The sequence below is a fragment of the Pedobacter sp. KLB.chiD genome (genome assembly GCF_047040275.1).
Lineage (GTDB): Bacteria > Bacteroidota > Bacteroidia > Sphingobacteriales > Sphingobacteriaceae > Pedobacter.
The window spans coordinates 691,446-922,131 of the sequence record NZ_CP178207.1; the positions used below are offsets into that span (position 1 = coordinate 691,446).

Annotated in this window: 206 protein-coding genes, 5 tRNA genes and 1 riboswitch (1 of these 212 running past the window's edge); of the genes, 130 read left to right on the forward strand and 81 right to left on the reverse strand. The window is 39.0% G+C overall.

The features are described from left to right. Positions 1–1,447 carry the 5' portion of a glycine--tRNA ligase gene (locus ACK1I8_RS02960; protein WP_412467861.1) on the reverse strand. 197 nt of this gene lie to the left of the window's left edge, so only the first 1,447 of its 1,644 coding nucleotides appear in the window; the start codon lies at positions 1,445–1,447; its stop codon lies off the left edge, out of view. Positions 1,448–1,859: 412 nt separating this feature from the next. On the opposite strand from ACK1I8_RS02960, the gene ACK1I8_RS02965 reads away from it, so the two are divergent. From ACK1I8_RS02965 to ACK1I8_RS03005, 9 genes are all read left to right on the forward strand, one after another. Then, entirely contained in the window at positions 1,860–2,780 is a 921-nt protein-coding gene (locus tag ACK1I8_RS02965) for a glycerophosphodiester phosphodiesterase family protein (protein WP_412467862.1), read from the forward strand. A gap of 93 nt (positions 2,781–2,873) precedes the next feature. After that, complete coding sequence (locus ACK1I8_RS02970; RefSeq protein ID WP_412467863.1) at positions 2,874–3,581, forward strand: ATP-binding cassette domain-containing protein; 708 nt, start codon at positions 2,874–2,876, stop codon at positions 3,579–3,581. A gap of 4 nt (positions 3,582–3,585) precedes the next feature. Then, the gene (locus tag ACK1I8_RS02975; protein ID WP_412467864.1) at positions 3,586–4,122 is read left to right on the forward strand and encodes a hypothetical protein; all 537 of its coding nucleotides are present in this window, start codon (positions 3,586–3,588) and stop codon (positions 4,120–4,122) included. A 78-nt stretch (positions 4,123–4,200) separates the two neighbouring features. Further along, on the forward strand, positions 4,201–4,926 hold the full coding sequence (gene gldF / locus ACK1I8_RS02980; RefSeq protein ID WP_412467865.1) for a gliding motility-associated ABC transporter permease subunit GldF: 726 nt from the start codon (positions 4,201–4,203) through the stop codon (positions 4,924–4,926). Next, positions 4,926–6,611 carry a gliding motility-associated ABC transporter substrate-binding protein GldG gene (gene gldG, locus ACK1I8_RS02985; RefSeq protein WP_412467866.1) on the forward strand — a complete coding sequence of 562 codons (1,686 nt, stop codon included), beginning with the start codon at positions 4,926–4,928 and terminating at the stop codon, positions 6,609–6,611. Before gldF ends, gldG begins: the two co-directional genes overlap by 1 nt. Before the next feature lie 33 nt (positions 6,612–6,644). Then, positions 6,645–7,769 carry a DNA polymerase III subunit beta gene (gene dnaN, locus ACK1I8_RS02990; protein ID WP_025143176.1) on the forward strand — a complete coding sequence of 375 codons (1,125 nt, stop codon included), beginning with the start codon at positions 6,645–6,647 and terminating at the stop codon, positions 7,767–7,769. Between the two features lie 85 nt (positions 7,770–7,854). Further along, positions 7,855–8,532 (forward strand): DUF4397 domain-containing protein, encoded by a 678-nt coding sequence (locus ACK1I8_RS02995; protein WP_412467867.1) that lies wholly within the window; start codon positions 7,855–7,857, stop codon positions 8,530–8,532. 58 nt (positions 8,533–8,590) lie between these two features. Then, positions 8,591–9,292 (forward strand): DUF4397 domain-containing protein, encoded by a 702-nt coding sequence (locus tag ACK1I8_RS03000; protein ID WP_412467868.1) that lies wholly within the window; start codon positions 8,591–8,593, stop codon positions 9,290–9,292. 66 nt (positions 9,293–9,358) lie between these two features. Continuing rightward, on the forward strand, positions 9,359–10,045 hold the full coding sequence (locus ACK1I8_RS03005) for a DedA family protein (protein ID WP_412467869.1): 687 nt from the start codon (positions 9,359–9,361) through the stop codon (positions 10,043–10,045). Here the strand turns inward: ACK1I8_RS03005 and ACK1I8_RS03010 are convergent, their stop codons facing one another. Both ACK1I8_RS03010 and ACK1I8_RS03015 read right to left on the reverse strand, forming a co-directional pair. Then, positions 10,046–10,999, reverse strand: a complete 954-nt coding sequence (locus tag ACK1I8_RS03010; RefSeq protein WP_412467870.1) for a zinc dependent phospholipase C family protein — start codon at positions 10,997–10,999, stop codon at positions 10,046–10,048. 310 nt (positions 11,000–11,309) lie between these two features. Further along, a complete protein-coding gene (locus tag ACK1I8_RS03015) occupies positions 11,310–11,663 on the reverse strand; it encodes an endonuclease domain-containing protein (RefSeq protein WP_412467871.1) in 354 nt (117 codons plus the stop codon). Positions 11,664–11,987: 324 nt separating this feature from the next. On the opposite strand from ACK1I8_RS03015, the gene ACK1I8_RS03020 reads away from it, so the two are divergent. Continuing rightward, positions 11,988–12,428 (forward strand): DUF4395 domain-containing protein, encoded by a 441-nt coding sequence (locus ACK1I8_RS03020; RefSeq protein ID WP_412467872.1) that lies wholly within the window; start codon positions 11,988–11,990, stop codon positions 12,426–12,428. Here the strand turns inward: ACK1I8_RS03020 and ACK1I8_RS03025 are convergent. From ACK1I8_RS03025 to ACK1I8_RS03040, 4 genes are all read right to left on the reverse strand, one after another. Beyond that, positions 12,425–12,952 carry an STM3941 family protein gene (locus tag ACK1I8_RS03025; RefSeq protein ID WP_412467873.1) on the reverse strand — a complete coding sequence of 176 codons (528 nt, stop codon included), beginning with the start codon at positions 12,950–12,952 and terminating at the stop codon, positions 12,425–12,427. The two genes, ACK1I8_RS03020 and ACK1I8_RS03025, sit on opposite strands and share 4 nt — an antisense overlap. Positions 12,953–13,050: 98 nt before the next feature. Continuing rightward, entirely contained in the window at positions 13,051–14,082 is a 1,032-nt protein-coding gene (locus ACK1I8_RS03030; RefSeq protein WP_412467874.1) for an Atu2307/SP_0267 family LLM class monooxygenase, read from the reverse strand. Positions 14,083–14,571: 489 nt separating this feature from the next. Next, the gene (hscA, locus tag ACK1I8_RS03035) at positions 14,572–16,428 is read right to left on the reverse strand and encodes a Fe-S protein assembly chaperone HscA (protein WP_412467875.1); all 1,857 of its coding nucleotides are present in this window, start codon (positions 16,426–16,428) and stop codon (positions 14,572–14,574) included. A gap of 202 nt (positions 16,429–16,630) precedes the next feature. After that, complete coding sequence (locus ACK1I8_RS03040; protein ID WP_412467876.1) at positions 16,631–17,857, reverse strand: glycosyltransferase family 4 protein; 1,227 nt, start codon at positions 17,855–17,857, stop codon at positions 16,631–16,633. Between the two features lie 94 nt (positions 17,858–17,951). Between ACK1I8_RS03040 and ACK1I8_RS03045 the strand changes: the two genes are divergently transcribed. Then, positions 17,952–18,533: a tRNA-(ms[2]io[6]A)-hydroxylase gene (locus ACK1I8_RS03045; protein WP_412467877.1), complete on the forward strand. Its 582-nt coding sequence runs from the start codon at positions 17,952–17,954 to the stop codon at positions 18,531–18,533. A 44-nt stretch (positions 18,534–18,577) separates the two neighbouring features. Here the strand turns inward: ACK1I8_RS03045 and ACK1I8_RS03050 are convergent, their stop codons facing one another. Both ACK1I8_RS03050 and ACK1I8_RS03055 read right to left on the reverse strand, forming a co-directional pair. Continuing rightward, positions 18,578–19,666 (reverse strand): DUF3810 domain-containing protein, encoded by a 1,089-nt coding sequence (locus ACK1I8_RS03050; protein WP_412467878.1) that lies wholly within the window; start codon positions 19,664–19,666, stop codon positions 18,578–18,580. Positions 19,667–20,159: 493 nt separating this feature from the next. Continuing rightward, entirely contained in the window at positions 20,160–21,494 is a 1,335-nt protein-coding gene (locus ACK1I8_RS03055) for a dihydroorotase (protein ID WP_412467879.1), read from the reverse strand. Positions 21,495–21,679: 185 nt separating this feature from the next. Here ACK1I8_RS03055 and ACK1I8_RS03060 point away from each other — a divergent pair, with 185 nt between their 5' ends. The 4 genes from ACK1I8_RS03060 to ACK1I8_RS03075 all read left to right on the forward strand — a co-directional run bounded on the left by ACK1I8_RS03060 (position 21,680) and on the right by ACK1I8_RS03075 (position 24,318). Further along, positions 21,680–23,026: a DEAD/DEAH box helicase gene (locus ACK1I8_RS03060; protein ID WP_412467880.1), complete on the forward strand. Its 1,347-nt coding sequence runs from the start codon at positions 21,680–21,682 to the stop codon at positions 23,024–23,026. A 2-nt stretch (positions 23,027–23,028) separates the two neighbouring features. Continuing rightward, entirely contained in the window at positions 23,029–23,301 is a 273-nt protein-coding gene (locus tag ACK1I8_RS03065) for a hypothetical protein (RefSeq protein ID WP_412467881.1), read from the forward strand. Positions 23,302–23,398: 97 nt separating this feature from the next. Next, entirely contained in the window at positions 23,399–23,734 is a 336-nt protein-coding gene (gene gldC / locus ACK1I8_RS03070) for a gliding motility protein GldC (RefSeq protein ID WP_293790527.1), read from the forward strand. 185 nt (positions 23,735–23,919) lie between these two features. Further along, positions 23,920–24,318: a hypothetical protein gene (locus ACK1I8_RS03075; RefSeq protein ID WP_412467882.1), complete on the forward strand. Its 399-nt coding sequence runs from the start codon at positions 23,920–23,922 to the stop codon at positions 24,316–24,318. Here the strand turns inward: ACK1I8_RS03075 and ACK1I8_RS03080 are convergent. From ACK1I8_RS03080 to ACK1I8_RS03090, 3 genes are read right to left on the reverse strand one after another with little or no spacing between them, the layout of a single operon-like run. Beyond that, positions 24,315–24,827, reverse strand: coding sequence for a lipocalin family protein (locus ACK1I8_RS03080; protein ID WP_412467883.1), 513 nt, complete (start codon positions 24,825–24,827; stop codon positions 24,315–24,317). The two genes, ACK1I8_RS03075 and ACK1I8_RS03080, sit on opposite strands and share 4 nt — an antisense overlap. Positions 24,828–24,880: 53 nt before the next feature. Then, positions 24,881–25,270 carry a hypothetical protein gene (locus ACK1I8_RS03085; protein WP_412467884.1) on the reverse strand — a complete coding sequence of 130 codons (390 nt, stop codon included), beginning with the start codon at positions 25,268–25,270 and terminating at the stop codon, positions 24,881–24,883. A gap of 15 nt (positions 25,271–25,285) precedes the next feature. Beyond that, positions 25,286–25,765 carry a methylated-DNA--[protein]-cysteine S-methyltransferase gene (locus tag ACK1I8_RS03090; protein ID WP_412467885.1) on the reverse strand — a complete coding sequence of 160 codons (480 nt, stop codon included), beginning with the start codon at positions 25,763–25,765 and terminating at the stop codon, positions 25,286–25,288. Between the two features lie 189 nt (positions 25,766–25,954). Here ACK1I8_RS03090 and ACK1I8_RS03095 point away from each other — a divergent pair, with 189 nt between their 5' ends. The 4 genes from ACK1I8_RS03095 (at position 25,955) to ACK1I8_RS03110 (ending at position 29,439) form a co-directional block, all read left to right on the forward strand. Then, entirely contained in the window at positions 25,955–26,620 is a 666-nt protein-coding gene (locus tag ACK1I8_RS03095) for a heme exporter protein CcmB (RefSeq protein ID WP_412467886.1), read from the forward strand. A gap of 82 nt (positions 26,621–26,702) precedes the next feature. Continuing rightward, on the forward strand, positions 26,703–27,365 hold the full coding sequence (gene ccsA, locus ACK1I8_RS03100) for a cytochrome c biogenesis protein CcsA (protein ID WP_412467887.1): 663 nt from the start codon (positions 26,703–26,705) through the stop codon (positions 27,363–27,365). A 1-nt stretch (position 27,366) separates the two neighbouring features. Further along, positions 27,367–27,585, forward strand: a complete 219-nt coding sequence (locus tag ACK1I8_RS03105; RefSeq protein ID WP_412467888.1) for a CcmD family protein — start codon at positions 27,367–27,369, stop codon at positions 27,583–27,585. A gap of 432 nt (positions 27,586–28,017) precedes the next feature. Next, entirely contained in the window at positions 28,018–29,439 is a 1,422-nt protein-coding gene (locus ACK1I8_RS03110) for a Glu/Leu/Phe/Val family dehydrogenase (protein WP_412467889.1), read from the forward strand. Positions 29,440–29,580: 141 nt separating this feature from the next. Here ACK1I8_RS03110 and ACK1I8_RS03115 read toward each other — a convergent pair whose 3' ends face one another. Continuing rightward, entirely contained in the window at positions 29,581–31,185 is a 1,605-nt protein-coding gene (locus ACK1I8_RS03115; protein ID WP_412467890.1) for a Na+/H+ antiporter, read from the reverse strand. 567 nt (positions 31,186–31,752) lie between these two features. Here ACK1I8_RS03115 and ACK1I8_RS03120 point away from each other — a divergent pair. The 10 genes from ACK1I8_RS03120 (at position 31,753) to ACK1I8_RS03165 (ending at position 39,920) form a co-directional block, all read left to right on the forward strand. Beyond that, the gene (locus tag ACK1I8_RS03120; protein ID WP_335320437.1) at positions 31,753–32,187 is read left to right on the forward strand and encodes a cytochrome c maturation protein CcmE; all 435 of its coding nucleotides are present in this window, start codon (positions 31,753–31,755) and stop codon (positions 32,185–32,187) included. A gap of 4 nt (positions 32,188–32,191) precedes the next feature. Next, on the forward strand, positions 32,192–34,657 hold the full coding sequence (locus ACK1I8_RS03125) for a heme lyase CcmF/NrfE family subunit (RefSeq protein WP_412467891.1): 2,466 nt from the start codon (positions 32,192–32,194) through the stop codon (positions 34,655–34,657). Between the two features lie 4 nt (positions 34,658–34,661). Further along, positions 34,662–35,426, forward strand: a complete 765-nt coding sequence (locus ACK1I8_RS03130; RefSeq protein ID WP_412467892.1) for a Rossmann-like and DUF2520 domain-containing protein — start codon at positions 34,662–34,664, stop codon at positions 35,424–35,426. 40 nt (positions 35,427–35,466) lie between these two features. Beyond that, positions 35,467–35,799 (forward strand): 2Fe-2S iron-sulfur cluster-binding protein, encoded by a 333-nt coding sequence (locus ACK1I8_RS03135; protein WP_412467893.1) that lies wholly within the window; start codon positions 35,467–35,469, stop codon positions 35,797–35,799. A gap of 87 nt (positions 35,800–35,886) precedes the next feature. Next, positions 35,887–36,129 (forward strand): Fe-S cluster assembly protein IscX, encoded by a 243-nt coding sequence (iscX, locus tag ACK1I8_RS03140; RefSeq protein WP_412467894.1) that lies wholly within the window; start codon positions 35,887–35,889, stop codon positions 36,127–36,129. 79 nt (positions 36,130–36,208) lie between these two features. Next, positions 36,209–36,736, forward strand: coding sequence for a KdsC family phosphatase (locus tag ACK1I8_RS03145; protein ID WP_412467895.1), 528 nt, complete (start codon positions 36,209–36,211; stop codon positions 36,734–36,736). A 497-nt stretch (positions 36,737–37,233) separates the two neighbouring features. Continuing rightward, positions 37,234–38,064 (forward strand): universal stress protein, encoded by an 831-nt coding sequence (locus tag ACK1I8_RS03150; protein WP_412467896.1) that lies wholly within the window; start codon positions 37,234–37,236, stop codon positions 38,062–38,064. 103 nt (positions 38,065–38,167) lie between these two features. Further along, positions 38,168–38,554, forward strand: a complete 387-nt coding sequence (locus ACK1I8_RS03155) for a hypothetical protein (protein WP_412467897.1) — start codon at positions 38,168–38,170, stop codon at positions 38,552–38,554. A gap of 68 nt (positions 38,555–38,622) precedes the next feature. After that, complete coding sequence (locus tag ACK1I8_RS03160; protein WP_412467898.1) at positions 38,623–39,189, forward strand: Maf family protein; 567 nt, start codon at positions 38,623–38,625, stop codon at positions 39,187–39,189. Positions 39,190–39,242: 53 nt separating this feature from the next. Continuing rightward, the gene (locus ACK1I8_RS03165; RefSeq protein ID WP_412467899.1) at positions 39,243–39,920 is read left to right on the forward strand and encodes a hypothetical protein; all 678 of its coding nucleotides are present in this window, start codon (positions 39,243–39,245) and stop codon (positions 39,918–39,920) included. A gap of 57 nt (positions 39,921–39,977) precedes the next feature. Here the strand turns inward: ACK1I8_RS03165 and ACK1I8_RS03170 are convergent, their stop codons facing one another. Then, on the reverse strand, positions 39,978–40,892 hold the full coding sequence (locus tag ACK1I8_RS03170) for an exopolyphosphatase (protein ID WP_412467900.1): 915 nt from the start codon (positions 40,890–40,892) through the stop codon (positions 39,978–39,980). A 482-nt stretch (positions 40,893–41,374) separates the two neighbouring features. Here ACK1I8_RS03170 and ACK1I8_RS03175 point away from each other — a divergent pair, with 482 nt between their 5' ends. Beyond that, on the forward strand, positions 41,375–42,325 hold the full coding sequence (locus tag ACK1I8_RS03175; RefSeq protein ID WP_412467901.1) for a hypothetical protein: 951 nt from the start codon (positions 41,375–41,377) through the stop codon (positions 42,323–42,325). 58 nt (positions 42,326–42,383) lie between these two features. On the opposite strand, the gene dnaJ is transcribed toward ACK1I8_RS03175, so the two are convergent. From dnaJ to ACK1I8_RS03200, 5 genes are all read right to left on the reverse strand, one after another. After that, positions 42,384–43,547 (reverse strand): molecular chaperone DnaJ, encoded by a 1,164-nt coding sequence (dnaJ, locus tag ACK1I8_RS03180; protein WP_412467902.1) that lies wholly within the window; start codon positions 43,545–43,547, stop codon positions 42,384–42,386. 154 nt (positions 43,548–43,701) lie between these two features. After that, positions 43,702–44,283: a nucleotide exchange factor GrpE gene (locus ACK1I8_RS03185; RefSeq protein WP_412467903.1), complete on the reverse strand. Its 582-nt coding sequence runs from the start codon at positions 44,281–44,283 to the stop codon at positions 43,702–43,704. Between the two features lie 127 nt (positions 44,284–44,410). Further along, entirely contained in the window at positions 44,411–45,094 is a 684-nt protein-coding gene (locus ACK1I8_RS03190; protein ID WP_412467904.1) for a cell division ATP-binding protein FtsE, read from the reverse strand. 1 nt (position 45,095) lies between these two features. Further along, the gene (locus ACK1I8_RS03195; RefSeq protein ID WP_057932355.1) at positions 45,096–45,299 is read right to left on the reverse strand and encodes a hypothetical protein; all 204 of its coding nucleotides are present in this window, start codon (positions 45,297–45,299) and stop codon (positions 45,096–45,098) included. A 68-nt stretch (positions 45,300–45,367) separates the two neighbouring features. Beyond that, on the reverse strand, positions 45,368–46,384 hold the full coding sequence (locus tag ACK1I8_RS03200) for an acyl-CoA reductase (protein ID WP_412467905.1): 1,017 nt from the start codon (positions 46,382–46,384) through the stop codon (positions 45,368–45,370). Positions 46,385–46,462: 78 nt separating this feature from the next. Here ACK1I8_RS03200 and ACK1I8_RS03205 point away from each other — a divergent pair, with 78 nt between their 5' ends. After that, positions 46,463–46,813 (forward strand): 4Fe-4S dicluster domain-containing protein, encoded by a 351-nt coding sequence (locus ACK1I8_RS03205; protein ID WP_205058424.1) that lies wholly within the window; start codon positions 46,463–46,465, stop codon positions 46,811–46,813. Between the two features lie 595 nt (positions 46,814–47,408). Here ACK1I8_RS03205 and ACK1I8_RS03210 read toward each other — a convergent pair. After that, complete coding sequence (locus tag ACK1I8_RS03210; RefSeq protein ID WP_412467906.1) at positions 47,409–47,861, reverse strand: universal stress protein; 453 nt, start codon at positions 47,859–47,861, stop codon at positions 47,409–47,411. 108 nt (positions 47,862–47,969) lie between these two features. Between ACK1I8_RS03210 and ACK1I8_RS03215 the strand changes: the two genes are divergently transcribed. Beyond that, positions 47,970–48,755 (forward strand): NlpC/P60 family protein, encoded by a 786-nt coding sequence (locus ACK1I8_RS03215; RefSeq protein ID WP_412467907.1) that lies wholly within the window; start codon positions 47,970–47,972, stop codon positions 48,753–48,755. A gap of 200 nt (positions 48,756–48,955) precedes the next feature. Here the strand turns inward: ACK1I8_RS03215 and ACK1I8_RS03220 are convergent, their stop codons facing one another. From ACK1I8_RS03220 to hisG, 9 genes are all read right to left on the reverse strand, one after another. After that, positions 48,956–49,852, reverse strand: a complete 897-nt coding sequence (locus ACK1I8_RS03220) for a WD40 repeat domain-containing protein (RefSeq protein ID WP_412467908.1) — start codon at positions 49,850–49,852, stop codon at positions 48,956–48,958. Between the two features lie 59 nt (positions 49,853–49,911). Continuing rightward, on the reverse strand, positions 49,912–50,514 hold the full coding sequence (gene hisIE / locus ACK1I8_RS03225) for a bifunctional phosphoribosyl-AMP cyclohydrolase/phosphoribosyl-ATP diphosphatase HisIE (RefSeq protein WP_412467909.1): 603 nt from the start codon (positions 50,512–50,514) through the stop codon (positions 49,912–49,914). A 59-nt stretch (positions 50,515–50,573) separates the two neighbouring features. Beyond that, positions 50,574–51,329 carry an imidazole glycerol phosphate synthase subunit HisF gene (gene hisF / locus ACK1I8_RS03230; RefSeq protein WP_412467910.1) on the reverse strand — a complete coding sequence of 252 codons (756 nt, stop codon included), beginning with the start codon at positions 51,327–51,329 and terminating at the stop codon, positions 50,574–50,576. A 169-nt stretch (positions 51,330–51,498) separates the two neighbouring features. After that, complete coding sequence (gene hisA, locus ACK1I8_RS03235; RefSeq protein ID WP_412467911.1) at positions 51,499–52,248, reverse strand: 1-(5-phosphoribosyl)-5-[(5-phosphoribosylamino)methylideneamino]imidazole-4-carboxamide isomerase; 750 nt, start codon at positions 52,246–52,248, stop codon at positions 51,499–51,501. A 1-nt stretch (position 52,249) separates the two neighbouring features. Next, positions 52,250–52,843, reverse strand: coding sequence for an imidazole glycerol phosphate synthase subunit HisH (gene hisH, locus ACK1I8_RS03240; protein ID WP_412467912.1), 594 nt, complete (start codon positions 52,841–52,843; stop codon positions 52,250–52,252). A gap of 211 nt (positions 52,844–53,054) precedes the next feature. Next, positions 53,055–54,188 (reverse strand): bifunctional histidinol-phosphatase/imidazoleglycerol-phosphate dehydratase HisB, encoded by a 1,134-nt coding sequence (gene hisB / locus ACK1I8_RS03245; RefSeq protein ID WP_412467913.1) that lies wholly within the window; start codon positions 54,186–54,188, stop codon positions 53,055–53,057. Between the two features lies 1 nt (position 54,189). Continuing rightward, positions 54,190–55,230 (reverse strand): histidinol-phosphate transaminase, encoded by a 1,041-nt coding sequence (gene hisC, locus ACK1I8_RS03250; RefSeq protein WP_412467914.1) that lies wholly within the window; start codon positions 55,228–55,230, stop codon positions 54,190–54,192. 107 nt (positions 55,231–55,337) lie between these two features. Further along, entirely contained in the window at positions 55,338–56,633 is a 1,296-nt protein-coding gene (gene hisD, locus ACK1I8_RS03255; RefSeq protein ID WP_412467915.1) for a histidinol dehydrogenase, read from the reverse strand. A 49-nt stretch (positions 56,634–56,682) separates the two neighbouring features. Further along, on the reverse strand, positions 56,683–57,534 hold the full coding sequence (gene hisG / locus ACK1I8_RS03260; protein ID WP_412467916.1) for an ATP phosphoribosyltransferase: 852 nt from the start codon (positions 57,532–57,534) through the stop codon (positions 56,683–56,685). Between the two features lie 275 nt (positions 57,535–57,809). Here hisG and ACK1I8_RS03265 point away from each other — a divergent pair, with 275 nt between their 5' ends. The 16 genes from ACK1I8_RS03265 to ACK1I8_RS03340 all read left to right on the forward strand — a co-directional run bounded on the left by ACK1I8_RS03265 (position 57,810) and on the right by ACK1I8_RS03340 (position 74,368). Next, entirely contained in the window at positions 57,810–59,372 is a 1,563-nt protein-coding gene (locus ACK1I8_RS03265; protein WP_412467917.1) for a L,D-transpeptidase family protein, read from the forward strand. Positions 59,373–59,391: 19 nt separating this feature from the next. Then, entirely contained in the window at positions 59,392–59,796 is a 405-nt protein-coding gene (locus ACK1I8_RS03270) for a hypothetical protein (protein ID WP_412467918.1), read from the forward strand. Positions 59,797–60,036: 240 nt separating this feature from the next. Continuing rightward, positions 60,037–62,076 carry a BatA domain-containing protein gene (locus ACK1I8_RS03275; RefSeq protein ID WP_412467919.1) on the forward strand — a complete coding sequence of 680 codons (2,040 nt, stop codon included), beginning with the start codon at positions 60,037–60,039 and terminating at the stop codon, positions 62,074–62,076. Further along, a complete protein-coding gene (locus ACK1I8_RS03280; RefSeq protein ID WP_412467920.1) occupies positions 62,073–63,329 on the forward strand; it encodes a dihydroorotase in 1,257 nt (418 codons plus the stop codon). The genes ACK1I8_RS03275 and ACK1I8_RS03280 overlap by 4 nt, the downstream gene beginning before the upstream one ends. A 103-nt stretch (positions 63,330–63,432) precedes the next feature. After that, the gene (locus tag ACK1I8_RS03285) at positions 63,433–64,101 is read left to right on the forward strand and encodes a hypothetical protein (protein WP_412467921.1); all 669 of its coding nucleotides are present in this window, start codon (positions 63,433–63,435) and stop codon (positions 64,099–64,101) included. Between the two features lie 12 nt (positions 64,102–64,113). Next, positions 64,114–64,683, forward strand: a complete 570-nt coding sequence (locus ACK1I8_RS03290; protein WP_412467922.1) for a DUF4199 domain-containing protein — start codon at positions 64,114–64,116, stop codon at positions 64,681–64,683. Between the two features lie 85 nt (positions 64,684–64,768). Beyond that, positions 64,769–65,344: a zeta toxin family protein gene (locus tag ACK1I8_RS03295; RefSeq protein ID WP_412467923.1), complete on the forward strand. Its 576-nt coding sequence runs from the start codon at positions 64,769–64,771 to the stop codon at positions 65,342–65,344. Positions 65,345–65,664: 320 nt separating this feature from the next. After that, a complete protein-coding gene (locus ACK1I8_RS03300) occupies positions 65,665–66,618 on the forward strand; it encodes a glycosyltransferase family 2 protein (protein ID WP_412467924.1) in 954 nt (317 codons plus the stop codon). A gap of 74 nt (positions 66,619–66,692) precedes the next feature. Then, positions 66,693–67,655 (forward strand): glycosyltransferase, encoded by a 963-nt coding sequence (locus tag ACK1I8_RS03305; protein ID WP_412467925.1) that lies wholly within the window; start codon positions 66,693–66,695, stop codon positions 67,653–67,655. Positions 67,656–67,657: 2 nt separating this feature from the next. Further along, entirely contained in the window at positions 67,658–68,446 is a 789-nt protein-coding gene (locus tag ACK1I8_RS03310; RefSeq protein WP_387504218.1) for a hypothetical protein, read from the forward strand. A gap of 50 nt (positions 68,447–68,496) precedes the next feature. Then, complete coding sequence (locus tag ACK1I8_RS03315) at positions 68,497–69,996, forward strand: GH3 auxin-responsive promoter family protein (protein ID WP_412467926.1); 1,500 nt, start codon at positions 68,497–68,499, stop codon at positions 69,994–69,996. Between the two features lie 313 nt (positions 69,997–70,309). Further along, entirely contained in the window at positions 70,310–71,470 is a 1,161-nt protein-coding gene (locus tag ACK1I8_RS03320) for a 1-deoxy-D-xylulose-5-phosphate reductoisomerase (protein ID WP_412467927.1), read from the forward strand. Positions 71,471–71,499: 29 nt separating this feature from the next. Next, the gene (locus ACK1I8_RS03325; RefSeq protein ID WP_412467928.1) at positions 71,500–72,888 is read left to right on the forward strand and encodes a site-2 protease family protein; all 1,389 of its coding nucleotides are present in this window, start codon (positions 71,500–71,502) and stop codon (positions 72,886–72,888) included. Between the two features lie 82 nt (positions 72,889–72,970). Next, complete coding sequence (gene hscB / locus ACK1I8_RS03330; RefSeq protein ID WP_412467929.1) at positions 72,971–73,504, forward strand: Fe-S protein assembly co-chaperone HscB; 534 nt, start codon at positions 72,971–72,973, stop codon at positions 73,502–73,504. Between the two features lie 393 nt (positions 73,505–73,897). Continuing rightward, positions 73,898–74,209 carry a DUF3817 domain-containing protein gene (locus ACK1I8_RS03335; protein WP_412467930.1) on the forward strand — a complete coding sequence of 104 codons (312 nt, stop codon included), beginning with the start codon at positions 73,898–73,900 and terminating at the stop codon, positions 74,207–74,209. Positions 74,210–74,288: 79 nt separating this feature from the next. Continuing rightward, a tRNA-Leu gene (locus tag ACK1I8_RS03340) sits at positions 74,289–74,368 on the forward strand. Positions 74,369–74,565: 197 nt separating this feature from the next. On the opposite strand, the gene ACK1I8_RS03345 is transcribed toward ACK1I8_RS03340, so the two are convergent. Both ACK1I8_RS03345 and ACK1I8_RS03350 read right to left on the reverse strand, forming a co-directional pair. Then, entirely contained in the window at positions 74,566–74,952 is a 387-nt protein-coding gene (locus ACK1I8_RS03345; RefSeq protein ID WP_412467931.1) for a VOC family protein, read from the reverse strand. Between the two features lie 30 nt (positions 74,953–74,982). Next, positions 74,983–75,747 (reverse strand): DUF6597 domain-containing transcriptional factor, encoded by a 765-nt coding sequence (locus tag ACK1I8_RS03350; RefSeq protein ID WP_412467932.1) that lies wholly within the window; start codon positions 75,745–75,747, stop codon positions 74,983–74,985. A 481-nt stretch (positions 75,748–76,228) separates the two neighbouring features. Between ACK1I8_RS03350 and ACK1I8_RS03355 the strand changes: the two genes are divergently transcribed. Further along, on the forward strand, positions 76,229–76,939 hold the full coding sequence (locus ACK1I8_RS03355) for a YoaK family protein (RefSeq protein ID WP_412467933.1): 711 nt from the start codon (positions 76,229–76,231) through the stop codon (positions 76,937–76,939). A 140-nt stretch (positions 76,940–77,079) separates the two neighbouring features. Here ACK1I8_RS03355 and ACK1I8_RS03360 read toward each other — a convergent pair whose 3' ends face one another. After that, positions 77,080–77,445: a winged helix-turn-helix transcriptional regulator gene (locus tag ACK1I8_RS03360; RefSeq protein ID WP_412467934.1), complete on the reverse strand. Its 366-nt coding sequence runs from the start codon at positions 77,443–77,445 to the stop codon at positions 77,080–77,082. An 88-nt stretch (positions 77,446–77,533) separates the two neighbouring features. Here ACK1I8_RS03360 and ACK1I8_RS03365 point away from each other — a divergent pair, with 88 nt between their 5' ends. After that, positions 77,534–78,355 carry an alpha/beta hydrolase gene (locus ACK1I8_RS03365; protein WP_412467935.1) on the forward strand — a complete coding sequence of 274 codons (822 nt, stop codon included), beginning with the start codon at positions 77,534–77,536 and terminating at the stop codon, positions 78,353–78,355. 55 nt (positions 78,356–78,410) lie between these two features. Here ACK1I8_RS03365 and ACK1I8_RS03370 read toward each other — a convergent pair whose 3' ends face one another. Then, on the reverse strand, positions 78,411–78,773 hold the full coding sequence (locus ACK1I8_RS03370; protein ID WP_412467936.1) for a response regulator transcription factor: 363 nt from the start codon (positions 78,771–78,773) through the stop codon (positions 78,411–78,413). Positions 78,774–79,174: 401 nt separating this feature from the next. On the opposite strand from ACK1I8_RS03370, the gene ACK1I8_RS03375 reads away from it, so the two are divergent. The 5 genes from ACK1I8_RS03375 to ACK1I8_RS03395 all read left to right on the forward strand — a co-directional run bounded on the left by ACK1I8_RS03375 (position 79,175) and on the right by ACK1I8_RS03395 (position 87,371). Further along, the gene (locus tag ACK1I8_RS03375; protein WP_412467937.1) at positions 79,175–79,756 is read left to right on the forward strand and encodes an RNA polymerase sigma-70 factor; all 582 of its coding nucleotides are present in this window, start codon (positions 79,175–79,177) and stop codon (positions 79,754–79,756) included. A 55-nt stretch (positions 79,757–79,811) separates the two neighbouring features. Continuing rightward, entirely contained in the window at positions 79,812–80,984 is a 1,173-nt protein-coding gene (locus ACK1I8_RS03380; RefSeq protein WP_412467938.1) for a FecR family protein, read from the forward strand. Positions 80,985–81,247: 263 nt separating this feature from the next. Continuing rightward, the gene (locus tag ACK1I8_RS03385; RefSeq protein WP_412467939.1) at positions 81,248–84,757 is read left to right on the forward strand and encodes a SusC/RagA family TonB-linked outer membrane protein; all 3,510 of its coding nucleotides are present in this window, start codon (positions 81,248–81,250) and stop codon (positions 84,755–84,757) included. Between the two features lie 50 nt (positions 84,758–84,807). Beyond that, positions 84,808–86,223, forward strand: a complete 1,416-nt coding sequence (locus tag ACK1I8_RS03390) for a RagB/SusD family nutrient uptake outer membrane protein (RefSeq protein ID WP_412467940.1) — start codon at positions 84,808–84,810, stop codon at positions 86,221–86,223. A gap of 29 nt (positions 86,224–86,252) precedes the next feature. Continuing rightward, positions 86,253–87,371 (forward strand): redoxin domain-containing protein, encoded by a 1,119-nt coding sequence (locus ACK1I8_RS03395; RefSeq protein ID WP_412467941.1) that lies wholly within the window; start codon positions 86,253–86,255, stop codon positions 87,369–87,371. Between the two features lie 380 nt (positions 87,372–87,751). On the opposite strand, the gene ACK1I8_RS03400 is transcribed toward ACK1I8_RS03395, so the two are convergent. The 3 genes from ACK1I8_RS03400 to ACK1I8_RS03410 all read right to left on the reverse strand — a co-directional run bounded on the left by ACK1I8_RS03400 (position 87,752) and on the right by ACK1I8_RS03410 (position 89,657). Next, positions 87,752–88,357, reverse strand: a complete 606-nt coding sequence (locus ACK1I8_RS03400) for a hypothetical protein (RefSeq protein WP_412467942.1) — start codon at positions 88,355–88,357, stop codon at positions 87,752–87,754. A gap of 126 nt (positions 88,358–88,483) precedes the next feature. Continuing rightward, positions 88,484–89,221 carry a hypothetical protein gene (locus ACK1I8_RS03405; protein ID WP_412467943.1) on the reverse strand — a complete coding sequence of 246 codons (738 nt, stop codon included), beginning with the start codon at positions 89,219–89,221 and terminating at the stop codon, positions 88,484–88,486. A gap of 22 nt (positions 89,222–89,243) precedes the next feature. Then, positions 89,244–89,657 (reverse strand): hypothetical protein, encoded by a 414-nt coding sequence (locus tag ACK1I8_RS03410; protein WP_412467944.1) that lies wholly within the window; start codon positions 89,655–89,657, stop codon positions 89,244–89,246. A gap of 367 nt (positions 89,658–90,024) precedes the next feature. Here ACK1I8_RS03410 and ACK1I8_RS03415 point away from each other — a divergent pair, with 367 nt between their 5' ends. The 3 genes from ACK1I8_RS03415 (at position 90,025) to ACK1I8_RS03425 (ending at position 92,475) form a co-directional block, all read left to right on the forward strand. Beyond that, entirely contained in the window at positions 90,025–90,567 is a 543-nt protein-coding gene (locus tag ACK1I8_RS03415; protein WP_412467945.1) for a Crp/Fnr family transcriptional regulator, read from the forward strand. A gap of 74 nt (positions 90,568–90,641) precedes the next feature. Further along, positions 90,642–91,568 (forward strand): NmrA family NAD(P)-binding protein, encoded by a 927-nt coding sequence (locus tag ACK1I8_RS03420; RefSeq protein ID WP_412467946.1) that lies wholly within the window; start codon positions 90,642–90,644, stop codon positions 91,566–91,568. Continuing rightward, positions 91,552–92,475 (forward strand): alpha/beta fold hydrolase, encoded by a 924-nt coding sequence (locus tag ACK1I8_RS03425; RefSeq protein ID WP_412467947.1) that lies wholly within the window; start codon positions 91,552–91,554, stop codon positions 92,473–92,475. The genes ACK1I8_RS03420 and ACK1I8_RS03425 overlap by 17 nt, the downstream gene beginning before the upstream one ends. Before the next feature lie 104 nt (positions 92,476–92,579). Here the strand turns inward: ACK1I8_RS03425 and ACK1I8_RS03430 are convergent, their stop codons facing one another. Then, positions 92,580–92,897 (reverse strand): nuclear transport factor 2 family protein, encoded by a 318-nt coding sequence (locus ACK1I8_RS03430; protein WP_412467948.1) that lies wholly within the window; start codon positions 92,895–92,897, stop codon positions 92,580–92,582. Positions 92,898–92,914: 17 nt separating this feature from the next. Then, entirely contained in the window at positions 92,915–93,712 is a 798-nt protein-coding gene (locus ACK1I8_RS03435) for an SDR family oxidoreductase (RefSeq protein ID WP_412467949.1), read from the reverse strand. A gap of 124 nt (positions 93,713–93,836) precedes the next feature. Between ACK1I8_RS03435 and ACK1I8_RS03440 the strand changes: the two genes are divergently transcribed. Continuing rightward, the gene (locus ACK1I8_RS03440) at positions 93,837–94,238 is read left to right on the forward strand and encodes a winged helix-turn-helix transcriptional regulator (protein ID WP_412467950.1); all 402 of its coding nucleotides are present in this window, start codon (positions 93,837–93,839) and stop codon (positions 94,236–94,238) included. Between the two features lie 47 nt (positions 94,239–94,285). On the opposite strand, the gene ACK1I8_RS03445 is transcribed toward ACK1I8_RS03440, so the two are convergent. After that, on the reverse strand, positions 94,286–94,993 hold the full coding sequence (locus ACK1I8_RS03445; RefSeq protein ID WP_412467951.1) for a response regulator transcription factor: 708 nt from the start codon (positions 94,991–94,993) through the stop codon (positions 94,286–94,288). A gap of 14 nt (positions 94,994–95,007) precedes the next feature. Next, positions 95,008–96,441 carry a sensor histidine kinase gene (locus ACK1I8_RS03450; protein WP_412467952.1) on the reverse strand — a complete coding sequence of 478 codons (1,434 nt, stop codon included), beginning with the start codon at positions 96,439–96,441 and terminating at the stop codon, positions 95,008–95,010. Positions 96,442–96,680: 239 nt separating this feature from the next. Here ACK1I8_RS03450 and ACK1I8_RS03455 point away from each other — a divergent pair, with 239 nt between their 5' ends. After that, complete coding sequence (locus ACK1I8_RS03455) at positions 96,681–98,087, forward strand: alpha-L-fucosidase (protein WP_412467953.1); 1,407 nt, start codon at positions 96,681–96,683, stop codon at positions 98,085–98,087. A gap of 64 nt (positions 98,088–98,151) precedes the next feature. Here the strand turns inward: ACK1I8_RS03455 and ACK1I8_RS03460 are convergent, their stop codons facing one another. Continuing rightward, on the reverse strand, positions 98,152–98,661 hold the full coding sequence (locus ACK1I8_RS03460; protein ID WP_412467954.1) for an RNA polymerase sigma factor: 510 nt from the start codon (positions 98,659–98,661) through the stop codon (positions 98,152–98,154). 416 nt (positions 98,662–99,077) lie between these two features. Here ACK1I8_RS03460 and ACK1I8_RS03465 point away from each other — a divergent pair, with 416 nt between their 5' ends. Then, entirely contained in the window at positions 99,078–101,042 is a 1,965-nt protein-coding gene (locus tag ACK1I8_RS03465; RefSeq protein WP_412467955.1) for a PAS domain S-box protein, read from the forward strand. Positions 101,043–101,225: 183 nt separating this feature from the next. On the opposite strand, the gene ACK1I8_RS03470 is transcribed toward ACK1I8_RS03465, so the two are convergent. After that, positions 101,226–102,113 carry a helix-turn-helix domain-containing protein gene (locus ACK1I8_RS03470; protein ID WP_412467956.1) on the reverse strand — a complete coding sequence of 296 codons (888 nt, stop codon included), beginning with the start codon at positions 102,111–102,113 and terminating at the stop codon, positions 101,226–101,228. A 110-nt stretch (positions 102,114–102,223) separates the two neighbouring features. Here ACK1I8_RS03470 and ACK1I8_RS03475 point away from each other — a divergent pair, with 110 nt between their 5' ends. The 5 genes from ACK1I8_RS03475 to ACK1I8_RS03495 are packed head-to-tail and all read left to right on the forward strand — an operon-like array spanning position 102,224 to position 107,418. Continuing rightward, positions 102,224–103,741: an alpha-L-fucosidase gene (locus ACK1I8_RS03475; RefSeq protein WP_412467957.1), complete on the forward strand. Its 1,518-nt coding sequence runs from the start codon at positions 102,224–102,226 to the stop codon at positions 103,739–103,741. 21 nt (positions 103,742–103,762) lie between these two features. After that, complete coding sequence (fucP, locus tag ACK1I8_RS03480; protein ID WP_412467958.1) at positions 103,763–105,031, forward strand: L-fucose:H+ symporter permease; 1,269 nt, start codon at positions 103,763–103,765, stop codon at positions 105,029–105,031. Between the two features lie 6 nt (positions 105,032–105,037). Then, positions 105,038–105,373: an L-rhamnose mutarotase gene (locus ACK1I8_RS03485; protein WP_412467959.1), complete on the forward strand. Its 336-nt coding sequence runs from the start codon at positions 105,038–105,040 to the stop codon at positions 105,371–105,373. Beyond that, a complete protein-coding gene (locus ACK1I8_RS03490) occupies positions 105,366–106,391 on the forward strand; it encodes an aldo/keto reductase (protein ID WP_412467960.1) in 1,026 nt (341 codons plus the stop codon). The genes ACK1I8_RS03485 and ACK1I8_RS03490 overlap by 8 nt, the downstream gene beginning before the upstream one ends. 7 nt (positions 106,392–106,398) lie before the next feature. Then, positions 106,399–107,418 carry a zinc-binding alcohol dehydrogenase family protein gene (locus ACK1I8_RS03495; RefSeq protein ID WP_412467961.1) on the forward strand — a complete coding sequence of 340 codons (1,020 nt, stop codon included), beginning with the start codon at positions 106,399–106,401 and terminating at the stop codon, positions 107,416–107,418. A gap of 243 nt (positions 107,419–107,661) precedes the next feature. Here the strand turns inward: ACK1I8_RS03495 and ACK1I8_RS03500 are convergent, their stop codons facing one another. Continuing rightward, positions 107,662–108,555 (reverse strand): winged helix-turn-helix domain-containing protein, encoded by an 894-nt coding sequence (locus tag ACK1I8_RS03500; RefSeq protein WP_412467962.1) that lies wholly within the window; start codon positions 108,553–108,555, stop codon positions 107,662–107,664. 102 nt (positions 108,556–108,657) lie between these two features. On the opposite strand from ACK1I8_RS03500, the gene ACK1I8_RS03505 reads away from it, so the two are divergent. Then, positions 108,658–109,263, forward strand: coding sequence for a hypothetical protein (locus tag ACK1I8_RS03505; RefSeq protein WP_412467963.1), 606 nt, complete (start codon positions 108,658–108,660; stop codon positions 109,261–109,263). 128 nt (positions 109,264–109,391) lie between these two features. Here the strand turns inward: ACK1I8_RS03505 and ACK1I8_RS03510 are convergent, their stop codons facing one another. Beyond that, positions 109,392–110,015, reverse strand: a complete 624-nt coding sequence (locus ACK1I8_RS03510; protein ID WP_412467964.1) for a TetR/AcrR family transcriptional regulator — start codon at positions 110,013–110,015, stop codon at positions 109,392–109,394. A 154-nt stretch (positions 110,016–110,169) separates the two neighbouring features. Here ACK1I8_RS03510 and ACK1I8_RS03515 point away from each other — a divergent pair, with 154 nt between their 5' ends. Continuing rightward, the gene (locus tag ACK1I8_RS03515; protein WP_412467965.1) at positions 110,170–110,427 is read left to right on the forward strand and encodes a hypothetical protein; all 258 of its coding nucleotides are present in this window, start codon (positions 110,170–110,172) and stop codon (positions 110,425–110,427) included. A gap of 6 nt (positions 110,428–110,433) precedes the next feature. Further along, on the forward strand, positions 110,434–110,862 hold the full coding sequence (locus ACK1I8_RS03520; RefSeq protein ID WP_412467966.1) for a hypothetical protein: 429 nt from the start codon (positions 110,434–110,436) through the stop codon (positions 110,860–110,862). Positions 110,863–111,196: 334 nt separating this feature from the next. Here ACK1I8_RS03520 and ACK1I8_RS03525 read toward each other — a convergent pair whose 3' ends face one another. The 11 genes from ACK1I8_RS03525 to ACK1I8_RS03575 form a co-directional block, all read right to left on the reverse strand. After that, positions 111,197–111,760, reverse strand: a complete 564-nt coding sequence (locus ACK1I8_RS03525) for a DUF4833 domain-containing protein (RefSeq protein WP_412467967.1) — start codon at positions 111,758–111,760, stop codon at positions 111,197–111,199. Positions 111,761–111,793: 33 nt separating this feature from the next. Next, positions 111,794–111,961, reverse strand: coding sequence for a hypothetical protein (locus ACK1I8_RS03530; RefSeq protein ID WP_412467968.1), 168 nt, complete (start codon positions 111,959–111,961; stop codon positions 111,794–111,796). Between the two features lie 75 nt (positions 111,962–112,036). Then, a riboswitch (SAM riboswitch) is annotated at positions 112,037–112,136 on the reverse strand. 25 nt (positions 112,137–112,161) lie between these two features. Beyond that, positions 112,162–112,232: transfer RNA gene (locus tag ACK1I8_RS03535), tRNA-Cys, on the reverse strand. Between the two features lie 299 nt (positions 112,233–112,531). Next, positions 112,532–114,172: a TldD/PmbA family protein gene (locus tag ACK1I8_RS03540; protein ID WP_412467969.1), complete on the reverse strand. Its 1,641-nt coding sequence runs from the start codon at positions 114,170–114,172 to the stop codon at positions 112,532–112,534. Between the two features lie 168 nt (positions 114,173–114,340). Next, positions 114,341–115,657 carry a TldD/PmbA family protein gene (locus ACK1I8_RS03545; protein WP_412467970.1) on the reverse strand — a complete coding sequence of 439 codons (1,317 nt, stop codon included), beginning with the start codon at positions 115,655–115,657 and terminating at the stop codon, positions 114,341–114,343. Between the two features lie 2 nt (positions 115,658–115,659). Next, on the reverse strand, positions 115,660–117,294 hold the full coding sequence (locus ACK1I8_RS03550) for a TldD/PmbA family protein (RefSeq protein WP_412467971.1): 1,635 nt from the start codon (positions 117,292–117,294) through the stop codon (positions 115,660–115,662). 290 nt (positions 117,295–117,584) lie between these two features. Then, a complete protein-coding gene (locus tag ACK1I8_RS03555) occupies positions 117,585–119,369 on the reverse strand; it encodes a hypothetical protein (RefSeq protein ID WP_412467972.1) in 1,785 nt (594 codons plus the stop codon). Between the two features lie 2 nt (positions 119,370–119,371). After that, positions 119,372–121,507, reverse strand: a complete 2,136-nt coding sequence (locus ACK1I8_RS03560) for a hypothetical protein (protein ID WP_412467973.1) — start codon at positions 121,505–121,507, stop codon at positions 119,372–119,374. After that, positions 121,504–122,862 carry a BatA domain-containing protein gene (locus ACK1I8_RS03565; protein WP_412467974.1) on the reverse strand — a complete coding sequence of 453 codons (1,359 nt, stop codon included), beginning with the start codon at positions 122,860–122,862 and terminating at the stop codon, positions 121,504–121,506. The genes ACK1I8_RS03560 and ACK1I8_RS03565 overlap by 4 nt, the downstream gene beginning before the upstream one ends. A 3-nt stretch (positions 122,863–122,865) precedes the next feature. Further along, positions 122,866–123,753: a DUF58 domain-containing protein gene (locus ACK1I8_RS03570; RefSeq protein ID WP_412467975.1), complete on the reverse strand. Its 888-nt coding sequence runs from the start codon at positions 123,751–123,753 to the stop codon at positions 122,866–122,868. Further along, positions 123,753–124,751: an AAA family ATPase gene (locus ACK1I8_RS03575; protein WP_412467976.1), complete on the reverse strand. Its 999-nt coding sequence runs from the start codon at positions 124,749–124,751 to the stop codon at positions 123,753–123,755. Before ACK1I8_RS03575 ends, ACK1I8_RS03570 begins: the two co-directional genes overlap by 1 nt. Before the next feature lie 150 nt (positions 124,752–124,901). Between ACK1I8_RS03575 and ACK1I8_RS03580 the strand changes: the two genes are divergently transcribed. Both ACK1I8_RS03580 and ACK1I8_RS03585 read left to right on the forward strand, forming a co-directional pair. Then, a complete protein-coding gene (locus tag ACK1I8_RS03580) occupies positions 124,902–125,531 on the forward strand; it encodes a DUF4159 domain-containing protein (protein ID WP_412467977.1) in 630 nt (209 codons plus the stop codon). Positions 125,532–125,900: 369 nt separating this feature from the next. Next, entirely contained in the window at positions 125,901–126,704 is an 804-nt protein-coding gene (locus ACK1I8_RS03585; protein ID WP_412467978.1) for a lacto-N-biose phosphorylase central domain-containing protein, read from the forward strand. A gap of 74 nt (positions 126,705–126,778) precedes the next feature. On the opposite strand, the gene ACK1I8_RS03590 is transcribed toward ACK1I8_RS03585, so the two are convergent. After that, the gene (locus tag ACK1I8_RS03590; protein ID WP_412467979.1) at positions 126,779–127,342 is read right to left on the reverse strand and encodes a DUF1543 domain-containing protein; all 564 of its coding nucleotides are present in this window, start codon (positions 127,340–127,342) and stop codon (positions 126,779–126,781) included. 424 nt (positions 127,343–127,766) lie between these two features. On the opposite strand from ACK1I8_RS03590, the gene ACK1I8_RS03595 reads away from it, so the two are divergent. Together ACK1I8_RS03595 and ACK1I8_RS03600 are read left to right on the forward strand one after the other, a co-directional pair. After that, the gene (locus tag ACK1I8_RS03595) at positions 127,767–129,470 is read left to right on the forward strand and encodes an FAD/NAD(P)-binding protein (protein WP_412467980.1); all 1,704 of its coding nucleotides are present in this window, start codon (positions 127,767–127,769) and stop codon (positions 129,468–129,470) included. Positions 129,471–129,488: 18 nt separating this feature from the next. Then, positions 129,489–130,223, forward strand: a complete 735-nt coding sequence (locus ACK1I8_RS03600) for a TonB-dependent receptor domain-containing protein (RefSeq protein ID WP_412467981.1) — start codon at positions 129,489–129,491, stop codon at positions 130,221–130,223. Between the two features lie 326 nt (positions 130,224–130,549). Here the strand turns inward: ACK1I8_RS03600 and ACK1I8_RS03605 are convergent, their stop codons facing one another. Next, on the reverse strand, positions 130,550–131,770 hold the full coding sequence (locus ACK1I8_RS03605; RefSeq protein ID WP_412467982.1) for a metallophosphoesterase: 1,221 nt from the start codon (positions 131,768–131,770) through the stop codon (positions 130,550–130,552). A gap of 297 nt (positions 131,771–132,067) precedes the next feature. Here ACK1I8_RS03605 and ACK1I8_RS03610 point away from each other — a divergent pair, with 297 nt between their 5' ends. The 12 genes from ACK1I8_RS03610 to ACK1I8_RS03665 all read left to right on the forward strand — a co-directional run bounded on the left by ACK1I8_RS03610 (position 132,068) and on the right by ACK1I8_RS03665 (position 148,382). Further along, a complete protein-coding gene (locus tag ACK1I8_RS03610; protein ID WP_205059011.1) occupies positions 132,068–132,514 on the forward strand; it encodes an RrF2 family transcriptional regulator in 447 nt (148 codons plus the stop codon). 451 nt (positions 132,515–132,965) lie between these two features. Further along, on the forward strand, positions 132,966–135,056 hold the full coding sequence (locus ACK1I8_RS03615; RefSeq protein WP_412467983.1) for a HEPN domain-containing protein: 2,091 nt from the start codon (positions 132,966–132,968) through the stop codon (positions 135,054–135,056). Positions 135,057–135,141: 85 nt separating this feature from the next. Next, a complete protein-coding gene (gene cobA, locus ACK1I8_RS03620; RefSeq protein ID WP_412467984.1) occupies positions 135,142–135,918 on the forward strand; it encodes a uroporphyrinogen-III C-methyltransferase in 777 nt (258 codons plus the stop codon). Continuing rightward, a complete protein-coding gene (locus ACK1I8_RS03625) occupies positions 135,902–137,413 on the forward strand; it encodes a TSUP family transporter (protein ID WP_412467985.1) in 1,512 nt (503 codons plus the stop codon). Before cobA (ACK1I8_RS03620) ends, ACK1I8_RS03625 begins: the two co-directional genes overlap by 17 nt. A 2-nt stretch (positions 137,414–137,415) precedes the next feature. Further along, positions 137,416–138,117, forward strand: a complete 702-nt coding sequence (locus tag ACK1I8_RS03630; RefSeq protein ID WP_412469345.1) for a phosphoadenylyl-sulfate reductase — start codon at positions 137,416–137,418, stop codon at positions 138,115–138,117. A 249-nt stretch (positions 138,118–138,366) separates the two neighbouring features. After that, a complete protein-coding gene (cysD, locus tag ACK1I8_RS03635) occupies positions 138,367–139,272 on the forward strand; it encodes a sulfate adenylyltransferase subunit CysD (protein ID WP_412467986.1) in 906 nt (301 codons plus the stop codon). A 141-nt stretch (positions 139,273–139,413) separates the two neighbouring features. Next, the gene (locus ACK1I8_RS03640; protein WP_412467987.1) at positions 139,414–140,664 is read left to right on the forward strand and encodes a sulfate adenylyltransferase subunit 1; all 1,251 of its coding nucleotides are present in this window, start codon (positions 139,414–139,416) and stop codon (positions 140,662–140,664) included. A gap of 535 nt (positions 140,665–141,199) precedes the next feature. After that, positions 141,200–141,664 (forward strand): hypothetical protein, encoded by a 465-nt coding sequence (locus ACK1I8_RS03645; protein ID WP_412467988.1) that lies wholly within the window; start codon positions 141,200–141,202, stop codon positions 141,662–141,664. Between the two features lie 326 nt (positions 141,665–141,990). Then, the gene (cobA, locus tag ACK1I8_RS03650; protein WP_412467989.1) at positions 141,991–142,785 is read left to right on the forward strand and encodes a uroporphyrinogen-III C-methyltransferase; all 795 of its coding nucleotides are present in this window, start codon (positions 141,991–141,993) and stop codon (positions 142,783–142,785) included. 570 nt (positions 142,786–143,355) lie between these two features. Next, the gene (locus ACK1I8_RS03655; protein ID WP_412467990.1) at positions 143,356–144,768 is read left to right on the forward strand and encodes a glycogen synthase; all 1,413 of its coding nucleotides are present in this window, start codon (positions 143,356–143,358) and stop codon (positions 144,766–144,768) included. 8 nt (positions 144,769–144,776) lie between these two features. Further along, positions 144,777–146,045, forward strand: a complete 1,269-nt coding sequence (locus tag ACK1I8_RS03660; RefSeq protein ID WP_412467991.1) for a glucose-1-phosphate adenylyltransferase — start codon at positions 144,777–144,779, stop codon at positions 146,043–146,045. A gap of 552 nt (positions 146,046–146,597) precedes the next feature. Continuing rightward, entirely contained in the window at positions 146,598–148,382 is a 1,785-nt protein-coding gene (locus tag ACK1I8_RS03665; protein WP_412467992.1) for a glycoside hydrolase family 15 protein, read from the forward strand. 286 nt (positions 148,383–148,668) lie between these two features. Here the strand turns inward: ACK1I8_RS03665 and ACK1I8_RS03670 are convergent, their stop codons facing one another. From ACK1I8_RS03670 to ACK1I8_RS03680, 3 genes are all read right to left on the reverse strand, one after another. After that, complete coding sequence (locus ACK1I8_RS03670; protein WP_412467993.1) at positions 148,669–150,858, reverse strand: bifunctional alpha,alpha-trehalose-phosphate synthase (UDP-forming)/trehalose-phosphatase; 2,190 nt, start codon at positions 150,856–150,858, stop codon at positions 148,669–148,671. 84 nt (positions 150,859–150,942) lie between these two features. Continuing rightward, positions 150,943–152,298, reverse strand: a complete 1,356-nt coding sequence (locus ACK1I8_RS03675; RefSeq protein WP_412467994.1) for a sensor histidine kinase — start codon at positions 152,296–152,298, stop codon at positions 150,943–150,945. Between the two features lie 92 nt (positions 152,299–152,390). After that, positions 152,391–153,761 (reverse strand): sigma-54-dependent transcriptional regulator, encoded by a 1,371-nt coding sequence (locus ACK1I8_RS03680; protein ID WP_412467995.1) that lies wholly within the window; start codon positions 153,759–153,761, stop codon positions 152,391–152,393. A gap of 238 nt (positions 153,762–153,999) precedes the next feature. Between ACK1I8_RS03680 and ACK1I8_RS03685 the strand changes: the two genes are divergently transcribed. The 18 genes from ACK1I8_RS03685 (at position 154,000) to ACK1I8_RS03770 (ending at position 177,782) form a co-directional block, all read left to right on the forward strand. Further along, entirely contained in the window at positions 154,000–155,244 is a 1,245-nt protein-coding gene (locus ACK1I8_RS03685; RefSeq protein ID WP_412467996.1) for an efflux RND transporter periplasmic adaptor subunit, read from the forward strand. Positions 155,245–155,291: 47 nt separating this feature from the next. Then, positions 155,292–156,743 (forward strand): S41 family peptidase, encoded by a 1,452-nt coding sequence (locus ACK1I8_RS03690; protein WP_412467997.1) that lies wholly within the window; start codon positions 155,292–155,294, stop codon positions 156,741–156,743. 100 nt (positions 156,744–156,843) lie between these two features. Then, positions 156,844–157,542, forward strand: coding sequence for an ABC transporter ATP-binding protein (locus ACK1I8_RS03695; RefSeq protein WP_412467998.1), 699 nt, complete (start codon positions 156,844–156,846; stop codon positions 157,540–157,542). 244 nt (positions 157,543–157,786) lie between these two features. Continuing rightward, positions 157,787–160,156, forward strand: coding sequence for an FtsX-like permease family protein (locus ACK1I8_RS03700; RefSeq protein ID WP_412467999.1), 2,370 nt, complete (start codon positions 157,787–157,789; stop codon positions 160,154–160,156). Positions 160,157–160,225: 69 nt separating this feature from the next. Further along, the gene (locus ACK1I8_RS03705; RefSeq protein ID WP_412468000.1) at positions 160,226–162,586 is read left to right on the forward strand and encodes an ABC transporter permease; all 2,361 of its coding nucleotides are present in this window, start codon (positions 160,226–160,228) and stop codon (positions 162,584–162,586) included. Positions 162,587–162,632: 46 nt separating this feature from the next. Then, positions 162,633–165,014 carry an ABC transporter permease gene (locus ACK1I8_RS03710; protein WP_412468001.1) on the forward strand — a complete coding sequence of 794 codons (2,382 nt, stop codon included), beginning with the start codon at positions 162,633–162,635 and terminating at the stop codon, positions 165,012–165,014. 86 nt (positions 165,015–165,100) lie between these two features. Beyond that, entirely contained in the window at positions 165,101–167,494 is a 2,394-nt protein-coding gene (locus tag ACK1I8_RS03715; protein ID WP_412468002.1) for an ABC transporter permease, read from the forward strand. Between the two features lie 93 nt (positions 167,495–167,587). Continuing rightward, on the forward strand, positions 167,588–170,014 hold the full coding sequence (locus tag ACK1I8_RS03720) for an ABC transporter permease (protein ID WP_412468003.1): 2,427 nt from the start codon (positions 167,588–167,590) through the stop codon (positions 170,012–170,014). An 89-nt stretch (positions 170,015–170,103) separates the two neighbouring features. Next, positions 170,104–170,787, forward strand: a complete 684-nt coding sequence (locus ACK1I8_RS03725; RefSeq protein ID WP_412468004.1) for an ABC transporter ATP-binding protein — start codon at positions 170,104–170,106, stop codon at positions 170,785–170,787. A gap of 53 nt (positions 170,788–170,840) precedes the next feature. Further along, positions 170,841–171,638: a helical backbone metal receptor gene (locus ACK1I8_RS03730; protein WP_412468005.1), complete on the forward strand. Its 798-nt coding sequence runs from the start codon at positions 170,841–170,843 to the stop codon at positions 171,636–171,638. A gap of 60 nt (positions 171,639–171,698) precedes the next feature. Then, positions 171,699–172,001 (forward strand): lipoprotein, encoded by a 303-nt coding sequence (locus ACK1I8_RS03735; RefSeq protein WP_412468006.1) that lies wholly within the window; start codon positions 171,699–171,701, stop codon positions 171,999–172,001. 148 nt (positions 172,002–172,149) lie between these two features. After that, a tRNA-Leu gene (locus ACK1I8_RS03740) sits at positions 172,150–172,231 on the forward strand. Positions 172,232–172,806: 575 nt separating this feature from the next. After that, positions 172,807–172,888 (forward strand) — tRNA-Leu (locus ACK1I8_RS03745). A 158-nt stretch (positions 172,889–173,046) separates the two neighbouring features. Then, the gene (gene tig, locus ACK1I8_RS03750; RefSeq protein ID WP_412468007.1) at positions 173,047–174,399 is read left to right on the forward strand and encodes a trigger factor; all 1,353 of its coding nucleotides are present in this window, start codon (positions 173,047–173,049) and stop codon (positions 174,397–174,399) included. 81 nt (positions 174,400–174,480) lie between these two features. After that, on the forward strand, positions 174,481–174,840 hold the full coding sequence (locus ACK1I8_RS03755) for a four helix bundle protein (protein ID WP_412468008.1): 360 nt from the start codon (positions 174,481–174,483) through the stop codon (positions 174,838–174,840). Positions 174,841–174,893: 53 nt separating this feature from the next. Next, the gene (clpP, locus tag ACK1I8_RS03760) at positions 174,894–175,601 is read left to right on the forward strand and encodes an ATP-dependent Clp endopeptidase proteolytic subunit ClpP (RefSeq protein WP_090982152.1); all 708 of its coding nucleotides are present in this window, start codon (positions 174,894–174,896) and stop codon (positions 175,599–175,601) included. Beyond that, on the forward strand, positions 175,555–176,823 hold the full coding sequence (clpX, locus tag ACK1I8_RS03765) for an ATP-dependent Clp protease ATP-binding subunit ClpX (RefSeq protein WP_412468009.1): 1,269 nt from the start codon (positions 175,555–175,557) through the stop codon (positions 176,821–176,823). Before clpP ends, clpX begins: the two co-directional genes overlap by 47 nt. Before the next feature lie 95 nt (positions 176,824–176,918). Continuing rightward, positions 176,919–177,782: an AMP nucleosidase gene (locus ACK1I8_RS03770; protein ID WP_412468010.1), complete on the forward strand. Its 864-nt coding sequence runs from the start codon at positions 176,919–176,921 to the stop codon at positions 177,780–177,782. Positions 177,783–178,064: 282 nt separating this feature from the next. On the opposite strand, the gene ACK1I8_RS03775 is transcribed toward ACK1I8_RS03770, so the two are convergent. Then, positions 178,065–178,925: an RNA polymerase sigma factor RpoD/SigA gene (locus ACK1I8_RS03775; protein ID WP_010601359.1), complete on the reverse strand. Its 861-nt coding sequence runs from the start codon at positions 178,923–178,925 to the stop codon at positions 178,065–178,067. A 412-nt stretch (positions 178,926–179,337) separates the two neighbouring features. On the opposite strand from ACK1I8_RS03775, the gene ACK1I8_RS03780 reads away from it, so the two are divergent. Next, entirely contained in the window at positions 179,338–179,931 is a 594-nt protein-coding gene (locus tag ACK1I8_RS03780) for a hypothetical protein (protein ID WP_412468011.1), read from the forward strand. A gap of 33 nt (positions 179,932–179,964) precedes the next feature. Beyond that, positions 179,965–180,171 (forward strand): helix-turn-helix domain-containing protein, encoded by a 207-nt coding sequence (locus ACK1I8_RS03785; RefSeq protein ID WP_412468012.1) that lies wholly within the window; start codon positions 179,965–179,967, stop codon positions 180,169–180,171. A 326-nt stretch (positions 180,172–180,497) separates the two neighbouring features. On the opposite strand, the gene sucC is transcribed toward ACK1I8_RS03785, so the two are convergent. The 8 genes from sucC to ACK1I8_RS03825 all read right to left on the reverse strand — a co-directional run bounded on the left by sucC (position 180,498) and on the right by ACK1I8_RS03825 (position 189,050). Continuing rightward, complete coding sequence (gene sucC, locus ACK1I8_RS03790) at positions 180,498–181,697, reverse strand: ADP-forming succinate--CoA ligase subunit beta (RefSeq protein WP_412468013.1); 1,200 nt, start codon at positions 181,695–181,697, stop codon at positions 180,498–180,500. 676 nt (positions 181,698–182,373) lie between these two features. Then, positions 182,374–182,682: a hypothetical protein gene (locus ACK1I8_RS03795; protein ID WP_412468014.1), complete on the reverse strand. Its 309-nt coding sequence runs from the start codon at positions 182,680–182,682 to the stop codon at positions 182,374–182,376. A 106-nt stretch (positions 182,683–182,788) separates the two neighbouring features. Further along, the gene (locus tag ACK1I8_RS03800; protein ID WP_412468015.1) at positions 182,789–185,629 is read right to left on the reverse strand and encodes an MSEP-CTERM sorting domain-containing protein; all 2,841 of its coding nucleotides are present in this window, start codon (positions 185,627–185,629) and stop codon (positions 182,789–182,791) included. Then, positions 185,607–186,146 carry an exosortase K gene (xrtK, locus tag ACK1I8_RS03805; RefSeq protein WP_412468016.1) on the reverse strand — a complete coding sequence of 180 codons (540 nt, stop codon included), beginning with the start codon at positions 186,144–186,146 and terminating at the stop codon, positions 185,607–185,609. Before xrtK ends, ACK1I8_RS03800 begins: the two co-directional genes overlap by 23 nt. Before the next feature lie 6 nt (positions 186,147–186,152). After that, a complete protein-coding gene (locus ACK1I8_RS03810; protein WP_412468017.1) occupies positions 186,153–187,718 on the reverse strand; it encodes a DUF4173 domain-containing protein in 1,566 nt (521 codons plus the stop codon). 5 nt (positions 187,719–187,723) lie between these two features. Continuing rightward, on the reverse strand, positions 187,724–188,035 hold the full coding sequence (locus ACK1I8_RS03815) for a hypothetical protein (protein ID WP_412468018.1): 312 nt from the start codon (positions 188,033–188,035) through the stop codon (positions 187,724–187,726). 56 nt (positions 188,036–188,091) lie between these two features. Then, positions 188,092–188,388, reverse strand: coding sequence for a winged helix-turn-helix domain-containing protein (locus ACK1I8_RS03820; RefSeq protein WP_412468019.1), 297 nt, complete (start codon positions 188,386–188,388; stop codon positions 188,092–188,094). 2 nt (positions 188,389–188,390) lie between these two features. Next, positions 188,391–189,050, reverse strand: coding sequence for a hypothetical protein (locus tag ACK1I8_RS03825; RefSeq protein WP_412468020.1), 660 nt, complete (start codon positions 189,048–189,050; stop codon positions 188,391–188,393). A 453-nt stretch (positions 189,051–189,503) separates the two neighbouring features. On the opposite strand from ACK1I8_RS03825, the gene ACK1I8_RS03830 reads away from it, so the two are divergent. The 7 genes from ACK1I8_RS03830 to ACK1I8_RS03860 all read left to right on the forward strand — a co-directional run bounded on the left by ACK1I8_RS03830 (position 189,504) and on the right by ACK1I8_RS03860 (position 195,950). Next, the gene (locus ACK1I8_RS03830) at positions 189,504–190,154 is read left to right on the forward strand and encodes an ABC transporter ATP-binding protein (protein ID WP_412468021.1); all 651 of its coding nucleotides are present in this window, start codon (positions 189,504–189,506) and stop codon (positions 190,152–190,154) included. Positions 190,155–190,231: 77 nt separating this feature from the next. Next, positions 190,232–190,711 carry a hypothetical protein gene (locus ACK1I8_RS03835; RefSeq protein ID WP_412468022.1) on the forward strand — a complete coding sequence of 160 codons (480 nt, stop codon included), beginning with the start codon at positions 190,232–190,234 and terminating at the stop codon, positions 190,709–190,711. Position 190,712: 1 nt separating this feature from the next. After that, complete coding sequence (locus ACK1I8_RS03840; RefSeq protein WP_412468023.1) at positions 190,713–191,321, forward strand: HAD family hydrolase; 609 nt, start codon at positions 190,713–190,715, stop codon at positions 191,319–191,321. Positions 191,322–191,323: 2 nt separating this feature from the next. After that, entirely contained in the window at positions 191,324–192,811 is a 1,488-nt protein-coding gene (locus ACK1I8_RS03845) for a S41 family peptidase (RefSeq protein WP_412468024.1), read from the forward strand. Between the two features lie 146 nt (positions 192,812–192,957). Beyond that, on the forward strand, positions 192,958–193,224 hold the full coding sequence (locus ACK1I8_RS03850) for a hypothetical protein (RefSeq protein WP_132401083.1): 267 nt from the start codon (positions 192,958–192,960) through the stop codon (positions 193,222–193,224). Positions 193,225–193,275: 51 nt separating this feature from the next. Further along, positions 193,276–194,370: a DNA-processing protein DprA gene (gene dprA, locus ACK1I8_RS03855; RefSeq protein ID WP_412469346.1), complete on the forward strand. Its 1,095-nt coding sequence runs from the start codon at positions 193,276–193,278 to the stop codon at positions 194,368–194,370. A 218-nt stretch (positions 194,371–194,588) separates the two neighbouring features. Continuing rightward, a complete protein-coding gene (locus ACK1I8_RS03860) occupies positions 194,589–195,950 on the forward strand; it encodes a pyridoxal-phosphate dependent enzyme (RefSeq protein ID WP_412468025.1) in 1,362 nt (453 codons plus the stop codon). A gap of 233 nt (positions 195,951–196,183) precedes the next feature. Here ACK1I8_RS03860 and murA read toward each other — a convergent pair whose 3' ends face one another. The 6 genes from murA to ACK1I8_RS03890 form a co-directional block, all read right to left on the reverse strand. After that, positions 196,184–197,509, reverse strand: a complete 1,326-nt coding sequence (gene murA, locus ACK1I8_RS03865; protein ID WP_412468026.1) for a UDP-N-acetylglucosamine 1-carboxyvinyltransferase — start codon at positions 197,507–197,509, stop codon at positions 196,184–196,186. 91 nt (positions 197,510–197,600) lie between these two features. After that, entirely contained in the window at positions 197,601–198,290 is a 690-nt protein-coding gene (locus ACK1I8_RS03870) for a DUF4290 domain-containing protein (protein ID WP_412468027.1), read from the reverse strand. Positions 198,291–198,752: 462 nt separating this feature from the next. Continuing rightward, positions 198,753–199,250: a SixA phosphatase family protein gene (locus ACK1I8_RS03875; RefSeq protein ID WP_412468028.1), complete on the reverse strand. Its 498-nt coding sequence runs from the start codon at positions 199,248–199,250 to the stop codon at positions 198,753–198,755. Further along, positions 199,216–200,280 carry a glycosyltransferase family 9 protein gene (locus ACK1I8_RS03880; RefSeq protein ID WP_412468029.1) on the reverse strand — a complete coding sequence of 355 codons (1,065 nt, stop codon included), beginning with the start codon at positions 200,278–200,280 and terminating at the stop codon, positions 199,216–199,218. The genes ACK1I8_RS03875 and ACK1I8_RS03880 overlap by 35 nt, the downstream gene beginning before the upstream one ends. 34 nt (positions 200,281–200,314) lie before the next feature. Further along, complete coding sequence (locus ACK1I8_RS03885) at positions 200,315–200,917, reverse strand: DUF4254 domain-containing protein (RefSeq protein WP_412468030.1); 603 nt, start codon at positions 200,915–200,917, stop codon at positions 200,315–200,317. A gap of 224 nt (positions 200,918–201,141) precedes the next feature. Then, on the reverse strand, positions 201,142–202,818 hold the full coding sequence (locus ACK1I8_RS03890) for a helix-hairpin-helix domain-containing protein (RefSeq protein ID WP_412468031.1): 1,677 nt from the start codon (positions 202,816–202,818) through the stop codon (positions 201,142–201,144). An 89-nt stretch (positions 202,819–202,907) separates the two neighbouring features. Between ACK1I8_RS03890 and ACK1I8_RS03895 the strand changes: the two genes are divergently transcribed. Beyond that, a complete protein-coding gene (locus ACK1I8_RS03895) occupies positions 202,908–203,537 on the forward strand; it encodes a hypothetical protein (protein ID WP_412468032.1) in 630 nt (209 codons plus the stop codon). 154 nt (positions 203,538–203,691) lie between these two features. On the opposite strand, the gene sppA is transcribed toward ACK1I8_RS03895, so the two are convergent. Continuing rightward, entirely contained in the window at positions 203,692–205,458 is a 1,767-nt protein-coding gene (sppA, locus tag ACK1I8_RS03900) for a signal peptide peptidase SppA (protein ID WP_412468033.1), read from the reverse strand. Between the two features lie 40 nt (positions 205,459–205,498). Here sppA and folK point away from each other — a divergent pair, with 40 nt between their 5' ends. Continuing rightward, positions 205,499–206,005 (forward strand): 2-amino-4-hydroxy-6-hydroxymethyldihydropteridine diphosphokinase, encoded by a 507-nt coding sequence (gene folK, locus ACK1I8_RS03905; protein WP_412468034.1) that lies wholly within the window; start codon positions 205,499–205,501, stop codon positions 206,003–206,005. 382 nt (positions 206,006–206,387) lie between these two features. Here the strand turns inward: folK and pssA are convergent, their stop codons facing one another. Together pssA and rho are read right to left on the reverse strand one after the other, a co-directional pair. Further along, positions 206,388–207,068 (reverse strand): CDP-diacylglycerol--serine O-phosphatidyltransferase, encoded by a 681-nt coding sequence (pssA, locus tag ACK1I8_RS03910; RefSeq protein ID WP_412468035.1) that lies wholly within the window; start codon positions 207,066–207,068, stop codon positions 206,388–206,390. Positions 207,069–207,155: 87 nt separating this feature from the next. Then, on the reverse strand, positions 207,156–208,880 hold the full coding sequence (gene rho, locus ACK1I8_RS03915; protein ID WP_412468036.1) for a transcription termination factor Rho: 1,725 nt from the start codon (positions 208,878–208,880) through the stop codon (positions 207,156–207,158). A gap of 425 nt (positions 208,881–209,305) precedes the next feature. Here rho and pyrF point away from each other — a divergent pair, with 425 nt between their 5' ends. From pyrF to ACK1I8_RS03935, 4 genes are all read left to right on the forward strand, one after another. Beyond that, positions 209,306–210,136 (forward strand): orotidine-5'-phosphate decarboxylase, encoded by an 831-nt coding sequence (gene pyrF / locus ACK1I8_RS03920; RefSeq protein WP_412468037.1) that lies wholly within the window; start codon positions 209,306–209,308, stop codon positions 210,134–210,136. Positions 210,137–210,448: 312 nt separating this feature from the next. Then, entirely contained in the window at positions 210,449–211,732 is a 1,284-nt protein-coding gene (locus ACK1I8_RS03925) for a DUF2851 family protein (protein WP_412468038.1), read from the forward strand. Between the two features lie 51 nt (positions 211,733–211,783). Then, positions 211,784–211,999, forward strand: a complete 216-nt coding sequence (locus ACK1I8_RS03930; RefSeq protein ID WP_412468039.1) for a hypothetical protein — start codon at positions 211,784–211,786, stop codon at positions 211,997–211,999. A 129-nt stretch (positions 212,000–212,128) separates the two neighbouring features. Next, the gene (locus tag ACK1I8_RS03935; RefSeq protein ID WP_412468040.1) at positions 212,129–212,347 is read left to right on the forward strand and encodes a PspC family transcriptional regulator; all 219 of its coding nucleotides are present in this window, start codon (positions 212,129–212,131) and stop codon (positions 212,345–212,347) included. 59 nt (positions 212,348–212,406) lie between these two features. Here the strand turns inward: ACK1I8_RS03935 and ACK1I8_RS03940 are convergent, their stop codons facing one another. Continuing rightward, entirely contained in the window at positions 212,407–213,063 is a 657-nt protein-coding gene (locus tag ACK1I8_RS03940) for an ankyrin repeat domain-containing protein (protein WP_412468041.1), read from the reverse strand. 979 nt (positions 213,064–214,042) lie between these two features. On the opposite strand from ACK1I8_RS03940, the gene ACK1I8_RS03945 reads away from it, so the two are divergent. The 4 genes from ACK1I8_RS03945 to ACK1I8_RS03960 all read left to right on the forward strand — a co-directional run bounded on the left by ACK1I8_RS03945 (position 214,043) and on the right by ACK1I8_RS03960 (position 219,246). After that, on the forward strand, positions 214,043–216,634 hold the full coding sequence (locus ACK1I8_RS03945; protein ID WP_412468042.1) for a DNA translocase FtsK 4TM domain-containing protein: 2,592 nt from the start codon (positions 214,043–214,045) through the stop codon (positions 216,632–216,634). Positions 216,635–216,695: 61 nt separating this feature from the next. Continuing rightward, positions 216,696–217,346 (forward strand): LolA family protein, encoded by a 651-nt coding sequence (locus tag ACK1I8_RS03950; protein WP_412468043.1) that lies wholly within the window; start codon positions 216,696–216,698, stop codon positions 217,344–217,346. 736 nt (positions 217,347–218,082) lie between these two features. Next, positions 218,083–218,355, forward strand: a complete 273-nt coding sequence (locus ACK1I8_RS03955) for a hypothetical protein (protein WP_412468044.1) — start codon at positions 218,083–218,085, stop codon at positions 218,353–218,355. Positions 218,356–218,481: 126 nt separating this feature from the next. Then, the gene (locus ACK1I8_RS03960; protein ID WP_412468045.1) at positions 218,482–219,246 is read left to right on the forward strand and encodes an MBL fold metallo-hydrolase; all 765 of its coding nucleotides are present in this window, start codon (positions 218,482–218,484) and stop codon (positions 219,244–219,246) included. 29 nt (positions 219,247–219,275) lie between these two features. On the opposite strand, the gene ACK1I8_RS03965 is transcribed toward ACK1I8_RS03960, so the two are convergent. Then, a complete protein-coding gene (locus tag ACK1I8_RS03965) occupies positions 219,276–219,914 on the reverse strand; it encodes a DUF6266 family protein (protein WP_412468046.1) in 639 nt (212 codons plus the stop codon). Between the two features lie 236 nt (positions 219,915–220,150). Here ACK1I8_RS03965 and ACK1I8_RS03970 point away from each other — a divergent pair. The 5 genes from ACK1I8_RS03970 (at position 220,151) to ACK1I8_RS03990 (ending at position 226,783) form a co-directional block, all read left to right on the forward strand. Then, positions 220,151–220,234: transfer RNA gene (locus ACK1I8_RS03970), tRNA-Leu, on the forward strand. A 516-nt stretch (positions 220,235–220,750) separates the two neighbouring features. Then, positions 220,751–221,824: a protein kinase domain-containing protein gene (locus ACK1I8_RS03975; protein ID WP_412468047.1), complete on the forward strand. Its 1,074-nt coding sequence runs from the start codon at positions 220,751–220,753 to the stop codon at positions 221,822–221,824. Continuing rightward, on the forward strand, positions 221,808–223,373 hold the full coding sequence (locus ACK1I8_RS03980; protein ID WP_412468048.1) for a tetratricopeptide repeat protein: 1,566 nt from the start codon (positions 221,808–221,810) through the stop codon (positions 223,371–223,373). The genes ACK1I8_RS03975 and ACK1I8_RS03980 overlap by 17 nt, the downstream gene beginning before the upstream one ends. Before the next feature lie 799 nt (positions 223,374–224,172). Next, complete coding sequence (locus ACK1I8_RS03985; protein ID WP_412468049.1) at positions 224,173–225,909, forward strand: P-loop NTPase fold protein; 1,737 nt, start codon at positions 224,173–224,175, stop codon at positions 225,907–225,909. 1 nt (position 225,910) lies between these two features. Next, positions 225,911–226,783 (forward strand): hypothetical protein, encoded by an 873-nt coding sequence (locus tag ACK1I8_RS03990; RefSeq protein WP_412468050.1) that lies wholly within the window; start codon positions 225,911–225,913, stop codon positions 226,781–226,783. Positions 226,784–227,742: 959 nt separating this feature from the next. Here the strand turns inward: ACK1I8_RS03990 and ACK1I8_RS03995 are convergent. Continuing rightward, positions 227,743–228,378, reverse strand: coding sequence for a hypothetical protein (locus ACK1I8_RS03995; protein ID WP_412468051.1), 636 nt, complete (start codon positions 228,376–228,378; stop codon positions 227,743–227,745). Between the two features lie 498 nt (positions 228,379–228,876). Here ACK1I8_RS03995 and ACK1I8_RS04000 point away from each other — a divergent pair, with 498 nt between their 5' ends. From ACK1I8_RS04000 to ACK1I8_RS04010, 3 genes are read left to right on the forward strand one after another with little or no spacing between them, the layout of a single operon-like run. Beyond that, positions 228,877–229,713: a PAS domain S-box protein gene (locus ACK1I8_RS04000; RefSeq protein WP_412468052.1), complete on the forward strand. Its 837-nt coding sequence runs from the start codon at positions 228,877–228,879 to the stop codon at positions 229,711–229,713. Positions 229,714–229,737: 24 nt separating this feature from the next. Beyond that, positions 229,738–230,100 (forward strand): two-component system response regulator, encoded by a 363-nt coding sequence (locus ACK1I8_RS04005; protein WP_412468053.1) that lies wholly within the window; start codon positions 229,738–229,740, stop codon positions 230,098–230,100. A 17-nt stretch (positions 230,101–230,117) separates the two neighbouring features. Beyond that, a complete protein-coding gene (locus tag ACK1I8_RS04010; protein ID WP_412468054.1) occupies positions 230,118–230,645 on the forward strand; it encodes a DUF892 family protein in 528 nt (175 codons plus the stop codon). Positions 230,646–230,686: the final 41 nt, after the last annotated feature.

Consider the following 230,686-nt stretch of genomic DNA (forward strand, 5'->3'; position numbering starts at 1 on the left):
TCTCCTCATAAATACAGTTGAAATCGAATTTTAGTTCATCCATAATTTCACGCGCTTTTTCCGGTAAACCATCTTTTTTGGTCAACGGGAAAATGGCCACTTTATATGGTGCCAAAGCAGGGTGTAATCGCAATAAAGTACGGCTATCCTGTTTATCTTCGGTGCTTAAATCCTGTTCTTCAAAAGCATTGATCATGGTTAACAAAAACATACGGTCTAAACCGATAGAAGTTTCGATAACGTAAGGAACATAGTTGCCGTAAGGTTTGCCTTCTTCATTTAAATCGTTATCAAAATACTGCATTTTCTTTCCAGAATATTCCTGGTGTTGTGTTAAATCGAAATCGGTACGGCTATGAATTCCTTCCACTTCTTTAAACCCGAATGGAAATTCGAATTCGATATCGGTGGCCGCATTGGCATAATGTGCCAGTTTAACATGATCGTGATAACGGTATTTTTCAGGATGGGTACCTAAAGCCTTGTGCCATTTTAAACGTGCTTCTTTCCAGTATTCGAACCATTTTTTGTCTTCACCCGGGCGAACAAAAAACTGCATTTCCATTTGCTCAAACTCACGCATACGCATAATAAACTGGCGGGCAATTACCTCATTCCGGAAAGCTTTACCAATCTGCGCAATACCAAAAGGGATTTTCATCCTGCCCGATTTTTGTACGTTCAAAAAGTTTACAAAAATACCCTGAGCGGTTTCAGGACGAAGATAAACCTCATCACTACCCTCAGCCATGGCACCAAACTGTGTGCTAAACATCAGGTTAAACTGGCGGACATCGGTCCAGTTTGAAGTTTTTGAGATCGGGCAGATTACTTTATAATTTACGATTAAATCTTTTAACTGTGCTAAGTTTTCAGATTTAAGTGCAAGGTTCATTTCTACTTCAAGCGCTAAGCCCTTTTTTACAAATCTCCAGCTGGCTTCATCAACAAAAGGATATTTCGCGTTGTCTAATATCGTTTCTTCGTCTTTAAAACCAGGAATCCATGCAGCTTGTCCTTCGTCGCTCAAGCCCAATATTTCTTGTTGAAACGCTTCAAATTTGGCTTTGTTTTCTGAACTGAAATTGGCCAATTCCGAATACAGCTCATCAATTTTGTTTTCCAGCAACTGATCGGCGCGGTAACGTTTTTTCGAATCTTTATTGTCAATCATCGGGTCGTTAAAGCCATCCACGTGTCCGCTGGCTTTCCAAACCTTGGGATGCATAAAAATTGCAGAATCAATTCCTACAATGTTTTCATGCATTTGCACCATGGCTTTCCACCAATAGGTTTTAATGTTGTTTTTTAATTCGGCACCCAATTGGCCATAATCGTAAACAGCACTTAAGCCATCATATATTTCGCTGCTCTGGAATACAAAACCGTATTCTTTAGCGTGTGATATTACATTTTTAAATTGTTCGTCGTTATTCTTTTGAGCCATAATGCAGCAAAGATAATAAATAAGGTAAAAGGTAAGAGGTAAAAGGTAAAAGGTTTTTGATCAAGCCAAAAACCAACTCTACCATGATGCCGACCCAATTTCTTTATGGGAGAAAATTGAATGTTTGACCAGTTATCTTCTGTTTTTAATCACTCATATGGTTTAGGTATTTAGGAAAGCAAAGCCCATACTAATGGGTTTCGGAGTTCCTGTTTTCCGCTCTACTTCTCCCGACGAAAAATCGGGATCATGTCTGCTGTAATCAGATTTAAATCACCAAAGCGTAACGTTTTATATGTTATAAACCCCTTTAAACTCAATAAATGCCAGAATGTTATGGTGGTGCAGTTAATCGATTTTAGCAAATACGTAACCAAACGTTAAAAATTCTAATTTTTCCTACTTTTGAATCATGAAATTCCATCATTTGTTATTCCTGGTTATTGTTATCTTGTTTATCTCATGCAAACCAAAAGAGAAAAAGCATCACTATATTAAATTTAACACCGTTACAGAGTTATATCAATTCTTAAAATGGACACCGGAGAACCGTTTTCCGCTCATCAGTGCGCATCGCGGAGGCCCAATGCCCGGCTATCCTGAAAACTGTATCGAAACATTCGATAATGCCACTTCTTATAATCCGGTTGTCATCGAATTTGATATTGCTTACAGTAAAGATTCGGTTATGGTGATTATGCACGATGATCAGCTCGACCGCACTTCTACAGGGAAAGGACCAATTGGCAATTATACCTATGAGGAGTTGAAAGCCTTTAACCTTAAAGATGGGGATGGCAAGGAAACAAAATTTAAAATCCCTACTTTGGATAGCGTACTCAGCTGGAGCAAAGGAAAGGTTCTGTTGACTATTGACTTGAAAAAGGGCGTTTCTTATGCAAAAGTGATCGAAAAAGTAAGGCAGTATAAAGCAGAGAACAACTCCATAATTATTACTTATACTGCAGATCAGGCAAAAGAGGTGCATCAGTTGGCACCTGATTTAATGATCTCTGCATCTGTTCAGAAAAAAGCGGAATTGAAACGGTTAAATGGCATGGGCATCCCGAATAACCGTATTGTAGCTTTTGTTGGTGTTTCCGCGCCAGATAAAGCATTATATCAATACTTACATAATAAAGGTATTACCACTATTTTAGGCACGATGGGGAATATTGATAAAAGCGCGATAGCCAGTCCGGCAAAAAATGTTTATTATCATTTGGTTAATAACGGTGCAGATATATTATCTGGGGATAATTTACCACAGGCAGCAGAGGAGCTGGATAAGTTCAGGTACAATAAAAAAATAAGTTCAGCATACATTAATTAATTTGACCGTTATTACCAGGCGGAATGAGGAAAAAAAGGCGCTGCTATTAACTTTGTTATCTTTGCGAAAACCTTTGCGTTTAAACTTATAGACATGAGCATTTTAGTAAAAAATCTTTCTAAACATTACCATAAGCAAAAAGCAGTGGATGCCATTAGTTTTGAAGCTAAACCAGGTCGCATCCTTGGTTTTCTGGGACCGAACGGTGCGGGCAAATCCACTACCATGCGCATGCTTACGGGTTATCTGATACCTACCTCCGGGGAAGCTGAAATAGCGGGTAAAAGTATTCTTTCTGATGCCATTGAAGCAAAGAAGCATATTGGCTATCTTCCCGAAAATACCCCCCTTTATGCTGATATGTATGTAAAGGAATTTTTAAGTTTTGTGGGGCAAACCTATCAAATTGTCAATTTACCTGCACGGATTGATGAAGTGGTGAAAATGGTGGGCTTAACTCCGGAGCAGCATAAAAAGATCAATATGTTATCTAAAGGCTATCGCCAAAGGGTAGGCTTGGCGCAGGCGATCATCCATAATCCAGAGGTTTTAATATTAGATGAGCCCACTTCCGGACTTGATCCGAACCAACTGGTCGACATCAGGCAGCTCATCAAAACATTGGGCGTGGCTAAAACGGTCGTTATTTCTACCCACATTATGCAGGAGGTTGAAGCTATTTGTGATGATATCATTATTATTAACCAGGGTAAAATTGTAGCAAACAATTCGCTGGAGGGGCTTAAAAAAGTGTATCAGCAGCAATCACTAGAAGATATTTTCAGAAAACTTACCGCTTAAATTCATGCATAGCATTAAAATTATACTTATAGCTTTTTTACTTTCAAGTCCGACAGTTTTAAAAGCTCAAAATAGTGCCGGCATTGGTATTGCCTCAGAAATTGGTTTACCATCAGGCAATTTCTCCGGCCTATCGGGAATTGGCTTGGGCGCTTCGGTAAAAGCGGATCTTCCGGTTGCGGAAAATTTCGCAATCACTTTAAATGCCGGTTTTATGAACTTTTTCGGCAAAAGAAATCCATTGTTTAATGTACAGGATTTAACCTATATACCTGCAAAAGCCGGGTTGAAATACCAATTGGGCGAAAGTTTTTATGCCGAAGGTCAATTGGGAGCCGCTTTACCTTTAAATAAGCAGCAAAAAACCTTGTTCGTCTGGTCGCCGGGTATTGGAAACGAGTTTAAATTATCCGGAGGAAACAAAATCGATCTTGGAATCAGATACGAAGGCTGGACGGGTAAAAACGATATCATCAGTATTAATAAATCCAATACTAAAGGATTTGTTGGGATTAGGTTTGCCTATGTGTTTGGCTTTTAACTTTTAAGTAACGCTGCAATGCTTAGCCGGGTAAACCATAGAAAAAATATTTCTTAACTTCGGCATTTAAATTTAACTATGTACGCAGTTTTTAAACGCGAGTTACTCAGTTTCCTGAGTTCGATGGTGGCTTATACAACCATTGGTATTTTTCTGTTGGTTTCTGGCCTTTTACTTTGGTTTTTTCCTGATACCTCCATTCTTGATTACGGTTATGCAGAACTCGATGGCTTTTTCAGTTTAGTACCCTATCTTTTCATGTTCCTTATTCCGGCCATTACCATGCGTGCTTTTGCTGAAGAAAGGAGAGAAGGCACTTTCGAACTGTTGATTACCCGGCCCATACAAGTCTGGCAGATCGTTGTGGCAAAATATTTGGCGAGTTTGGTTCTGGTATTATTTGCCCTGATCCCAACCTTAATTTATTATTATAGTATTTCGAAGCTGGGTTTCCCCGAAGGAAATATCGATTCAGGATCGGTTATTGGCTCCTATATCGGATTGTTTTTATTGGGGGCTGCCTTTACTTCTATTGGCATTTTCTCATCTGCATTAACTAAAAACCAGGTAATTGCCTTTGTGATTAGTGCCGCTTTATGTGCATTTGCTTTTTTAGGCTTCGATTATAGCAGCCAGATGGCAGCACTTCAAAGTATCGAAAACCTCATCCATAACCTGGGGATCAACCAACATTATATTTCCATCAGCCGTGGTGTGTTAGACACCAGAGATCTGATTTATTTTATGTCGTTTTCCGCGTTATTTTTATTGCTCACCAAATTAATAATAGGAGGGAAACGATAATGAAGCTGAAGCATAAACGGATTAATTTCTTCATCTTAATCATAGCGCTGGTTATTTTAAATGTTTTAGGTCAGTATGCTTTTTATCGTTTTGATTTTACAGCCGATAAACGTTTTACACTGAGCCAAAAAACAAAAAACTTACTACAGCAAAATGAAAAACCGGTAATGATCACCGTATTTTTAGCTGGCGAATTGCCACCAGCGTTTAAACGCCTGCAGGCTGCAGTGTCTGATATTTTATCTGATTATCAGGCTTATGCTAAAGCAGATGTTAAGGTCGTTTTTGTGGATCCTTTGGACGGGCTTAATCAGGCCGATCAGGATACGGTGATCAACAATTTGTACGAAAGAGGCATCGAGGCTACCAATTTAAGCGTTAAAACAGAAAACGGCTTAACGCAGAAGCTTGTATTTCCGATGGCCATGATGGAAAGCGGGGGCCGGGAGTTCCCAATTAAACTTTTTCAGAATTTAGATACCCGCGGAAATTATGAAGACAATATCAATCGTGCGATTGAAAATCTGGAGTATATATTTACGTTAGGTTTAAAGAAGGTAATTTCGGGTGACAACCCAAGGATCGGTTTTTCAGAATCAAATGGCGAACTTTCTGATCTGCAACTGGCTGATGCCATACATACCTTATCCAATAGTTATCTGGTTGGCCGTATCGATTTAAATAGTATTGATAAAGCAGGGCTGGATAAATTGAAAATGCTCATCATAGCCAAGCCCAGGAAACCTTTTACTGAAGCGGAGAAATACAAAATCAATTATTTTGTCATGAACGGCGGGCGGGTATTGTGGAGTATCGATCAGGTAAATGCCGAACTAGATAGCCTGCGCACCAAAAGCGGACAAATGGCCCTTAACAACAACTTAAACCTGGATGATATGCTTTTTATGTATGGGGCCAGGATTAATTATAATATTATTGCCGATCCGGCAAACTGTGCCGAAATTCCGGTTTCAACAGGAGTTGTAGGCGGGCAAAACCAGATGCAGCTGGTTCCCTGGATTTATTATCCGATTTTATTGCCCGATACCGCCGTAAGTGTGGTAAAAAAGCTGGATGGTGTAAAATCTGAATTTCCAGGTACGGTAGATACGATCGGAGTTAAGGGTGTAAAAAAATCATATATTTTAAGTACTTCTCCATTCAATAAAGTGTATAGTGTGCCGAAGCTGTTCAGCTTGCAAATGCTAAGCGAACAGCTGGATCCACGTTCTTTTCAGAGTAAACCGCAGCATGTTGGTTTGATGCTGGAAGGTAACTTTCCATCGGTTTTTGCCGGACGACCCTTACCCGCTACCATTACGCAGCCCTATACTCTGGCAAACACCAGCAAACCAACCAAAATGATCGTGATAGGTGACGGGGATGTTTTCAAAAACCAGGTGTCGGAGCAAAACGGAACGCCCTTACCATTAGGTTTTGACCGTTATTCGCAGCGTACTTTTGGCAATAAAGCCTTATTGCTTAATATTGTTGATTATTTTACGGATAATGATAACTTAATTGAGCTGCGGAATAAAGAAATAAAAATTAGATTGCTGGATAAAGCCAAAATCAGGCTCGAAAAAGCAAAGTGGCAATTTATCAATATGGGGGCGCCTTTGCTATTGTTAATATTCTTTGCGATTTTTCAACATTATTACCGCAAATACAAGTACGCTAAATAATTTTTATATTTTTGAAGAACACTAAATAATATCATGAGATTTATTGTATCCACATCAACGCTGTTAAAACACTTACAAACCGTAAATGGTGCATCAAGCAGCAGTACGGTTTTGCCTATATTAGAAAATTTTCTTTTCGAAATTAAAGATGGAAACTTAACTATCTCTGCTACCGATCTGCAAACCAGCATGACAACTGCTTTAGCTGTCGAATCAAAGGAAGAAGGTAAAGTGGCTGTTCCATCTAAAATTTTACTAGATACGCTTAAAACATTGCCAGACCAACCGATTGCATTTAATATTGATGATAGTACCTTTGCCATCGAAATTAGTGCCGGTGATGGTAAATATAAGTTGAGTGGCGAAAATGGCGATGATTTTCCGAAGATCCCCGTAGTAGAAAACGCATCTTCTGTAAATTTACCGGCATCCGTGTTAACCGAAGCCATTACCAAAACTATTTTTGCGGTAAGCAATGATGAACTACGCCCGGCGATGACAGGTGTGTTTTGTCAATTATCTCCTCAGCACATCACTTTTGTAGCTACCGATGCACATAAATTGGTAAGATACCGCCGTATGGATAGCAAGGCTGATAAAGCTACCTCATTTATTCTTCCAAAAAAAGCTTTGACACTTTTGAAAGCTGCCTTGCCTTCAACTGATATTAATGTATCTGTAGATTATAATGCAACCAGCGCATTCTTCAAGTTCGAAAATATAAACCTGGTGTGTCGTTTAATAGACGAACGTTATCCTGATTATGAGGCAGTTATTCCAACCAATAATCCTAATAAGCTAATCATTGACAGAGGTTTGTTTTTAAATACCCTTCGCAGGGTTGTAATCTTTGCAAACAAAACAACACACCAGGTGAGGCTAAAAATCAGTGGAAGCGAATTAAATATCTCTTCTGAAGATCTGGATTTTGCTAACGAGGCACACGAGCGTTTAAGTTGCCAATATGATGGAGAAGATCTTGAAATAGGCTTTAATGCACGTTTTTTAATTGAAATGTTAAGTAACTTAAGCGGTGATGAAGTTACTTTAGAGCTTTCTACACCAAACAGGGCAGGGCTTTTAATTCCACAAACCAATGACGAAAATGAGGATGTTTTAATGTTGGTGATGCCTGTGATGTTAAACAATAGTTACTAACAACAACTAATTTATTATTTTTAATATAAACGTGGCTTGGTTTTTGACCGAGCCATTTTTGTTTAAAATCAACCATGATAAATCAATGAAAATCTATAACCAACGCTCTACATTACTGATTTTGTTCATTGCTATATTTGGTATAAGTTTATCATCATGTAAAAAGAATAATCCTGATGAGGTAGTAAACGGGCAGGCCAAGTTGAAAGTGGTCAATGCTTCAGCGGCCGATGTGCATCAGGATTTTTATCTGGATAATGAAAAATTGACCACTTCTGCCTTAGCTTTTGGCGAAACCAGTGAGTATGTCAAAATTCCTTCAGGTAATAGAAGTGTTTCTTACACGGGAACCAGTAATAAGAGTACCGATACCTCGTTAAACTTTACACCATCTATCACATACACTGCTTTTTTAGTGACCAATAAAAAAGGCGAACTGGAAATTGCTAATTACGAAGATAATCTGAGCAATACAGAATCGGCCAAGGCAAAGATTAAACTAATTAATCTTACACCCACTTTTGCAACAGGTTTAAATGTTATGGTACAGAACGGTATACAATTTGTTAACGGCCTGGTTTTTAAAGAAGCATCAAATTATTTTACGGTTGATACGGGCGTAAATTTAAAGTATTCTGTAGTAGGTTCGGGCAGTGTCAAAACCATTGATGCCAAAAGTTTGCAGGGAGGTAAAATTTATACCATCTGGTTTAGTGGTGCTACCGCTGCAACTTTGACTGCACATATCATTACCGATAATTAATTTCATAGTTTAGTGCGCTTTCTGCTATCTTTACGTTTTATTAGCATTGGTAATTGATATGAAAAATACAGTATTGTTTTCCAGGATATTCTTTCTTATTGCGTGCGCTATTTTAATCAGCTCATGCATCAAAAACAATAATTTTGTTAAAGGAGATGCTAAAATCCGTTTTTTTCAGGTGGCTTCTACCGATACCACCCAAAATTTTTATTTAAATGGGAGGCAGATCGGCGCTTCAGTAGCTTACAATACCAATACCAGTTATGTGGTTATACCTGGCGATTCTGTTGTTAACATTACAAGCAAAAATATTGGCACTGGTGTAGATGTTGCTTCTTTGACAGATCAGAAATTTAAAATCGGTGAGAATTATTCTGTTTTTTATGTAAAGGAGGCAATTGATAAGCCCGCCAGGTTAAAGGTATATCAGGATGATGTAAGACCAGATCTGGATTCTGCTAAGCTAACGCTTTTGAACCTGGGCTATACACTTGGTTCTAAAATTGTAATTACCGATAGTACAAATACAGCTAAACCAACTGAATCTTTACTGGGGTATGGTGAGATCAAAACTTTTAAAGTAAAAGTAAATAAGAACACGAAGTACGCTTTTAAATTATCCAGTCCCACTGCAACAAATCCACCACCTGTTGTAACGCGCTTAGATTCAGTGACGATTAATAAGGGAAGAGTTTATCTGATATTATTTGATGGTGATAAAAAGGGAGAGCTCAAAAACCGGATCATCCCCGCAAACTAATTATTTATTGCAATTTAAAGCATATAATCCTTTTACTATGCTTACTTTTGCCCAAAATCAGATAAATTGGAATTACTACAGCAGCTTTTAGATTTTATTCTCCATATAGATGTTCATTTAGCACAAATTGTTAACGAATACCGTACCTGGACCTATCTTATTTTATTTCTGATCATTTTTGCCGAAACCGGTTTTGTGGTAACACCATTTCTTCCCGGCGATTCGTTACTTTTTGCGATGGGTGCTTTGATCGCCGGCGAACATGAAACAGGCTTAAATATTTGGATTATGCTTCTGATATTAATCGTTGCCGCAATTTTAGGAAATACCGTTAATTATAAACTGGGAAGTGTGCTGGGCGCCGGGGTATTTAAAGAGAAAAACAAAATCTTAAAACTCAAATATTATCATCAATCTCACGAATTTTTCGAAAAACATGGTGGTAAAGCCATTATGCTGAGCCGGTTTTTACCGATTTTCAGGACAATTGCCCCTTTTGTTGCCGGTATAGCTAAAATGCCATTTGGCCGTTTCACCTATTACAATATTATTGGTGGTGTAACCTGGATTTTTGCCTTGTTAATTGGTGGTTACCTGTTAGGACAGATTCCTGCAATTAAAAATAACTTTGAAATCGTAATTATTTTTATTGCCGTGGTAACATTTGTTCCTGCTATTTGGGCTGCCATTAGGAGTCGCTTACAGCCTAAAAAGGTGGAAAAAATAATTGAAGGCGAGAATCCTAACGCGTAACTAAAGTTCCCTGCCGATCAGGATTCCTCTTTGGTATTTTTTTTCAATCTCGTCTTCTTCCAATTCGTCTGGAAAGATTTCTGTTTTAACCAGGTTTTGAAGTACTGGTTGTCCGGCATCTACCCAGGCTGAATACCAAAACGAACCTGTAGTTAATATGGCAGCTCGCATCTGTTTTTCGACCATATTGTTCATCTTATCATGATAGGCTTTTGCATATTCCCTGGAGTATTGTTTCAGCACGGTATGGTTCCGTTCTGAAAAACTGTACTTTTTGCTGGCAGGGAATGATGCATTTAACTCCGCTTCAAAGCTTAGCACGGTATCAACCAAACTATGGGTATGTTTAATTACTTTCCATATTTCTTGCAATGGGTTTTCAATGTAATGGGCCCGGCCTACAACAAAATTGTAGTGTGTTGAAAACAATTCGGGCAAACGGCTTTCCCAGAAAGCGTGGATGCCGACCTGATTGGTGAGTTGTCCGTTGTGATTGGCAGTCGTGTGTAAAGGAACATGGGCATCGGCAATGTAATGCCCCAGATCTGCCGAATATTTCAGTATTTTCACCGAATCACGCATTTTGAAGGCTTTCACTAAACTATAATAACTGCGCTGTATCTGCCAGGGGATGATACCATCGATGTTTAACTTTTTCAGACCGTATTTGGCCAGGGCATCATCCCATTTTTCGGGGATACTATCGATATTTTGCTCATAATTCTCCACATCGAGGTAATGCCGTGGTGCTTCAAGGGTATCCGCATATCTGCGTTTGTCCGCATCAACAGCATGCTCGGTAATGTATTTAATGTTCTTTTTGTAGAAACTGATCATGTCTCCAGGCAAAGTAAAAACAGCCAGGTTGTTTATCCTTTGATGTGCAAAGAAACCCCAGGAGCTACAAAGAAATATAGGGATGATTAACGCGGCTAAAATCGTTAATCTTTTCATATCATCTAATATAAGCAATGTTTTTGAAACTCCTAGGGTTTAGCAAAAGATTAGGCTTATAATTTTAATCCTTCATTTTACCACCCCTGCCCCTCCTAAAATAGGAGGGGAGTTGGAACCGCTGAAGCAAAATAAATTCCTAGTAATAGGGCCTGGTGTAGACCCTTTGGCTATCTGTTTGACATGTGAAATAACTTTTTTCGTTTTAAAACGGAATAAAAAGGTTTAATTGCTGATTTAATTTTTTGTTACAAATAATTTATAGTTGGATTAGCTCCCCTCCTTATCAAGGAGGGGCTGGGGGTGGTTATTAGGTTTTAAAATGTTTTTTAATTTCCCCACAAACCAGCTCTTCAGATTCAAAAACATCAAGATTATTAAATCTGATTACCGTAATTCCTTTGTTGTTTAAAAAATCAGTTCTTTGCTTGTCATACATTTCTGCTGAATAATCATCATGGCTACTTCCATCAACTTCAATAGCTAATTTTTCAGATGGACAATAAAAATCTAAAATATAATTTCCAACACTATGCTGTCTCCTGAATTTTCTGCCGAGTCTTGAATTTTGTAGATACATCCACATGGTAGCTTCAGCGGGAGTGAGGTTGTTTCTCAATTCCTTTCTTTTATTTTTTAGGTACTTAAGGTTATGGATTGCCATGTTTCAATATAATTATTTTTAAATTAATTTTTGTTCAGTTTACCATCCCCTTACCCTTCCTAAAATAGGAGGGGAGTTGGAACCGCTGAAGCAAAATAAATTCCTAGTATTAGGGCCTGGTTTAAACCCTTTGGCTATCTGTTTGAGATGTGAAATAACTCTTTTCGTTTAAAAACGGAATAAAAAGGTTTAATTGTTGATTTAATCTTTTGTTACAAATAATTTATAGGTGGATTAGCTCCCCTTCCTTATCAAGGAGGGGCGGGGGATTTCTGAATAGTAGATACTTAAATTAATTCAGTAATTTTACTGAAAATTTATGCCATGGAATTATCCTGCCCAATATCAGCAGAAAGAATAAATGAAAATGTAGTAAGGATTATTGCTTTTATGGTGGCTGTAATTGCAATTATTTGTGTGGTGTTTTCAAATTACTGGGCAATTGTTTTTTTATTAATTGATTTTGCTTTAAGGGCATTTACAACAGGCAAATTCAGCATGTTAAAATTTATGGCCATTAAAATAGCAAACGGACTCTCGCTTACACCAAAAATGAAAGATTTGGCGCCGAAAAAGTTCGCGGCAACCATGGGCTTTGGGTTCTGCTTGTTGATTACCGCGATATTTATCTTTAATTACTATACAGCCGCGTTAATATTAACTTTACTCCTGACAGCATTTGCACTTTTGGAAAGTTTATTTAGTATTTGTATTGGTTGTTATGTGTATACGGTTATTAATTTGATCACCAAAAGTAAAGCTTAATTTCTTTGATTTTTTGAAGCAATGAAGAGTTGCCGCTTATGCAAAATTGCCAATAGCTCGGTCTTTTTAATGTTGAGTACATCCATATCTATCCACAACAGATATGGCCTTGAACTAAATAAATCATTAAGGTAGGCAATTAATGAAACATAATCTTTGATTGTTGTCGTTTTATGTCGAGCAGGGTTACTGACCTTTATTGAAATTGAATTTGTTCTGTAAAGCCCTGTTTGGAAACCTTCAATCTCATTCCACGGAATGCACACAGTTTTTATTGGTGTAAAATTAGTTAATCCCTCCCCATCCAGTTTTAAAGCTACTTTCTCCTTTATTGCCTGATTTAGCTGTAAAATTCGTTCTGAAAGAATGATTAATATCAGCATCATCCATATCAGGCATATTATTTTTACTGGTAAATAGGATTGAAAAAGCAAAAATACAGAAAACACCTTACCCAAAAGACATAAAGCAATACTGAAAATAATATTGCTTTTTTTAAAGCCAATTTCAATAACATCTTTCATGGTAACCGGTTAAGTTTAGAGCTCAATTATAGCGGTAATTTTCATGATAAATTGCCGCTATAATTGAGGTGGGATACTAAAAATCCCGTCTATTAGTTTTATTTATTCAGCGCTTTTCTCACTTCCGGAGCAATTTTCGTCCCGAAAATCTCTATTGATTTCATCATTGCTGCGTGTGATGGTCCGCCAACATCCATATGGGCAGAAAATCGTGTTAATCCGAAGGTTTCGTGCATGGCCAGAATTTTATCTACCGATTCGTTCGCATCGCCAATAATTAAAGCGCCACTACTGCTTCTGCCGCCATCAAACTGATTGCGTTGATAAGGTGCCCAGCCACGCGATCGGCCAATGCGGTTCATCTGTGCTGAATAAAGAGGATAATAATAGTCGGCAACTTCTTTACTGTTTTCGCCAAATAAGGAATGCATGTGAACGCCCACTTCGAATTTACGCATGTCGTGTCCATTCGCTTCATAAACACGCTTGTAATAATCAAACAGCGGTTTAAACTGTATAGGCTGACCTCCAATAATGGCAAACATTACCGGTAGACCTAATCTACCCGCACGTTCTACTGATTCTGGTGTACCACCAACGGCTACCCAAATTTTTAAATTGTTATTCACCGCTCTTGGCAAAACTTCCTGGTTATTGAGTTCCGGCCTGAATTTACCTTTCCAGCTAATTTTGGGTTCCTTGTTTATTTTAAGGAGTAATTCCAGCTTTTCCTCATACAGTTGATCATAATCCTGTAGGTTATAGCCGAACAGTGGAAAAGATTCGATAAAACTTCCACGACCCGCCATTAATTCGGCTCTTCCATTCGAAATTAAATCTATAGTGGCAAAGTTCTGATAAAGTTTAACCGGATCAGATGAACTTAAAACCGAAACGGCACTGCTTAATTTGATATTTTTGGTTACCGTGGCTGCAGCAGCAAGTATAATTTCAGGACTCGATACGGCATAGTCAGGGCGATGGTGTTCGCCAATGCCATAGAAATCTAAACCAACCTCATCCATGAGTTTGATCTCTGCTATAATTTCCTGAAGCCTTTGCTGTGCGGGTTGAATTTCTCCTTTTGCATTGATCTGCAAATCGCCAAACATACCGATACCTAATTCCATATTGATAATTTTTTTAACAAAGTTAATCCGAAATTCGGAAGCAGCTTTTGATGTATGATAAGAAAGTGGATATTAAACGCTATTCTCGGGCCATTTAAAGTACACGATTACTAATCACTTAGCTTCATTATTTATGCTATCGTCCTGCTGAACTTGTTTCAGCATCTTCCGAATAATGAACGATTTGGCCTTAATGACAGGAAAGATGCTGAAACAAGTTCAGGATGACGCAAGTACTTAAAATGAAGCTGCTTATGCACCCTGCAACCTGGGTTTTGTATGCTGGCCCTGGTGAACTAAACCCATTATAGCGAACACGAAGTGCAACGTAGTAAAGCGGCAAGCGGGGCTCCCGGAACCAAAGCGTATTGTCTTTGCTTTCCAAAAAAGAATGTATTGATTCTAACGACAGGAAAGATCCTGAAACAAGTTCAGGATGACGTAGCCATTTTTCTTGGCAATTGAAAACTGCAAATTAAAAACTTAAAACTACTCTATCTTCTTGCCTTTCATCGCGGTAGAAATGGCTGCATCCATTACGCGCTCGGCAAAAGGGCGGGTAAATTCGTTCAGCTCATCTGCTTTTTTAAGGATTACATCTTTATCCTGACTGGCCAATGCAGTTTTAAGCGCTTCGATATGTGTTTTAGTTTCTGCTATTTCAGCCTCGGTCAAATGCTCAGCATGTTTTTCGATAAAGCGTTCGGCTGTGTATTGCAATTGCTCACCCTCGCTTCTGGCTTCGATCAGCATCCTTTGTTGTACATCACTTTGTGCATGCTCAATACTGTCTAAAAGCATTTTCTCAACAGTATCATCACTTAAACCATAGCTTGGCGTAATTTCGATCTCTTGTTTTACGCCAGAACGTAATTCAATTGCCTGTACAGTTAAAATACCATCTGCGTTTAACAGGAAATTGATATCTACTTTAGGTAAACCTGCAGGCATAGCCGGGATACCCTTTAAATCGAATTCGGCAAGTTTACGGTTTTCTTTAACCAGATCGCGTTCTCCCTGGTAAACAGAAATTTTCATGTTTACCTGGCCATCAACTGAAGTGGTGTACTGCCGGCCTGCTTTGGTTGGTACTTTGCTGTTACGCGCAATTATAACATCCATCAAGCCACCCATGGTTTCGATACCCAAAGAAAGTGGGGTTACATCCAATAATAAAATATCCGAGCGGTTTCCGGCCAATACATCTGCCTGGATGGCCGCACCTAAAGCCACTACTTCGTCTGGGTTAATATTATCTTGAGGTTTTTTGCCGAAGAAATGCTCCACTGCCTGCTTTACGTATGGCGTACGCGTAGAACCCCCTACTAAAATAACCTCGTCTATATCATTTGCAGATAAATCTGCATCTTTTAGTGCGTTTTTACAGGCTGTAATGGTTTCTTCTACTTTTGCAGCAATCAATTGCTCAAAAGTTTGCCTATCAAGTGTACACCAGATTTCGCCAACTTTTTCATTATATAAATTCTGACTCGATAATGCCTTTTTTGCTGCCTCGGCTTGTAACCTTAACGTTTGCATCAAAATATTGTTTTGGGCGAGCGCGGTTACCTCAAGTTTGTTTTGAGCGATCCAGTAATCTAAAATGGCCCGGTCAAAATCATCGCCGCCTAAGTAAGTATTTCCATTGGTGGCCAACACTTCAAAAATCCCGTTTTGAATCTGTAGGATAGAGACGTCAAAAGTACCTCCACCTAAATCGTAAACGGCAATGGTTTTCTGTTGCGTAGGATCTAAACCAATACCATAAGCCAAACTGGCCGCAGTGGGTTCGTTAACAATACGCATCACATCTAAACCTGCCAGTTTTCCGGCATCGCGGGTGGCCTGGCGCTGACTATCGTTAAAATAAGCCGGAACAGTAATTACAGCCCTGTTAACCGGTGTTTTTAAGGCATGTTCGGCTCTCGCTTTTAGCTCTTTTAATATTTCTGCAGATAATTCGATCGGTGTATAAAAACGGTTTCCGGCCTGGATTTTTACCAGGGCATCGGTATCATCATCGATAATTTTGTAAGAAAAAGTGGCCGCATGATCGGCTACATCTTTATACGAGCGACCTAATAATCTTTTAACCGAAAATATGGTGTTCGATGGATCAGTCGTTAAAAATTCTTTAGCTTCGTTACCGACAACTGCTTCGTTCTGGTTGTTAAAATAAACCACCGATGGCACCAATACGCCCTTGCCCGAATCGTTAATCACCTGTGGATTTTTATCCGGGTTGATAAATGCTACCAAGCTGTTGGTGGTACCTAAATCTATTCCGACGATAATTTCTTCCTTTTGAAACGAACCTGTAGCAAGGTTAATCGATATTTTTGCCATAGGCGCAAATTTACAATATTGTTCCTAGCTTTCAGAACCTGAATGTTTTTTAAAAGTCAATTAGTTTTGTTTGGAAGTCGGATGTCCGGAGACCGAAGTCGGAAGAACAGGCATAATTATTAGTTGGGAATTCGGAGTTTTAAGTTTTGACTTGAAGTTTTATACAGCTATATCATCGGACCTCCGACCTCTGACTCCTGACTCATTTATTCTTCTCTTCAATCCAAAGGCTCATGTACTTTGTACTTTGAATGGTATGGTGGTTTAAAATTTGGCCAATGAAGTTGTTTTGGCGGTGTTTCGATAAGTTTGACAAAAGTTCATTTATTTTCAGGATAAAAGCATCAGCAAAAGCAGTGGAGGCATAACGCTTGTTGATCATTTGAACACCCTGTTGCTGTGCGGCATGCCATTCGGGTTCGTGCTGGTATAGTTGAGCAGCCCGCTCGGCAAACCTGTCTAAATCATCTTCAATAACGCCATTCCAGGGCAGCTCGCCTTTCATGGCTTCGGCGCCAATAGTTGTGGTTACCGATGGTGTTCCGGTTAACATAGCATCAATAAATTTGCCTTTAACACCTGCGCCAAACTGGATCGGTGCCAGTAAAATTTTGTGCCTGGCAATGGTTTCCTGCGCATTTACAGCTCTGCCTTTGACGAAAAAGCGCTCAGCCTTATTTTCGAGCTGCCATACCTTTTGTGTCGGATAAGCTCCGTAAATGTTCAAGCTGGCGTTGGGCAGTATTTTCCGGAGTAAAGGCCATACTTTAGTTTTTAGAATTTGTACTGTATGCCAGTTGGGCTCGTGCAGAAAGTTGCCTATGAAAACGAAATCGGCTCTGTCTGCGAATGAAATCCATTCCCGGGCGGTATCTGCAGTAATTTCCTGTTCTAAAAAAGGCAGGTAATATAATAAGCTATCATCAATTTTAAATTGCTCTTCCAGCAGCTTTATTTCCGCTTCGGAAATAATCAAAGACAAGTCACAACGCAGAATAGATGCAATTTCGCGTTTCGCGGTATCGGAAAATAGGTTTAACACAACCTGCTTTTTGGTACTTTGCTGTCGCGCTTGCCGCAAAAAATGTAGATCTTCGGTATCTAAAATCCGCAAGGCTCCCGGGCATTCCTGCTGTACCCGCCAACCGTATTGTTCTTCCATCATAAAACGGTCAAACAAAACGATATCCGGTTTTAAAGTATTTAAGAAAGTATTGAAACTTTTATCATTTAACTTAATCTGCTGTTCAACAACCGGCGTATGGCTAAAATCGTAGCTGAATTCGCTTTTCGATGCTGCTGAAGCAAAAGTAATATGATAACCACTGGCCAGAAATAGATCAACCAACTGGACCATTCTTGTGCCTGCTGCCGATGAAGCGGGTTCGGGCCAAACCAATCCAATAATTAATAATTTCTTTATAGTCATGATTTAATTTTCTGCAAAATAAGTGGTTTTTAGTTCACAATTTTAAAACCGTGCCGATTATTTCTAATTTTGCACCTCAATTACAAAGCATCGGATGTTAGGATTAAAATTATTGACAGACCCGCGTTGGGCAAATATTGCGGAATCGAATTTAGAGGAAATTTTATCTGACCATGCCTGGTGCGAACAAAAAGCTGCCAGTAATGCCATTACCTTAATTACACAAAATTCAGAACACCAGGAATTGGTTGATGAGTTAACGGCTATTGCCATTGAGGAAATGCAGCACTTTCAGATGGTCATCGATATCATTAAAGAACGTGGCTATACTTTAAGCCGCGAACGAAAGGATGATTATGTAGGCCGACTGGTAAAATTCAGTAAAAAAGACGGGAGCCGTAACCAGGCTTTTATCGACAGGCTTTTGTTTGCTGCCATGATCGAAGCCCGGAGTTGCGAACGTTTCCGGGTACTTTCTTTAAACATCCAGGATAAAGAACTGGCCAAATTTTACCATGAATTGATGGTTTCGGAGGCTGGCCATTATACTACTTTCTTAAACTTTGCCCGTAAATACAGTACCGATGTAGATGTGGATAAACGCTGGAAAGAATGGCTGGATTTTGAAGGGGAACTGATACAGAGTTTTGGAACCAAAGAAGCGATACATGGGTAAAGGATGTAAGCTGTTGGATGGAAAATGGATGATGGCGGTATTTATTATTTGATCTTCTGACTTTCGGACGCCTGATTTTCCGACTTATAAATGTTCCACAACCAGATCACAATGTCCTGATAGCTGTCAATTCCTTTTTTCTGGTTGTTCAGTTTCAGGAAATGATCGAAAGCGGCATCCATGTAACCAAACATCTGTCCGTTATATTTGCGCCAAAATTCTTTTTCAGTTTTAAAATCCGCTAACACCTGCGGCAAAAGCTTGTTGTGCAATAATTTATAATCGTCAGGCGATTTCATTCTAATCTCAAATAGGATATACCTGAGCATTTCGTAATTAGCCGAATACTGGTAATTTAAATCAGTGCTATTGCTTGCTGTAAGGTAGCCAAGCAGGTTAGCTTCATCTTCGTAAGCGATGCCGAGCTGATGGGCAATTTCATGACAGGAAACGTAAGGTTTAACAAAATCAGGCAGATTAGTATTTAAGTTGGCCTCGCCGGAAAGTGGGGCGTAATAGCCTTCAATGCCCGCTTTGCTAATTATCCACGGATTAAGCGCTGCCTTTAAGCAGGGATTTGAATACCTGAACAGGGGATTTTTCTTTTCCATTAAATGGTAGGCCCGGGCTGATTTTTTTTCAAGATCGGAAACCTGATAAACGGGGATTTTGCCTTGCTTTAACTTTAAAGCATTGGTTTTATCAACAAAATAGTTGCCCAAAATAACCAGTTCTTTAACGTCATATTTTTCATTGCCGATCCCTAACTCCTCGCTCACACTTGGCCGGCTGTAATTTAATCCCCATACGATTTTGAAAATGATATATAGAATTAAAATGAAGTTTAAGATTTGTAAAGGGATAACCATTCTATCCTGCTTTGTTAGTGATTTACGTTTTTTGTAAAATCTAACGATTTTATACAGTATGAAGCCAATAAGTAAAACATATAGAACGTCTCCAACAGCAAAAGGAAACAGAGCAGAAATAAACCTTAAGGCTGAAGAGATGTAAGGATAAAAACCTGTTGAATAATATTTTTGAACAAGGACAGGGAAGAAGCCGAAAACATAAATCAGTATGGCTAAACTGATTAATAATAAAAATGTTTTATATACGGAATACTTAAGCACAACTAACAGTGTCTTTTTAAAGATTGAATTTCCAGGATAACAATAATGCCATTGTCAGGGATTTTATAAACCATTCGATGTTGTCGTTTATTTTTCCAAACCATTGGCCGGATAAATCGTGTTTTAACTGCTCTGGACCCATAAAGGGATTTTCCTGAATTGCCAGGATTAATTGCTGTATTTTTGCTGAACAGCCTTATTGCCTGATTTCTTCCAAAATTCTAAATCAGTAATTGCTTGCTCATATAATGCTATCTGCATACAATCACCAGGTTAAGATCAAAATGATTTATATGATTTCCACAGCGTGTTAACATCATTGCTACGTCAGGGTTTTCCAGCTTTTTTAGCATTTACTCCGACTAGAACTTTCTCAACAAATTCCGGATGATATGAGCTTTCAAAGGTTTCAAAACGTGGCTTTTTCTTCGTTTTTGGGATGTGCGATCAAAGTTTTCATTTTGGTATTGCTTAATAAACAAATATAGCAAATCTATCTCGTAAAAGTTAAACGCTTGCCGATCTGATCAGTCGTAAACTTGCCATTTTGATAAGCTAAATTTCCCGATACGAAAGTGTGGGTGATGCTGGCCTGGAAGGTATCACCGTCAAAAGGGCTCCAGCCGCATTTGTAGAAATTGTTAAGCTTGGTTACTTTCCATGCATCTTGCAGGTTTACCAACACTAAATCTGCCCAGTACCCTTCGCGGATGAAACCACGTTTTTCGATATCAAAACAGATCGCGAGGTTGTGCGCGGTTTTTTCAACGATTTTTTCTAAAGAGATTTTACCTTGCAAATGCATTTCCAGCAATGCTGGTAAGGCATGTTGTACTAATGGGCCACCTGACGGGGCCTGAGTATAACGCTGCTGCTTTTCTGCAAGCGTGTGGGGGGCATGATCTGTTGCAATTACATCAATATAATTTTCAAGCACACCTTTCAATACTCCTTTTTGATCGTCTTCCGTTTTTACCGCAGGATTCCATTTAATGAAATTGCCTTTTGTAGCATAATCCTTATCATTAAACCAAAGGTGGTGTACACAGGCTTCAGCCGTAATTTTTTTATCTTTTAACGGCGTAACGTGATCAAACAGTGTGATTTCTTTTGCTGTAGAGATATGGAGGATATGCAAACGTGTTTGGTAAGTTTTTGCCAGCTCTACTGCCAACGAAGATGATTTGTAACAAGCTTCTGCGCTGCGGATCAACGGGTGCATCTCAATGGTTAAGTCATCACCATATTTAGCCTTATATTCTGCCAGATTATGGCGGATAGTCGCTTCATCTTCACAGTGTGTGGCCACAAGCATAGGGGCCTTACTAAAGATATTTTCCAAAGTTTTTTCATTATCAACCAGCATATTTCCGGTTGATGAACCCATGAAAACTTTAATGCCACAAACATTTTTTGGATCGGTTTTTAAAACCTCCTCAATATTATCATTACTGGCGCCCATGTAAAACGAGTAGTTGGCCAGCGAGGTTTGTGCGGCAATGTCGTATTTATCCGCAAGCAATTCCTGCGTTAAGGTATTGGGCACCGTGTTGGGCATTTCCATAAAAGACGTAATCCCACCGGCAACAGCAGCCATACTTTCGGTAAAAATATCGGCTTTGTGCGTAAGTCCAGGTTCACGGAAATGCACCTGGTCATCAATCATACCTGGTAAAAGATACTGACCTTCAGCATTAATTTCCTGTGCTTCGGGTGCTGAAAGGTTTTGACCGATTTTGGTTATCAATCCATCTTTTATCAATACGTCAGCAACAACTTTTTGTTCCTCATTTACAATTGTGGCCGCTTTTATCAGGTAAGTATTCATGGTTTCAAAGGTAATAATTTGGGTTAACTGTTTAAATTGGTTAAGCGTTTAAATTGTAAATTAGCTGATTTAACCTGAGGATTTATAGCTTTAATTTTTTTGAAAAGTGGGAATCAAGACTGAAGACTCCGAACTCTGGACGATATTTGAGCCTTTTCGGCTCAAATAAACTATCTTTGTGCGCTATGGCAAAACCGTTCGAAGAATTTAAGTTAAACAGGCAAATTTTAAATGCTGTGGCCGATGCAGGTTACACTGTTGCTACGCCGATACAGGAAAAAGCAATTGCACCCATATTATCTGGGCAGGATATTTTTGGCATAGCCGAAACCGGAACCGGAAAAACGGCTGCTTTTGTATTGCCGATTTTAATGCAGTTGAAATATGCGCAAGGCGATAATATCCGTGCCCTGATCTTATCGCCAACCCGCGAACTGGCCATGCAGATTGAAGAACAGGTAAAACTCTTCTCTAGTTATACCGATCTGCGTTCCTTAGTGATTTTTGGTGGTATCGGACCAAAAACGCAGAAGGAACAACTGGCAAAAGGCATTGATATTCTGATTGCTACACCAGGCCGTTTCCTTGATTTATATTTAACTGGAGATATTAACACCCAAAGCTTAAAATTTTTGGTACTGGATGAGGCCGATAAAATGATGGATATGGGCTTTATTGGCTCGATACACCGTATTTTGGAAGTGGTGCCACGGAAACGCCAGAATTTACTGTTTTCTGCAACGATGAGCGATCTGGTACAGAAAATAGCAGGTGATTTTTTGAAAAACCCTACTATTATTGAAACGGCTGAACAGGCAACGCCGGCGGCAAACGTAACCCAAACCCTGTATTATGTTCCAAATTTTAAAACGAAACTGAATTTGCTGCAGCATCTGCTGAAGAATGATGAGGCTTTTACTCGTTTGATCATTTTTTGCAAAACCAAAACGGTTGCTGATAATATTTTCAGTTTTATTGAACGTAAATATGGTGCGGAGAACGTGCGTGTAATCCACGCAAATAAAGGTCAGAATACCCGGATTAATTCCATTAACAGTTTTAAAGAAGGAAATATCAGGGTTTTGGTAGCTACAGATGTAGCCAGCAGGGGTATAGATGTTAGCGATGTGAGTCACGTCATCAATTTCGATGTACCCATTATTATCGAAGATTATGTACACCGTATAGGGCGTACCGGTAGGGCTTTTGCCAAGGGCGACGCGATCACTTTTGCTACAGAAGGTGAAAAATACTATATCCGTAAAATTGAAAAACTAATCCGCCAATCAATCCCGGTTGAAGTCATCCCGCAGGGCGTTTTTATAGAAGAAACCCCTTATGAGGAGCGCCAGCATATAGCCAAAGAAATTGATCTGCAAAAACGTAAGGAAGATCCTGACTTTAAAGGTGCTTTCCACGAAAAGAAAAATGCAAAGGCTATAGAACAGAAGGCCAGGGATAAAGCTAAGGCAAAGGCGGGTAAGGCAGTTAAAAGCTTTAAAAAGGCTAAACGTTTCGATAAGAAAAAATAATCATGAAACTTCGTATTACGCCGTTAAATATTGTTGGTGCCATTGGCTTGGGCTTGATGGTAGCTGGTCTTTTTTCTGAAAAAAATCCCGCAAGAGGGCAAATTAACTTCAGTGGTTTCTATTTGCTTATTCTGGGCTGTCTGGTTGTGGTTACTTTCGTCACTGATCTTATTTTCCGTTTTACTTTAAAAGATATTAAACGGATCTGGATGATAGAACTGTTATTTTTAGTGATTGCCGCAATATTGATGTTAATATTACAAAAACTGGTATAATACAAAAGCGAAGTATTTGGTAAAATCATCATCTTTGCCAAAAATAAAATACCATAAATAGAACTATTTCTTTTATTGGTGAGATCAATATCAAAAAATGAAAAAAGCAGAAATAAAATTAACCGTTGAGTTAGACGAAGGCAACAACCCTGATAACATCCTCTGGGAGAGTACAGATTCTGGAAACGCTGATAAAGTGCCTGCAAAGGCTATGTTTTTATCCGTTTGGGATCATAATTATAAAAATACATTAAAAATAGATCTTTGGACAAAAGATATGCCTGTAGATGAAATGAAACGTTTTTTCTATGAAACCCTGCAAACCATGGGCGATAGTTTTTTAAAAGCAACAGGCGAAACGCTGATTGTAGAAGATTTGCGCGACTATTGCGCCCATTTTGCAGATAAGATGGGTATTATTGAAGGGCAGTAGTTTTAGTCATTAGTCTTTAGTCTTTAGTCTTTAGTCTTTAGTCTTTAGTCTTTGGTCTTTGGTCTTTGGTCTTTGGTCTTTAGTCTTTAAAAAATACAAGGTAAGTTAGCGATTAAAAATTAACTTCCATTACAAACAATTACCAGTTAATGGAATCTTTAAAATCAGTGTAGTCATTTTTAACTATGTTAGTATTAAATAAATTCAGGGCCTGGCTGGGCATTTTGTTATGCGTTATTGCCGGTTTCTGCCCTATGTTGAAAGTCCCAATCAAGGGTAACTGGAACTTATATCAGTCTGACGCCCGTTTATTTTTAATTACATATGCCATCATCGCTATTTCGGTATTGTTCCTGTTTATCAGAAAAGTTGGGGCATTCCGGTTTATGGGTTTTATCATGGCAATCTGGTATATTTTAGCAGTAATTGCTGTTTATTTTACTGCAAATAACTATACCAAATACGGTTTTGCCAATAAACTGATTGGTAAAGTGGTTCATTTCCAATGGGGATGGATTGTACTATTGGTCGGCGTTATATTGATGCTTTTCAGTGTTAAACGTGGCGAAAAAATAGCGGCTTAAGCTTTTTCGTGCAATTGTGAGGTGAGTTTGGCCACTTCATAACCTTTAGCCTTACACCTGGCAATAATTTCATCATGGGTTTTCTTCGGCATTGCCGGGTTGCGGCTCATGATGAACAAAAATTTATGATCGGGATGACCTACTACTACATAGGAGTAATCATCTGCAAGTTCTATAATCCAATAGTCCACTTTTACCGGCCAGATAAATTGTGCCTTTAAAGCTCCTTTATCTCCATTTTCGGATGGGAACATTTTCGATGTTCTGGAATAAACCCTTTCATCCCCCGGCTTTTTATAGGTGGTAACTACGTTATAATAGCCATCTTTATTTAACGTGTACTTTGTAGTAGTTTCCCTGCTGCCTTTATCAAAAATGGTAGGGATGGAATACAATGAATACCAAGTTCCGGCGTATTTTTTTAAATCCAATTTGGCCACGGGAACATTTTTTTCCATTGGCAAATGGGTAAAAAGAATAAAAAGGAGGGAGCAGATTGTTTTCATCATATCATCGGTTTTTAATATGATTTACGAAACAGACCTCATCCTGGTTTTGAGCTTTAATCAGCTATAAAGTAATCATCGCTACTTTCATCCAGCGGAATATAAATTCTTTCCCATTCACCGCCATCTACTACTTCCCAGGTATGGCCTTCTCCGGCGGTATCATTCGCAATAAGGATGATGCCCGGTTCAATAATAAAAGTTTCGCCATTGCTCACCGTAAAACGGAGTTTGCCTTTTAGTGTAATCACGTATTGTCTCCTGGGCGCAGGGTGGGGGATTCTTTCTAAACTTGATACGTCGGTTTGAGCGAAAAAATAATGGGCATTGATGTGCTGGCGGATGGGAATTCTGCCAATTTCGAAGGCGCATTTATTTTCCTCAATGTTAATTAAACGGATGGCTTTCAGGTAATTATTTTTAGTTCCGGCTTGATCTGTGTTCATCTTCAGAATATGGTTTTAAAATTTTAATGCGGTTTGTCCTTTTTTGGCAATTTCACGTTCGTGCTGCAGCAGCCATTGTTTACGCCATAAACCTCCGGCATAGCCCACCAGTTTGCCGTTACTGCCAATAACCCTATGACAGGGTACTACAATGGCCATATTGTTTTTCCCGTTCGCGGCAGCAATAGCCCGTATTGCTAATGGATGATGGGCAGAAAATTTAGCATAGGAGATGGTTTCGCCAAAAGGGATGGTTAGTAAATTCTGCCAAACCTCCTGCTGAAATTCAGTACCCTTTTGTTTTATCGGAAAATGGAAATGCTGTAATTTACCATCAAAATAATCACCTAATTGTTGCGCAACTTTTAGTGTGAGCGGATTTTCGGTAAGTCCTGCAATATTTGTTTCAGCCAAAGTTACGGCATGTACAAATTCATCATCGGCAAAGATGGTTATCTGGCCAATAGGAGAGGTAATAACTGATGCGTAGTTCATATCTTTATTTTTTCTCAGATTTTAACTAACTGCCGATAACCTTCTGATAAAAGCGATCTGTATTTATCCTTTCCATCCGTAATTAAAGCTTTCTCTGCGTCTCAGTGGCTAAATTAGTTATCAAACAAAATTACAACAATACAACAATTTAAGCGTGCAATATTTGGCAATAAAAGTATCTTTGCCGTTATGCAATTGGCCAAAGAGGTTAAATATTTAATTCACAAGGAAGTGTTGTTGGAGTGGCGTTCCAAATATACCATTAACGGTATATTACTCTATGTAGTTTCTACTATTTTTACTTGTTACCTCTCTTTTGTTAGCCTGGGCGATAAATTAACATGGAATGCCTTGTTTTGGATTATTATGCTTTTTGCATCTATTAATGGCGTGTCAAAAAGTTTTTTGCAGGAAACCAAAGGTCAACAGTTGTATAGTTATATTCTGGCCAGTCCGGCAGCAGTTTTAATTTCTAAAACGGTGTATAACATGCTGCTTATGCTGGTGCTTACCACAATTGCTTTAGGCTTTTATACCCTGGTTTTCGATTCTTTTACCCCGCCGGATTTATTGCTGTATTATGTAGCTGTGGTATTGGGAAGCATCAGTTTTTCAACGGTATTTACCATGGTCTCGGCCATAGCGAGCAAAGCAGGTAACGGTGGGATGTTGATGGCGATCTTAAGCTTTCCGATCATTATTCCGGTACTGATTTTATTAATTAAACTCGCTAAAAGTGCGGTTGATGGCTTGCCATGGGAGAATAGCTACGACGAAATAACCATGTTGCTGGTGGTGAATGTACTTGTAGTAGCCACGTCTTTATTGTTATTTCCTTACCTTTGGAGGGATTAAATATGGAAGATGTAAAATGGATGATGGAACAGCGCAATATTAGCGGATTCAATCATTTAAAATTCAATAATTAAATATAAGTATGTATAAAACCTGGTGGAAAATTTTAGGGTCGGTTCTGGTCATTTATACTGCGATTGCAGGATTATTACTGGGCGTACCTCATCTGGCTATTTTAAACGAAACGATCCGCAACCTGTATTTTCATGTTCCGATGTGGTTTGCCATGATTGTACTGTTTTCGATCTCTGTTTTTTACAGTATAAAATCATTGAGTACCAGGAGTGAGATTGATGATATAAAAGCTGTAGAAAGCGTTAATGCCGGTATTATTTTTGGTATTTTAGGTTTAATTACCGGTGCCATCTGGGCGAAATTTACCTGGGGACAGTTCTGGAGCTTCGATCCTAAACAGAATTTTGCTGCCATTTCAATATTGCTTTATTTTGCTTACTTAATTCTTCGGAATGCGATTGATGAAGAACAAAAAAGAGCAAAGATTTCGGCCATTTACAATATTTTTGCCTTCCCGATGATGGTGGTATTACTTTTTGTTTTACCCCGTTTGAAAGATTCATTACATCCAGGCAATGGCGGTAACCCCGGTTTCAACAGTTACGATTTGGATAGTCGCATGCGCATGGTATTTTATCCTGCATGTTTAGGCTGGATCCTGATCGGTTACTGGGTATATACCATCCGTTACAGAATACGTACTATTGAGAACAAACAACAACATAACTAAAATGAAAAAGATATTTTTCTCCCTGATATTGATGATGGCCACTATGCAGTTATTTGCACAAAATAATGGCGTAGAAATGGCCGATAGTCTTCGTAGTAATGGAAAAATTTACGTGGTGGTCATCTGCATCGTAATTATTCTGGTAGGTTTGCTTGTATACCTTTTCTCAATCGATAAAAGATTGAAGAAAATCGAAAAAGAAAACCACATCAGTAAATAAGTAAAAGTCGTAATTGCAATATCCTTGATAATTTTTTAAAAGGAGATCAAATATATTGATCTCTTTTTTTATGTCTTATTTTTTGAGGTGAAATTATGATATTCGTAATTATAGCGATGTTTTTGTATGTCAATTGATCAGTATCGCAACGAAACGTTCTTGTGGATATTTTTTTTATAATTTTTTTTCATCTGATTAATCCATAATTAAACCTATTAAATTAGTCGTTTTATTACTGCTGACGGATGTAGATATCGCTGTTTAAACCTGTTTAAATATTGTTTTTGAACAGATTCACATAATGGGTATAAAACCTTTTATCTGTTCTCCAAAGGGTGGTGTTAGCTGTACACTAAGTCTTTTTGCATTTGGATATGTGCATTTTTTTTAGGCAATTTTGCACCGAAAACTTATCAATATAAAAAATAAATAATGGCTAATCTAGCAGACGAGAACAAGTTCTTTGCAGATGTTTGTAAGAACTTTGACAGTGCGGCTCAATTTACCAATCATCCGGAAGGTTTATTGAACCAGATTAAAACATGTAATAGTGTATATCGTTTCCAGTTCCCCATCCGCCGTGGAAATGGTTTTGAAGTAATTGATGCCTGGCGCGTAGAACACTCTCATCACATGAGTCCTACAAAGGGCGGTATCCGTTACAGCGAAATGGTTAACGAAGATGAAGTGATGGCACTTGCTGCCTTAATGACTTACAAATGTGCCATTGTTAATGTTCCGTTTGGTGGTGCAAAAGGCGGTATTAAAATTAATACCAAACAGTACAGCGTTGCCGAGCTGGAAACCATTACCCGCCGTTATACTACAGAATTAATTAAGAAAAACTTTATCGGTCCTGGTATTGATGTACCTGCTCCTGACTATGGATCTGGTGAACGCGAGATGAGTTGGATAGCCGATACCTATATGACCATGAATCCTGGTCAGCTTGATGCATTGGGTTGCGTTACCGGTAAGCCCATTGCTTTACACGGCATCCGTGGCCGTAAAGAAGCTACAGGACGTGGTGTGGCTTATGCCGTTCGCGAATGTGTGGAAGTTGCGGAAGATATGGCTAAACTTGGTTTTAAAGCTGGTTTGGGCGATAAACGAGTAATTGTTCAGGGTTTAGGTAACGTAGGTTATCACTCTGCTAAATTTTTATCTGAATTTGGAGCGACCATTGTTGGGCTTTGCGAGTTTGAAGGAGCAATTTATAACCCGAACGGCTTAAACGTTGATGAGGTTTTTGCACACCGTAAAAACACGGGTTCAATTTTAGATTTCCCTGGTGCTACCAGCTTCAAAAATTCGATGGAAGGTTTAGAGCAGGAATGCGACATCATTGTTCCGGCCGCTTTGGAAAACCAGTTTACCGAGCAGAATATCCGCAACATTAAAGCAAAAATTATTGCAGAAGGTGCAAACGGACCTACTACACCTGAAGCCGAAGCCATTTTTACCGAAATGGGCGGTATTATTATTCCTGATATGTATTGTAACGCAGGTGGTGTTACGGTTTCGTATTTCGAGTGGTTAAAAAATCTTTCGCATGTGGCTTTCGGTCGTATGGAAAACCGTTATGCGGCTAACTCAAATGCCAACCTGATCAATACCTTGGAAAATCTGACCGGTAAAACGATTCTTCCGGAACACCGTTTAATGATTGTGAAGGGTGCATCTGAAATGGAACTGGTTAACTCTGGGCTAGAAGATACCATGATCCATTCATACCACGAAATCCGCGAAACCTTGATGACTAAACCAGGTACACAAACGTTAAGAACTGCTGCTTTTGTTAATTCGATTGATAAAATTGCGGTTTCTTATATGAATTTGGGCGTTTGGCCGTAAGGGCGCAAAGCCGAAAGACTAAAGCTTAAAGCGAAAATCCCTGCAGATGTAAAATTTGCAGGGATTTTTTGTTACTTGCCAGTTTTTCCAGTTGTTTTTGGCGGCTAAACGTTTTCTATTTATTTAACTATTAAACCTGCCTTAAGCTGTAATACTCAACTCTTCTAAATCCAGCCTCCATTCTTCTTTTCTGATGACTTCATCATCATATTTTTTGTTGCGCTTTAAATGATGTAACTCATCCCGCTGAAGTTGAATTAAGGTCAGCACGATTTCCTGGTAAGCTTTTAAATCCTCTTTATCAATTTCGCCCCTTTTATAAGCGTGGATATTATCCCTTTTTTCTTTTAAAGAATGGTGTAACTCTGCTTTTAAGTTAACCATTAACTCATTGTGGGTGCATTGGTGCTGATAGTCAGCATTTAATTTATCTAAAGAAAGATCAATCAATTTTAGTTTAATCTGATTAGTCTGCTCCTGTTCTGTTAATTTGCTTTTAGGCTCAGGAATTTTAAGCCATTTAATCACCAATGGAAGGGTAAGTCCTTGCAAAACCAATGTAATGAAAATGACCACGAAGGTGATGAACAGGATCAGGTTTCTTAGAGGAAAAGCAACCGAATCAGAAATCATTACCGGAATGGAAAGTGCCGCGGCTAAAGATACCACGCCTCTCATTCCCGCGTAAATGATCACCACATAAGAATGCCATGTCATATCACGATAACGTACTCTCGTTTTTTTATTAAAAAGCAGCGTTATCTGGGCCGTTGAAACCAACCATACCATGCGAACAAGAAGCGCCAGTATACTGATTCCAAATCCATATCCGATAGCTTTGATTATCGGATAATCAGGGCCTAAGCCATTTACAATATCTGGCAGGGCCAAACCAATTAATATAAATACAACACCATTGAGCATAAATATTAATGATGACCATACATTAACTGTTTTAATCCTTGAATTTGAAGTTAAAATGATATGCGATTGACTGGAGAGCAACAAGCCTCCGGATACGACTGCCATTACACCAGAAGCTTCGAAATGCTCGGCAATAATGTACATAAAGTATGGTGTGAGTAAGGTCAGTACCGTATCAATATTATCGGTGGTGGGTAACCAGCGATGAATAGCATAAAATATGCCGCTAATGGCAAGACCAATTAAAATACCCAGGCCGGCAACAGTAACGAAGCTTACTGCGGCATCCTGCATTACAAATGTACCGCTAACTACAGTAGCCAATGCGAATTTAAATACAATTAAACTGGAAGCATCATTTACCAAACTTTCCCCTTCCAGTAAAGCACTCACCACCTTCGGAATCTTCATGCCCTTTAACACTGCTGCTGCGGCCACGGCATCGGGTGGTGAAACAATACCCCCCAGTAGAAAGCCGAGTGCCAGGGTAAAACCTGGTATAAATGCTACAGAAGCATAGGCAACAGCCATTGAGGTTATAAAAACCAAACCCACGGCCATTAAAAATATGGCACCCTTATATTCCCAAAAGTCTTTCCAAGAGGTAAACCAGGCCGCTTCATAAAGTAGTGGGGGTAAAAAAAGTAAGAAAACAATATCAGGATCAATTTTGATATGTGGTATACCGGGGATAAAGCCAATAAGTAAGCCGGCCAATACCAAAAAGATAGGATAGGAGATTTTTATCTTTTGGCCAACCATCACCAATAGGGTTACACCTAAAAGTAAAACCAAAATAAGAATCAAATTGTCGTGAAGCATTTAAGATGTTTTTATGTGATGAACTTACGAATATACTAACGTTTAATTAAGAAAATAAAGAACAAATATAATAGCACGTACTTTTATTTTGGAAAGGAGAGGTCTGTGTTTCATAGGAAGGGTTAGTCCTGCTGTACCTCCTGCCAAATTGAAGGAATTGGCATCCGTCCCGTCAGGTTTAGGGACAAAGGTCTGTTTTCAATTGAGCTATTGAGTAAAAAAGCAGAATGTTTTTTCTACTCCAGGCAGGACTTAAAATCGATACAAAACAATAAATCACAAAAGTTTATAAAATTGTTTCAGGAGCATGTTAGTCAGGTTGATGTTTTACGGTAGAATATGCCAGTTAACTGTTGATCTGAGAGACCAAACTTAATATTTTCCGCTCCTGATTTTTCAATGAAGTAAAGTATTCGTTTAGATTGATTATAAATATAGGTCTCAGACAAAAAATATTTTGATTCAAAAATCAGCTGATTGTCAATATAAAGACAAGATAAATGGAAAAGAATGTTCGCTAAGCCTATTTTTCTATCTTTGTTGCCAGCTTTTACAACCCGTATAACCATGAAGAAAAGTGCCATCATTGGATTGATTACCATTGCAATTTCTGTAGGAATTTTATTTAGCTTAAATGCAAATACCGACACCTATTCTAATTTTAAACAGGCGGCTCTTTCTGAAAAAGAAGAGCATGTGATGGGCTATTGGGTAAAATCAATGGGTACCCATTACGATGCGGTAAAAGATGCGAACCGTTTTTCGTTCCATATGAAAGATGAAAAAGGAGAGGTGAGAGAGGTGATTTACGCAGGTACCAAACCGCAGGATTTCGAAAAGTCAGAAAAATTGGTGCTTATTGGTAAAATGGATCAGGACAAATTCTACGCATCGAAAATTTTAATGAAATGCCCTTCAAAGTACAATGATAATCTGGTAGAGATCAACAAAGATGGCAAAGTAGATACTGTAGGTAAGTACGGCGAGAAAAAATATAACTAATTTAATGGATATTCAATTTGTAGGCGAACACCTGTTACCAGGTAAAATCGGACAGTTTTTTATTGTACTGGCTTTTAGTGCATCATTACTATCAACCATATCGTATTTTTTTGCCAGTCGCGATAAAAACTTCGAAGAAAAATCCTGGCGAAATTTAGGCCGTATTGGATACCTGATTAATTTTGCCAGTATTATCGGGATCGGTGTCATTTTGTTTTACCTGGTACTTGGCCATTATTTTGAATATTATTATGTTCAATCCCATTCTTCAAAACAACTTCCGGTATACTACATTATATCTGCATTTTGGGAAGGGCAGGAAGGGAGCTTTTGGCTTTGGGCTTTCTGGCAGTCCTTTTTGGGTACCTTGTTAATCTGGAAAGCCAAATCATGGGAAAGTCCGGTAATGACCGTTGTTGCTTTCTCTCAGGTATTTTTAACCTCCATGCTTTTAGGTGTAGAAATTTTCGGCGAGCGCATCGGAAGTTCCCCATTTATCCTGTTAAGAGATGCATTAGATTTAAAAGCACAGGCTCCTGTAGTTTTTGCAAATCCTGAAAATTACAAAAACTACCTGAAATTTATCACTGATGGAAAAGGGTTAAATCCATTGTTGCAGAACTATTGGATGGTTATTCATCCTCCAACCCTGTTTTTAGGATTTGCCAGTATGGTGGTTCCTTTTGCTTACGGGATTGCCGCTTTATGGCAAAAAAGATATAAAGAATGGATTAAGCCTGCCATGCCATGGACGCTTTTTGCGGTAATGGTTTTGGGTACAGGTATTATTATGGGCTCTTTCTGGGCTTACGAAGCGTTAAACTTTGGTGGTTTCTGGGCTTGGGATCCTGTTGAAAATGCTTCTTTAATCCCCTGGTTAACTTTAATTGGTGCAGTACACGTAATGATTGCGTATAAAAATACAGGGCATGCTTATTTTACCGCAATTGCTTTGGTGTTTTTAAGTTTCTTATTGGTATTGTATGCCTCTTTTTTAACCCGAAGCGGAATTTTGGGAGATACTTCAGTCCACTCATTTACCGATATGGGAATGTTTGGCCATTTGGTGTTGTATAATGTGGTGTTCGCGGTTTTGGCTATTGCTTTGATCATCAGTCGGTGGAAAGAATTGCCGATCACAACTAAGGATGAGGAAACCTATTCACGCGAATTCTGGATGTTTATTGGGGCTTTGGTGGTAACCATTGCTTGTATCCAGGTTATTTTTTCTACTTCGGTTCCGGTTTTTAACAAAGCCTTTGGAACTAACTTTTCTCCTCCAATTGATGCCGTAAAATATTACAATCAATGGCAGGCACCTTTTGCGGTATTAATTACCTTAATTTCAGGTTTCTCTCAATATTTAAAATACAAAAGAACAGATCCGCGCAAATTTTACAGCAGTTTGGTCTCTGTAATTGTTTTTTCTATCGTATTAACAGCAGGTTTGGTATATGTAACTCAGGTTTATACCAATACCATGTATATCCTGATTACGTTCAGCTGTTTATTTGCAGTACTTTCTAACGCTGGTGTATTATACCAGGCTTTTGGTGGAAAGGCTAAACTGGCGGGATCTGCGATTGCGCATATCGGCTTTGCTTTCCTGATTTTGGGTGCTTTAATTTCTGCAGCTACTAATAAACCTTTATCCATCAATGCCAATAATTTTATTCCGGTAAAGGATTTTGAAAAAACAGAAAAGCCCGGCGAAAATATCATGCTGTATAAAAACGAGCCTAAACAAATGGGCAAGTACACGGTAACTTATGTGAGCGATACTACGGAAGCGCCAAATACCTATTATACACTTAATTTTAAGGTTATAGATAAAGATGGCAAGGTTAAGGAAGATTTTAATTTACATCCCCATACTCAGGATAATGAAAAAATGGGTTTAATTGCTTCTCCCGATACCAAACATTATCTTACTTATGACGTGTATACGCACATTACCAGCGCAGCAGTTAAACAAACCGCTCATGATGATCATGAAGGGCACTCTGATGATGAAAATTATAAAGCACCGCGTATTGTGAAGGTTTCGGTAGGGGATACCATTCATACCTCCAGTGGAGTGGTTACCGTGAAAGATCTGGATAGAAAACCGACTGCTAAAGATTTAGCACTGGCACAAGGTGATTATGCCGTGGGTCTACCTTTAGAGGTTAATGCTGCTGGGAAAATTTATAATACAGAGCCTATTTTCTTAATCAAAGGAAATAATACTTTTGATTTTGCACGTAAGATCGATGAATTAGACCTGAAATTCCGTTTTTCGAATGTATTGCCAGATGAGAAAAAGGTAGAGCTTCAAATTTTTGAGAAACCACAGCAGGCTAAAGATTGGGTTGTTTTCAAAGCCATAGAATTTCCTTTCATCAATTTATACTGGGCCGGAACCATTGTAATGGTGGTAGGTTTCTTACTTTCAATTTTCAGAAGGAGAAAAGAGGCCAAAACCGCATAAAATCATGAAGATTGTTTTATTGGGGTCGGGTAATGTTGCCACACACTTAGCGAAAGCACTAAAAAGTAAAGGTGAAGATGTGACACAGGTGTACAGCCCAAATTTAAACCACGCAAAATCATTGGCTGGTATAGTTGGAGCGGAAGGCATAAACGACCTTACTGAAATTGAAGAATATGCTGATTTGTATATCATCTCGGTAAAAGATGATGCCATTGAAGGTGTTGTAAAATCATTAAAAAAGGTAACTGGCCTGGTGGTACATACCTCTGGCACTACCGATATCAATATTTTATCATCACAAGTTGATAAGGCGGGCGTTTTTTATCCTTTACAAACTTTCTCAAAAGATAAAGAAATTACATTTGAAAATATTCCGCTTTGTATCGAAGCAAACGGCGAAAATGAATTAGCAATTTTAAAGAATCTTGCAGCTAAGATAAGTAGCGTGGTGTATGAGTTAAATGGTGAGAAGCGGAAAGTATTACACCTTGCAGCTGTATTTGCCTGTAATTTTCCGAATCACCTGTATGCACTGGCCAATAAGATTTTAAATCAGAATGGTTTAAACTTTGAAATTATCAGGCCTTTAATTGCCGAAACGGCTGATAAAGTGATGGGTAATTTACCCGAAAACGTGCAGACCGGACCAGCAGTACGGGCTGATGAGAGTACCTTAACCAAGCATTTGAGCATGTTAACCGATATGCCCGAATTGCAGAACATTTATCAAACATTGAGCAATAGCATAAAATTAACGCTGAAATAGCATAATTACGGCTTTTGCTTATTACTTTTGCAAAATAATTATGAGCATTTTTAAACTAAAAATAAATTTTGAAGAAGCAGATCACGAATCTATTGAATTGCCAATAGCCGCTGGAGAATCTGTTTTAGATGTTTGCCTGGATAATGGAATCGAATTACAGCACAACTGCGGGGGTGTTTGTGGTTGCAGTACCTGCCATGTATATGTAAACAAAGGGATGGATAATATTGAAGAGATTTCCGATAAGGAAGAAGATTTTATCGATAGGGCTGTTCGTCCGAAAATTAATTCGCGTTTAGGCTGCCAGTGTGTGGTAATCAACGGCGATATCGAAGTGACCATTCCTGATCAGTCAGGCTTTATGGGACACTAGTTAGTTTAGAGTTTAGAGTCCTTAGTTTGGAGTCTGAAACCTTCAACATTAAAACATTTCAACTTTTCAACCACAAACAAACAAAACATGAACAACGATAAATTTGCTTTACCTTTTTACTGGAACGATTATGAAGATATTGCCATGTCTTTATATGAGAAATTCGGAGATGATTTTACCGAAGCCAAAATCTACCGTGTTCGCTTTACCGAACTTTTAGATTGGGTTTTATCATTGCCCAACTTTAAAGGAACCCGGGAAGAAAGCAATGAAGGCCATTTGGAGCAAATTCAGTCTGCCTGGGTTTACGAGTGGAGAGATAATCAGTAATTTTAGTTTGGAGTAAAGGGTTGGAGTTTAGAGGCTCCATTCAACTCTGAACTCCAGGCTGTCAACTCCCAACTAGAAAATGTTCCTTCAGAAACTAAAAGAAATCACCACTTTCATTTTTGATGTAGATGGTGTGCTTACAGATGGATCGGTTCAGGTTACTGATAGTGGTCAGTCATTGCGTACTTTTAACATTAAAGACGGCTATGCTATGCAGCTGGCTGTTAAAAAAGGCTATAATATTTGCATCATATCTGGTGGAGACGGTATTGCTATGGGCAAGCGTTTCTTTAATCTGGGTATAAACGATGTTTTCCTTGGCACAGGAGATAAGGTGGCCATTTTTAATCAATATCTTCAGGATAAAAACATTACTGCAGCAGAGGTGCTTTACATGGGCGATGATATCCCTGATTTAAAAGTGATGAAACTTGTAGGACTTCCAACCTGCCCGGCTGACGCCGTAGAAGAAATAAAAGCGATATCTAAATTCATTTCGCCATATAACGGAGGCAAAACCGCGGTGCGCGATATTATTGAGAAAGTGATGAAAGTGCAGGGCAGATGGCACGATGAAAATCCAAACGCTGCCGATTCAGGGAAGTAGGTTTATTTTTTAGTTCAATAGTTATTAGGTATTGGTTCATTCGTCATTAGTTGACTGGTGATGAGTTTATTTATATCTTTTATTAGTAATATCCCTAAAGAAATCGTCATTCCCAACTTGCTTGAGAACCACGAAGTACCCGTGAATACCAATAAAAAAAGGAAAACTTAAGAATAATCTTAATGCGAGCGCTTTAAGATTAGCTTCGCTGAGCACTTCATGGTCCCGCATGCGCCAGATCTGATCGCTATCGGATGAGGACCCGAACAGTGGATTCGTTCAATGGTAGCCTATAGTCGAAGTATTTATTTATATTATAGATTTCACCAGTTCGCCCGCGCTTCAATGGAAATGAATTTATGGATCAGAATGACCTTCCCGTTATAATTCTTTCTTTCTAAAATTTGCAATATATTACATTATAAACGAAATTTGTTTAGTGAATTTAATCAATCGATTGATTAAATTTATCAATATAAAAATATAATTTCAATCACATGAGCACCTATCTTATACCTGTTGATTTTTCTAAAACAGCTGATCATGCCGCGAGATATGCGGCCAGGCTAAGCTTCGCTATGGAGAATGCAAAAATTATCCTGCTTAATGCCTACTATGTTTCAACATACGAAAGCATCCTGCCAACCCCTGATTTAATTGTTACCACAGATCAACATATTGCCGATGAAATGAAACGCAGGCTTGAAGCACTCGAAAAACTGAAGTTCAAAATGTTGGAAATTAACCCCGATGCCGAAATTGAGGTTTCTTTAACCAGAGAAACCATATTGAGATCAATTATCAATCGGGTGAATAAGGAAGAAATCGACTTGATTATTATTGGCAGCAATGGTAAAAAAGCCAAAGATGAAAGCGATATCGGTTCTAACGCCATTAAAATTTCCAAGTCGAGTCCTGTGCCGGTTTTGGTCGTACCGCCTAAAGCTGATTATCAATCCATCCGTAAAGCCGTTTTAGCCTGCGATTTTAAAAAGGTTAAAGAGGTAATGCCCATGCAGGCACTGAAAAAAATCTTAAGCAAACACGCACTAAAACTTTTGGTACTCAATATCAGTTCTGGCCAGGCTATCGATTCTGAAGAAGAACATTTTCTGCAGGAAATGCTAGAAGATTTCATGCCGGAATACCACTATGCTGATCATCCCGATACCATTAAAGGAATCGTCAGATTTGCCAAAAATGAAGAAGCCCAGTTGATCATTGCACTTCCAAAGAAATATAGTTTTTTCGAAAACTTATTACACGAAAGTGTATCTCAAAGGTTGACCATTAAATCGCATGTACCGGTGTTACTGTTAAAAGACTGATGGATCTGATTCTGCAACAGCTTAGTTACATGGTGCCTTTAAACTTTCATTTTTTTTTGAACTCCAATAAACTCAATTTGGACCAAAAACAACAAAGAAAAACATGAAAAAATTAATGATGATTTGCGGATTAATGCTAGGCATAGCTGGGTTCGCCAATGCGCAACAGGGTGGCGGACCAGGCAGAATGATGATGAAACCCGAAGAAAGGGTAAAACTGCTGGATGAAAAGTTAAAGTTATCTGATGATCAGAAAGCAAAACTCACTGCTGTTTTTACTGAACAGGCTGAATCCATGAAAAAAATGCGCGAAGAGATGCAAGGTGGTGATAGAGATGCCATGAGAGAGAAAATGCAAAAAATGCGGGCTGATCATAATGCAAAAGTAACTGCTGTATTAACAGAAGATCAGAAAAAAACTTACGAAGCCTGGCAAAAGGAGCAACGTGAGGAGATGGAAAAACGCAGACAAGGCGGTGGAAATAACTAATCATGGCAAATGATAAAATAAGAAAGCGGCTTTATGTCGCTTTTCTTATTTTAGCAAAAAAATAAATTATGCCAGTTCAATTTCCACCAATCATTTTAGCCTCTAAATCGCCCCGTAGACAAGAACTTTTAACACTTATGGGCTTAAATTTTAAAGTCGAGCTGAAAGATGTTGATGAAAGCTATCCATCAGATTTAAGTCCTGCAGAAATAGCGGTTTACATTTCAGAAAAAAAGGCCAAGGCCTTTACAGCTGATGATGAAATAGTAATTACTGCAGATACCATTGTGGCATTGAATGGGGAAATTTTAGGTAAACCAGAAAATCGGAAGCATGCACAGGAAATGCTCAAAAAGCTATCGGGCAGTAAACATGAGGTTTTTACAGGGGTAACACTTGTCAGAGGAGAGCAGGTACATTCATTTTATGATCGTACCATTGTTTATTGCAAAGCGGTTACTGCAGCAGAAATTGATTTTTATATCGATCATTATAACCCATTTGATAAGGCGGGCAGCTATGGCGTGCAAGATTGGTGGGGTATTGTTGTTGTAGAACGCATAGAAGGCTCTTATACAAATGTAATGGGCTTGCCAACAGAAAAGCTTTATAGTGAACTCTTGAAGTTTATTTAAAATCGCTTTGTGGAATTTTCTCCAGATTTTCATCATCTAAGAAAACCCACAGCATGAAAACGGAAATTAACGAAGTTACCATTGCAGAACCCTGCGCGCAGAACTGGAATGAAATGAAAAAATACGAAGGTTTTAGTTTTTGTTCCGTTTGCAGTAAAAATGTAATCGATTTTTCTGATTATTCCGATGCCGAAATCATTCATGTATTGGCAAATGCAGGCACTGCTGTATGCGGTCGTTTGAGCCAAAGCCAATTGAACCAGCTCAACTATCATTTGACTATTGTGCCAACAAAGAATAGAAACTGGATGAAATACCTGGGTGTTTTGGCTATGGGTATGAGCATTTTTGTAATGGATGCAAAAGCCGGGAACCTGAAAACATCAATTGAAATTACGGAAACAGTCGGCTACAAAACAGATGATAGAAAGCCGGTTGTACCTGCAAAAATATATGGTTATGTTATTGGAGTGGATAACAAGCCAGCCGCTGGAATCAGGCTATCTATCGTGGATACCCGATATACTGCCTTAACTGATCAGAACGGTCGCTATGAAATTATACTAGGTGATCAGTTTGATGTCAGTAAAAACCAACTGATAGTCGAAAGTATCCGTTATTCGGCATTTTTAACACTCGATTTTTCAAGAGCGAAACAAAATAACCTTCAGCTTACAAAGGCAGAACCGATGATTATGGGTAGAATGATAATCACATCAAAAAAGAAATAACCGCTAAATTTATACGTTTAGTGCGCGATGATCCATCCATTTGTTGATGGCTCATTTTTACATCATACTGGCCAGCACACCCATTTTTAAATCATAGGTGGAGAGCGTTAATCTGTTTATTTTCGCCCTGCCTAATACATAGTTCGTAATTAAGGCGGCAATCACAATCATATCAACCCGTAGCGGAATAATACCCGGCATTTTTAAACGTTGTTGGTGAGTGGAGTTGATGAGCTTCAGTGCAATCTCAATATAATCATCATGGTTAAACGGATAAGTTTTTAGTTGTTCAATAATTATATTTTGGTGGTGCTTTCTGGTAAGCAATTCGGCAAATGTTTCAAACGCGCCGGCCGAACCAATTAAAATTTGTGGTTTGTATTTTTCGCAGATTTCAAAAAGATCTATCAATTGTTTCTGGATGTGGAAGAGAATGTGCTGTTTGTCGGAATCAGAAAGCGGGTCAGATTTAAAAAATTGTTGCATTAACCGCGCTGCCCCGATATTATAACTTTTTTTCCAGATTAATTTTTCGGTATCACATAGGATGAACTCCACACTGCCACCACCAATATCCATAATTAATGATGGCTCTTGTATAGCGCCACTTAGTTTTACTCCCCGATAAATCAGTTCAGCTTCTTCATCACCACTAATGGTTTCGATCTTTATTCCAGTTCTTTCATTTACTGCATTAACGAAATCTTTCCCGTTTTCTGCACTCCTGACAGCTGAAGTTGCTGTCGCCCTGACCACATCAACCTGGTAATCAGCGATCGTTTTGCTGAAATCTTTAAGACAATTAATTCCCCTTTCAAAGGCTTCCGGAATAATGATGTTATCGTTAATTCTTCCTTCTCCCAATTTGACAGGTACATTGGTTTTATATAAAATTTCTGGCTGCTCTTCTGCTGTTTCAGCAATGAGTAAGTGGAAGGTATTTGTACCTAAATCGATAACTGCGATGCGCATAGTGTTTTTATTATTGGAAAGCAGTTAACGTAATCCTTCGGTCCCGATAGTTCTGCTATCCGTTAAATTTCGTCTTTTCTACTTGTAAAACCTAAAGTAAGGTTAACAAATAAATTAAGCGGTTAATTTAGTGTCTTTTTCCCTATCCCTATCGTCATGCTGAACTTGTTTCAGCATCTTTCTTGCTAGATAGCCCATGAAGTAAATTACCTTCGTTGAGCTCGCTTAAGGCTCGGTTTACTTCGTAGCTTTCAGCTTAGCTACAGGTCAGGTTGACGAATGTAAGTAAAAACATTACTATAAAGGCGTTTTATTAATTGAGGTCAGGTTTTACCGTTTTTGGTTAACCTTAATTCTCATCAGTTTGAGTAACTGGTAGGCATCGAAAAGATGCCGAAATCATAAAATTCCTGTCTTTTCACAACTTTTTGGTTTAAAAATTGCTCTGATCGGGAATCAGATTTATGAAAACAATTTATGCTATGAAAACGATCCTAAAATTAACGGTCCTTGCGCTTACCCTGTCTTTTACCGCCTGTAAAAATGAGAAGAAAAAAGACGATAACGCTAAAACTGCTTATGCCGAAGCAGATGAAAAAGATGTAAATGCCATTATTGAATATAATAATGTATTGGTAAGTTTTACAGATAAAAACAACGATTATATCAAACGTATCGAAAGTAACCTGATCAAAATTGAAAAAGGATTGCAAAATCCGAATGACCACTTTGCTTTTATTGGTTTAATCCAACCTTTTTCGATACCTACAATTAATAGAAGCAAACTAAAGCCTGATACCCCACCCAGTGCCTTAAATAAAGATGATCAAAATTTTTTTAAGGAAAATGTAACCGCAATGACCGGTTTATTGGATAAGATCAAAGAGACCTACAAATCTTTAGATGAATATATCAAAGCAGAAGACTGGAAAGATGATAAGGGAACTAAGGGAAAAGCTTTGGTAGATTCTATTTACGGCATGGGTAAAAAATACTATAATCATGATGAGTTGGTTTTGGCTAAATTAAACCTGATTGGTGATGATGCAGAACGGGTAATTTTGAAGACACATCCCTTAAAGGACTACATATTTGCGCTCAAGGATGACCGCAGTGCAACCGCTGCATTTACCAAGTTGATGGCAAGTAATAAAAATTATAAATCAATAGAAACAAAGGCTAAAGCTGCTTATCAGGCCCTTGAGAATCAGTATCATAAACATACAGCTATGGCTATACCCGATGCAACAAAATATCCGGGAAAGGACGGCTATTTCAGAAATTTTAACGAAAGGTTTAATGACTATTTAATTGCTGCACGAAAAATGATGCGCGATGCTTCAGCTTCTGGTCGGTTAACGGATTATAATATCGAAGAATTAGTCCGCCTCCAGGATAGCATGCGTTCTGCTTATAATAATTTTGTAGATTAGTATGATAAACAAAAAAGCCGATGCTAAAAACATCGGCTTCCTCATTGTATTGGATTATTTACTCAAAGTATTCTTTCATTCTTTCAAAAAAGCTTTTATCATTTTTACCTGGCTGAGGCTTAAAGTTTGGTGATTCGCGTAATCTCTCTAAAACATTACGTTCTTCGCTACTTAAAGCTTTTGGTGTCCAGATATTGATGTGGATAATCTCATCGCCTCTATGGTATGAATTTACTTCTGGTAAACCTTTACCTTTTAAACGCAATAATTTTCCACTTTGGGTACCCGGATCAATTTTAATTTTGGCTTTGCCATCAATAGTTGGTACTTCGATACTCATCCCCAAAGCAGCATCAACAAAACTTAAATGCAAATCATAAACAACATTATTTCCTTCACGTTTCAGGGTTTCGTGTGGAATCTCTTCAATTAAAATAATTAAATCGCCCGGAATACCACCATTTGGAGCTGCATTTCCTTTTCCGCTCATGCTTAATTGCATACCCTCACTTACACCTGCAGGAATATTAATGGTAATGGTTTCTTCACCGCGTACCACACCGTCGCCATGGCATACATTACATTTAGCGGTAATTTGCTGGCCGCTTCCATTACAGGTAGGGCAGGTAGAAGCGGTTTGCATCTGGCCTAAAATGGTGTTGGTTACCCGGCGTACCTGGCCACTACCACCGCAGGTACCACAGGTACTTACCGAAGATCTATCTTTTGCACCGGAACCATCGCAGGTTTTACAAACAATCAGTTTATTAACCTTGATCTTCTTTTCGGCACCGTGGGCAATTTCTTCAAGTGTTAGTTTAACTTTAATACGTAGGTTAGAACCTTTAGCTACTCTACGGCCGCCGCGTTGCTGGCCACCGCCGCCACCGCCAAAAAAGCTTTCGAATGGATTGTGTCCACCAAAAATATCCCCAAAATTACTGAAGATATCATCCATGTTCATGCTGCCACCACCGTAACCGCCCGAAGCACTGCTGCCTACACCGGCATGGCCAAACTGGTCGTAACGCTGTTTCTTTTCAGGGCTGCTTAAAACTTCGTATGCTTCTGCAGCTTCTTTAAATTTATCCTCAGCGGCTTTATCTCCCGGGTTTTTATCCGGGTGATATTTGATCGCCATCTTACGGTAAGCTTTCTTGATCTCGTCAGCACCTGCGCTTTTGGTTACGCCCAACACGTCGTAATAATCTCTTTTACTCATTTTCTTTATAAACATTAAAATGTTTGAAGGTTGAAACGTTTAACGTGCAGCTACCAAACAAACATTCTATTTATTATTTTTTATCGACTGGAAACAGTTGTTGAAATTGCGGTTTGCAACATTCCAAATTTAACATTCCAGCTTTTTAATTCTTTTAAGCGCCAACTACTACTTTAGCGAAGCGGATTACATTATCATTTAAAGTATAACCTTTTTCAACCTCGTCTATAACTTTGCCCTTTAAATCTTCTGTAGGGGCGGGGATATTGGTAATAGCTTCATGGAAATCGGTGTTAAAAGGCTGATTGATACTTTCTACATCTTTTAAACCTTTTTGTGCCAGAGTATTTTTTAATTTATTGCTGACCAGTGAAATACCTTCTTTAACTGGAGCTACTTCGCTAGCACTTTCCATGGCTTTTAACGCACGGTCAAAATCATCTAAAACAGGTAAAAGCGAAACAATCACATCTTTACCGGCAGTTTGTAACAACTCTACACGCTCTTTTTGCGTACGGCGTTTGTAATTGTCGAATTCTGCATATAAACGCAGGTATTTATCATTAAGCTGTTGAACCTCCGCCTGCAATTTCTCTTCGGCAGATAATTCTGGTGTTTGCTCAGTCTCATTTGCAGTGGCATCAGTATTTTCTACATTTTCCGTAGTATTTTCTGACGTGTTTTCAGGGTTCATTATATTTTCTTCTTTATCGTTATTTTTCTTCTTATTAAACATAATATAAGGCTGAATTTTTTGGTGTTAATCTCAACTATTTTGCCATAAACGTAAATCAGCCAAGCTGTCAGATTTATTTGCAATTATCTGAACAGATTGGCTGATTAGCTGACGGATGTCAGAATTTTTATGCTATTTGTACACCTTCGTGAACGATGCCGTTTTCACATTTGATAATGCGAGATGGGAAAGTACGGATGATGTGGTAATCATGCGTAGCCATTAAAACTGCCGTTCCGGTCTGACTGATCTGCTTCAGCAGGGTTACAATTTCTTCAGAAGTTTCGGGATCCAGGTTGCCTGTCGGCTCATCTGCGAGGATAATTTCCGGGTCGTTAAGCAAAGCCCTTGCAATTACAATACGCTGCTGTTCGCCACCCGAAATTTCGTGCGGCATTTTTTTGATCTTAGAACGCAGGCCCACTTTATCCAAAACATCTTTAATGCGCTCGTTGATCAGCTTTTCGTCTTTCCAACCCGTAGCTTTAAGTACAAATTCAAGGTTTTTTTCAATAGTTCTATCGGTAAGCAGTTGAAAATCCTGGAAAACAACCCCCAGTTTACGGCGTAAGAACGGTACCTGGCTTTCTTTCAGGTTTTTAAGGTCGAAACCAGCAATATTACCCTCACCATTGCCAATATGGAGGTCGCCATATAATATTTTAAGTAAGCTGCTCTTTCCAGACCCTGTTTGCCCAATCAGGAATATAAATTCGTCTTTTTCGATGTGTAAATTTACATTGGAGAGGACTAAATGTTTCTGTTGAAAAACATCAACATTGCTTAAATGAATTACTGAGTTGCCTGCCATATTATATTTCTAATTTTGCAATCTGCCCGAAAGGCAAATCTTTTACCATTTCCATAATGTATTCTTGCTTATCGCCAAGCCCCAGTTTTTCCAGTGATTTATCAGGCCTGTCTACCCTAAAATAAGCTAAAAGTGTAAACTTGTCATCTCTTAACTGTACGTAATCCGGAATTTTGGCTATGCCTTTAACTTTTACGATATACATTGTGTCCAAAAATAGCTATTTAAGCTGAAAGACCAAAGGAGAAAGGGCAAAGACTAAATTGGAGAAAGTTAATTAAGGTTGTTTAAAAATTCTACTGTGTTTACATTGTCAGCATAATCCCAGAGTTTCGGGTGCTGGCTTTGGCCAAAATCAAAACTGGCTATGTTTATGGGCGATTGAGTAACTACACATTGGATATCAGCAGCTTTATCTTTCAGTTTATCTTCTACATCCTGCAGGTTTTCATATTCTTCGTAATAAAGCACGGCCAGTGGTGAAGCTAAATTTTCATCTTCTTTTAACAGCAAAAAGCCATTATCGAAATGTTTGGCTGCATTAACCAGGTAAATAGATTTATTGTAATCGTAATTATTCTGGTATTTGAAATGGTTGATAATCTGATTATTATTTTCTATACCTTCATACAAATGGGCCACATTATAACCTTTCGGAAAATAGATTTTAGACACATTCCGGCAACCCAGACCAAAATAATCGAAAATATCAGCGCCCAGCTTTTGGATATCTTCTTTACTTTCTGTGCCATCCAAAACGGCAACACTATTTCTGTTTTTGCGGATGATGTTGGGCACTTTACCGAAATAATAATCGAAATATCTGGATGAATTATTACTACCGGTAGCAATTACCGCATCGAAGTCTTTTAAACGCTCTACATATTCAATCCGATCTGCAAAAGCAGGTTCAATATTAACCAGTCCGGCAAGAACAATTTTAATCAATTTGTCATCTGACGAAGAAAGTTTGATTAAAGCTATATTTCCTGTCGCTAAAACGCATAAAATATCATGTAAGCCTACTAATGGAATGTTTCCGGCCAGTATCAGGCCAACCTTTTTAGGGGATGCACTAAACTGTACCGACTGGAACCAAAGGGCCAGATCTGACTCATTTAACATCTCAGCAAATGATAAGATCGATTTTTTAATATTTTCCTGAGTAAACCATGCATTGGCGCTTTCGGCAGTATAAAGTGCATCTCCTAGTATGTCAGTAGGCTTTGTGAGCTTCGTGCCGAGTTTGCTGAACGCAATTATTGCTTTTTCCTGAGTTAATGCTGACATATTTAGAATTATTATTAATGGATTATATCTTATATTTGCAGCGCAAAGGTAAACTAAGCAAAAGAATTAGACGAAAACATGGCAATTAAAATAACAGATGAGTGTATAAATTGTGGGGCATGTGAACCAGAATGTCCGAATAACGCAATTTATGATGCGGGAACTGCGTGGCGTTTCTCTGATGGTACTAATTTGGAGGGTATCATTGATTTTGGTAATCAACAGATAGAAGCTGATGCCGCTCAGGAGGCAGTTTCAGATGAGGTATATTATATCGTATCCGATAAGTGTACAGAATGTAAAGGTTTTCATGACGAGCCTCAATGTGCGGCAGTTTGTCCGGTTGATTGCTGTGTGGATGATGAGGATATCCGCGAAACAGAAGAAGAACTATTGGCTAAGAAAGCCTGGTTGCATCAGGAAGGATAGTCCCGATCAGATATTAAGAAGGAAGTTTCGCATATTGCGGGACTTTTTTTATTTATGGAGTTTAGGTATTATACTAAATGAGCCTGTTCCAGATAAAACAATCTTCATTTTTTGTAGAGACTAGTGGAATAGAGCAGTGCCGTTAACCACATGTATATAGATCCTTCTCCTTCGCTACTGATCGCCTAACCCAATATTATCGTATTCTTTAGTTTATCAATGACCGAAATCAATGGCTTACTTAGGAAATGAGCGGCCTGTGGTTCTTAGCGGTTAACAGTCCCGCCATCCGCTTTAGCTCCGATGAAAAAATCGGAGGCTGCCGCTGCTGTCGGGTTTAGGAACAAAGGTTTATGCGGCTGCAACCGCTAAGTGAAAGATGGGAGAAAACTTCGTATTCCGTAGAGGCTTTGCGTTCTGGATAGCGATTCAATTTTTGCTGCTTTAAAATGTTTACCTTTTTTCTTGGCTGGGCATGGTAAATGTAGTTGGCTAATTACCAATGGGAACTACGTTTGCTACCTGTTTTTTCGAAAAAAAGATACGAATTCTCCTTGCCTCAAGCCTACTAATGACAAGAGGACTATGAATCCGCCTAGTCTATATCACTCTTGTTAGGGATAATCAAAACCGGGCAGGCAGATTTACGGGCTACATGTTCGGCTACGCTTCCCATTAAAAAGTGGTATAAACCTGTTCTGCCGTAAGTTCCTATAACAATTAGGTCTGATCCCCATTCGTCTGATTGCTGGATAATGCCATGTGCTGCGGTATCAATAATGCTCAGGTAGGTGGTGGGTATGCCTTTTCCGTATTTGGTCTCCATTTCCTTTAATAAAACGTGGCTGTTTTCTTCGCTGTTATCATAAGTTTCTAAAAAAACTGGTGCCAGTGTTAAGTCTGGATTTACATTAGCAGGTATAGGTTCGATAATGTTAACCAGCGCTACTTCTGCCCCAAATTTCTCAGCCATATCATAACCGGCTTTCGCCGCTTTTTCCGAGCAGGTACTATTATCAACGGCAATTAATATCTTTTTAAAATTCATGGCGGGCATATTTAAAAATGAACATCATAAAAATAACAAATTTGTATGCAAAATGTTAGGCAATGGATGTATTTTATTAGTTTTACAATAGTTTCTTGAGCAGATTATATGAAAAATCAATACGGTATTTGTAGAGTCGCGGTAGCCCCGTTAAGAGCAGATGCATCAGATAAAGCAGAAATTGTTTCACAATTATTATTTGGTGATCATGTTGAAATCATTCAGAAAGAAGAACGTTGGTGGCTGATTCAGAACGGTTATGATGGTTATGAAGGCTGGATAGATTTCAGGCAGCTGGCACCTATTGACGAGGATCAGTTCGCCCAGATGCACGATTGCCATTTGCTGGCGCCTTTAAGTTTTAATAACGTGTTAACTGCCAATGATGGCAGTTTATATCATTTAAGTCCGGCAAGTAATCTTCCTTTTATAAAAGATGGATATTGTTATGCAGGAGAAGAAAGGTTTAAACTGAATTTCGAAGCATACGATAATCGTGCTGTGAATTTTACAGATAAATTAATGGAAACCGCTAAATTTTTTCAGAATACGCCATACTTATGGGGCGGAAGGCATTTGTTTGGCTTAGATTGCTCGGGTTTTACACAAACCGTATTTAAAATGTTGGGTATTAAATTAAACCGCGATGCTGCCCAGCAGGCCGAACAAGGTGAACTGGTTGGTTTTCTGGCCGAGTGTCAGCCAGGTGATGTTGCTTTTTTTGATAATGAAGAAGGCCGGATTACACACGTGGGTATTATGTTGAGTCCCAACGAGATTATCCATTCATCTGCGAAGGTGAAAATCGATCCAATAGACGATCAGGGGATTTTTAATAAAGAATTGGGTAAATACTCACATCAACTGAGAATTATTAAACGTTTTGTGGAATAATGTTTTAAATTATATTTTATTCGAAAAGATGACGTTTTGGCTTTAATTATATTGAAATCTTCATGCTAAAATTTTTCAGCATCTCTAACTAAAGAGCCTGAAATGAATTATTTTCGGTGAGCTCGCTTAAAGCTCGGTTTACTTCATGGCTTTCCGCTGTACTACAGGTCAGTGAAACGCCAGGTACTAATTAAACGAAATTACTCCAATTCCCAAATCATCACCTGTTTATCATCTCCGGTTGAGACGAGGTATTTGCCACCCTTGCTCCAGATGATTTTGTTGATGGAATGGGTATGGCCAATGCCGGCTTTTTCCAGGCTTAATATCTTATACAGTTTAAAGTTCTCAGCATCCCAAAGTTTAATGCTTTTATCCTGGCTGCTCGTGGCAAAATAGGGCAGGGTAGGGTGGAAAGCAATATCGTAAACGGTAAACATGTGCGCCGGTACAGTTTGTAGCAATTCATAATCCGGCAGGCTCCAGATTTTCAGTTGTGCGTCGCGGCTACCTGAAATTAAATACCTGCTTTCGGGGTGGTAAGCTAGCGCTGTAACCGGAAGTTTATGTCCTTCCAGGTTTTGTTTCAGGCTATAATCGCTTAGGTTGTAAATTTTAATCAGGTGGTCTTTACACCCAAATGCAATCTCCGTTTCATCCGGAGACAGGGCAATGGTACGAACAGTATCATAAGCTGCCTGAAAGCAGTAAATCTCCTTAAAATCAGTTAATGACCAAACCGCAACGGTTCCGTCCTCGCCTGTGGTAATGAGCTCATTTTTAGATTGGACGGTTTTAATGTTGAAAATAGGCTTCAGGTGCGCGTTAATGCGCGTAATAACTTCCTGTTTTTTTAAATCGTACACACTGAAAGCACCGCTTCTTTCGCCTACAAACAACTGGTAATCATAATAATGCAGGCAGTAAACAGAACTTTGTACCGGCATTTTAACTTTAACAAAAGCCATTTCAGCTAAAGACCATTCTACAATGCCTTTATCGTTACCCGCACTAAAAAATAATTCATCTTGATCTGAGTGAGCAAGGGCATAAACAGGGTTCTGATGGCCAGGAAGTGTTTTAATGTGCTTGAGCATGCGGGTAAGGTTGGAAGATTGGAAGGTTGAGGGATATTCGTACCCTCAACCTTCTACCTTTATTTATGTCTTTTCTCTAAATTTCTGGCAATATCCTCAATAGATAAGCCTTTTTCTTTCAATAAAAACAACAAGTGAAACATCAGGTCCGAAGCTTCTCCAATGAGATCTTCTTCCGATTCTGCTAATGCAGCAATAACGGTTTCTACACCTTCTTCGCCAACTTTCTGGGCAATTTTATTAAGCCCCTTGTTCCGCATTTTGTTGATGTAAGAGCCTTCAACCGGGTTTTTGTAACGATCATTAATGATGTTTTCGAGCTCAAAAATGAAATTCTGGTTAAAATCGGTTTTAAAACAACTGCGGCTTCCGGTATGGCAGGTAGGGCCAACCGCATCTGCTTTAATCAGGATGGTATCATTATCACAGTCTACGAAAAGTTCTTTTACGTACAAAAAATTGTTGCTGGTTTCACCTTTTGTCCATAAACGGTTTTTGGAACGTGAAAAAAAAGTTACCTTACCTTCAGCCTGCGTTTTTTCCAAAGCTTGAGCATTCATATAACCCAGCATTAAAACCTCTAAGGTCTTGTAATCCTGGATAATTACAGGTAGTAAGCCTGCAGTTTTATCCCAATCAAGGGAATTAATATCGATTGTCATTTTATTTTTTTATTTCGGAAAGCAGACTCCTGACGCTGGACTGCCGACTCCGGACTAACTTATATTCTTACCGGAATGTTATTCCTCTTTAACTCCTGTTTTAAATCGGGGATTAAAATTTCACCATAATGAAATACGGAAGCAGCCAGTGCGGCATCTACATTGGCTTTTTGGAATACTTCGGTAAAATGTTCCATATTTCCTGCCCCACCTGATGCAATGATCGGGATATTAATCATTTGGTTTATTTGACCTAATAATCCACAATCAAAACCCGCTTTAGTGCCGTCATGGTCCATAGAGGTTAATAAGATTTCGCCTGCGCCTAAATCTTCGGCCTGTTTAATCCAGTTTTCGGTTTCCAGCTCGGTAATTAGTCTTCCACCATTTAAATGGACCATATTTTTGCCGTCTACGTATTTGGTATCAACGGCTAAAACCACAAATTGTACACCGAAGGCTTTGGCCAATTCTTCAATCAGTTTTGGATTGCGTACAGCTGCAGAATTGATACTGATTTTATCAGCACCGGCATTTAAAAGGGCATCAGCATCGGCAATTTCTGTTATTCCACCACCTATCGTAAATGGAATGTTTAGCTGTCGCGCAACTGATTTTACCATTTCAATCATCGTCTTGCGGCGTTCGTGTGTGGCTGTTATGTCCAGAAAAACCAGTTCGTCTGCACCTTGTTGTGCATATTGCGCAGCAAGTTCCACAGGATCGCCCGCATCGCGTAAATCAACAAAGTTTACCCCCTTTACCGTACGGCCATCTTTAACGTCTAAACAGGGAATTATTCTTTTACTAAGCATGTTTTGTTTGATTTTCATCATTGCGAGACATGAAGCAATTTTAATACTTTTGCCTCGCCCGATTCGTCACCCTGAATGTATTTCAGGTTCTATATGTCATGAAGATGCTGAAATAAATTCAGCATGACGATTGCATGTTACAACGAACCAAATATTAAAATGTATATTTTTAAATTGAACTCAATGCTTTCAGATTCCACTCTTTAATCTCTTCAATCGTAATTCTGTCTTCGTAAATGGCTTTTCCGACCACCACACTTCTGATTGGATATTTGGCCAGCTCGTAAATATCTTTCATCGAACTTACTCCACCAGAAGCAATTAATTTGATCATTGGTGAGTGTTCTAATAATTTTTGGTATAATTCAATCGCTGCACCACCCAACTTTCCATCTTTGCTGATATCAGTGCATAAGAAGCGGAAAAATCCCAGCGAAAGACATTTATCCACATAGTCCATCAGCTTGATGGGCGAGCTTTCCATCCAGCCTGAATATTTGATGACTTCATCTAAAACGTCGATTGCAATAACAATTCGATTGGCATAATCATCTTTTTTTGCAAAAGCCTCACTCAATTGTCGTAAGAAATCAGGATTGGTGATGGCTTGTGTACCCACAATTACCCTGTGGATACCTGCATCAAGCAAGTTGGTTACCTGCTCAATGGTTCTGATGCCTCCGCCATACTGCACCTTCATATCGGTTTTTTTGATGATCTCAAAAAGCGTTTTTTGATTGCTAAAGTCACCTTTGGCTCCATTTAAGTCGATAATGTGGATGAAATCTGTGCCGTTCGAGCGGTATTTCTCTATCATTTCGGGAATGGAAACATCATATTCCGTTTTCTGGTTGTAATCGCCTTCACGAAGACGGACAACTTTTCCATCCAAAATATCAATTGCAGGTATTATGTACATTTTATAAGCTTAAGTTTGAAAAATTTTTTAATACTAGTTCTCCGGCTTTTCCCGATTTTTCGGGATGAAACTGAACGCCGTAAAAATTATCTTTTTGTACCGCTGCTGAAAACGTTAAACCATAATCAGCAGATGCGATATCAAAAGTAGGGTTATATTCAATAAAGTACGAATGCACAAAGTAAAATTGTGTATTATCTTCAATCCCTTTAAACAATAAATTGTTTTTTGGTTTCACTGCGTTCCAGCCCATGTGCGGAATCTTGATGTTCAGTGATTTATCGAATTTTTTGGTTTTCACCGGAACGATATTTAGAAGCGTTGCGTCGCCCTCTTCAGAATGTTCGGTAATGAGCTGCATGCCTACACAGATACCAAGCACGGGTTTGGTCAGTTTTTTAATGGCTTCAACCAGGCCTGTTCCCCTCAGTTTTTCCATGGCAGCACCCGCATGGCCAACACCAGGGATGATGATGTGGCTGTATTTTTCGAGTTCATTTTCGGTATTTACCATGCCGTACGTCACGTTTAAACGATCTAGTGCTGCAGTAAGAGAGAAAATATTGCCTGCTCCGTAATTTATAATTCCAACCATAATATAATAGTTAATATTCTTTTTTTATAGGTTTGAAAATGAAAGTCAGTTTTTCATCGGGCCTGTAGTCCCGCTATCGCTTATAGTCCTTTCCCGATGAATCCCGATTTTACATCGGGAGGGATGCGGGCTATTCCGCTCTATCGGGTTTATTTAACAACGGATAGGCGTCAACACCCTCCGCCTTAAACCCTTCAGCCTTCCAACTCTCTTACAACATTCCCTTGGTGCTCGGCAATACCATTTTTTCGGCATCGCGTTTAATGGCCATTTTAATCGCTTTTGCAAATGCTTTAAAAATGGCTTCAATTTTATGGTGCTCGTTATCGCCTTCAGCTTTTATGTTCAAATTACATTTTGCGGCATCACTAAACGATTTAAAGAAGTGGTAAAACATCTCAGTCGGCATATCGCCCACTTTTTCACGTTTAAATTCAGCATCCCACACGATCCAGTTCCTTCCTCCAAAATCTATTGCTACCTGTGCCAAACAATCGTCCATTGGTAAGCAAAAACCATACCTTTCGATGCCTAATTTATTACCTAATCCTTTAGCAAAGGCTTCTCCGAGTGCAATACCAGTATCTTCTATTGTGTGGTGTTCATCAATATGTAAATCGCCCTTTGCCATTATTTCCAGATCAACACTACCATGTCTGGCAATCTGATCAAGCATATGATCGAAAAAGTTTAGACCAGTTTCGATTTTTGCCTTTCCTGTTCCGTCCAGGTCAAGGTTAATGGTAATGTCGGTTTCATTGGTCTTGCGTTCATGATGGATTTTCCGGCTTCCTGCTTTGAGCAAGTTATAAATATCTTCCCATTTTTTGGTTTCCAGAATAATCACATCCAATAGCGTTTCATGCTTATCCAATGCTTCCGTTGAGCCTAATGCATCGTTCTGACGGAGAAAGATGGCTTTCGCGCCTAAATTTTTGGCCAGAATTACATCATTCAGACGATCGCCGATGACGAAAGAATTTTTCAGGTCATAATCTTCGCTAAAATATTTCGTCAACAAAGCGGTACCGGGTTTGCGGGTTGGTGCGTTATCCTTGGCGAAAGTTCTATCGATCACAATCTCGCTGAAATGAACACCTTCGCCGGCAAAAGTTTCCAGCATGAAATTGTGGATCGGCCAAAAATTTTCTTCAGGATTTGAAAGTGTACCCAATCCATCCTGGTTGGTCACCATCACCAGTTCGTAATCCAGTTCGGCTGCAATTTTCGATAAATAATATAACGAACGCGGATAAAATTTAAGCTTCGCAAAACTATCTACCTGTTCGTCATCTGGCTCGATATTTAAAGTGCCATCCCGGTCTATAAATAATACTTTTTTCATCTTAAAATTTTTCTAGAACATTTAACAGCTTGTCGTTTTCTTCTTTTGTCCCTACAGTGATCCTTAAACAACCTTCGCACAAAGTGACTTTAGAACGGTCTCGTACAATGATTCCTTGCTCTACTAAAGTATCATAAATTTTTAGCGCATCTGTAACTTCTGTGAGAATAAAATTCGCATCAGAAGGATATACTTTTTTTACAATATTTATTGCATTTAATGCCTTACTTAAACGCTCTCTTTCAGCAACAGATTCTTTAATCCAGTCGTTCACCTGAACGATGTTTTTTAGCGCTTCGAAAGCTAAATCCTGAGTGGCCTGATTGATGTTGTAAGGTGGCTTGATTTTATTCAAAACATCGATCACTTTTGTAGAAGAAAAAGCCATCCCTAAACGTAAGGCGGCAAGCCCCCAGGCTTTCGAAAAAGTTTGCAAAACCACGAGGTTTGCATACTCGGTTAGCTCCTGTATAAAGGTCTTCTGACGGGCGTAATTGATGTACGCTTCATCCACTACAACGATACCATTAAAGTTGGCTAAAACGGTTTCAATATCTTCCCGGTTTATCGAATTTCCGGTCGGATTATTTGGCGAACAAATGAAGATTAATTTGGTGTTTTTATCAATCGTTTCTGCAATCTTTTCCATGTCTAACTGGAAGTTCGGAAGCAGGCTCACTTTGCGTATTTCTACATCGTTTATGTTGGCCGAAACTTCATACATTCCGTAAGTTGGAGGCAGCACAATTACGTTGTCTTTTCCGGGATTACAGAAAGCGCGGAACAATAAATCTATTGCTTCATCGCTACCGTTTCCTAAAAAAGTATTCTCAATTGGTACGCCTTTTATTTTGCTTATGGCATCCTTCAAGTCCAGCTGTAAAGGATCCGGGTAGCGGTTATAATTAGCTGGCAGCGGTGAGCCATAACTGTTCTCATTGGCATCTAAAAATACTGATGCCTGACCTTTAAATTCGTCCCTTGCGGTAGAGTAGGGGCGAAGGTTTTTTATATTTTCTCTTACTAAATCGTTAATGTCCATTGTTGTGTTTTATTCGTCACCCTGATCCGATAACCATCGGATTTATTTCAAGGTCTTTACTGTTATAGATGCTGAAATAAATTCGGCATGACGTACAGCAAAGATGTTTATCTAATTGAATTTTTAAGTCTTATACTTACCGCATTTTTATGTGCCGCTAAGCCTTCTGCTGCTGCAAGTATTTCAACGGTAGCGCCGATATTGTCCAAACCTTGGGGGGATAAATGCTGAAAAGTGATTTTTTTCAAAAAAGCATCTGTTGATACGCCCGAGTAAGCTTTTGCAAAGCCGCTGGTTGGTAAAGTATGGTTGGTTCCCGAGGCATAATCGCCAACACTCTCGGGGGTAAAATTACCTAGAAAGACTGATCCTGCATTGATAATCAAAGGTATAACACTTTCAAAGTTTTCAGTGGCCAATATCAAATGTTCGGGTGCATATTCATTTGAAAACTGCATCGCTTCATCCAGATCCTTCGCTAAAACAGCATAAGAATTGGCAATCGCTTTGGCTGCAATGTTTTTTCTTGGTAGAATAGCCAGCTGGTTTTCAACTTCTTTTAAGGTTTCAGATATAATATCGTTAGAGGTAGATACTAAAATAGCCTGACTATCAGTACCATGTTCTGCCTGCGCAAGTAGATCAGCTGCAACAAATGACGGATTGGCAGTCTCATCAGCAATGACCAATACTTCCGATGGTCCGGCCGGCATATCGATAGCCACTCTATTCTGAACCATGGTTTTGGCTGTGGTTACATAGCGGTTGCCAGGTCCGAAGATCTTATATACCTGTGGTACGCTTTCTGTTCCGAAAGCCATAGCTGCTACTGCCTGTGCGCCTCCAATCAGGAATACTTTTTCGATACCCAATAACACTGCGCAATAAGCCAGGTAGCAATTGGTTTTGCCTTGCCCGTCAGGCTGCGGAGGGGAGCAGACTACTATTTCCTTACAACCCGCAATAAGGGCTGGTATCGCCAGCATTAAAAAGGTACTTGGCAACACTGCTGTTCCTCCCGGAATATAAAGTCCAACCTTTTCAATTGCCCTCGCTTCCCGCCAGCAAACTACACCTGGCATCGTCTCTACTTTATCTTCTTTTTTTAACTGCGAAAGGTGAAAATTTTTAATGTTTTGATAAGCGGTATCAATTGCCTTTTTCGCTTCAGGCGGAATAGTGGCTGCAATTGCTTTTAGCTCTTCGCCATCTAAGAAAAGTTTTTCCAATTCGACTTGATCAAAGGTTTTGGCAAAATTGAAAAGGGCTTTATCGCCTTCTGTCTTTACTGCTTGTACAATGTCGGCAACACGACTTTCAATCAATTTATCATCTTCAATCTGTCGGGAACACAGTTCTTCAATTTTTGATTTAGATAAATCTGTATAATTGTAGATTTTCAACGTTTTATATTTTAAAATTAACTAATAGTTAATATATGTTTTTGAAATTTTACCGTATGATTTTCTCAATAGGCATCACTAAAATACCTTCGGCACCTGCAGCTTTCAGGCTGTTGATTTTATCCCAGAAATCCTCCTCGGCAATTACGGAATGAACGGCTACCCAATTCGGTTCGAAGAGTGGAACCACGGTAGGACTTTTTACACCTGGCAATAAATCAACTACTTTTTGTAGGTTGTCTTTCGATACATTCAGCACCACATATTTGTTTGATTTTGCACTCAGTACAGAACGGATGCGTTGCAATAATTCTGCTACCTCCGGATTGTTGGTGATGGACTTGTTACCGATTAAAACGGCTTCCGATTGCATTACATCAGCAAATGGTTTTAGCCCGTTACTTTTTAATGTTCCGCCAGTAGAAACGATATCGAAAATGGCGTCACTTAATCCTAAACCCGGACCGATTTCTACGGATCCTGAAATGGTTCTGATATCAGACTGTATACCTTTCTCCTGTAAAAATTTTTCGAGGATTACCGGATAGGAAGTAGCGATTGCTTTGCCGTTTAATTCTTCCAGTTTTTGGATGTTACTGGTGGCCTGGACGGCGATTTTTAAGGTGCATTTCCCGAAGCCTAATTTTTGTAGATAGTTTACTTCGGCTTTGGTTTCTACAATCACATTTTCGCCAACTATACCCAGGTCAGCAATGCCATCCTGCACGTATTCCGGAATATCATCGTCCCGAAGGAAAAGAATCTCTAAAGGGAAATTGGTAACGGTAGAGATGAGTGAGCTTTTGTAGTTTTCGAAAGATAAACCACAGTTTTTGAGTATTTCTACAGATTTTTCGTTTAACCTACCCGATTTTTGGATAGCAATTTTAAGTGTTTTCAAAGTATTGAATATAGAGTGAACAGGAAATTATTTTACGGAAAAAAGTTTTGAAGTACAAAACAAACATATCATATCGCCTATCGGCGATGGTGTAAATGTAAGTGATGGTTCAAAGTTAAATTCATAAATTATTTCTGCCAGTATCAATACGTTAGCTGATAAGCGCTGGCAAATATAGTGTTTGATTTGGTAAAACAAAAAATAATGGCACTTAATTTGCCATTATGCTGTTTTTATTATCATTAACTGTTATTTTATATTAAAATCCTACGCTTTTGAAAAAGTTTCACTTTCTTATTTTACCCTTTATTTTATTGATATCTGCCTGTGGGTGGTTTAAAAGCCCGCCGGAGATTGGTAAAGTACTCGCTGAACATTTCAAAAATAAGATTTATAAAGATTTTGATACTGTAGCTTACGATAGTGTTTTTCTGAAAACAATGGACAGTCTTTCAGGTAAATTCGTAAATCCTAAATCTATAAAAGCTTTTTACGCGAATAATAATACCCAGCCTAAATTAGTTACGCAATTTTATATCAATGGCCAATTAGATTCATTAGTGGGTTATTTAGATCAAAGCAGGATACATGGATTTAACCCGAAAATCTTTAAGGTAGATGAAATTAAAGGTTTGCTGGCCGAGTTAACAGCCAATAAGTTTAAAAAAGTGCAGGAAAGTTATCCTGTAATTGCCAGATTAGAGTTGTTAGCTGCAAATGCTTACCTGAATTATAGTAATTATTTAAAATATGGGGTTGTAAATCCCCGGACGATTTTTTCCCGTTATTACATCAAAGTTAAGCGTCCTGATAGTTTGGGAATGATTAATCTTTTAGATGGTAAAAGCCTTGTTGATACCCTAAGATCCGTTCAGCCGGAATCAGCTCAATACAAAGCTTTGCAAGCTGCTTATTTAAATGCAAATTCCGAAAATGAAAAGCGGATTTTATCATTGAACATGGAGCGTTTTCGCTGGAGAATGCCAGAGACGGGAAGCAATTATGTACAGGTAAATATTCCTGATTTTAGGTTGACCTGGTTTGATCAAAAAGATACCGTCATCACCATGAAAGTTTGCGTTGGCGGGAGGCGTGAACAGGATTATGAAGAGAAGCTTAAAGTCTTCGCAAAATCGGGTAATCTAGATGACAAACCGAAGAACCATGAGACCCCATTATTGTTCAGTAAAATCAATTCCATTCAGGCCAATCCGGTCTGGAATATTCCGGTAAGTATTGCCCAAAGTGAAATCTATTGGATGGCCCGAAAAGATCCCTTTTATTTATCGAACAGTAACATTAAAGTGTACTACAAAGATAAGCTGATTGGCGAGCCTGATACCATCAACTGGCGCAGGTATTCCCGTGATAAATTGCCATTCAGATTTAAGCAGGGATCCGGTGGTGGAAATGCTTTAGGAAAGTTTAAATTTATCTTTGATAATGGCTCAAGCATTTACCTGCACGATACCAATAACAAGAACGGATTTAACCTGACAAACCGGGCCATCAGTCATGGTTGTGTACGCATCGAAAAACCACTTCAATTTGCCGAACTTTTGGTAAAAGATTCTTATACTTATGATAAGCTTAGGGCAGAGGTTGACTTACCTCCAATAGACAGCACACATATAAAATGGTATAAAAAACGCATGGCTCAAAAGGCAGATACCACTAAGGCCTTTCAATTAAAACCCGCCTGGTTCGGTCCAAAAAAACCTGTGCCTTTATTGATTACCTACATTACGGCCTGGCCTCAAAATAATCAGATCGAATATCGTCCTGATGTTTATGGTATGGATGATAAACTTTGGGCTGCGATGAGGAAATTTAGGTAACTAGTGCTAAGTTTGCAAAATGCAGGAAACACCTTCTTTTAACCATCAGGCCGATATTGTAAATAGTGCCATCAGATTTATAAACGCATGGTTTAAACAATCAAAGGCGATTACCAATGAACTGAACGATTTTTTTATCCTCCCTGGCAATAAAATTATTGGCAAAGATGTAATCATTGGGCGTTTGAAAGGCATTTTCGGACCATCAGACGAATATGTAGGCGGACGTTATGATATTATCGATGCTAATTTTGAATTATTGGGCGATGGTAAAGGTATGGGCTTTGTAGAAGGCGTAGCCGGTTACCGGGAGGTGATTCAAAAACAATCAAAAATTGTAAGCGGACCCTTTAAATTGTATTTCGTGCTCCATAATGGCAATTGGAAGATTGTAAATGTCGAATTTCCGGGGTTTAGTTATTAGAATGAAATAAGTAGATAGTTATCCCAGGTTCACGTCATCTCAAGCGGAGTATAACGTAGCTGGGAGATCTATCTGGGCAGATCTCTCCCCGCCTTTACGGGCGCGTACTCCATTGCGTTCCGGTCGAGACGATGCTAACTTTTTCAGTTAATGTCATTGCCAACCGATAATAAGTAACATTGATAATAATAAATCAGGAATATTAAACCAATTCCATAATTTTTCTATCTTTGGTTTTTAATGAATTTCCTTTATCCGGGCTTTCTTTTTGCATTAATATCGGTTGCTATCCCGGTTATCATCCATTTATTTAATTTCAGAAAATTTAAGAAGGTTTATTTTTCTAATGTTCAGCTTTTAAAGGAAGTAGAACAGCAAAATTCATCAAAAGAAAAACTTAAGAACCTGCTTATTCTCGCATCGCGGATTTTGGCGATTATCTTTTTAGTAATGGCCTTCGCTCAACCCTATATTCCGAGTCATAACCAAAAAACTACCGCTTTAAAAAATATAGTCAGTATTTACATCGATAACTCTTACAGTATGGAGGCCGTAAATAAAGACGGCAGTTTGCTAGACGAAGCCAAACGTAGGGCCAAAGAACTGGTTAAAGGTTTTGGTATAAACGACCGTTTTCAGCTGTTAACGAACGATTTTGAAGGCAAATACCAGCGTTTATTAAACGAAGAAGCATTTTTAAAGGCTTTGGATGACGTAAAAATCTCGGCATCAAACCGTAATCTCCAGCAGATCTTGAATCGGCAGGAAAATGTTTTAACTGGAGCCGAAAATAAATATAGCTTCCTGATCTCCGATTTTCAAAAAAATATCTCATCCAACAAAAAGCTCGAAACCAGAGCCGATATTCAATATTCATTTTTGAAATTGAATGCCAATACCTTACCCAATGTTGCGGTTGATAGCGTTTGGACACTTTCACCAAATCATCAGCCCGGTGCGAATGAACGTTTAGTGGTACAGCTAAAAAATTATTCGGAAGAAGAAGCAAAAAATATTCCGTTAAAATTAAGCCTCAATAACCAGCAAAAGGGATTGGGCGCTGTAACCATTCCTGCAGGTAAAACAGTTAAGGATACCTTAAATTTCTCAGGACTTAACGCCGGTTGGCAAAAAGGTGTGGTGAGTATCAAAGATTTTCCGGTAACTTTTGATGATACCCTTGCTTTCAGTTTTAAAGTAGATGAAAGTTTCCCGGTTTTAAGTATCAACGGGGCCAGCGCGGGTAATTATATGAGGGCGTTATTTGCGGCCGACCGATACTATAAGCTAGCTGAAAATACCGAAAGCAATATAAATTATAGCAATTTTCCCAATTATGGCTTAATTGTATTAAACGGATTGAAAAATCCTTCAAGCGGATTGGCACAACAGCTGAAAGCCTATTTAAATGCAGGTGGTACGGTACTTCTTTTTCCCGATTTGGATGCCGACATTCAGACATATAATTCATTTCTAAGCGGATTATCACTTCCAACTATTCAAGGTTTAAATACTACTCCCAGCAAGGTTGACCAGATTGATCTGCACCATCCTATTTTCAAGACTGTTTTTGAAGAAATTCCCAAAAACCTGGACCTGCCAGTTGTTTCCCGGTACTATTCTTTTGCGGAGAAAAATACAGCTAACAAAGAAGACATCATGTGGTTGCCAGGAAAAAGGCCTTTTTTCTCTAAATATGGAGTAGGGAACGGCCAGATTTACTTATCAGCCTCCGGCCTGAACGTAAATGATGGAAATCTGGCGCGTCATCCGGTTTTTGTACCGTTAATTTATCGCTTAGCCTTAAGTGGGGGAAATGATATACCACTATATTATGATATTGGCAATGATAATACACTGGCAAGTAAAAAAGTCTCTATAGGTAAAAACCAGAGTTTAAAAATGACCGCCGATCATTTTGAGGCCATACCTGAAATACGACAGGTAAATGGGAAAACATTGATTTATATTGCCGATCAGATTAAAAATGCTGGCTTTTATAACTTGAAACTTGCCGATTCGCTGCTCGCTATTTATAGTTTTAACAATGGCCGGACCGAATCTGATCTGCATTACTTCAGCAAAACAGAACTGGAGCAACTGGCAGGTAAAAGTAATCTGAAAGTATTCGATACCGATAAAGATGCTATTAAATTAATTGCCGGCGACAATAAAATCGGGCAAACTTTATGGAAACTTTGTCTAATTTTGTCGCTGATTTTTATTGCAGCAGAAATTTTGCTCATCCGATTTTTTAACAACACAAAGAAAACAATATGAATCTCCTGGTTAAAAATGTAACCATTGCCGATCCGCAAAGTAAGTTTAACAGTCAACCATGCGACGTAAGGGTAGAAAATGGTAAAATTAAAAACATAGGTCAATTATCTGCCGATAAAAATGAAACCGTTTTTGATGCTCAGGGTGCTTTTTTAACACCTGGGTTTTTCGATTTAAACTGTGTAGCAGGAGATCCGGGTTTTGAAACCAAAGAAGATATCCAAACACTTACCGAAACCGCAAAAGCTGGTGGTTTTACAGGGGTAGCCTTACTGCCGCAAACCAGCCCGGTTGTACAGTCGAAATCTCAGGTTGAATATATTGTTAACAAGGCCAAAAATAATCTGGTTGATGTTTTGCCCGTGGGTGCCATTAGTCAGAACCGTGAGGCAAAAGAACTGGCTGAACTGTTTGATATGCAGCAGGCAGGTGCTGTAGCTTTCTCTGATGGCGATAAAGCTTTGCAGGATGATGGTTTTATGAGCCGCGCTTTGCAATATGCCAAAGGTTTTAATGCCTTGTTGATGGTTTATCCTGAAAATAAATCAATTGCAGGTAAATCGCAGATCAATGAAAGTAAAAACTCAGTACTGTTGGGGATGAAAGGTTTACCGGCATTGGCCGAAGAAATGCACATTGCCCGAGATATTTTTTTAGCTGGCTATAACGAGACTAAAATCCATATCAGCAATATTTCAACTGCTGGTGCAGTAGCCTTGATCCGTAAAGCAAAGAAAGATGGTGTTCAGGTTTCATGTGATGTAACGGCGCATCACCTGGTGTTTACGGAAGAACTTTTGAGTGATTTTGATAGCAATTACAAGGTTAAACCACCCCTGCGCGGAAAAGCTGATGTAAAGGCATTAATTGCAGGGCTCAAAGATGGAACCATTGATGCGATTACTTCCCAGCACCGTCCGGAGGAAATTGAATTTAAAAATGTGGAGTTCGAAATTGCCCATTATGGTATTATTGCTTTGCAAACGGTATTGCCATTGTTGTTAAAAGCCGGATTAGACATTGCCTTAATTGTAGAGAAATTGGCCGTTAATCCACGTAAATTGTTAAATTTAGCTGTTCCGGTAATTGAGGAGGGAGCAGTAGCTAACTTCACAGTAGTAAATACAAGTGAAAAATGGTTGTATAATGCGGCGAGCAACTATTCTAAATCAGCAAACAGTCCGTTGTTGGGTACTGAACTTACTGGTAAGGTAAAATTGGTATATCATAATAATCAATACTGGGAGAATTAATTGAAAAGAGCTTAACTGCCATTGTATATAGATGCTGAAATAAATTCAGCATGACGGATCGATTTAATAATCTTAAAATCCTATAACCTTAAAAATCTTAATCATGGATAATAGAGTAAAACAAGCGCTAAGCGCTTCCATTCATAAATACGCCGAGGTTTCAGCCATTAATGTGGAAGGTTTTGAAACAGAATTGTTAGCTGCATTTGAGCTTGATGTTAACTTTTTAGATAAAGCCACCGCTTTTGATGCCGTTTTTGACTCCTATCCTAAATTTGAAGAATTGCGCGAAATATTTTTTGATTTACTCATGGTGAATTTCTTCAGTAGCGATGTGCAAAAACTGGAAGACGACTATCTGGAAAGCGATGAGTGGGCCAATATTGAAGAAGAAACCATTGACAGGGGAACTGAACTCTTAAATCTTTTGCTCTATATTAAAGAATGTAAGGATGAAGATTTAGAACCTGAACTGGGCGATTTCTTAAAAGAATTTTTGTTGGTGGAAGATGACGAGTTTCAGGATGAGTTTGAGATTTACGAAGAACTGATCAGCAACCAGCAACTGGCCGAAAGTAGTGTGGAAGAGATCTGTAAAACCGCTTCAAAATTAAGTATCAGCGAAGAAATGCAGGAATTGTTTGTGCCTTTTATGGTTTTCTTCCTGGATGTGGAAGGTAGTAAGGAAACCGAGAAAGAATTAATTCAGTTTAGCCGTAACAAAGCTTTCGATGCTGCATCTTATACATTGATCACAACAATCAATAACTAAAAAAAATAAAAAATGGACAAGAGTGCTCTTATTTCCAAATTAGCTTTAAAAAATGGATTAATGCTGGCTGCAGTATCAATCGTTTTATCTTTGACGCTGCATTTTATCGATCCGGTATTAATTTACACCAGTTTTATGGCGCAGATAGCCATATTTGTTTTATTTATTGCTTTGCTGGTAGTAGTGGGGATTAATATTCGTAAAGAAATTGGTGGTTTCTGGACATTTGGAGAAGCGTTTAAGGCTTTTTTAATTATTTCTTTGATACTGGCCTTAACAGCAACACTTTATAATGTAGTGCTGATGAAGATCATCGATCCCGATCTTCCGGCGAAGGCTGCAGATGCTATTGAAACAGCGCAAAGAGCAATGATGGAGAAATTTGGAATGGCCAGCGAACAAATTGACGAAGCGATTGCTAAGGCAGGTAATATGCAGGAGAAACTTGAACCTACTTTTAAAAATATATTTACCAGCTTTGGTGTTTCACTTGCACTGTATGGTGTGCTTTCGCTCATCTTGGCTGCTATTTTGAAAAGAAAAGCGCCAGTTACCTTCAACTCGTTTCCTAAAGAAGACTAAATTCTTTTTATAAAATTTTGAACGTGCAGGTTTTATCATTTAATTTGATGAAATCTGCACTTTTTAGTTTAAATCGCCAATTGTTATGCCTCATCTGTATATTATTTCGGGTTGTAATGGAGCTGGCAAAACAACGGCATCATTTACTGTTCTGCCTGAAATCCTGAACTGTAGAGAATTTGTTAACGCCGATGAGATCGCTCGCGGAATTTCTCCGTTTAAACCCGAAAGTGTAGCCATTCAGGCTGGAAAAATTATGCTGAAACGGATTGATGAGCTGCTATGGCAAAAAGCAGATTTTGCTATTGAAACTACACTCACTACTAAATCTTACTTAAATACCATCAAAAAAGCAAAAGCTTCAGGTTATCAGATAACGCTTTTATTCTTTTGGTTAAATGATGTAGAGCTTGCGATCGAGAGGGTTAAAATGAGGGTGTCTGAAGGTGGACACGATATTCCTGAAGATGTAATTAGAAGAAGGTATAAAAAAGGCTTGCAAAATTTGGAACAATTTACCGAAGTTGCTGATTATTGGTTAATTATTAATAGTTCAGATAGGCAATTGCAATTCATAGCAGAAGGGAATTTGACGGATGAAATCACTATCTTTGAAAAAAAGACTTGGTCGAAATTTAATTTTTTAAATAATGGAAAATAATAACAATATCGAATTACGATCCAAAATACGTTTAGGCCTCAACTTAGCATTCAAAAAACTTGTTGCATACAAGGCCAAGAACGACGGTGTTTTAGTTTTTTCCGATCAGGGGAAGATTATCAAAGTAAAAGCTAAAGACATTAAATTATAATTGAATCAAAAATTTTGAACGTGCAGGTTTTATCATTTAATTTGATGAAATTTGCACGTTTTTAATAATGCGTCATCGCGAACAAAACTCAGGAAGAGCGTAGGGGTGTGGCAATCTTTCAAACAGATTGCCTGGTCGTTCCTTCTCGCAATGACGATAATACTCAAAAATGGATATATCAGTTGTAGTACCCTTATTTAATGAAGATGAATCCCTGCCAGAATTAACGGCCTGGATTGATAAAGTGATGACTGAAAATAATTTCAGCTATGAGATTATTTTGGTTGATGATGGTAGCACCGATCGATCCTGGGTGGTAATTGAAGAATTAAGGCTTCAAAATCCCGCCATAAAAGGCATTAAATTTAGACGTAATTATGGTAAATCAGCCGCATTAAATGTTGGTTTTGAAGCTACACAGGGCGATGTGGTAATTACCATGGACGCCGATTTGCAGGATAGCCCGGATGAAATTCCGGAATTATACCGTCGTATTAAAGAAGAGAAACTGGACCTGATTTCGGGCTGGAAAAAGAAACGTTATGATCCGATTACGAAAACAATACCGACTAAACTCTTTAATGCAGCTACCCGCAAAATGAGCGGTATAGCACTGAACGATTTTAACTGTGGTTTAAAGGCTTACCGGAGCGACGTGATCAAAACCATAGAAGTATATGGCGAGATGCACCGTTATATTCCGGTAATTGCCAAATGGGCCGGATTCGGCAAAATAGCTGAACAGGTGGTAGAACACCGTGCACGTAAATATGGCACAACCAAATTTGGTTTCAGCAGATTTATCAATGGTTTTTTAGATTTGCTCTCTATTTTCTTTGTGGGTAAATTCGGCAAGCGCCCGATGCACTTTTTTGGTTCATTGGGAGTTTTAAGTTTTCTTATTGGTACTTTTATGGCATTATGGATGATCGGTGAAAAACTTTATCACCTTGCTGCACATATTCCTTACAAAAGAGAAATTACCGACCAGCCGTTATTTTACATTGCGTTGGTTGCTATTATAGTTGGCTCGCAAATGTTCTTAACAGGTTTTGTGGCAGAACTGGTAACCCGCAATGCACCAGAAAGAAACCAGTATTTGATAGAAAAGGAATTAAGGTAGAAGGCAGGAAAGCGGAAGGTCCATCCGCCCCTTTAGCCTCAACCTTTAAACCCTCAACCTTCAACCTCCAAAAAATGTTTTTCTCCATCATCATTCCCCTTTACAATCGTCCGCAGGAAATTGACGAACTTTTATATACTTTAACCAAACAGACTTATTTACAGTTTGAGGTTTTGGTGATTGAAGATGGTTCTAAAAACGATGCGAAGGAAATTGTTGCTTCTTATGCAGATCAACTGGACGTTAAATATTACTTTAAGGAAAATGCAGGACAGGGCTTTGCCCGTAATTTTGGTTTTGAAAGGGCCAAAGGCGATTACTTTGTCATTTTCGATTCTGATATTCTGGTTCCTGCCAATTATTTAGAGATTGTTAAAAACTATCTGTATGAACATCATTTAGATGCTTACGGTGGTCCGGATGCAGCCCACGATAGTTTTACGCCTGTACAAAAAGCAATCAGTTATGCCATGACTTCGCCCTTTACCACAGGTGGCATTCGTGGAAATAAACAACATGTCGGGCAGTTCCATCCCCGCAGCTTTAATATGGGCGTTTCCCGTCAGGCCTGGGAAAAGGTTGGTGGTTTTATTTTAACCCGTTTAGGTGAAGATATTGAATACAGTATCCGCATTCATGAGAACGGTTTTAAAATCGGTTTGATTCCCGATGCAAAGGTTTATCATAAGCGCCGTACCAGCTTTAGCCAGTTTTATAAACAGCTGCACTTTTTTGGAAGGGCAAGGATCAATATTTATAAACATTTCCCAAAAGAGTTAAAACTCGTTCATTTTTTTCCAGCCTTTTTTACGTTGGGTTTTGGTTTCACTATTTTGTGTAACTTTATATATCCTCCATTAGCATATGTTTGTAACTTCTTCTTATTGATTTATTTTATGTTGATATTTTTTCATTCATGGTCTGTAAATAAATCTTTAAAAGTTGCATTTTTGAGCATTATATCTTCATTTATCCAATTAACTGCTTATGGTTTGGGATTTATACAGGATTTATTTAAACGTGTGGTATTCAAATAACAATGATCAATTATCTAAAAGAAAGCACTTTTGCCGTTAACGATGTGATACAAAAGGCATGGGGCATTACCAGAAAACACTATTTCTCGATCGCTACATTATGTTTTTTGATGTTTATCACCGCTAGTGCATCGAGCTTAATGGCCTTTTTTATCAAGGATGTAAGCAAAGCTTTAAGCGTAATTATGGTAATTATTTTCGTTCTGCTTTATTTCACCATTAATCTTTCGCTATTTAAATATATTTTCCATTTAATGGACGATGAAGAAAATGATGTAAAAATTGTAGATACGCTTCCAACCAGACAGCAGATTATCAGGTTCCTGATCGCTACCCTTTATTTTGTAGGCTGTATCCTTGGTGTTTATCTGGTAGTAATTCTCGTTGCTTTCCCATTCATTTATACCGGAATAAATTTATCGATAGTTAAAAATGTAGCCATCTCGGTAGGGATTATTGCCATTTTTATCACCTGGTTAAGGATCTCATTTTTTCCATTTTTTATTATTGATAAAGGTGCCACCCCATTTGATTCTATCAAATTGAGTTTGGCCACTACCAAGGGAAATTTCACCAAGATATTGCTATTATTGGTTGTTTTAGGTGGAGGATACCTGATCTACCTGTTGTTAAATTACCTGCAATGGCCTTTAATTGCCTTTATAGTAAATATTTTAAGTTCATTCATCATTGTTCCGCTTTCCAGTGTGGCTTTAACCGTTGCATACCGAAAAATTTCAAGCGAGTATAAAGGCGATCAACATCCTGATATTTTACATAATATTGTTTAGGGAGGATTTTCTCCATCAATCATTTAATTATTCCAAATTCAATCATTAAAATGGGACTTAAAGCAGCGTTAAGTAAACCCTTTGCGGCATTTGCAGTCTGGCAGATCAACAAATGGAAATATAATGCCGTTGATGCTCAAAATAAGATATTAAAGCGGCTGGTTAAAGCAGCTGAAAATACAGCTTTTGGGAAAGATCATCATTTTAATGATATCAACACCTATGCTGATTTTAAAAAACATGTTCCGGTTCAGGATTATGAAGGATTAAAGCCATATGTAGACCGGGTCGTGGCTGGAGAGGCCGGCGTACTTTGGAAAGGTAAACCACTTTATTTCGCCAAAACATCGGGTACTACCTCGGGCGTCAAATATATTCCACTCTCTAAAGAATCGATGCCAGAACACATAAAAGCGGCAAGGAATGCCATTTTAACTTATATCAATGAAACAGGAAAGGCAGATTTTGTAAACGGAAAAATGATTTTCCTGCAGGGAAGTCCGGTATTGAGTGTCAAAAATGGAATCAATGTAGGTCGTTTATCGGGTATTGTGGCCCACCATGTACCGGCCTACCTGCAAAAGAACCGTTTACCTTCTTATCAAACCAATATCATCGAAGATTGGGAACAAAAAGTAGATGCCATTGTGGAAGAAACGATCAATGAAAACATGACTTTGATCTCTGGTATTCCACCCTGGGTACAGATGTATTTCGATAAACTTTCAGAAAAATCCGGAGGAAAGAAAATTGCTGAAATATTCAGGAATTTTAGTCTCTTCATTTACGGTGGGGTAAATTTTGAACCCTATCGGGCGAAAATTGAGCAAAGTATCGGTAGAAAAGTTGATGCCATCGAAACCTATCCCGCATCAGAGGGATTCATCGCTTATCAGGATTCGCAAAAAGATAAGGGTTTATTGTTGTTGGCTGATGCAGGTATTTTTTACGAATTTGTACCAGCAGATGAATATTATAATGATAATCCAACGAGGTTATCGCTTGGTGAGGTGGAGCTGGATACCAATTACGCCCTGATCTTAAATACTAATGCAGGTTTATGGGGCTATAGTATTGGTGATACCGTTAAGTTTGTTTCAAAAAATCCCTACAAAATCGTGGTAACCGGGCGGATAAAACATTTTATCTCTGCTTTTGGCGAACATGTAATAGGAGAAGAGGTGGAACAGGCTATTTTGAGCGTGGCCAATGCAGAGCAGGTAGAAATTACAGAATTTACCGTGGCGCCGCAGGTTAATCCGGAAGCAGGCCAATTGCCTTATCATGAATGGTTTGTAGAATTCTCATCTCCACCAAAAGATTTGGCTGCCTTTAGTAAAAAGGTGGATGAGGCTTTACAAAAGAAAAATATTTATTACTTTGACCTCATTGAAGGTCATATCTTGCAGCCATTGATCATACGTAAGCTGCAAAAAGATGCTTTTGTAAATTATATGAAAAGTGAGGGGAAATTAGGTGGACAAAATAAAGTGCCTCGGTTGAGCAACGATAGAAAACTGGCAGAAGGATTGGAGAAGTATATTGTTTAATTAATCTTCCACGGTTCGTTATATATTTTTTAACGACGAGTCGTCATTTCGAGCGAAGTGTAACGCAGTCGAGAAATCTGTCTAGATAGATCTCTCCATTCCGCTGCGCTACAGTCTAGATGACGATTGCTCAACAGATGCTTTTCAGAATGACAAAATGGTCGTGTGATGGCATGAATAAATAAAGCTTAATTGATTTGAGCAAACTGTATTAAAGAATAGTTAGCGCTTCAGTTCATGCTTTAATGAAACTAAATGCGAGAATGGTTCGTGAGGACACGTACCAGGGCGGTTATAACAATGTAAAAACGATTTGAAAAGAATAACCATATTAGGTTCTACAGGAAGTATAGGTACACAGGCACTGGAAGTGATCAGGGATCATCCCCGTGTTTTTAAGGTAGCTGTTTTATCTGCATTAAAGAATTCAGAACTACTTATCCAACAGGCGATTGAATTTAAACCAGCAGTTGTTGTTATCTGCGATGAAAACAAGTACAGGGAGGTTAAAGATGCGCTGTTCGGCTTTGATATAAAAGTTTTGGCCGGAGAGAATGCTTTATCAGAAGTTGCAGCCTATGCAGATAGCGATATTGTACTGACCGCATTAATGGGCTCGGTGGGGCTGAAACCAACCATTGCAGCCATAAAAGCAGGAAAAAACATTGCTTTGGCCAACAAAGAGACTTTAGTGGTTGCAGGCGAGCTGATTACGCAACTGGCAACTGAAAATCAAGTTAAAATCTTACCGGTTGATTCTGAGCACTCTGCCATATTTCAATGTTTGGTTGGCGAAGAGCAAAATGAAATTGAAAAAATTTATTTAACGGCATCGGGCGGACCTTTTTTAGGAAAGACAAAAGATTTCTTATCGGCCATAAAAAAAGAGCAGGCATTAAAACATCCCAACTGGATAATGGGTGCAAAAATAACGATCGATTCGGCATCACTGATGAATAAAGGTTTGGAGGTAATTGAGGCCAAATGGTTATTTAACCTGGATGTAGATCAGATTGATGTGATTGTTCATCCTCAATCGATCATTCACTCCATTGTTCAGTTTACCGATGGTTCTATGAAAGCCCAGCTGGGTGTTCCAGATATGAAACTGCCGATCCAATATGCTTTAAATTATCCCGATAGGCTAAAAAACAATTTTAAACGTTTTAATTTCTTAGATTATCCGACCTTCAGTTTTGAAAAGGCCGATCTGGAAACATTCAGGAATCTAGACCTTGCATTTATTGCTTTACGGAGGGGAGGGAATATGCCCTGTATTTTAAATGCAGCGAACGAAATAGTGGTTGCGGCATTTTTGGAAGATAAAATTGGTTTCCTGCAGATGAGCGAGGTGATCGAACAGTGTATGGAAGAAATCGGTTTTGTTGAACAACCACAATTGAACGATTTTTTAGAAACTGACAAACATAGCCGTATCTTAGCCGGCAGATTAGTAACAAAAAGTAAAGTTTAACATCTAACATAAAAATTTTATAAGCGAATATGAACGGATTGATTATGGCGGGGCAACTGCTGCTTGGATTGTCTTTATTGGTAATATTACACGAATTAGGACATTTCTTGGCAGCCAGGGCATTTGGTATTAAAGTAGAAAAGTTTTATTTATTTTTTGATGCCTGGGGTTTTAAACTTTTCAGTTTCAAAAAAGGTGATGTTGAATATGGGGTGGGATGGCTGCCACTTGGCGGTTATGTGAAAATTGCCGGGATGATTGATGAAAGTATGGATACCGAGCAAATGGCACAGCCTGCACAACCCTGGGAATTCCGTTCCAAGCCAGCCTGGCAGCGTTTAATTGTCATGCTCGGGGGGATTATCGTTAACGTAATTGTTGGTATTTTCATCTTCTGGATGTTAACCTTCAACATCGGGCAAAATTATACCGTTAACAGTAAACTGAATGATGGTATTTCTGTAGGTACAATCGGGAAGGAAATTGGCTTGAAAAACGGAGATAGGATTTTGGCCATCAATGGCAATAAACTGATTCGCTTTGAAGATGCGATATCCAGCAAAGTATTGTTTGATGGCGCACAACTAACTATTTTAAGAGACAACAAAACACTTTATATTTCGGTACCGGATACCATTCTGAACAAAATATCAAAAAACGATAAGGAAAATTTTATCTCTCCGCGATATATCATGGAGCGTGTGGGAAAGGTGAGCGCACCTGATGAAAAAGCAGATAAACCATCTTTTTTTGATAACCTCTTTGGCAAAAAGTTCGAGAAACCCGTATATCCGGCTTACACGGCCGGCATTAAACCGGGCGATAGTATTTTGTCGGTTAATGGAAAACAGATTACTTTTTTCGATCAGTTTAAAGAAGAAGTTTCTGCAAATAAGTTAAAGCCTATTACGGTTAAAGCCTTGCGGAAGGGAAAAGAGATTACATTCAATCTTAAGGTGAGCAAAGAGGGAACGATCGGAATTATCCCGAACCTGAAAATGCCTGAAACTGCACATGTAGATTTTGGCTTTATCGAATCGCTTCCTGTAGGTGCCAATATGGCCTGGAGTACTTTTGTAGACAATGCTAAAGGTATCGGAAAAATGATTACCGGCAAATTGAGTGCACGTAACATCAGCAGTCCGATTGGTATTGCAAAGGTATATGGCAGTACTTTCGACTGGGTTAAATTCTGGACGCTGACAGGATTGATCTCCATGGCTTTGGCATTTATGAATTTATTACCTATCCCAGGCTTAGATGGGGGGCATGTGGTGTTTCTTTTGATCGAAATGGTACAACGCAAACCTGTAAGCGAAAAAGTGCTGGAGCGGGCCCAGATTGTAGGTTTTGTTATCCTGATCTGTTTAATGGTATTCGCTTTTGGTAATGATATTTTAAAATCTTTCGGTAAGTAAAACCAAATTTATATTATTGCCGCAGATGTGCAGAGCTTAAAGCTGATCTGTACATCTGCGGTTTTTTAATTTAACATACATCATGAGTGTAGAAGCATCAGATATTAACTATTTCGATTTTTACGAATTACCGGTTCAATTTTATCCGGATCAAGATGCAATAAAAGCCAAATTTTATGCGCTTAGCAAGCAGTTTCACCCCGATTTTTATGCCAATGAAAGCGAAGACAAGCAGCAGGAAGTACTGGATCTATCGACATTGAACAATAAGGCTTACCAGACGCTGAACAACGCTAAGAAACGCTTAAAATATGTGTTGGAATTGAAAGGTATTGTGAAAGCTGATGAAGCTTATCAGCTGCCACAATCTTTTTTGATGGAAATGATGGATATTAATGAGGCTTTAATGGATTTGGAGTTTGAGCCTGATGCAGAAAAAAACGCACAGCTAAAACTTGATGTTGAGGCCATAGAACGGGGTTTAACTAACGAATTACAGGATCTGACGAAGCAATTCGACAGTAATCCAAAAGATGCTGATGCTTTATTACCTGCTATTAAAGATAATTTTTATCGTCAGAAATATATCGACCGGATCAGGGAAAAATTGGCTTGATGGAAATTAAAGTCGGATGTCGGTGGCCCGAAGTCCGATGATATGTTGCCATAACTTGGAGGAGAGACACTGTGTTCTTTGTCATTACTCAGGGCACTTTGTGGTAAAAAATGAGATTGGTGATTAAAGTCGGATGTCTGAGGTCCGAAGTCCGATGATATATTGCCATAACTTGGTGGAGAGACACGGTGTTCTTTGTGTCTATACTTCGCGAAGTCTGTGGTTAATAGAGAGAGAATTGCTACTCAAACGAGTTTTGTAATTGCGATCGCCTAAACCCTAAACCTTCCACCTTAAAACCTTCCACCTTTTAAAACACACTATTGTAAAATCATTTTTTAGTTTTGGTTAGGCAAAGGCTTTGTTATACTTTCGGGGCAAACAATCAGATCAATGAATAGCTCCCTTTCTATTTTTCGTAAAGTAGCTGTAGCAGAAGGAATATCGTACCTGCTTTTATTATTTATCGCCATGCCGCTAAAATATTTTGCCAACCTTCCCTTGTATGTAAAGTATACGGGATGGGCTCACGGCTTATTATTTGTATTATATGCGGCTACGTTGGTTTTGGCCTGGCAAGAGCAAAAATGGAAGTTTGGTAAAGCGACCTTGATTTTTTTGGCTTCCCTGTTGCCATTTGCTCCATTTATTGTAGATCGAAAGCTAAAAGATGAGCGTCAGGAAAATGTAAATGGCATACAATAAATGAGTTAAGAATTAAATAAAAATAATTTTTGGATTTTAATTTTCAATTTCTACATTTGCAACCCCGTCCAACACGAATGCCCGGATGGCGGAATTGGTAGACGCGCTGGTCTCAAACACCTGTGGGAAACCGTGCCGGTTCGACTCCGGCTCCGGGTACAAGCCGGGATTTAGAATTTCAACATTTTAAATCCCGGATTTTTTTTGCCATAACTCCTTCTTTTCGAATAGCGCATCAGGGCTTTTTCCAACGTCTGATAATTATAATATGCAGCGCTTAAAGGCACAATTTATATATTATAGTATATGGTAAACGCCTGTCGACAATAAAATAAGCCCGCTGGACGGTTTGTAAATCAGTCTACGTTTTCTTTGAATGGATTCAAACTGATCTCGATCATGAGATTTTCAAAATAAAAATAGAACCCAAACGTATTTCTGATCTTTTTAGGTTCTGCTTCTAATCGCAGACCCTCTTTCTCCTTTAGTTTGCTGTAAATATCCCAAACAGCTTCCTGATCCTCCTGATAAAATCCGATATGGAAATTTTCCGGGTATTCTGGTATGTCACTTTTCTTATTCAGTACCTGCCCCCAAATAACCAGGACAAAATAATGGCTGTTTTCCAGTACTGCCATTTTACTGTTGCGGTTCGTTATTAAATTAAATCCTAAATAATCTGCAAATAAGCTCACTGCTTTATCTACGTCTTTCACCACCAAATTGATATGATTTAAACTCATCGTATTTCTTGTTTGATTCACCAAACAAAATTAATCTTCAGGCATCATGCTCAATTGGATAAATCGGTCGTTTTTGTTTTTGTTTAAAATTGTAGGCTTTACGCCAGAGAATTTCTTTACCTCCCGGATAAAATGAGACTGATCTCCATAATTCAGTTCGGGATAAAAATCGCCGTTTTTCAGCTGTTTCAATGAATTTGAAAAACGGATGATGTTGAGATATGATTTTAATGATACGCCGAACCAATTGTTGAAATATCGGTTTATCTGCCTGCTGCTCCACCCTACTTGTTCTGACAGTTCTTTTACCGTAGTCGTTCCTTTCGCTAGATAAATCAACTCAAACAATTTCTTTTTTCGTCTATCGATTTCCTTTTTCAGTTGTACAGCAATAATTTCGCAGGCTTTTCTGTAAAATTGATCAAAATCTGAAAGATCATCTTCACAAAATCCCCAATAACCGGCGGCAAGTTTCTTCCTCGCGTTTTTTAAATCCGCAAAAGACTGTTTAAAGATGTATTCCGCTGCTATCGGGTGAAAACTGATGACAAACATCGTTGATTTAGGAAATGGCGGTTTGATGATCGGACCGGTAAATATACCAGATATAAACATCTCAAAACTGCCGTTTTCCACGGCCAACAGGGCTACATCTATTTTTCCATCCGGAACAATGATGCTTTCTGCTGCCTCATCCTTATGATACTTCATCATCCAGATGCTTTCCACGAAATTAGTAAGTGGATAAGGAGGTTGGAGAGAAAAATATGCTAATTGATTTCTTGCCGCGTTCATTGGTTAAATATTATATCATTTAATTATGAGATTAGATAAGGTAATCTAATCTACCAGATCATTTGCACACCCATTGCTAAACAATATTGATTTAAATTGTATCCGATAAATTAATATCTCATGAAAATCTAAAAGAAACAGTTATCGTCTAGCCAGTTGTATTAACCCCTTGTTAACAGTGACAACTATAACGTCTCATGTTCTAAATTACAGATCGGTCCTTAGAAAAGGAAATGATGATTTTTAATCCACATGATGAGTTCCTTCTAAGTTTGAGAAACTTTAATAGAACCAACAGTATTGAAAAAGATAGTTCCATGAGGATGATGCTGGAACAGGATGATTTAGCTACCATGCGTTGATGAGGCGCAATACCTTTTTGAAAATGAAATAGCGTATACAGTTAGGTTTGAATTCGTAAATTTGTAGAAAAAATCCAATGTTCAGACATAAGGGGAAAGGGCGGACATATGCCCATAACTTGAAACTAGCCTCCATATTATCTATTGTGGCGGGGATCGTGAATATCTCGGGAGTTTTGTCGGTACATACTTTAACAACTAACCTGACAGGACATTTTGCCTTCTTCTCCGAACAGCTGTTCCTTAAGAATTATAGTGCAGCTTTCACCTTTCTTTGTTACATTCTGTTTTTTTTATCAGGAGCTTTTGTCTCAGGTGTCATTATAGAATATGGGTCAAAATACAAATCTCACCAATCTTATATTATTCCCATATCTCTGGAAATCGCGATCATTTTGTCTGTAAGTATCGGGTCAATCATATTTCCTGCTTCGGGTAATTCACACCACACTATAATAGCCTCCGCTTTGTTATTTGCAATGGGACTTCAAAACGCACTCGTAACAAAGGTATCGCAGTCGGTCGTGAGGACAACACACCTAACGGGACTTTTCACAGATCTCGGGATAGCACTTTCTCAATTATTATTTTATAAAGAAATTGCTGTACGTAAAGCACTTCACAAAAGCATTTTTCTAAAAACAATGATCATAGGTGGATTCTTTTTAGGCGGAATGGTCGGTGGGTTCGGATATCAGCATTTTCAGTTGAAGATCCTCTTACTGCCTGTGCTCTTACTACTTGGCACCCTGTGGTACGATGGTCTGTTATTCAGGTACTATCATCTGAAAAGAAAATATGGTGATCTGTCTTCCAATTGGAAAAAATAATATTAATTTATCTTAGCATTCATAAAGTATCTACAGAATCTTAAAAAAAGAGTTGAAATTTTGTTGTATTTTCCTAAATGCTTTGATTCTCCTTTGGCATTGACTGGCCGCGGTTGAACTTCGATGGCAGCGTAATAAAATTAAATTGTTATTTTTTTGCCTTCGGCATAGCTTTTTCCCCAATCACATAAGGTTTTGAGGATGGGTACTAAATCTTTCCCTTTACTGGTTAAAATATATTCAATTCCAATAGGGACCGTAGCCGGGATTTCATTTTTGATGATAATAGCATGCTTTTCAAGTTCTTTGAGTTGTCTGCCCAATACCTGTTCGGAAATATTGGGTAATTCTTTTTTAAGCAGATGGAAGCGGTTATTCCCCTGGGAAATTGAGTACACAATTTGTGATTTCCAGCGTCCGCTAATCATTGCGATAGCTGAATTTAATTCACAGACCTGAAACAAAAATTGCTCATTAACAGCATTGGTTGAATTTTCTTTACGCATAATGATCTCTTTAAGTCACTCACAATTTTGTTCGTTATTGTCCACGAAAAAATGCTTGTGGAAATTTGTTGTAACAAAAATACAGAATATGATTAAGGCAATAGTTATTATGATTGGGCTATTTACAACAGCTGCTGTACAGGCACAGGAAAAGTGGATTTTGAAATCAAAGTATCTGGCAAAATCCGATACCGTATTGGTTTTCAAACCTACAGCATACAAGCAAGCTAAACAATATCCCTTAGTTTATCTGTTGCATGGATACAGTGAAAATTACCGGCAATGGTCAAAAACTACTGATCTGCAAAAACTGGCTGACCGGTATGGTTTTATCATTGTTACGCCAGATGGATTTGTGTCATGGTATGTTAACAGTCCTTTTGATAAGAAATTAAGGTATGAAGACTTCTTTTTTGACGAACTGTTGCCGAAAGTTCATCATTCGTTCAACATAGATGAAAAAAATATTTTTATCAGTGGACTTAGTATGGGCGGTTACGGTGCTCTGAGGTATTTTATCACACACCATAATTATTTTAATACGGCAGGAAGTACAAGCGGTGCTTTAGCATTAGATTTTGATAAGCTTAAAACAGCCAGCTTACAGTTTTTCGGTAATAGGAGGCTGACAGACGACCTCGAACGACTGCTCGGAAACCACCTGAACCATAATTGGAATCGCTATAGCATCTCTGAACTGATAAAGAATTATCCGGTAAAGAAAACGTTTTTACTGGATTGCGGAACGGAAGATATTTTATTTTCCGCTACTTTAGAACTGAAATCATTGGCCGATCATCTGAAAATCCCTATAACATTTATCTCACAACCCGGAAACCATGATACGGATTATTGGAGGAAATCTATTGAATACCACTTTGTGTTTTTTCAGCAAAATCTGAAAAAATAGAATTGATGTGATTGTTTAATTTACTCTTCTTCCGACAGTATAAAAGTATAGGCTTCTAAGCCATCATTTCAGAAGCGCGCGCCACCAGATCATCAACATCGAAAGGTTTATTCATGAAGCCATCTGCTCCACATTCCCTTGCTAAAATATCTCCATTCGACTCTGCCGACATCAATAGAACAGGTGTTTTATTATCCGGGTATTGCAATTTGAAAATCCGGCATAACTCATTGCCGTTATATCTGGATCCTACGAGCCTGATATCCATTATAATCAAATGAAAATTTTGTTTATCGATAAGTTCGGGATCAGGTGCAACGGTGAGTACCGTAGTATGATAACCTACCATTTCAAAGATAACCTGAAATAATTCACTAATATCCTCGTCATCCTCAATTATGAGTATATATTTTTCCATCGTTATCGATTTTAAGTGATGCCAATACGGTCACAGCGATCGAAGTCGAAGGCGGATAATAGTATCTTGGGGTATAAACGCGGATCAGGTAGGAATGTTTCAGAAAAGTTTTGAAATTCGATTTCATTTTTCAAAAGCAGTCTGTTTACTTTAATTTTCAGCGAGTTATTTTCAAACGTCGCGCTCATCAAGCAGAAACCGCTTCATTCCAGGCTAAATGCTGCTTGAATTCAATTACCAATCTCGTATTTCCTGATTTATTTCTGTAGTATCAAATATCACCACGATAAAAGATGGTTACAAGCAATGGCAGCCATAAATAATAGACAGTTTTTGATGGAACATTCATTTCGTAAATTCGTTGCTTTTAGCTAACTATGTTGATCATTAAATTTTAATTAATGGAAGGAGAGGAGAGTGTAACACTTAATATCGACAAATTTGAAATGATGTTTCGCAAAAATCATCAATTTCTATGTGCTGTTGCTATGGAATACGTTCATGATCAGTTTACAGCAGAAGATATGGTGCAAGACTTTTTCTTAGACTTCTGGCAGAGGCGTCATACCATTAAACTGACCACAGGTTTTGAAGCCTATGCGCGCCGGGCTGTAAAATATAAATGCATTGATTTTCTGCGTAAAAGTGCAGTGACTGAAAAAAGAAATTCGATGCTTAACGCGCTGGAAGAAGAGCAAGAAGACGTTGATGAGACGGAATTTAACGAAATCAGACATCATCGTTACCTGAAAATTGTAGAATTGATTCAAAAACTTCCGGAAAACAGGCAAAATATTTTTATCATGCATGCGGTAGACAAAATGAGCTACGCAGAAATTGCTAAAAAGCAAAGTATTTCTGTTAATACGGTCAAAACACAGTTAAGTAGAGCATATTCTGCGCTTCGCAATCATTTAATCCTCTTTTGCGCTGCTTTTATTCATTTTCAGGGTGTTTTTAAGTTTATTTTAGAAAAAAAATAGAAATTTTCCGATTTGCTGTCACCCATTATCGATACATCTACGACAGTGTTTCAATATGGATAAAAATTTCAGCAATTTTACTCCCGACTGGAACAAGATTTTAGACCAACTGGAAGCAGACGAACAGTTGTCAAATTCCCTGAGTGACGATGAACAGCTATTGTTAGCGGAACTTCGTGCCATCAGGGATGAATCTGCAGATGCATTGAAAGCCTTCTCTTTTTCTAATACCAATAAAAAATGGGCTGAATTAAAAACGCAGATCGGGCCGATAGCAATTGTAAAGCCTAAGGTTAGGCGGCGTAAACTTTGGTTCAGCATCGCAGCTGCTGCAGTTTTATTCATTATAGCCATCAGCTTGATTTATAACAGGTATCAGCGGCAACCACAAAATCTCGTCAATATTATCGTGAACGATATTCCTCCTGGCAAAAGTGCTGCTACCCTCACCTTGGATAATGGCAAAAAGATAGCCTTGTCTGCTGCCAGCAACGGTCAGCTGGCCAGCGAAGCAGGAATCATCATTAGTAAAACTGCCGATGGACAACTCATTTATACCGCAACAGAGAGTAATGAGACTGAAGGGATACACCTGCACACTTTATCGACTGCCAGGGGTGAAACTTACCGCCTCCGTTTGCCAGATCAAAGTGAAGTATGGCTGAATGCATCCTCTTCAATCAAATTCCCAGCATCATTTGCATCGGCAAAATTTCGTAAAGTGGAACTTACTGGTGAAGCCTATTTTCAAATTGCAAAAGATAAAGCACATCCTTTTATTGTAAAAAGCAACCTTCAGGAGGTACAGGTATTGGGTACACATTTTAATGTTAACAGCTATCCTGATCACCGCAAAGCAGTAACTACACTTGTTGAAGGAAGCGTGCGGGTATCAAATCAGGAACAACAGACAAAAATCATTAAGCCAGGAGAGCAATCGACAGTACAGGAAGGGCAGGGTATCGCCATTTCGCCCGCAGACATAAAAAATGTAATGGCCTGGAGAAATGGTTATTTCCGTTTCAGAAACGAACCGATTGAAGAGGTGATGGCAAAAATCAGCCGTTGGTACGATATTGATGTGGTGTACGCCGGTAAGGTATCGGGTGAGCTGTTTAATGGTAACATTTCGCTCCATAAAAATATAAGCGAAGTGCTGAATATGCTCAGCTATTCGAACGATGTTAAATTCAAAGTTGAAGGAAGGAGGGTAACCGTTATACAATAGAGATCTACAAAATCTAATCTATCGGAAATTCAGGTTCGTTCCCGGGACCACAACGGGCTATGACGCAGAATAAATTTAAATACCAGTCCGACGCCAATCGAACTGGTAATAAAAGTCCGGTAATTAACCAAACAGTTAACTAACCGCTAAAAGCCGCGAACTCGAAATACAAGGCTTAAAGCAATAACCAAACTTATCAAATGTACCAAATTTGCACCAAACCAGTGCGCTTTCTTAGCGTGCAACACAAACTATGGAGAGTTATGAAGCTAACCACTTTACTCATACTTACTATTATCATGCAGGTAAGTGCGGGCACCTACGCACAAAAAATTACCTTATCGGCCAAAAATGCAGGGCTATTTATCATTTTTGACCAAATCAGCGACCAAACCGGTTACGATTTTGTTATTACAAACTCTGTATTAAACAGTTCCAAAAAAGTTACAATAGACGTTAAAAATGCCGAACTGAAAGACGTTCTTGATCAGATATTTAAAAATCAATCGCTGGAGTTTACGATTGCCAACAAATCTGTACTCGTAAAAAAGAAGGAGCCTGCATTATTGGAAAAAATTATTAAACAATTTCAGGCGATTGATATTACCGGTAGAGTACTCAACGAAAAGAATATGCCTCTTCCTGGCGCTACCGTAAGCGTAAAAGGGTTGAAAAAACAGGTAGTAACCAACAATGACGGTGAGTTTAAACTGGAGAATGTAGATGAAGATGCTATACTTGTAATTGCCTTTTTAGGTTATCAGACCAGAGAAATCAAGGCTTCGCAAAATCTCGGCAATATTATACTAGCCATCCAAACCAGTCAGTTGGATGAAGTGACCGTTTCAACAGGTTACCAAACGCTGTCGAGGGAACGCGTTACCGGATCCTTTTCGAAAGTGTCGTCCAAACAACTGGATCAACAGCGATTAAGCAGTTTGCCGTCGCTGCTTGAAGGCCGCATACCGGGATACAATAATGGTTTGATCAGGGGTACCACTTCCATGAACGGTTTGGTTCAGCCATTATACGTAATTGACGGTTTTCCTGTAGAAAACGTAAGCTTAAATGCAAACAGCAGAAATGTAACGGATGGCATACCAGGACTGAATCTTGAAGATATTGAGAGTGTTACGGTATTAAAAGATGCAGCTGCAGCTTCTATTTATGGCGCAAAGGCAGCTAACGGTGTAATTGTTATTGTAACCAAGAAAGCAAAAACTGGCAAGCCACAAATTTCTGCTTCCAGTACATTTACGATATCGCCATACCGGTTTTACACTGATAACCTAACGAATTCATCAGATATTGTAGCGCTTGAAAAAGAATGGGCTGCTAATAACCCGAACTTACGCGGCGCAAATGCATCTGGATATGCAGCCAACCTGCTACAGAATATGGCCTATCCAAGCCAGGGTATTAATGCTATTCTGAAAAATGCTGCAGGCATGCTTTCGCAGGCAGATCTTAACGCTAAATTAGCACAGTTGTCAGCTGGTGGATACCAATACTACGATGATGTGGAACAGTACAGCAAGCGTAATCCCTTTTATCAGCAGTATAACCTGAGTGTAGGGAACGCGACTGAAAAAAATGCTTTATATTCTTCCGTAACCTACCGTAACAATAAAACGCAGGATAAATTTGCTGGCGATCAGTCTGTTGGCGTTAACATTAACAATACCACTCAGATCACCAAGTGGCTGAACATGGAACTAAGTACATTCCTATCGTATGCTCAAGGAAATACCCAACCGTATAACACCTTATCTCCAGGCTATGCCTATTTACCTTACGACCGTTTAGTAAATGCCGATGGAAGCAACTTTACCTCTACGGCGGCATCACGTTTATCTGCCAATACCATGACGCAGATCAACAATAACCGTCTGTATAATATGGATATTAATCCACTGAATGAGCAGGGGATGAACCTTGGTAGTACAAAGAGTTTCACCAATAGGTCGTTCATCAAGTTTGGGGTAAAAATTGCCAACTGGTTATCCTATAATCCGAGTTTTCAATATGAATATTCAAACAGGAGATTGGAACAGTTAAATGATAAATATTCTTATTATGTACGAAGCAGGGTAAACAGTTTTGCCTCTGTTAATCCGGTGGCCGGTGGAACTGCCATCTTCAATCTTCCTTACGGAAATATTTATTACAAAGAAAATCAATTCAGCAATTTATACAATTTCAGGCAGCAGTTCAATGTCAATAAAACCTTTGGAGAGAAACACAATTTAACGGCAATTTTAGGTTCTGAAATTAGAGACAGAAAAATAGAATACGGAAATCAGACACTTTATAACTACAATCCAAACACGTTAACCTACAGCCTGCTGAACCAGCCATTGTTGGGTAGTTATCCGGGAAACATTCTTGGTAGTGGAAGTTTTACAGCAGCAGATGCAGCAGTAATGAGGGTTAACGTATTACGTTTTGTTTCTTTCTATAGCAATGCGGGCTACACTTATGATGAAAAATATCTGCTTACCGGTAGTATTCGCTGGGATAGGTCGAACCTATGGGGTACGAGTTCAAAATATCAGCATTCCCCAATCTGGTCGGTGGGTGCGGGCTGGAATATCAACAAAGAATCTTTCTTTAATTTGGAATGGGTAGACCGACTGAAACTGCGCGGTTCGCATGGTATAGGCGGTAACGTTTACACCAATACTGCGCCATTTACCACATTCAATTTTAATCCCAATTACAATGTGGGTGGCCTGCAGGCCACAGTAGGTACCAGACCAAACCCGCTGTTGTCTTGGGAAAAAACCACCACGACCAACGCAGGCCTGGACTTCGCAGTGTTGAACAATCGTTTATCGGGTTCAATAGATTATTATCGTAAAAGAGGTACCGACTTGCTTGCCAATACGCAGGGCGTACCTACAGAAGGGTTTGGTTATTCTACCTATGTCATCAATAACGGAAAGATGTTGAACAATGGGATTGAATTGGCGCTATCGGCGGATATTTTACGCGCTAAAGATCTGAACTGGAATTTAGGTATGCAGTATGCTTACAACCAGAATAAAGTTACCTATGTAAATATCGAGGCGCCTTTTTATATTCTTCAGCTTGATTACCCGCAATCCTTCCCGCGTATCGGAAATCCATACAATGCCATTTACAGTTATCAATGGGCTGGTTTAAGTGATAAAGGATTGCCACAGGTTTACAATGAAAAAGGAGAGAAGGTATTGGCTTCGCCAACTAACCTGCAATCTATTGTGTACAGCGGAACGACAGTTCCAAAATACAGCGGATCATTTAACAGTACGCTGGATTACAAGAACTTCACTCTGTCCTTCCTGCTAACTTTCGAGGGCGGACATAAAATGAGGAATACATTTTTACCTACGCTTGGATCGGCCTATAATAGTGCCCTTAATGGCTATGTAACACAAATTAGCACCGTAAATAAAGATATTGTAAACCGGTGGAGAAATCCTGGTGATGAGCTCACAACCAATGTGCCTAAAGTGGTTTTTGCAGAAGATCCTGCGTATAACAGCCAAAGTGCCAGTATGTACGGCTATGCTGATATCAATGTGATTGATGCGAGCAATATGCGTTTGAGAAATATTTCACTTGCATACAAAGTACCGCAACTGGTGGCTAAAAAAGCAGGGATGAATAATATACGTTTCCAGTTTAATGTAGAGAACGCATTTACACTGGCCAGATCTCAAACTGCAAAATACCTGCTTAATGGATACAGCATGCCGAATTATGTATTGGGGGCTTATCTGACTTTCTAGAAACCGTTTATACTGCATTAGCAGTAAAAGAAGATTTAAAGACATAAGTGATGAAAAAAATACTTTCAAATACCATAAAATTGGCGGCTCTTGCTTTGGTACTTAGCTTTAGCAGCTGCAATAAATTTATTGATATACTTCCTGTAGGAAACGGTCAGATTCCTACCGCACTGTCAGACTATGAAGCCCTGCTACGCGATGAGTATGGCAACCATCGGACAGACATAACCCAGGCGGTGCTTCTGCTTAATGATAAGTTCGAAACAAGTGCCAACCTGAATTACTATCCCTTGTACAAGGCAAATTATAACTGGAATGAATCGGCGGATAGGATTGCATTGAACAATGCTGATGAAGGCACTTATTATAATATGTATACGGGAATAAATACCAGCAACCTGATTATTGAAAAAGCAGCCGGTACTACCGGTGGCACAGATGTACAAAAAGCTGAACTGATTGCGCAGGCTAAAGTACTGAGGGCATTTGATTATGATATCCTGGCTAATTATTACGCAGATACTTATGAAGAGGCAAACGCTGCCGCTAAATTATCGGTGCCGCTGATTCTTAGTGCTGATATTGGTGCTGCTTATAGCCAGGTCACAATTAAAGAACTCTATGATTTCATGCTAAAGGACATCAATGAGGCCATTCCGGCTTTGGGCGCCACTAGTGCAACAGTGCTACATCCTAACCTTGGCTCTGCAAATGCGCTGAAAGCCAGGATACTTTTGCAAATGGGAAGATATGCAGACGCGCTGGCTGCGGCAAATGAAGCACTGAAGTACAATGATAAACTGTTCGACTGGACAGCATTTTATAACACTTACAAAACTCAGATAGAGGCTGTTAATGTATATACCAATGCCCCTTCGCCAATGGGTTTCAATTACATAGAAAATTATTATTTCCGTCATGGAGCTTCGAGCAATGCTGGCCGGGAACAGTCAATTCGTGTTGACCGTGCGGCCCGTTTTGAACAGGGAGATGCAAGATTTGCTTCACGCTGGAAACTCCGGACCGTTGGGGCAGATACTTATTATACCAGCATTACCACCGGTTACTTCAATGTGGGTGGTTTAACCACAACGGAAGTTTATCTGATCAAAGCAGAATGTCAGGCACGTTTGAACGATGTTCCTGGTGCAATGTCTACCTTAAATGCGGTGAGGGTAAAAAGAATTTTTGCTGCAAACTACGCGCCGCTAAGCGCAGCTAACACCATTGAAGCAGTAAAGCTTATTCAGCGGACCAAAGCAAACGAGCTTATTTTGGGTATTACACCTTTTGCTGATGCACGTCGCCTGAATAAAGATGCCAATTACGCTGTCACATTAAGTAAAACGGAAAATAGACAAGCCTTAACGCTTGCACCAAACTCTCGTATGTGGACAATGCCATTTCCACAGGGTGCTTCAAAAAATCCGGGTAATGGAACCATCAAGCAGAATGTAGAAAAGTAGATTAATGACCAAATTAAAAGCGATAAAGCATGAACATTTTATTTAAGAGCCTATTAACCCTTGTACCTGCAACGCTAATGTGTTGTGGAGGCCCGTTATTTGCACAGAACGGGAAATATGTAATCACCGGTAAGTTGCCTGCCGTTAACGAAAAGGTATATCTTGGTCACGACGCTGGAGACAAATATGTAGTTACAGATTCGGCCAAAGTTATTAATGGCAGTTTTATGTTTAAAGGAGCCGTTAAACAACCGGGCTTTTACAAATTGGAAAGCAAACACCTTAAAAACCCAATCGTTTTTATATTAGAAAATGCGGCCATCAATGTGTCTAAACCCGACAGTGTATCGCCGGTGCTGATTACTGGTTCTCCGGCGTATGATGTATACATGAACTTTTATAATGGCCCATGGAAAACAATCACAGCTAAAGCGGGAAATATTTACGGGAGGCTTGATCAGGTGGAGAAAGCTGGCAAAATGGATACAGCTACCCGTGCAGGTTTCGATAAGGAATTTAAAGCCCTGGATACTTTGAATATTGGAATTGTAAAACAATACATTTCCAAAAATCCTAGCTCAGCTGGGTCGGCAGCAATTATTTACGACCGCTTTATAAGTTATCCCAATTTTCAGGTAGCAGAACAGTTGTATGGGATGCTTACGAAAGAAGCACGGCAATCAGATATTGGCGAACAAATTAGCACCGCCATAAAAACTAATGCAAAAACCGCTAAAGGGAAGGTTGCTCCGGCAATTGCGATGCCTGATAAGGATGGTAAAATCGTAAAGCTGTCAGATTTTAGAGGAAAATACGTACTGGTTGATTTCTGGGCGAGCTGGTGTGGTCCCTGCAGGAGAGAAAATCCAAACGTAGTTGCCGCTTACAAAAAATACCATGATAAAGGCTTTGAAATTCTGGGTGTATCGCTAGACTCCAAAAAGGACGCCTGGTTGAAAGCCATTGCAGCTGATGGCCTCACCTGGACGCATGTTTCAGATTTACAGGCCTGGTCTAATGCCGCGGTTAAGGATTATGGCGTAAAAGCTGTACCGGCAAGCTTTCTGCTTGATCCCGAAGGTAAGGTAGTAGGCAAAGATTTGAGAGGAGAGGAACTGAATAAAACCCTGGCAGGCATTTTCAAATAATTTCTCTTTGAGAACAATTCACGAATAGCTGCGGCCCAGGGCTCGCAGCTATTTTTGTTTAATAATCGATTTTTTATCACGCCTTGCAAAAAAGGGTTTGCAGGCTACTAAAACACAAAGTTTTTTCATTGCGATAGTTCGAAATAAGGTCTGGTACATCATTTATTGGGTAATCATTACATCAGCATCGATATGATGATAGGAAGTGTATCATGATACCTAGGCATATCTTTTTCAAGCTTATAGTTGCTTTCTTAAATTATTTTTATCCCTTAAATTGCGAATTTCATGATTTCCGAATCAATAAATTTATATTTTTTTTGTACCATACACTTGCAAGGTGTAGCCCATTTTCTGTCTAATCATTAGCGCTGCTTGGCTTAATGCTTTTCTCTTCTTTTTATTGCTAAATTTTTATGCCGCTCTATCAACGCACTAAATTTTTCTGATATTGAATTATATTGTTCCTCATCAAAATCTTCTAAATAAATTTTTTTGATTTGCATCTTCGCTTTTATGGTCGGGATTTTGATTAGCTCTCCTTTTTTATTATTTGCTAAATGATCAAAATAATGCCAGTTGCCGACATAGTCGCCAGTGAGTAGATTTATACTTGCTTCACCACTGCCGTCGTGAGTGGCGTTGCCGAAAGCGTACTCACTCACGCCGATTAACCTCATTCGTTTCTCATTTCTCTCGTACCTAAACTGGCAAGCGTAACCCGAACGCATCCAGTTTGTAGTAATTTCGAAACCACTTTTTTTAGGTTCGATGAGGGTATTATCTCCAGCAGCCATTTCTAATTTTTTACTTTTTATTTTTTTAAAGTTTTGCATGGATAGTCTACATACAATGGTATAATCACGTTTATCCAGGTAAACAGTATCCATCTTTCCATCGAGATCAATGTCTTTTACCAATTTTTTCTGTGCATAAGTCGATAATTTTAAAATAAATATGCCTGCAATAATAATTAGTTGTTTCATAGGTGTTTGCTAAACTTGCAATTCTCGTTCATTTATTGTCATGATAGAAGTATACTCTTGATATTTTAATCATCTGCAACAGGAAAAAATGTTTTATATATATGATGATTTTTCCTGCCAGATAATTTAATTCCCAACTTTATTAAAAGCGTTGGTTAAGATTTTGCCTGGGTTGCTATCTTTAAAAAGTACAGTTGTTATTTCGTAACTTTTTGTTGTCGTGGTGTTTGGCATATCCTCTTTCATAGTATTTATGTCCGTTTGGGTGTAAGTGCCTTTCAACAAATCGATTTTCTGTTCTGTTTGTCCTCCCGCACCCATGCTATAAGCACTAATCTGCATTAAAATTAAACCTTTGTTGAGGTATTGATAGGTGCTTTTTATGCTTCCGGCAGGGCCGGTAGCCTGCATGGAAATAACCAGCCTTCCACTGTCAATATCAACTTTTTCATAATCGTAGATCGGATAACCGTTTTCTCTGTATTTGGGCTCTACTGCCGAAAATGATTGATCGTGGAGTTTGTATTTTTCGCCTTGTTTAAAGAGCACTAAAGTAGGGCGAACGGCGGTGGTATCTCTCGTGTTAATAAGCACAATAACTGCGTCTTTTAGGCCATCGTTGTTCAGGTCGCCTGTTGCTTCCAAATCCATTTTGTAGTTGGCCGGAACAAAATCTTGTGTGGTATTGCCGGTGCCGGGAAAAATAGGGGCGACAATTGAGGAATCAGCATGTTGAAAAACTTCCGTTTGATTTTTTACAGTATCTGTAAATATGGTTTCTGCTTGCTGTTTTTTGTTTTGGCAAGCGATAATGGTTATTGAAAGATTAAAAAGGAGTACAAATTTTTGAAGCGATTTCATCATCGTATTTAGATTTAATAACTTATTAGAGATGATTTTTAATTTTCAGTAATGTTTTAATAAAATCAGCATTAAAAACTCTGCTATAATATAGTTCCAGATCCTGCTCATAAAATAAATCGGGATTTTTGAATTTATTTTTTCTTACCTTTATTTCTGCTTCGTTTAAATTGCATAAGTTCAAGATAGAGCCGCCATCGTCAGTAACTGGGAGATCAAAATACGTTTTCAGTTTTTTGATATCTTTTAAATAAACGGCTTCTCTAAAATTCTTAAAGTCATCTGACCAATTCCTTACTTCGAGGTTATTTTTTGATTGAGGTACCATAACGGTATCCTTGACTGCGGTTTTAGAATCTAGTTTGTTTCCGGCTTTTTTAGGAGCGTTGCTGCAGGCTGATAATAAAATCAATGCGAGAATTAGATGTACAGTTTTCATTGTAGCGTTTTGAATTTTATTTGTATAGGTTAACGCTAAAAACCTATAATGGTTTTGATATCAAGACGCTGTGGTAGGAAATTCTATTTTTAGCTGTATTGGATTTACTACGTAGCTTAAAAATTTCTGCCCAATGATGGGCTTAAAGTGAAGTCACTTGGCTTTCAGGAAAGTTTGCCGATTGTGAGGTACTTGTGATAAGCGGTAATGGAGCCGGCCAAATAAGGGTGCCGCTTGCCCGATCTTTCGCTTTAACTCATCTGTATTCCGGGATTCTATATACTTTGATTCAAGGTAGGGAGGAGCCAACGATTCGAAAAAATTAGATATATTTAAGGACAAATTAGATATGCAGGGGCTTAAAAATTTGATACGTTCCAGCGTTTGGCTGGAGGAAGAGGATCTTCATAAGATTTTAGGGTATTTTACCGTAAAAACACTGCAAAAGAGACAATTGTTGTTGAAACGTGGCCAGATCGCTTCACACTATTATTTTTTAAACAAAGGGGCACTTCGGTTTTTCTATAATGATGAACAGGAGCTTACGGCCTGGATTGTACAGCCGGGAGAGTTTTTCGCTGAAATTTCCAGTCTGAATCCGGGATTGCCTTCCCGGTTCAATATAGAGGCGGTTGCAGATACTGAACTATACTACATTCATAAAAACGATATGGATTTGCTTTATAAACAAATTCCCGCCTGGCAGGAGTTTGGGCGAAAACTCTGGGAAGGTATGGCCGTGCGCATGATCAGCGAGATCATCAGCTTCCAGACCATGACTGTAGAGGAACGTTACCTGGCATTTCTTCAAAAGCCTGGTTTCATGCAATTTATCTCTGTTAAGCAACTCGCTTCTTACCTCGGTATAACTCCGAATGCGCTAAGTCGCATTCGTAAAAATCTTCGTTAATGGCATTATCTACCAAATGGTAGTTCGATTGACTTTCTACGGGCATAGCTTTGTGAAATCAATAAAAAAGAACAATGGACAATATTATTTTAGTTGCAGGCGCTACTGGCGACCTGGGAGGCAGATTGTGCAGACATTTACTCAAAAATGGCGCTAGTGTACGCGTCGTCGTGAGAGCAGAAAGTAATCAGGACAAAGTAAATGAACTGCGTGAATCAGGGGTAGAGATTGTAGCGGTCAGCTTTGAAGATGAAGCTGGGTTAGTATCGGCGTGCAAAGGCGTTTCTTGCGTGGTATCGGTACTTGCTGGCTTGCGGGAGGTGATTGTAACGGCACAAAGCCAGTTGCTTCAGGCTGCTGTACAAGCGGGCGTTCCACGCTTTATTCCATCCGATTTTTGTACAGACTTTACCCAGCTACAGGCAGGCGAAAATAGAAATTTCGACCTGCGTAAAGCGTTTCAGTCCGTGCTTGAGGCCAGTAATATCAAAGCTACTTCTGTATTTAACGGTGCCTTTGCCTATGTTTTGCAGTATGATATCCCACTTCTTGATACAAAAGCAAAGACCATTACCTACTATTCCGGTAAAGCTGATTGGCAGATCGACTTTACCACTATAGAAGATACGGCCGCTTTCACTGCATGTGCCGCAATGGATGATACCGCGCCACGATTTCTCCGCATAGCAGGCTTCCGTTTTAGCCCGAGCGAACTGGCAGCGCTCACCGTACGCGTTTTTGGTGAACATTTCAAATTAAAAGAACAAGGTACCCTTGAACAATTTTTGGCTTATATTCAAAAGTTACGGACAGAAAACCCCGATGGCGAAAAGCAACTTTACCCGCAATGGCAGCAGATGCAATATCTCTATAGCATGTTTGCAGCTCATCACCATGCTCTTGACAATGACCGGTACCCTGGTTTAAGCTGGCAAACAGCAGAAATAACACTTCACGCAATAAACAACAATAGAATAGCACAAAATGAAACAGCTATATAGTAATGCGCAGCTTTTAAAACATTGGCTGGGTTTTACCAGCCATATAGTAGAAGTGAACGGAACGCAACTGCACTTTGTAGACAGCGGTGGCAAAGGCCCGGTATTGATCTGCCTACCCGGCTGGCCACAAACCTGGTATTCATATCGTTCGGTTGCGCTTCCATTGGCTGATTCCTTCAGGGTTATCGTAATCGATATTCGTGGCATGGGCAGTTCGGCAACACCAGCGTCAGGCTATGACAAAAAAACAATGGCTACTGATGTGTACAAGCTGATGGGCCTATTGAGCATTGGTAAAGCATCTGTGTTAGGCCATGATATAGGCGGTATGGTCGCATCCAGTCTGGCGCATAATTATCCGGATGTGATTGAACGCCTGATCCTGGCAGATGGCCTGCATCCTAATGAAGGAATGATGCAAATGAAACTGATTCCACCTCAGGAAACTTTTGGCGGGAAAATAGATCAACAGCAACCTTATATGTGGTGGATGAGTTTCAATCAAGTTAAAGAACTGCCTGAAAAATTGCTGGAGGGACGTTACCGTTACCTGCTCGACTGGCTTTTCGATTACGTGATGGTGGACAGTTCGAAGATGCCTGATTTTGAAAGGAATGTATATGCGTACGTTTACAACCAATCCGAACGGATACGGGCCTCCAATGGCTGGTACCAGGCATTTCCCCAGGATATAGCCGATGCCCAACATTATTCGAAGCTCCGGATGCCTGTTCTGGGTATAGCCAGCAATGTGGCTTCTGGTTTTTACCAATATGCTTTACCAACCATAGCGGAGAATTATCAACTGGTGAATCTGGAAAATACCGGTCATTTTATGTTTGAAGAAAATCCATCAGGTGTTTATGAAGCAATCTTAATGTATTTAAACACTGGCAAAACAGAATAATGGCTGAATCGATTCAGTAGCAAGTTCTTTCCTGATTACGCTATGAGATTTGTCTAAAAAAAATCACCCTTTTGCTATACAAGGGGTGATTTTTGCTCATTTTATTAATCTGTTACTTTCAGCGATTGAATAAATCCATTAGATAATTTAAAATGATATTTCAAAATGATCGGACTACCCGGAAAGTTTCCTGATGTTTTCGCGGATAGGATGTTTTCATCTTCGTCATAAGCTACTGGCTCCATAGTGGCACGATATTCTTTGTTGGCTTTATCAATCCAACTTTCGATTTCTGCTTTTCCCTTATGCGTTTTGCCTTCATCAAATACTTCTGCATTCTTTGCAAAACAATTGGCATACGCAACACTGTCGAAATTGTTTTGCGCTTTTACTAATTCGGAGATCATGTGTGGTAAATTCATCGTATTATATTTTATGATTATGAAATGGTTGGCACTGTACCGCCGTCTATTACAAATTCAGTTCCTGTTAAATAGCTGGCTCTTGGCGAAACAAGAAAGCCAACCAATTCAGCTACTTCTTCCGGTTCGGCAGGTCTTCCGAAAGGTATTCCACCCAAGGCATCCATTACACTTTTTTGCGCTTCTGCTATGGTGCTATTTGCGTTTCTGGCAATTTCACCCAGCCAGGCTGCCGATGCTGTTGTGTTGATCCAACCTGGAGAAACCGTTAGCACCCGAACACCCTTAGGGGTAACTTCGTTCGATAAACTTTTACTGTAATTTCTCAATGCGGCCTTTGCTGCGGCGTAAGGTAAAGTAGAATCGTACAAAGGCAATTTACCCTGAATGGATGCGATGTGAATAATAACACCGCTTTTTCTATCTACCATTTGTGGCAAAAATCCCCTGTCAAGTCTAACCGGAGCAAGCAAATTAGCTTGCAGGGTCGATTCCCAGTCGTCATCTCCTAACACAGAGAATCCACCGGCCGGCGTTGATGAACCACCAAGGTTGTTCACCAGAATATCCAGCTTGCCATAAGTCGACAGCACTTCGCTAACTACTTTTTGTACTCCATTTGCAGTACTCAAATCAGAAGCAATAAAATGCATGTTACGGTTTTCTTTTTCAGGTGCATTTCTTGCGCTGATTATAATGGTTGCGCCGGCTTGCAGCAACCTTTCTGCGATTGCTTTTCCGGCTCCTTTTGTTCCACCGGTTACCAAGGCAATTTTACCTTGAAGTTCATTGTTGTAATTAAATTGATTTTCCATTTGTCGAATTCTTTGATACAAAATTGAGAAGTATCACGCTATCAGGCAATAACGGAAAACCGAATTGCATAGGGACAAATTTTTCCCCTATTGTATGATTAGGTACATTGGATTAAATTTGTATATGCACGAAAGAAAAATACCTTTAAATTTAAACTGTGGCCTCGACCTGATCGGTGAAGTACTTTACGGCAAATGGAAAATCCGTTTGTTATGGTTTATTCATCAGGGGCATCTGCGGCCAAGTGAATTACAGCGTAAAATTCCAGATGCTTCAAGACGTGTTTTAAACATCCAGTTGAAAGAACTGGAAGATCACGAACTGGTGAAGAAGAAAATCTATGCTCAGGTTCCGCCAAAAGTTGAATATTCCCTTACAGATTTTGGTAAAACCTTAGTGCCGGTAATATCCGCATTAGGTTTTTGGGGCGATGAAAATGAAAGCAGGCTGCGAAGGGTAATTTTAAAAAGAATGGAAACCTCACAAGATCTTGCTAGTTATACAAAAGAGGTGTCCATACTATAGATTTTTTTAGGTAATTTCTACTCCCGCCAAATAGTTATATTTCCGGCTTATTTATCTACCTTCAAAATGTAGCCCAGGCCATATACGTTTTCTATACTAACCTGATTGGACGCCCTGAAAAGCCTGCGAAGTCTTGAAATGAATACTTCAAGACTCTTTCCATTGAAATAGTCATCGTTTCCCCATAACGCTAGCAGCAGATCCTTTTTTTTGACTACCTGATTAATATGGCCTGCCAGATGATCCAATACTTCTGCTTCTCTTACCGTGAGGGAAATTTCTTTACCATCGGGCATCGAAACAAACAACTGATCCTTTTGATACCTGATATCGCCCAGATTAATGTAGCCAGCTTTTGCCATAGCGGGGGCTTTTGGATCAGGTGAAAATTTGTTGATGATATTTACGATTCTCAGTACCAGTTCCTCAATTTCAAACGGTTTGGATATGTAATCTATGGCGCCGATCTTAAGCCCACGGAGCCGGTCTTGTTTTTCGTTGTGTGCGGTAAGAAAAAAGAACGGTTGGTTAGGGTTTATTTTCACCAGCTCAGCAGCCAGATCAAAACCATTCAGGTCGGGTAATTGCACATCAACAATCACCAGCTTATTGTTAACTGGGTTTGCAGCATAATAATCTAGTGCTGCTGTAGCAGTTTTGAACCATTGTACACTAAAACCCCGTAACTTTAAGTATGATGAGATGACGTTGCCCAGGTCTGTTTCATCCTCAATTATTATAATATCGTTAAGCATAGGGTTGCAATTTATTAATCATTTATAACAATCTTAATCTGCGCTGCAGGTATATGCACCAGAAATTCGGTTCCTTGTTCAGGCGTTGTTTTTACACTGATTTCCCAACCATGAATATCAAGACATTGTTTAACATAATATAGGCCAAGGCCCAGGCCTGAAACTGTACCATCTTTACCTCCACGAAAGAATTTATCAAATATTTTTTCTTTCATATCGTCTTCCATTCCCTTTCCGTTGTCCTTGATATGCAGGGCATAACCATCCTTATTTTTAGTGATAAATAGCATGGTCATTTTAACATTGTTATCGTTATGTTTAAAAGAATTGTCGAGTATATTCTGCAGCATGGTGGTAAATACAAAAGGATCCATCATCACCAATATTTCCGAATCGTACGGATCAAAAGTCAGGCTGTTTGGTTCATGTATTTTTATTTTATAATCGTTTACCAGGGTAAGTACAGCATAGTTAAGATCTGTTTCTTCTAAATTGATATTATTGTTCATTTCCGATACCTCCAACATTTGGTTAATGTGTGAATGAAGCCTTTTAGCCTGTCTCTCAATAATATTTACCAGTGTATTTACACGATTCCGGTTGTTGAGTACCTCATTTTCATGCAAGCTTTTGCCTGCCACTAAAATGGTGGTGATGGGCGTGTTAAATTCGTGCTTGATACTGTTCAGGAAGTCGGATTTGATATCTGTTTCTTTCTTTTGGCGCATCCAGCTCATGTAGGTGTAATAGTTAATGCCTACGATGATCAAAATACACAGTGCTACCAATAAAAATGTAGGCAGCATCTGATAAGCCACTTTGAGCATACGGCCCGGGGAATCAACAAAAAGGTTGAAGGTTACCCTGTAATCGTAAACCAGTTTATCACTAACAGAGAGATGAGTAATTCTGTTCTGTAGGGTTGGATGAGTCAATGTACCATCGATGATTATACCGAACGGCGTTTTTTGGTTTGCTTTAAAATCCGTAGGGGTATGTCTGTCAAGTAGGGAAATGTCACCGATTTTAGTATCAAAGTTAATGTCTATCTGCTGAAAAGTAAGCAGGTATTCTAAGTTGCTGTCTAGTCCATTTTTTTTTACTATCGATCGGAAAACACTGTCCATAGTGCTTTTCTTTTGAAGTTCCTTCAATAAGTTAATGCTAACGCTTTGTGAAAGTTTGATGAATTCGTGCCTGTTGCTGAGATAAGCTTTTTTGAGTGCGGGCATATTTATGGTGAGGATCGAATCGATAATCTTTCCACCACCTTTGTAAACTTTATCTTCAGATATACTGCGGCCATATTCATCGTTAATCAGTGTTTTTTCTTTTAAACTATAATCCCTGTCTCTAAGTACGTAAGAGTTATAAGTTAACCTGAATTGCACGAGAAGTAATATCAGAAAACTGAGCAATACAACTGATTTATATATCCGATTTTTCATTTTATACTTTAAAAATAGACATATTATTCCATAACTAGTATGCCGTTAAGCTTTTGTTAGGTTTCTGTTACGTTTTCGTTTGGCAAATTGTTGCGATGTTGGACGTAGCTTTGAATAATGAAGATAGACGACACTTATCAATCAGATTTTTATTGATCAGTCTAACTCTCAGCAACAATAGCAGATAAATCTATTGTTCAGAAGATTTACCTTTTACTTAACCCCCCCCCAAAAAAAAAATGGCCATTAGAAGGATTTTATTATTACTTATTGTCTCAGCTGCAACATCCCTTTATCCGGTTCGGGCGCAGCAGAAAGCTGCCAACAAACCCTTATCCGAATTGCAACAGGATTTTGTTGACCTTGGACTGGGTATGTTTATTCATTACGGCATGCCCACTTTTATGGATCAGGACTGGTCGGATCCGGATGCAGATCTTTCCCTGTTTCAATCGCCGAAACTTAATGCCGATCAATGGGCGAAAGCGGCAAAATCGGCCAATATGACCTATGGTTGTTTAACCACCAAACACCATAGTGGTTTTCCGATCTGGAATACCAAAACAACAGCGTACAACGTAATGAATACGCCGTTAAAGCGTGATGTGGTAAAAGAGTATGCAGATGCTTTTCGCAGAAATGGCTTAAAGGTAATGCTTTATTATTCTATACTGGATACCCACCATGGGATCCGTCCAAATCAGATTACACCGGATAATGTGAAAATGATTAAAGATCAGCTTACCGAACTGCTTACAAACTATGGCGAAATCACCGCCCTGATCATTGATGGATGGGATGCTCCATGGTCGAGGATTTCTTATGATCAGGTGCCTTTTGAAGATATTTATTACCTCATTAAATCTTTACAGCCAAATTGCCTGGTAATGGATCTGAATGCGGCTAAATATCCTACACAAGCACTTTTTTATACTGATATTAAATCTTACGAACAAGGGGCAGGTCAGTTTATTTCAAAAGAAAACAATAAACTTCCGGCGCTTGCCTGTCTTCCGCTACAAGCCAACTGGTTCTGGAAAACATCATTCCCTACTACAGCAGTAAAAAATGTACCTGAACTGGTTAACAAATTTATTATTCCATACAACGGTGCATATTGTAACTTTATCCTCAATGTAGCACCCGGTAAAAATGGTTTGATAGATGACAATGCCCTGTCGGCTCTTAAGGAAATGGGACAGCTTTATAAAAAACCTGTAGGTCTCCCACGTATCCCAAAACATGCTGCTCCGATTATTTCCAGTAACATTGCCAAAAACGTAAAAAGCAATAGTAGCTGGAGTGACGATATGAACATTATGGATTTTGCCAACGATGATAATTTTGGCTCAAGCTGGTCATCCAACCATACCGTAAAATCGCCATGGTATGAGTTGAATTTCGAAAAGGCAGTGGCTTGTAACATGGTTGTACTAACCGCAGGCAATAACCATAAGGCAACTTATCATTTACAATATTATGCAAATGGCACGTGGAATGCATTGCCGGTAAGCAATGAAGGAGAAAAAAAAGTGAACATTTTCAGGTTCGAACGGATCTGGTGTGAAAAAATAAAAGTTACCATAACAGATTTTGATAGTCCGCCGGTTATTGCTGAACTAGGTGTATTTAACGAAAGGAAATAAAATAACTTAGCCAGATCATAGTTGATCCGGCTAAGTTATTAAAGCTAATCAATCTAATTTGGCACTAAGCCGTCCGATACTGCCTCAAATACGTTTTCAAAATCTGCCTCGCCTGGTGGATATGTGTTTTTACTGTTCCTAAGGGAATACCGCGCTCCTGGGCAATTTCCTCATATTTATAGCCCTCAAAGTACCGCTGAAATGGGATCCGGTATTGTTCAGGTAAACTCCGTAATGCTTTTTGGATGTCATCCATCACAAATTTTCCTTCAGAAGAAATTTTGGTTGAACTTTTAAGCAGGTTAGGACTTGATAAATCTTCATCTCTACTGATCACTGAATGTCTCTTCTGAGCTTTACGATAGTCGTTGATAAAGGTATTTCGCATAATTACATAAAGCCAGCCACGTAAATTGGTGCCTTTATCAAACTTTGCGCAAAATCGAATTCCTTTAATCAGCGTATCCTGCACAAGGTCTTTTGCATCATCTTCGTCATGGGTAAACCGCATTGCATGGGTGAGGAGGGCAATAGCGTGCCCATCAGCAGCCCTGCTGAATTCATTTTGATTCATAGTTTTTCAATTAGGTAGATAGGTTACTAAACAACAGGCTAAATTCAATTAAGTTTTGATTAATCTTGCAGGAGGAGATCAGGCACTTATTGGCCAACATGTGTTAGAGCTCGAAGTATCAGGTTTATGTATTGAAAGACAGCTAAATAAAACCTTTTTTATCTATTGAAATGATATAAAATGATCATCAAATAAACTTTAATGTTGTTAACGGCCATATGATTGTTACATTTAAAGATAAATTTGAAGAAATCAGCTTGCTTATACAGGTAACACGATCTGTATAATGATGGTTATAGTATAGCTGCTTCCTTAATGAAAGCTGTTTCCAAAGAAAAACATTTAAGCTAAATGATTGTATAAAATATCTTCAATAAATTTGACTAGTGTTTCCGATGGATTTAATTCCTAATAATATGATAAAATCAGCTCATCTGCCTGATCTCTTCACGCTTCAATCCATTTTTGAAGGCATTCAGGATGCCATATACTGTTATGACCTTGAATTCAGGATAACCAATTGGAACCCCGCTGCAGAACGTCTGTTTGGCTATACTGCGACAGAGATATCAGGGCAATCTATTTTTCTGCTGATTCCGGATGATAATCATGCAGAAAAGAAAAAACTGATGCAGGAAGTTTTAGCTGATAAGCAGATCAGTCAGTTCAGAACAGTCATGCTTAACCGTTTGGGCAAGGAAATACCGGTTTCCCTAAGCTTTTCGCCGATCAAAGATCAGGACGGAAAAATTATTGGTACATTGGAAATTGCACATGATATCTCTTTCGAATACCAGGCCGAAGAAAAACAATCAAGGCTTGCTGCTATCATAGAAAGTTCTGAAGATGCTATTATCAGTAAAACACTTGATGGAATTATTACGACCTGGAACAAAGGAGCAGAGCATATTTTTGGCTATACTGAAGAAGAAGCTATTGGACAGCCAATCACCATACTTCTCCCGGCTGACCGTTTGAGCGAGGAAGAAGCTATCATTGCAAGCCTGCGGCGTGGTGAGCGGGTAGGCCATATCCAAACCATCAGAAAAACAAAAGATGGGAGTTTATTAGATATTTCGCTGGCGGTATCTCCTATTAAAAACCGCGATGGAGTTGTTATTGGCGCATCTAAAGTTGTTCGTAATATTACTTCCCAAAAAGAGTCTGAAAAATTAATTGCCAAGCACATGGAGCGTCTTGAGCTGTTGAATGTAGTGGGCAGAAGCATTAACGGATCTCTGGACCTTCAGCAAATATTACAGCAGGTAATTGATTCCACTACAAAACTTACCGGTGCAGCCTTTGGAGCATTTTTTTATAATCAGGCTAAACAGAAAAGCGAATCTTACTGGTTGTATACCCTATCTGGCGACTCGAAGGGGGCTTTTGCTGATTTTCCGATGCCACCCAATACCACTTTATTTCATCCGATCTTTAGCGGAACAAAAGTAGTACGGTCAGATGACATTACCCAGGACTCCTGCTACGGTAAAGATGTACCCTTTTTGGAAAAAGTTTCAGGAAATTTAGCCGTGGTTAGCTATCTTGCCGTTCCGGTTAAAACCAAATCGGGCGAAGTAATTGGCGGGCTGTTTTTTGGTCATCAAGATAGGGCCGTTTTTAAAGAGGAACATGAGGATCTGGTGCTAACGGTAGCTTCCCAGGCCGCCATTGCCATCGAAAATTCGAGACTTTTTAAAGAAGTGCAGGACCTGAGCATGAAAAAAGATGAGTTTATTGCAATGGCTTCTCATGAATTAAAAACACCAATGACCTCTCTTTTTGGCTTTTTACAGTTGGCCAATCGTACTATAGTTGAAGGTGTTTCAAAAACGCTACTTGAAAAGTCAATTAAACAGTTGCAAAAAATGATCGTTTTAGTTACTGATCTTTTTGATGTTTCCAAGATCCAGTCTGGAAAACTACAATTGAATATGGAATACCTTAATCTGGCTTTACTTGTTCAGGAAATGAAAGAATCTTTTTTGCAAGCCCACCCGGAGCATATTTTGACCATTGAAATGCCTGAAGAAAGTTTTGTTCATGCTGATCGGATGCGCCTTGAACAGGTATTAACAAATTTGCTGAACAACGCCGTTAAATATTCGCCCCTACAAAAAACAATCGAATTAAAGGTATTCCATATGGATAATGCGGTACATACTTCGGTTAAAGATTTTGGTCCGGGTATTTCAGAAGAAAACCAACGTTACATATTCGGCCAGTTTTATCAAGCCAAGGAACACAGAGATAGTTCGTCGGGTTTGGGCCTCGGGCTTTTTATATCAAAAGATATCATTGAACGCCATGGTGGCGAGATTTGGGTAGAAAGCAGGCCGGGTGAAGGTGCTACCTTTAATTTTTCTTTACCGTTGGCGTAATATATTTGAGCTTAAAACAATAGTCGGACTGCTTTTTTAATTTACATGATTAATTACTGATCAGGAATAAAGGGATTAAACCACATATTATGGCAGAACGTATCTGTAAATGCCAATACCATTTAAAATAGATTATTTTACTATTTAGGGTTAAAACTTGGGCTTTGCTCCGTCGGTATTTATCTACAACGTAAAACCTACTGTATAAACCTGTTTCTTATAAGCACTGGGCGACATCCCCGTAAGTTTTTTAAAAGATTTTGAAAAGTAGGAGAGATTATCAAACCCGGTTTGTGTTGCAATTTCCGAATACGCAAACCGGCTGGTGGCCAGTAGATATTGGGCCCGCTCAATCCGTTTTTCTAGGATGTAACTAACCGGGCGTTGGCCGGTAAAGGTTTTGAATAAACGGGAGAAATAATCGGGATGCTGATTAACACGTGAGGCTAAACTGGTTACAGATAATTCCTGGTGCAGATTTACAAGGATGTAACCTACCGTTTCTACTATTTTGACCGGAGCATGCCGCTCTTCAGGTTTACGGTGTAACTGTGGTTGGAGCAAGCGCCCCATTAGTTGAAGCAGTATGCCCTGGGTTTCAAGGTAACTGGCTAAACCCTGCATATTGTTCAGCTCCTGATATTCTTTATAGTAAATATTTTTCTCATAAATCTTTGGATCATCAGATCGGTTGATGCCACGGCCGGGATTGATTTCAAGCAATCGTTTAAAAAGATCAATATCCATCTGCTTTGCCTTAACTTTCGAAACATTACGGCTTCGGGCGAAGAGAGAATTTCCGTCTACAGATTCTTCAAAGAACTGCACAAAGTACTGGCTTAAATATCCATCACAATGTAAATTGCAAAGTGTAAAACTGGGTATAATATAGAGGTATCCGGGTTCAAGCTTTAAAGAGCCTGATTGGTCGGATATCTCACCGCTTCCTTCATCTATATAATAAATCCTGAAATAAGGACTGATTACATTTGAGTAATTCCATTTTTCCGATAATTTTACATAATCTACATTGAGTAGTGAAAAGGTATTTTGCAGTACTCGCTTAATCATTTTTTAAATGTCGGATTTTTACAATAAATAGTCTAATTTATTTAAAAATAGATTAGATAACATGTTTATTTTTGACTATAGTAACCAAATATAAAACCGTTATTACACAAATGAAAAAAAAAATATCCATAGGCATTGTTGCAATTTTTCTATTGCTAAATGCAAAAGCTCAGCAAAAAACCATTAATCCTGAGCAGGGTAAATTCAATCCTACAGACGAATCCCTGAAGCAATATCAATATCCGGAGTGGTTCCGTGATGCCAAATTTGGTATCTGGTCGCATTGGGGGCCTCAGGCAGTTCCCCGTCAGGGCGATTGGTATGCGCGAGGCATGTACCTGCAAGGCAATGATCAGAATAAATATCATGTCGCGCATTACGGAACACCATCCAAATTTGGTTATAAAGACATTATTCCACTTTGGAAGGCAGAAAAATGGAATCCTGAGCAGTTAATGGCCCTTTATAAAAAAGCGGGTGCCAAATATTTTGTTAGCATGGGCTCGCATCATGATATGTTCTTTTTGTGGAATTCGAAAATCCATAGATGGAATTCGGTGAAAATGGGGCCTAAAAAGGATGTGGTTGGACTTTGGCAAAAAGCGGCAAAAAAAGAAGGCCTCCGTTTTGGAGTTTCTGAACATCTGGCTGCAAGCTTCAATTGGTTTCAGCCCAGTCATGGTTCAGATAAAACCGGCCAATTTGCCGGAGTTCCGTATGACGGACATGACCCACAATATTCAGACCTGTATCATTTGCCGGCTGATTCGAGCGATATAAAAGAATGGTTGACCAATAATCCGGCATGGCATAAAAAATGGTTGAACTATGTAACCGAACTGATTGATAATTATCATCCTGATCTGCTTTACTCTGATAGCAAAGTGCCTTTTGAAGAATATGGACGTAAAATGATTGCGCATTATTACAACCAGGATATGGCTAAAAACAAAGGTAAACTTGAAGCGGTTTATACACCTAAAGAACCTTCTGAAGGTAAATGGGCACAGGATGTAGAACGTGGTGTACTGGATTCGATCAGTCCTTTCCCCTGGCAGACCGATACTTCAATCGGTGATTGGTATTACAGAACAGGACAACGCTACAAAAGTGCGGATGAAATTGCACAACTTTTGATTGATGTAGTGAGTAAAAATGGAAATCTGCTGATTAATGTGGTACAGACACCAGAGGGAGATTTAGAACCCGATGTGATTAAGATTGTAACGGAGTTAGGCGAATGGACCAAGACTTATGGAGAAGGAATTTATGCCACAAGGCCTTGGAAAGTATATGGCGAAGGACCATCTACAATCAAGTCGAACCAGAAAAAGGGCGATTTTGGCGGATTGACCGATACGCGCGGATATGATGCAACGGATATCCGTTATACCACAAAGGGAAGCAACATTTATGCATTTTGCCTGAATGCACCTCAAACAGAGATAAAAATGGAATTGTTAGGAAAAGACTCTAAATATCTCGAAAAAACGATTAGCTCGGTTTCCCTTCTAGGCAGCAAGGAAAAACTAGACTGGACACAAACCAATGGTTCATTAGTGATCAAAAAGCCTAAAAATTACCCTGCCTGGGCGGTAACAGGATTTAAAATAGGATTTAATAAATAATAATATACTTAATCTTCTCTGATGGAAACCAAGCGCTCAACACTGGCCGTAATACTAATTACCTCTCTGTTCTTTTTATGGGGATTTGCCCATAATCTCGACCCGATATTAATTCCGCATTTAAAACGGTCATTTACGCTCACTACTGTACAGGCCACACTGGTAGATTCGGCGGTTTTTATCGCATATTTTGTAATGGCGCTGCCGGCAGGCATCATCATGAAAAAGTATGGCTACAAAAGTGGAATCATTATCGGCTTGCTGATATTTTCGGTTGGATGTTACCTGTTTTTGCCGGCAGCGCAGGTACAATCTTACAATTTCTTCCTGGCTGCTCTTTTTATTATTGCCTGCGGACTCACTATTCTGGAAACAGCAGCAAATCCATATATCACCTTAGTTGGAAAACCGGAAACTTCTACTTTCAGGCTAAATCTTGCCCAGTCTTTTAATGGGCTTGCGGCTTCACTTGCACCCATCATTGGAGGTAAACTCATCCTGGTAGAGGGTGTATCAGATAGCGCGCTGGCCAAAATGGATTTGGCTACAAGAAAATCGGTGCTGGCATCAGAAGCCACCTCTGTACAGGGACCATACTTTGTATTGGGAAGCATATTGGTCGTACTGGCGGCTATATTTTATTTTATCAAATTACCCGATATCAGGACAAATGACGAAGGCCCTACCAAACATAGCTTTTGGCAAGTTTTTAAACATAAACATTTATCGTGGGCAATAGCTGCACAGTTTTTTTATGTTGGTGCGCAGGTATCTGTATTTAGCCTGTTTATTCTTTATGCAACCAAATCAGCAGGTATTACAGAAAAAGAGGCAACTTATTACCTGGGTGTATGTGGTTTTGCGTTTCTGATCGGACGCTTTTTTACCACCTTCCTCATGCGCTTTTTTAAGGCGCAATATTTATTGGTTACCTATGCCTTTATCAGCGCACTGCTCTGCTTTGTTGCTATAATGGCTGCGGGCATCACAACGGTGTATGCCGTTATCGGCATTTGCTTTTTTATGTCGGTTATGTTTCCTACCATTTTCTCTTTGGGCATTAAAGATCTTAAAGAGGATACCGAACTGGGAAGTAGTTTAATTATCATGTCTATTGTGGGCGGTGCAATACTTCCACGTTTTTTTGGATATATAAGTGATGGAACGGGCAATATCCAAAATGGATATTATGTGCCAATGGTTTGTTTTGTTGTCATTATGCTATTTGGTTTAATGGGGCAAAAAACGACCAGAAAAGACATCATTAATCAACCTAATGAAATTTTATAATTAAAAATGAAAAGATACTGTTTGGCCCTTGATCTGGTTGATGATGAAAAACTGATCGCAGAATATGAAGCTTACCACGTTAAGGGTTGGCCTGAAATTAAAAGCAGCATAACCGATTCGGGTATACTGGATATGGAAATTTATCGTGTTTCCAACCGCTTATTTATGATTATGGAAACGGAAGACGATTTCAGTTTCGAAAATAAAGCACTTATGGACGCTTCTAACCCGAAGGTACAGGAATGGGAAACACTGATGTGGAATTACCAGCAAGCATTGCCATTCGCAAAACCAGGAGAAAAGTGGGTATTAATGAAAAAAATATTCGAATTAAATGGTTAGCGACAATGAACATCAGGAGTCGGCCCAAAGGCTGCCTCCGGTTATTTTCGGGACCAGTAGTTTGGGAAATCTCTATCAGGCAGTGGATTATGGTGTTAAACTGGAAATAGTAAAAGCCTGTTTAGCCTCCTCAAAACCGGTAGCATTTTTCGATTCTGCCGGGAAATATGGGGCAGGTCTGGCATTAGAATCACTGGGAAAATGTTTGGCAGATTTAAAGGTAGCTCCCAAACAGGTAGTCATCAGTAATAAACTGGGCTGGTACAGAACACCTCTTTTAACGCCTGAGCCTACATTCGAACCAGGTATATGGAAGGATATTGAACATGATGCTGTTCAGATGATCAGTTATGATGGGATATTAAAGTGTTTTGAACAAGGTAATGAACTGTTGGGGGATTACCATGCACAAATGGTATCGGTACACGATCCTGACGAATATCTTTTTGCAAGCAATAGCCAGGAAGACTATAAAGAACGTTATCAGCATATATTGGATGCTTACATGGCATTGGCCGAATTAAAATCTGCCGGTTTAGTCTCTTCTATTGGGGTAGGGGCAAAAGATTGGAAAATTATCCAGTCCATCGTGGCAGATGTTGATCTCGACTGGGTAATGATTGCCAACAGTCTGACCGTCAAGTCGCATCCTCCTGATCTGATTGCATTTATAAAGGAGCTTAACCAAAAAAATATTAAAGTAATTAATTCTGCCATATTTAACGGTGGCTTTTTAACAGGTGGTGATTTTTATAATTACCAGCCGGTTGATGCTGGCAGTTTAACCGGGAAAGCGCTTTTAGATTGGAGAGATAAATTTTATCAGGTTTGTAAAACGTTTGGTGTACTTCCTGCGGAGGCCTGTTTCAGTTTTTCTGCAGGTTTCCCTGGCGTAAAAAGCATTGCGTTAAATACTACACGGCCTGAGAAAGTAGCTGTAAATGCGGCGTTGGCCCATAAAGAAATTCCTGTCGGATTTTGGCAGGAAATGCAAAAACAGGGATTGATTGAATTTTAAAATAACGATGAAAGCATTAGTTTGTAATACACCGGGAGAATTTAGCTATATCAATAAAGATATGCCATTTGTTGAAGATGGTATGGTGCTGCTTAAAATGAGAAGACTGGGGATTTGCGGTACCGATTACCATGCATTTGAAGGAACACAACCATTTTTCGAATATCCAAGAATCCTTGGACATGAAATTGCTGCCGAGGTGGTAGAGGCCGGGACAGGAATAGACCTAAAAACCGGAGACCTGGTTACCATTAGTCCATATTTTTATTGTGGAACCTGTATCGCGTGCCGGAGTGGCAGAACCAATTGTTGTGTAAATATTAAAGTTTTCGGTGTCCATATAGACGGTGCCATGCAGGAGTACATCACAGTTCCTGCATCCTCAATTGTTAGTGGCGAAGGATTAACAGTAGATGAACTGGCACTCATAGAACCACTGGCCATTGGTGCGCATGGCGTTGGCCTTGCACAGTTAAACAAAGGAGATCATGTGGTGATACTTGGTGCCGGACCGATTGGTTTGGGCACTATTGCATTTGCCAAAATAAGTGGGGCTGAGATTATTGTTGTTGATGTAAACGATAACAGGTTGTCTTTTTGCAGCGAGCGTTTTGGTATCATGCACACCATAAATCCATTAAAAACAGATCCCTTGGAGCAGTTATCAAAAATTACCAATGGAGAAATGGCAAAGGTGGTAATAGACTGTACCGGAAACTTAAAGGCCATTAACAATGCCTTCCGGTTTTTAGCGCATACAGGTAAATTTATCATGATAGGCCTTCAGAAAGGTACGATTGAGGTGGTGCATCCGGAGTTTCATAAGCGGGAAGCTGTACTGATGAGCAGCAGAAATGCACTGCCGCACGACTTTGCCTATGTAATTGATTGCATCAGAAAAGGGCTGATTAAACCTATGGATTTTATTACCCATAATGTCCCGTTTATGGAGGTGAAAGAAAAATTTAATCATCTACTCCATGCAAATGATTCGCTGATCAAAGCATTGATCAGTTTTGATGAATAACACTATCCTCTCGTAGTTCTGAAAAAGAATGACGATAAATTTAAAGAGCAGGACTAACCTGGTATATCATATTGATTATCCTGCTCTTTTATCATAATCTGAATCTGATTAACGTACTTTCGGTCAGTTATATCCCCTTTTTCTCAGGTGAAAGAATTCAATATTATGGTAGTCACTTTATTAACTACCAGGATCAGCACGATGAATTGGTTTAGTGATGGCCATGAGGTAGGCAGATTATTTTTAAGCATTAACTTCGAGTCGATATCCTCTGCCTCTTACCACAACAATATTAATATTTGGACTGAATTCCAGTTTTTTTCGAAGCTTTGATATAAACATATCCAAACTACGCCCTACAATAACACCTTCATCTTCCCATATCTCTTTTTGTAACCGGCTTCTCTCTATGGTTTCGTTAGGGGAATTTGCGAGGATGAGCAATAGCCTGGTTTCCGTACCGGTCAATTCTATTGTTTTTTCATTTATGGAGAGCTTCCGGTTTTTAGCATTAAACAGAACCGAACCCAAGGTAATCAGATCTTTATGTTGATCATTATTGGGCAAATCTCTTCGCGGTTTAACCGATCTTAAAAAAATAAAACCAACAAATGCCAGAAATGGCAGGCTGCCCAGAAGATATCCATTTTTCTTGGTGATGATGCCTGTCGGTCTCATTTGAATGTCGATCATATACCGAGCTTTTGGCTGTTTTCTGCCTATGCAAGCTATAATCTCATCTTTTTTATGCGGTGATATTGCGTACCCGTAAGTAATGCTGGAATCCCTTAGGTTTAATACTTTAACTACATAATCATTTGTCATGGGATCTTTGGCCAACTGGCGTTTGGTCGCATTCACCAGCGAGATGGGGTTAAAAGTAAACTCATGCTCAAACTGAATTTGATATCCATTGTCTGCAATCTTTTTTATTGGGAGCACCCTGGATGTACTGTCGCCCGATTGTAAGAGCAGTTCATGTCCGATCCTGCGGAGCAAAACTTCCCTTCTGGAAAGATCAAAATCATCACTATCTGTCATATCGAAAGCCACATAGATTGTTATGAATGATAAGAGTAAGACGAATCCAAAGAAGTACTTGGCCTTACCGGATAGGAGGTTTTGACTAAGTTGCATAGTGTCAATGTTTTATTTACAAAGTTTACATTTTTATTTACAATTCTGCTTCTTCAGACGAAAAGATAGCAAAGTAATTTTGTTGCACAAACTTTAAAAGATATGAAAAATAAAAAAAATGCCTTAAACGAATCTGCTTTATCAGCAGATCGATCTATGTTGATCAAAACTACAAAAAAGATGAATAAATTTAGTTATGCACTGATCTTCATGTTGCTGGTGGTAAGCGGACTGGTTTTTGCCAATCGTGAAATTAAAGACGAAACTGCTAAAAAACGAAGCCCAAAACCCCTTTCTGCTGCACAACGGGTTGCCGAAATGAAAAAATGGGAAGCTAGTCCTGATGGTATAAAATTCAAAAAATGGGAAACATCACCCACAGGAAAAAGTGTACAGGCCAGTGCTGCTAGAATAAGCGCTTTTAGCAGTATGGATGCTGTTGTAACCTATTTATCTCTTCCACCGGGATCAAGATTAGGCTTCGGCGTAATGGCCAGGATTAATGGCGCCGATTATATTTTACGTTTTGAGGCAGAAAAGTCTAAACTAGAGCAATTACGCAGCCTAAAAGTTAATGATAAAATCAGGGTGATAAGCCGTAACGTCTCATACGCGCCTAAATATTCATATCCAATAGTATCGGCCGAATATGTAGAACGGGATGGTAAAGTAATTTTTAAACGTGTTCCTCCCCAGGGTGGTTGCTAAGAAAAAATGATTTAACATAGGTAATATTCCCATGTCCGGACTGATATGGTATACTTGCTTTAGATCACAAAACAAGAATTATTTAACAAAGGAAAGTGAAGAACGTTACTAAACGATTCTTCACTTTCTTAGCTATAAGTTTTGTCAATCAAAAAAGAAATTGCATTTTCAATTTCCGATCTTCCATCCGCACTTTTCAGGTCCAATCCACAAAAAGTACAGTCGTTTGTGGTGGCATAAATGTCTAAATAGTAAATCCCAGATATTAGCAATGCAATAATGGCCCGGTATCGTTTGGCATTTTCTTTAAAATGTGGGTCGGTAATGCTTTCAAATAAACGTGTACCATTTTCTTCACGATCGTTTGCCAGTTTTTTTAGCGATTTACGGTTCTCTATCAATCCCCAAAGCAGAATTTTTTGTATATTTTTATTCTTAAAAATATAATCAAATTGAGAGAGGAGCATGGTTTTAGAGAATTTTTTCCCGCCATCGTTTATCAGCGTCTCACCTGATTCATCTTTTACATTGCTCCAGAAATCCTGTGAACGGATATATTCATCAATCAAACCGTCCTTTCCACCAAAATAATTATAGATCAATTTTTTGTCCAGGCCCGCAGTACGTGCAATATCATTAACCTTAAGGCCTGAGAAACCTTTAGTGTGGAGTATTTTTTCTACAGCATCTAAAAATTTCTGTTTGCTTTTTTCTTTGTTCCTTAAAGATTTCGCTTCTGTTTCCTTTTCCATATCATAAAAAATAACCGTTTGGAAAATTACACAATCATTTTAAATATTTTTATCACCAATTGGTGATATGTTGTATATTTGTCTGACTGGAGAGATGTCTGAAATAATGACGAAGCTTCGCGTGAACCAAACGATATTAATCTGAATAAACCACATGAAAAAGGAAACTTCCATTTCGGCAATACCGATAGAAGAATTGCATAAAAAGAAAAAAGGTTTACAAGGTGCACTGATCGGACTTGGCTTGGTTTTGCTGATTGCGGGTTTAATTATAATTTATCTGGTCTTTTCGTCTAAAATGCCAAAAGTACTGATTATCGTTCCAATTTGCAGTTCGCTAACACTTTTGCCAGCTTTCATCAGTTTGTCTCAGATCAATACTGAACTTAAAAATAGAAACGTCAAATCATAGTTGGCCATGTCAGCAGATTGTCTAAATTATGGTGTCCAGGTGAAGCAGAATTACTGTGCAAACTGCGGACAAAAGTCTGCCACGGAGCGTTATTCCGTTAAACACCTTCCTGAATATGATTTTATTCATGGTGTTTGGCAAGTAGACAATGGCATTTTATTTACCCTAAAAAATCTGTTCATCCGGCCAGAGAACAGTGTCCGCAAATGCATTCAGGACAAAAGGGTTCTTTATTTTAGTTTTAATACGCTCATCATGCTCATTCTGACGGCATCAGGTCTCGTAGCGCCCTATACATATGGCACTATGTTCTACCTGATGCCTAAGAGGAGCAAAGCAATGATGAACGATCTTGATAAATTCTCTATTAATACTCAAAGTTCTATTACAAGGGTATTATTTAATTTTGATTCCAGATGCACTTCTAAATTGTGATTCTGGGGAATAATTTTACGGTATAAAAGTCAATATCACTGAAGCCGTTTCCGGAGTCTTCCTCTCTGGCGGACCCGATAGGTTCTGTCCAGGCGGGCATTTCGCTGCCGGTGAAAACCGGCCCGCTCCAGTGGAAATGCCGGCCCATTTTATCAGAATGACAGCAGGTGAACACCCTCTTTGATAAGGATACCTATCGAAAGAAATTGATTATTTAAATCTTAATCCAAATGCTATGCCTTTTGTAACTTTTCGACCTAGGCGTAGTGTTCTTTGCGCCTTTAACCGGAAATCCGGGGTTGTAGAGAAAGCATACAGTAGTTTCCATACGCAGTTATTCCACACTTACCCTTTCTACCAGCGATTTTCCTGTTGCTTCATCAATGCCCTCAATTTCTGCATATTTCACATTTGGGAGCCAGAAACTGCCACCCTGTATCCTTACAAATAGTCGGTTAACCTTAATCGTGCGCTTATTAACCGTTACTGAAACATGATAGCTTTTATCAGGAAATCTTTGCAGGTAAAAAGGTAGTTTTTTGTAAGAAACAAAATGAAATTCATATTTATCTCCTCCCAATGCCTTTGTATCAATACCGTAACCAAATTTACGCTGGATATACCCGAGTTCTTTTTTCTGTCCTTTTTCACCATAACGGATCCAATATACCTGAATAGGATGATCAGGATTGATATTCACATTTTTTTCAAAATTTAAGGCATAAATGAGGGTATTGGTATTTGGATCGCGCTGGAGATAAAACAGCATATGATCTATACTGTTGGGTATGGGAAAATTTATAGGAGAAGGATCTTTCGATTGCGACCAGGTTGGTGTGGCAAAAAGAATAAAATTTAAAATGCTGAAAATTAGGTTTTTGACTGGTATTGGATACATTCTAGGTCTTTGAAATGAAATAGCCTGGTTAATTCAGGTGTCCGTTTTTTCTTCTTTCTCTATCGCGATTTTATCTTCGCTTTTTAACTGTTCGTGATACCCGGTTCTGCAGTGTTCATAGTCATTTATTTTTTCGCAGGATGTGTTTCCATCGATCTCAAAAAAATCCCTGATTGATGGATAATCAAAATATACCGACATATAAATAACTTTTAAATATAAGTTTGAAAAAGATTGGCCTCTGATATCTGTGGGAAACAGTTGGTACTGCTTCCAAACTCATCTTTTCTGCGCTAGCAGAAGGATTTAGCACCTTGTTCGGCAACAGGTTGCCAAGACATCAATGGGCCATTCCCTCCGTCTTTCTTGATAAGCATATATTAAACAATAAAAATATTTAGACGTCATGGACGGAATCGAACCGCCGTACTAGGTTTTGCAGACCTTTACCTCGCCACTCGGCCACATGACTATATGGCTTTTTCAAAAATTATTTATTCAGTTTTGAAAAGACATCACAAAAGTAATTATTAATTTCTATAAATTCTATAGAAATAGTAGATTTTTTAATTTTTTCCGCTTTACGCATCCTGATGCAATGATAAGCCGCTAAAAATCGTCATTGTGGCAAGGCTTTTTCGGCCGACAGCATACCCCGGCTTTCCGTGGGGCAATTTAGAATCGCTATCAGCTTAGGCATTAAGATTATGCTCACTGCGTTCAGAACGACAGCAGCTTCTTGCTCTTTTTTGTAAACTCCAGGTTGTCGAATTACCCCAACTTTCTACCGGTGTTAATTACATTAACGCCATTAAAACGAGTGGTTGCACTACCATGCGAAACTGCACTTACCTGGCCTGGCTGACCTTTGCCATCTGAAAATGTCCCACCCAGGCGGTAATCGTTTTTATCACAGCGTTGTACGCACGAATTCCAGAATTCCTGGGTATTGGCTTGGTAGGCGGCATCTTTTAACATGCCCACAATTTTACCTTCTTTAATTTCATAGGCCAGCTGTGCGCTGAACTGAAAGTTATAACGCTGCTGATCGATAGAATAAGAATTCCGGCCGAACATATAGATACCTTTCTCAACATTTTTAACCATTTCGGCAGCACTTAAGGCGGAATTTCCAGGTGCTAATGAAACATTGGGCATCCGCTGAAACTGGATGCTGTCCCAGCTGTCGGCATAACAACAACCCTGCGATTCTTTCAGGCCTAGAATATGTGCCTGATCGCGGATGGTTTGGTAATTTACCAGGATTCCGTCTTTGATAATATCCCATTTACCACATTTTACCCCCTCATCATCGTAGCCTACTGCACCTAAAGAACCTGTTTCCAGTTTATCGGCAATAATGTTCACTTCTTTACTGCCGAAGTTGAATTTTTTGGATTTCCACTTATCCAATGTCAGGAAACTGGTTCCGGCATAATTGGCTTCGTAACCTAAAACCCGGTCGAGTTCTGTCGGGTGTCCTACCGATTCGTGGATGGTTAGGAAAAGGTGCGATGGATCCAGTATAAGATCGTATTTGCCTGGGGAAATGGGTTTTGCTTTTAATTTTTCGTCAACATGTACTGCAGCTTCACGCACATCTTCCAGGATATCATAGCGTTTTTTGTACATGGTAACCGGTCCGCCTTTTATTTTTTCTTCATCTTTCGGTTGCAGGTATTCAAAACCCATTCCCATTGGTGCGCTCAATGCATTCCTGGTTTCGAATTTACCACTTGCCGAATCGGTTTTGGTTAGGGTAAAGGTTGGCCATATCCTGTGGATATCCTGATCAATGTACGATCCGTCGGTAGAGGCAAAATATTTTTGCTCATTGATCATGAAGAGATTGGAACTGATGTATTTTGCACCACCTTTCATGGCTTCGCTATTTACCTTTAAGAGAAGATCAACTTTATCGGCGATCGGTACTTCAAAAGCATTGATCTCAATCGGAGTTTTCCAGTTTACCTCGCCAAAGCCCTTTTGAGGAGCCAGTTGAACAGGTTCTTCCATCAATCTGGCATTTCCTTTGGCTATGGCTACGGCAGCTTCTGCAGCTTTGGCAATGCTGCTATCATCCATGTTGTTGGTGGCGGCAAAACCCCAGCTACCATTTGCAATTACACGTACGCCTAAACCGTATGATTCGGAATTGGAAATGTTCTCTACCCGTTTTTCCCTGGTGGCCACCACCTGGTTCAAATATCTCCCGATACGAACGTCAGCATAAGTAGCACCCTTACTTTTTGCTGCATTGAGCGCAACATCGGCCATTTTTTTCTTTAAGGCAACATCAATAGGCGTTAAAGATTCTTCAACAGAAACTATTTTGCCCAAAGCAGGAATGTTAGGCATCACACTGGCACCAAGACCAACACCGGTCATGTATAGGAAATCTCTTCTTCTCAATTTCTATGTTTTTTAATAAAAAAGTTCGTCATTCATCGTAGCACCGTCATTGCGGGGAGGAACGACGATGCCTGCTGCAGGCAGGCAATCTTACGATCGCTACCAGCGTGCGCATTAAGAATGCTTCGCACCCCGCAATCAGGGATTGTTTTGGCGCGAATTGCTTCCTTAAACCGCGTCCGATAATGAAGTGAATGTGAAATCCCTGATTTTCATCGGCGGGATCAACCCACTTCCGGTTCTCACCGGCTTGCCCAAAGCTTCTACATTATTCAGCATAATAACCGGGCTTTCGTTGAACCTGAAATTTTTGATCGGAAATTTAATTTCACCGTTTTCGATGTAAAAAGTACCATCACGGGTTAATCCGGTAAGTAATAAGGTTTGCGGATCAACCGAACGGATATACCAGAAACGGGTAACCAAAATGCCTTTTTCCGTACTCTTAATGAGGTCTTCCAATGATTGGTTGCCACCTTCAATAATCATGCTGCGGCTTAAAGGAAGTGGTTGAACATTTTTTTGTGCGGCCCAATATCTTGAATAGGATAGGTTTTTTACCACTCCTTTTTCCACCCATTGTGTTCTTTTTACCGGTAAGCCTTCTCCTGTGAATGTAGATGATGGAATTTCAGCGTTCATGGGGTCAGAATAGATGTTTACATTTTCAGAGAATAACTGTTCACCTAAACGTGTACCGCCACCTTTTTTGCTCATGAAACTCCGGCCTTCGTCTGCACTGCGGGCATCAAAGCCCCTAAACATATTGCCAATGATATCGCTGGCAGCCAGCGGCTCTAAAATTACGGTATACTTGCCTGGTTCAATGGCTTTTGCACCTGCCGAGCCATTGGCTTTGCTTGCTGCAATTTTACTGAGTGCCAATGTATCCATTTTGTCCAGATCATTAAAATCCTGCTCCACATAACCAGAACCTGTTCCCTGTTTGTTTCTAACCGTAACTGAAAAAGAAACGTTTGTCCCTTTATTATAAGCAAACAAACCTTTAGAGTTCATGATGGCATTAAAACGCGTAGCATTTTCGAGGAAACCAGCGGCGTCTAGATTCGCAGCTTTAGATACGCTTAAACTTTTACCCACCATTTCGGCTCGGGTATCGGGCGTAATAGCAGCCGTTTTATCATTGTATGTATTCGATTCTGCAAAGGTTTGCGGACCTAGGGGAGGCATAAATTCGGGGTTTTCCGGCGCCAGCATGGCCAGTTCTTCTGCTCTTTTTACCACTTTTTGCAAAGAGGCATCATCAAACTCATTTATGGAGGCAGAACCGGTTTTTTTACCAAAGGTTGAGCTTACGCTTAAACTCATGGTACTAATCTGGCCAGCGGTAGAAACGGCATTACGGGCATAACGGATATTTCCGCCATCAGAGCCGTTTAAACCTACCTCACAAAAATCGGCTTTCGAATAGCCAATTACCTTTTTTAATATCGCTTGGGCTTCTTCTTTACTTAATATGGCCATAATTATATTTTTCTTGCTGTATTGATAACATTAACTCCATTAAACCTGGTGGTGGCGCTGCCATGCGAAACGGCACTACTTTGAGAAGGCTGACCTTTTCCATCATTGAACGAGCCGCCCAGGCGGTAATCACTTTCATCGCAGATGGCATTGCATGAGTTCCAGAACTCTTGTGTGTTAGCCTGGTAAGCTACATCATTGAGCATGCCAACAATTTTACCTTGCTTAATTTCGTAGAAAATCTGTCCGCCAAACTGAAAATTGTAACGTTGCTGATCAATAGAGAAACTTCCATCGCCGATGATGTAAATGCCTTTTTCAACATTTTTGATCATCTCATCCACACTTAGTTTTTCTTTGCCCGGCTGTAGTGAAACATTTGGCATCCGCTGAAACTGAACATCGTCCCAGCCTTGCGAGTAGCAGCAGCCGTTCGATTCTGTTAAACCGATGATATGTGCCTGATCGCGGATGGCCTGGTAACTGGTGAGGATTCCATTCCTGATCAGATCCCATTTTTTACATTTTACACCTTCATCATCGTAGCCAACTGCGCCTAAAGAGCCTACCTGGGTTTTATCGGCTACAATATTTACTTTGTCGCTGCCAAACTTGAATTTTTTAGACTCCCATTTATCCAATGTCAGGAAGCTGGTTCCTGCGTAATTGGCTTCATAACCCAAAACACGGTCTAATTCTGTCGGGTGGCCAACTGATTCGTGAATGGTTAACCACAGGTGCGAAGGATCCAAAACCAGATCATATTTGCCTGGCTCTACAGATTTGGCCTTTACCTTTTCTGTCGCTACACGGGCCGCCTCCTTCACATCTTCGAGCATATCATAACGGCCTTTGTAGCGCGTTACAATACCGGTAACTTTATCTTCAGGACGGGCATGCATATATTCGTAACCCTTGCCAGAAGGTGCACTTAATGCGTTGCGTGTTTTAAATTTACCCGATTCACGGTCGACTTTGGTAACGTTAAAAGTAGGGTAAATGCGATGAACATCCTGATCGATATAAGAACCATCAGTTGAGGCGAAGTATTTTTGCTCATTAACCGCGAAAATAACGGAATTTACAAAATTTGCACCATTCTGCATGGCCACATCATTTACGTTTAATAGCAGGTCTACTTTCTCTTTTACCGGAACTTCGAAGGCATTGATTTCGATGGGGGTTTTCCAGCTTACCTCGCCATAACCTTTTTGAGGTGCCAGTTGAACGGGTTCACCCTGGATTTTGGCATTGGCTTTTGCAACGGCAACCGCTTGTTCGGCTGCTTTGGCAATGGCATCTTTAGTTACGTTATTGGTTGCCGCAAAACCCCAGCAACCATTAACCAACACGCGGATTCCCACACCATACGATTCGGTATTCGCTACGCCCTGAACACGTTTTTCGCGTGTAGCCACAAACTGGTTTAGATAACGCCCGATGCGGATATCAGCGTAACTTGCGCCTTTTGATTTTGCTGCATTTAGCGCAACGTCTGCCAGTTCTTTTTTAATTTTTACGTCGACTGCATCTAGGGCCTGTAAAGGGTCTATAGGGGTTCCGAATGCAGAAAGATCGGGCAGGAGTAGTGTACCCATACCCATTCCGGATAAATAAAGGAAGTCTTTTCTTTTCAATTGGTCGAGTTTAGTTCGTTTACGATTTCAATATAGCCATTTATGCGACTAAAAATGGGATTTCATTATAACATTTTAGTTTCAAAGTTGAAAATGAAATGATTTCAGTTGAAAAGAGGTGTTTTATTCCGAACTATTCTGCATAGCGACTGATTTTTTCTCATTCTGAATGCATTTTACTTGCTTATTTCAAAACAAGAGCAGAAGTAGTTGATACGATTTCATCTTGAAAACCAATGGGTTATTGAGACGCTAGGCAAAAACAAGTGTGAGCAGAAATCCAGATAAATTTAACCAGTCAAAATCCTGGCTTCGTACCATAAAAATGCAGCAGCAAGTAAAAATCCGGCAAAGAACCACCAAATTGAAACTTCTTCTTCTATAACCATGCCTGTTACTTTACTTTTGTTTTCTATTGTATTCAGGTTTCTAATAAACTGATGAGTTTCACTCAATTTTTGCTGGTTCTTGAGTGTTTGCCACTCATTTTTTTTATAAATGTATACTGACTCGATGGTTTGATCCACTTGCAGATTAGTCCAGCCTGGCTTCTGCGGCCAGTAAAAAGCATCCCATTGGAAAGGGAGTACCATATTTTGCCGTGGAGTAAGTAAAATGCTATCCATTTTTAATGTTGGTATTCGATCTGATACTTCCAAATCTGTAATAATCCTCATTTTTTGATTAATTACAGGGAATTGCGGCATAATATTTACGGTTAGCCTATCATTTCTTTTTCGCGCTGCATTGGCTAAAAGTTTAGCCCAAAAGGTAGCATAATCAGTTTTTTGCTCTGATAGCATCCAATGGTATGTAGAAGAAAGTGTAGAAATTAATATTTTGCCATAACCGTTAATGCTGCTACTGACCACTATTTTTCCATTGGGATCCATAACAAGAGGCTGATCATTTTGATTAGACTTTAGAAATAAAGCTTGTTCGATCGGTAACGGGTTAAATTTGAAATGATCTGCTGTAAGTATCAGATTGAGCGCCTTTCCTTTTAAGGCAGGGGATTCGAACCTGCTGAACCTGCCACTGAGAATTGTTGAAGCTTTTAAGTCAGCCACCCTGATCAATAAACCCAGTCCGTTTTGAATTGCTAGATCTATTGATGACTTTTCATCTGGACTGATAGCGGCTAGTTCTTCTTCATCAATAACAAGGACATCGAATTTTTTTAACGATGAAGTATTGATCCGGTTAAGATTTATGCTATCGGTATTCAGAAAGTCGAAAGCATATTTGTTTTTACTGATCCGGCTTCTGAAAGCCAATGGATACTGGTTTTCATAAAGCCAGTTTTTTAAAAATTTATATTCAAAATCTGGAAATGCTGCCAGTAATAATACTTTCATCGGTGCTTCGTCAACGACTTCTACAGGCACTGGTTCTTTTGCCAGTGTATCGTTTTTCTGCAAACTAATTAATTCGTAAACAGCTTTTCCTGTTTGTTTTGGTGTCGTTTTAAAAGAAAAGGTTTTGTTCGATTTTGCTCCAATAACGATTGAATCTACGGTTTTGCCTAAGCCTTTAAGCAAGAGTTTAACGGTTTCGCTTCCTGAGTTCTGGTAAATGCCCTGAACCTGCCATGATTCGGATGTTTTTAATTTGCCTGGCCAATTGGCTGAGATTATTCCGGTGGGACTAGCAGCGGGGTGGAACGTGACCTGATACCCTTCGAGTTGTGCCAATTCAGCTGCATTTAATCCGTAGCCGTAAACGCTTAGTTTCCAGATATCTGGATTCGATTTTAAGAAATAGGAGAGATCCGGAACGTTTATTGCTTTCGTGTTTTTAATATTTGCAGGAGATAATACATATTTCTTTCCTTTAAGGCCACTAACCGAATCCGGATGAGTACCAGTGGTGATTAGAATAACCTCATCTGCATTTTGTGGCACATACGTTTTGTATCTGATCGGTACAATTAAAAGCACAAAACAGCTTACTGCAATAATACTGGCTAAAATCCGCCAGATTAATCTTGCTTTATTTAGCCTATGTAGCTCTTTATAAAGCAAAAAAGCCAACAGAATCAGGCCTGCCAACATAGCGATATATTTAAACTCCATAGCTATCTGTCGGTTTTATTCAGGTTTTTAAAATAGTTTTGATACAAAGCTGAGGCCGGTGCAGCATGCTGCATCAGCGGTTTTGGGACCTCGGTACTGATCATTTTTTGTATGGCTTGTTGAACCTGATCTATATCGCTGATTATCGGGTTTTTAGTTATGCTTAATTTCCTTAAACTGCTAAGCGCATCCAGATAAGTAGCAGGATGATCGGCAGCGGCACCAATCATGTATTTTTCCGTTTGGTTAAGTACGAACTGATCTTGCGCTGTAAATTTTTTGCCTGTTTTTCTGTTTTCCAATCGTGCCAATGCTATTTTGAGTGTAGCTATTCTCTTTTCTTTTTGTTCGAACGACATTTTTTGCACCGGCTGGGTGATTTTATCCAGCTCACCACTTAAACGTTTTTCGGGTTTTAAGGCTGCCGTTTTTACCGTCGTTTTAGCTACATAAGCACGCGATTTCTGTTGCAGATCTTTCAGTAACCTGAGCGCCTTATATTCGTAAGGCAAGGCTTCCTGGGGTTTGTAAGTTCTTAAGCGGAGTTCAGCATTCCACATTTCAGTTAAAACAGCTTTTAACTGGGCCTTTATCTCAGGCTCAAAAAAAGTAGCGTCTTCTGCAATATCGTGTTTATGGGCGTATTTGTCCATAATCTGGGTCACATCACCAAATTTTTCATCCTCGTGCTGATGTGCTGCATGTTCATCGTGGTCATCATGATTGCCACCAATTTCAGTTTCATTTTCTTCACCCAAAAACTGGCCATAACGTAAGCGCAGTAGCTTTTGGTCAATACCAATGTCGTTACTTCTGTTTTTAAAGATCTGTACGGGTATGGATGATTGTTCTTTTAATAATTTTTCGGTGTCGATAATGATCTGCCTTTCACTTCTGAAATATTCCGGAACCAGGTTAACACCAGTGGTCATTCCGGCTAAACTCATTAATTCAGCAGTATCGGCAATGGAAACAAAATAGACATCCGAACGGCTCGATTGGCCATGGTTGTCCATCGCTTTGATGAAAAAATAAAGTTCATCGCCAGGTTTCATGCCAAGGTTTTTTAAATCAATCAATTTCTCCAGGGAAATGCTTTTCCTGTTGCCAAAATTTTTATCAAATGATAGTTTTTTCTCTGTAAAGCTCACACCCTCACCTTTGCCACTGGCCATGGTGGCCGATATAAAAGCATCATTAATGCCATAATCATCCGTAAGCAACACCATCAGGTTAATCTTTTGTGGCTGGCCGATATCGATAGTTGTGTGCTGTTTTGGCTGGGCAATTTTAATATTAACCGGCAGGTCTGGAATCACTTCAATCTGGTAGAGATCCGATTTTTTACCATCAAGATCAAGCTGGTAAAAACCTGATTTTTGGATGATTTTGCCGAAAGTCCATTGTGTGTGTGCAGCGTTTAAAGCTTTTAATGGTACAATTTCACTATTGTTAAAAATAAGTTTCAATTTCTTAATACCCTTATTCGTTTCTATTTTCCAGTTTATCCGCGCACCTGTTTCGGCAGCAATGGTAAACTGTTTTTGCTTACGCTCGGCTTTTTGAGTGTAGGCTGGCGGAATAATGGTCGCACTGAAACCGGAAATTTCTACCGGGATATTTTCTTTGACCGGTTGCGTTTGATTTGCCTTTTCCCGGTCTTCTAAAAAAACATTTTTGCGCAAAGGGATTTGAGTAATACCAAAACTGATCAGTAGTCCTGCTGAAAGGATCACTAAGCCTGAATATAATTTTTTTACAGGCTCTTTTGGCTGCGCCAGTTTAGTAATGATGTTTTCGATCTTATTGCGCTGTAACTGTTGTAACAGGGATAAATCAGCCTGATTTTGCAGTAGCAGATGGGCACTTTCTTCCAGTTCCGGATATCGGTTATTTATAAAACGCGAAATATCGTTATCGTTGATTTTCCAAATGGGTTTTACACATAAAAGGATGCCGAGTACTACAGGAAAAACCATTGCAAAAAGCCATGGAGAATAATGTAGCAGGTAAATGCCAATAAAGGATAAAACCAAAGCGATGGCCAGGGCAATGGAAGCCATGCCAATCAGATAAAAGCTAATCCATTTTATCCTTAAGTTAGTAATCCAGTTTTTACCTTCCGTTTTTAACATCATCTGGTTTTTTTTCTGAATGACAAAATCCGTTCGGTAACAAAAATCAATATGGCTGCTGCCCAAAATAAAGGTTGAAGTGGTACATTTCGGGCGTTTTTCATAGTGGATTCGGTTTCGCTGGGGTGAAAGACCATATTTTGCCTGGCAGATAAACGTCGCTGATCGGCAGGATTGTTTTCAAAGCCAAAAGCTGCCGTATTTTCAGTGCTGATTACCATTGGCATTAGTGCTTTTACAAACAAACCATCCCAAACCAGCTCATTCCATGCTGGATTGAAGCGGCTGTAAAAATGGAAAATGTGTAAGGCATCAGCTTTTTCTTTGGTCAAAATGGCATTCCCAAAACCATCGGTCCATATTTTTTTAGTGTTATTGGTTGAGGCAATTCTTTTACTCAATTTAATATGTCGACCATCCAGGTTGATAAACGAAGGTTCGGCAACTACTTTCCCGCTCTCATATTGAAATAGGATTCCATTTGTTGTGATGGAAGATTTAAAGTTGGCGGTCACTGCATCACCTGATAGCCAAAAACCAATATCAGCTTTTGAATCGCGTGAATTGATCATGATTTTCCGGTTGGTAAAACTGCCGATTGCTTTTAAGGCAGCAATAAGATATTTCCCATCAGCAGTTCCCGGAGCCTGGTGTACGGCAATATTTATCGGTGCTTCATCCCCTGAATTTAAGTCCTGGTAGGTGGTATTGGATGGATTTGATTTTGCTTCATATTTTTTTCCTGCATATCCGGTAATCCAACTGCTTAGGGTATCGGTTTGATTTAAAGGGATCCAATTCAATTTGTAATTAAGCATCGGTAGTTCATCGCCAAAATGGGTTAAGCGCCGATTGGCAAATAAGTAAACACCTGCACTTGCCGGAATGAACTGATTAGCTGAATGTAATAAGGCCGTATAACTGAGGTTAATTGCTGGTTTTGTTTGATCATCAGCCGTATCTTTTAAAGTTAAAGTCTTAAAGCCTACATTAAAATCATGAATTTCGTAGCCCTTTCTTAGCAGTGAATCGATTGTTTTTTTATTTGAATCGAAAACCTGTTTAAAAGTGGCTCTATCAAGTAAAACCCAGCCGGTTCTATTTTCGGCCATGGCTATTTTTTTAAAATAGGGCTTTGCTATAAACAATACCAATAATGCCAAAAGCAAACAGCGAAGTAATAATAATAACCAGTCGTTAATTTTAACGCTTTTAGCGCTTGCCCTCGAACTTTCACCAAGGAGTGCAATGCTGCCAATCTTAACGGTTTTGCCCTGTTTAACATTCCACAGGTGAATCATGAACGGAACAATTAATCCGGCCAGCGCCAATAGACCTATGGGGTATAAAAAATGCACAGTTTAAAATCTAAGTTTACTTCTTTGTTTTAAAAAATCTCTTAAAGCCTCATCTAAAGGTTCATCAGTACAAATGGTTCGGTAGGAAATTCTTCTGTCGAGCAGGCTCGCTCTGGTTTCCGCTAAATAAGTGGCGAGTTTACTTTTATAGTCTTGTTTGGCTTTTTCCTGGTCGATCTGGATGGTCTCGCCCGTCTCTAAGTCTTCAAAAGTGCTATAACCTCTAAAATCGAGATCAAATTCATTTCTTGATAACACATGAAAAACCACGATTTCATGCCTTAATGAATTCAGCGTGTCCAGTAGTTTAGTGATCTCATCGTCTTTTTGATAAAGATCGGTCAAGAAGATAAGCAATTCGCGTTTTTGGGTACCGGCAAATAATTCTTTATAATGTACAGGTTGGGTAAACGTGCCATCAGGAACGATCTGTTCCAATTGATAAAATAACCTGGCCAGATGCTGATAATCCTGTCTGGCTGTCATAGAAAAGATGCCATTGTTCTTCAGTACATACAGTCCAATCGCGTCCCCCTGTAAATTGGCCAGGTAAGCTAATGATGCACCGAGATAGCGGACATAATCTATTTTGTCAAAATCGCCATCGTTATGGTTCATCGATGCGCTGGCATCTATCAAAATACGCACGGAAATATTTGTTTCCACTTCCGATTCACGGATATAATAGCGATCTGAACGGGCGAACATTTTCCAATCGAGTGCGCGCAGATCGTCGCCGGGTTGGTAACTTCTGTATTGACTAAACTCTAATCCCGCACCTTTTAGGGTACTTTTATTAATGCCATTCATAAACCCGTCAATCGTCATTTTAGCCGATAGGGAGAGGTCTTTAATGGCCATTAATATTTTCGGATCGAGCAGTTTACTCATTAAATATTGACTTTTGGTTTCGAAATGGCTTTGATCAGTTCGTTGGTAACCTGATCTGATGATACATTTTCGGCCTCTGCCTTGAAATTCATTAATATCCGGTGTCGCATTACCGGATAGGCCATGGCTTGTAAATCTTCCAAAATTACCGCGTATCTGCCTTTAAATAAAGCTCTTGCTTTCGCTGTTAAAATCAGCGCCTGCCCTGCGCGCGGACCTGCACCCCAACGTACCCATTCCTTTACGAAATTTACCGTAGTGGTATCAGGGCGGGTAGCACGGATCATTTCGCTTACATAGGTAATCAGGTCGTCGCTGATGCTTACCTCGCGGGTGATGGCCTGGAGTTCCTTAATTTCCGCTGCACCGATAATCGGGTTGATGATAACTTTTTTACTACCGGTGGTACTGCTTAAAATCTGTGTTTCTTCAGCAGCAGTAGGGTACCCGATTTTGATGTACAACAGAAAACGATCCAGCTGCGCCTCGGGCAGTGGATAGGTTCCGGCCTGTTCAATAGGGTTCTGGGTAGCGAGGATAAAAAACGGACGGTCTAAAGGATAAGTCTGCCCGCCATAGGTTACTTCAAATTCCTGCATGGCCTCTAACAAAGCCGATTGTGTTTTTGGGGGAGTCCTGTTCACCTCATCAGCCAGAATAATATTGGCAAATAATGGTCCTTTATTAAATTTAAAGAACCGTTTTCCGGTCACATGATCTTCTTCCAGTATTTCGGTACCTACAATATCGGTAGGCATTAAATCGGGCGTGAACTGGATTCTTCTGAAAGAAAGATCTAATGCCTCCGATAGAGTTCTTACCATCAATGTTTTGGCTAAACCAGGTACTCCTTCCAATAGGCAGTGTCCACCCGCCATCAATGCAATCAGCATTTCTTCGATAATTACATCCTGACCTACAATAACCTTCTGTATTTCGCTTTTTAACAGGGAGATCTTATCGATCAATATCTTTAGGTTGTTTTCTGAACGCTCCAAAACGGTTGACTTTTTAAGTATAATGATATGGTGCTTCAATATAGCGCATATTGGCAGATAGTTTTAGTCAGAAGAAAAGAATATCAAAAAATTTACAAGATAATTTGGATAAAAAGTCGAAATAATAAAAAATGAAGGTAATTTTAGACTGTGCGAAGAGCTAAATTTACATTTGCGAGGATAAAATATAATTCAGGCGATTGGGATACCGATCAGCGCATGCCTTCTAATCTGTTAAATTCTTTATTGGAATATACTACCATTCCATTAGATGAAGAAGAGAAAATTGTAGAATTAAGCAGCCGCGATTTATTTAAATATCCTTTTTGTTATTTAAGTGGACATAAACTGGTTCAATTTACGCAGCAGGAAGCCCTAAATTTTAAAACTTATGTGCAAAATGGAGGCTTCGTTTTTGTTGATGATTGCAACCATGATATAGATGGTTTGTTTGCCCGCTCGTTTGAAACCCAGATGAGTAACCTTTTCGGCCCTCAGGCGTTAAAGAAAATTCCCAATAACCATGGCATTTACAGCGCATTTTTTAAGTTTGAGAAGGGGCCACCTACCACTTCTTTCGAACTGAACGGCTGGGGCGATGATCTGGTACACGATTACCTGAAAGCCATTACCATTAACAATAGGATAGGGGTATTGTACAGCAATAAAGATTATGGTTGCGAATGGGATTACGACTTTAGGAACAAACGTTTTTTAGCTGAAGACAATACCAAGTTCGGGGTAAATATTATCCTGTATGCCATGGGCATTAATAGTTAGGTTTCAGTTTACAGTTAGCAATTGTCAGTTTTCTGTGCTGTCAGCTGTTACCATCTAACAGGGGATATCTGCTTACAAGTTTTCAAAACACCCCGTCCTGCGTACATCGCTACCGGAGGAGGAGAGAGGGGAATGGATATGCGGATTGGAAATCTGTTAGTATCACAAGAGAATATATCTGCCGCCACGTTGAACAAGGGCCGATGAAACAATGTCAAATAACTTTGAAAGATATATTTTTTGGTAAATTAAATTGGTCTGGCCGAGAATAGGTTTTATGTTAAAGATAGCTTTATAAAGCAATTATAGCAGTCTCATTATTATTAAATTTTATACTTTTGGGTGATTACAATTTAATCCGATATGTTTATGAAAATGCTTTTTAGGGCTTGCGCACTCTCTGTTTTAATCTGTTCTGCTATTGCGGCAAGTGCTCAAACGGTTACTTTAGATTATTTCTTCAATCGCGAAACCCATAAAGATAAACAGGGTAAAGAGGTTCGTTTTCATTACCTGTGGGGTGAGCGGGCAATGAGTGGTTTTTCTATTTTAGGCAGTGTATTTAAAAAAGAAGGATTTAAATTGGATTCCCTTGAAACAGCACCAACATTAACTAATTTAAAGGGAAGTGATGTTTATTTAATTGTAGATCCCGATCGTCCGAAAGAGAACCCGAAGCCGAATTACATCGAGGCTAGCCATATTGCTGCGATTTCTGAATGGGTAAAGCAGGGTGGCGTATTGGTGATGTTTGCTAACGATAGCGCTAATGTGGAGTTGCCGCACTTTAATAAACTGGCCAACGTATTTGGTATGCACTTTACCAATGACCTGCAAAATCATGTGATTGATGACAATCATTTTGAAGACGGAGCTATTTCCACCAAAAATAATCCTGTGTTTAAAACGGCACAAAAAATATTTATGAAAGATGTTTGCGCCATTGAAACCAAAGGCGCTGCTAAACCAGTATTAAAAAATAAGACCGGTGCAACAGTTATCGCCCTTGCTCAATATGGTAAAGGTAAGGCAATTGCTATTGCCGATCCCTGGTTGTACGATGAATATGTTAATGGCCGTTTGCCAAAAGAAATGGGCTTTGAAAATGATAAAGCCGCTGTAGATTTAGTTAAGTGGTTAAAATCCCTTTTGCAAAAACATAACAATCGATAAAGTTTCCAAATTGCTGCGTTGATCAGCTTAAAATTGCCGGAAAGAAACGAATAAGATTTGCTGAAGACCTCATACTAAAGCTTATCCAGCTTAAAATAGCCTAAATGAATCTCATCTTCAGGTAAATGGCCCGGAGATGGTTTGATTTCGATATGGTATTTCTGTTTCGATTCATCACTTAATATATCTTCAATCTTATAAATATCGTCTACATCAATGCCATATTTTTCGTCAATATGCGAATTGGCACCTTTTATGGAATTGGTTTTAAAAAATACCGTTTTCTTCGCTTCCTGTATCGCTTTGGCCCTTTCATCATGTACTGATAATACAATATGGTGCTGTTCGTATAACTGATTACTTAAATAGCCGCCAAGGTTAATAAAGAACAATTTATGTAGCGAAGGTATGGTGTACTCGTCACGTAACCCGATTTTGATTTCATAATCATCAACCTTATTTACTTCCCGCCAACCATCAATATGCAGGCTAGTACCCGCCTCAGGCCAGAATGCTTTAATCTCTGGTAAGAGATCTTTTAAAGAATTGGCGATGCCGAAGAAATAGTCGTGCTGTTCTACATTTCGTTTTGGGGCTTTTGAGCCCAGTAAAATCATATATAATTTTAATTCGTTCATTAGTATATTCGTTTATTAATACCTTCCGGCATTCTAGCATTCAAAATTCAATCATTAATAAAACTCACCTCTTTTAACAGCATCAATCGAAATAGGTTCTGATAATTCCTGGTTTTCTTTACTTTTAATCAAAGAGGACAAAAAGAAATGCACAGAGGCAAAAAGTTGAACATAGACTGCAATAGGATCCTGGTCCTTTCGACTGAAGGGCAGTTCCGAACCTTCGGGAGAGAAATCTTTGAACGATGTTGAGGGATTTCTCTGCTGCGGCAGAAATGATCCCATTTCACGGATCAATAGCAATCAATTCCATCATCCAGCTTTAATTTTCATCAATCTAAAACAATTTTCTCTTTTTAGGATTATATGACCTAGCGGATTAAACGGGCTATTTCGCCAACTAAATAAAACGCTTCGAAAATAGATGAATACAGCTATTACAAAAAAGAGAATTGCTATTATTGGTGGAGGCCCAAGTGGTCTGTTCATGTATAAACGGTTAATTGAATCTAAAAACCCCAACTTCGAAATAGAGATATTCGAACGCAAAGACTATTTAGGGGCAGGCATGCCTTATAGTGCCGAAGGGGCAAATGTAGAACACATTACCAATGTGTCTGACAATGAAATTCCAATCATATACAATTCTATTGAAGATTGGGTAAAAATTGCACCAAAAGAGATTTTAAAAAAATTCGATATTAATGCAGATAAATTCAATGAGTACAAGGTATTACCCAGATTGTTTTTTGGTGAATACCTTTCCGCTCAGTTCAATTTATTAAAAGAAGTTGCAGAAAATAAAGGTATTAAAACCCATGTACATTTAAATTGCATAGTGGATGATATTATCGATTCCCCTGCAGATCATCAGGTCGCGGTAAGCGTTAAAGGACAGGAAAAAGCCTATTTTGATCAGGTAATCATCTGTACAGGTCATAATTGGCCAAAAAAATATGAAGGTAAAATTCCTGATTATTTCGATTCTCCATATCCACCCAAAAAAGTTGCATTGGAAGTAAATCACGCCGTTGGCATTATGGGTTCTTCATTAACTGCCATTGATGCCTTAAGAACCCTGGCCCGGCAGAACGGAAAGTTTACCGATAATGAAGATGGTACCTATTCTTACCAGACGGAGAATAAGGGTTTTAAAATTGTAATGCACTCGCGCAGTGGGCTATTGCCAGCGGTGAGGTTTCATTTGGAAGATTCTCATTTAGGTAAAGAAGAAACACTGAGCAAAGCAGAAATCCAGCAGAGCATAAAAGAAAACGGAGGCTTTTTGCCTTTAGATTTTGTATTTGAGCAGAATTTTAAAGAGATGTTCATGGAAAAAGATCCTGTTTTTTATAAAAAGATCAAAGACATGAACCTGGAAGAGTTTGTAGGCGCCATGATGGACTATCGTGAAAAAATGGAGCCATTTGACCTTTTCAAAAAAGAATATGATGAAGCAGAAAAATCGATCGAGAAAAGGAAATCCATATATTGGAAAGAAGCGCTCGCCATTTTAAGCTTCGCGATGAACTATCCTGCAAAATACCTTTCGGCAGAAGATATGGAACGCTTGCAGAAAGTATTGATGCCACTCATTTCCATTGTAATTGCATTTGTGCCCCAAAGTTCTTGCAGGGAACTGTTGGCCCTGCATGATGCTGGCGTATTAAGTATTGTGGCCGTTGGCGATCATGCCGAGGTTGAACCTTTAAAAACAGGCGGTGCTGATTATCACTACGAGGTGGATGATCAAAAGGTAACCGTACATTTCGATACCTTTATCGATTGCATCGGCCAACCCCATCTTTCATTTGATGATTTTCCTTTTAAAAGCTTAATCACCAATGGAACCATTAGTCCGGCGAGATTAAAATTCAAATCCGCTAAAATAGGGGAGGAAAAAATAAAACACAATGATCTGGTTACCAAGAATGGCGATAATTACTTTTTAACTGTTCCTGGTATTACGATTAACGATCATTTTCAGGTGGTTGATGAAGCTGGCCATGAGAATGAAAGAATCTATATCATGGCCGTTCCGTACATAGGAGGTTATAATCCAGATTATTCCGGCATTGATTTCTGTGAAGCAGCATCAGGAGCGGTATTGGATCGTATTTTGAGTTAGAAATCTCTTGGTATACGGATGTTTGTTAAAGTTGGCGATTTTGTGGGTACCGCTGCAGCAGTGCCTTTAGCTTATGGCGTTGGGAGAACTGCAACGGCTATTGCTGGTGGCGAAAATCATTATGATGTAAATCTGTTAAACGGTGGTTTGGTATTTAAAATCAATACAGCTCAACAGGCATGGGTTAATTTCTCTCAGGGTTTTAATTTAGCAGATCCTGACAAATATTACGGACAGGGCAGTTATACCCTGGTAGGTACCAACTATAATTTAGGCAATTCGATTAATGTTGGAAGTTCGCCTTTAACCGGTATTAAAACAGAACAGTACGAAGCCGGTTACCGTTACCGCACAGGTATATTTAATGCACAGGTAGCGGGTTTTTATGCCTTATCTGATAAAAATGTAAAAACCAATAGCACATTCAATATCGAGGTTTTCGATGAACATGTTAGAAATATCGGAGTTGAAGGTTCGTTATCATTGAACCTGAAAAATGGTTTCGAAGCGGGTGTAAACGGTTTATACATCAAAACACAGAAACAAAATACTGATGGTACCTGGTCGTTACAGGATATCACGGTTGCCAGTCCATCAAAAATTGCAGGCTACCTGGGGTATAATGGAAGGGTTTTTGGCATAAAGGCTCAGGCTTTCCATTCCTTTGATTCAAAAGGTTATGCCACAGTTGCAAATGTTGTGGTACAAAATGAGTTGAAAGGCTTTACACTGTTGATTTGCTGGGATCGCTGAAGCTATTTACGTGAAGTTTATCATTTGGTGTACAAAACCTGCTGAACAAAAACTACCAGACCATCTGGAGCCAGCGTTCACAGTTCTTGTATCAATCTTTAGCAAAGAAAGAAACTTTTTATTATGCCGGCCGCGGCCGTACGTATAATCTAACGTATACGCTTAATTATTAAGTGGTTCGTCATTCCCGACTTGATTGGGAATTGTAATGCCATAGCCAGGCTTGCAAGCAGTGTTAAGATTAGCTTCGCTGAGCACTTCGTGGTTCCTGCCTGCGCGGGAATCACGATCACCTAAACAACAATGTCCCAATTTGGCATTGTTGTTTATTTCTTTTTTAACTCAATCACTGTAATCTCCGGCCAGATTCCAATTCGCCCGGAAAAGCCGAGAAAACCAAAACCCCGGTTTACATTCAGATATCTTCCATTTTCAGTTTTGATGCCGGCCCAATGTTTGTAACGGTATTTTACTGGACTCCACTTAATTCCAAAAGCTTCAATGCCAAACTGCATGCCGTGTGTATGTCCGGCCAATGATAACTGGATTTTTGAAGGATAATTTTTAACCTGCGCGTCCCAGTGTGAAGGATCGTGCGAGAGCAAAATCTTGAAATCGTTAACACTGGTGTTTTGTAAAGCCTTATTCAGATTGCCACGTTCTCCAAAACCAATTCCCCAGTTTTCTATGCCCGCTAATATGATTTTTTCTCCATTCTTATGTAGTTCTACATGTTCATCTAATAAAAGTTTAAAGCCAAGTTCTTTGTGGTAAGCTTTTAATCGATTCAGGTTCTGTATTTTATCTGCTTCCGTAGGCCATTTGATATAATCACCATAATCGTGATTGCCTAAAACAGAAAATTGTCCGAATGGTGCTTTAATCTGTGAGAAATGCCCGATGTAAGGCGCAATTTCTGAAGCGGCGTTGTTGACCAAATCGCCGGTAAATACAAACAGATCGCTTTTTTGTGCGTTGATCATATCAATACCTTTTTGTACGGCTTTGGGATTGGTAAAACTTCCGGCATGTACATCCGATATTTGTGTCAGGGTAAAACCATCAAAGCTCACTGGCAGATCATCAAAATATAAGGTATGTTTTATTACCCGGTAGGCATATTTTCCCTGGGTAATGCCGTATGCAAACAGAGCAATGGTTAAACAGAACATGACAAAAGCAAAATCTACCCAATAGTTGTTACGCCCGGCGATATGAAATCCGCCTGGTTCAAAATTAGTAGCGAGTGCCATTAATAATCGTAAAATGTCGCCAAGCAGCAGAAAAAAAGCGAAGACAATTTCTGAAGCAAAAACAATCAGAAAAGTGTGACTGACGATCTGGAAAAATTTATTGATGCCCTGAATCCGCATCTGCTGAATGGCAAAGAATAAGGAAAAAGTTAAAGCAATAATAAAAACCCAAAAAATCGGACTTAGTAGACTGGATTGACTGATGGTGCCCAGCCCCGATAAAACATAAGCATTAAGGGCAAAAAATATAATTGCAACTATCAACAGCGGCAATAGATTGAGTTTTCTCTTCATTATTAAATGGGTAAATCAGAAAGGCTAAAATAGAATTTAAACGCAGAGAGACACCTACTGTTACGGGAGGCTGTTATTTTTACGCTTCTTTGATTAATATAGATCGTTCAGCATCTTTTATCAGTAGGGAAAATCCTGAAATAAATTACCTTCGGTGAGCTCGCTTAAGGCTCGGTTTACTTCGAAGCTTTTCGCTTCGCTACAGGTAAGATGACGACCGTTTATACCATTTATTGTATCATCAACTGTCTGTTGCATATTTTATAATTTACTTTCTTTTATTAGCTTTGTGCAAATATGCTGTCCAAAAAAACAAAATACGCCATAAAAGCGCTTGTTGCGCTTGGTAAAAATTTAGATAAACCACCTATGCAGATTTCGAAAATTGCAGAGGAGGAGCATATCCCTAAAAAGTTTTTGGAGCAGATTCTGCTCGATCTGCGTAATGCCGGCTTTTTGTACAGTAAAAAAGGTGCCGGAGGTGGTTATAGCCTGAACAAAAAACCTGAAGATATTTTATTGGTACATGTAATGCGTGTAACTGATGGCCCTATTGCCATGGTTCCCTGTGCGAGTTTAAATTTTTACCACAAATGTGATGAGTGTGTGGATGAGAAAACCTGTGGAATCAGAAGTGCTTTTATTGACGTGAGAGATGCTACGCTTAAGGTTTTAACTGAAACCAGTATTGCCGATGTAATTGGCCGTGAGGATAACCTGAAAATCGGAGCCATTAATTTATAAGCATTCATTCTTAAGACACAATCCGTTCATGCTGAACCCGTTTTATCATATTTTATGCAAAATCCCGCGGTTTAAGTCAATAGCATTAAGTTAGAAACACTCAGTTGGCTGTTATCAGTTGGCAATTTGTAATTATAAGTTGAGTTAGCAATTGGTATTCTTCAGTTACTCCTATTTAAAATTTAATATCCGGATTTTTCCATTCCGCTGCACTTCAATCTAAAAGACGTTTAGAAGATGTAAATTTTTTCATAATAAATTACTACTATTCCTATATACTTTATATATTTGGCGTATGAATTTCAGTTTTATGCCTAAAAAAGTTAACCGCTGTGCAAATGATGTGCTGTTGTAAAACGCAATAACAGGAGCCTACACACTACTTTAAGTATAAAATATGGAATGCTTCTCGATGATAGGGAAGCATTTTTAGAATAAGCTAACAACACATATGCAAAGTTTCAGAACAGAACTCGAAAATCCGATTGTTGAGCAGGACATTATCGATTTGGAGAATAAGATTAAAGCTTTCAGAGATGGAACCATCCACGAAGAAAAGTTTAGAAGCCTGCGCCTGGCACGCGGTGTTTACGGACAAAGGCAGCCAGGTGTGCAGATGGTTCGTATCAAACTGCCCTTTGGTAAGGTAACCTTCAAACAGTTATTGCGTATTGCCGATATTGCCGATGAATACGGAAGTGGTAACCTGCACTTAACTACCCGTCAGGACATACAGATCCACTATGTGAGTTTAGATCGCACACCAGAACTTTGGGCCAAACTGGAACAGGACGACATTACCCTTCGCGAAGCTTGTGGGAATACGGTGCGTAATGTAACCGCTTCTCCGAATGCAGGAATAGATGCAGAAGAACCTTTTGATGTTTCACCTTACGCACAAGCGGTATTTGCTTACTTTTTGCGGAACCCGATCTGTCAGGAAATGGGCCGCAAAATTAAAATTTCTTTTTCTTCCAGCGATAGGGATACCGCATTTAGTTACATTCATGATTTAGGCTTCATTCCGAAGATTAATGAAAAAGGGGAACGTGGCTTTAAGGTTTTATTTGCCGGTGGTTTAGGGGCGCAGCCCTTTTTAGCCAATGCCGTTCACGAATTTTTGCCTGAAGATCAGTTAATTCCTTTTACCGAATCTGTTCTTCGCGTGTTCGACCGTTATGGCGAGCGTAACAACCGTAACAAAGCACGGTTAAAGTACCTGGTTCAGAAATTAGGCTTAGAGGAGGTGCTGCGTTTGGTTGCTGAAGAACGCATTGCCAACAAAGTAAAAACATTTAAAATTGATGTTAACGCTGTTTCACAGCCACTCTTGCCTTTAGAACAAGAATATCCTGCGGTAGAAATATTGAACGAGGCACATTATAAACACTGGTTGGCGACCAATGTAGTTGAGCAAAAGCAGGCAGGATTTTACGGCGTTTATGTAAAAGTTCAGGTAGGCGATATCAAAACAGATAAAGCAAGAGCATTTGTTGATGCCATCAGGTTATACGTGGCTGATGAAATCAGGATTACCCAAAACCAGGGCTTATTGTTAAAGTTTGTGCGTAGGGAAGCGTTACCTTCTCTATATACCGCATTAAATAAAATTGGCTTTACTACAGCCGGTTTCGATAGTTTGGCCGATATTACCACCTGCCCGGGTACCGATACCTGTAATCTGGGTATTTCCAATTCAATGACACTTGCCGAAGTTTTGGAAGAAGTAATTTATACCGATTTTCCGGAGTTGATTTACGAGAAAAATATCAAGATCAAAATCAGTGGTTGCATGAACTCTTGCGGTCAGCATGGACTGGCTGAAATCGGATTTCACGGAAGTTCTCTAAAAGCTGATGGAAAAGTGGTTCCGGCTGTACAGGTCATGTTGGGCGGTGGAACGGTAGGAAACGGTGTAGGTAGGGTAGCCGAACGTGTAATTAAGGTGCCTTCTAAAAGGGCAACCAGTGTTTTACACTTTATTTTGAATGATTTTAAAGCCAATAACCTGGCTGATGAAAACTTCCACCAGTATTATGACCGAAAAGGTAAGGATCACTTTTATCAGCTGTTAAAACCACTGGCCGATTTAACGAACCTGCAGACCGAGGAATTTGTAGACTGGGGACATGTGGAAGAATTTGTAACTGCCATTGGTGTGGGTGAGTGTGCTGGTGTAGTGATCGATTTAGTGGCTACCTTATTGTTGGAAGCTGACGAAAAATTTGACTGGGCGAAACAGAACTTAGATAAAGGTGCTTATGCCGATGCTATTTACCATACCTATGCCGCATTTGTAAGCGCAGCAAAATCATTATTGTTGGATAAAGGAGTGAACAGTAGCACACAGGTTGGTGTAATCCGTGAGTTTGATAACCACTATGTAGAAACGGGTGAATTTAATTTACCAACCAATTTCTCTGACCTGGTTTTACAGATTAATAAAAACGAACCAACCGCAGCGTTTGCACAGCAATATTTTAACCAAGCCAGTCAATTTTTAAATCAGATTAAAGAGAAAAGGGCGGTATTGGTAAAGTAATTGAATGATAGAATTAGCGAATAATAAACACTTGCTATTAAACATTCACTCATTCAACATCCAATATTCCGAATTAAACACAAAGATGAGCGATCAGAAATTAAATATAGAATCAAAAATTACCCTTTTGGGCGCAGGTCCCGGCGATCCGGATTTATTAACCTTAAAAGGTGTAAAAGCATTGCAAACTGCTGATGTGGTGTTGTACGATGCTTTGACCAACGAGGCTTTACTGGAGCATGCGCCTGCCGAAGCCATTAAGGTTTATGTAGGAAAACGTTCTGGTGAGCATTCTTATCCTCAAGATACCATTAATAAATTGATGATCGATTATGCCTTAAACTATGGTCACGTAGTGCGTTTAAAAGGAGGTGATCCATTTGTTTTTGGAAGGGGATACGAGGAATTGGATTATGCCGCATCTTACAGCATTCCGGTTAGTGTGATTCCGGGTATTTCAAGTTCTATCGGTGTGCCGGGTTTACAACAGATTCCGGTTACCCACCGTGGTATGAGTGAGAGTTTTTGGGTAATTACCGGAACAACTACATCGGGCGAGGTATCTGCCGATATTTACCAGGCAGCACAGTCCAAAGCTACGGTATTGGTACTGATGGGACTTAAAAAATTATCAAAAATCGTGGAGATTTTCAAAGCGGCTGATAAGCATAGTTTACCGGCTGCAGTGGTGCAGAACGGATCGGCAGAAGATGAAAAACTAGTTGTTGGCGTGGTTGAAACCATCGAAAGTCTGGTGCAACAGGAAAACATTAAGGCACCTGCCTTATTGATTTTCGGAGAAGTTGTATCATTGCATCCATCATTCAAGGACTTAATTAAACAATATGCAAGTATTGCCTAACCAACCTGATCATGTAGCACGTTTTTCTGAAGAAGAAAAAGGCAATCAGCTTTTTCCGGTTTTTATAAAGCTGAACAAGCTGCGTACATTATTAATTGGGGCAGGGAATATCGGGTTGGAGAAGTTAACAGCGATTGTGAATAACAGCCATCGTGCTACTGTTACCATCGTTGCAGAAATCATTTCATCAGAAATTTATACACTTATTGCAAATTATCCACATATAAAGGTGAAGCAGAAAAGTTTTGATATCAATGATTTGGATAATATTGATATTGTTTTTGCAGCAACCAATAACTATATATTAAATGACGAGATCAGGAAGGTTACGCACGAGCGCGGTCTGCTGATCAATGTGGCTGATAAACCCGAACTTTGCGATTTTTACCTTGGATCGATTGTTCAGAAAGGCGATTTAAAAATTGCCATTTCGACCAATGGAAAATCGCCAACCATTGCCAAACGTTTAAAGCAGATTTTAAATGAAGGCTTACCGGCCGAGCTGGATGAAACTTTGCAGAATATGAGTGCTTTGCGCCAGACTTTAAACGGTGATTTTTCGGCAAAAGTAAAAAAACTGAATAAGGTTACCCAAAGTTTAATCAACCCTAAAAGAAGTTTTGCGGAGCGCAATATCAAATGGTTAATTTGGGTGGCTTCGGTTTTACTGATTGGTGCTATCGGATTTTCTTTGTGGAATACTGAACCAGAATTTCAAAGTTTCTTAATCAACATAGATCCCTTGTTTTATTGGTTTTTAGGCGCAGGATTTGTATTTGCATTAATAGATGGTGCCATTGGGATGTCGTATGGTGTGACCACCGCATCTTTCTCGCTGGCCATGGGCTTACCTCCTGCATCTTCAAGTATGGCCATACACATTTCTGAGGTAATGAGTAACGGAATTGCAGGATGGATGCATTACCGGATGGGGAATGTAAACTGGAAATTATTTAAAATTTTAATCGTTCCTGCTATCATCGGAGCCGTTTTAGGCGCTTACATCCTTTCCTCATTAGAACATTACAGCAGTTATGTTAAACCGGTTGTTGCCGTTTATACACTATTTCTGGGTGCTGTTATTTTAATGAAAGCTTTTAACATTAAAAGAAAAAAAGCTGATCAGAAAATTAAAAAAATTGGTTTATTGGGTTTTGTAGGTGGTTTTATCGATGCAGCCTTTGGTGGTGGCTGGGGGTCAATCGTATTATCCAGTCTGATCGCCGGTGGCAGGCATCCCTTGTTTTCTTTGGGTACGGTAAAAATCAGCCGCTTTTTTATCGCCACGTTAAGTTCACTTACTTTTTTTACCATGTTAGGTGGCAAACATTGGGAAGCCGTTGTGGGCTTAATTATCGGGAGTGCAATCGCATCGCCGATAGCCGCAAAAGTATCCAACAAAATTTCTGCAAAAACCATTATGGTTGCTGTGGGGATCATTGTAATGATCGTAAGCTTACGAAGCGTAATCATGTTTATTCTAAAATTAATTTAGTGATGGGGAACCCAGAGAAGATCAAAGCAGCACTGAAAGGTTTAAGTACTATAGATAAGCTGAAATTTTTGGCAGATAAATACGCCGGACGTATCATATTTTCGACCAGTTTTGGCTGGGAAGACCAGGTGATTACCCATTTAATTTTTGCCAACAACATTCCGATCAAGGTTTTTACCTTGGAAACCGGACGTTTGTTTCCGGAAACCTATTATGTCTGGAACCGCACATTAGAAATTTATAATAAACCTATTCATGCCTATTATCCGCAGAACGAACTGTTACAGGATATGGTAAACACGAAAGGCCCCAACAGCTTTTACGAATCGGTAGAAAATAGAAAAGAATGCTGTTACATCCGTAAGATCGAACCTTTAAAAAGAGCGTTAAAAGGAAACGAAATCTGGATAACAGGCATCAGGGCCGATCAGAGTGCCAACCGCGAGGATATGCATGATGTAGAATGGGACGAAGGAAACCAATTGATTAAATTTCACCCCATTTTCAGCTGGACGCTGGATGAGGTGAAAACCTATATCAAAGAGAACAATATTGTGTACAATACTTTACATGATAAAGGTTTTCCGAGTATAGGTTGCGCACCCTGTACAAGAGCAGTACAGCCGGGTGAAGATTTTAGGGCCGGAAGATGGTGGTGGGAAGAGCAAAGTAAAAAAGAATGTGGTTTACATGCCGCTAGCTGATGGAAGATGTAAAATGGAACCCTTGATACGTCATTGCGAGAAGGCTTTTTCAGCCGACGAGGCAATCTTTTAGTAAAAGTGAAATAAGTAAGTGGCGGAGGAAATGGAAAATAGCAAACAGTGCGATTGAATGAATGCCTGGCAACCTTCAAACATTCCAACAATTTTAACAACAATAATACAATAACAAATAACTTTGAGCGTCTGGAACATTCCAACATTCAACATTTAAACATTCCAACGATTGAAATGAGTACATATAATTTTGATTATTTAGACGAACTGGAAGCCGAAGCCATTCACATTTTACGTGAAGTTGCGGGTCAGTTTGAAAAACCAGCCCTGTTATTTTCAGGGGGAAAAGATTCGATTACCCTGGTTCGTTTAGCAGAAAAAGCATTTCGTCCGGGTAAATTTCCTTTTCCACTGGTACATATAGACACTGGTCATAATTTCGAGGAAACCATTACCTACCGCGATCAAATGGTAGAAAGAATTGGCGAAAAGCTCATTATTGGTTCTGTTCAGGAATCTATCGATCAGGGTAAAGTAGTAGAGCAAACCGGAAAAAATGCCAGCAGAAATGCATTGCAGACGGTAACTTTGCTCGATACCATTGCCAAATATCAGTTTGATGCCTGTATTGGTGGTGCACGTAGAGATGAAGAGAAAGCCAGAGCAAAAGAGCGTATTTTCTCTGTCCGCGATGAATTTGGCCAATGGGATCCAAAACGCCAGCGCCCTGAACTTTGGAATATTTACAATGGTAAAATCCACAAAGGAGAAAACATCCGTGTATTTCCGATCAGTAACTGGACTGAGCTGGACGTATGGAATTATATCCGTCGCGAAAAAATAGAATTGCCAAGCATTTACTTCTCGCACGAACGTGAGGTAATTACCCGCAACGGACAACTGATGGCTGCCTCACCGTTTTTAAATATGGATGAGGAAGATGTGGTAGAACGCAAACAGGTTCGTTTCCGTACGGTTGGCGATATGTCTTGCACCGCCGCGGTAGAATCGGATGCATTTTTGATCGATGATATCATTTCAGAAATCAGTGCCTCAAAAATTTCAGAGCGTGGTGCACGGTTAGACGACAAAGTTTCTGAAGCTGCAATGGAAGACAGGAAAAAGGGAGGATATTTTTAGGGAGTATCAAGTAGTGAGTATCAGTTATCAAGATTGGGCCCCACTTTAACAAACCTTAAAATAATTCAAGTAAATAGTATTAATTGATAAACCTGATAAGGTCTTGATACTTAATACTTTTATCTTAATACTACAAATAACATGAACATCTTAAAATTTTTTACAGCAGGCAGCGTAGATGATGGTAAAAGTACCTTAATTGGCCGTTTGTTATACGATACAGATTCTATTTTAGCCGATCAGTTAGAAGCTTTACAACGCTCTAACCGAAAAAATGATGATGGAACAATAGATTTAGCCATTTTAACAGATGGTTTAAGGGCAGAACGCGAACAGGGAATTACCATTGACGTTGCCTACAAATACTTTCAGACAGAAAAACGTAAATTTATCATAGCGGATACGCCTGGTCACATTCAATATACCAGAAATATGGTTACAGGTGCTTCTACGGCTAATCTGGCCATTATTTTAATTGATGCCCGTAATGGTGTGGTAGAACAGACCATCCGTCATTCCTATATTGTTTCGTTACTGGGCATCAAACATGTGGTGGTTTGTATCAACAAAATGGATATGGTTGATTACAGCGAAACCGTATATAGCGCCATTATCGAAAAATACAAAATTCTGGCTCAGCAATTAAAACTGGCCGATGTAACTTATATTCCGGTAAGTGCATTAAAAGGAGATAATGTGGTACAAACATCAGAAAATATGCCATGGTATGAAGGAGAGAGTTTGTTACATTTCTTAGAAAAGGTGGATACTGATCACCTGGACCGATCGCAATTAGCCCGGATGCCCGTACAGTGGGTGGTTCGTCCGCAAACAGCAGAACTGCACGATTACCGTGGTTATGCCGGACGTGTGTTGAGTGGAACCTTTAATTTAAACGATAAAGTTACTGTTCTTCCATCAGGAGCAAGTTCTGTTGTAGAGAAAATTGAATTTTTTGATGAAGAGCTTGATGCAGCGCACGCGGGTCAATCGGTTATCATTCATTTAAAAGACGATGTAGACATTAGTCGTGGCGATACCATTGTAAACGCATCGGCTTTGCCACAGGAAACAAAGCTGATTGAAGCAGACCTTTGCTGGATGGATACCCGTGCCCTGGATCCCTCCATCATGTACAACATCCAGCATAACAGCAAGGTTACCAAATGTAAAATCAGCGAAATTCTGCATAAGGTAGATATCAATACCTTAGAAAAACATGCTGCAGAAGAATTTAAATTGAATGATATCGGCCGTGTGATTGTGAAAACCGCTGATGCTTTAGCTTTTGATTTATATGATGATAACCGCGCAAATGGTTCGGCTATTTTAGTTGATACCCGTACCAATTTAACTGTTGGAGCATTAATGTTCAGGGCAGCAGTGGAGTAAGGTATAAGATGAAGTAATGTAAGATGGATGATGGGGAATAACCGATTTGTGATGACTATATTCCGGATAGCTTCATACATTTGTCATCCTGAGGGATAATTTATTTTATAAAAATCAATACGAGCGACAGAAATTTTATTTGATAATATTCCTCATCATCATTGCCAATTTGATTGGGAACCACGAAGTGCTCATGAATGCCACAGAACAAAAAAAAACGCATGAATCATCTTAAGCGCCTGTGTTAGGATTCCCGCATGCGCGGGAATGACGAACGCGCTGGTCGATTCTGTAAATGGTAGCGTATTCGAAGATTTTTTGTACGTGTAAAATCCTTACTGTTCTTAATTCTCTAATGTTGGAAAAATAATAAGGAATGCTTTAGATTATGCTAAAGCGAAAACAATTTCAGCGGGACGCCAAATGGTAGTCCCGTTTTTCGTAACTGGGTTTTTTGTATATTTAACTTATGGAATTGATTCAAATTTTTCATCTTCCAATTACATTATAAACGTAAACCCCAATATCAAACCATATGAAAAGAAATCTCTTTTACTCCGTTTTTACAGCTATTCCTTTTGTTGTTGCCTGTAACCAATCAGCTAAAAAGACTGATACTGTAAAAAAGGATTCGGTGGTCAATCAAACCTGTTACGCTGCTTTTTTCGAAAAAGACAGCGCCGCTATGATTGTGAAAACCATGGCATCTGGCAAAGTAACCGGTTCATTGTTGGTAAAATATGCTGAAAAGCCTGAAAATAACGGCAAAATAAGTGGAAAGTTTAATGGTGATACTTTACTGGTTGATTATCGTTTCAACACGGGCAAAGATACCACAAAGGCATTTACCAACCCATTGGCATTTCTAAAGAAAGATGGTAAACTCATGATGGGGGTTGGACAGATTGAAACCACTTTAGGTAGATCGTATTTTGTTAAAGGGAAACCCATCAATTACGAAGCGGGTAAGTTTACTTTTTCGGAAGTGGATTGCAAATAAGCCTGGTTATCCTGAGCCCAGCAAAGGATCTTTCATTCTAGAATTCTGGTTCTGGCGTTTCGCTAAGACCCAATGTATCGATCATGGTTTATTTTAGCCGCGGATACCCGGAAAGAAAGTAGACATTTTTGCTTGTTACGCTCCATTCTGTGTTACCATCATTTTGAGCGATAGCTATAAGATCAGGGATGACAACCATATAAAGATTCTTAACCGCGTTCAGAATGAATGACGGAAAAATATTTTAAAATAAATTACTACAATTTCTATAGACTTTATATATTTGTATTATCGAATAAACGAATAACGAACATAAACTTTCAGTTATGATTTTGAATAAAGTAGAAAAAGCGAACATTGAACCAAAAATTACTTTGATAGGTGCAGGTCCCGGCGATCCGGATTTATTTAGTTTAAAAGGGGTAAAAGCATTAAAAACAGCCGATGTTGTTTTATATGATGCAAATGTGAATGAAGCTTTACTTTGTTATGCTCCAGATGGTATTCCGAAAGTTTATGTGGGCAAACGTTCTGATGATGAATCATTTTCTCAGGATGCAGTGAATAAGCTCATCATCGATTATGCGTTAAACTATGGCCATGTCGTTCGTTTAAAAAGTGGCGATCCCTTTTTCTTTGCAAAAGGATATGAAGAAATAGATGCTGCAGAATCTTATAGTATTCCTACTGAAATCATTCCCGGTATTTCGAGTGCTACAGGTGCACCAAGTTTGCAGAAGATCCCCATGATTTATAAAGACATGAGCGAAAGCTTCTGGGCAGTAACCGGAACAAATTCTAAAGGTGATCTTTCAGAGGATTTGTATATTGCTGCGAAAACCAAAGCGACGATTGTTGTTTTAAATGGGATTGAAAAGGTAAAAGAGATTGCAGCCATATTTCAGGCAGAAAATAAAAATCTGTTGCCCGTTGCAGTCATTCAAAATGGTTCTACACCTGAGGAAAAAATCGCGGTAGGTATTGTTGATACCATTGCGGAGATTGTGGAAGATAAAAAAATAACGGCTCCGGCTTTATTGGTTTTCGGTGATGTAGTATCATTACACCCTCAATTTCAGCCTATCCGCGATTTCTACGAGATCATCGCTGAAGAATATTAGGTATTTTTACCAAAGTATATATTTGTTTTGTTGTTAAGAGACCGCTTATGGATTTAAGCGGTTTTTTTTATGTGCTGCAATTTTAAAAACCTATGCGGCTTCACCCTAAACTTCCGCCCGGCCAGTCGGACGGGTGTTTCAGGGTCTTTGAAGTAAATAGCTGCTTTAAAAAAAAAACGCCGCTTTTATCTGCAAATCAGCGGGAAATTATTAGCCGTCTGTTCACGCAGATCTAAAAAGATCACCGCTGAAAAATTAATATCTGCTTTAGATCGGAAGCAACTTTGCTGATAAGCCTGATTGCGGTGTAAAGCCCGCACGCAGTGAGGACTTGCAACGTAAAGCAGGGCTGCAGGCCGCCACAGAAAACAGAACATTCACTTTCTAAAAAAACTTAAATTAATTTCTTGAGCCGTCACCCTGAACTTGTTTCAGGGTCTTTATAGTAGGATAGATGCTGAAATAAACTCAGCATGACGAAAGTAATAATCAACTAAAAATATAATTTTCATTATTTGCAAAACTCAAAACAATTAGTAACTTACTTGGGTTATCTACACCAAATATTTGATGGAAATTATACACATAAGTGCCGAGTGTTACCCTGTTGCAAAAGTTGGTGGTTTAGCCGATGTAGTAGGGGCCTTACCTAAATACCAGAATAAACTAGGCCATATTGCCAAGGTGGTTGTTCCTGCTTACGATACCAAATTTATCCGCGAAAGTGAATTTGAGGTTACATATGATGCCTGGGCAAATTATGGAAACAACCATTTTCAGTACCGTATTTTGAAAGAAAAAACCAATAAACTTGGTTTCGATTTATATATTGTCCATATACAAGGCTTAACCGACCGCCCAAATGTATATGGCTATAACGACGATACGGAGAGATTTGTTGCTTTCCAGATTGCTACCCTTGATTGGATTGTACAGTGGGAACATCGCCCGGATGTAATTCATTGTCACGATCACCATACAGGTTTAGTCCCATTTATGGTTTCAAATTGCCTAAAATATAATCTGATAAGTGGCGTCCCAACCGTTTTAACCATTCATAATGCACAATATCAAGGTCAGTTCGGCTGGGATAAATTGTACTATTTACCAGCATTCGATTTATGGAAGGGTGGCTTACTGGGTTGGGATGATGCTATAAATCCTTTAGCATCTGCCATTAAATGTGCCTGGAAGGTCACTACGGTTTCGCCGACTTACCTGGAAGAAATGATGGGTTTTGCACGTGGACTGGAAAGTTTGTTGAGACAGGAGCGTTGGAAATCAGTTGGAATATTAAATGGAATCGATAGCGAAGTGTGGAATCCTGGAACAGATCCAATGTTAAATAAAGGTTATACGGTAAAAACAGTCGAAGCTGGGAAATTGGCAAACAAAAAAGCACTTTGCGATGTTTTTCAATTAGATTCATCGAAGCCTCTGTTTACCTTTATCGGAAGATTGGTTGATGAAAAAGGTGCCGATATTTTGCCCGACATTTTTTATACTGCTTTACAACAGCATGGCGATAACATCAATATCCTGGTTTTAGGCTCGGGAGATAGCTGGGTGGAAGGAAGGTTAAACCAGTTGAAGGATTTCTTTGGGGGCAGATATAATGTTTATATAGGTTATAACGAACAGGTTTCGCATCAGATGTACGCTGGTGCAGACTTCCTGATCATGCCATCGAGAGTGGAGCCTTGTGGATTGAATCAGTTATATGCCTTACGTTACGGAACGGTTCCGATTGTGCGCCGGGTAGGTGGGTTGAGGGATACCGTCATTGATATTGGCGACAATGGTTTCGGGATCTGTCACGACCAAACCAGTATTTGGGATGTTACACATTCCATTAACCGCGCAGTTGGATTTTACAATGATAAAAAAGCATTTAAAGCTGTAAGAAAAACCATGATGAAAATCGATCATTCGTGGGACAGGGCAGCCTTGAATTATATAGAATTATACCAAAATTTAAAATAAGCTTAAGCATGACTGACAAAGTTTTAGGCGTTATCCTTGGCGGTGGCCAGGGCTCTAGATTATCGCCACTCACACAAACACGTTCTAAACCGGCAGTTCCGATAGCTGGTAAATACCGTTTGGTAGACATTCCGATCTCGAACTGTCTCAATTCAGGTATCCACCGCATGTTTGTGTTAACCCAGTTTAATTCGGCGTCCCTTAACAAACACATTAAAAATACCTATCATTTTAGTCACTTCAGTACTGCTTTTGTTGATATTCTGGCTGCTGAACAAACGGTACAAAACTCTGGTTGGTTCCAGGGTACAGCAGATGCTGTCCGTCAGTGTATGCATCACATTGTTTCGCATGAGTTTGATTATATTTTGATCCTTTCAGGCGACCAACTCTACCAGATGGATTTTAAAGATATGATCGAAAAACATATCGAAGCCGCTGCGGAAATTACTATTGCTACGATTCCGGTAACGGCAAAAGATGCAACCGATTTTGGTATTTTAAAGGCTGATGAGGAAAACATGATAACCTCTTTTATCGAAAAACCTAAAACCGGACTGGAGAACTGGGTTTCGGATACCGGCGAAGAAATGCAAGGCGAGGGACGTAATTTTCTGGCATCGATGGGTATCTATGTTTTTAACCGCGAATACCTGATCAACATTTTAAACGAGAACGAAGAAGAAAAGGATTTCGGTAAGGAAATTTTACCAAGGGCCATTACACAAAGCAGGGTTTTAAGTTATCAGTACGAAGGTTATTGGACTGATATCGGTAATATTTCATCTTTCTTTGAAGCCAATTTAGGCTTAACGGACGAAATACCTAAATTTAATATGTTTGATAGCAACCATGCTATTTTTACCAGGGCGAGGATGTTGCCGCCGTCTAAAATTTCGGGTACCACGCTGGATAAAACTATTATTGCCGAAGGCTGTATCATTCAGGCCAGCAAAGTGGAACATGCTGTTTTAGGGATCAGATCAAGAATTGGTAAGGATACCGTTATTACAAATGCCTATATAATGGGTAGTGATAGGTACCAAACGCTCGAAGAGATACAGGAGGAAACAAACAAAGGAAATTCATTGATCGGAATTGGAGACCGTTGTTTTATCAATAATGCCATTATCGATAAAAATTGTCGTATCGGTAACGATGTTAAAATTAATGGTGGCGACCATTTGGAAGATGGCGACTTTGAACTTTACGCTGTTAAAGATGGTATAGTTGTAATTAAAAAGGGCGCAGTAGTGCCAAGTGGCACAGTGATTTAATATATATTGTCATTCTGAGCGAAGCGAGGAATCTTTAAAGACCTTACAGGTTTCAAAAACCTTTAAGGTCTTTTTGTTTGTGATTTTGATGCGTAGTTTATGGTTAAGCCACTCGGGAGATTTTCATTTCCAACTTATTGGAAATCTTAAGACATTTGCATTAAAATCAGCTTCGCGGAGCACTTCGTGGTTTACGCATGCGCGAGATCCGATTGCTATCGGACGACGATCCTACCTGAAGACGCTGACAATCGTGGCGAAAAATCCTTTATAAATTCTGATTACAGACCTCCTTATTTATAAACCCTGCCTGCATCGGGCAAGTGATAAAGCGAAAAGCCCGGAGCGAGGAACGGGTGAGGACTTGAAGCGATAGCAGGACTGCCGGCCGCCATCAAAGCAAAAGCATACCTTTCCAAAAAAATAAACTTTCGCCAACAAAGGATCTTAATTTTTAAAATTTAAAAGGCCGGAAATCTAAAAAGTCTTTTTTAACCTTTCTACCCAACATTTTCCCCATAAGCTTGTTAGTAGATAAACAAAAAATAGTTTATGACCGAACAGCACCTTTATCAAACAGGAATTATAGGGAATTGCGCTTTCATTGCTCACGTAAATAAAAATACCGATATATCCTGGCTTTGCTGGCCACGCTTTGATAGCCCTTTTGTATTTGGCAGTTTATTGGATGAGAAAAAAGGGGGCGAATTTTCGATCTTACCCCAGGGAGAATTTACTTCGCATCAATATTATATCGAAAATACCAATGTCTTAAGGACGGAAATTACCGCTGAAGATGGGAAATATCGGATTACCGATTTTGCACCACGTTTTCATTTATATGATCGCTATTTTAAACCGCTGATGTTTATCAGGAAGATTGAACCTTTGCAAGGCAACCCACGCATTACCATTAAATGTGAGCCGGTTTGTGATTATGGAAAAGGTAAAATGAAGTCGAGCAGGGGCAGCAATCACATCGACTATTTGGGCTGTGATGAAAATATACGTTTAAGTACCAATGTATCGCTTACCTATATTTTTGACGAGAAAGCATTTGTACTAAATGAGCCTAAATACCTGGTGATGACTTATGGGCAAAATTTAGAAGCCCCTATAGTTAGTACAGCAGAAAACTTTTTAAGGGAAACGATTTCTTACTGGCGTTTATGGATTAAACATTCGTCAATAGCAGGTTTTTACCAGCCATTTGTAATCCGTTCGGCCCTCGTTTTAAAAATTCATCAATACGAAGATACAGGTGCCATTATAGCCGCAAGTACAACCAGTTTGCCAGAATCGCCAGGCAGCACACGAAACTGGGATTACCGTTATTGTTGGCTGCGCGATTCGCATTATGTGCTTACCTCATTAAACCATATTGGCCATTTTGAAGAAATGGAAAGGTACTTCAATTACCTTTCTGATATTTCGCGTGCTGAAGACGTACGTTACCAGCCTTTATATGGTATTGCAGGCGAAAGACAAATTACGGAGCGTACGCTTGATCATCTGGAAGGTTATAAAGGAGAACAGCCAATTAGGCTAGGAAACCAGGCATACGAGCATATTCAAAATGATATTTATGGACAGGTTTTAATTTCCATGTTACCACTTTATACCGACCATCGTTTTGTTTTTTCGGAACGTGGAGATTCGGTAAAGTGGATTGAAAGTGTACTTTCTAAAATTGAGCGTACCATTGACGAAAAAGATGCGGGAATATGGGAATTCAGAAACATTGCCAATGTACATTGTTATAGTAACCTTTTCCAATGGGCAGGCGCACAGGCTGCTCTAAAAATGGCCAAAACCATTGGCAATGAGGATTTCGAAAGGCGCGCGAAAGTGTTGATTGATAAGGCTTCGGCACATATAGAAGCCTGCTACGATCCGGAAAGAAAAGTGTATACCAATGCCGTGGGAAGCCCGCATTTAGATGCCAGCACCCTACAATTGATTATGATGAATTATCTCGATCCAGCCTCTGACCGGGCAAAGGACCATTTAATCGCTTTGGAAAAAGAACTGAAAACTGAGGATGGACTTTTTTATCGTTACTTACATGCTGATGATTTCGGCAAACCGAAAACAACCTTTTTAATCTGTGCTTTTTGGTATGTAGAAGCTTTAGCCTGTGTGGGCCGTACAGATGAAGCGATAAAAGAGTTTGAAAATATCATTAAATATTGTAACCACCTGCTGTTATTTAGCGAAGATGTTGACGCCAAAACAGGTAGCCAATGGGGTAACTTCCCTCAGGCTTATAGCCACGTAGGTTTAATGAATGCGGCTTACCGCATTGCCATTAAGCTGGATAGACCGATATTTTTATAAAAAGTAGATTAAACTTTGACCACTTTAATATGCAAAAAGCATATTAAGGTGGTTAAAGCTATTCTAAAAAAGCATGTCGCGAGCAGATTGTGGTGTTGGATTTCCGAAAAAAAATCATCTCCTTTTGAACGCAGTTAAATGCCCGCCTTGGCGGGCGGGGAAAACTCCATCTGAAAATATTGTTCCATTTGGTTGCACTCCGCTCCAAATGACAATTTATTTCGTAAGAAAAAGGTCTGTGAGGACACAGACCTTGGCATCATGATATTAATGGACGAGCTATTTATTAACCGCGTTCTACAAATTCTTCTTTCACCAAACTCCAAAGTAGCTTTCTTACCTCTTTAAAATCATTTAAGTAATATTTTGCTTCCGAAATGTTATTGCCAACTTTTATGGTAAAAGCATCATCTGGCAGTACTTTAAAAATGTCTTCATCGGTGTGGTCGTCGCCTAATGCCAGAATGAAATCAGGTTTTTTATCGTATAGCCAGTTTAAAGCAGCCTTTCCTTTATTAACTTCTATATTTTTAAACTCGATTACTTTATTCCCCGGCATTAATTGCAATCCTTTATCGGCAGCCAGGATTTTCATGTGGCTCACAATTTCATTGGCTCTTAAATCACCTAATCCCTCTTCTGCTTTCCGATAGTGCCACACTAATGAGTAGCTTTTTTCTTCAATGAACGATCCTGGGGTACGATCGGTATAGGTTTCTAATAAAGTCTTTATTTCCTGTTTCCATTGGTCGGTAAGCAGCGGCAGGCTGTTCCACTTATCTCCATACGATTTTTGCCATGCACCATGCTCAGCAATCAGGTCTACCTTTAAATGGCCAAACCATTGTTCCAGGGTTTCATGTCTCCTTCCGCTAATAATCACCACTTTGTTGGCATGATCGATGGTCAGGTTTTCTATTAAATCATAAAGTTCATCATCAGGAGAGGCATCATCAATGTTCCCGGTAAAGTCTACCAGGGTGCCGTCATAATCTAAAAATAAAACCCTATCGGTTGTTGTTGCATATTTAGCAGCAATGACTTCATTAATCGAGTTTACTGCATGTTTGGTTAATAACGATTTTTGAGAATCTTTCACTTCGTTTAATCTTAATATAAAATTGTTAACCCAATGTTTAACGTTAAATTTTTCTACTATAGCCCGCATGGCCTTCATGCGTAGCTGTTGTTCTTCCAAAGGCATTTTTAATGCAGTTACAATCGCTTCCATAATGTCGCCCATATTATTTGGATTAACAATTACGGCATCAGTTAATTCTTTGGAAGCGCCGGCCATTTCACTTAAAATCAGCACACCATCATTGTTGTTCCGGCTGGCCACATATTCTTTACTAACCAGGTTCATTCCGTCGCGCATAGGCGTTACCAGGCAGATGTCGGCAGTTGAATAAAGCGCAGAGAGTACTTCAATAGGGAAAGAGCGGTAAAAATAATTTACAGGAATCCAGTTCATAGAGCGGTACCTTGCATTTAAATTTCCAACGAATTGGTCAATCTGATCTCTCAACTCACTATATTGTGGTACGGTGTCTCTTGAAGGGACCACAATCATGAAAAGTTCGATTTTGCCGATATATTCAGGATGGTGCTGAAGGAGTAATTCCATAGCTTTCAACCGTTCGAGAATACCTTTGCTATAATCGAGCCGGTCTATAGAAAGGATCACTTTCATCTCTTCTTTTCCAGTCCTGAAATAATCAATTTCATTTTTTACTTTTTCTGTGGCAGGTAAGTCCGAATATTTATCAAAATCAATACCCATAGGGAAAGCTTCTACCACAATTTGCCTTTCGTGGCTATTAAGTACGTTCGATGATGAATTTACGGGAAGTAAACGTGTGGCTGTGCTGATAAAATGGCGGACATCATCATAGGTGTGAAAACCGATTAAATCGGAACCTATTAAGCCATTTAATAATTCTTCCCTCCAGGGGATTAACCTGAAAATTTCGTAGGATGGAAAAGGGATATGCTGAAAAAAACCGATGGTGGCATTTGGAAGTTTTTCTCTCAAAATACCAGGGAGAAGGAGCAATTGATAATCTTGAATCCAGATTTTATCTTTTCTGCCCAATACCTGCATGGCACTTTTTGCAAATTTCTCATTAACGGATTGGTAGCAATCCCAATAACTTTGTTCATAATGTGCATAGGTAACCAGATAATGAAATACAGGCCATAATACTTCATTTGAAAAACCTTCGTAGTATAAATTAATTTCGTTTTGGGTGAGGAAAACAGGATAGAGGTTTAGCCCGGCAAGTTTTTGTGTAACTTCTTCCTGACGTTCTTCCGGAACCTCAATTCCAGGCCATCCGATCCAGATGGAGTTGCCCGATTTGTACACGTCACCAAGGCCGGTAGCAAGGCCGCCCTCGCTGGGGATAAACGTGTATTCTTCGTTCTCTTCAATGATTTTAACGGGGAGTCTATTCGATATTATAACTGTCTTCATGCTCGTATTGAATGTATCTATATCTTTAAAAGCATATCAAAATGGTTTTGTTTGAATTTTTAGGTCAAAAAAACATTCAGATGATTAAACATAATTAAATACCAATGAAAAAGTTGTACCACTTTCAGGAGTAGAAATTACTTCAATACTGCCTTTGTGCATCTTCATAATGTTGCGGCTGATGGTTAATCCTATGCCCGATCCATTTTTCCTGGTGGTGTAAAATGGAACGAATATTTTTTCCAGATCAGTGGCAGCTATGCCTTTTCCATTATCGTTAACATCTATATACAGTTTGGTGTTTTCTAAACGGTAATTTACACTGATATAAGGCATTTCCTTATGTTCGACGGCATAAATACTGTTCGTAATCAGGTTAATTAATACCTGTTCTATTAACTTCAGATCCAACTGAATGGTGATTTTTGATGAAGTCTGTTCTACATCCAATACCACATTTTTAACTTTTGCAAATGGCTGCATCAGCACCTTAATGTGCTTTAATATTTCTCTGATGGTGTGCGGTTCAAGGTTTGGTGTAGGAAGTTCAGCAATCAAACGGTAATCTTTTACAAAATCCAACAAACCAGACGAGCGCCTTTGAATAGTATGTAACGCTGTTCGGAGGTCATCCATTTCATCCTCGTTTAAATTCTTTTTATCCGTTACCATTTTATTGATCGTATCCGATAATGAACTGATGGGCGTGATGGAATTTAAAATTTCGTGAGAAATAACACCAACTAACCTGTTCCAGGCTTCTGTTTCTTTTTGCTCAATTTCGTCTTTAATGTTCTGGAAACTAATGATGATATAGTTTTTTCCATACAGGTTTAAAGGAATTACCTCCGTAGATAACTGAATCAGTTTATCCTGGATTTTGAGTTCCAGAAACCGCTTTCCGCCAGTAGAAATCTGCTCTATTTCTGCCCCGAATATAGGAAGATGCTGTTTTAACCGGTGCCAGTATTTATAGGCAGGTACGCTTAAGAGGTTAGAAGCAGCCTGGTTGAAAAACACAATTTCATCCTCTTTTTCTGCTGTTGTATTGCTCACTACAATTACGCCAACAGGAACCTGCTCCAAAATGGTTTTGATGAGCTGAAACATGGCTTCCTGTTCCAGCCTGATCTGTTTATGTACCTGTAAAATATCACTGAACGATTCATACAGTTCAGGGAAACTCCCTTTAGTTACCTTATTTTTAAAGTTTAGGGTATGATCTCTTGTCTTTACAGCGAGAATGAAACGGTTAATATCCGACCGGATTTGATTAATGTAGTAATAAAGGGATATAATGGTACCCAGGAATATCAGTGCAATCCCGATGATCGTAAACCAGAGTTCAGTATTTTTGATCAGGTAGAACAGCAGGTAGCCCAGCAAATTGATGATTAGCAGGCGGAAGATTAAACGGAAGGTAAAGCGTTGGTAGAACATGTTTTTAAGGTTGAAGGTGGAGGCTTAAAAGGTTGAGGGTTTAAGATAGAATAAAACCTTCCACCTTCAACCCTCTTGCCTTCTAACATTTCTCAGATTCCAAATTTTTCTATTCTTCTATACAGTGCAGCGCGGGTCAAACCTAATTCTGCTGCGGCTTTTGATATGTTTCCTTTATGCTTGCCGATGGCTTTTTGCACCATCATCTTCTCCATTTCCTCCAGCGCCATTTCATCAGGCATAGCTTGATGCTGGGTGTAGCGCTGCGGGCTTAACTGTAAATCTTCCTCCGCAATATCAGCGCCATCACTCATGATAACAGCTCTTTCTAAAACATGCTGTAATTCACGTACATTACCCGGCCACTTATACTGTAAAAGTGCTTCTTGAGCCTTAACACTCAGTTTTTGTATATCTTTATGGTACTTTGAACTAAAAACCTGCATAAAGTGGTTGGCCAGCAGTAATATATCTGATCCGCGTTTACGCAAAGCGGGTAATAACAGCTCAACCGTATTGATCCGGAACAATAAATCCTGCCTGAAGGTGTTTTTTGCTACCATTTCGTTCAGCGGCATGTTGGTTGCTGTGATGAGACGTACATTTATTCTGCGTTCTTTACTTTCACCTAAACGGGTAACCGTACGGTTTTGTAAAACGCTCAATAATTTTGCCTGGAGCGGTAAGGATAAATTGCCAATCTCATCTAAAAAAATTGTCCCGCCATCCGCTAATTCAAAACGACCGGGTTTATCTTCCTTGGCATCTGTAAAGGCACCTTTCGCATAGCCAAATAATTCACTTTCAAACAAATTTTCGTTCAAAGCACCTAAATCAACATGCATGAACACCTGATTTTTCCTTTGTGAGTTTGCGTGTATCTCATAGGCGAAAACCTGTTTCCCCGTTCCATTCTCGCCCAGAATCAGGACATTGGCATCGGTAGGGGATACCTTTAAGAGGGTATGCTGTAACTGCTTTATCTCATCGGCCTGGCCAACAATATGCTCGAAACCTCTCGTCAGATCTTTTTGGAGCGATGAATGTATTTTTTCCAGCTTTTTTACCTTTTTGGTTGATTCGCGAAGTTTAGACGCCGATGAAATGGTAGCAAACAGTTTTTCATTTTCCCAGGGTTTAAGAATAAAATCAGTAGCTCCTTTTTTTATCGCTTTTACTGCAAGTTCTACGTTTCCGAAAGCAGTCATTAATATAACCACATAGTCTTTATCAATGGATAAAATATGTTCTAACCAATACAAGCCCTCTCTTCCATCGCTGGCACCTTTCTGGTAGTTCATGTCCAGCAAAATGATGTCAATTTCGTTTTTGCTTAATAAAACATTAATCTCTTTAGGCGATTTGCATGTGATAACCTGCTTTACCTGTTGTTTTAAAAACAAACGGGCACTTAGCAGGATATCATCATCATCATCAATAATTAAAACGGTGGCGTCTAACATAACTTAGCCTTATTCATTTATTATTTATTATTTTTCCTGTTTAGTCAATCCTTCTACGGGTTGATCAAGGGAATAGGCAAATTTAATAAAACTGTCCGCTCCCGCACATTTACTGTCCGATAACGAACATGTGAAAAATAAAATTATCATCTAGTGTCTGATAATCAGTATCTTAAAAATGTTTTAGGACTTTGGCACAGGCTTGGTTACTCAGGAAATCAAACAGTATAACCGAACAATGGACAAAAAGATTGAGAAGAAAAGATTTGGTACTAAAACATTATTGATTGCTGCAGGCACCATTGCTTTTGTAGCTGTTGTCATCTACGGCTACTCTTTATCTTTAAAGAAGACTTACCGCGCCGATGCCGAGAAGCTGACCATCAGCAAAGTAGAATACGGCGATTTTGAAGATGTGGTTTTGCTGAATGCCAGCGTGGTGCCTTTGACTTCTGTTATTGTGAGTTCATCAGAGGGTGGAACAGTTGCGGAGATCTTCACTGAAAATGGTGCATCTGTGGTAAAAGGTACGCCACTGCTGCGGATTGCAAATTCGAACGCCATGCTGGGTTATACCTCGCAACAAACGGCTGCTACCGAACAAATTAACCAATTGCGTAAATCGAGGTTAGATTTGGAGCAGAATCAACGAATTCTGAATCAGGATGTACTGGATGTAGAAAATAATTTACGTACCGCAACCCGCCAATACCGATTAGATAGTGCACTTTTCGCCAAAAAGGTAATTACGCTCCAGGAGTTTAACAAATCGAGCCAGGATTATGAATATTATCAAGGCAAATTGAAAATTGTACGGCAGGCCATAAAACAGGAAAACCAGAGTCGCAAAATGCAGCTTGCCCAAATCGACCAGTCAATGGGGCAGATGAACGAAAGTTTGGAAATGATTCGTAAGAATATTGAAAACATGACAATTAAGGCACCGGTTTCCGGCAAGTTGTCTTCTTACGATCCCGTAATCGGTAAATCCTATAACTCCAACGAAATGATTGGTAAAATTGATGTTTTACAGGGCTATAAACTTCAGGCTGGTGTGGATGAATACTACATTAACCGCGTAAAAGAGGGGCAGACCTCAACCTGTGAATTCAATGGAAAAACCTATAACCTTACGGTAAGCAAGGTGATTCCGGAAGTGACGTCCGGGCAATTTCAGGTAGAAATGGTTTTTAAAGGCGCTGCACCTGAAGGTTTGCGCCGTGGATTATCGTTGCAAACCAAATTGACTTTATCTGATAACAGCAAGTCATTGCTTCTTGCTCAGGGGCAGTTTTTTCAAAGTACAGGCGGCTCGTGGGTGTTTGTGGTAAACAACGGAAAAGCAATCAGGAAAAATGTTAAAATCGGGCGAAAAAACTACCTGTATTATGAAATACTGGATGGATTGAAGAAAGGTGATGAGGTAATTACTTCCTCATATGATCAGTTTAATCAATATGATGAGGTGGAGATTAATAAATAGTTTAAAAAGTAAATGATACACATACCATGATTTATAAGCGAAACCACATGATGTTGAAAATAAATTTGTTGTTGATAAGTTTGGTTTTTCCGACAACATTTGCACTTGCACAGCATTGTGACTGTAAAGTCAATTATGAATGGGTGAAGAAAACCTTTGAAGAAAATGATGCAGGATTTCAATATGCATTAAAATTAAAAGGCGCGCAGGCCTATGCGGACCATAATAAAAAGATTTTGAGTAAAGTACTGAAGGCCAAAACCTTAAACGAATGTACACCGATTTTATACGAATGGTTAAAATTTTTCCGTTCCGGGCACATCGGTATCCGGATTAATAACCAGGCGCAACAAGACAATCCCGTAAAATCAGATAAACAATTCCCCGATTGGGAAAGGTACCCTATTGAAACGGAAGAATTTAAAGCCTACTTAAACAGTAAGAAAACCACCGATTACGAAGGCATCTGGGAGACACCTCCGTATCAGATCGGTATCAAAAAAAACGGTGATCAGTATATTGGTTTCATCATCGCCTCAGGCGCATCGACCTGGACAAAGGGGCAGGTAAAACTAAAGTTCAGCATCAAGGATGACAGCGCAAAGGCGGTTTTTTATGTACGGGATCATTCGGCTTTAGATTTCGACAATGTGGTCTTAACTGGTAAAAACCATTTACAGATTGGAAATTTCAACCTGACAAAAATTTATCCGCAGCTGAAAGACGAACCCAAATATGTTCAGTATTTTAAATCAATAAGCGCTAACCAACCTTACCTGGAGCAATTAAACGAAACCACTTTATATTTGAGGATACCCTCGTTTGAAGGAAGTGTGAAAGGAAGTATAGACAGTGTACTACGTTTAAACAAAGAGAAAATACTGCACACGAAAAACCTCATTATCGACATCAGGTATAATGGAGGTGGAAGCGATAACGCTTACCAGAACATCATACCTTACCTGTATACCAATCCAATCCGAAGTGTCGGGGTTGAATACCTATCCACCAAATTAAACAATCAGCGGATGCTCGATTTTATAAATAAACCGGAATATGGATTTAGTGCTGAAGATAAAAAATGGGCAAAGAAAACCTATGATAAATTGGAAAATAAATTGGGGCAGTTTGTTAATCCGAATGAGTATGTCGCTTCCGAAATCAAAAAGGATACGATTTACCCATTTCCGCAAAATGTCGGGATCCTAATTAACGAGGCAAACGGTAGCACCGCCGAACAATTCCTGCTGGAGGCCAAGCAAAGTAAAAAGGTAAAGCTCTTCGGTGTAACCACATTTGGCGTGCTCGATATTTCCAACATGTATTTTGTCGATTCGCCTTGCAAGGAATTTCAGTTGGGCTATTCCCTTTCGAGGAGCCTGCGCATACCGGGCTTTACCATAGATGAAAAAGGCATCCAACCCGATTATTACCTGGACAAGGGAATTCCTGCTTCTGAATGGACGAATTATGTAAATAACATCCTGAACGAAAAATAGAGATAGCTACAGAAAATATATGAACCAAGGTAAAGCCATCTGGCGATACAATTATTAAAAGCCATTTGCAGTTCTGAACCTGGTAATAAATACAAGTATTATGATCAAAATCGAAAATCTACAGAAAGTTTATAAAACGGAAGAAGTAGAAACAACGGCACTTAACGGAATTAATCTTCATGTGAAGGAAGGGGAATTTGTATCCATCATGGGCCCTTCAGGCTGCGGAAAATCTACATTGTTAAATGTAATGGGTTTGTTGGATAAACCTGAAAGCGGAAGTTACAAGTTTATAGATACGGAGCTTTTAACCTTAAATGACAGGGAACGCTCAAATTTCCGGAAAAAAAACATGGGATTTGTTTTCCAGAATTTCAATTTGATCGATGAATTAACCGTTTTTGAAAACATTGAATTGCCATTGATTTACAATAAAATTCCCGGGGTTGAACGCAAAAAACTGGTCAACGAAATCATCGAAAGGATGAATATCGTAAACCGTAGCGGCCACTTTCCACAACAGCTTTCCGGTGGACAGCAGCAAAGGGTAGCCGTAGCACGGGCCCTGGTTACTAAACCAAAACTGGTTCTGGCCGATGAGCCGACCGGAAACCTGGACAGTTCGCACGGTAATGAAGTAATGGAATTGCTTTGCGAACTTAATGAAACGGGAACCACCATTGTAATGGTGACTCACTCGAGTCACGATGCCAGTTTCTCTAACCGGATTATTAACCTGAAAGACGGGCACGTGATATCAGAAAAAATAAATAAAAGTAGAAACGAGGAGCTGATATAAGGAGAGAAGGCTGAAGGTTTTAAGGTAGAAGGTGGAATTATGTCGGCCTTTAACCTGCCACCTTACCGCCTTCCACCTCTAAAAAAGATTTTAGTTTAGTTAATGATAGCCGCCCGATAATCTTCCTGGATGGGAAGATTAGGGATTGGCAACAATAAGGTAAAAGGCTTGAAGATAGCGCGCGTATGCTTTACGCGCTCAAACCTTCCAAACATTTTACCTTCCAACCTTCAACCTGAATAATATGTTCAAATTAAACCTGAAAATAGCTTTACGTAACCTTTGGAAAAACAAGGGTTTCTCGCTGATCAATATCGGCGGACTAGCCATTGGCCTTGCCAGTTGTATGGTTTTATTGCTTTATGTAGCTTATGAGTGGAGTTACGATAAACAATTCTCCAATCACGATAAAACTTATGTAGTTTATCAAAATATGAAGGCAAGTGGTAAAACTTTTAGCTGGGCATGGACCCCTAATGTGATGGCTAAAGAAGTGCAGGAAAAAATCCCCGGCGTTAAATATGCCGCTCACACCACCTACCCCGGAAAAAAATTAATAACTGTTGGCGATAACAAAATAAATAGTAGTGCCATATTTGCCGACCAAAATTTTATTAAAATACTGGATTATAAATTTCTTGAGGGCAATCGGGTTCAGGTTTTAAAAGATGTAAATACCATTATCCTCACCAAATCTTTTGCAAAAAAATTATTTGGAAATGAAGATCCTATTAATAAAATGGTAAAACTTGAAAATCAAGATGTACTAAAGGTTGAAGCCGTAATAGAAGATGTGCCTGCCAATAGCAGTTTGGCTTTTGAGTGTATTATGCCTTGGGCGCTGTTCGAAAAACGGGAAACCTGGGCAAAAGAGGGTAATTGGGGCAATAATATGTGCCTAACGCTTGTCCAATTACAGGATAACAGCTTTTTTGCCGCTGCAAATAATTTGATTCATGATATTTATAAACGTAATCAGAAAGATAACACGTCTGTAGCTTTGTTACACCCGTTAAACAAATGGCATCTGTACGATGAATTTGTTAATGGCAAATCGGTAGGAGGTAAAATAGATCAGCTTAGAATATTCTTATTGCTGGCTTTTTGCATCTTGTTGATTGCCTGTGTAAATTTTATGAACTTATCCACTGCACGCTCGGAACGCAGGGCAAAAGAGGTTGGTGTTCGTAAAGCAATAGGGTCAACACGCAAGGCTTTGATCAATCAGTTTTTTTTAGAATCCTTGCTCCTCACATTTATTGCTACAGTGTTAGCTTTTATCTTAATTGAAATTAGTTTACCGTATTTCAATCATTTGTTAGATATCAAGTTAACGATAGATTACCATAATGGCTTGTTTTGGTTAACCTTATTGGGATTAATGATTTTAACCGGATTGATTGCCGGCAGTTATCCGGCGCTTTATTTATCATCTTTCGAGCCTATTAAAGTTTTAAAAGGTTTTACCCTTAAAACAGATTCATCCGCTGCGGTGAGGAAAGTATTGGTGGTTGGCCAATTTGTTTTTGCTGCAGCACTAATTGTTTGTACGGCAGTTATTTATCAGCAACTAAATTATGTTAAAAACAAACCTATTGGTTATGATCAATCCAATTTAATTCAGATAGCTGTAGTGGGCAGCATGAGAGATGCTGCTAAATTAGAATTACTTAAAACACAACTGATCGCAGCTGGTGCAGTCACGAATGTGACTTCTTTTAGTACCGATTTCACGGAAGGCGGAGATAATACAACGGCAGTAAGTTGGGAGGGTAAAAATCCGAATGAGGATATTTCTTTTAACCATAGATCAATAGGATATGATTTTGTTGAAACTATTGGCACAAAGATGATAAGCGGCAGGGAGTTTTCGGTGAAATTTCCTCATGATACAACCAGCGTGTTGTTAAATGAAGCTGCTGTGAAAATGATGGGTTTAAAGAATCCGGTTGGTAAAGTGATTACCTTTTGGGGTAAAAAGCTAACAACAGTTGGGGTGGTCAAAGATTTTGTGGTAGAAAGTGCTTATCAAAGAGTAGCCCCGATGATTTTCAGGGCAAATACAAATGACGATGCCAGGGTACTTATAGCAAGGTTAAGTCCAAATCAAAATATCAGCTCATCTTTGGCTAAAATTGATGACCTGGTAAAACAAATGGAGCCAAATTATCCTGTAAACCGGAAATTTGTGAACGAATCATTTGAAGGAAAATTTAAAAATGAAAAATTATTAGGGACACTTTCAAACTGGTTTGGTGGTTTCGCTATTTTCATTTCTTGTTTGGGCTTATTGGGCCTGGCGCTTTTTATGGCCGAGCAACGCAAAAAGGAAATCAGTATCCGTAAGGTTTTAGGCGCCAGCACTGGCAATATCCTGGTATTGCTCAATAAAGATTTTATCAAGCTGGTGGCCATTGCCAATATGATTGCCTTTCCACTGGCTTATATCATCATCAATAAATGGCTCTCTGCTTTTGATTACCGTGTGGCTATCTCATTTATTCCCTTTTTACTGGCCATTGTCATCTCCATTTTAATTGCCGTTTTAACGGTCAGTTTACAGTCGGTAAAAGTGGCCAAGTCTAATCCTATTGATGCTTTAAAATACGAGTAAACCAATTAGCAATTTCTGTTGGCCATTTAACAATTAATCAGTTTATCAATTTATATAGTTAACTCTGGGATGTTTAAACTCAATCTAAAAATCGCATTGCGCAACCTTTGGAAAAACAAGGGATTTACGCTAATAAACCTGGGCGGATTGGCTATTGGCCTCGCCAGCTGTATGGTTTTACTTTTATATGTCGCCTATGAATATGGCTACGATAAACAATTTACCAGTTACGAAAAAACATACGTTCTATATAATAACCAGAAAGCAACTTCGGAAACCTACAGTTTTATGGCATTTCCGGGGAAATTACGGGAAGATGTAAAGAACAAGGTTCCGGGGGTGGCGTGGGTTAGCCGTTTGTCGTATCCTGAAATGGAGCTGCTTAGTTATAACCAGAATAATTTTAATGCATCTGCCAGTTTTGCCGATCCCGATTTTTTAAAAATGTTTGATTACGGTGTTTTGAAAGGAAACCCGGCAACATTTCTAAAAAATCCGGATGGTGTGATTTTATCTGAAACACTGGCAAAAAATCTTTTTGGAAATGAAGATCCGTTAAACAAAATAGTGAAGTTAAATAACCAGGAAAGCCTTAAGGTTGAAGGGGTAATCAAAGACCGGCCAAAAAACAGCAGCCTGCAAATTGATTACCTCCTGTCTTGGTCACTATACGAAAAATTAAACCCATGGACGAAAGACAGTACATGGGGTACCAATTTTTGCATGATGTTTCTGCAATTGCAAGACAATTCTTTTTTTGACAAGGTGAATAATCAGTTACATGGCATGATAAAAGCCCATGATAAAGACGCCAATAGTGAACCTTTTATCCATCCGCTTTCGAAATGGCATTTGTACGAGAAATTTGAAAATGGTAAAAACGCAGGCGGCAGGATAGACCAGCTCCGCCTATTTTTTCTTCTTGCCTTTTGTATTCTATTAATCGCCTGCGTTAACTTTATGAACCTCTCCACCGCAAAATCAGAAAAAAGGTCGAGAGAGGTGGGCGTTCGAAAAGCAATTGGTTCTACAAGGAGAAATCTTATTGCCCAGTTTATGTTCGAATCCATTTTATTAACCACCTTTAGCATGTTGATCGCATTCGTTTTAATTGAGGTGAGCCTGCCTTATTTTAACCGCTTGCTGGGAATTACCATTCAGATAAATTATGCAGAATGGCGGTTTTGGATGGTGTTTTTAGGTTTAACATTGCTTACTGGTGTTATTGCAGGCAGTTACCCGGCATTTTATTTATCATCTTTCGACCCGATAAAAGTACTTAAAGGCTTTAAGCTGAGTGGAGGTTCTTCACTGTCTATCCGTAAATTTTTAGTTGTTTTTCAGTTTGTGTTTGCCGCATGTTTAATTGTTTGTACGGCAGTCATCTATCAACAACTGGATTACATTAAAAGCAAGCCCATTGGCTACGATCGAAGAAACCTGATCCAAATCCCGGCGGTTGGGGAGTTGGGTAAAAAGGAAAAAAGACAGGTTTTAAAAGATGAATTGTTAAAATCCGGCGCGGTTACGGCTGTAACCGAATACAGTCTATCCTTAACCGCGGGCGGTAATAATACCTACGGCATAAGCTGGCCGGGTAAAAATGAAAATGATAAAATTCTCGTTAATACCAGGTTTACTTCAATCGATTTGACTAAGACGACGGGAATGGAGATTGTGCAGGGAAGAGATTTCTCCAAAGATTATGTAGATACGGCAAATGTGCTGGTGAATGAGGCTATGGTAAAAGTAATGGGTATGAAAAGCCCGGTGGGTAAGATGATCACTTGGGGACAGCCGTTACGCATCATTGGGGTGATCAAAGATTATGTGATGGAATCGGCCTATCAAAAACCAACTCCGTTATTGATTGCTCAAAATCCGGACAGAGCCACCACATTGGTGATGCGATTGAACGCGCAGCACAACATTAGCAGCGCCGTAAATTCCATCAGTGAAGTTGTTAAAAAAATAAATCCTGCCTATCCTGTTGATATAAAATTTGTTGACGACAATTTCGAGGCGAAATTCAAAAATGAAAAACTTTTAGGTACCCTTTCAAACTGGTTTGGTGGCTTTGCTATTTTTATTTCCTGCCTGGGCCTATTGGGCCTGGCTTTATTTATGGCCGAGCAACGCAAAAAAGAAATCAGTATCCGTAAAGTACTGGGTGCCAGTACAGGCCACATTCTAACTTTGCTGAATAAAGATTTCATCAAATTGGTCATTATCGCCAACGTTATTGCATTTCCGCTGGCCTATATCATCATCAGTAAATGGCTTTCCGGGTTTGAATACCGCATATCCATTTCTGCTTTGCCGTTTACGGCCGCCGCTGGTATTTCTATTGCAATAGCTATTTTAACCGTTAGCATACAGTCCATAAAAGTTGCAAAGTCCAACCCCGTTGATGCCTTAAAGTATGAATAGACACCTGCGCCGGACCCCAAACCTTACGCCCTAAACCTTAAACCTTATGTTCAAACTCAATTTAAAAATTGCAATCAGAAATCTTTGGAGAAACAAAGGTTTTACGCTCATCAACATCGGTGGACTAGCCATTGGCATGGCTTGTTGTTTAATGCTGCTGCTATATGTGGGATACGAATGGAGTTATGATAAACAATTTAAAAACCTGAATAACATCTACATAACGGGTTTGAATCTGAAGTTTAACGGAAAACTGGCGACCACCATGGCTGTACCCAATAAACTTTCGAAGGCCGCCATGGAAGAATTGCCGGGTTTTAAAAGGGCTGCAAGAGCATCTAATGAAAATAATGTGACACTGTACAGTCATGGCCGGGATAATTTTAAATTAACCGCTTTATATGTCGATCCGGATTTTATCAGGATTTTTAATTATCATTTCATTTATGGTGACGCCAAAACCGCTTTAAATGAACCAAGTTCGTTGATCATCAATGAAACAACTGCGAAAAAACTTTTTGGAAGTCAAAATCCGATCGGACAGCGAATTACCTACAACGGTAAACGAGAACTCAAAGTGAGCGCTGTGATAGAAGATTTACCAAAAAATGTGAGCATGCAATTTGATGTTTTGCACCCATGGGCTTTCTTTGACCAGTTGAATCCTCAGGATAAAGAAAATGGATGGGGTACCATTACCTGCTTTACTTTTTTTGAATTAAAGGACCGTGTTTCAGTAGAATCAACCAATCAGTTACTACAGAAATTCATTGTAAACAAAGAACAGGATTTAAAGAAAATGACTTATGAGCCTTTCCTTTTTCCTTTTGCCAAGATGCATCTTTACGACCATTTTCAGAATGGCAAATCAGTTTGCGGGCGGATAGACCAGGTAAGGTTATTTATCTTTCTGGCTTTCTGTGTGCTGTTAATTGCCTGCATTAATTACATGAATTTATCTACAGCACGTTCAGAGAAGCGCGCCCGGGAAGTTGGTGTTCGTAAAGCGTTAGGTTCAACACGTAAAACAATTATGAGTCAGTTTATGATAGAATCTTTAATACTGTCATTTATGGCCATGCTTATCGCTTTCGCGTTGTTAGAGGGGTCATTGCCATATTTCAACAATCTGCTCGATATCAAAATTGTACTGCAGTACGGATCGGCACAACTATGGATAACATTGCTGAGTTTGGTGTTAATTACCGGTTTGCTGGCCGGAAGCTATCCCGCGTTTTATTTGTCATCATTTATTCCCGTAAAAGTTTTAAAAGGCTTCAGAGGTTCTGCAGGCTCGTTATCTATTCGTAAAATACTGGTCGTATTTCAGTTTAGTTTATCCATCTGTATGATTATCTCTGCAATCGTGATTTACAAGCAGATACAACATATGCGCGATAAACCCCTGGGTTTTAATGCTACCGCATTGGTACAGATGGATTTAGAAGGTGAGTTAAGCAAGCCAGGTAAAATGGAAATTTTTAAGAGCGAACTCGAACGTGCGGGTGCAATTGAATCAGCAACAGAATATGCCAGTGCATTTACCCGTGGTGGAAACATTACAGGAGATATATCGTGGCCTAATAAGCCAAAGAATGATGTTTCTATTGTAAGCTACAGAAGTACGGGTTTTAATTTTGCAAATACAGTGGGCGTTAAAATGGTTGCGGGAAGAGACTTATCTCCGAAATTCTCAGCGGATACTGCGACTTCTTTATTATTAAATCAGGAAGCTGTTAAATTAATGCAATTGGAAAATCCTGTCGGAACAATTATCACCTGGGGTGATAACCCACCTTTGAAAGTGGTTGGTGTGATACAAGACTTCTATAACGAATCATTAGGGGCAAAAGTTTCACCAACTGTTTATTATTACAATGTGAAAAAAAGCAAAACATTGTTGCTTAGACTGAATACCAAACAATCCTTAACCGCGTCGCTGGAAACGATTAAACAGGTCAGTCGGCGTTTAAATCCGGCCTATCCGGCCGAAATAAAATTGGTGAGCGAGGGTATGGCAGAGAAAATAAGAAGCGAAAAGCTTTTGAGTGCGCTTTCTAATATCTTCGGAGGCTTTGCGATTTTCATTTCTTGTCTCGGTTTATTAGGACTGGCACTTTATATGGCCGAGCAACGCAGCAAGGAGATCAGCATCCGCAAAGTTCTGGGCGCCGGTTTATCAGATATTCTGGTGTTGCTTAATAAAGATTTCATGAAATTGGTTGTGATTTCAAATGTGATCGCCATTCCGGTCGCATATATTCTGGTAAGCCGGTGGCTGGATAAATATGATTATAAAATTTCCATAAACCCATGGCCTTTTTTGCTGGCACTTTTCACTTCGATACTAATTGCGCTGGTTACGGTAAGTATGCAAACTTTTAAAGTGGCCAAAGCCAACGCCGTTGATGCGCTTAAATACGAATAATGGCGGGAAGGACAAAGGTACCAGGGTGGAAGGCTTAACCGCCTGAACCCCCAACCTTTAAACTTTCAACCCTCAACCTCAAAAACATGTTTAAACTCAACCTAAAAATCGCCTGGCGAAATCTCTGGAACCACAAGGGCTATACCTTGATCAATGTTCTCGGCCTATCTATAGGTATGGCGAGTTGTATCCTGATTTTTATTTTTATCCGGTATCAGTTAAGTTTCGATGAAGGTTTTAAAAATGAAGACCGTATTTTCAGGGTAGTCACTAACTGGAAATACGAGGCCTTCGACGATTTTTCTTCCGGTGTACCGATCACTTTTCCGGCAGCAGCACGAAATGAAATTGCAGGATTTGAAAAAGTGGGTTTTATTGTAAAACGGGGCGATGTTTTTCATATCCGTGATGACCATGGACGAGAAAAGATTAAAACCCAGCAAGCAGTCTACTACGCTGATCCGGATTTTTTTGAGATTTTCGAGGATATTAAATGGGAATATAGTAAGCCCCGAGCGGCCCTTTCTGAACCCAACACTGTAGTGCTATCCAAAACCAATGCAATTAAATTTTTTGGCTCGGTAGAAAATGCAGTAGGCAAAACCATCACTATGGGAACCCGTGTTAACCTGAAAGTAACAGGTGTGATACAGGATATGCCGCAGAACAGTAGTTTCCCACTTGGGATCATTGTAAGCTATGAAACGTATTATGGCCGCAATAATACCAACTGGGATTCGGTAAATTCCAGCTCATCGAGTTATGTGCTGTTAAAGAAAGGAATAACACTTGCCGATATGCAGGCTCCGTTAGCGAGGTTTAATAAAAAATATTATCCAGTTGAAAAAATAGCCGGCAACCAAAATAACCAGCTGCAGGCGTTAAGAGATATCCATTTTAGTGAAAAATACGATAATTTTGCCGATTCTACTATCGGCAAAAGTGAAATTTATGGTCTGGCTATTATTGGTTTGTTTCTGATACTCACCGCCTGCATCAACTTCATCAATTTAAGTACGGCGCAATCTGTAAACCGCTCAAAAGAGGTTGGTGTTCGTAAAGTGATGGGAAGCAAAAGGAAACAGTTAATTGTACAGTTTTTAACCGAAACTTTTGTAGTGAGTTTCATGGCTTTATTAATAGCCTGCGTAATTGCCGAACTAGCCATTCCGTCAATGCAAAACCTGTTCAAAGGTCAGGTTCAGTTCAGTCTCTTTGCACATCCTTTAATTTTCATTTTTATGGCAATTTTAGTCGTTTTTGTGGGCTTTCTTGCTGGTTTCTACCCTGCATTAGTCGTGTCGGGTTTTCATCCGGCCCTGGCTGTCAAAAATAAAATTGCTTTAAATGGCAATGGTTTAGGCCTCCGCAAAATTTTGGTGGTCATTCAGTTTTCAATAACTGTCATATTGATTATCGGAACACTGGTCATTACCAGGCAAATGGCATATGTAAAACAGAAATCATTGGGTTTTAACGCAAATGCAGTCGCAATGGTAGGTATGCCGGGTGATAGTTTGAGCAAAACGAAATTAAACACTTTTAAAGAACGGGCTTTACAGATTCCCGGAGTAGAGTTGCTTAGTTTTTGCCAGACACCGCCTTTATCTTCCGATGTAAATTCAACAGACTTCACTTATAATGGGGTCAAGAACAAAGATTTTGAGTTAAGAACGGTAAGGGCAGACGAAAATTACTTTAAAGTTTTCGATTTAAAGCTTATAGCGGGCAAAATATTTCAGAAAAGTGATACCGCCAACGGCTGTGTGGTAAATGAAACCTTCCTCAAAAAAATGAGTATTCTTAAACCTGAAGATGCCATAGGTAAAGTGATAAATGCAAGTGGCAACCTGGTGCCAATTACAGGCGTGGTTAAAGATTATAACGATAAATCGTTGAGAGAAAGCATATCAGGACTTGCAATTTTTCCCGGAAAACTTAATTATTGGAATGTGGCGATAAAAATGGATAGCAAACAGATCCTGTCTGCCATGAAACAGATAGAAGCCCTATGGAACAGTACCTTTCCTGACAGTATTTATGATGCAGATTTTGTTGATGCGGGGATAAAAAGCTATTATGAAAGTGAGCGCATCACCAGCATATTATTTAAAGTATTTGCCGGCGTAATTATTTTCATCTCATTTATTGGCTTGTTCGGATTAATATCTTTCGTCGCCACACAAAGAACCAAAGAAGTTGCCATCAGAAGGGTTTTGGGAGCTTCCACACTCGAACTGGTCAAAATGCTGAATGGTTCTTTTCTCATTTTGGTCTTCATAGCCAATATTGTAGCGTGGCCCCTGGCTTACCTGTTTGTTTCGAAATGGTTAGCGGGTTTTGCCTATCGCATTGATATCAGCGTCTGGCCATTTGCCTTTGCTATGGCCATATCAATGGCAATTACACTGGTTACGGTCAGTATCCGCTCCTATAGAGCGGCCTCAGCAAACACCATTGATGCACTTAAATATGAATAATGGTGGCAAGATGAAGGTATTAGGGTAGACGGTTTAACCGCCTGAACCCTCAACCTTCCAATTTTTAACCTTTCAACCCCCAACCTCTAAAATATGTTTAAACTTAACCTTAAAATCGCTTTTCGCAACCTTTGGAAAAATAAGGTATATGCTACCATAAATATTGTCGGACTGGCACTTGGCTTAACTGCTTTTGTACTCATGATTTTGTATATCAATCATGAAGAAAGTTACGATAAGTGGTCTCCGGAGTTAAAGAACGTCTATCAGATCAGGGAAAAACACGATCTTTTTACCCCTGACAATAAGGAACATTGGAATGAGGTTTCGAACAGCCGCATTGCAGATTTGATCCGGACAAAACTGCCACAGGCAGTTGCAGTAACCAAGGTAGATAACGACTGGGATTTTGGTACCGGCTACTCTGTTAAAACAGCTCATGCCGATCCGGTTATGGTTAGTAAAATAAAGGACTCGGACAGTAGTTTTTTTAAGGTTTTCGATTACCAGTTCGTTCAGGGCAGTGCCGACAAAGCGCTTGAAAATAAAAATACGATTGTTTTGAAAGAGGATCTGGCCTTAAAACTTTTCGGTACAACGAAAGTTTTGGGTAAAACGATCAGAATGATTCGCTGGAGGGATGATAAGGGCAATCTATTAACCGTTACCGGTGTGGTAAGTGAGCCCGGATCGCCGCAAACTGTCGGTTTTAACGCCATCACGCGAACCGGAAATAAAGATAAAGATCCGGAGGATCCGACAAATAATAATTATTGTCTGGTGTATACCAAACTTAACAAAGCCAGCGATACGCTCGTGCTAAACCAAACTTTACAAAAGTTATATGTCGATTTCAGGAAAAACTTATTGAAAGGACAAAAGCAGGATGATGAAGATATCCACCAACCTGAAAAATTGCCTGGCTTAAAAGTTATCCCGTTAGAAACGGTACATTCCAATCCGCCATATACCCTTAGCTGGTTCGAAAAGTTGAAACCGGTAATGGCCATATCCGCGTTTTTGCTTCTGGTTTCCATCATCAACTTCATCAACCTGGCTACGGCACAATCTGTTCAGCGCGCAAAGGAAGTAGGCGTAAAAAAAGTACTGGGTTCTTACAAAAGGCAGTTGACCGCGCAGTTTTTGGTCGAATCCGGGTTGCAGAGCCTGATTTCACTTTTTATCTGCATCATTTTAATTGAAATGGTATTACCGGCTTTCAACCAGCAGTTTAATGTGACCTTAAGCTTTTGGCACAATTCCAGATTATCGGTACTGATTGCCCAGCTAGTAGGTTTATTTGCCTTTGTAACGCTGCTTGCAGGTTTCTATCCCGCATGGATTTTATCTAACTATAATCCGGTAGCTGTTTTAAAGGGGAATTATGAAAATGGTTTACGCGGTATTGCTCTCCGGAATGTTCTCATTGTTTTTCAGTTTGTCATTTCTGTAACCTTTATCATATCTATCGGCATAATGCAAATGCAATATCACTTTATGAGCAATAAGGATTTAGGCTTTGAAAAAGGAAATCTGATCAATATAAGAACCAGTTATGAAGATAACTTTGCGGAGCGGCTGAAGAAAATTCCCGGCGTTCAATATATTGCGACGACTACCCAGGTATTGGGGAATAGTTTTAATGTGCCTGAAGAAATTAAATTCAAGGGTAAGCCCATAAAATTAAATACCGTTACCGTTACAATGGACGCATTGCCCGCGCTTGGTGTGAAAGTATTGCAGGGCAGGGTTTTTTCAAGAGAGTATAAACGCGATACCGTAAATACTGTAGTTTTAAACGAGGCAGCGGCGAATTTATTTGGAAAAAATCTAATCGGGCAGACCTATCAAAAAACCGATTGGCAAGGCAAAAACAATGTTTTTCAGGTGGTTGGCATCATTAAAAACTATCATCACGAAGGTTTTGACAAAGCGGTTTTGCCAACGGTTTATAAGGTGACCAAACTTGGCGGAACTTCCACTACAAATAATTTACTGGTACGTTTCAATACAGCTCATTATGAAGAGATTATCAGCAAAATTGAAAAGGAATGGAAAATTTTGTATCCGAACTTTCCAATGGAATACAATTCCCTGGATGATGCCTTTTCAAAAAGCCTGGAAGAGAACAGACGGTTTATGAATATGATAATTCTTTTTAGTTTGGTTTCTGTTTCGCTTTCATTGCTTGGCTTGTTTGCACTATCCACATTTTTGGCTAAACGGAAGACAAAAGAAATTGCAGTGAGAAAGGTGCTTGGTGCTTCAAATATTCAGATTGTAAATCTTTTGAATAAATCGTTTCTGGTACTGGTAATTGTTGCCAATCTGATCAGCTGGCCTATAGCTTACATCATTATAAAAAAATGGCTTGAAGGCTTCGTTTATCGTATAGAAATACCTTTCTTGCCTTTTGCCGCTGCTACGCTGATTTCTGTAGTTATAGCCATACTTACAGTGAGTATACAGGCTCGAAAAGCCGCTGTAACTGACCCTGTGAATGCACTTAAATATGAATAACGGCAAGAAGGCAGAAGGTTTTTAGGTAGAGGGCTAAATTGTCCAAAACCTTCAAACCTTTAACCTTTTAACCCTCAACCTTAAAAAATATGATACAACTTAGCAATATCGAAAAGTATTACGCCAACAAGGGTGTTAAAAATTATGTGTTACGCCTGGTAACTACAACTATTAATCAGGGCGAATTTGTTTCCATCATGGGGCCGTCCGGTGCCGGAAAATCTACCTTGCTTAACATTATTGGCATGTTGGAAGAACCCACATATGGTAATTATTATTTTATGGGCGGAGATGTAACCAGTTTGAATGAGCGTAAACGAATTGAGCTGTACCGCAACCACATCGGTTTTGTGTTTCAGGCTTATCATTTAATTGATGAAATGACCGTTTACGAAAACATTGAAGCACCGCTTTTATATAAAAAGGTGGGTAGCGCCGAGCGAGCCAGCAGGATCGCCGATCTGCTCGACCGGTTTAATATCGTGGCTAAAAAGGATCTATTTCCCAATCAGTTATCGGGCGGCCAGCAACAGTTAGTGGGCATTGCCAGGGCCTTGGCTGCACAACCTTCTATTATTCTGGCTGATGAGCCAACAGGCAATCTGCAATCGGCGCAGGCAGAAGAAATCATGACGCTGTTCAAAAAGCTGAATGAAGAGGAAGGAATTACCATTATTCAGGTTACCCATTCAGAAAAGAACGCGCAGTATGGAAACCGGATATTACATATTGCCGATGGCGTGGTAAAAGAGGATGTGGCTGTTAAAGCTTAACTTCTTTTCATCTGTAGCAATCCTTTTTAATTGTGGTTAATTACCTTTGCGCTATGCAAAAAACGTTTACCGATCAGATGGGGCGGGAGGTTGCCATCAATTTTCCACCCAAACGGATTGTTTCTTTGGTGCCTTCTCAAACCGAGTTGTTATTTGATCTCGGCCTCGACACGGAAATTATCGGATTAACCAGGTTTTGCATTCATCCGATAGAGAAGTTTGCGGAACGGACGAAGGTAGGAGGTACCAAAAAATTAAACATCGACTTAATTAAAGATTTAAATCCTGATCTCATTATCGGCAATAAGGAGGAAAATACACAGGGTGATATAGAAGAACTGGCCGGATATTTTCCGGTATGGATGAGTGATATCTTTACTTTAGATGATGCCATGAAGACCATAGAGCAGATAGGAGAGCTGGTAAACCGACAGCCAGAAGCCAGTTACCTGAATCATTTAATATCAGCTGGATTTAATGACCTGAAAACACTTGCGCTTCAAAATAAAATTGATAAGAAGGTAGCCTATCTCATCTGGCGGAAACCTTATATGGCCGCTGGAAAAAATACATTTATTAATGATGTTTTGATAACCAATGGCATGGAAAACATCATCGGTCAGGAACGCTACCCGGAAGTAACACTCGAGGAGCTAAAAACTTCAAAATGTGAACTGATTCTGCTTTCGTCTGAGCCTTATCCTTTTAGCCAAAAACACATTGAAGAGATTCAATCGTCCATTCCCAATGCTAAAATTATGCTGGTTGATGGAGAAATGTTCAGTTGGTATGGTAGCAGGCTGGTGAAAGCTGTTCAGTATTTTTTCGAATTCCAAAAACAACTTGATTAAGCATAGCGTTTTAATTTTCTAAATTGTAGCATAAAATTAAATTTTCCCGTTTAAGTCATCATGAAGAAAATATTGGTATTAGCCCTTTTTATTGCGGTAATTGCTGGTTGCAGTTCCATAAAAGGTACAAACGATAACGCCTCCGTTACTGCGAGCGGAACCATTCAAAAACTCGGAATGAGTACCTTTCAATATGGTACACATTTGTTAAAAGCCGATAATAAAACTTATGCTTTAAAAAGTGAGACCGTTAATCTTGATGCCTATTTAGATAAAAAGGTTACGATTAAAGGAAAAAAAGTGGAGGGTTATCCTGTCGACGGTGGCCCGGAACTGGTTGATGTAACTTTTGTGAAATTATAGATCACTGGAAAATATGACGTGCTTACGAGTTGTGTTTTTGCCGTATCAGGTCAGTGTCCCGCAAACATTGTGAATAATTTTTATGAGTGATAAAAATTTGATTATTCAATTTAGTTTCTATCTTTGCAGTCCTTAAAACATCCTATCTGCGGAAGTGGCGTAATTGGTAGCCGCACCAGACTTAGGATCTGGCGCTTCACGGCGTGGGGGTTCGAGTCCCTTCTTCCGCACGATATAAAAAACCGTTCTGATAGCACAGGACGGTTTTTTTATGAGGTTACGGATTAATGATATGATTCAGTTTCCAAACCTGATCACTTATCCTAATCTGCTTGTCCCCATCTGCCGAAAGCATCTTCAGAAACAATGATCATGCATTTTTAGGGGGTAAACAAACATTAAATAGAGGTTGGTGTCCCCCCAACTTCTAGATTAAGCATTTAAAGTAGGCCGGCGAGATACCAACTTTTAAATTGAAAGTTTAACAGGCCGTCCCTGCGGGACGACTCCCGGGTAGCCAATTGGTAATTGGCGTTTCGTTCCGTAGGAACGTTTAGTGTTGAAACATTAACGTGCTATTTTCCTATCTGCTAGTATCTCTTACCTGTCTAAACAGCTGTTGAAATAGGGGAAAAGCTGTTTGACGAGGATACAGATCTGTTGAGAACGCTTTTGTTTATAAAATTTTCTCCTTAGAAATTAATGAGTTAGCATTTAATTTAACGAATAATCACTAAAATATGAGCGATGCCTTTTGATTATTCAATCTTGTTTCTATCTTTGCAGTCCTTATAACATCCTAACTGCGGAAGTGGCGTAATTGGTAGCCGCACCAGACTTAGGATCTGGCGCTTCACGGCGTGGGGGTTCGAGTCCCTTCTTCCGCACAACAAGATAAAGGCCGTTCCGATGTTTACATCGGAACGGTTTTGTTTTTAAAAACATGGATTAATAAAAATTGATGTGCTGTTTCGGTTTTCGATATGTGGTTTTCTCATATTTTCATTCTCCGATCTAAATCACATCTTAATATATCTCAGAAAAAATGAATATTACACAGGAAAAAACCGGCAACTTAAATGCTGTTGTAAAAATCAAGATCGCACCTGCTGATTACACTGGAAAAGTAGATAAGGCTATTAAAGATCAAGCTAAAAAAGCACAATTACCTGGTTTCCGTAAAGGAATGGTTCCTGCTGCCCACATTAAAAAAATGTACGGCAAAAGTATCCTGGTAGAAGAGGTTAACAACTTGTTGAACGATACTTTATCTAACTATATCGCTGAGCAAAAATTAGAGATTTTAGGTCAACCACTTCCTAAAATGGACGATAACCGCGAATTTAAATGGGATAATACTGATGATTTCGAGTTTGATTATGAGTTGGGTTTAGCACCTGCCTTTGATGTAAACCTTTCATCTAAAGACAAATTTACGGAATACGTAATTAAAGCTGATCAGGAAACTCTGGAAAGCCGTATCAAAAATATCCGTCGTAGTTACGGTAAAATGACCAATCCTGAAGTTTCTGCTGATGGTGACGTACTATACGCCGAATTAACCCAGGTAGCTGAAGATGGTACCGCTGTTGAAGGTGGCATTACCAGTACAGGAAGTGTTCGTTTAGATCAAATTAAAGATAAAAAAATCCTTAAATCTTTAATTGGTTTAAAGAAAGACGATGAGGTAACCATTGATGTCCAGAAAGCATTCGAAGACGCTTCGGTAATTGCAAAAGTTTTAAATATTGCTGAAGGCGAGGCTGGAGCTTTACAAGGAAGCTTTAAACTTCATGTTAAAAATGTTAACCGTTTGGAAGAATCAGATTTAAACCAGGAATTTTTTGATAAATTGTTTGGTGAAGGCACGGTAACTGACGAAGCCGGTTTCAGGGCAAAAATTACTGAAGAAGTAGAAAGCATGTTCAAACAGGATGCTGAACGTAAATTATCTAATGATATTTATGAGGCATTGTTAAGCAAACACAATTTCGAATTGCCGGATGAATTCTTACGCCGTTGGTTAAAAGCTACAAACGAAAAATTAACCGACGAAGAATTGGCTGAAGGTTATGATGATTTCGCTAAAAACCTGAAATGGACTTTGATCGAAAACAAGATTATCAAAGATAACAGCATTGAAATCAAATATGAAGATGTAGTTCAGGCGGCTAAAGCTAAATTGGATGCACAATTCAGAATGTATAGCCCAAGCCCGCTTCCTGAAGATCAATTGGCACAATATGCTGTTCAATTTTTACAGGAAAAAGAAAATGCAAACCGTGTTTTCGAAGAGGTAAAAGCATTAAAAACTTTCGAACAAATCAAATCTGTTGTTACTTTAGAACAAAAAGATATTGATTACGATAAGTTTGTGGAGTTGGTAGAGAAAAAATAAAAGCGGTTGGCGAGTAGCGCCAAGCGTTATTATAATGCCTGAGGCGTTTTGTAAATTGTTGTGCTATTGCTATATTTAATTATGGCACAATTTAAATTTCAATCGCTCGAAATTTGGCAGTTATCAATTGTATTGACCGATAAACTATTGGATATTGCTGACCGATTGGCAGTTGATAAAAAGGATAGATTTGCAGAGCAGCTCAATGGGGCTGCTCTTAGCATATCTAATAATATCGCGGAAGGGTCTGGATCAGTTTCAAATAAGGAATTTGCTCATTATCTGAATATTGCACATCGTTCTACATTTGAGAATGCAAATATTTTAGTAGTTTTAGAACGGAGAAAATATATTTCTGACATAGAGTTGAATGATTATCTTGAAGAATTAGATAAATTGGCACGGAAATTAACCAACTTCAGAAAATATTTATTAAAGTAACTAGCGTTTTAGGCGGGCTTAACGCTCACCGCAAAACGCCAAACACTATAATCATGAACATAGACTCACAAGAATTCAGAAAATTCGCCGTTAAACATCAGGGAATTGGCGGCTTACACGTAGATAAATTTATTGCACAGGCTAATCTGAACCCTCAGAACATGACGCCATATATTATTGAAGAGCGTCAGTTGAATGTGGCTCAGATGGATGTTTTTTCAAGGTTAATGATGGACCGTATCATCTTTTTAGGTGATGCGATTTACGATCAGAATGCAAATATCATTCAGGCACAGTTATTATTTTTACAGTCAACAGATGCCGATAGAGACATTCAGATTTACATTAACTCTCCAGGTGGCTCGGTGTATGCTGGTTTAGGTATTTACGACACTATGCAGTACATACAGCCAGATGTAGCTACCATCTGTACAGGTATGGCGGCATCAATGGGTGCTGTTTTATTGGTGGCAGGTGCTAAAGGTAAACGTGCTGCGTTACCTCACTCGAGAGTAATGATTCACCAGCCATCAGGCGGTGCACAGGGTGTGGCATCTGATATGGAGATCAACTTAAGAGAGATGTTGAAACTGAAAAAGGAATTGTACGATATTATTTCAGAGCACTCTGGCCAGACTTATGACTGGGTTGAGAAAGCTTCAGACCGCGATTACTGGATGACAGCTGACGAGGCTAAAGGATTTGGTATGGTTGATGAAGTATTATCGAGAAACGCAAAAAAAGATGGCGAAACAAAATAAAGAATCCCGTTGCTCATTCTGCCATTCTGGCAAGCATGAAACGTTAATGTTGATTGAAGGCATGGATGCATTTATCTGCGATAAATGTGTTACCCAGGCCAATCAGTTGCTTGCACAGGAATTAGGCACTAAAGGCACAAAAAATATTCAGGAGGCCATTAACTTATTAAAGCCTCTTGAAATTAAACAACATCTCGATCAGTATGTCATTGGTCAGGATGATGCCAAAAAGGTACTTTCCGTTGCGGTTTATAACCACTATAAACGTTTAAACCAAAAGGTTGATAAGGACGAGATTGAGATTGAGAAATCGAATATCATGTTGGTGGGCGAAACAGGGACCGGAAAAACTTTACTGGCTAAAACCATTGCAAAAATTCTGCATGTGCCGTTCTGTATCTGCGATGCTACGGTTTTAACTGAAGCAGGTTATGTAGGAGAAGATGTTGAAAGTATTTTGACCCGCTTACTTCAGGCTGCTGATTATGATGTAACCGCTGCCGAACGCGGTATTGTTTATATTGATGAGGTAGATAAAGTAGCACGGAAAAGTGATAATCCTTCCATTACACGCGATGTATCAGGCGAAGGGGTTCAGCAAGCTCTACTTAAAATTTTAGAAGGTACGGTAGTAAACGTTCCACCCCAGGGCGGACGTAAACATCCCGATCAGAAAATGATTCCGGTAAACACCAATAATATTTTATTTATCTGTGGTGGCGCATTTGATGGTATTGAGCGTAAAATCGCCAATCGTTTACGTACCCAGGCAGTAGGTTATAAAGTAAAGAAAGATGAGGTTGTTTTAGATCTTAAGAATCTTTATAAGTATATTACCCCTCAGGATTTAAAATCTTTTGGGTTAATTCCGGAATTAATTGGTCGTATACCGGTTCTTTCACATCTAAATCCATTGGATAAAGCGTCGTTAAGGAATATTTTAACAGCGCCTAAAAACTCATTGATCAAACAATATGTAAAGCTTTTTGCTTACGAAGATGTGAAGTTGGTTTTTGATGATGAAGTCTTAGATTTTATTGTGGATAAAGCAATGGAATATAAATTGGGTGCCCGTGGTTTAAGGTCGATCTGCGAAGCGATTATGTTGGACGCGATGTTTGATACACCGACACAGACTGACGTGAAGGAGCTGCACATCAATCTCGATTACGCGATAGAGAAATTTGAAAAGGCCGACTTTAAAAAACTACAGGCCGCTTAAAAAACTCAAATCCTTCCCGTAATTCGGGAGGGATTTTTTGTAAGAGGATAATGTTAACGCTAAGCGCTATGCGCTATGCTCAAAAACTAAGGAATATGAACGAAGAAAAAGACGTAAAAAAAGACGAGGAAATTGTTGAGAAATCGAAAAAAGTAAAAGAAGTAGAAAGTCCGGTTAAATCAGGTCTGAAGTCAAAAGATGAAATTGTTAAAAACTGGTTGCCACGTTACACTGGCAGACCGTTAGATCAATTCGGCGATTATATCCTGCTGACGAATTTCAGTAAATATGTAAGCATGTTTTCGGAGTGGAACGATCATGCTCCGATTATGGGTTTAGATAAGCCGATGCAAAGTGTTACCGCAAACGGTATTACGATTATCAACTTTGGGATGGGAAGTCCTTTGGCAGCTACCATGATGGATTTATTAACGGCAATTAAGCCTAAAGCAGTTTTGTTTTTGGGTAAATGTGGTGGCTTAAAAAAGAAAAACCAATTAGGCGATTTAATTTTACCTATCGCAGCCATTAGGGGTGAAGGGACCTCAAATGATTATCTTCCGGCAGAAGTGCCTGCATTGCCAGCTTTCGCCCTGCAGAAGGCAATTTCGACCACCATCCGCGATCATGGCAGGGATTATTGGACCGGGACCTGTTACACCACCAACCGCAGGGTTTGGGAGCATGACAAGGAATTTAAAAGGTACTTAAAAACCTTACGTGCAATGGCGGTAGATATGGAAACGGCAACAATTTTTACCACAGCATTTGCAAACAAAATACCTGCTGGTGCTTTGCTTCTGGTTTCTGATCAACCGATGATTCCCGAAGGCGTTAAAACTGCTGAAAGCGATAGTACCGTAACCGAAAGGTATGTAGAAACACATCTACGTATTGGTATCGATTCCTTAAAACAATTAATCAACAATGGCTTAACGGTTAAACACCTGTTGTTTTAATATTATAAAATTCGTCACCCTGAACTCGTTTCAGGGTCTTATTAAGAGAACGTTGCTGAGCTAAATTGAGCACGACCTATCCAGTAAATTGATCGTCACCCTGAACTTGTTTCAGGGGCTTACTAAGAGATGATAGATGCTGAACTAAATTCAGCATGACGTATGAGTAAATTAATCTTTACCCTGAATTTGTTTAAGGTTCTTAACTGGGAAAGCGGTGTCCTTAAAACAAAAAAAGACCGGCATTTGCCGATCTTTTAATATCTGTTTGGATCTAAACTTCTATCCTAAATAAGATTTTAATATTTTGCTTCTGGAAGTATGACGTAAGCGCTGTAATGCCTTATCTTTGATCTGGCGAACACGTTCACGTGTTAAGTTGAATTTCTCGCCAATTTCCTCTAAAGAAAGTGGGTGATTAGAACCCAGGCCGAAGAATAAAACGATAATTTCTCTCTCTCTTTCAGTCAAAGTAGATAAAGAACGTTTAATCTCTTCAGATAGCGATTCGTTGATCAATGAACTATCTGTATTTGGCTCATGGTTTTCCAATACATCCAATAATGTATTTTCTTCACCTTGCACAAAAGGAGCATCCATCGATACGTGGCGGCCTGAATTGCTTAATGTATCTGAAATCTTATCAACCGTAGTTTCTAAAATATCTGCCAATTCTTCCGGAGAAGGCTCACGCTCATATTCCTGCTCTAACTTAGAGAAAGCTTTGCTGATTTTACTTAGCGAACCCACCTGGTTTAAAGGCAAACGCACAATACGGCTTTGCTCAGCAATAGCCTGCAAAATAGATTGACGGATCCACCAAACCGCATAAGAAATAAATTTGAAACCTTTAGTCTCATCAAAGCGTTTTGCAGCTTTAATTAAACCTAAGTTGCCCTCATTAATTAAGTCGCCTAAAGTTAAACCTTGATTTTGGTACTGTTTTGCAACAGAAACCACGAAACGTAAGTTGGTTTTGGTTAACCGCTCTAATGCAGCCTGATCACCCTCACGAATCTTCCTTGCTAAAATTACTTCCTCTTCTGCTGTTATTAAATCTACTTTACCAATTTCGTGCAGATATTTGTCTAACGACTGACTTTCACGGTTGGTAATGGATTGCGTTATCTTGAGTTGTCTCATTTATACGTTTTGTGTGCTCTTTAATTATTGAAGTGTGCAAAGTTACGAAATTGTACGACAATCCGAAAGGATAAAATGCTGAAAATGTTACCGTTTGCACCTATTTTTTATACTTTTACTTATAACAAAAATCATTCCAATAAAGTTTTTGGCATAGTAGATATATTTTAAGTACATATATCTGCTTTTCGATTAATATTTATTGTAAAACAATAAATATATTTTGATTAATAATAATTTTTATTTTATACTTGTACAGTAAATAATTAAAATAAACATAACATTTTTGGATTTCTTCGGCATTACGCATAGAAACACAAATTTGTATGTGCTGATTAAAATCAACATAATTATTCCAATAAATCAACGATTAGCCGCTAAGGAAATCGATTAAACCATATTTACATACTTTATGAATAAACTGATCAAGATTTTTAAGTACGCCGGATTTTGTTTGATTTTTATCGCGCTGATGTCTGTAGCCAATCATTTAATTGAGGCGATAGATCATTATAATGCAGGAACGCTTTCGATTAATTTAGTTGAAAACAACGTAGTGCAGGAAGTAAAAAATATTGGGAAGGCCAGGTTTACCAATAGCCATATAGGTTCATACGCGTTTAAACCAACGTTAAAGCAGGCTATTATTTTATCGGGTGAAGGGATTGACGTCCCTGGTTCTCATGCTGCTTTTTATCTCCTCCTTGGAAGTATAATACTTTTTATCGCTTACAAGCGGCCAGAATGGCTTGAGAACTTAACCGAGGTTAGATTGTGGCAGTGGATAGGCGCAGGTATTATTTTATTTTTTAGCTTAAAATTTCTTTCTTTTTGGGCAATGAAAGGGTATGTTGAGGATTTGACAGGTAAAGCCTTTAAATATCAGCCTATAATTGCTGAAAATATCAATTTGGGCGTAATCTCGCTCATTGCCATATTTAGCATAATTTACGAGTTGCTTTCATATTCCAGAAGCCTTAAGCAGGAAAATGATTTAACCATTTAGGGTAATCAAAACATTTTAATTCTATTTACTTAAATGCCTATTATTATAAATTTAGACGTGATGCTGGCCCGACGCAAAATGTCGCTTACCGAGTTAAGCGAGCGGGTGGGGATAACGATGTCTAACTTATCTATTCTGAAAACAGGCAAGGCAAAGGCCATCCGTCTGGAGACGTTGGAAGGCATCTGTGCAGTTTTAGATTGTCAGCCTGGTGATATTCTTGAATTCCGCGCTGAATAAACCTTGGAGTTTTCAAAAACCTGCGAGGTTTGATCAGGCCAAGAACCACAAACCTTTCTTATTAAACGTGATAGAACGGAAAGCCCGGAACGAAACATGAGTGAGGACTTGGAGGGATAGCAGGGCTTTCGGATCCGAAATGTACAGAACCTTAATTTTCAAAAAAAAACTGTCCAGATAGATCTCTCCATTCCGCTGCGTTACAGTCGAGATGACGATTTTTCCGATGGTTTTGGAAAAGATGGTAATAAAAAACCCTTCCAATTTTAATTGAAAGGGCTTCAGTATAGGCTTTTTGCTTTAGTCTTTTTACTTTTAGCTTCAGCTTATGCTTTTTCAGCCAAAACTTTAGTTACCAGATCAGCGGCTTCTTTTAAGGCAATTGCCGAGTAAACCTGTAAGCCAGACTCATCGATTAATTTTTTAGCTTCTTCGGCATTTGTACCTTGTAAACGGCAGATGATTGGCACAGGGATATTGCCGATTTCTTTATATGCATCGATAACGCCCTGAGCAACACGGTCGCAACGAACAATACCACCGAAAATGTTGATTAAAATAGCTTTAACATTAGGGTCTTTCAAAATGATGTTGAAAGCGGCTTTAACGGTTTGTGCATTTGCAGTTCCACCTACGTCAAGGAAGTTTGCAGGCTCACCACCGGCTAATTTGATGATATCCATGGTCGCCATGGCCAAACCTGCACCGTTAACCATACAACCTACGTTACCATCAAGGTTAACAAAGTTCAGGTTGCTTGCACTCGCTTCAACTTCCATTGGATCTTCTTCGGTTTCATCGCGCATGGCTGCATAATCCGGATGACGGAATAAACCGTTTTCATCCAGATTCACTTTAGCATCTACGGCAATTACTTTATCATCAGAAGTTTTTAATACCGGGTTAATTTCGAACATGGAAGAATCGGTTGCTTCGTAAGCTTTGTACAAAGCGGTAACGAACTTAACCATTTCTTTGAAAGCGTTACCGCTAACACCTAAATTAAAAGCAATTTTACGTGCCTGGAAGCCTTGAAGACCAACCTTCGGGTCGATTTCTTCTTTGAATATTAAGTGTGGCGTATGTTCCGCAACTTCTTCAATATCCATACCGCCTTCGGTACTGTACATGATGATGTTACGGCCTTTTGCACGGTCTAACAATACAGAGATGTAAAATTCTTTGGTTTCAGAAGCACCTGGATAATACACATCCTGGGCGACTAAAACTTTATTCACTTTTTTACCTTCTGGCCCGGTTTGAGGAGTTACCAGTTGCATGCCGATGATATCGGTAGCACGTTGTTTAACTTCTTCAAGGTTTTTGGCCAATTTAACACCACCACCTTTACCACGACCACCAGCGTGGATCTGCGCTTTAATTACAACCCAGTCAGAGTTATAATCGGTTTTCAGTTGCTTAGCGGCCTCAACAGCTTGCTCAGGAGTATCGGCAACTATTCCTTCTTGAACGTTAACACCGAAACTTTTTAATATTTGTTTACCCTGGTATTCGTGAATATTCATCTGTTTATATTTTTGTCTTTATCTGTCAGATGAAGCCTTTTGCCATTAAATAATCATTTTAACAGCAGCGGGTTCATTTGCTACAAAATTTGCCCAAAGCTACAATTTCACAGCCTTTAAACCAATAGCATTTGCCGATTTTTTAAGAAAATGAACGTTTTGTGTTAAACGGGAAATGAGTATCTGTAATGTACGCTGGTTTAGGGTGACCGGCCAATTTAGCAGATGTTTTTGATTTCAAAGTGAGGGACCAGTTCCTGGTGGCGGCTGGTGGCCCTGCTCACTGTAGTGCTCACGTTTCAGGACTGCCGCTGCCATCGGGTTTAATTACTTAGGCCGGTGCCGCTTCGGGTTGCTGGATTTCAGGAACCAGTTTACTCCCCACCTTACCAAGGAGGGTTTCCCGTAGGGCGGGGTGGTTGGGTAGTTTCTTATAAATAACTTGGCTTAACACTTAAATTTCGTAACGTTGGTTTAATTAATTTAGGTTTTTCTGAAATGAACGGTTATATGCGTTTCGCTTGGTGCAGCCCTGCTCGCTATCAGTCCTTAAGGCGTTACGGGCTTACCGCTGCAATCAGGCTTAAAAACAATGTTTGTTAATGCCAAATGCAAAAAAAATCACTCTGCGCTAATCATCTTAGATCTGCGGGAACCAGATAGTTAATGGCATCAGTTAACTTCCTGCAAACGGCGATCCGAAGATTCCTACGGCAAGCTCGGCCCAAATTAGAAAAAGCACCAATAAAATAAAAACGAGGATTACTGTTCTCCATATACCGGTTTTCAGATTTCTGATCACCAGTTCTATAGCAATGCCTGTACTTAACAATAAGGCACCGGCCATTATAAAGTCAGTTAAATTCCATTTTACCTCATCGGTAAATTGCATGGCAATTAAGGGGATGGCCAAAATGCCTGCGGTTAAGGTTAAAATGGCAATGATCCTAAACTTTCCAGAATGTAATTTTTCTTGAATTTTCATGATTTTTAATGTTTTAATATAAGAATTATAAACTAGGTTTTAGAATCTCCCGATACTCGGCGTAACGGGAGAAAGAAACCAACCGAAATTAAGGGGTTTTGAGAAGTTAACTATAAGTGCTTTTATCGCTACTGATCCAGGAAATATTTATTTTATCCCTAAAAAGATAAAGGGAGACTACTGTGAGCAAAAGGATTAAGATGTCCAGATTCGGTTCGTTCATCCGTTGTGTTTCTTCATCAGGATCCAGGTTTTTGTTACCAGATAAAACCTGCTCCTGTTTTTTCTTAAGCGCCATTTTTTGAGCTTGGTTTTCTACCACCAGATATGAGGTGTTTGGCGATAAAATGCCGCTAAGCATACTCGTTTTGATTATATCCAAATGCGCAACATCCGATTGCTTGCCATTTACCTGATGTTTGAGCCAAAGCCCTTTGAGGTTCAAGCCTGAAAGCCATTGCTTTTCACTGGGAGGAATCAACTCTTTGTTTGTTTCTCTCAGGTCGATAATAATAGAAGCTTCTTGATCAGCTGCCAGATAAGCTTTTGGATTTTTTAAATCCGGCCAGCAATAAACACTCGGATTCCTGATCTTTTCAACAGTATTTAACCGATTCTTGGGCTGATCGGTGAGAGAATGGCGCCAAAGTTTACCCTGTTGATCAAGTTCATAAAAATGGTCGCCTTCTGGAAAAGCGATCTTAAGATCAGCAAAATCATTTTGCAATATGCTATTTTCTAAAGAATCACTTACTACGATCATAACCGGGTAAGCCGCACGGTTAGCCTTATAATGATCAATCAATATTTTTTTGATGGCACCCTCCAGATAAAATCCCCCTTCAAATGCTCTTTTGTTAAATTTATCTTTCCAATCACTGGAGTAGGCTGTTTGTTCGTTAAAAGTACTCGCAAAGTTCAGGCTGATGTTTTCGGCCTGGATTTGATTACTGCTTACAAAATTACTGATGCGTTTGATGTAGTTGGTTTTTTTTGTTCCATGGTCTTTGGAAACATCAATGATAAAATGATATTCCGGTTTTCTTTTAACCAGTTTTAATTTTGTTTTTTCAGCCAGTGGCAGGTAAATGCTGCCGTTTATGGATTCAGTTTTAACCTGATGGTTGGTGCTGTTATCACCAAGAAAAATGCTTTTGCCATCTATTTTAAAATTTACAGGGGCTTTATGGATAAATGTTATTCCACTTTTCCGGGTTTCTTTAGCCGAAAAAGGAAATACCTTAAATGCGATTTTATTACCAGTTAAATAATATAAAATCCCGGGATCTCGGTTTTCGTTTCTGATTTGTGAAAAGACCCAAAGCGCGGCTTTTTTCTCGGCCAGTATTCCAAATTCCTTTTTATTGCCAATATTTAAATAGAAGTTGCCGATCCAGCACCCCTCAGGTAAGGTAAATTCGGTTTCATAGCTTTCTAAATTTAAAGTTTCAGGGTTGGTTAATTCAAGGTCTATTGTACTGATCCATGCCTGTTGTTTTTCGTCAAATTTACTGTTACTGCTTATTTTTGAGATTTTTACTTTGCCTTTTACTTGAGCAATAGGATCTATTGGCCGATCAGTAGGTTTGCCCAGAAAGATAGCCTCCAAAGTATTGATTTTTGATTCAGATAAAATCAGATTATCCAGTACCAGCCAATTATAATAGGGCGTTAAAAATGGCGTTTGATCTTTCGCAAAAAAGTTATTTCTACCCTTATTTTGTTGTACTACTGCCAATATTTTAGCCAATGACTTCCTGTCGATATTATAATTTTTTTCATAATCAGGGCTATACACATATGCTAATGCCTCATGCAATATGTATTTATCGCGTAGGTAGGACACTGTAATCAAAGCAGGTATAAGCAGTAGGGCTAAGCCGGCAAAGATACTGAGTCTGAACATGGAATAGGCTGAGCAGAGCGCTGTAAAATCTTTGTGTAGCCCGTTAATCTGTAAAATGAACAAGAACAAAGGTGATAGCATCAGAAATCCTACGCCAATAGCAATAACCGCCACCACAGATAAAGGTAGATAGGGCAAGAATACCAGAAAAAAGTACAGGGTATAAGGAAAACAGATCGCGAGACCCAAAAAACGGAGCAGGCGTAACCGTAGATTTTTAAAGTTGGGCAAACATACCAATACGCCATTAATCAGGGCAATGATATAAAACCAGATGCTGCTAAAATTTCCGAATATCGATGTGCCAAAACCCCGGTTTAAGATGAATCCGCCGTTGTTTACCAGTAAACCGACGATTGGAAAAACGATAGCAATTAATATTTTCAGGAAAATGGTGTACGTGGATAATTTTTGTGCATTTAAATTGGTCAGGATGTAAATACCACGACAGATAAAGAAAAGAAATAATATGGAAGCAACTATCAACAATATCATCAATGCATTGGAATCGAAACCACTTTCAGTCTTTTGCCATAAAGGCAGTACAATTTGTAAAAACACATACCCCGATATCGGTATTGCTATGCCATATAAAAAGCTTAACCAGGCCGATGATGATGATCTGCTTTTACGGCTCGAAAATTCAACCAGTATAAAAAGAGAATGGACTAAGGTTGGCATTAAAAAAGTCCCTGGATACAAAACAACGTCCACATTGATCATCCATTGTGGAATTGAAAATGGCATTAACTCATCGGTGTACTGTGCATATGCATAGAGAAAAATGGTATAGATCAATAAGTTAAAGAATGCATAAAATATAGATATGTTATACTTTTTGTAAATGCTATATAGGGTATAAACCAATTGAGCAATGGTAAACAAAATCAATATCAATGAAAAATCTAACCAGATCACTGCTGTTTTTGTGGAGAGGAGGCTTTTGATCATGTTGTATTGGCTGTAGAAAAGCAATAGCAGGATTACAGTTGGGATGATGTTGATCACAATAAGCCATTTAGGATTGAGCAGATTTTTCATAACTAACAAGATAAGTTTTGAGTAAATGGTTAATTAGTCTGTAGGATAATATCAGAAAGAGTAGATATATAAAAATACCTTCTGCCTGATGTATAAAGGCCTGATGGTGTTTCGGAACGATGAAACTTTTACTGATGAAAATAGAAGTGCTTATTCGGGAGGTATTAACGAAAATGGTTGACAGCCAACTAAATAAAAATGATACAGGGAAGGCCAAACATCTTGATTTTAAGCTTTTTAAATAACTGACACATAAGCAATAAATGATTAAAAAGCTGATTGATAGGAAGTTAAATCCTGAGCATGGTTTTTCTACAGTAATGTTAAGATCCTGATGATAATAACCAAGCCCTTGAATAAACACACTATTTGAATTCGTTATTATGGATACAAAATAATCGGTTGGGCGAAGTATAAATGATAATCCTGCTACATCAATAGCGTTATAGCTGAATTTAATCGCTACAAATGATAAAATGCTTATTAAATAAAATATGTAGGCCTGATCTTTTTTCATCACCGGTTATTTATTCAATCCAAAATATTTGGCCGTATTCCAATCCTGTAAATTCCATGACAGCCAGCTAACATTTTGATAGCGTTCTTTAAAATAGACGATGCGCTCATCCAATAGTTCTCCGTAAAACCGTGTGTTTTTGGATTTTGCGATTTCCCTTCCATAAATATGTTTGGTTGGCGTATCATGTAGTTTTGAACGATTTTGGTCTAATATGGGTAAGGTTTTGTCAGATAAGGATAAGAGGTAATCGGCATCTACAGCAATGCGCTCGCTATTGGAGAGGTTGTATTTGGCGATAAAAACATCCCAGTTGATCAGGCTGAAGGCTAACAGTAGCACAAACCAGATATTTCCGTTTACCTTAAAGAGGTAGAATAAGGTTTTCTCTTTTACTACCTTAATGTAAACCGTGGCCAGACCAATGATGCAAAGGATGGCAAAAACCGAAACACCGATTCTTTTATGGGTTAGACCATAAAATTCAATGTAATAGCCATCGCGGATAAATACAGAAATGATGAGGATGAAATTTTGCGCCATCCAGGCAATGGCCAAACTTTTTAAGGTTTTGCTTTTGTGATAAAAATTAAGGTTTCCACGGAAGAAATATAAAATTACCGCCATGGCCAGCATAATACTGAAAATTAGCGCATTCGTGCCATCGTGCAGGTCGGCAGAAAAGTTTCCTTTGGGTTTGTAGCCCAGCCAAAGTGTCGAAATATCGATCAGGTTTACCAATAAGAGCAAAAGGTTTAACGAAACAAAAGAAATGAGACCAATGACATATTCGGTTTTCAATGCCATCTTTTTCGTGATGAGCTGGCTGGTAAAAGTATGGGCCACTTCATACCAGATACTCCTGGGCCTCTGGCTACGTCTTATCCTCAACAAATTTTCATTACAGCTGGCTTCGAGCTTTTCGATGGCTTTGCTATAAAAGGTGATTATCAGTCCAGCAGTTAAAAATAAACCGAAGCAGAAATGCATAAAGCGGGGAAGGCTTAGATCGCGAAAGATAAAACCGAAAATGTTGTTGAAGAAATTGTAAATGCCATTGAAAGTAGTTTCTAGGTAATGGCCAAAAATTTCGTTGGCGCCACTATATATCGATGTAAAAACAAAGATTATAATAAGCGGTAATATGATATATTTAATTGGCTTGATTATGGGCTTTAAATTAAAATTGCCAATTTTCAGTTCAGAAAATCTTTTAATTAAACCCGCTGGAACTGTAATCAACTGCAGCACGGTAGCTATAGCAGCAACATAGACTGTTCGTACTGCCTGGTAATGGGCAAAGCCTACAAAAAAAAGTAAGCTGATGCAATAACTTACACTCGTTAGTACCGAATTGTTTACCACAACGAGTACTGCAGCCAAAAGGTGCGCTAATGCATATATTTTAAATTTATTGCTTTTAGGTACCTCACTGTTGAAGTACGTAATTGTTAAAATAAAAATACTGTAAATCAGTTGGTTTAAGCCTAGCCACTCTTCCCAGAAGATATAGCTGAAAAGCAATCCGCCGATCAGGACAGAGAGGAGTAAGAAGTTGGATTTTGTTGTCATGTTGTTTAGAATGAAAGAATAGGATGTGATACAAGAAAGAAATAGAAAAAACTTAAGGGAATATTAAGCAGCATACTGAGCATTGCTATGATATAGGCCCGCCACTGGGCAGTGTTATACATCAGCTCTATCAAAAGTGCAAACAAAAAGATGCTGTTTATCACAAATGCTGATAGTAAGTAAAACAACCCTAGCCCTATCAAGAATTCTGCATGTGATATCAGGTATGCCAGTAAGATTCCGGTTCCGAAAAGTGCAGAATAGTAGGCAAGCTTTCTTCCAAAGTAAGTCATTTGTGGTTCTTTGATTTCTTTCATTATTGAGGTTATTAAAAGTGCTTTGTATTTCAAAGTAAATAGCTAAAAAAAATAATTTATAGCTTCCTGATCATTTTTTCGAGTGCATCTAAGTGCGCTTTAAAGGCTTGCCTGCCCAATTCGGTAATAGAGTAGGTCGTGCTTGTTTTACGTCCAATAAAACCTTTGTGTACCTTAATAAATTCGGCCTGTTCTAAGGTGTTTAAATGTGAAGCCAAATTGCCATCCGTTAATTCGAGCATCTGTTTTAAGTCGTTAAAGCCAATTTCTTTGTTCACCACCAGCACAGACATCACGCCCAGCCTGATCCGGCTATCGAATATTTTATTTAAATCTGCTATCGGGTTTTTCATCCTTACTGACCTCTCTCATATTTAAAATACATTAAAAGACCATAAACAATGTGTAGCAAACCAAAGCCCAAAGCCCAGAAAATTAATCCATAACCTACATAAAACATACAGGTCAAGCCCAGTATTACTTCGCAAAAGCCTAAATAACGGATATCACTGTAGGTAAATTTACTGGCATTAATCAGTGCCAAACCATAAAAAATCAGGCAGCTTGGTGCGATAATACTATAGGTATTCGGGTGGTTGATCAATAAGGCAATAATGAATAGTCCTCCGGCAAACAAAGGAATAAATAGGTTGATCAAAAGTGATTTAGAGGTTTTATCCCAGATCGGAAGATTGTTTTTCTGACTTTTTCTGTAGGTAAATAAAACACCGCCAGCCAAAGCAATTACCAACACCAAAATGCCCAGTTTGATCAGGTTAAATTCGAGGCCTATTTCTCCCTCTACGCCATAACCATAACCTCTTTTATGGGTGAATTTGTTAATTTCATTGTTTGCAAAATAAGCGCCAATTAAGGCTGTCGCACCAGCAAAAATACCCGATAAACCACTCAAAGAAATAAATCTGGATGACCTGTCCATCATATTTCTGATATCTTTTAAGGTATTTAGTTGTTCTTCCGGACTGTTCATTTTTAAAAGTGCTTTGTTTTTCAAAGTTAAGTAGAAAATTAATATCTGCAAATCTTTTTTGTTTTTTTTCGTTGGTGATAATACAGATTTTAAAGTTCTAACTTTTAGGATGAGTTTTCTAATTTCAGCGATGTCTTTAGTCTTTGTACACTGGTTTTCATCCTTTAGTCTTTCTGCTTTGGTCTTTAGTCTTTCTGCTTTGGTCTTTAGTCTTTCTGCTTTAGTCTTTAGTCTTTCTGCTTTAGTCTTTAGTCTTTCTGCTTTGGTCTTTAGTCTTTCTGCTTTAGTCTTTAGTCTTTAGTCTTTAGTCTTTCTGCTTTAGTCTTTAGTCTTTCTGCTTTAGTCTTTCCCCTTTGGTCTTTAGTCTTTCTGCTTTAGTCTTTCCCCTTTGGTCTTTAGTCTTTCTGCTTTAGTCTTTCCCCTTTGGTCTTTATTCTTTCCCCTTTGGTCTTTCCGCTTTTTTACTAAATTTGAACCATGCTAAAAGCCACCGGAATCAGAAAATCGTACGGAAATCTGCAAATTTTAAAAGGAGTAAATTTCGAAGTACAAAAAGGAGAGATTGTGAGTATTATTGGTCCATCAGGCGCCGGGAAAAGTACTTTATTACATATTTTAGGCACTTTAGATAAGCCTGATGAAGGATCGGTGGAATTAAAAGGTACGGTTATCAATAAGTTGCATGGCGACTTATTAAGTACTTTCCGAAATCAGAATATTGGTTTTGTATTTCAGTTCCATCATTTATTGCCAGAATTTAGCGCCATCGAAAATATCTGCATCCCCGCATTTATAGCCAAAACCGGTAAAAAGCAGGCTGAAGACAGAGCACTCGAACTCCTGGAACTCTTCGGACTTAAAGACAGGGCACAGCATAAACCCAACCAATTGTCGGGCGGTGAACAACAACGCGTATCTATAGCAAGGGCGTTGATCAATAATCCCTCCATCATATTGGCTGATGAGCCTTCGGGAAATTTAGACTCCGAAAATGCTGCAGGATTACACCAATTGTTTGTGAGTTTGCGCGATAATTTCCACCAAACATTTGTAATTGTTACACACAATGAACACCTGGCCAAAACCAGCGACAGGGTGGTAATGATGAAAGACGGCTTGATCGTTTAGGATTAAAGGACTGTAGATTTTAGAAATAGAAAAATTTATTTAATCATTCAATAATTTATTCATTCAATCATTAAGTTTTGAAAATACTCATTACAGGTAGCAATCATGCAAAAGCTTTAAAGGTAATGAAAGCCTTTCCTACTCATTTTGTTTTATTGGCCGATTATGGTGATGTACCGGGGATGGTCACCGAAAACTATGCCTTTTCATCGTTGGGACTGCTCAATAAAGACAGCATAGCCCATATTTTATTAAATTTCTGCATTACTGAGGGGATTGATTGTATTATTCCACTCCACCAATTTGAAGTTGAACCAATAGCCAAATCGGCTGTACTTTTTGGAGAGTATGGCATTCAGGTTTTATTACCTGATGCGGGTTTAATAGCCGGCTATCTGGCCAATGCATCGACTACTTATCAAAATTTTGCCGTTTTTGTATCAGGCGAATGCCTGTTTGCCAGCGGAAAAGAAATTTTTGTCAGAACTGATGAAAAATTAAACGGGGTATTCGGGTACAATGTTGCTGATGATGAACTGAAACTTTTTACAATTTAATATGGAAGCAGATCAATACCTTAATGACAAGCAGCTGGTCATTTTTGAACTGGATAATGTTTTATTCCCGGAGAAAGATTATCTACTACAGGTTTACTATCTGTTTGCCCAGTTTATAGAGTACACCGAGCAAAAAAACGCAAAGCCCATTCTGGAGTTTATGCGCAACGAATACGAAAATATCGGGACAGAAAAGCTTTTTCAAAAAACAGCTGACCAGTTCGATATCGACATCAAATATGAATATAATTTTAACCTTTTGCATCAAAATGCGCGTTTGCCTTTAAAGCTTTTGCTTTATAAAAACATGCTCGAATTTATGCAGAACCTTGTGGTAGACCGTAAAAAAATTGTAATTGTAACGGCTGGAAATCCCGAGCAACAACTGAATAAAATTAAGCAAACCGAATGGAATGGACTGGAGCAGTATCTTACCGTGTACTTTGTTGATGAGCTGGGACAGCCTAAAGCAGAAATTTTTCAGAACATACTAAATGACAACAATTTATTGGTGAACCAGGCGTTAGTTGTTGGTGCAAATAAATTTGATGAGCAACAATCCAAATCAATTAATTTGCAGTATATTGTATCATTAGAAATTTACAAATAAATATGCTTAAAAAATTTATTTCACAGAACACACTTTTCTGTGCTTTGATTATTGTGCTTGGGTTTACCGCATCATGTAAAAAATCGAGTAACACTCCTGATAAAGAAGGTGTGCCGCAAGGTGCATCAGGAACAAGGGATGAATTAACCAAAGATTCGATTTATCTGTATGCACAGCAAACATATTATTGGAATGTTGGCATGCCAAGTTACGATACCTTTAATCCAAGGAAATATAGCTCAAACAATGCAATTATTGCAGCAATTAAAGCTTTGCCGAGTACTGGCGGAAAAGATAAATATTCTTTTATTGATGACGGATCGGTAGCCAGTCAGCTTAGTGGGGCAGGTGAAGATTATGGTTTTTCTGCTAATTTCGATGGATCTGACCTGTTGCGGGTTAAATATGTTTATCCAGGATCTCCTGCAGATTTAAAAGGTCTAAAGCGTGGTTATCAGCTTACTAAAGTTAATGGAGGTGGTACTTCAAGATCAAGTGCCGATATTGCCAACTTAAATGCTTCTATATTTGGCGATAACCCTTCAATTTCACTAACCTTTGTAAAACCCGGTGGCGGAACACAGGATATCGTTATTAACCGCGCCAGCTACAACATCAACCCTGTTTTATTTACGAATACTTATACTGTTGGCGCAAAAAAAGTAGGCTATATCGTATTTAACAGTTTTACCACCAATGCTACTGCTGCTTTAGATGCTGCTTTTTCGAAATTCACTACCGATGGCGTCACCGAGCTGGTGGTAGATTTAAGGTATAACGGTGGCGGCTCTGTGGCTACCTCCGAATTGTTTACCAACTTAATTGCACCCCCTGCGCAAAATGGTAAAGTGATGTACACTACTTATTGGACCAAAACCATGCAGGATGGTAATGCAACTATCTTACAGAACCAGAAATTTTACGCTAAGGGGAATGATGGTGTAACCAGGCTTTATTCCTATTTCGATTATTCCTATAAGCCTACCATAGCAGCGGGCAATCAGGAAGTTTTTGCCAAACGTGGATCTTTAAATGGATTAACACGCGTCTATTTCCTGGTTACCAGTGGCACAGCTTCTGCCAGCGAATTGTTAATCAATAATTTAAAACCGGTAATAGACGTGAAATTAATCGGTAAAACCACTTATGGCAAACCCGTAGGTTTCTTTTCGATCCGAATTGATAAAAATGATTTATACATTCCGCAGTTTCAGACTAAAAATCAATTAGACCAGGGAGATTATTTTGCGGGAATGACCGTTGATAAAGATGTTGCAGATGATCTGACCAAAGATTTCGGCGACCCGTCAGAAAAAATGCTGTCTCAGGCCTTGTACTATTCTGCAAATAATAATTTCTTGGCACTGACTAAAGATAACATGATTAGCAGCACCTCCGGCATAGGCAGACAACAGACAGCTGCAGCTAACGAAAAGCTCGATCATGAGTTTAAAGGAATGGTTGAAACCAGAAAGCTAAAGCTTAAATAATTTCTGAATTTTCATCAAAAAGGGCTGGTTTTGTATTTCAAATCTGGCCTTTTTTGATATATTCATTATAATATTTGAGTAAATAGGTATTGCTTTTTTTATAAAAAATTGATAAGCTTGTTTAACATTAATCGTTAAAGAGAGCTATGCCGATAGAAATTGTAGAAAAGGAACACATTAGTTATTTAAATATCATCAATGCTAAAGAAGATCATTCTCATGAACTGCAAACCAAACTTGATGAAGCGCAAAGATTAGGTAATGAATTTAAATCAAAAGCCGTCATTACTTTTAATACCACCATTGGCCCAAAACGTGTTGATACCACCGTTTGGGCAGTAACAGAGAAATATATACAGCTAAAAAACAATATTCATATTCCGTTAAAAAGTTTAATCGATATCGATTTTTAAGCTTGCTTTAAGGAAATAAATCATCCCGAATTTATTTAACCTTATTAGATGATGAGCACGCTACATAAAATTGCCTTAACTTTTATTAAATCCATTGGTCCGGTAACGGCAAAAAACCTGCTGGCCTACTGTGGAAGTGCAGAAAATATATTTTCGGCAAGTAAAAAACAGCTCCTGCAGATTCCGGGCGTTGGAGAGAAAACAATTGAAGCCATTCGCGGTACCGATGCGCTGACAAGGGCCAGGCAGGAATTGGATTTTATTGAAAAACATGGGATAGAGGTATTGTTTTTTTCAGACGAAAAATATCCTAAAAGGTTAAAGAATTGTATCGATTCACCCATACTGCTTTATGCAAAAGGTACCGTTGATTTTAACCAGCAGCGGATCATCAGCGTTGTTGGAACGCGTAATGCAACAAATTATGGTAAAAATCTCTGCAAAGAATTATGTGAAGTTTTAGCACCATACCAGGTTCTGATTGTTAGCGGACTGGCATATGGTATTGATGTAACCACTCACAAAGAATGTCTGGCCCACCGTATCCCTACTGTTGGCGTGCTTGGCCATGGCTTAGACCGGATGTATCCAAAAATCCATAAAACGGTTGCACAGAAAATGGTTTTGAATGGGGGCCTGCTCACCGAATTTCCAATCCTCACCAATCCCGACCGGCCCAATTTTCCGCAAAGAAACCGCATTATTGCAGGCATTTCAGATGCTACAATTGTAGTTGAAGCCTCAATAAAAGGAGGTGCCTTAATTACCGCAGAAATCGCAAATTCTTACAATAAAGATGTATATGCTTTTCCTGGCAGAACAAATGATGTTTTTTCGGAAGGATGTAATTTCCTGATTAAGACCAACAGAGCCGGATTGATTACCAATGTTAACGACCTGATTTATTATCTGGGCTGGGATGACGAAATAAAAGTTAAACACCATCCTCAACAAACTACCTTGCAATTAAGTCTTACCCCTAACGAACAGCGGGTTATTGATGCTTTACAAAATGGTCTGCTTTCAATAGATGAGCTTTCCCATCAACTGAATATTCAGCAAAGTAAACTCGCCATTGTGATTCTGACTTTAGAGATGCAGGGCATTATCGTGTCTTTGCCAGGGAAAATTTATAAATTGGCATAAATCTTAGGGAATAAAGGGTGATCAGATTTTCGATTCGGTAACTTAACATAAACGAAGAACCTGCAACTGAAATTGTATTTTACCCAATAATCAATCTATAATGCCCATCATGATTATAGATTATGGAATTAAATTCTTTTATTTTTTATTTTTTGAAATTATGTTTTAAATAAAATATAGTTTGTAAAATAGTTAATGCCTTTGCTTAATTTTGCAACATGTGGTACAATAATATTTTAGAAACGATAGGCAATACGCCTTTGGTTAAATTAAATACGATAACTAAGGGAGTTCCGGGAACAATCCTGGCAAAAATAGAGACTACTAATCCGGGCAATTCCATTAAAGACCGTATGGCGGTTAAAATGATCGAAGATGCGGAGAAAAGTGGTAAGCTAAAACCGGGAGGAACCATTATTGAAGGAACATCCGGAAATACAGGTATGGGCCTTGCCATGGCAGCTATTATTAAAGGTTACAAATGTATTTTTACCACAACTGATAAACAATCAAAAGAAAAGGTAGATGCTTTACGTGCTTTTGGTGCTGAGGTAATCGTTTGTCCTACAAACGTTGAACCTGAAGATCCCCGTTCGTATTATTCTGTTTCTTCACGTTTAGAACGCGAGGTTCCAAATTCATGGAAACCCAATCAATATGATAATTTAGCGAACTCTCAGGCGCATTATGAACAAACTGGTCCGGAAATATGGGCGCAGACAGAAGGTAAAATTACGCATCTGGTAGTTGGGGTGGGTACAGGTGGAACCATTTCCGGGACCGGGAAATATCTGAAAGAAAAGAACCCTAACATTAAAGTCTGGGGAATTGATACCTATGGCTCAGTTTTTAAAAAGTATAAGGAGACGGGCATTTTTGATAAGGATGAAATTTATCCTTATATCACCGAAGGTATTGGCGAAGATTTCCTTCCGGCAAATGTGAATTTTGATGTGATTGATCTGTTTGAAAAAGTGACCGATAAAGATGCTGCTTTAATGACGCGCGATATTGCCCGTAAAGAAGGTATTTTTGTGGGCAACTCTGCCGGCGCTGCAATTGGTGGCTTAATTCAGTTAAAAGATAAACTTAAGCCAGAAGATGTAGTGGTGGTTATTTTTCATGACCATGGCAGCCGTTACATGGGCAAAATGTACAATGAAGATTGGTTACGTGAACGCGGATTTTTACAGGATGAAAAACTGACCGCAAAATCAATCTTATCCAAAAAAGAAAGCACAGAGATTGTAACCCTTGATGCTCAAAAAACTGTGCTTGAAGCCATTAATACCATTAAATCAATGAATATCTCTCAAATTCCGGTAACACAACAAGGAATGATTGTAGGTAAAGTTGCTGAAAGTGATATTTTAAGCGCTTTGCTGGAAAACCCGGGATTGAAATCGGCTCCAATTTCTGAAATTATGACCGCTACCTTCCCATTTGTGGATCTGAATACTTCTATTGATAAAATTTCTTCATTGATTAACAAAGAAAATTCTGCTGTATTGGTTGAAGATGAAACCGGGAAGATTGAAATCATTACACAATACGATATTATTAATGCCATATCAGGGTAATAATGTAAGATGGATGATGAAAGATGGAAAGTATAATAATTCCGACGATCGTCACCTTGAATTCATTTCAGGGTCTTACAACAAGATCGATGCTGAAATGAATCCGATGGCTATAGGATCAGCATGACAATTCCGCTTAAAATTGACCAAAACAAAAAACGTCCGGTAATTATTACACGGACGTTTTCCATTATGCTATTTTTGCTTTAAGCTTTAATCTTTCCGCTTCAACCTTAATGACTCGGTGCATCGGCATTTACACGTTTAATTTGCGCACCTAAAGCGCGTAAACGGGTGTCGATATCCTGGTAACCACGCTCAATCTGCTCGATGTTGTAAATGGTTGATTTACCCTCTGCCGATAAAGCTGCAATTAACAAGGAAACCCCTGCTCTGATATCGGGAGAAGTCATACTGATACCGCGAAGTTTGTATTTTTTATCAATACCATTAACCGTGGCACGGTGTGGGTCGCAAAGGATAATCTGTGCACCCATATCAATCAACTTATCTACAAAGAATAAGCGGCTCTCGAACATTTTTTGATGAATCAGTACGTTTCCTTTAGCCTGCGTAGCCACAACCAAAACGATACTCAATAAATCAGGTGTAAAACCCGGCCATGGCGAATCGGCAATGGTTAAGATAGAGCCATCAATAAAAGTGTCAATTTCGTAATGTTTTTGCGATGGTATGTAGATATCATCTCCCCGACGCTCAAGTTTGATCCCCAGTTTTTTGAAAACCTCGGGGATTACACCCAGTTCATCATAACAAACATTTTTAATGGTAATTTCTGATTCTGTCATCGCGGCCATACCGATAAAAGAACCAATTTCAATCATATCCGGCAACATTCTGTGCTCGGTTCCGCCTAACACCTTTACACCTTCAATGGTTAACAAATTAGAACCGATGCCCGAAATTTTTGCACCCATGCGGTTCAGCATTTTGCAAAGTTGTTGTAAGTATGGTTCGCAGGCCGCATTGTAAATAGTCGTGGTACCTTTGGCCAAAACCGCTGCCATAACAATGTTTGCCGTTCCGGTTACCGACGCTTCATCCAGCAGGATGTAGGCACCTTGTAAATTAGTGGCATCTACGTTAAAGAAAGCTTTTTTGCTGTCGTAAACAAACTTTGCACCTAGTTTTTCGAAACCGATAAAGTGGGTGTCCAATCTTCTGCGACCGATTTTATCACCACCTGGTTTCGGGATTGCTGCCTTACCAAAACGCGCCAACAATGGTCCAACAATCATAATTGAACCGCGTAAACCACCACCTTTGGCTTTAAAGGTATCAGATTCAAAGAAATTTAAATCGATATTCCTGGCTTCAAAGGTATAGGTATCCTTATTAATACGTTCAACAGTAACACCCAGGTCGCCAAGTAATTCAATCAGTTTGTTTACATCTTTAATGTCAGGAATATTACTGATGGTTACTTTCTTTTCGGTCAGCAATACAGCCGATAAAATCTGTAAAGCCTCATTTTTGGCACCCTGAGGGGTAATTTCGCCTTTTAATTTAATTCCGCCTGTTATTTCAAATGCGTTCATATATCTTTTAGTAATTAGTATCAAGTAGTAAGTATTAAGATAAGGTAGACGTTAACTTTCCACCTTTTACTCTCTGCCTTTTACCTTTTCTTTAATATTTAGGTTTATTATTGTTGTTGCGTTGACGGTTATTATTATTGTTATTGTTCTGACGATTTTTCCCGTTATTGTTATTATTGTTGTTCCTTCCCCGGTTATTATTGTTATTGCTTTGACGAGGATTTTGTGCTCTAAACTCCACCTTGGCCAGGTTAACACCTTCATCAAGTGATAACAATCCGCCAGAAAGGTATTTCAGATCTTTAATAATGGTGTCATCACTCACATTATCCTTGTTCCAGGTTACATAGGCCATTTTCATAAAATTGGCGATGCTCTGCACCATTGCCTTTTTAATTTCCGGATTTTCTTCGCGCATGGCTTTTTCGATCAGATTTTCAACGGTTTTACCATAGTGTTTGTAGGTAATTCTTTGTTGAGGATAGGCCAGGGGCTCAGGTTTGATGTAGGCATTTTCAATTAATGGCTTTGGATAAGGGCTATCAACATCAATCTGATAACCGGAAATAATGTGCAGGTGATCCCAAAGCTTATGTTTAAAATCGGCAACATCACGCAAATGAGGTTGCAAGAAACCCATCAGGTCAATTACCGCCTGGGCATATTTATTACGTTCTTCGATGGTGGGTAATTCGCAGATATACTTCACCATATTTTGTACGTTGCGGCCATATTCCGATAAAATCAGATGGCTGCGCGTAGTATTATAATCAAAACTCATGTATAGATAAATTAATGGATAAATATTCCGGCGATACGAATTATGAAATAACCAGAAGAGTTTAGGTTATGAATTCACCGAAATGTCTATTGCCGGACTTTCGTTTAATGTACCCAAAGGTAGTAAAATTATTTGATTCGTAATATGCTTATCTAAATTGCGATATTTTAATTGGATTTTTTTGTAAATGTTCTTTCAGTAGTTCTTGGCTTATTCAGCCCCGTTATCCGCTATAGTCCCGATAAAGGATCGGGAGCTGCCGCTACTACCGGGTTTATTTAAACGGGCTTTGTGCCTGTTGCAAAACCATTCCAGCGCCGATGTAATAAAGCCATTCCAAGTATTTATATCTGAAGCTCTGTTAAATGCAAAGCCACAATTTTCAGTGTAAATCGGTGTTTCCGTGGCAATTAAATAAATGTCTACCCGCCTTCATGCTCCACCCCTTAACGGTAACAAGACTTAAATTTCATCACTACTTTTAGGGTAATCGAAAAACACCATTTCTCCGGTTCCTTTACTCACCATTTGCCATGATTCAAAAGGAAAAGAAATTAATACCATGCCTGCGGTTGGAATGTTGTAAATGTCAGCTTCGCATAACTCATTCGCAAAATCTGTAAAACCTGGGTTATGGCCAAACATCACCACATGGTCTGCACCATTATTCAGCTGGTTAACCACACGAAGTAACGCTGTGGTATTGGCCTCATAAATAGATTCTTCGAACTGAATGTGATCGATATTATAGGCTTCAGCGAAGTATTTGGCGGTAGATTTGGCCCTTTTTGCGGGGCTGCTTACCATCAGATCGATTTTAAAACCACGTTTAAGTAATCTTTCGGCCATTTCTGGCGCATTTTCCTTGCCACGTTTGTTCAACGGGCGATCGAAATCACTTAAGTTTATGTTTCCCCAATCCGATTTACCATGGCGGACGAGAAGAAGTTGTTTTGCCATTTAATTTCTCTTTAATTTTGTTAACGATGGTTTCTGGCTTAATCAAGTCTATACAGTTTTCAACACCGCAAAGGCAAGGTTTGTTTCCATAAATAGAATTTGGCCTTGCCGGATGATCGATCTGAATGCAATCGCTTTCCAGCTGTCCATATCCTAAAAAACCCGCATAAGGATGCGTTGGCCCCCAAATGGATACCACAGGTATACCAACAAGTGATGCCATATGCATGCCAGATGAGTCCATACTTAACATTAAATCCAAGTTTGAGATAATGGCAAGCTCCTCTGTTAAATTAAAATTTCCGATTAAATTATAAGTGTTTTGATATGTTTTAGCCCAGTTTTCGGCAACTAGTTTTTCCTTTTCGCCACCACCGAATATAAAAAGCTCGTACCCCAATCGGCTTAGTGAAGCGATTACTGCTTCCATTTTTTCTAGCGGATATACTTTATAAATATGCTGGGCAAAAGGAGATATGCCGATTTTTTTGGAGTTCTGATCACTAAAATTAAACCATGTTTTGGCCTTTTCGGGTAAAGCTTGTGCAGATTTGCTGATCTGGTGACTGAGTTTAATACTAAAACCTAATTCGCGGAAAACATCGGCGTAACGTTCTACCGTTTGTTTTAAAGGTTTAAAAACTTTGTTGACAGTCCGTGTCAGGGCTTTTTTTTCTACTCTTCCCTTATCTATCCTTTTAATTGTTGTTCCGGTTAAGCGGAAAAAAGTAGAAATTGCCCTGCTTCTTAAATTGTCATGTAAATCGGCAATAGCGTCTGGCCTGTAGCTTCGGAGTTCCCGATAGAGTTGATATAACCCATATATGCCTTTATGAATATTTTTTGGCTGGATGGGGTGGAAGATCAGATTGGGAATATGATCAAAAAATGGTTTAAAAGCTGGCCGGCTGACCATAATAAGTTCAGCCGATGGGTTCTGCTCCGAAAATTCTTGTAATACGGAAGCTACCATGGCCACATCCCCCATAGCCGAAAAACGTAATACGATAATTTTTTGGGTTGATAACATGAATTTCGCTTTCGGCTTTGGTCGTTCTGTTTTGCTATACCTTGTTGTACAACACCGGATTTAAACTCGGATCATTATACATCTTCATTTGCTTGTATACTTTCATGTATTTTTTGCCTGCTTCAATGTCTGCCAGTAACTCATCAATACTGTTTGAAAGATCGTTACGTTGCGATAACAATACATTGAGCTTAGTTTGGCATTGTGCACGGTGCTCGGCTGATGCGCTTTCGCGTTCGGCCTCTTCCTGCATGTGGTAAATTTTTAAAGCCAGGATAGAAAGCCTGTCAATCGCCCATGCCGGACTTTCCGTATTGATTTTGGCATCAGGCAGCGCCGTAATTCCCTGATAAAGCTTTAAAAAATAGCCATCAATAAACTCAACCATATCGGTACGTACCTGGTTTTGGGCATCAATGCGTCTTTTCCAGCTTAAACCTTCGACAGGATCAATCTGAGGATTACGCACTACATCCTCCATATGCCATTGTGCGGTATCAATCCAGTTTTTGAGATAAAAAAGATGCTCTAAACTTTCGGCATCGTAAGGGCTTTCAACCGGATGGTCAATATCATCAAACTTGTGGTAGTCTGTAATCACCTGATTAAATATGCGGTTGGCAATTTCACTGATCATGGGGCAAAGATATTATTTTTGGCTATCTCTTTTATATCAAATTGAGATAGGTTTTAGAGTCACACGGATTTTTTTCCTTGTGGGTTGATTGCACAGATTCAGGGATTACACCGACTTTTCTTTGCAAAATTTAAAACAAGATCATTTAGTACCCGTTTTTCACTAAAGACTAAAGACTAAAGACTAAAGACTAAAGACTAAAGACTAAAGACTAAAGACTAGGCTTAAACCTTCTTACTACCAAAATATGCAGTAATTTCCTCTAAATTAAAAGCATTCAAACATTTATCAGCGCTTAAACCGCCTTTGCGGGCCACTAAAATACCGTAATGCATATCATGGAAACCTTCTGTACGGTGCGCATCTGGATTTACCGATAATAATACGCCTTTCTCGAGGGCATAGCGGTGCCAGCGCCAGTCTAGATCTAAACGTAATGGATTGGCATTAATTTCAATCACCACATTATTAGCGGCGCAGGCATCGATAATTTTTTTATAATCAATAGGGTAGCCCGCCCTGCTCAGTAGTAAACGGCCAGTTGGGTGACCTAAAATGGTGGTATAAGGGTTTTCTATTGCCTTTAACAAACGGGCGGTCGCCTTGGCTTCGTCCATGCGGAGGTTACTGTGTACAGAGGCTACCACAAAGTCAAATGTTTTAAGAATATCATCAGCATAATCAAGCGATCCATCACTTAAAATATCGCTTTCAATGCCTTTAAAAATTTTAAATGGAGCAAGTTTTTTATTCAGTTCATCAATTTCCCGGTGCTGTCCAAAAACGCGTTGTTCGTTTAATCCTTTGGCATAAACAGCAGTTTTAGAGTGGTCGCATATTCCCAGATACTGAAGATTTAAGTTCTCTTTACAGTAAACGGCCATTTGCTCCAGGGTGTGTACACCATCGCTCCAGGTTGAATGGTTGTGTAAGCTGCCCTTCAAATCCCCGTATTGAATTAAGGCTGGGAGTTTATTGGCCTTAGCCAGTTCAATTTCATCAAAATCTTCACGAAGCTCGGGCTCGATAAAAGCTAATCCAGCCTTGCTGTAAATTTCTTCTTCATTTGCGAATGGACCGCTGCCTGCTAAAGCCAGCACTTTTTCAACATGTTCCGTATTTCCCGTTAAGGTAAACCACTGTAAATAAAAAGATGCTTTTTCTACAACATAGATTTTGATCCTGAAGCCCGCCTCTGTAGTACAAATGAACGAGTTTTCGGCTTCGATGAGCGAAAGCGGATCAAATGCAGGTAAGCTTTGTTTAATGGAATCCATATTTTCACTGCCGATCACCATTTCGAGTTCATCAATAATCTCACATGCACGGCGGTACTGCCCTGCGAAGCCTAAAAGTGCAGCAGGGTCAATTTTTCCAGTCCAATCTGCAAGCTGGGTAAATAAAGTTTTGGCAAAACCTTCTACCTGTGCATATAAAAATCTGCCGTTGGCAGCCAATTTAAATTCAATGGCATTTTTAATTTCTTCCTGCGTTTTTAAACCAAAACCTTTGGCTTCAATCAATCGGTTTTCGTTGCAGGCGTAATATAATTCGCCTATATTTTCAATTCCTAAGGTACGCCAGATGATAAATATTTTTTTTGGTCCGATGCCCTTTATACCCAGCATTTCTACTACACCTTCAGGTGTTCTTTCCAGTATTTCATTAAGCTCCCGTAATTCTCCGGTCTGAAGAAGTTCTATAATTTTGGAGGCCAGTCCTTTACCTATGCCATCAATTTTATCCAGTTCATCCAGGGGCTTGTCTTTTAAGGCAAAGGGCAATTTATCTACTTTAAAATAGGCATTGGCCACTGATTTGATCTTGAAAGGATTTTCTTCATGCAGTTCCATGAGCTGCGATAAGAGGCGTAAGGTGCGGGCGATGGTCTTATTTTCCATAAGGGGTAAAATTAGGAAATAATGCCCCAAATTTTGACCAGGCTGATCAGTTTCTGAACACAATTTTATTAAAGTGTTGTTTTACACTCATGAAATTTATAAAAACTTTCCTTTTAGGATTATGCATCAGTTTGCTTGCCTGTCAATCAGCAAAGAAAACCGACGAAAATAAGAAAGATTCGTTAATAAGCGCTACTTCTGCTTCTACACAAGCCGTGGACAAACGGTTCCTGATTGTAGCTGGCCATTCGATAGGAGAGATCAGTCTTGGCGAAGATATGGAACAGGTGAGTAAAAAACTTGGAAGACCCGATGTTAGTGATGCGGCCATGGGAAAAGCCTGGGGGATCTGGTACAGCAGCGATTCGACAGCAAAGCGAAGAGCTGAAATTGCCGTTTATTCTGCTTATCGCGATACCAGTATGCGGGTGAAAGATGTAAAGCAGATCAGGGTCACCTCATACCAGTTTAAAACACAGGATGGTTTGGCTACCGGTACCCCTTTAGAAGATACGAAGCTAAAATTGCCGGATATCGAAAAAATTTCTTCTTATCTGAATGAGGAAAAAGATACCGTAATTGTTTATGATGCGAAAAAAGAGGGGATTGGCTTCGAATTTTTAAAAGGGAAAAGTATTTCTGTAACAGTACATCCCGTAAATACTGCGCTTAACCTAACTTATTTAACTTTGCATCCGGAATGGAAAATCGTGGAATGATGTAAGACGTGAAATGGAAAATGGACTTTTTAGCTTATGGTTTAATGGCTCATAGTTAATGGCTTGGTATATTATGCCTATTGGCTATTAACTATTTAACTATGACCCATCAACCCTTATTCCATTCTCCATCTTCCATTATTTCCGTCTTACATTATTTAATTACCGCTTCAAATGGCATTCGTGCCTGAATTCCAGAGCTTGCGATCACTTTTTTCATCTGTTGGTAAAGCATATAATTATCGCCCAGTTCTTGTTTGGTGTAATAGGTTTTAATCCGGTCTGTACCTTCGTCCAGTAACGATTTCCATGGGTCTATTACATCCGGATATTCTACCACCTTATAATTCTTTAGCTTAGCCTTTTTAGCAGCGGCTTTAATGGCATCCTTAAAACCTCCGATTCTGTCGGCTAAACCAATTTGAACGGCATCTGTTCCAATCCAAACATGTCCACCGCCAATGCTATCGATATAAGCTTTACTTTTCTTTCTGCCGTCGGCCACCCGGCTAACAAAACCACTATAAATTCTGTTCAATTCATTTTGAATGATAAACCTTTCACCAGCAGTCATAGGACGGTTTGTTGCCATAATATCAGCATATTTCCCCGTTTTAACGCCATCAAATGTGATTCCCAATTTATTGGTCATTAAATTTTGGAAGTTAGGGATAATGCCAAATACCCCTATAGAGCCTGTAATGGTATTCGGCTGTACAAAAATGCTATCTGCAGCACAACCAATGTAATAACCACCAGATGCGGCCACATCGCCAAATGATGCAATAACCGGCTTTTCTTTTCGGGTCAATACCACCTCTCTCCAGATCACGTCCGAAGCTAAAGCACTGCCCCCAGGCGAGTTTACACGGAGTACAACCGCTTTGATATCGTCATCTAAACGGGCCTTTCTGATTGCTCTTGAAATGCGTTCTGATCCGATCTGGTTGTCAGAGCCTTCTCCGCCATTAATTTCGCCGTTGGCATAAATCACCGCAACTTTGTCTTTTCCTTCACCTGTATCGCCATTGTTTTTGGCGTAATCATTAATTGAAACTGATCGGATATTTTCTCCCCTGGTTCTGCCGGACAATCCTTTTAATTCCTCTAAAATCTGATCTTTATATTTTAAAGCATCGATCATTTTAAAGTTTACCGCATCCTGTGGTTGTTGTACCTTATAGTTATCGGCAATGCTATACAGGCTATCTTTCTGGATATTTCTGCTTTCAGCAATATCACTTAAGAATGTATTGTATAATCCACCAACATACGCGGTCACCTGTTTACGGTTGTACTCACTCATTTTATCCAAAATAAAAGGCTCTACGGCACTTTTGTAGTTTCCTACGCGGATAACCTGCATTTCTACACCAACTTTTTCTAATGTTCCTTTAAAAAAAGTAAGTTCTGAGCTGAAACCTTTAAACTCTAAAGCGCCTTCGGGATTTAAATATACCCGATCAGCTACTGAAGCCAGATAGTAAGCGCCCTGGGTATATACTTCGCTGTAGGCGATAATTTTTTTATGCGATTTTTTAAAATCGATCAGTGCATTTCTAACCTCGCGTAAAGTGGCAAAACCTGCATTGGGGCTGCTCACATTCAGGTAGATACATTTAATATTATCATCTGTTTTAGCTTTTTGCAAGGCTTTTAAGAAATCGTTTAAGCCTATGGCATCTTTTTCGTCTCCTCCAACAATTGGAAGGTTACCAAATGTTTTTTTGGGTGTGCGCTCCAGAATCGCCTGGTCCAGATTTAGAAAAAGTACCGAATTGTTGGTCACCGTAATCGTTTTGTCATTATCAATCGAAGATATTAATCCAACCACAACCACGAAGCCGATAATGAATACGATGATGATCGATAAGAAAAAGCCCAACATGGAGGCGAATAAATACTTAAAGAATTCTCTCATTTAAATGTTTTAATTTTGTGCTGTAAAGATATAAAAATACATGATGCTTAATCAAGCTTTAGAGTACCATACGGCTTATTTGTTACTGGGTGGAAATTTAGGCGATAGAATGGCAAATCTGAAAAAAGCCATTGAACTACTGAGTGATAAAGCGGGGAAGGTTTTAGCCATCTCATCCCTTTATGAAACGGCCGCATGGGGCAAAACCGATCAGCCTGCATTTTTGAACCAGGCTGTTGCTTTGCAAACCCGTTTAAGTGCTTTGGAAGTTTTGGATCTTGCATTAAGTATTGAGCAGGAGCTGGGCAGGGTAAGGAAAGACAAATGGGGTGAGCGTTTAATTGATATTGATCTTATCCTTTTTGGAGACCAAATCATCAATATTCCCGGTAAACTCCAGGTGCCTCATCCGCAAATGCAGCACCGGAAATTTGTGATGGAACCCCTGTCAGAGATTGCCCCTGATGTTTTGCATCCTGTGCTTGGAGAAACCATGTTGTCGATCTGCAGAAATATAAGCGATCCACTTGAGGTTAAGAAGCTTTAATGTATCAAGTTTCTAATGTCTGCATGGACGACAAAGGTGCTGTGAATTTTTCTTGTCTTATCAAGGCTATTAAGTTAAGCGTATGGTTGTCAACCCCGAGGGATAATTTATTTTGTAAATTCGATACAAATAACAGAGAATTTTAAGAAGATAACAGTTTCGAAGGATCGTCATTTCGACCGTAGTGGAGAAATCTTTTAAATTTGGTTTCAATAATTTGCTTCAAAGATCTCTCCCCGCCTGTACGGGCAGGCATTCCGTTGCACTCCAGTCAAGATGACGAACCTTGTATTAGAATATCTGTCATTGATAGGCGCAGTCGAAGACCACTGAAGCTTATAAATTCAAAACACAGATGCCCTTGTACTAACCTCAGGGCAACTTATTTGAAGTCACCCTTAAAATGTAGAAAAGATAAAGCAATATACAGGACCAGAACAAAAGGTATGGCTGCAAATTGTAGAGAGGCAATTAAGATAGCCGATAGGATGAGGAAAATAAATTTGATTTTATTTTTCGCCCAGCTTAAATCGCTGAATTTTAAAGAGAATATTTTTAGCTCACTTACCAATAAAAAGCTGGTGATGGCTGTAATGGCAATCAATAAAATGCTGGAGGAAATAATCTGTGGATAATCATTCGCAATAAAAGGTAACGAACAGATAAACAACGTATTCATTGGTGTATTCAGGCCAATAAAATCTTCCGTTTGCCTGGTATCGTTGTTGAATTTGGCCAACCGAAGCGCCGAAAAAACGGTAATGATAAAGCCCAGATAGGGGAGGTATTCGGAAGAATAGTCGCTTGCTTTTAATAGATGAAACATAACCACACCGGGTAAGAACCCGAAGCTCACCATATCTGCCAGAGAATCAAGATCTTTCCCAATTGCCGATTTAACCTTTAACAAACGGGCAACCATACCATCAAAAAAATCAAATATTCCGGATAAAATAACAAAGTATGCCGCGGTTTCCAGATGACCATTAAATGCAAAAACAATTCCGATACAACCAGAAAGAAGATTTGCACAGGTAATTGCATTGGGGAGATGCTTTTTCATGAGGTATAGGGTTTAAGGTTTAAGGTGTAAGGTTTAGGCATCCGAATAGGATCCTTAAGCCTTACACCTTTTGCCTTCCAGCCTTAACTAGCTATTCATCGAAATTAAGAACTCTTCGTTACTTTTTGTTCCTTTAATTTGAGATTGAACAAATTCCATTGCTTCCTGGCTGTTCATATCAGCAAGGTGGTTACGTAAAATCCACACGCGCTGTAAGGTGTCTCTGTCGTGCAATAAATCGTCGCGACGGGTACTTGATGCGGTAATATCGATAGCAGGGAAAATACGTTTGTTAGATAACTTACGGTCTAACTGAAGCTCCATGTTACCGGTTCCTTTAAATTCTTCGAAAATTACCTCATCCATTTTAGAGCCCGTATCCGTTAATGCGGTAGCTAAAATGGTTAAGGAGCCCCCGTTTTCGATGTTACGTGCCGCACCAAAAAAACGTTTTGGTTTATGCAGGGCATTGGCATCAACACCACCTGATAATATTTTACCTGAAGCAGGTGCTGTGGTGTTATACGCTCTGGCCAAACGGGTAATCGAATCCAACAGGATCACTACATCATGGCCGCTTTCTACCAAACGTTTCGATTTCTCTAAAACAATGTTGGCAATTTTAACGTGACGTTCAGCCGGCTCATCAAAGGTGGAGGCAATTACCTCAGCCCTTACACTACGTGCCATATCGGTAACCTCCTCAGGGCGCTCATCAATTAATAAGATAATTAAATAAACTTCCGGATGATTTTTGGCAATGGCGTTGGCCACTTCTTTCAATAAATTGGTTTTACCCGTTTTAGGCTGTGCTACAATTAAACCACGTTGTCCTTTTCCAATCGGTGTAAACAAATCCATAATACGGGTAGAATAGTTGTTCGTATCCGTAAACAGGTTTAATCTTTCGGTCGGGAAAAGCGGTGTTAAATAATCAAAAGGAACGCGATCGCGTACTTCAGCAGGGATTCGGCCATTAATGGTTTCTACACGAACCAAAGGGAAATATTTTTCGCCTTCTTTTGGTGGGCGGATGCTGCCTTTTACCGTATCACCGGTTTTTAACCCAAAAAGTTTGATTTGAGACTGAGATACATAAATATCATCAGGAGAAGTTAAGTAGTTATAATCTGCCGAGCGTAAGAAACCATAACCATCCGGCATAATTTCCAGAACACCCTCATTGGTAATCACGTTATCGAAATCCAGGTTAGAGTAACTGTTTTCGTTTTTGTGGTGATTGCCGCCACCAGGTTGCTTTTGCTGGCGGTTTTCGTCACGTTGTGGTTTTTCCTGTTTTTCTTTGGGCTCCTGTTTTTGTTTTGGCGCTACTGGCAGCACTTCCGCACTTTCTTCTATCAAAGCGGAGATTGGTTTTACACTTTCTTCAGCTTCAATAGTTCTTTCGGGCTGCTTTTCATGCTGAGGCTCGTCAAATAAAGTAACCGCATCTCTTCTTTTTTCAACGGGTGCCGCAGCTTCAGTTTTGGTTAATCTTGCTCTTTTTTTAACCGGTTTCTCGTCTGTAGCAGCAGGTTTTTCAGCAATTACCGAAGAAGCTGCTGTTGCCGCTGCGGCAACTTTCGGTGCTTTTGCAGCTTTGGTTTTAGGTACACGTGTAGCTGTAACAGGTTCAGTTTCGCTATAAGGATCTGCACCAGATTTAGCAGCATTTATAATTTCCTGCTGGTGTAAAAGTACTTCAACAAGGTCTATTTTTCTTAGGGAGTCGGCACCTTCAATGCCATAGCTTTTTGCCAGCTCACGTAATTCTGTTGTGAGCTTATCATTTAATTCTGTTTTACTAAACATTCTAAATATATATGTTTCAAGAAATTTTTCATTTGTTTATAACGGATGTTTTCTGTTATAAATTTGCACAGGCTTAAAAAATATTTGTGTTAGCGCAAGCCCGGCTTTTTATTGTGCATAAGTTCTTAAGGCTATAAAACATTAAATGAGTTCATTAGGGATAATGCTCAAATTGTTTCATAATTGTTTATAAGCTGAATAACAAGCAATATTTGCTTTTAAAAAATGGTAACAAAAAACAAGTCTTGATAAATTTTTCTGGGATATTCAGATAAACGGTTGAGAAATTATGGTGCAATTGTATGTATTTGAAACGTAATCTGCAAGCAAAAGTTTAAAATGTTTATAAAAATAATTGATGTGAGCATTATTTTGTCGCTCAGAAAACTTAAAAATCTTCATATTTGCAGCAAATAAGCACATATATGACCAGACAACAACTTTTTGAGCAGATACAAAAAAAACGTTCTTTTTTGTGTGTTGGACTAGATTCTTCGCTAGATAAGATCCCACAACACCTGTTAAAGTATGAAAATCCGATTCTGGAATTTAATAAACAGATTATTGATGCTACGAAAGATTTGTGTGTTGCTTACAAGCCAAATACTGCTTTTTATGAGTGCTACGGCAAAAAAGGTTGGGAAACACTAACAGAAACCTGGAAATATATTCCACAGGATATTTTTTCCATTGCAGATGCTAAACGAGGCGATATTGGCAATACTTCTGCCATGTATGCCGAAACTTTTTTTAATGCGGCATCTTCTGAGATGAGTTTCGATTCGGTTACCGTTGCGCCATATATGGGGAGCGATTCGGTAACGCCGTTTTTGACCTTTAAAGATAAATGGGTAATTCTATTGGCTTTAACTTCGAATGCGGGGCATGCCGATTTTCAATTGCAGGAAGTTGGAGCAGATAAGCTCTTCGAAAAAGTGATTAAAACATCGCAAACCTGGGCTACAGCTGAGCAAATGATGTATGTAGTTGGGGCTACACGCGGTGCGGCATTTGGTGATGTACGCAAACTGGCGCCAGATCATTTTCTGTTGGTACCCGGGGTTGGTGCACAGGGTGGAGATTTAAATGAAGTATGTAAATACGGATTAAATGCCCAATGTGGCTTATTGATCAATTCATCAAGGGGAATCATCTATGCCAGCCAGGGTGAAGATTTCGCCGAAAAGGCCAGGGAAGAGGCTTTAAAACTGCAACAGGAAATGGAGCAGATTTTGGTTCAAGCGGGGTTGGTGTAAGTGATTTTTTAGTCATCAGGGATTTCGTCAACCTGATCCGATAACCATCGGATTTATTTCAGGGTCTTCTGGGATAAAAGATGCTAAATAAATCTTAAAGCTATCGTTTGGAAGCCGTAATGCAAATGCTTCTAGATCAGATTCGCTGAGTAATGTGTAGTTTTCGCACGCTTGAGATCCGATCGCAAACGGATGACAATTGTATTAACGAATCTTTTGCTGATAACCTACGTTTTTAATAACTACTCGAAGGAGGCCCAAAATTTAAACTTATAAGTTAGTTATAAAGAGATAAATTCATTATCTTCAAGGATGAATTTTCCGGAAGATTTTCTTCATTATGTATGGCAGTTCAGGTCGTTTGATTATAACGGACTGCAGACCTGTGATGGTGAAGACCTGGAAATTATCACTACCGGATTGCTCAACCGAAATGCGGGGCCCGATTTTAGCCATGCGAAGATTAAGATAGGTGAAACCACCTGGGCGGGAAATATAGAAATTCATTTAAAATCTTCTGATTGGTTAAAACACAATCACCAGGCTGATGCCGCATACGAAAATGTGATTTTGCATGTTGTTTACCAGCATGATGCCGAAATAACCAGAATGGATGGAACCGTTTTGCCGGTTCTGGAACTTAAAGACCGCATTTCTGCTGAGCTCATCAGAAAGTACGAAAATCTTTTCCTCACCTTAACCGATTTTCCCTGCATTGCCCAAATAGGAAGGATAGATGAGTTGATTATCGAGTCTTTTTTATCCCGGACTCTGGTTGAGCGTTTTGAGCAGAAAACCAATGCAGTTACAGAAACCCTGGCTGAATTGAAGGGGAATTGGGATGAGACATTTTACCGTTTCATGGCGCGTAATTTTGGATTCAAAATAAATGCTTTACCCTTTGAACTTTTTGCCAAAGCAGTTCCGCAGCATATTTATGCCCGGCATAAAAACAATCCACATCAAATAGAGGCATTGGTTTTTGGTGCGGCAGGCTTTTTAAATGATCATTTTGAAGAAGAATATCCGCAAAAGTTGAAAGCTGAATTTCAGTTTCTCCGAAAAAAATACAACATTATACCCATTGATGTTTCCATCTGGAAATTTATGCGTATGCGCCCTCAAAATTTTCCAACCATCCGTTTGGCACAATTTGCAGCATTAATTACCAGGGCCAATCATCTTTTTTCAAAAATTATGGACATAAAGCAGGTGGCTGAGCTTCGTACTTTATTTGAAAACCTACCGGTAAACGATTACTGGAAAACACATTATCATTTTAAAAAGGCAACGTCTTCGGTAAATATCCAGATCGGGAAAACATCGGTAGACAACATTCTGTTAAATACCGTAGCCTTGTTTTTATTTGCTTATGGCAAACATACCGCAACGCCACATTTTATCAGCAGGGCGATAAAGTTATTGGAAAGTTTGCCGGCTGAGCAAAACGCTATTACCGGTAAATTTACCGGGGCGGGAGTAAAGATGGAAAATGCATTTGCCTCTCAGGGAATTCTGCAGCTAAAAAAGCACTATTGCGACGAGAAAAAATGCCTGTCGTGTGGTATTGGAATTAAAATTTTAAAACAGGCTTAAGAGTTTCTGCTTTCCGGTAAAACATTATACGCTGTAAGCTGTTTCCGTATTATGGAATTTCCACACGAGCTAAAAGAACTATATCCTAATCAGATTATTGAGGTAAGGGGCAATGCCGATGCCTTAACGATTATTTTAAATAGAGATGTCGATATTCATCAATTTAAGGATGAACTGGTCAAAAAGTTTTCGGGACTGGAAGAACAGCAAACGCTTTTTATTAAACACGAAGATAAACAGGATTTTGAAAAACTGATTTTGGAATAAATGAATTGAATTATAGTATTGCATTTAACCAATTAAATTTCCTAAATTAGAATATCTGATCAAATAATGATTCCGGTTTTGGAGCGTTCTTATTTAGTGCAGAGCATAAGATTTTAAAATAAGCTTAACATGTTCCAGAGAATTATAACTTATTTTGAACAGCAGAGTTTTGGAGTTTCTACCTATTTGGCCAATAAGCTGAGTATGAGTACTGCTAAAGTGCGCCTGTTTTTTATTTACTCGTCTTTTTTAGCGGTAGGTTTTCCGATATTATTCTATTTCCTGGCTGCTGTTGTACTCGATATCAGGACATATATGAAAAGAATGCGGCTGCGGATCTGGGAATAGTCCGGCTGGCAGTTTCAAGACTAAAGACTTGGGACTTAGGACTCACGACTTAAGACTCTCTAGTCATCGTCTCTTAAAATTTCTGCAATTTCATTAAAGCCTTTTTCTGCAGCTAAGTCTGCCGGTCTTTTTCCGCCTTCCATCCGTAAAGAAACCTCGGCACCGTGTTCCAGTAATAAAATAATCAATTCAATATTTCCCAATTGTGCAGCAGTGTGTAAAGGCGCCAAACCAGCTTTCTGACAAACATTGGGGTATGCCCCTGCCTCTAAAAGCATTTTGGTGACCTTAAAATTGTTAGCTGCAACTGCCGAGTGGATAGGGAATACATTAAAACCATTTTTCGATGCCAGGTTGACGTCAGCCCCTTTTAGCACCAGAAAACGGGCCAGTTCCTCATGCCCGAAATAGCAGGCTAAACCAAGCGGCGTAAAGCCATCTTTAGAAAATTCATTGATACTGGCAGGATTTTGAAAAATCAAAAGGGTAGCCTCGTCGAATTTGCCTACTGCACAAGCTTCAAATAAGGTTAAATGATCTACAAATTCGGCAATCAGATCAGCGATATCCTGTTTTTTATAGTAACAGGCCAGTAAAAGTGGCGAAATCTGATGAGAGGTGTCCACATTTGCCAGTTTTGGATTTAAAACCAAAATTTCTTTCACTGCTTGAAAATTTCCGGCTTCAATTTGTTCCTCGAGTTGCGCTATATCCATAATACTATTTAAAAAAATCGCTTTAAATTAACGAAAATTAAGGAATTGTAACCTCAAATGCCTAAAAAATATATACATAGTGCTGCAAATTAGCAAAGATTAGACTGCTCAGGTTTCAAAAACCGGAGCGATATTGATCATGACTCTAAAGTTCTAAGAACAACAGACCCGGGTTGAATAAATACCGCCTGTAGCGGGGCAGGTGATCGAACGGAAAGTCGGATTCAGGTTTTCATTGGGAGAAGATTTAGAGGGATAGCGGGTTATCGCAACTAAAACGAACTGGAACCTGCTTTTCAAATAATGTTTAGCAAATAAGTGGACAAGGTAATTCGATAAGCTATCAATGACAGATTACTATGGAAAGGTCGTCTTTCCCTTAAAGCGCTTGCATTACGATTATTGATCCGTGTTATTCTATTTAATGGCATTCATGAGCACTTCGTGGTTCCTATCCGATAGCAATCGGATCGGGTTGGAATGACGATGCCCTTCAAGAGTATTTCCTGATAATATTTTCAATAAGTAACTCCTCCAGTTAGGATAGCGAGTCTAAAATAAAGATGCTAAACACCCGGCAGACCGGCAGGGCGGAATTTCAGTATGACGTATGGTTAAAAAAAAACAGGTTTTTAAAAAAAAAATCCCGTTTAACCTATCCAGGCAAAACGGGATAAAACCTAAAACAAAATCCGTTTCATTTGACAAAACGTTACAACTTGTGTGTTGTTAAAATAATAGACCAGAATTTCTGTTTAAGGTTTAATGCCTGATGAATAATTTTTGTTTAATTTAAGGCAGATTAAAGATGGTAAGTATCATTCCTCAGGTTAATATATTGTTGTTAATAAGAGGAGGCGTGGTAGAAAGTGTATAAAAACGGTGCTTGCAAAATGTGATTATTTTTTTTGTCAGGCTTTCGTTAATGCTGCGCAGTTTTATCTAAGTTTGTTAAATATTAAATTATTTAGGATAGAAAATGTCGGTAAGGGGTAACCAGTTTAAAGCCAATACATTCAGAGAAAAAGGTGCAGAACATGCACCAGGCAGATCATCAACAGGCAGGCAGCCGAAAGGAAAAATGGACTTTTTGCCAAGTTTCGACCTGGCAGATGGCCGTGCAGTTAAGATTGTAGGTCTGTTTTTCGTAATCTTGTCATTATATTTTTTAATTGCTTTCACTTCTTATTTGTTTACCTGGCAGGACGATCAGAGTTATGTAATCGATGCAAATGGTGGCTGGAGCAATCTTTTTAAAACAGCTGAAGAACTAAAAGATGCCGGCGTTACCACACCTGTTGTTCAGAACTGGTTGGGTAAGTTTGGTGCGCTATTATCACACCAGTTTATTTACGAATGGTTTGGCATTGCATCTTTCCTGTTTGTTCTGGCCTTTTTTATTATCGGTTATCGTTTATTATTCAAGGTTAAAATTCTTTCCATTTCTAAAACATTAGGCTATAGCTTTTTCTTTTTGCTTTTTATTTCGTTAACCTTAGGTTTTGCACATGGTTTTTGGTCAGAATCGCCACATTATTTAGAAGGCGAGTTTGGTTACTGGAGCAATAAATTGTTAAGTGCCCAGATTGGCGCCGCTGGTGTTGCCGGCCTGATTGCTTTTGCCGGATTAACCATTTTAATCATTGCCTACAATATCGATTTTAAGTTTCCCGAGCGTAAAGCGAAAGAAGTTTATCTCGATAATGAAACGCCGGATTATGTAAACGATATCAGGGAGCAGGTGGTAAAAAACAAAACCTACGAAGAACCGACCGCACCGATTGAATTTCCGGTGCGTGATAAACCGGTAAATAACGAACGTAAGCAACAAAACGTTGTATTACAGCCAGGCCGTTTTGAAGAAAAAGAGGAAGAAGAAACGGTGGCGCCTGTGGTGTTATCGCCATTGGCCACCAATTTGCCATTGGCTAGCGCTGCGGCTTCGTCATTGCCTTTAACGGTAGAGCCACCGGTTGAAGTGGAAAAAGAACCGGCTTTTACGATTGAAAAAACCGAAGAAGAAAAAAAATCAGAAGACCTGGTGGAGCAGTTTGGTAATTATGATGAAAAACTGGATTTATCGGGTTACAAATATCCTACAGTTGAGCTGTTAGAAAATTACGGAACGAATAAAATTTCGGTAAATGCCGAAGAACTGGAGGCCAATAAAAATAAAATTGTAGAAACGCTTAATCACTACAATATCGAAATTGATAAGATTAAGGCTACCATCGGTCCAACGGTTACCCTGTACGAAATTATCCCGGCCCCGGGTGTCAGGATTTCAAAAATTAAAAACCTGGAAGATGATATTGCACTTTCTTTGGCGGCCTTGGGGATCCGTATTATTGCGCCAATGCCGGGCAAAGGTACCATTGGTATCGAGGTGCCGAACCAGCATCCGGAAATGGTGCCGATGCGCAGTATTTTAAATACCGAAAAATGGGCGCAAAATACGATGGATTTACCCATTGCTTTAGGTAAAACCATTAGTAATGAGGTGTTTATTGCTGATTTGGCTAAAATGCCACACTTATTGGTGGCCGGGGCAACCGGTCAGGGTAAATCGGTAGGGATCAACTCCATTCTGGTTTCACTGTTGTTTAAAAAACACCCTGCACAACTTAAATTCGTACTGGTTGACCCGAAAAAAGTAGAATTAACCCTGTTCAACAGGATTGAAAGACACTTCCTGGCTAAGTTGCCTGGGGAGGCTGATGCCATTATCACCGACACGAAAAAAGTAGTGAATACGCTAAACTCGCTCTGTATCGAGATGGATCAGCGTTATGATTTGTTGAAAGATGCGCAGGTGAGGAATTTAAAAGAATACAATGATAAGTTTGTTAAACGCAAACTTAATCCGAATCTTGGTCACCGCTTTTTGCCTTTTATTGTTTTGGTGGTAGATGAGTTTGCCGATTTAATGATGACTGCAGGTAAAGAGGTGGAAGCCCCAATTGCCCGTTTGGCCCAACTGGCCCGTGCCATCGGAATCCACCTGGTGCTGGCAACCCAAAGGCCATCGGTAAATATTATTACCGGTACCATTAAAGCCAACTTCCCGGCCAGGCTGGCCTTCAGGGTATTGTCGAAAATCGATTCGCGGACGATTTTGGATAGTGGTGGTGCCGATCAGTTAATTGGTCGCGGAGATATGCTTTTATCTACAGGGAGCGACTTAATCAGGCTACAGTGTGCTTTCGTTGATACACCTGAGGTAGACCGTATTTCTGAATATATCGGCAACCAGCGCGGTTATGCAGATGCTTATCAGCTACCGGAATATATTGATGAAGCAGGTGAGGGAAGCAAAGCTGATTTTGATCCCAACGAGCGGGATAAGTTCTTTGAAGATGCAGCCAGGCTGATTGTAATGCACCAGCAGGGCTCAACCTCGTTGATCCAGCGCAAGCTGAAGTTGGGCTACAACCGCGCAGGCCGTATTATTGATCAATTGGAGGCTGCCGGAATTGTAGGGCCATTTGAAGGAAGTAAAGCACGTGAAGTTTTATATCCCGACGAATATTCTTTGGAACAATTCTTGAATAGTATGGATGACAAAGATTAGATTAAACCAATAGCAGAGAATCTACTCTAACGTTTCAAAGGAAAAATTTAAAAAAGAAAAGATGAAGAAATTAATTTCAGCATTTATGGTTGTAGTTGCTTTTACAACTTCAACTTATGCTCAAACTGATGCGAAAGCTAAAGCCATTTTAGCTGAAGTGAGTAAAAAATACAAATCGTACAATGTGGTGAAAACAGATTTTACCTTTACGCTCGATAATCCGAAAGCTAAAGTAAAAGAAACCCAGCAAGGTACTTTATACGTTAAAGCCAATTCTAACAAATACAAAGTAGCCATGACTAACCAGGAATTGTTTAGCGATGGCAAAAGCCAGTGGACTTACCTGAAAAAAGATAAAGAAGTGCAGGTAAGCAATGTAGATAATAGTGGTGATGCCATTAATCCGGCAAAAATTTTCACTGTTTACGAAAAAGGATTTAAGTACGTTTATACAGGAGAACAAAAAGTCGGTGCTAAAACTTATCAGATGATTGATTTAACGCCGGTAGATGCTAAAAAATCGATTTTTAAAGTACGTTTAAGTATTGATAAAGCCGCTAAACAAATTGCAAACGTGGTGTTGTTCGATAAAAACGGAAACAAATACACGTACAATGTGAAAACTTTTTCACCTAACGTTAATGTACCGGAAACTACTTTTGCGTTCGATGCCAAAAAATATCCTGGTGTTGAAGTGGTAGATTTAAGATAATAGCTATTACCGCCAAGGCGGGATGAAACCTGAAAGGTTCAGTTGGAAACAGCTGGACCTTTTTTGTTTTTAATAATATCCTATTCATTTTATCAACTAAGGTGTGCTAAAGTAACTTAGGTGGTGAAAAAGCTAGGATGGGTAAAATGCCTTAATCACCTAAGTTTTAATGTACATAGTCCTAAGGCGGTCGTCATGCTGAACTTGTTTCAGCATCTTTCCAGCTATTAACTGGCCTTGATTCCTTAAGAAGGCACAAATATTATTTTTTTGCTCCTATGCCGCAGGGCATCAAACTTTTGAGGCATCAAAAGTATGCAAAAATGCTTTGTCAATCCAACAATGAGCCCTTTTGCACATTCCCATGCACATCAAAAAAACAGCGGCACTTCATTTTGTGTTCAATTCTCTTCAAAGCTTTAATTCATTGCTTACGAACACAAAATCACTGCGTTTCAGGTTTGGTATTGCTATTTTTTCTTTTGTACAACTGTTTTTTTGATTTCCCGGCTCTTGGGATTGACGGCGTTCTTTTGTAAAACCTGTGGTTTATTAACGTAAGCTAGCAAAGCGCCTAACTCAGGTTTGATAAATAGGAGCGAACATGATTCTCGAAACCGATAGGATTGCTAACAGCACTTTGATTTTCTACATGTTTTAGAAATGAACGCACTGGTTGATAAAATTTTCTCCCGTATTTATGAATGCTGCGCAGATTTATCTAAGTTTGTTTTCAATGTCATTGCCGCTAACAAACCATACTTTAGAGAAATTGGAAGCCCTGCTTTTGGCCATGGGCTATAAAGTCCGTTATGAGAAAGGGAATTTTAAAACGGGTTCCTGTGTGCTGGAGCATAACAAAATCATCGTAGTCAATAAATTTTCTAATCTGGAAGGGAAAATTGCGGCACTGGTCACACTCGTAAAACAAACCAATGTGGAGGAAAACCTGCTGGAGGAGAAGCAACGCCAGTTTTATCTCTCCCTGCAACAAACCGAATTGTTTTAATAAGCTGGAGTTTAAGTTATGCCTGATTATTCCTAAAATCTTACTCAGGTTGGGTATCTAAAGCGATATTTAAATAAAAAGCTTTAAATTGCGGCTTAATAGACTGTTCACTTTTATCGTAGCAATTTGAAGATCACATTTTTAGGTACAGGTACCTCTCAAGGCGTTCCAGTAATCTCTTGTAAATGCGACGTTTGTCGTTCTACCGATAAACGCGATAACCGTTTAAGGACATCTATTTTAATCGAAACAGCTGATAAAACCATTGTAGTAGATAGTGGACCGGATTTCCGTTACCAGCTTTTGCGCGAAAAGGTGAAAGATCTGGATGCGGTGTTGTTCACCCACGAACATAAAGATCACATTGCAGGTTTAGATGATATCCGTCCTTTTAATTATTTATTACATAAGGTAATAGATGTATATGCTACCGAAAGGGTGCAAACGGCTTTAAAAAGGGAATTTTATTACATCTTTGCCGAAACCAAATACCACGGTTTACCGCAGATTAACCTCCATACGGTAACCAATGGCCAAGATTTTAAAATAGGCGAAAGCACCATTACACCTTTCGAGGTGATGCATCATTTACTGCCCATTACGGGTTACCGGATCGGTGATTTTACCTACATCACGGATGCCAAAACCATATCAGAACAGAGTTTTGAAAAAATAAAAGGATCAAAGATATTAGTGCTTAACGCTTTGCAGAAAGAACCACATATTTCTCATTTTACCTTGGGCGAAGCCATTGCCTTTGCAGAAAGGGTTGGAGCAGAAATGACTTATTTAACGCATATCAGTCATAATTTAGGTTTACATGCCGAGGTAGAAAAAGATTTACCATCGAACATCAGGTTGGCTTATGATGGTCTGTCTTTTGAATGTTAAATCATAAAGCTAGCGGTCAATTGTTTTTATCAAAAAACGAAACTGCCGCAATAGCTACTCATTGATATGTCCATTCTATCATCTGAAATAAAAGCCATCCAGGTGTGAAATGTCCTGCCTTTATATAAGGACGGAATTTCCAGGCTTTCTCTTTCTTTAAATCGCCTGGCGCCGCTGGTTTCAAAGATGGCCGTTTTATTCTGCACATCATAGGCCATCAGCATCACCTGATCATATTTCCTGATATGATTGCCGTTAGAATTATCCGTCCAGCTGAAGTGTACACCTGCATAGTCATGTTCCAGCTGAACACCCTCCGCGGCAGTGAGCTTTCCAAAGCTTAAACGCACAGCGGCATAGTCAATTTCGCCGGCGGCATTTTGTGCATTTAACATGTTATAAGATTTTGCGACGTTATGGGCGGTCATCATTCGTTTTTTCGACTCCAGGTTAAAACCTATTCTCACAAAAGCAACAATAGGACTTAAGAAGCTCTGCATGATGGTAAAACGCGATCTGCAGGCCTTTTGATCAGCACTACCAGTTTTGTTTTTGATAGATTTTCTGCGTTTGCTCCTGATCACCCATTTCCCGTTCAGGTAATAACCCGTCACGGCACCCACCGAGCCGGTGAAGCCACCGTTAATTCCGTTTTCGATTTTTCCCATGATTGCATTAGTTTATATAACAAAATATAGTAAATTACTGATTAATAAGCAAATACAATGGATTTACTTCTAATTTTCATCGGCTTTTTTTCTGGTGCAATTGTCATAAGTCTGACGAAACTCCGGCGTAAGTGCGTCGAAAGTTCGCTATAAACCTTATCGTTAGTTTCGGTTAAAAATATTTTATGAATTTTTTGTTCGCGCAAACGGTTAATTTATATATTTGCAACAATCAAACCCAGGTGGCGGAATCGGTAGACGCACCAGCTTGAGGGGCTGGCGCCTGTATGGGTGTGGGAGTTCGAATCTCCTCTTGGGTACTTTAAAAGCTTCGGTAAAACCGAAGCTTTTTTGTTTTCTTATGGTTTCAATTTATACCCTTTTTGCGGATCGATATTAACATCTAGCCACGGAAGTTACCTAAACGCTAGACTTGCGCTAGAAGAAGTTGTCTAATTAAAATAGTTAGATATAGGATTTCTCCATGCTTTTAAAAGTAAGCAAATGGTGGAAAGATTGATTGTTTTCTCCAAATCCTCAGTAATAGGCTCAATAAGTGATGAAAAGTATTTTAATGTTCAAGTTATTGAAGTTGCTCAGCACAAAGAGTTGAAGACCACAGGTAGCATTCCAATGTGCTTTACTATTCCATGGATTTAATACGGATAAATTGTGGTTAAATGAATCCTGTCATTATGGTTAACCGTAAAACAATATGCATTTTTCTTATAAATTTGCCGATTAGATGTTTATTTCGCATTATTTTACAAGGGGTTTTGAAGATTCTATTAAATTGATTTAATCTTTGTATATATTTAACATATAACTAAATTATTATGGCTCTTAACATAAATGACAGTGCTGCGCACGCGCTTGAGGGATTAACCTTAAAAGATACTTGGAAAGTTGTCAAGAGATTAGACCCAAAACCTGGTGCAACAGGTGGTTTTTTTAGTGTTTGCTATATCGTTACTAATGGTCATTCTGAAGCGTTTCTAAAGGCTATAAACTTTAAAGCATTTTTTCAAATGTTTAAAGATAAGCCTGTTATGGATATTCTTTCAGAGCAAACTAACGCATTTAAGTTCGAACGTGATCTTTTGGTAAGGTGTAAAGAAAAAAAATTATCAAAAGTTTCCACAATACTTGATGAGGGAGAAGCTATTCTTGAAGATTTTACAATTCCAAATGTTCCATTTTTAGTTTTTGAAATGGCAGATGGTGATATGAGATCTAGAATTAATTTTAACAATAAAATTGAACTTGCTTGGAAATTACGTTCATTACATAATATCTCAGTTGGGTTGAAACAATTACATAGTGTAGAAATTGGGCATCAGGATTTAAAGCCATCTAATGTCTTGCTTTATCAAGAAGCCAGTATTTCAAAGATTGGTGACTTAGGACGTTCATTATGCGCAGATATTGAAGCACCGCACGAAGGTGACGGTGGATTTACTGGCGATTTCACATATGCTCCACCAGAATTTTTATATAGGTATATTCAGCCAAATTGGAATCAAAGAATAAGGGCTACCGATTTGTATTTATTCGGGAGCTTAATAACTTTCTATTTTACAGGAACCAACATGACGGCACTAATAGGAAAGAATATGGATCAACAATTCAGGTGGGATAGGTGGGGAGGAGCATTCGATGACGTTAAGGATTACTTAGTTGATGCATTTTCTAAAAGTGTAAACGAGTTCAAAGCCAGTATTCCTCATGAAAAAATAGCTGAAGAATTAGGGATGCTACTAGAGATGTGTTGCTTCCCGTATCCTGAGAAACGTGGGCATCCTAAAACATTAAAACAATCTGGGAATCAGTATGATTTTGAAAGAATTACTTCAAAGTTAGATGTATTGGCAACTAAAGCAGAATATTTAAATTATGGCATTGATTTCTGAAGATCAAGAAAGAACGCTCATTCCTAATTGGAGAGATTACACAAGGACATTAAAGATGCAGGAACTGGCAAATAAGAGTAAGCCACTAGTTCATGATATTGATATATCCAGATCTTTAAATGATTGGAGAAATGATCAAAATATCGGTATTGCAGCTGATCTTATAAATAGTTCTTTTATATCTGGTAAAACGGATTTCGTAGAACTTAATCAGGCTATAGAATTTATAATAAATAATAATGAAAGTCAGTCACTAATAGGTCTGGCGCATGCAATAAACGGAATCCATCAATCACCAAACATAGTGGGAGATGAATTGCTAGGAAACAATATTGATTTAAACCCTCAAAACCTTCATCAACTCAGTTTTCCGGATGATCAGCAACTTTTCAGACTAATAAAGAAAACAAAATCCAAAGCTTTTCAACAACTTTATAATCCAATACCTTGGGTTGAATTGGCTCGATTATATTCTGTTTTTGGTCAAGTCGATAAAGCTGAAAAATCTATGCTAGTCGCTGTTCATTTGGCTCCTAATAATAGGTTTGTTTTGCGTTCCGCAACACGCTTTTGGGCACATTTAGAGGATTATGAGAGGGCATTATATTATCTAAGGAAAAGTGAAATAACTGTGAAAGATCCATGGTTGGTATCTGCTCATATAGCAACGTCTTCACTGATGAATAGATATTCACCTTTGATTAAATCTGGCGTGAAATTATTGGAGTCTAAAAATTTTTCCAATTATGATCTCACAGAACTATCGAGTTCTCTAGGAACATTAGAATATAATAGTGGTTCTTTCAAGAAATCAAAGGATTTGTTTATTCTTTCAATGCAGTCGCCAAATGATAATTCGCTGGCTCAATTAGAGTGGCTGGCGAAGCGAGATAAACAAATAGACTTTAATCCATTTGCTTTCACAAATGTTCAGAACCCATTTGAAGCTTTTGCTAGGGAAGATAAAGCTAATAATAATTGGAAAAATGCTTTCGTTAATACGGTAAAATGGTTTTTTGATTTACCTTACTCTACAGGGCCAGTACTAATGGGATCTTTCATCGCTAGTTCTTTCTTAAGCGACCAATCTTTGGCTATCACTTTGTGCGAAGCTGGACTAAAAGCAAACCCCGGTGATTATTCGATTTTAAATAATATGATTTATGCACATGCTAGAAACAATACAATAGATGAATGTCGTAACTATATAGAGGCCTTTCAGAGAATTAAAATTGAAGATCTGACAGACGAATGGAAAATTACTTATATAGCGACAAATGGACTTATCGCATTTAAATATGGAAATGTATCATTAGGGAAAAAATTATATTTAAAAGCTTATGAGGAAGCAGTAAAGCAAAATAACGTTTTCTTACAAGTTCTTGCTTTAATCAATTTTCTCCGAGAACTTATAAATATAAGAGCCCAAGAAAGACATGAAATATTCCATCTACTTACTAATTCAAATAAACAAATAGCAAATAACGAACTAATTGTTTTAATGGATGAGGTATCCCAATTGTATTTTCAAACTAAAGATATTGTTTAGAAAGTCTTCCTTTAATAGATTTATTTATTGCAGTTTAGATCCCGATATATTTAAATACCCGTTCCGGTTAAAGTATACTGGAAAGTACATATAGGAATTCATCTAGAAGTCGACAAAGTTATTTTGAAATATAAAAATAGTATATCACTAACGTATCTGAACACTCTTAATTTTAATAAAAATGACGAGTATCTTCAAAGGTTTTATAGAGTTAGTTACTCAAAATTAAATATAAATGGTTAAATTAATTGGTTCGATTTCCCTTCTGGCTTTTATTTTTGGGGATTTGAGCTAGATAATGATTGCGTTCATCAAATGGCGATCAAGCTACCATCTAATCTTAGTGTCTCGCTAAGACCAAATGTAACTCAGATAATAAGGCTTTGGTGGTTTAAAAGTTGCGACTATCTGTAGCCTTGAGCCTTAGGTTGAGCGTAAGGAAACTGCGTATTTACTAGAAAACCAAGTTGAGTTTAGAAACTCAAAACTATACTATAATCCGTAGAGACGCTTTGCTTAACTCTACGGACAGATTGGGTTGATCCCGAGAAGATACCATTTTACAGGTAAGCCCTCGGAAGCTCCCGTAATTTTAATTCAACTTTTATTAATTATGTAATTAGTATTATATATTTGCGCATCGGTAGTTAATTTCTCTCAGGTCATCATGTTCTCATCTTTAAAAAATCTTTACAATTCTTCTGTAGCTTTCGCTGGACAGTTCTGGATAAACTTACGATCCAAGATAGCCAATTGGTGGTCGGATTTTAAAAATAAGTGCTCAGCTGAAATTCAAGATATGCAGACACAATATTTTTGGCAGCCTAAAGTTTTTCTCTGGATTTTACTTTCTTTAATTGGCTATCATCTCGTTGTTCCTTTTATCTGGCCTTTATTTAAAGAGAAAGTTGTTCATTCCATTTTAGAAAAATGGTGTTTTCAACCTTTCGACGTTCCGCTATTAATAGCATTCTTGATTGTGGTAACGGTGATATTCATAGAAATTTACCGTAAGCTTCTCTTAACAGGTTACAAGTCAAAACTATACCATGTTTTTTTGCTCATGTTGATAATACTTTTGTATTGGTTCAAAAGAGGGAATTATGTACAATACCCACTTTATTCAGCTAAAGTATTTAGGCCAACTATTGGTATTATCGATCCTGCAATGATCTTGGTTACGATACTAGGTTTAGTTTTATTTTATAATGTATTCGGTAATTCAATTTATAAAAACAGAACAAGCTTATTTGAGCAAGATCTTCCCATTCAGAGGTTAACGGATGACGGCTTTTTTCGTGAGCAATACTTTAGTCACTTACAAACCGAGCTTAAAAAAATCAGTTTTAATTCTGATAAGGCTTTTTCTTTTGGAATAAATAGTAGTTGGGGCCACGGAAAAACTTCATTGTTGAAAATTCTCAAGGAGATTTATAAAGAAGAATGGGGAATGACTGTGTATATGGAATACAATCCCTGGATGTCATCGAATAAACTAGGTCTCACGCTTGATTTTTTTACTCAATTAGAGGATACCCTGTCAAAACATATCGAAACAGATAATTTGATTATCAAGTATGGTCGTGCATTGTCAAAGATAGATAAGGATAAGAATCCTTTGAAGGCTATCTCGAATTTTTTTGAAAGTGAGACCTCTTTAAAAGAAAGGCATGATTCAGTTTCGGAATTAATCAAACAAACAAATAAGCGTTTTGTAGTGATTATTGATGATATGGATAGGCTTGACAATCAAGAAGTGTTCGAGGTTCTCCGATTGATTCGAAATACTGCTAACTTTTCACGGGTGATTTTTGTTGCTGCTTACGATAAGGATTATCTTTTAAATTCCCTTTCAAAAAATGGAATCTATGCACCAGAAAAATACCTGGAAAAAATATTCGATATGGAAATCATGTTGCCTTATATTGAAGCGACTAAATTAGCTGTTATGCTAGATCGGTTATTCAAAGATGGTCTTGATAAATTTGGCTTACCTCAATCTGATTTTATTTCGATCTCAACCCAATTTAATAACCTTATTTATGGCAGTGTTAACCGTAATGATGCCAAAATAAATGCTATTCAGGAAACGATTTGGAGGATATTAAAAAATAAAAGAGACGTGATTCGGTTTATTAATGGTTTCTTACTGATGTACAGATCAAATCATCAATATGTTTACTTGCCAGACCTTTTTATATTGGAATTAGTGAAACTGTCTGATCACAAGGTTTATAACCAACTGCCATTTGGAAAATATTATCTTACAGTTAATACTTCTACAACCGAACCATACTGGGATTTGTATTCTTTATCAGCCTCCAGTCTACCACAAGCCTCCAAGTTTATGGTTGATGTCAGAAGTGGCCAGCCATTGCACATTACGTTACTCATCGATGCTCTTTTTGAAGAGACAATACTTAATGACTTTAACTTTGCAATGACTTTAAGAAAAATTACTAATTTTCCTCATTATTTTATTTACGCTGTTAGACCTCCCGCAATTGGTTTAAATGCATCTTTAGGAATTCCTTAACATGGCAGAGACGAGAGAAGATATAATTAGACGTGTTATCCGGGCCGGACAAGATGAAGGTCTACTTCGTGACATCGAAATCATGCCGAGGTCCGGAGACATATTGAAGTTTACTGCACTTATTGAAGTACTCGTACTATTGATAGAGTTTTCGGACTACAGGGACACTGCTGCCAAAATTTTGATTGATAAAATTATTAGAAATAACACTTTCAATGAAAATATAAATATTTTGGAGCGGAGCAATGCTTTCATTAGCGTGTTTAAATCCAAGGTGCCTCCTCCCTGCTTGAACACAAGTGTTTTTATTAGGAATATACTACTGGTGATCGCCCGATCTAAAAATGATATTGAGGCCAGGATGTTTGAGGATTTCCTTCCATATCAGAGATTTTTAGAGATTAATGAGGAATTTTTGTATAATTATTTGTCTGTAAATATTTTATCCACTGATGGGATGAGATTGTTTTATTCCTGTGTAGACGATATTGTTGATAATAACGTCCTATTAAGTTTAAATGCTAGGAAGGCTATAAAAAATAAGCTTACAGAGAAGGAGTCGTTGATTTTTTATTTAAGAAATTTCATTCGTCCATATTGGTCCTCTAGTAATCAAATTTCTGAAGAAGACTTTTGGTATGTACCTGAACCCTTTTTTGAACAAATTTTTGGGAATCGGAATGCTTTTTTAATGTTTTTAGCAGATCAAAGGCTAGAAAACGATGAACTTAAATTAGCGACAGAGATAAAATATATTGTTTCTGCTTTAAATGACTATAAACCACCTTACTTTGACATAAGATATTATAGGGTAAATACCTCTTTTCATGAAAATCTTCGTGAAATCGATCGTGTTAAGTTTCGAAATCATTGAAATAAAATTATGTAAGCTTAGAGCTTTCTAATATTTACTGTGATTTTGTTCAGACTTAAATGTTGATAGATTATATAATAAATATAGTTTTTTTGGTTAATCTCTTATTTGTATACTCTTAATTAAGAGTAATATTTGTTTTTTTATTAGTTTTGACACAAAGCTGGAACCCACTAATGACAGTAGCAAAAGAACTTACCCATTGAATTAAGCAGATTGGTAACGTTTTGCATACGAAAAAGATTTGCATAGATCACACTATGGTAAATATGGGGGTATGATTCTAAGACTTTAGAATCAGCTCATTAATTACTGTGTTCCAAAAATGGATGTCAGTCACAAAGAATTTTTTGAAACTAATTTCTATTAAGCTAAATATGCCCCTCATTGGGCGGATCTCTTAGCTTACACTCGAAGGTTTGGGGACACTTGGTCATTTGCTCTTAATCTCGAGACAACTTAAAATAGCTATGCCCGCTATTCCGGACGCACGTTCAGCATTGTATATTTTTGCGATATAAACATCTACTAAGTACAATGCTCGGTTTAAGATTAAGTCGCTTGACTTGACTGAAAAAGGTATTTAATACATGTAAAGAAAGCTGAGCCTCATGCCCCTTTAATTTATTTTGAATGAAATTAAACTTTAATATACCTATCTGATTTCCGATTTCATTATAAAAGTATGTTCGACATTGCGCCAATTTTCCCCAACTTTCCGTAATCTTCAGATTGAGGGAAGGGAGACTACGGATTAATTAATAGCAGAGCATTTTACTTTACTAATACAGATCTTTATGATAAGGCAAGGTGCTAGTGGATGAATTTGCGCTAAAAAAATTATTCTTAGCCATGCCAATGACTTTTAATTTTATAACTTTTTGCTTATCAAACTAGCAACATCTTTATTATTTAAGCCCTCACATCCGTAAGGGCCTAAATTTAGATTACCTCCTTCATCATTCAAAACTTCCTTTCCCAACCACAAAACTATAAATCACCACATACTCCATCCCATCCTTTTCAAAATTCCCGATCGGAATATCCCCTTTTTCAAAGTAAGCCGATTGACTCTCGATTGGAACACCGCAAAGGATGGTATCAGGTTCTAGTTGATGATAAACCACATCATTTCTACGGTTTGCAATAGCCATCAATGCTGATAAACTTTTACTCGATCCTTTTTGGTTACACCTTGGATGGTGTGGATGCTGCTCTGCGGTTACCCAGGCGCCGGGTACCATTGGTTTATAAAATTTGCCGAGTGGGATATCGAACCGGCGGGGCAAAAAACAAGAAGCTATGGTGCCGTTGGGGTTGATGGTTCCGGTCTCGATAAAGAAATGGCTAATCCGGATCCAATGCCGGGTAAGCTGGTATACATATTCCCGAACGGCATTTTGCCCATCCTCTAAAAATTCTGCCCAACCGCTGTAACGTGGCAACGTCATGGTGATTTCTGAAACCTGGCCATCAATGTGATGTAAGGTGGCCTTTACCGCGCAAATGGCAGGCAATACATTCATGTGGCTGGTTACAGCTGCAACCTGAACAGGGAGCTGGGTGTTTGGGTTTTTACAATTGTTGTTTCGCATAACATTGTTAAAAAGATCCTGGGTGCTGCGAAACAACAATAAACTCTTTTCAGAGAAAATTCAGATACGGTGCCAAACCGCTCACCCAGGAATATTGTTAAAAATTGATTTGCTTATTTATTCGGTTCTCTGTCTAAGTTGAAAATTCTGTTTATTATCATTTCGCATTGGCAATTTAGAAATAAAATCTAAACTCACCAAGAAATTAATGCAAAAATGATCATCAGCATTTTAGGCTGATCTTTATGCAGTTCGGGTGGGGCATGGATTGCCCATATTGCAACAAATCACTGTAGAAATGTAGCTTAAATACCACAATTAACCCTTATTGTTACGATAATTTAGGTTAAATGCTGGTTATAAAACTGCCATATTAAACCAAAAACTGACAAAATTTTATATCTCATGGATTTGTGAAACAATAGCTATAACTATGTGTTGCAAATGCATAAGGTATGAACGGGGAACATGCCTGTTTATCATGGAGAAACATGTAAAATGAAAGATAAATACGTTAATAACCAGGCTGACCTCGAATATTATTTTGAACAATACCCAAATCTGCTGTGCATTGTGGGTGAAGACGGATTTCTGAAGAAAATTAATCCTGCGGTTCAAAATTTATTGGGTTACTCGGATGAAGAGCTGTTTAATTCACCTATCGATGATTTTATCCATCCCGATGATCGGGAAGTGGCTTCTCATGTGAGAACTGCGCAGGTAAATAGCGAACATTTCGCCGAGTATGATAACCGCTTGCTGACCAAAGATGGTAAAACGGTATGGCTTTCCTGGTCATCTGTTTTTATAGAGCGCGATCAGGTTTTTTTTTCCATTGCAAAAGATATCACCGGCAAGAAAAAAGAAGAAGAACAAAGTCATATTATTTCCATTCTCAACCGTTTGGGAGAAGAGCAAAAGGCCAGGTTTTCGCAGGAAATTGCCCTTATCAATCCGGAAATACATAGTGAAGTGCCTGACTTCAGGTGGTTGGGACTTAACGAGACCTTAGCCGTTGCCGACCAGAAGTGGATGGAAAAATTTGAAATGCTTGTGCGTAAACATGCAGGTACGGCAAACCTGAATTTAAAGTTTTTAAGTGCGGAAATGGCCATGAGCGAACGCCAGGTTTACCGCTATATCGATAGGATTGTTTCGATGACGCCGAAAAAACTCATTACCATGGTACAAATGCACATGGTGTGGGAGATGATCTCGAAAGGAAAAGAACACAGCCCGGCTGCTTTAGGTAGAATGGCAGGTTTTTCCTCCACCAGCCGGTTTAAAAAAATGTTCTATAACATTTATGGAATTGATGTTACAGCGCTGCTGTAAATTAAAATATTTTAATCTGGGTATATGGATAAAAAAGTACTGGTTATTGATGATGATAAGGAACTTTTATGGCTTTTTGAGACGATTCTGAACCAGGAGCAGATTCAGACAATTACTTATCAATCCGGAATTCCCTTAGCAGAAATTATTGCGGCAGCACCCGATCTGGTATTGCTTGATGTAAACATTATCGGTTATGCAAAAAGCGGGGTTGATATCTGTACAGAAATCAAGGCTAATAAGCACCTTTTCAATACACCGGTTTTGTTGGTATCGGCAGAATCTGATTTAAATGCACTGGCCCGGCGCTGTGGTGCAGATGATTTTATTGCAAAACCTTTTAATATCGATTATCTGATGGATAAAGTAAAGAAACTGCTAACTTAGGGCAATTTTAAAATCCTATGTCCGAACAAACCAATCCGCCAAATGCCTGGGAAAGGATCAACCTTGGTTCTGAAAGGTTAAAGCTGTTTTTCATCAAGCATCTCGACCGTATTTATACCGCTAAAATACATTTAACCCATAAGTTACCGCTGCTGGCCGAAGAGGCCCGTTTCAGAGATCTTCGCAAAGCCATTTTTGATACCGTTGGAAATGTGGAGAAGCAGATTGCCCGCTTGCAGCTGATTTATACCCTGCTGGATTGTGATCCTTCGAAAGGTAGTATTCATGGCCTCTCCGGCTTAATTGATGATGCCTTTGAAGCCATTGAAGAACAAAAAGGAGAAGCAGAACTTCAGGACCTTTCGATTATCTTCTATCTCCAGAACATCGAAAGTGTAGAAATGGCTTCTTTTCAGATTTTACAGATGGCGGCAATCAGGCTCCATAATCCCCATATCAATAAACTACTGAAAGAAAACTTTGAAGAAGCAAAGTCAGACCGGACATTACTATTGTTGATTTCTTCGAAATACATTGTGAGTTAAGCCGAGGTTTAGGCTGGATATACGTTGCATTGGCTAGATGA

Excerpts from the sequence above, each read along its gene's own strand:
- ACK1I8_RS02965 (WP_412467862.1), top strand. The coding sequence starts at position 1,860 with ATGAAATTCCATCATTTGTTATTCCTGGTTATTGTTATCTTGTTTATC.
- ACK1I8_RS02970 (WP_412467863.1), top strand. The coding sequence starts at position 2,874 with ATGAGCATTTTAGTAAAAAATCTTTCTAAACATTACCATAAGCAAAAA.
- ACK1I8_RS02975 (WP_412467864.1), top strand. The coding sequence starts at position 3,586 with ATGCATAGCATTAAAATTATACTTATAGCTTTTTTACTTTCAAGTCCG.
- gldF (WP_412467865.1), top strand. The coding sequence starts at position 4,201 with ATGTACGCAGTTTTTAAACGCGAGTTACTCAGTTTCCTGAGTTCGATG.
- gldG (WP_412467866.1), top strand. The coding sequence starts at position 4,926 with ATGAAGCTGAAGCATAAACGGATTAATTTCTTCATCTTAATCATAGCG.
- dnaN (WP_025143176.1), top strand. The coding sequence starts at position 6,645 with ATGAGATTTATTGTATCCACATCAACGCTGTTAAAACACTTACAAACC.
- ACK1I8_RS02995 (WP_412467867.1), top strand. The coding sequence starts at position 7,855 with ATGAAAATCTATAACCAACGCTCTACATTACTGATTTTGTTCATTGCT.
- ACK1I8_RS03000 (WP_412467868.1), top strand. The coding sequence starts at position 8,591 with ATGAAAAATACAGTATTGTTTTCCAGGATATTCTTTCTTATTGCGTGC.
- ACK1I8_RS03010 (WP_412467870.1), bottom strand. The coding sequence starts at position 10,999 with ATGAAAAGATTAACGATTTTAGCCGCGTTAATCATCCCTATATTTCTT.
- ACK1I8_RS03015 (WP_412467871.1), bottom strand. The coding sequence starts at position 11,663 with ATGGCAATCCATAACCTTAAGTACCTAAAAAATAAAAGAAAGGAATTG.
- ACK1I8_RS03020 (WP_412467872.1), top strand. The coding sequence starts at position 11,988 with ATGGAATTATCCTGCCCAATATCAGCAGAAAGAATAAATGAAAATGTA.
- ACK1I8_RS03025 (WP_412467873.1), bottom strand. The coding sequence starts at position 12,952 with ATGAAAGATGTTATTGAAATTGGCTTTAAAAAAAGCAATATTATTTTC.
- ACK1I8_RS03030 (WP_412467874.1), bottom strand. The coding sequence starts at position 14,082 with ATGGAATTAGGTATCGGTATGTTTGGCGATTTGCAGATCAATGCAAAA.
- hscA (WP_412467875.1), bottom strand. The coding sequence starts at position 16,428 with ATGGCAAAAATATCGATTAACCTTGCTACAGGTTCGTTTCAAAAGGAA.
- ACK1I8_RS03040 (WP_412467876.1), bottom strand. The coding sequence starts at position 17,857 with ATGACTATAAAGAAATTATTAATTATTGGATTGGTTTGGCCCGAACCC.
- ACK1I8_RS03045 (WP_412467877.1), top strand. The coding sequence starts at position 17,952 with ATGTTAGGATTAAAATTATTGACAGACCCGCGTTGGGCAAATATTGCG.
- ACK1I8_RS03055 (WP_412467879.1), bottom strand. The coding sequence starts at position 21,494 with ATGAATACTTACCTGATAAAAGCGGCCACAATTGTAAATGAGGAACAA.
- ACK1I8_RS03060 (WP_412467880.1), top strand. The coding sequence starts at position 21,680 with ATGGCAAAACCGTTCGAAGAATTTAAGTTAAACAGGCAAATTTTAAAT.
- ACK1I8_RS03065 (WP_412467881.1), top strand. The coding sequence starts at position 23,029 with ATGAAACTTCGTATTACGCCGTTAAATATTGTTGGTGCCATTGGCTTG.
- gldC (WP_293790527.1), top strand. The coding sequence starts at position 23,399 with ATGAAAAAAGCAGAAATAAAATTAACCGTTGAGTTAGACGAAGGCAAC.
- ACK1I8_RS03075 (WP_412467882.1), top strand. The coding sequence starts at position 23,920 with ATGTTAGTATTAAATAAATTCAGGGCCTGGCTGGGCATTTTGTTATGC.
- ACK1I8_RS03080 (WP_412467883.1), bottom strand. The coding sequence starts at position 24,827 with ATGATGAAAACAATCTGCTCCCTCCTTTTTATTCTTTTTACCCATTTG.
- ACK1I8_RS03085 (WP_412467884.1), bottom strand. The coding sequence starts at position 25,270 with ATGAACACAGATCAAGCCGGAACTAAAAATAATTACCTGAAAGCCATC.
- ACK1I8_RS03090 (WP_412467885.1), bottom strand. The coding sequence starts at position 25,765 with ATGAACTACGCATCAGTTATTACCTCTCCTATTGGCCAGATAACCATC.
- ACK1I8_RS03095 (WP_412467886.1), top strand. The coding sequence starts at position 25,955 with ATGCAATTGGCCAAAGAGGTTAAATATTTAATTCACAAGGAAGTGTTG.
- ccsA (WP_412467887.1), top strand. The coding sequence starts at position 26,703 with ATGTATAAAACCTGGTGGAAAATTTTAGGGTCGGTTCTGGTCATTTAT.
- ACK1I8_RS03105 (WP_412467888.1), top strand. The coding sequence starts at position 27,367 with ATGAAAAAGATATTTTTCTCCCTGATATTGATGATGGCCACTATGCAG.
- ACK1I8_RS03110 (WP_412467889.1), top strand. The coding sequence starts at position 28,018 with ATGGCTAATCTAGCAGACGAGAACAAGTTCTTTGCAGATGTTTGTAAG.
- ACK1I8_RS03115 (WP_412467890.1), bottom strand. The coding sequence starts at position 31,185 with ATGCTTCACGACAATTTGATTCTTATTTTGGTTTTACTTTTAGGTGTA.
- ACK1I8_RS03120 (WP_335320437.1), top strand. The coding sequence starts at position 31,753 with ATGAAGAAAAGTGCCATCATTGGATTGATTACCATTGCAATTTCTGTA.
- ACK1I8_RS03125 (WP_412467891.1), top strand. The coding sequence starts at position 32,192 with ATGGATATTCAATTTGTAGGCGAACACCTGTTACCAGGTAAAATCGGA.
- ACK1I8_RS03130 (WP_412467892.1), top strand. The coding sequence starts at position 34,662 with ATGAAGATTGTTTTATTGGGGTCGGGTAATGTTGCCACACACTTAGCG.
- ACK1I8_RS03135 (WP_412467893.1), top strand. The coding sequence starts at position 35,467 with ATGAGCATTTTTAAACTAAAAATAAATTTTGAAGAAGCAGATCACGAA.
- iscX (WP_412467894.1), top strand. The coding sequence starts at position 35,887 with ATGAACAACGATAAATTTGCTTTACCTTTTTACTGGAACGATTATGAA.
- ACK1I8_RS03145 (WP_412467895.1), top strand. The coding sequence starts at position 36,209 with ATGTTCCTTCAGAAACTAAAAGAAATCACCACTTTCATTTTTGATGTA.
- ACK1I8_RS03150 (WP_412467896.1), top strand. The coding sequence starts at position 37,234 with ATGAGCACCTATCTTATACCTGTTGATTTTTCTAAAACAGCTGATCAT.
- ACK1I8_RS03155 (WP_412467897.1), top strand. The coding sequence starts at position 38,168 with ATGAAAAAATTAATGATGATTTGCGGATTAATGCTAGGCATAGCTGGG.
- ACK1I8_RS03160 (WP_412467898.1), top strand. The coding sequence starts at position 38,623 with ATGCCAGTTCAATTTCCACCAATCATTTTAGCCTCTAAATCGCCCCGT.
- ACK1I8_RS03165 (WP_412467899.1), top strand. The coding sequence starts at position 39,243 with ATGAAAACGGAAATTAACGAAGTTACCATTGCAGAACCCTGCGCGCAG.
- ACK1I8_RS03170 (WP_412467900.1), bottom strand. The coding sequence starts at position 40,892 with ATGCGCATCGCAGTTATCGATTTAGGTACAAATACCTTCCACTTACTC.
- ACK1I8_RS03175 (WP_412467901.1), top strand. The coding sequence starts at position 41,375 with ATGAAAACGATCCTAAAATTAACGGTCCTTGCGCTTACCCTGTCTTTT.
- dnaJ (WP_412467902.1), bottom strand. The coding sequence starts at position 43,547 with ATGAGTAAAAGAGATTATTACGACGTGTTGGGCGTAACCAAAAGCGCA.
- ACK1I8_RS03185 (WP_412467903.1), bottom strand. The coding sequence starts at position 44,283 with ATGTTTAATAAGAAGAAAAATAACGATAAAGAAGAAAATATAATGAAC.
- ACK1I8_RS03190 (WP_412467904.1), bottom strand. The coding sequence starts at position 45,094 with ATGGCAGGCAACTCAGTAATTCATTTAAGCAATGTTGATGTTTTTCAA.
- ACK1I8_RS03195 (WP_057932355.1), bottom strand. The coding sequence starts at position 45,299 with ATGTATATCGTAAAAGTTAAAGGCATAGCCAAAATTCCGGATTACGTA.
- ACK1I8_RS03200 (WP_412467905.1), bottom strand. The coding sequence starts at position 46,384 with ATGTCAGCATTAACTCAGGAAAAAGCAATAATTGCGTTCAGCAAACTC.
- ACK1I8_RS03205 (WP_205058424.1), top strand. The coding sequence starts at position 46,463 with ATGGCAATTAAAATAACAGATGAGTGTATAAATTGTGGGGCATGTGAA.
- ACK1I8_RS03210 (WP_412467906.1), bottom strand. The coding sequence starts at position 47,861 with ATGAATTTTAAAAAGATATTAATTGCCGTTGATAATAGTACCTGCTCG.
- ACK1I8_RS03215 (WP_412467907.1), top strand. The coding sequence starts at position 47,970 with ATGAAAAATCAATACGGTATTTGTAGAGTCGCGGTAGCCCCGTTAAGA.
- ACK1I8_RS03220 (WP_412467908.1), bottom strand. The coding sequence starts at position 49,852 with ATGCTCAAGCACATTAAAACACTTCCTGGCCATCAGAACCCTGTTTAT.
- hisIE (WP_412467909.1), bottom strand. The coding sequence starts at position 50,514 with ATGACAATCGATATTAATTCCCTTGATTGGGATAAAACTGCAGGCTTA.
- hisF (WP_412467910.1), bottom strand. The coding sequence starts at position 51,329 with ATGCTTAGTAAAAGAATAATTCCCTGTTTAGACGTTAAAGATGGCCGT.
- hisA (WP_412467911.1), bottom strand. The coding sequence starts at position 52,248 with ATGTACATAATACCTGCAATTGATATTTTGGATGGAAAAGTTGTCCGT.
- hisH (WP_412467912.1), bottom strand. The coding sequence starts at position 52,843 with ATGGTTGGAATTATAAATTACGGAGCAGGCAATATTTTCTCTCTTACT.
- hisB (WP_412467913.1), bottom strand. The coding sequence starts at position 54,188 with ATGAAAAAAGTATTATTTATAGACCGGGATGGCACTTTAAATATCGAG.
- hisC (WP_412467914.1), bottom strand. The coding sequence starts at position 55,230 with ATGGACATTAACGATTTAGTAAGAGAAAATATAAAAAACCTTCGCCCC.
- ACK1I8_RS03270 (WP_412467918.1), top strand. The coding sequence starts at position 59,392 with ATGCAGGAAACACCTTCTTTTAACCATCAGGCCGATATTGTAAATAGT.
- ACK1I8_RS03275 (WP_412467919.1), top strand. The coding sequence starts at position 60,037 with ATGAATTTCCTTTATCCGGGCTTTCTTTTTGCATTAATATCGGTTGCT.
- ACK1I8_RS03280 (WP_412467920.1), top strand. The coding sequence starts at position 62,073 with ATGAATCTCCTGGTTAAAAATGTAACCATTGCCGATCCGCAAAGTAAG.
- ACK1I8_RS03285 (WP_412467921.1), top strand. The coding sequence starts at position 63,433 with ATGGATAATAGAGTAAAACAAGCGCTAAGCGCTTCCATTCATAAATAC.
- ACK1I8_RS03290 (WP_412467922.1), top strand. The coding sequence starts at position 64,114 with ATGGACAAGAGTGCTCTTATTTCCAAATTAGCTTTAAAAAATGGATTA.
- ACK1I8_RS03295 (WP_412467923.1), top strand. The coding sequence starts at position 64,769 with ATGCCTCATCTGTATATTATTTCGGGTTGTAATGGAGCTGGCAAAACA.
- ACK1I8_RS03300 (WP_412467924.1), top strand. The coding sequence starts at position 65,665 with ATGGATATATCAGTTGTAGTACCCTTATTTAATGAAGATGAATCCCTG.
- ACK1I8_RS03305 (WP_412467925.1), top strand. The coding sequence starts at position 66,693 with ATGTTTTTCTCCATCATCATTCCCCTTTACAATCGTCCGCAGGAAATT.
- ACK1I8_RS03310 (WP_387504218.1), top strand. The coding sequence starts at position 67,658 with ATGATCAATTATCTAAAAGAAAGCACTTTTGCCGTTAACGATGTGATA.
- ACK1I8_RS03315 (WP_412467926.1), top strand. The coding sequence starts at position 68,497 with ATGGGACTTAAAGCAGCGTTAAGTAAACCCTTTGCGGCATTTGCAGTC.
- ACK1I8_RS03325 (WP_412467928.1), top strand. The coding sequence starts at position 71,500 with ATGAACGGATTGATTATGGCGGGGCAACTGCTGCTTGGATTGTCTTTA.
- hscB (WP_412467929.1), top strand. The coding sequence starts at position 72,971 with ATGAGTGTAGAAGCATCAGATATTAACTATTTCGATTTTTACGAATTA.
- ACK1I8_RS03335 (WP_412467930.1), top strand. The coding sequence starts at position 73,898 with ATGAATAGCTCCCTTTCTATTTTTCGTAAAGTAGCTGTAGCAGAAGGA.
- ACK1I8_RS03345 (WP_412467931.1), bottom strand. The coding sequence starts at position 74,952 with ATGAGTTTAAATCATATCAATTTGGTGGTGAAAGACGTAGATAAAGCA.
- ACK1I8_RS03350 (WP_412467932.1), bottom strand. The coding sequence starts at position 75,747 with ATGAACGCGGCAAGAAATCAATTAGCATATTTTTCTCTCCAACCTCCT.
- ACK1I8_RS03360 (WP_412467934.1), bottom strand. The coding sequence starts at position 77,445 with ATGCGTAAAGAAAATTCAACCAATGCTGTTAATGAGCAATTTTTGTTT.
- ACK1I8_RS03365 (WP_412467935.1), top strand. The coding sequence starts at position 77,534 with ATGATTAAGGCAATAGTTATTATGATTGGGCTATTTACAACAGCTGCT.
- ACK1I8_RS03370 (WP_412467936.1), bottom strand. The coding sequence starts at position 78,773 with ATGGAAAAATATATACTCATAATTGAGGATGACGAGGATATTAGTGAA.
- ACK1I8_RS03375 (WP_412467937.1), top strand. The coding sequence starts at position 79,175 with ATGGAAGGAGAGGAGAGTGTAACACTTAATATCGACAAATTTGAAATG.
- ACK1I8_RS03380 (WP_412467938.1), top strand. The coding sequence starts at position 79,812 with ATGGATAAAAATTTCAGCAATTTTACTCCCGACTGGAACAAGATTTTA.
- ACK1I8_RS03385 (WP_412467939.1), top strand. The coding sequence starts at position 81,248 with ATGAAGCTAACCACTTTACTCATACTTACTATTATCATGCAGGTAAGT.
- ACK1I8_RS03390 (WP_412467940.1), top strand. The coding sequence starts at position 84,808 with ATGAAAAAAATACTTTCAAATACCATAAAATTGGCGGCTCTTGCTTTG.
- ACK1I8_RS03395 (WP_412467941.1), top strand. The coding sequence starts at position 86,253 with ATGAACATTTTATTTAAGAGCCTATTAACCCTTGTACCTGCAACGCTA.
- ACK1I8_RS03400 (WP_412467942.1), bottom strand. The coding sequence starts at position 88,357 with ATGAAACAACTAATTATTATTGCAGGCATATTTATTTTAAAATTATCG.
- ACK1I8_RS03405 (WP_412467943.1), bottom strand. The coding sequence starts at position 89,221 with ATGATGAAATCGCTTCAAAAATTTGTACTCCTTTTTAATCTTTCAATA.
- ACK1I8_RS03410 (WP_412467944.1), bottom strand. The coding sequence starts at position 89,657 with ATGAAAACTGTACATCTAATTCTCGCATTGATTTTATTATCAGCCTGC.
- ACK1I8_RS03420 (WP_412467946.1), top strand. The coding sequence starts at position 90,642 with ATGGACAATATTATTTTAGTTGCAGGCGCTACTGGCGACCTGGGAGGC.
- ACK1I8_RS03425 (WP_412467947.1), top strand. The coding sequence starts at position 91,552 with ATGAAACAGCTATATAGTAATGCGCAGCTTTTAAAACATTGGCTGGGT.
- ACK1I8_RS03430 (WP_412467948.1), bottom strand. The coding sequence starts at position 92,897 with ATGAATTTACCACACATGATCTCCGAATTAGTAAAAGCGCAAAACAAT.
- ACK1I8_RS03435 (WP_412467949.1), bottom strand. The coding sequence starts at position 93,712 with ATGGAAAATCAATTTAATTACAACAATGAACTTCAAGGTAAAATTGCC.
- ACK1I8_RS03440 (WP_412467950.1), top strand. The coding sequence starts at position 93,837 with ATGCACGAAAGAAAAATACCTTTAAATTTAAACTGTGGCCTCGACCTG.
- ACK1I8_RS03445 (WP_412467951.1), bottom strand. The coding sequence starts at position 94,993 with ATGCTTAACGATATTATAATAATTGAGGATGAAACAGACCTGGGCAAC.
- ACK1I8_RS03450 (WP_412467952.1), bottom strand. The coding sequence starts at position 96,441 with ATGAAAAATCGGATATATAAATCAGTTGTATTGCTCAGTTTTCTGATA.
- ACK1I8_RS03455 (WP_412467953.1), top strand. The coding sequence starts at position 96,681 with ATGGCCATTAGAAGGATTTTATTATTACTTATTGTCTCAGCTGCAACA.
- ACK1I8_RS03460 (WP_412467954.1), bottom strand. The coding sequence starts at position 98,661 with ATGAATCAAAATGAATTCAGCAGGGCTGCTGATGGGCACGCTATTGCC.
- ACK1I8_RS03465 (WP_412467955.1), top strand. The coding sequence starts at position 99,078 with ATGATAAAATCAGCTCATCTGCCTGATCTCTTCACGCTTCAATCCATT.
- ACK1I8_RS03470 (WP_412467956.1), bottom strand. The coding sequence starts at position 102,113 with ATGATTAAGCGAGTACTGCAAAATACCTTTTCACTACTCAATGTAGAT.
- ACK1I8_RS03475 (WP_412467957.1), top strand. The coding sequence starts at position 102,224 with ATGAAAAAAAAAATATCCATAGGCATTGTTGCAATTTTTCTATTGCTA.
- fucP (WP_412467958.1), top strand. The coding sequence starts at position 103,763 with ATGGAAACCAAGCGCTCAACACTGGCCGTAATACTAATTACCTCTCTG.
- ACK1I8_RS03485 (WP_412467959.1), top strand. The coding sequence starts at position 105,038 with ATGAAAAGATACTGTTTGGCCCTTGATCTGGTTGATGATGAAAAACTG.
- ACK1I8_RS03490 (WP_412467960.1), top strand. The coding sequence starts at position 105,366 with ATGGTTAGCGACAATGAACATCAGGAGTCGGCCCAAAGGCTGCCTCCG.
- ACK1I8_RS03495 (WP_412467961.1), top strand. The coding sequence starts at position 106,399 with ATGAAAGCATTAGTTTGTAATACACCGGGAGAATTTAGCTATATCAAT.
- ACK1I8_RS03500 (WP_412467962.1), bottom strand. The coding sequence starts at position 108,555 with ATGCAACTTAGTCAAAACCTCCTATCCGGTAAGGCCAAGTACTTCTTT.
- ACK1I8_RS03505 (WP_412467963.1), top strand. The coding sequence starts at position 108,658 with ATGAAAAATAAAAAAAATGCCTTAAACGAATCTGCTTTATCAGCAGAT.
- ACK1I8_RS03510 (WP_412467964.1), bottom strand. The coding sequence starts at position 110,015 with ATGGAAAAGGAAACAGAAGCGAAATCTTTAAGGAACAAAGAAAAAAGC.
- ACK1I8_RS03515 (WP_412467965.1), top strand. The coding sequence starts at position 110,170 with ATGAAAAAGGAAACTTCCATTTCGGCAATACCGATAGAAGAATTGCAT.
- ACK1I8_RS03520 (WP_412467966.1), top strand. The coding sequence starts at position 110,434 with ATGTCAGCAGATTGTCTAAATTATGGTGTCCAGGTGAAGCAGAATTAC.
- ACK1I8_RS03525 (WP_412467967.1), bottom strand. The coding sequence starts at position 111,760 with ATGTATCCAATACCAGTCAAAAACCTAATTTTCAGCATTTTAAATTTT.
- ACK1I8_RS03530 (WP_412467968.1), bottom strand. The coding sequence starts at position 111,961 with ATGTCGGTATATTTTGATTATCCATCAATCAGGGATTTTTTTGAGATC.
- ACK1I8_RS03545 (WP_412467970.1), bottom strand. The coding sequence starts at position 115,657 with ATGGCCATATTAAGTAAAGAAGAAGCCCAAGCGATATTAAAAAAGGTA.
- ACK1I8_RS03555 (WP_412467972.1), bottom strand. The coding sequence starts at position 119,369 with ATGGAGTTTAAATATATCGCTATGTTGGCAGGCCTGATTCTGTTGGCT.
- ACK1I8_RS03560 (WP_412467973.1), bottom strand. The coding sequence starts at position 121,507 with ATGATGTTAAAAACGGAAGGTAAAAACTGGATTACTAACTTAAGGATA.
- ACK1I8_RS03570 (WP_412467975.1), bottom strand. The coding sequence starts at position 123,753 with ATGAGTAAACTGCTCGATCCGAAAATATTAATGGCCATTAAAGACCTC.
- ACK1I8_RS03585 (WP_412467978.1), top strand. The coding sequence starts at position 125,901 with ATGAAAATGCTTTTTAGGGCTTGCGCACTCTCTGTTTTAATCTGTTCT.
- ACK1I8_RS03590 (WP_412467979.1), bottom strand. The coding sequence starts at position 127,342 with ATGAACGAATTAAAATTATATATGATTTTACTGGGCTCAAAAGCCCCA.
- ACK1I8_RS03595 (WP_412467980.1), top strand. The coding sequence starts at position 127,767 with ATGAATACAGCTATTACAAAAAAGAGAATTGCTATTATTGGTGGAGGC.
- ACK1I8_RS03600 (WP_412467981.1), top strand. The coding sequence starts at position 129,489 with ATGTTTGTTAAAGTTGGCGATTTTGTGGGTACCGCTGCAGCAGTGCCT.
- ACK1I8_RS03605 (WP_412467982.1), bottom strand. The coding sequence starts at position 131,770 with ATGAAGAGAAAACTCAATCTATTGCCGCTGTTGATAGTTGCAATTATA.
- ACK1I8_RS03610 (WP_205059011.1), top strand. The coding sequence starts at position 132,068 with ATGCTGTCCAAAAAAACAAAATACGCCATAAAAGCGCTTGTTGCGCTT.
- ACK1I8_RS03615 (WP_412467983.1), top strand. The coding sequence starts at position 132,966 with ATGCAAAGTTTCAGAACAGAACTCGAAAATCCGATTGTTGAGCAGGAC.
- cobA (WP_412467984.1), top strand. The coding sequence starts at position 135,142 with ATGAGCGATCAGAAATTAAATATAGAATCAAAAATTACCCTTTTGGGC.
- ACK1I8_RS03625 (WP_412467985.1), top strand. The coding sequence starts at position 135,902 with ATGCAAGTATTGCCTAACCAACCTGATCATGTAGCACGTTTTTCTGAA.
- ACK1I8_RS03630 (WP_412469345.1), top strand. The coding sequence starts at position 137,416 with ATGGGGAACCCAGAGAAGATCAAAGCAGCACTGAAAGGTTTAAGTACT.
- cysD (WP_412467986.1), top strand. The coding sequence starts at position 138,367 with ATGAGTACATATAATTTTGATTATTTAGACGAACTGGAAGCCGAAGCC.
- ACK1I8_RS03640 (WP_412467987.1), top strand. The coding sequence starts at position 139,414 with ATGAACATCTTAAAATTTTTTACAGCAGGCAGCGTAGATGATGGTAAA.
- ACK1I8_RS03645 (WP_412467988.1), top strand. The coding sequence starts at position 141,200 with ATGAAAAGAAATCTCTTTTACTCCGTTTTTACAGCTATTCCTTTTGTT.
- cobA (WP_412467989.1), top strand. The coding sequence starts at position 141,991 with ATGATTTTGAATAAAGTAGAAAAAGCGAACATTGAACCAAAAATTACT.
- ACK1I8_RS03655 (WP_412467990.1), top strand. The coding sequence starts at position 143,356 with ATGGAAATTATACACATAAGTGCCGAGTGTTACCCTGTTGCAAAAGTT.
- ACK1I8_RS03660 (WP_412467991.1), top strand. The coding sequence starts at position 144,777 with ATGACTGACAAAGTTTTAGGCGTTATCCTTGGCGGTGGCCAGGGCTCT.
- ACK1I8_RS03665 (WP_412467992.1), top strand. The coding sequence starts at position 146,598 with ATGACCGAACAGCACCTTTATCAAACAGGAATTATAGGGAATTGCGCT.
- ACK1I8_RS03670 (WP_412467993.1), bottom strand. The coding sequence starts at position 150,858 with ATGAAGACAGTTATAATATCGAATAGACTCCCCGTTAAAATCATTGAA.
- ACK1I8_RS03675 (WP_412467994.1), bottom strand. The coding sequence starts at position 152,298 with ATGTTCTACCAACGCTTTACCTTCCGTTTAATCTTCCGCCTGCTAATC.
- ACK1I8_RS03680 (WP_412467995.1), bottom strand. The coding sequence starts at position 153,761 with ATGTTAGACGCCACCGTTTTAATTATTGATGATGATGATGATATCCTG.
- ACK1I8_RS03685 (WP_412467996.1), top strand. The coding sequence starts at position 154,000 with ATGGACAAAAAGATTGAGAAGAAAAGATTTGGTACTAAAACATTATTG.
- ACK1I8_RS03690 (WP_412467997.1), top strand. The coding sequence starts at position 155,292 with ATGATGTTGAAAATAAATTTGTTGTTGATAAGTTTGGTTTTTCCGACA.
- ACK1I8_RS03695 (WP_412467998.1), top strand. The coding sequence starts at position 156,844 with ATGATCAAAATCGAAAATCTACAGAAAGTTTATAAAACGGAAGAAGTA.
- ACK1I8_RS03700 (WP_412467999.1), top strand. The coding sequence starts at position 157,787 with ATGTTCAAATTAAACCTGAAAATAGCTTTACGTAACCTTTGGAAAAAC.
- ACK1I8_RS03705 (WP_412468000.1), top strand. The coding sequence starts at position 160,226 with ATGTTTAAACTCAATCTAAAAATCGCATTGCGCAACCTTTGGAAAAAC.
- ACK1I8_RS03710 (WP_412468001.1), top strand. The coding sequence starts at position 162,633 with ATGTTCAAACTCAATTTAAAAATTGCAATCAGAAATCTTTGGAGAAAC.
- ACK1I8_RS03715 (WP_412468002.1), top strand. The coding sequence starts at position 165,101 with ATGTTTAAACTCAACCTAAAAATCGCCTGGCGAAATCTCTGGAACCAC.
- ACK1I8_RS03720 (WP_412468003.1), top strand. The coding sequence starts at position 167,588 with ATGTTTAAACTTAACCTTAAAATCGCTTTTCGCAACCTTTGGAAAAAT.
- ACK1I8_RS03725 (WP_412468004.1), top strand. The coding sequence starts at position 170,104 with ATGATACAACTTAGCAATATCGAAAAGTATTACGCCAACAAGGGTGTT.
- ACK1I8_RS03730 (WP_412468005.1), top strand. The coding sequence starts at position 170,841 with ATGCAAAAAACGTTTACCGATCAGATGGGGCGGGAGGTTGCCATCAAT.
- ACK1I8_RS03735 (WP_412468006.1), top strand. The coding sequence starts at position 171,699 with ATGAAGAAAATATTGGTATTAGCCCTTTTTATTGCGGTAATTGCTGGT.
- tig (WP_412468007.1), top strand. The coding sequence starts at position 173,047 with ATGAATATTACACAGGAAAAAACCGGCAACTTAAATGCTGTTGTAAAA.
- ACK1I8_RS03755 (WP_412468008.1), top strand. The coding sequence starts at position 174,481 with ATGGCACAATTTAAATTTCAATCGCTCGAAATTTGGCAGTTATCAATT.
- clpP (WP_090982152.1), top strand. The coding sequence starts at position 174,894 with ATGAACATAGACTCACAAGAATTCAGAAAATTCGCCGTTAAACATCAG.
- clpX (WP_412468009.1), top strand. The coding sequence starts at position 175,555 with ATGAAGTATTATCGAGAAACGCAAAAAAAGATGGCGAAACAAAATAAA.
- ACK1I8_RS03770 (WP_412468010.1), top strand. The coding sequence starts at position 176,919 with ATGAACGAAGAAAAAGACGTAAAAAAAGACGAGGAAATTGTTGAGAAA.
- ACK1I8_RS03775 (WP_010601359.1), bottom strand. The coding sequence starts at position 178,925 with ATGAGACAACTCAAGATAACGCAATCCATTACCAACCGTGAAAGTCAG.
- ACK1I8_RS03780 (WP_412468011.1), top strand. The coding sequence starts at position 179,338 with ATGAATAAACTGATCAAGATTTTTAAGTACGCCGGATTTTGTTTGATT.
- ACK1I8_RS03785 (WP_412468012.1), top strand. The coding sequence starts at position 179,965 with ATGCCTATTATTATAAATTTAGACGTGATGCTGGCCCGACGCAAAATG.
- sucC (WP_412468013.1), bottom strand. The coding sequence starts at position 181,697 with ATGAATATTCACGAATACCAGGGTAAACAAATATTAAAAAGTTTCGGT.
- ACK1I8_RS03795 (WP_412468014.1), bottom strand. The coding sequence starts at position 182,682 with ATGAAAATTCAAGAAAAATTACATTCTGGAAAGTTTAGGATCATTGCC.
- ACK1I8_RS03800 (WP_412468015.1), bottom strand. The coding sequence starts at position 185,629 with ATGAAAAATCTGCTCAATCCTAAATGGCTTATTGTGATCAACATCATC.
- xrtK (WP_412468016.1), bottom strand. The coding sequence starts at position 186,146 with ATGAAAAAAGATCAGGCCTACATATTTTATTTAATAAGCATTTTATCA.
- ACK1I8_RS03810 (WP_412468017.1), bottom strand. The coding sequence starts at position 187,718 with ATGACAACAAAATCCAACTTCTTACTCCTCTCTGTCCTGATCGGCGGA.
- ACK1I8_RS03815 (WP_412468018.1), bottom strand. The coding sequence starts at position 188,035 with ATGAAAGAAATCAAAGAACCACAAATGACTTACTTTGGAAGAAAGCTT.
- ACK1I8_RS03820 (WP_412468019.1), bottom strand. The coding sequence starts at position 188,388 with ATGAAAAACCCGATAGCAGATTTAAATAAAATATTCGATAGCCGGATC.
- ACK1I8_RS03830 (WP_412468021.1), top strand. The coding sequence starts at position 189,504 with ATGCTAAAAGCCACCGGAATCAGAAAATCGTACGGAAATCTGCAAATT.
- ACK1I8_RS03840 (WP_412468023.1), top strand. The coding sequence starts at position 190,713 with ATGGAAGCAGATCAATACCTTAATGACAAGCAGCTGGTCATTTTTGAA.
- ACK1I8_RS03845 (WP_412468024.1), top strand. The coding sequence starts at position 191,324 with ATGCTTAAAAAATTTATTTCACAGAACACACTTTTCTGTGCTTTGATT.
- ACK1I8_RS03850 (WP_132401083.1), top strand. The coding sequence starts at position 192,958 with ATGCCGATAGAAATTGTAGAAAAGGAACACATTAGTTATTTAAATATC.
- dprA (WP_412469346.1), top strand. The coding sequence starts at position 193,276 with ATGAGCACGCTACATAAAATTGCCTTAACTTTTATTAAATCCATTGGT.
- ACK1I8_RS03860 (WP_412468025.1), top strand. The coding sequence starts at position 194,589 with ATGTGGTACAATAATATTTTAGAAACGATAGGCAATACGCCTTTGGTT.
- murA (WP_412468026.1), bottom strand. The coding sequence starts at position 197,509 with ATGAACGCATTTGAAATAACAGGCGGAATTAAATTAAAAGGCGAAATT.
- ACK1I8_RS03870 (WP_412468027.1), bottom strand. The coding sequence starts at position 198,290 with ATGAGTTTTGATTATAATACTACGCGCAGCCATCTGATTTTATCGGAA.
- ACK1I8_RS03875 (WP_412468028.1), bottom strand. The coding sequence starts at position 199,250 with ATGGCAAAACAACTTCTTCTCGTCCGCCATGGTAAATCGGATTGGGGA.
- ACK1I8_RS03880 (WP_412468029.1), bottom strand. The coding sequence starts at position 200,280 with ATGTTATCAACCCAAAAAATTATCGTATTACGTTTTTCGGCTATGGGG.
- ACK1I8_RS03885 (WP_412468030.1), bottom strand. The coding sequence starts at position 200,917 with ATGATCAGTGAAATTGCCAACCGCATATTTAATCAGGTGATTACAGAC.
- ACK1I8_RS03890 (WP_412468031.1), bottom strand. The coding sequence starts at position 202,818 with ATGGAAAATAAGACCATCGCCCGCACCTTACGCCTCTTATCGCAGCTC.
- ACK1I8_RS03895 (WP_412468032.1), top strand. The coding sequence starts at position 202,908 with ATGAAATTTATAAAAACTTTCCTTTTAGGATTATGCATCAGTTTGCTT.
- sppA (WP_412468033.1), bottom strand. The coding sequence starts at position 205,458 with ATGAGAGAATTCTTTAAGTATTTATTCGCCTCCATGTTGGGCTTTTTC.
- folK (WP_412468034.1), top strand. The coding sequence starts at position 205,499 with ATGATGCTTAATCAAGCTTTAGAGTACCATACGGCTTATTTGTTACTG.
- pssA (WP_412468035.1), bottom strand. The coding sequence starts at position 207,068 with ATGAAAAAGCATCTCCCCAATGCAATTACCTGTGCAAATCTTCTTTCT.
- rho (WP_412468036.1), bottom strand. The coding sequence starts at position 208,880 with ATGTTTAGTAAAACAGAATTAAATGATAAGCTCACAACAGAATTACGT.
- pyrF (WP_412468037.1), top strand. The coding sequence starts at position 209,306 with ATGACCAGACAACAACTTTTTGAGCAGATACAAAAAAAACGTTCTTTT.
- ACK1I8_RS03925 (WP_412468038.1), top strand. The coding sequence starts at position 210,449 with ATGAATTTTCCGGAAGATTTTCTTCATTATGTATGGCAGTTCAGGTCG.
- ACK1I8_RS03930 (WP_412468039.1), top strand. The coding sequence starts at position 211,784 with ATGGAATTTCCACACGAGCTAAAAGAACTATATCCTAATCAGATTATT.
- ACK1I8_RS03935 (WP_412468040.1), top strand. The coding sequence starts at position 212,129 with ATGTTCCAGAGAATTATAACTTATTTTGAACAGCAGAGTTTTGGAGTT.
- ACK1I8_RS03940 (WP_412468041.1), bottom strand. The coding sequence starts at position 213,063 with ATGGATATAGCGCAACTCGAGGAACAAATTGAAGCCGGAAATTTTCAA.
- ACK1I8_RS03945 (WP_412468042.1), top strand. The coding sequence starts at position 214,043 with ATGTCGGTAAGGGGTAACCAGTTTAAAGCCAATACATTCAGAGAAAAA.
- ACK1I8_RS03950 (WP_412468043.1), top strand. The coding sequence starts at position 216,696 with ATGAAGAAATTAATTTCAGCATTTATGGTTGTAGTTGCTTTTACAACT.
- ACK1I8_RS03955 (WP_412468044.1), top strand. The coding sequence starts at position 218,083 with ATGTCATTGCCGCTAACAAACCATACTTTAGAGAAATTGGAAGCCCTG.
- ACK1I8_RS03965 (WP_412468046.1), bottom strand. The coding sequence starts at position 219,914 with ATGGGAAAAATCGAAAACGGAATTAACGGTGGCTTCACCGGCTCGGTG.
- ACK1I8_RS03975 (WP_412468047.1), top strand. The coding sequence starts at position 220,751 with ATGGCTCTTAACATAAATGACAGTGCTGCGCACGCGCTTGAGGGATTA.
- ACK1I8_RS03980 (WP_412468048.1), top strand. The coding sequence starts at position 221,808 with ATGGCATTGATTTCTGAAGATCAAGAAAGAACGCTCATTCCTAATTGG.
- ACK1I8_RS03985 (WP_412468049.1), top strand. The coding sequence starts at position 224,173 with ATGCAGACACAATATTTTTGGCAGCCTAAAGTTTTTCTCTGGATTTTA.
- ACK1I8_RS03990 (WP_412468050.1), top strand. The coding sequence starts at position 225,911 with ATGGCAGAGACGAGAGAAGATATAATTAGACGTGTTATCCGGGCCGGA.
- ACK1I8_RS03995 (WP_412468051.1), bottom strand. The coding sequence starts at position 228,378 with ATGCGAAACAACAATTGTAAAAACCCAAACACCCAGCTCCCTGTTCAG.
- ACK1I8_RS04000 (WP_412468052.1), top strand. The coding sequence starts at position 228,877 with ATGAAAGATAAATACGTTAATAACCAGGCTGACCTCGAATATTATTTT.
- ACK1I8_RS04005 (WP_412468053.1), top strand. The coding sequence starts at position 229,738 with ATGGATAAAAAAGTACTGGTTATTGATGATGATAAGGAACTTTTATGG.
- ACK1I8_RS04010 (WP_412468054.1), top strand. The coding sequence starts at position 230,118 with ATGTCCGAACAAACCAATCCGCCAAATGCCTGGGAAAGGATCAACCTT.